Source organism: Ruegeria sp. H9, from assembly GCF_056532915.1.
In genome coordinates, this window is record NZ_JBQFNX010000003.1 from 55955 (window position 1) to 280966 (window position 225012).

The following is a 225012-nucleotide window of genomic DNA, read 5'->3' on the forward strand; positions in this document are numbered from 1 at the left end:
TCTGGACGGAAGGTGAGGTCGAAATGCACTTTGGCGGTGTTCTGCCACAGGCGGGTGGCCAGCATGTGCTCGGCCTCTTCGACGGTCACGCCATCGACGTGATCAATCGTTTCTTCCGTGTTGTACGCATCCCAGCGGTGGTTTTCACCGGATTGTACAAAATCATATTTTGAGAAATCGAGGCCCTGAGGAACGACCAAATCGCTGACATCCAGCGCCTTCTTCAACTCGGGCACCACCGTTTCGGGCGCGGGCGCGTTGAGGTTGGATTTGCGCACCATCACCCAACGCACATATTCGATAACCACCTCATCGCGCTGGTTCAGGCCGCGGGTGCGGACCCAGACGACGCCGGTTTTGCCGTTTGAGTTTTGCTTGAGGCCGATCACCTCGGATTCGGCGCGCAGCGTATCACCGGGATAGACCGGTTTCAGCCAGCGACCCTCGGCATAACCCAGATTGGCGACCGCGTTCAGCGAGATATCGGGAACCGTTTTGCCGAACACCACATGGAACGCCGCCAGATCATCAATCGGGCTTTGCGGCAGGCCGCAATTCCGGGCGAACTCATCCGAGGAATAGAGCGCATGTCGTGCCGGGTAGAGCGCGTGATACAACGCGCGCTCACCATCAGTCACCGTGCGCGGCACGGCGTGATGCAGGACCTGCCCGATAGAATAATCCTCGAAGAAATTACCCGGATTGGTTTTTGCCATTATTGCTGTCCCAGTTTCATGTCGGGGGAATAGTCGGCGTCGACCTCTTTGGTCACAGCCTGCGCACAGCGCATCACGTTGTTGGCCGCGTCAAAGGCATAGGACGGGTCGCCATAAAGCTCCCATCCCTTTGCCAACGCGTCCGAGACCTTGTGGCAGAAGGCTGATGTGTCTTCCTCGGTCAACAAACGATAAAGTTTCGCCATTGATTAGGCCCCTTATCCACCAAACGGAGACGGACCAACCAGCCCGTGAATATAGCCCACAACGCCCAGCAGAACGATGGAGCCCACAAAGAACATGGCATCTTTGCCGTATGTGCCGGGTTCGCCCGGCGCCCAGTCTGGTTCGGATTTGTTGATCACGATCACTTCGACAATTGCCCAGGCCAGCAAGCCACCAAACAGGATGATCGAGGCCAGATCACCGTTCACCAACAGGTGCGCAAAGGCCCAGAGTTTAAAGCCACCCAGCATGGGGTGACGGACCTTGTTCAACAGGCGACCTTTGGTTCCCGCAGGGCTGGCCAGATAGAACGCGATCAACACCAGCAGGTTGTTGACGTGAATCAGAAAGGTTGGCGGCGCCCAGACATATATGAAATCGGTCATGCGATAACCGAAGATCATCAACAATACCGAGGCCACCAAGGCGAGCGCCACGACGCCCTTGCCCGCGTCGCCCATGGCGGCACGTCGTTCCGGCATCGCGCGCTTAAAAAGATGTGCGGCCCACCAAAGTGCCACACCAAGGATCAGAAGAACAAAGCCCATACTGGCTTACCCCGCTTGCAAAGCTACTATCGCCTCTGCTTTTGCCAGAGTTTCGCGGGCAGTTACAACGTGTAGGTTTTCAACAATCTTGCCATCGACAACGGCGACCCCCTGCCCCTGCGACTCGGTTTCCTCGAAAGCGGCAATCTGACGGCGAGCCAGATCAATCTCATCCTCGGAAGGGGCAAAGGCGGAGTTTGCGATGTCGACCTGGGCCGGGTGGATCAGGGTTTTGCCATCAAAGCCCATGTCGCGGCCCTGGGCACACTCGGCGGCCAGACCGTCGGTGTCCTTGAAGGCATTGTAGACGCCATCGACGATGATCAGCCCCTCTGCCTTGGCCGCCAACAGGCACAGGCCAAGCGAGGTCATCATCGGCAAACGGTCGGGGCGGAAGCGCGTCTGCAGCTCTTTCGCAAGATCGTTGGTCCCCATGACAAAGCCTGCCATCAGCGGATGTGCGGCAATTTCGGCTGCGTTCAGCATCCCGCGCGGCGTCTCCATCATCGCCCAGATCGGCAGGTCTCCGGTGATTGAGGTCAGCGCATCCACATCCGCAGCAGAACTCACCTTTGGCAACAGAACGGCATCTGCATCCATCTCGCGCACGGCTTCGGCATCCGCGCGCCCCCATTCGGTATCAAGCCCGTTGATCCGCACGATCTTGACCCGTGCGCCATAGCCTCCGGCGGCCAAAGCCGCCTTGAGGGTCTCGCGCGCGTTCTCTTTCTCATCAGCCGCAACCGCGTCTTCAAGATCAAAGATGATCGCATCCACCGGCAAGGTGCGGGCCTTATCAAGCGCGCGTTCACGCGAGCCGGGGATGTATAGTACCGAGCGATAGGGGCGTTGGCGCGGGTCCACGGGACTCTCCCATTGAAATAATATTGCGCGGAATGGGGCATTTTTTGACGGAAAGTTCAAGAACAAAATCGCCGCAGCGCAGCATTTCCTGCGCTGCGCAACGTGCGTTGCCTTAACGCGATGTCCTTTTGCCTACGGCACGCTGCTTTGAGGAAGAGCTTGAAAGGGGTGACCAATGAAAACGATTATGCTGAAAATGACGATTGGCTTGGGCATCATGGTACTGGCAGCGCAACAAGTCAGCGCACAGAATTGTGCGCCACGCGAGGACGTGATCAAGCGATTGGCAAAGTCCTATGGCGAAACCCGACGAGGCATCGGTATTGCGCGTCAGGGAGCGGTGATGGAGGTTTTTGCCTCGGACCAAACCGGCAGCTGGACCATTGTTGTGACCTTGCCGGAAGGTGTGAGCTGCCTGATCGCCTCGGGCCAGTCTTATGAAACACTGGCCGAAACGCTGCCGCCCAACACCTAAACCAGCGCATCCCAAATAAGTTTGCTTCCCGTCAGGGTCAGCAAGACGTAGGCAATGTTGAAAAACAATCGTTCGGAGAGCATGAAATGCGCCCGGACGCCCAGCCAGGCCCCGAGGATCGCAAACGGGGTCAGCAAGAGGTCTGCCAAGGCTGTGTGCCAAGTGAAGAGGCCCAGATAGGCGAAGGGCACGAATTTGACGGCGTTGATCACCCAGAAGACCAGCACGGTTGAGGCTTGAAATTCGGTTTTCGTCAGGCGTTGTGACAGCAGGTACACGGCGGCGGGTGGGCCGCCCGCATGGCTGACAAAGCTGGTGAATCCGGCGATCAGCCCGGCAAACAGGCCCGCCGATGGAGGCAACCGGTTGGCAAAGCCCCGCACCCAGCCTCTGGTCTGGGCAACGTGCCAGATCACAAAACCGACCGATATTCCGCCAATCAACAGACGTAGCAGATCGTCATCCGTCGCACGATAAAGCCACGCGCCCAGCGCGATACCGGGTACTGCGCCCAACATCAGAAGGCGCGAATCCGGCCAGCTCCAGCGTTTCCAATACGGCTTTAACGTCGCCAGATCGATCACCATCAGGATCGGCAGCATTAGCGCTAGCGCCTGTCCTGGCGTCAGTATCAGAGCCAGAATCGACGAAGATGCAAACGCCACTCCCGAGCCGAACCCACCTTTCGAGATGCCCGCGAAGATCACCGCCGGGATCGCCACTGCAAAAAACATCAGGTTCATCTCGAACATCAGGCACCCCGGAAATATGCATGATTCACAGGCGATTTAGCGCAATCGGCGGGGTGGGTGCAAACGGTATGCGGTGGCATGCCGCGCCGCAGAAGGCTTGCGTGACGCCGCTTTTGCGACTAGCACAACCGCGATTTCAAAACCGACCGGAGATATTCCAAATGGCCAGACCCAAGATCGCGCTGATCGGCGCAGGTCAGATCGGCGGCACGCTCGCCCACCTCGCTGCAATGAAAGAACTTGGTGACGTCGTGCTGTTCGACATCGCCGAAGGCACCCCGGAAGGAAAGGCGCTGGACATCGCCGAATCCGGCCCCTCGGAAGGCTTCGACGCCAAACTGAAGGGCACCCAGTCCTATGAGGATATCGCCGGTGCCGACGTCTGCATCGTCACCGCTGGTGTGCCGCGCAAGCCGGGCATGAGCCGCGACGACCTGCTGGGCATCAACCTGAAGGTCATGAAATCGGTCGGTGAAGGCATCGCCGCAAACGCTCCGGATGCGTTCGTCATCTGCATCACCAACCCGCTGGACGCGATGGTTTGGGCGCTGCGTGAATTCTCGGGCCTGCCGCACAACAAAGTCTGCGGCATGGCGGGCGTTCTGGACTCGGGCCGTTTCGCACACTTCTTGTCGGAAGAGTTCAATGTGTCCATGCGCGACGTCACCGCCTTTGTTCTGGGCGGCCATGGCGACACGATGGTGCCTTCGGTGCGCTACTCGACCGTTGCCGGTATCCCGCTGCCCGATCTGGTTGAGATGGGCTGGACCACGCAGGAAAAACTGGACGCCATCGTTCAGCGCACCCGTGACGGCGGCGCAGAAATCGTTGGCCTGCTGAAGACCGGCTCGGCTTTCTATGCACCGGCGACTTCGGCGATCGAAATGGCCGAAGCCTATTTGAAAGATCAGAAGCGCGTTCTGCCTTGTGCAGCCTATTGCAACGGCGAACTGGGTGTCGACGGCATGTATGTCGGCGTGCCTACCGTAATCGGTGCAGGTGGTATCGAGCGCGTCGTCGACATCAAGCTGAACGAAGAAGAACAGGCCGGTTTCGACAATTCGGTCAATGCCGTTAAGGGCCTGATCGAAGCATGCAAGGGCATCGACAGCTCGCTGGCCTAAGTCACGAACCCTAAAACCAATGAACCGGCCCTCTTCACGGGCCGGTTGTCTTTTACACGGTGCCAAGCTGGCTAAAAGATGTTCGCGCAAACGTCGCAAAACTCATCTATGAATGTGTTTTGTGGGCATGATCCCGGATCATCGAATCAATTTCCACGCCCCGCAATTTTTGTGATCACACCCCAAAAACCTGTGATCACAAATACTGAAAATCTTCGACAATTTCCCGTGACCCGTCAAAAAACTCTTTAATTTTGGCGCTTAGACACCCCTATATCGGTGTAATCGTAGTCAGACGGGACAATTTCGATGAACATTCACGAATATCAAGCCAAAGCGCTTCTTCGCAGCTATGGCGCTCCGGTCTCCGATGGTCGCGCAGTTCTGCGCGCCGAGGAAGCCAAAACCGCAGCCGGTGAATTGGACGGGCCGCTTTGGGTCGTCAAGGCGCAAATCCACGCGGGTGGTCGCGGCAAGGGTTCCTTTAAAGAGGCCGACGCCGGTGAAAAAGGCGGTGTCCGTCTGACCAAATCGGTGGAAGAAGCCGCCGAAGAAGCCAAAAAGATGCTGGGCCGCACGCTGGTCACCCATCAGACCGGCCCCGCAGGCAAGCAGGTGAACCGCATCTACATCGAAGCCGGTTCGGGCATCGAACGTGAACTTTACCTGGCCCTGCTGGTGGACCGCCAGACCAGCCGTATCTCATTCGTATGCTCGACCGAAGGCGGCATGGACATCGAAGAGGTGGCCGCTGCGACGCCTGAGAAAATCCTGTCCTTCTCGGTTGATCCCGCCACTGGTTATCAGCCCTATCACGGCCGCCGCATCGCGTTCTCGTTGGGACTGGAAGGCGCGCAGGTCAAACAATGCGTCAAGCTGATGAACCAGCTCTACAATGCCTTCGTCGAGAAGGACATGGAGATGCTGGAGATCAACCCGCTGATCGTCTCGGACAAGGGCGACCTGAAAGTACTGGACGCAAAAGTCGGCTTTGATGGTAACGCGGTATACCGCCACCCGGATATTGCCGAGTTGCGCGACACGACCGAGGAAGACCCCAAGGAACTGGAAGCGTCCAAATACGACCTGAATTACATCGCGCTGGACGGTGAGATCGGCTGCATGGTCAACGGTGCCGGTCTGGCGATGGCGACGATGGACATCATCAAGCTTTACGGTGCCGAGCCTGCCAACTTCCTGGATGTTGGCGGTGGCGCGACCAAAGAGAAAGTGACCGAGGCGTTCAAGATCATCACCTCGGATCCGAACGTCAAAGGCATTCTGGTCAACATCTTCGGCGGCATCATGCGCTGTGATGTGATTGCCGAGGGCGTCGTTGCCGCGGTGAAAGAGGTGGGTCTTCAGGTCCCGCTGGTCGTGCGTCTGGAAGGCACGAATGTCGAGAAGGGCAAAGAGATCATCAACACCTCGGGCCTCGATGTGATAGCGGCGGACAACCTGAAAGACGGTGCCGAGAAGATCGTGAAGGCCGTCAAAGGCTGAGTGTCATCCCGTAGGGTGGGCGTCAGCCCGCCTTTCCCAAGATTTTGGCGGGCAGAAGCCTGCCGTATAAAGGAGAACGCCAGATGGCAGTCCTCATCGACGAAAATACCAAAGTGATCTGTCAGGGCTTTACGGGCTCGCAGGGCACATTCCACAGCGAACAGGCCATTGCCTATGGCACCAAGATGGTCGGCGGCGTGACCCCCGGCAAAGGCGGGATGACCCATCTTGACCTGCCTGTGTTCAACTCGGTCCACGAGGCAAAGCATGTGACCGAAGCCAATGCCAGCGTGATCTATGTACCGCCGCCCTTTGCGGCTGACTCGATCCTCGAAGCGATTGATGCCGAGATGGAAGTGATCGTCTGCATCACCGAAGGCATCCCGGTTCTGGACATGATGAAGGTGAAGCGCGCGCTGGAAGGCTCGAAATCCCGCCTGATCGGCCCGAACTGCCCCGGTGTCATTACGCCCGACGCCTGCAAGATCGGCATCATGCCCGGCCACATCCACAAGCGCGGCTCGGTCGGCGTTGTGTCCCGTTCGGGCACCCTGACCTATGAGGCCGTCAAGCAGACCACCGATGTGGGTCTGGGCCAGTCCACCTGTGTGGGCATCGGCGGCGACCCGATCAAGGGCACCGAACATATCGACGTGCTGGAATGGTTCTTGGCCGATGACGAGACCGAGAGCATCATCATGATCGGTGAGATCGGTGGCTCGGCCGAGGAAGAAGCCGCCCAGTTCTTGGCGGATGAGGCCAAGAAGGGTCGCAAAAAGCCGACCGCTGGTTTCATCGCAGGCCGCACAGCCCCTCCGGGCCGCCGCATGGGCCACGCGGGCGCAATTGTCGCCGGCGGCAAAGGCGGAGCCGAGGACAAGATCGAAGCCATGCGCTCGGCCGGTATCGTCGTGGCCGAAAGCCCGGCGCAGCTGGGTGAGGCTGTGCTGGAAGCCATCGGTTGACCAGAATTTGACTGCTTTGGGAGGAGCGGTAAACATGACTTTCGGCGAAGCCATTAAAACCTGTTTCTCCAAGTTTTTCACCTTTTCGGGCCGTGCCTCGCGGCCCGAATACTGGTTTTTTTTCCTGTTCATCATGATCTGGAGCATCATTGCCGGGATCATCGACTGGCAGTTCTTCACTCAGGTCGCAGTGACCGAAACCGAAACATCCAAATCCGTCACGGCTACCTCGACAGGCCCGGTCCAAAGCATCGTCAGCCTGATTGTCTTCTTCCCGCATCTGGCCGTCGCGTGGCGGCGGATGCATGATACCGGGCGCAGCGGGCTTTATGCTCTGCTGCCGATCCTGCTGATACTTGGTGCGCTTGCCGTCCTGATCTTTGGCATCGGCCTTGCCAGCCAGTTCCATGGCGGCACGTTGGATATCCTGTTCACCCGCGCAACTCTTCTTATTGTCATTCCGACACTTCTTGTCCTGTTTGTGTCGCCCCTCCTGGTTCTGTGGTGGCTGACCCGCCCCAGCGAACCAGGCACCAACCAATACGGTCCCAACCCATATGAGGTAGCCCAATGACCGAACACTCGCCCAACACCGCCTTTCATGCCTCAAGCTTCATGCAGGGGCATAATGCCGAATATCTGGAGCAGCTTTATGCCCAGTACACCAAGAACCCCGGTGCGGTCGACGCAGCCTGGGTCGAGTTCTTCAAGGCCATGGGCGATGACGCGCCGGATGTGCAGCGCGAGGCCGAGGGCCCTTCGTGGGCGCGCAGCGATTGGCCTCCGATGCCTGCCGATGATCTGACGGGTGCGTTGACTGGCGAGTGGGCCGAGATCGACGCCAAAGCAGCGGGCAACAAAATCAAGGATAAGGCGGCGGCCAAGGGTGTTGAGGTCAGTGATGACCAGATCAAGCGCGCGGTGCTGGACAGCCTGCGGGCGCTGATGCTGATCAGGGCCTATCGTATCCGGGGCCATCTGGCAGCTGATCTGGACCCGCTGGGCATGCGCGCCGCCAGTACGCATCCCGAGCTGGACCCGAAGACTTACGGGTTCACCGATGCTGACATGGATCGACCGATCTTTATTGACAACGTGCTGGGCCTGCAGATGGCCAGCATGCGCCAAATCGTCGAGATCGTGAAGAGGACCTATTGCGGCACCTTCGCGCTGCAATACATGCATATCTCGAACCCGGAAGAGGCCGCGTGGCTGAAGGAACGCATCGAGGGGTTCGGTAAGGAAATCGCCTTCACCAAGGAAGGCCGCAAGGCGATCCTGAACAAGATGGTCGAGGCCGAGGGTTTCGAGAAATTCCTGCATGTGAAATACATGGGCACCAAGCGGTTTGGTCTGGATGGTGGCGAGGCGCTGATCCCTGCGATGGAACAGATCATCAAGCGCGGCGGCGCCTTGGGCCTCAGCGATATCGTCATCGGTATGCCACACCGGGGTCGTCTGAACATTCTGGCCAATGTGATGGGCAAGCCCTATCGCGCGATCTTCAACGAGTTTCAGGGCGGCAGCTTCAAGCCCGAAGACGTGGATGGATCAGGCGACGTGAAATATCACCTCGGCGCGTCAAGCGACCGAGAGTTCGATGGCAATAGCGTTCACCTGTCGCTGACCGCAAACCCCTCGCACCTTGAGGCGGTGAACCCGGTGGTTCTGGGTAAGGTCCGCGCCAAGCAGGACCAGTTGAACGACGAAGACCGCACCAAGGTGATGGGCATCCTCCTGCACGGTGATGCGGCCTTTGCCGGTCAGGGCGTTGTCGCCGAAGGCTTTGGCCTGTCGGGCCTGAAGGGGCACAAGACCGGCGGCACCATGCATATCGTGGTAAACAACCAGATCGGCTTTACCACCGCGCCACATTTCAGCCGTTCCAGCCCTTATCCCACGGATATCGCGCTGATGGTTGAAGCTCCCATCTTCCACGTGAATGGCGACGACCCCGAGGCGGTGGTGCATGCCGCCAAGGTGGCGACCGAGTTCCGCCAGAAGTTCCACAAGGACGTGGTGCTGGATATTTTCTGCTATCGCCGGTTTGGTCATAACGAGGGCGACGAGCCCATGTTCACCAACCCGATCATGTACAAGAAGATCAAGACGCATAAGACCACGTTGTCGTTGTATACCGAGCGCCTTGTCAGGGACGGGCTTATCCCCGAAGGCGAGATTGAAGACATGAAGGCGGCCTTTCAGGCACATCTGAATGAGGAGTTTGATGCCGGGAAAGACTACAAGCCAAACAAAGCCGACTGGCTGGATGGGCGCTGGTCGCATCTGGACAAGCACAAAGACGAATACATGCGCGGTGAAACCGCAATTACACCAGAGACGCTGGCCGAGATCGGCACCGCTCTGACCAGCGCCCCCGAAGGTTTTGCGATGCACAAAACCGTGGGCCGGTTGCAGGACCACAAGAAACAGATGTTCGAAAACGGAACCGGCTTTGACTGGGCAACGGGCGAGGCTCTGGCGTTTGGCTCTCTGCTGACCGAAGGCTACCCTGTACGTTTGGCCGGACAGGACGCGACGCGTGGCACATTCAGCCAACGCCATTCCGGATTTGTCCATCAGGAAACCGAGGAACGGTATTACCCGCTGAACAATATCCGCAAAGGCCAATCACATTATGACGTGATTGACTCGATGCTGTCCGAATACGCGGTGCTTGGGTTCGAATATGGCTATTCACTGGCCGAGCCCAACGCGCTTGTTCTCTGGGAGGCACAGTTTGGCGATTTCGCGAACGGGGCACAGATCATGTTCGATCAGTTCATCAGTTCGGGTGAATCGAAGTGGCTGCGGATGTCTGGTCTGGTCACGCTGCTGCCGCATGGGTTCGAAGGGCAAGGCCCAGAACACTCATCTGCACGGCTTGAGCGGTTCCTGCAGATGTGCGGTCAGGACAACTGGATCGTGGCGAACTGCACAACGCCTGCGAACTATTTCCACATCCTGCGCCGTCAATTGCACCGGACCTTCCGCAAGCCGCTTATCCTGGTGACGCCGAAGTCGCTGCTGCGCCATAAGCTGGCGGTCAGCAAGGCCGAGGAATTCACCACAGGCTCGAGCTTCCATAGGGTGCTGTGGGATGATGCTCAACAGGGCAACTCGGACACTAAACTGGTGGCAGATGACAAGATCAAGCGGGTCGTCATGTGCTCGGGCAAGGTCTATTTTGATCTGCTTGAGGAACGCGATGCGCGCGGCATCGACGACATCTACTTAATGCGGATCGAGCAATACTATCCTTTCCCCGCGCATTCGCTGATCAACGAGCTTGAGCGCTTCAAGGGGGCCGAGATGGTCTGGTGTCAGGAAGAACCCAAGAACCAGGGGGCTTGGACCTTTATTGAGCCCAATATCGAATGGGTTCTGACCCGCATTGGCGCAAAACACACTCGTCCGGTCTATGCCGGTCGCGCAACTTCGGCCTCGCCCGCGACGGGTCTGGCCAGCCAACACAAAGCCCAACAAGAAGCGCTGGTGAACGAAGCGCTGAGCATTGAAGGAAAGTAAACGATGACGATTGAAGTTCGTGTTCCCACGCTGGGCGAGTCTGTCACCGAAGCCACCGTTGCGACTTGGTTCAAAAAACCCGGCGATGCAGTCGCCGTAGATGAGATGCTATGTGAACTTGAGACCGACAAGGTCACGGTCGAGGTGCCCTCACCCGCTGCTGGCGTGATGGGCGAGATCGTTGCAGCCGAAGGTGAGACCGTGGGCGTCGATGCCCTGCTTGCCACGATAGCGGCGGGCGAAGGGGCTGCGCCTGCTCCGGCAGCGGCGGCCCCGGCCCCGGCGGCAGCGGCACCCGCAGCATCAGGCGGCAGTGTAGATGTGATGGTGCCGACATTGGGTGAATCCGTCACCGAGGCTACAGTCTCGACATGGTTCAAACAGGTCGGCGACAGCGTTGCACAGGATGAAATGCTGTGCGAACTGGAAACCGACAAGGTCTCGGTCGAGGTCCCTGCCCCGGCGGCAGGCGTTCTGGCTGAAATCGTTGCGCCTGAAGGCAGCACGGTCGATGCTTCTGCCAAATTGGCGGTGATCTCGGGCGCAGCCGCAGGTGCGGCAGCGGCTCCGGTGGCGGCCGTCGCCGCTCCGGCTGCAGCCAGCACAGGTAAAGACGTGTCCAACGCTCCATCGGCTGAGAAAGCGATGGCCGAAGCTGGTCTGTCTGCGGATCAGGTCACTGGCACCGGACGCGATGGTCGTATCATGAAAGAAGACGTGGCAAAGGCAGTTGCAGCAGCTACGGCCCCAGCGCCTGCGGCAGCTGTGCCCGCCCCCGCTGCCCAAGCTCCGCGCGCGCCTGTGGCTGCCGAGGATGCGAGCCGCGAAGAGCGCGTGCGCATGACCCGTCTGCGCCAGACCATCGCCAAGCGCCTGAAAGACGCGCAGAACACCGCCGCGATCCTGACCACCTATAACGAGGTGGACATGACTGAGGTGATGGCCCTGCGCAACCAGTACAAGGACCAGTTCGAGAAGAAGCATGGCGTACGTCTGGGCTTTATGTCCTTTTTCACCAAGGCCTGCTGTCATGCGCTGAAAGAAGTGCCCGAAGTGAATGCCGAGATCGACGGCAATGACATCGTCTACAAGAACTTCGTGCATATGGGTGTGGCCGCAGGTACGCCGCAAGGGCTGGTGGTTCCAGTCATCCGGGATGCGGACTCGATGTCTTTCGCAGCGATCGAGAAAGCCATCGCCGAAAAGGGCAAGCGCGCCCGTGATGGTAAACTCTCGATGGCGGAAATGCAGGGCGGCACTTTCACGATCTCGAACGGAGGCGTCTACGGCTCGCTGATGTCTTCACCGATCCTGAACCCGCCGCAATCGGGCATTCTGGGCATGCACAAGATCCAGGATCGTCCCATGGTCATCAATGGTGAGATCAAAATCCGCCCGATGATGTATCTGGCGCTGTCCTATGATCACCGTATTGTGGACGGCAAGGGTGCTGTGACATTCCTTGTCCGCGTAAAAGAGGCGCTGGAAGACCCGCGCCGTCTGCTGATGGATCTTTAAGATGGCGACTCATGTACTGTGGCAAGCCGATGTGGCCGATTTCGATGCCTGGCTGAAAGTGTTCCGCGAGGATCAACCGATGCGCAAGGCCGCGGGTATCCGCGACCTGCATGTCTGGCGCGATCCAGATCAGCGGGATCATGCGATAGCGATGTTCGAGGTTATGAATCTGGATAAGGCCAAAGCCTTTTTTGGGTCCGAAGAACTGGCGATGCACCACGAACGCGGCGGCATTGCGCATATATCAATCAAGCTGCTGGAACCCGTTTGAAATATAGGTACCCGACCCACCACACCGGATCGGGACGCTGCCGGATCACCCGGTCGATTTAGGAGAATGTAATGGCAAATTATGACGTCATCGTAATCGGCGCCGGACCCGGCGGCTATGTCTGCGCCATCCGTTGCGCCCAACTGGGCCTTAAAACCGCAGTTGTCGAGGGGCGCGAGACGCTGGGTGGGACTTGCCTGAACGTGGGCTGCATCCCCTCGAAAGCATTGTTGCATGCCAGCCATCAGTTGCACGAAGCCGAACACAACTTTGCAAAGATGGGTTTGAAGGGGAAGTCACCTTCGGTCGATTGGAAGCAGATGCAGGCCTACAAGGACGAGGTCATCGATGGCAACACCAAGGGCATCGAGTTTCTGTTCAAGAAGAACAAGATCGATTGGCTGAAAGGCTGGGGCTCAATCCCTGCTGCGGGCAAGGTCAAGGTTGGTGATGAGGTCCATGAGACCAAGAACATCATTATCGCGTCGGGTTCTGAGCCGTCAGCGCTGCCCGGCGTCGAGGTTGACGAAAAGGTCGTAGTGACTTCGACTGGCGCGTTGTCTCTGGGCAAAGTTCCCAAGAAAATGATTGTGATAGGTGCCGGTGTGATCGGGCTTGAATTGGGCTCGGTCTACAGCCGTTTGGGCGCAGAGGTGACGGTGATCGAATTCCTCAAGGAAATCACGCCGGGTATGGACCCCGAGGTTCAGAAGACTTTCCAGCGCATCCTGAAGAAACAGGGTTTGAAGTTCGTCATGGGCGCTGCGGTGCAAAAGACCGAAGCCACCAAGACCAAAGCCAAGGTAACGTACAAGCTGCTCAAGGATGACAGCGAGCACGTCATCGATGCTGATACCGTGCTGGTGGCCACCGGGCGCAAGCCATATTCGGATGGGCTGGGGCTGGACGCTTTGGGCGTCGAGATGACCCCGCGCGGCCAGATCAAGGTCGGCAGTGATTGGCAGACCAACGTGCCGGGCATCTACGCCATCGGCGACGTGACCGAAGGCCCGATGCTGGCCCACAAGGCTGAAGACGAGGGCATGGCCGCAGCCGAGCAGGTTGCAGGCAAGCATGGTCATGTGAATTATGGTGTTATTCCTGGGGTCATCTACACTTGGCCCGAGGTGGCCAATGTGGGTGAGACCGAAGCGACACTCAAAGAACAGGGCCGCGCCTACAAGGTCGGCAAGTTCATGTTCATGGGCAATGGCCGGGCCAAGGCGAATTTCGCAGCCGACGGGTTCGTCAAGATTCTGGCAGACAAAGAAACCGATCGCATTCTGGGCGCGCATATCATCGGCCCCGCGGCCGGAGACCTGATCCACGAGGTTTGCGTCGCCATGGAATTCGGCGCATCAGCCGAAGATCTGGCCCTGACCTGTCACGCTCACCCGACCTATTCCGAAGCAGTGCGCGAGGCGGCGCTCGCCTGTGGTGACGGGCCAATTCATAGCTGACCCAACCTGAGCAGGTCCTCTACCTAGTCTCCTTGAGCGGCACCCCGTGTCGCTCAAAACCATTTGCGGCAGGTGATCAGACGCGGTTTACTGACTCCATTGCTTTTGGAAAGGAAGTCAGATGAGCGTCAGTTTACAGGTGATCTATCCCATAGGTACAGAAACACATTTCGATTTCGACTATTATGTCGACACACATCTTCCGCTTGTCGACGAGCACATGGGGTCACATATCGAACGTACGGTCGTAACCAAAGGCATTGCGGGAGGCCCTGAAGCGCCAGCAGGTCATTACGCGATCGCAACGATCATGTTTGAAGATCAGGACGCCATGAACGACGCTATGTCAAAGGCAGGCCCTGTCCTGGCCGATCTGCCAAACTTCACCAATGTCAAACCGCAGATGCTGATCGGTGAGGTGATCGGCTGAATCAGAGCCATCCTTGCCTACCACATGGTTCTAGCGGCGCGGGCACCCCATTCCTGATCATATTGCGCGCCGCCTTCCTCTCCTGACGTCATTTCCGACAATATCTCGCCAGCCGTCGGCAGGCCCTCGCTTTCATCGTGGCCACTCCAGGTTCTGGCCCGGATCAGGGCGCGCGCGCATTGTGTGTAAATCTCGGATATCTCGATTACGATTACGGTTGCGGGGCGTTTTCCGTGTTTTTCGAACCGGGCGCGCAGGGCTTCATCAGCAGTCAGTTGAGCGTTCCCATTTACCCGAACCACATTGTTCGAACCGGGCACCATGAACAACAATGAGACGCGTGGATCGAGTACGATATTTCGCAGGGAATCCAAGCGGTTGTTTCCCCGCCAATCCGGCAGTGCCAGGGTGCCTTGGTCCAGTTCCAACACAACTGGCCCTTCATCTCCACGCGGGCTGCCATCGACACCTTCGGAGCCGACGGTGCTGAGGATACACAGGCGTGAGGCCATAATCCATTTGCGGTAGAGCGGTGTTAGCCGCCGCGCCACTTTGCGTATGGAGGCTGCGCCGGGCGTGCCATACAGAGCCTCAAGGGCAGTGATATCCTTAACGAATTCCATCCGGATCAAACCCCACTTCTCGCATCAGTTCGTTGGACCGTGTCTCAATCACGTTTTCCAGCTGCTCAAGAAAGGCATTCCGCGCAACGCCGGGTTCGATCGGATTAAGGAAATCGACAATCGCGGTGCCTGGCTTGCGCATGACACCGGTTCTGGGCCAGAAGACGCCCGCATTGGTGGCAACTGGCACGCACGGGAACCCAAGCCCTTCATACAGAACCGCCGTTCCAACCTTGTAGGGTTTGTGCACCCCAGGCGCGACGCGCGTACCTTGCGGGTAGATCACCAACTGACCGGGTTCGCTGAACTCGCGCGCAACATCCTTGACCATTTTGGCAACCGCCGCCCCTCGTTTTCCGCGATTGACTGGGATACATCCCAGACGGCGCGCATACATGCCAATGACCGGCGTCCACAGAAGCTCTCGCTTCATGATGAATTTGCCGTGTGGGATGGCGTCGAAGATTATAATGATGTCCAGAAACGACTGGTGCTTGGCGCCGATCACAACCTCGCCATGTGGGACTTCCCCGCGCACTTCGCAGCGAATACCGACCATCCAGCGGGCCAACCACTTGGTTGTGCGCGCATAGGTTTTGCATGCTCGCAATGCGCCACGCTTGGCGAACAGCGCATAGGGGGCAAAGACAAGCCCCAGCACCAGCATCCAGGCATAGATGGTGATCATAAAGATCAGCGACCGGACCCATTGAATAGCCATGAACATCACGAAAGCTCCTTCAACTTGCGCTGCGCGGCTGACCATGTGGCCAGAAACGCAACGGCCGCGCCCAATACCGGGATCAGCACAGGCAGGATCCAACCGATACCCTGAAACCCAAGGCCAGTGAGAAAACCACCCGCATCCGAGGCTTCAGGGAGCAACAATACACCCGTCATACCCAGCAAAGTGCCAACTGCTGCTCCAAACAGCGCCCGGAACGTAAAGCGGCGCACGAACGCTCCGGCGATGAACCGGTCCCGCGCGCCGACCTGACGCAGAACCTCGATTATCTGCGCGTTGGCGGCAAGCGAGGCGTTGGCGGCAAGCGTGATCATAGCGGCAGTGGCGCCACCGATCAGCAGGATCGAAATCCAGCCCAGACGCCGCAGCGAATTGGCCGCATCAACCAATGGCTCGCGCCAGCGAGTGTGATCATCCAGCACTGCGCCCGGCACCTCCGCCCCTAGCCGCAGCCGCAGGCCAGCCGCATCAAGACCCGGCTCACCTTCGATAATCTCTATCAGCTGCGGGATTGGTAAAGTGTCCAGAGGCAAGTCCGGTCCGAACCAGGGTGACAGCAGTGTGGCCTGCTCTTCGCTCGTCAACGCGCGAGCCGAAGCCACACCCCGCGTTTGGTGGAGGACATTCAAAGCAGCCTCGGTTTGCGCCGCACGTTGATCTGCAGGGGCATTGATCCGCAAGGTCGCTGCCCCCGCCAACTCTGAAGCCCAACGATCCGCCACACGGCCCGAGGCTAACGAAAGAGCCAGCGCAAACACCGCCAGAAAGGCCATTGCGCCAGACACGAACAGGGTCAATTGCGCCGTAAAGCCCGTGGGTGGCACCACCCGGTCGGCGCGGCTGTCACGGCGCAGCAAATTGCGGATCGTGCCCTTGCTCATAGATCCGCCCCCGCAAGCTGCACCCGGCGCTGCGCGATACGCAGAACGCGAGCCTGAACCTGGCTTTTGGCGGCGCGGATCAGGCTTAGGTCATGGGTGGCGATCAGCACGGTTTTTCCCATCCTGTTCAATTCGACCAACAGGCGCAGAAGTCGTTGCGACATCTCCCAGTCCACATTACCGGTGGGCTCATCCGCAAGCACTACATCGGGCGATAGGATGACTGCGCGGGCCAATGCGGCACGCTGGCGTTCGCCCCCCGATAGTTCAGGCGGGTGCGCCTCAAGCCTGCTGCCAAGCCCGACCCAGCCCAGCAGTTCGGTCAGATCGTCCTGCTGCCCATTTTCAGAGCGCCCCGAGACCATCAGCGGCAACGCGACATTCTCGGCCAGCGTCATGTGATCCAAAAATCGGCAATCCTGATGCACCACGCCAATTCGGCGGCGCAGCAGCGCCATCTGATCACGGTCCATGCGGGCGATATCCTCGCTAAAGGCCATCAACCTGCCCGAGGTTGGCAACAACGCGCCATAACAGAGTTTCAGCAATGTGGTCTTGCCCGCACCCGAAGGCCCGGTCAGAAAGTGGAACGATCCGGGCTGTAATTGCAGCGAAACATCGCTTAGCAACTCACCACCGCCGTAGGTATAGCTGATATTCTCCAGCTCGATCACGCCTGCCCCCTTTATTCTGCTCACCTCTTGCCCGAGCGCAGCGGTGGATTCAATGCCTTGGGCGGGGCCAATTGGCGACACTTGGCCCGCGAAACCGAAAACACGCTTTGCTGTTGGGTCTTAACGGAATATCATCCCTGAAAAAACTATTATCAGGCCAGCCTTGAAGGCCAGGAGGCAGAATGCGTTTAACGTGTCCGAATTGCAGCGCCCAGTACGAAGTCCCGGACGAAGTGATCCCCGAGGACGGGCGCGAAGTTCAATGCTCGGCTTGCGAAGAGACCTGGTTTCAGGAAAAGTATCCAGTCGCCAGCAAAGCAGAGCCGGAAGCGAAATCTGCGACTGCAATCCAGGCAGCCTTTGCCGAGCCGGAAGATGTTAAGTCAGAGGATGCGCCAGAACCCGATACGGCCAAGGCCGAGCCAGAAAAGGTTAAGGCAGAAGACACACCAGAACCCGATGCGCCCGAGGAATTGAGTGTTGGAAACGTAGACCCGGCGGTATCCAGCATCCTCAAGGAAGAGGCTGCACGCGAGGCAGAGCTGCGCGAGCGTGAAGGCAGCAATCTGGAAAGCCAACCTGATCTGGCATTGGATCCGCCTGAAGAGCCCAAGGTCAAACCGAAACGGCCCTCGGCCACTGAAACCGCCGCTGACGCAGGTCAGAAAGATGAGCTGCCGGATGTTGAGGCGATCAACTCGGGTCTGCGCAGCGACTTGACATCGGACGAAGCTGAAGCCGTTGCTCCGGCCCGCAAATCCGGTGGGTTTCTGCGTGGCTTTGCCTTGATCATTATCATCGGCGTCATTCTGTTTCTGATATATGGCAATGCCACTCAGATCAGCGAGGCGGTTCCTCAGGCTGATCCGATGCTGAAATCATATGTCTCACTGGTCGATCAAGCGCGCCTTTGGCTTGAGACACAGACCGGGGGCGCAGGGCAGAACTAGAACCTTTCGAGCAATCGCTTGAGGTATTCCAACTCGATCTGAGGCCGATCCTGTTCACCGGTCCTACGGCGGATTTCATCCAGCAACTCACGCGCACGGCGATATACATCTTCGCCTTGCAGCAGGTTGTCGTCGGTCGAGATTGATCCCGCGGAACCTGGCGTACGACCCAATGGATCGCGGTTATTGGCCTGCATGTCGCCGGCCTCGGTCCCTTGACCCGGCTGGTTCTGCTGGTTCTGCGCCAGGGCTTCGCCCAGTGAGCGCATGCCTTCGCGCAAGGCTTCCATCGCCTCGGATTGACGGTCAATCGCCTCGGCCAGATCATCGCTGCGCAAGGCGTCTTCGGCGTCGTCCATGGCCCGGCCCGCACGGCCCAATGCTTCGCGCGCAGCGTCGCCTTCGGGTGTACCACCGCCGGGCAGACCTTGTTGTTGCCGACTCAACTCATCCCGCAGCGCCTGCTGCCGATCCGCCAGTGACCCCTGACCTTGCTGGCCTTCACCAGCCTCATCCTGACCCTGGCCCCGACCGCCTTGGCCTTCATGGCTCTGGCCGCGTCCCAGACCACCGTTGCGACCCTCATTGCCCTGACTTTCGCCCGCTTGCGCACCGGGGTTGAACTGTTCCTGCAGGTCGCGGAATGCCTGATCGCTGAGGCCCTGTTGTTCGCGCAGGGTTTCTGCCAGCCCTTCCATGGCCTGCTGTCCTTCGGACTGGCCACCTTGGCCCTGCCCTTGTGTGACGCGCATGTTTTCCATCATTTGCTGGAACTCTTCCAATGCCTGCTGCGCTTCGGCCATGCGGCCTTGTTCCATGAGCTCCTGAATGCGGTCCATCATTCGCTGCAGGTCATCCTGCGTCATCTGCAGGGTTTCGCCGTTCTGGCCCTGCTGTCCTTGCTGCGTCTCACCGTTTTCCTGCGCCAGACGCTGGAGTTGCCGCATGTAATCCTGTGTCGCTTCGCGCAGCTCCTGCATCAGTTCGGCAATCTCTTCGTCGCTGGCACCGTTCTGCATCGCTTCGGTCAGACGCTCCTGCGCACGGCGCATCCGTTCCAATGCGTCGGCCAGCGTGCCATCCTCGATCAGAACCGCCAGATCCCACAGCGCTTGCGCAATTTCTTCCTGCTGTTTGACGTTCAGTGCGCCGTATTTGTCGAAGGTCTCCAGCCGCCGCAGGATCACACGCAGACGCAGATACGCTGTATCTGAGCGGAACAGGTCCTCGGGTAGGTGCGAAACCGCACGCAGCAATTGCGATACACGCAGCGCGTTTTCGCGCGACCAGAGCAGATCGCGCCGCTGTTCGATCACCGCAGCAGCCAATGGGTCAAAGAACCTACGGGCCGGCAGTTCTGTCAGATAAGGTTCTGCCACCGTCTCTTGATCCGCCGCGTCGATGGCCATGAGGGTTATTTTCACCGGCAAATGTGCCCAAGGGTGCTGCGAGAAATCCTCGATCAAGTCTTCGGTGAAATCGGTCCGATCGCCCGTAATCGGCATTGGCAACTCGACCGTAATGATCTCGCGCGGTTCTGGCTCGGTCGCAAGACCGAATTGACGGTTGACCGCTGGCAGGTCCAATTCGATCCGGGCTGTGCCGGAGACGATTCCATAGTCATCCGCAGCAGCGAAGGGCAGCTTCATCTGTCCGCCAGCCTCTGATTGCGCCACTCCTGCCGTCGCGATCCTGGGGGCAGTGTCTGGAAGGATCTCAAGCGCCCAATCGCGCCCTGCCGGGCCATCAATCCGCATCTGACCCGAGCGTTCGGCAACAAATTCCTGTTCCGGGTCCGTCGCGGCTTCGGTGCCCAGAGGCGTCGAAGTTTCCGTCAGACTATGTGCGCCGACCTCGCCATAAAATCGAAGCGTGATGCGGCTGCCTTTGGGCACTGTCAATGTTGGATCGGTCTGATCGGCCAGATAGAGCGTTGGCAGTCCGGTGTAGCGCGGCGGTTCAACCCAACCCTCCCAAGTCGGGCCCTGCCCCGCCTGAGCGGTCCCCGGCGTCATGTCAGCGACCGAGCCTATCCGCCAGAACGAGCCGAACAGAGCCGCAACGACGAGTGCCAATAAGGCAGCATAGCGAAGCGCATAGGGATCGCGAGACGCCAGCCGCAAGTCGGGTTTCACCGGATCGGCCTTTGATGCACGATCTGCCATGCGCGTCTGGTGCGCATGCCACAGTGCCACCGAATCCGCATCCATCGCACCGATTGCCTGATCGTCCATCAGTGCTTGTATCGGGCGTCCGGGCAGGGTTTCATCCAGCCGAACCAACGCCTCGGCCCGGGTTGGCAGATGGAACCGTTTTATTCCGAAAACCGCTGTCGCAATCAAAGCAATCAATCCGACCGCTGCAGAAATCCAAACGGCTTCAATGCGCACAAGATCGTGCAGACCCAGCATCAGGGCGGCCAGCAGCGCCATGAGAATAGAAAAGAACGGCCAGAAGGCGCGCATCACCTGCTCAGCCAGCATACCCGCGTGCGTCAGCCACAGGGACAGTCTTGGAATTGGCAAGGTCTGGTTGTCGCGCAAGGCGGGCCTCCTGATCGGCCCGACGCGCCTATCGCGTCAAAGCCACTCTGGTATGGTATCGCGGTTTATGATTTCGTCAAAGCTTGGGCGTTCACGAATTACGGCAAATTGATCCCCGTTCACCAGAACCTCAGGGATCAGGGGCCGCGTATTGTATTCGCTAGACATGACTGCACCGTAGGCACCTGCACTGCGGAATGCGATAAGATCGCCCGATTTCAGAGGGGGCATGTTGCGTTGTTTTGCAAAGGTATCCCCGGATTCACAGACCGGACCAACGATGTCATAAGGGCGTTGTTCGACCCCGGCGGCAGGTTCTTCGACCGCCACAATATCATGATACGCCTCATACATCGCGGGGCGGATCAGGTCGTTCATCGCGCCATCGAGGATCAGGAAATCGCGGTCTTCGCCGGATTTGACATAGATGACCTTGGACACCATCAGACCCGCATTGCCAGCGATCAGCCGACCAGGCTCAATCTCGATCTCGCAGCCCAGATGGCCCAGTGTTTTCTTGACCATCGCACCATATTCAACCGGCAGCGGAGGCGCGTCGTTGGAACGGGCATAAGGAATACCCAAACCACCGCCCAGATCGAGGCGGCGGATGTTATGCCCCTCTGCGCGTAGGCGCTCTGTCAGTTCCGCAACCTTGTTATAAGCCAGCTCAAACGGTTCCAACTCGGTCAGTTGTGAGCCGATATGAACGTCGATCCCAATCACCTCCAGTCCCGGAAGGCTTGCGGCCAGTGCATAAACCTCGGACGCACGCGAGATTGGGATGCCGAACTTGTTCTCGGACTTGCCGGTGGCGATCTTGGCGTGGGTTTTTGCATCCACGTCCGGATTCACCCGAACAGTGATCGGCGCAACCTTGCCCAATTCCAGTGCAACCGCATTGATCACCTGCATTTCGGGCTCGGATTCGACGTTGAACTGACGAATTCCACCGGTCAGAGCGGTACGAATCTCATCCGCTGTCTTGCCGACGCCCGAAAAGACAATCTTGTCTCCGGGCACGCCCGCGGCTTTGGCGCGCAGATATTCCCCGCCCGAAACCACATCCATTCCCGCACCTGCCTGCGCCAGCGTCTTCAGGATCGCCTGATTGCTGGCCGCTTTCATCGCATAGCAGACCAGGTGATCAGTGCCCTCAAGCGCGTCATCGAACAGCTTGAAATGCCGCTGCAGCGTCGCCGTCGAATAGACATAGAACGGGGTTCCGACCGCGGCTGCGATTTCGGAGATTGGCACATCCTCGGCGAAAAGCGCGCCGTCGCGGTAGAGAAAATGATCCATGCCTGCGCGCTTAGACCAAAAGAGGTATGTGGATCAAATGATTCCGGTAGGGTTGTGGTCACCGTCGCGGTTCAGAACGTCTTTGACGCGCCAACCCTCGCATATCCTGAAACCGAGACCCCGGACCCGCTAGGTGCGGCCGTTGGTTCCGATCGGGGTGCGCCTGACGGGTCGCAAGCTGCAAGTACGGCGAGGCAGAGGATCAGGCCGGCAGGTCTCATGCATTTTCTCTTTGTCATTCAGGACGTGTCAGATGCAGATGGGTGTGCGATCAGTAAATTGCAATTTTGGAGTTCAGAGCCCCAGATAAACGCCCAGCCCACCGCGTCTGAGACCAACGCCAACACCGCCATAGGTGCCGCTGCTGCCTACGCCGACGCTTGCGCTCATGGTGGGCTGTATGGGTTCGCCATCTGCACCACACCCGGCCAAGGCCGCTGCGACCGCAATCAATAGCACCACCCGTCGTATCTGCATTACACCAGCGCCTTCCATCGCTTGATCTGGGCCCGCACCTGATCCGGTGCGGTGCCGCCATAGGATTGGCGAGAGTTTACCGAATTTTCGACGGTAAGAACAGAATAGACGTCGTCGGTGATGTCCGCGTGGACCGATTGCATGTCCTCCAGCGTCAGATCCGGTAGGTCGCAGCCCTTGCTTTCAGCCATGGCCACCAGCGATCCAGTGACATGGTGCGCGTCGCGGAAGGGCAGGCCCAGCACGCGGACCAACCAGTCGGCCAGGTCGGTCGCAGTTGAAAAGCCAGACCCTGCAGCGGCAGCCAGGCTTTCGCGATTGGCGGTCATGTCCTTGATCATGCCTTCCATCGCGGCAAGTGCCAGCATCCAGTTATCTGCCGCATCAAATACCTGTTCTTTGTCTTCCTGCATGTCCTTGGAATAGGTCAGCGGCAGCCCCTTCATCACCATCATCAGGCCAGTATTCGCACCAAATATGCGGCCAACCTTGGCGCGGATGAGCTCAGCTGCATCGGGGTTCTTCTTTTGCGGCATGATTGATGAACCAGTCGAGAAGCGATCAGACAGTGATACAAACCGGAATTGGGCCGAGGACCAGATTACCAGTTCCTCGGCAAAGCGCGACAAGTGCATGGCGCAAATCGAGGCGGTCGACAGGAACTCCAATGCGAAGTCGCGGTCGCTGACAGCGTCCAGTGAGTTGGCTGCGGGGCGGTCGAAGCCCAGCGCCTCGGCTGTCATCTGGCGGTCGATTGGGAAAGAGGTCCCGGCCAACGCGGCTGCGCCCAAGGGGGATTCGTTCATCCGGGCACGGGCGTCGCGCACGCGGGACAGATCGCGGCCAAACATCTCGACATAGGCCATCATGTGGTGACCCCAGGTTACCGGCTGCGCGGTTTGCAGGTGGGTGAAACCGGGCATGACCCAGTCTGCCCCGGCCTCGGCCTGCGCCAAAAGCGCGCGGATCAGGGCCAGAAGACCGGATTCTGCGGCATCTAGCTGGTCGCGAACCCAGAGTTTGAAATCGGTCGCCACCTGGTCGTTTCGCGACCGGCCCGTGTGCAGTCGGCCTGCGGGTTCTCCGATCACCTCTTTCAGTCGCGCCTCGACATTCATGTGAATGTCTTCCAGCGCAGTCGAGAACTGAAATTCTCCGTTCTGAATTTCTGACAAAACGGTGAGCAGGCCTTCCCGAATGGCGTGCGCATCACTATCAGTAATAACGCCTGTGGCAGCCAACATGGCGGCATGGGCGCGCGAGCCTGCGATGTCCTGGGCTGCCATCCGCTGATCGAACCCGATCGAGGCATTTATCGCCTCCATGATCGCGTCTGGACCAGCGGCAAAGCGGCCGCCCCACATCTGGTTCGAAGATTGATCGGTCATGAAAGAAAACCCGGAGTTGATATGCGCCTGTTACGTCTGATCCCCCTTTATATGGCCCTAGCGCTGGGTGCAAACGCCGCTTTGGCAACAGATGCGGCAACGCTTGGCCCATTGCGTGAGGGCAGCCTGAAGCGGCTGATACTGCATAGTGAGCCCAAGCCGGTCAAAGTGGTCGATTTTGAACTAGAAGATGATGGTGGCACCGGATCGCTGGCCGACTACAAAGGCAAGTATGTGCTGCTGAACTTCTGGGCCACATGGTGTGCGCCGTGCCGCAAAGAAATGCCTCAGATCGCTGAACTGCAACAGGAGTTTGGCGGTGACAAATTCGAGGTTCTGACCCTGGCGACCGGTCGCAACACACCTGCCGGGATCAAGAAGTTCTTTGACGAAAACGGCATCGACAACTTGCCGCGCCATCAGGATCCGAAACAGGCGGTTGCACGCGAAATGGGAGTGATTGGCCTGCCGATCACTGTGATCATCGACCCCGATGGCAATGAGATCGCACGCCTGATCGGTGATGCAGAATGGAACTCGGACAGTGCCAAGGCGATAATTTCAGCGCTTGTCGAAGGCAATAGCTGAGGTCCCGCGCGCTCTTGCAGAAAATCTGTGTTAGAATGAGACCGGCCCCAACGGGCCGGTTTTCGTTTGCGACCGGAAGAAAGGGAGACTCCGATGAAACCGGTAGTTCTGTTGATTGGGCGGTTGCCGAATGTAATCGGCAACGTGGCACAACAACTGGATCACCTGCCGATTCAGTGGCTGGGCGCGCATGATCAGGATGAGGTGCGGCGGCAGCTGGACGCGGAACCGCGCATCGCCTGTGCGATCATGGGCGCGGGTCTTGATGACAAGATACGCGGAGAAATGGTTGGCATCATCGCCGCGCGAAGGCCCGATATCTGCATCCATCTCAAAGATCGGGCCTCTGGCCCTGACGGGTTAATGCCGTTTGTCGCACGCATCGTCCAGCATGAGATTCTGGAAAGCCTGGAAAGCGGCTGACGCCACGCCACCTTTGACAGACAAATCGCCCGCTTGCAGGTTATCTGCAGGAGGATGGAATGCCGCTGGAAATACTATTGATCCTCGTCGTCGGCGGCATTGCCGGGGTCGCCTTGCTGCTGCATCTGACGGGCAAATCACGCTTGCAAGTGCTGACGCCCAAGACAGCACAGGAACAGTGGCTGCGTCACTTTCCAGATGATTCAATCATTGACGTAACCGTTGCCCATGATAGTCACGCCGCCCTTATCCGAACCGAAACCGGAGCCGGTCTGCTGTGGTCCTTTGGTGCCGATACCGTGGCCCGCCATTTACGGGATTTCGATTGGCTGGATCATCCCGAAGGCTTTGAAGTCCTGTTCCACGATTTCAGCACTCCTCGGGTCATCGTCCACCTTGATGAGACCGAACGCCAGCACTGGCAATATCTGATGGATCCCGCATGACCGATCACGTGAGCTTTCCCGACGCGGTGCAATGGGCCGTGCCCTTCTTCATCGCGGCCATTCTGGCCGAATTCCTTTGGATCGCGATCAAAGGCCGGGGCGGTAGGTACGAAACCCGCGATGCCTTGACCTCGCTGATCATGGGGGCAGGCAATATCGCCTCGGGCTTTTTGCTGGGCTTCATCGCATATGCGTTTTTCATGTGGCTGTGGCAGATAACACCGCTCAACCTAGGGACCTCGATCCCGGTCATCATCTTGTGCTTTGTACTGGACGATCTGCGGTATTACTGGGTGCACCGCTTTGGGCACCGCATTCGCTGGGTCTGGGCCAGTCATGTGAACCACCACAGCTCACAGCATTACAACCTGACAACGGCGCTGCGGCAGACCTGGACCTATACATTCACCTTTATGATGGTGGTACGTGCGCCGCTAATCTTACTAGGCTTTCACCCGGCGATGGTGCTGTTCGTCGGAGGTCTGAACCTGATCTACCAATTCTGGATCCATACCGAAGCGATCGGCAAAATGCCGCGCTGGTTCGAAGCCGTCATGAATACGCCCAGTCACCACCGCGCCCATCATGGGCGAAATGCGCGATATCTTGATTGCAACTATGCGGGTGTCTTTATCATCTGGGACAAGATGTTCGGCACATTTGTCCCCGAGCAAGAAGATGACAAGGTCGACTATGGGCTTGTCCACAATATCGGCACGTTCAATCCGCTGCGCGTGGCGTTTCATGAATGGGTTGGAATCTGGCGGGACGCCACCCAACCGGGCCTGACCTTGCGCCAACGTCTGGCTTATTGTTTTGCCCCTCCGGGCTATAGCCACGATGGCAGCCGCGACAATTCCCAACAGATCAAGGCCAAGCACCTTGTCCGCCATCCGCAAGATCACGGCACACCGGGATTCGAGCAGTTCGGCACCAAATCACCTGCTTCCACAGCCAAGCGGGCCTAGGTCTCAAAAAGACCTTTTCTTTGCTTGAAATTTGGCACAAGCGCTCCATATCCCCTGAGATGTTTTAAGAGTGCATTTCCGGAGGTCCGCATGTCAAAGCTGATGAGAATTTCTACGATCACAGGTTTGCTGGGCCTCGTCATCACAATGACCGCCGCACTCAACGGAGCAATGCCCGCGCTATTGGGGTTGGGATTTGTCATGGCCGCGCTGGGACTTTTAGGAGCGCTTATCGGTGCGGCTGCTTCGCTGCGTCATGCTTGGCAATCAACACACTGATCTTCCGCCCCACCACCTGCGATAAAATTTTGAGCGTTAACCCCGGTTTTACCTGTCTTCCCTGAAACTGGCCCCGGCCAAAATCATCGGGATCAGGGGAACGGTACGTCATGGGAAACAGGAAACGCGCAGACCTGCCCGAGGGATCGGACGACCCCTTAAGCGCCGCCGTCACTTCACGGGATCGATCGGTGGTACAGATGGCGACCGAAGCCGTGAAGCATAGACAATGCAGGCTGGCGTTCCAGCCTGTCGTTCAAGCACATCCTCCTCAGGGAATCGCGTTCTACGAAGGGTTCATCCGTGTATTGGATGAAACCGGCCGCGTCATCCCCGCGCGCGAGTTCATGCCACAGGTTGAGAACACGCCAATTGGCCGGGACCTTGATTGCGTCGCGCTTGAAATGGGGCTGCGCACTCTGATCCGCAACCCTGGCATCCGCCTGTCGATCAACATGTCCGCGCGGTCCATCGGTTATTCCAACTGGTCGCGTGTGCTGGATAGGTTTCTGAAAAAAGACGCAAGCTTGGGCGAAAGGTTGATTCTGGAAATCTCAGAATCTTCGGCGATGCAGGTGCCCGAACTGGTGGTAGATTTCATGGATCGCCAACAAGCCCGCGGTATCGCCTTTGCGCTGGATGATTTCGGGGCCAGTAACTTTGGCTTTCGCCACTTTCGTGAATTTCTGTTCGATGCCGCCAAGATCGATGGGCAGTTTATCAGGGGCATCAGCAGCAATCCCGACAATCAATCGCTGGTGCGCGCACTGATTGCAGTTGCGCGGGAATTCGAAATTCTTGTCACTGCCGAATCGGTCGAAAGTGGCGAAGATGCTCATTTCCTGATCGCAAACGGTGTCGATTGTCTGCAGGGCTTTCTATATGGAGCGCCTTCAGTCACTCCGCCCTGGAGCCCGGAAAAAGCTGCAAAAACGGGCAGTTGATAGCAGCTGGTCGCGCGGAACACCGCCAAGGCTCACTCTGAGACAAGCTGTCCGTTGCTGCAGATGCAGCATTGCGCTATTGCAGAAGATGCTTGAGCGGGGGATCACGAGGCGCTCTTGCACCCGGAGAAGACTTCTCCTTACACCGCGCCGTCAGATTTCCCACAGGACCATGACGGTAAAGGATTGACTTTATGACCAACGTAGTAATCGCATCCGCCGCACGTACGGGCGTCGGTAGCTTTAGCGGTTCGTTTGCGAACACCCCCGCACATGATCTGGGCGCTGCCGTCCTTGAAGCAGTTGTCGAACGTGCCGGGATCGACAAGGGCGAAGTAAGCGAAACCATCATGGGCCAGGTCCTGACTGCCGCCCAAGGTCAGAACCCAGCGCGCCAGGCGCATATAAATGCGGGCCTGCCGCAGGAAAGCGCGGCTTGGGGCATCAACCAGGTCTGCGGTTCGGGTCTGCGTGCTGTTGCTCTGGGTGCACAGCATATCCAGTTGGGCGATGCCGACATCGTTGCCGCTGGTGGACAAGAAAACATGACCCTGTCGCCCCATGCCGCCGCCCTGCGCGCCGGTCATAAGATGGGTGACATGAAATACATCGACACGATGATCCGCGATGGTCTGTGGGATGCCTTCAACGGCTATCACATGGGTCAAACGGCTGAGAACGTCGCCGAGAAATGGCAGATCAGCCGCGATATGCAGGATGAGTTCGCTGTCGCCTCGCAAAACAAAGCCGAAGCGGCCCAGAACGCTGGCAAGTTCGCCGATGAAATCGCGCCCTTCACCATCAAGACCCGCAAGGGCGACATCGTGATGGACAAGGACGAATACATCCGCCACGGCGCGACAATCGAAGCCATGGGCAAACTGCGCCCCGCCTTCGCCAAGGACGGTTCTGTCACGGCCGCAAACGCTTCGGGCCTGAATGACGGTGCCGCTGCCACCCTGCTGATGTCGGCAGAAAACGCAGAAAAGCGCGGGATTGAGCCCTTGGCCCGAATTGCATCCTACGCGACCGCCGGACTTGACCCGTCGATCATGGGCGTTGGCCCGATCTACGCTTCGCGCAAGGCGCTGGAGAAAGCTGGATGGTCGGTCGATGATCTGGATCTGGTCGAAGCCAACGAAGCCTTCGCAGCGCAAGCCTGCGCTGTAAACAAAGACATGGGTTGGGATCCGTCGATCGTAAACGTCAACGGTGGTGCAATTGCCATCGGACACCCAATCGGCGCGTCCGGCTGCCGGGTTCTGAACACCCTGCTGTTCGAAATGAAGCGCCGGGATGCCAAGAAAGGTCTCGCGACCCTCTGCATCGGCGGCGGCATGGGTGTCGCCCTGTGTGTGGAGCGTGACTAAGTGTGCTGAAAACTAAATACAAAAGGGCGTCCACTGGGCGCCCTTTTTTGTTACAATCGGATCATACCCCTTAGATGCGACAATATCGCCGGACAGAAAGACAAGATCGATCACGAAACGATATTGCGCATCCTCAACTCTCAGAGTAACAGAATTACCAAGACGACTAAATTTGGAGGAGTCCTAAATGGCACGTACAGCACTCGTAACCGGCGGTTCCCGCGGCATCGGCGCAGCAATTTCCAAGGCGCTGAAGGCCGAAGGATACAATGTTGCCGCCACTTATGCAGGCAATGACGAAGCCGCCGCAAAGTTCACCGACGAAACCGGTATCAAAACCTATAAATGGAATGTTGCGGATTACGACGAATCCAAAGCGGGTATCGAAAAAGTCGAGGCCGAGGTCGGCCCGATCGACATCGTGGTCGCCAACGCCGGTATCACCCGCGACGCACCGTTCCACAAGATGACACCTGAACAGTGGCATCAGGTCATCGACACCAATCTGACTGGTGTTTTCAACACCGTGCACCCGGTATGGCCGGGTATGCGCGAGCGTAAATTTGGTCGTATCATCGTGATCAGCTCGATCAACGGTCAGAAAGGCCAGTTTGCGCAGGTCAACTATGCCGCAACCAAAGCGGGCGATCTGGGCATCGTGAAATCTCTGGCGCAGGAAGGTGCGCGGGCCGGTATCACGGCCAACGCGATCTGCCCCGGCTACATCGCGACCGAAATGGTCATGGCCGTGCCGGAAAAAGTGCGCGAATCGATCATCGGTCAAATCCCGGCTGGTCGTCTGGGTGAACCGGAAGAAATCGCGCGTTGCGTGGCCTTCCTGGCGTCGGACGATTCGCAGTTCATCAACGGCTCGACCATTTCCGCAAACGGTGCACAGTTCTTCGTCTAAACCGACGATCTGAGAATGAAAACGGGCCGGTCCATCAAGGACCGGCCCTTCTTTTATCCCGTAAGATCACGCGCGCTGCGATCAGCGGGAACCGAATAGCCAGGACCAGAATCCTACAACCGCCTTGCCGCGCTCTTCATGCGCGCGGTGAATGGCGTTCTGAATGGCTGGGTTTGTTGTCATCTCGATCATGCTGAACCCTTCTCAATCAAGTTGGTTTTGACTTGCCATCAACATGGCCTTTGATTTTAAATTGCACAAACGAGAGTTTTCGATCCTTCAGTTCAGAAAAACTTTACCGACATGACCGACCGCCTGCCTCCGCTGACTGCTTTGCGCGCCTTCGATGCCGCCGCACGACATATGTCGTTTGCCAAGGCGGCGGAGGAACTGAACGTGACCCCGGCTGCCCTGTCCTTTCAAATCAAGTCGTTAGAAGAGCATCTGGGCCACCCCGTGTTTCGCCGGCTCAATCGCGCCGTCGAGCTGACCGAAGCTGGGCGCACATTGGCACCCGGAACAGCAGATGGCTTTACCGCCCTGCAAGCCGCGTGGCAAGCGACGCGGAGGCTGCAGGATGAAACAAGCCTCACGGTTACAGCAGGCCCTGCCCTGACAGCAAAATGGCTGGCTCCGCGCCTTTATGAATTCGCCCGTGCAAATCCGGGGATTGACCTGAAATTCTCGGCCACTCTGCGCAACATGGACCTTGAACGCGATGACGTGGACGTGGCGATCCGCTTTGGCTATGGGCCGGATGAGGGGCTCTATTCGGTTCCCGTCCGCAAGGAGTGGCTGACACCGGTTATGACCCCGGAGCTGGCCGAACAATTCCCCACGCCTGCGTCGTTGCGCGACGCCCCCCTGATCCACGACGATTCGATCAGTTTCCTCAAGCCGCGTTGCGACTGGCCCGCGTGGTTCCGTGCGGTTGGATTGGATTTCACTCCGACCCATGGGGCGCATTTTTCGAACGCCGATCACGCCATCGACGCTGCCGTGGCCGGGGTGGGCGTGGTTCTGGGGCGGCGCGCCATGATCCTGAAAGACCTGACCGAAGGGCGACTGGTCGCGCCGTTCAAAGTGGCACTGGAGACCGCCGGGCGATTTCGTTTCCTCTGCCTGCAAGGGGCAGAGAAGCGACCGCAGATCGCAGCGTTCCGCGACTGGTTCATTTCCGAGATTGAAAAGACCGCGCATATATCGGATGAGTTTGAAATCATCCCTGTTGAGAAGGTAGCTGGTGAATGAGCAGAATGGGCGCGACCGCGATTGGTTTTGTCGCCGTTTTGCTGTGGTCTCTGCTGGCGCTGTTCACTGTGGGTTCGGCCCCGACGCCGCCTTTGTTGTTGAACGCGATCTGTTTTACCATCGGCGGTACGCTGGGTCTGATTTGGACATTCGCCAGCGGCGGGCTGGGTCAACTGCGCCGGGTCGCGTGGACGACATACCTGCTTGGATCAATTGGCCTTTTTGGCTACCACGCGCTGTACTTTTCAGCCCTTCGCATGGCCCCTGCAGCCGAGGCTGGGCTTATCGCTTATCTCTGGCCTTTGCTGATCGTTCTTCTGTCAGGTCTGCTGCCCGGAGAACATCTGAAACCTGGTCACCTTATCGGAGCCTGCCTTGGCTTTGCTGGAGCCGCCGTCATCATCACGGGTGGTGGCAGCGCAGGGTTTCAGGTCCAGCATCTGCCCGGCTACGGGCTGGCCTTGCTGTGCGCGCTTACATGGTCCAGCTACTCGGTTCTATCGCGACGGCTGGGTGATGTGCCGACAAGTTCGGTCGCGGTGTTCTGCATTTTGACGGCGATCGCCTCATGGGCCTTGCATTTCACGGTGGAAGAAACGATCTGGCCGCAAGGCACATTTGGCTGGGCCTCGACCTTTGCACTTGGCCTGGGACCGGTTGGGCTGGCGTTCTATGTCTGGGATATCGGCGTCAAGCGCGGGGACATTCAAATACTGGGCACCGCCTCATACGCGGCACCTTTGCTATCGACGCTTGTGTTGGTTCTGGCCGGGATCGCCGCCCCGTCCTGGGGCCTGGCGATCGCGGCCTTGTTTGTCACCGGTGGCGCTGCCATCGCGGCCCGCGCCAGCCTGAAGGCCTAGAACCTTAGGTCGACAGGCGCTCGATCTCTTCTTTTAGCTTCAGCTTTTGCTTCTTCAGCTGTGCGATATGGAGATCGTCAATACCAGGTGAGCGTTGCGCTTCTTCCACTTCAAGACCGAGAATTTCGTGTTTTTTCTTCAACTCCGTCAGATGTGCGCTCACGCTCATGGCGGTCCTCCTTCTCTGGTTTGTAAGTGTCACGTAAGAAGTTGATCACATCATTTCCAGCCTGTCACGCTGCAGACGCACGAAATCTATAATAAATCCGACAAATTCGGCTGGTCATTGCCGATCAGGCAAAGTGCCCGGTCAAATCCGCCGCATCGCGCAACACCGCCGAAACCACAGGAGTATAGCTTTCACCGTCTTCTACGTGCTGTTCACCGAGGTGCAGAATCAGCGGAGCGTGCAGCCGAAATGCGGCGCGTCCGCCCTTTCTGGCGCGCAAAACCACTAGCTCAGCCCCGCGATCCACACGGGGGGCCAGAGGTAGCACCTGAATCGAGCCCAAGCGGCCCGCGCACCCCGCAAGCATATCGGGCAGCCGGTCTGCCCTCTGGATCATGTGAAGATAACCGCGCGGCGCCAGACGTCGGGCGGCGACATTGATCCAGTCCTCAAGCGGCGTGTCTTCACCCAGTGCGATCTGCCGACCCGCGTCGGTGGCAGGGCTATGCGCGCCTGCCCGGTAGTAGGGCGGATTGGCGATCACATGATCGAACTGTTCTTGTCGCAGATCATTCGGTAGTGCGTTCAAATCCGCCTCAACCACGGTGATCGCTGCGTTTTGTTCCGAATTGCGGCGGGCCAGATCTGCATAGCCAGCCTGCAGTTCAACCCCAGTTGCCTTCAGGTGCGGCACTCGCGCCATTAGGCACTGAATAGCAGCCCCTGCCCCGCAGCCCAATTCCAGCACCGACTGGCCAGCTTGTGCCGGGACCGATGCCGCCAGTAAGACCGGATCGACCCCTGCACGATATCCTGAGCGCGGCTGCCACAGACGCACACGCCCGCCCAGAAAATCATTGCAGGTCAGATCACTGTCGGAAAAGCTGCTCATCGCCCCAGCGGGATCTCGTTATCGCGCATGACCCGTTCGGCGCGGGTCAGATCATCTGCCCGCACCATCAGGCGACGGGGAAAGATTCCGATGCCGCCTTCTAGGATGCTCATATTTACGTCCATCTGAAAGCAGTCTATATCCTCGCCCTCAAGGAGAGCCGTTGCAAAGGCTAGGATTGTCGGATCGGTGCTGCGCAATAGTTCTTTCATGGGGATGGATGTAAGGGCAAGGTGACAGGGATGTCGAGCCTTGTATCAGGAGAGTGATGAACGTCAGCACGATCTCGAAACCGCATGAGCGTCTGGCAGAGATGCTTGCGGGCGAAATGGCAGCGGTAAATACGCTGATTCGGACGCGTATGGCGTCGGAACATGCCCCGCGCATTCCCGAAGTGACCGCGCACCTGGTCGAGGCGGGCGGCAAGCGTCTGCGCCCGATGCTGACCCTGGCGGCGGCGCAGCTGTTCGGCTATTCAGGCGACCATCACGTCAAGCTGGCTGCAACGGTCGAGTTCATTCATACCGCAACCCTGCTGCATGACGATGTCGTCGATGAAAGCGGGCAGCGGCGCGGGCGACCCACGGCAAACCTGCTATGGGACAATAAATCCAGTGTTCTGGTTGGCGATTACCTGTTTTCCCGCAGCTTCCAGTTGATGGTCGAAACCGGTTCGTTGCGGGTTCTGGATATCCTTGCAAATGCATCGGCCACAATTGCCGAAGGCGAGGTGCTGCAGATGACAGCAGCCACCGATCTGGGCACGGATGAAGGTGTCTACCTGCAGGTTGTGCGCGGCAAAACGGCGGCGCTGTTTTCTGCCGCAACCGAAGTGGGTGGTGTGATCGCAGGCGCGACCGAGGCGCAGGTCAAGGCGCTGTATGACTATGGCGACGCGCTTGGAATCGCGTTCCAGATCGCAGATGATCTTTTGGATTATCAGGGCGATAGTGCGGCCACAGGCAAAAACGTCGGCGACGACTTCCGTGAACGCAAATTGACCCTGCCAGTGATCAAAGCCGTGGCTCAGGCAACTGCCGAGGAACACGCGTTCTGGGAACGGACGATCGGTCGCGGGCGGCAGGAAGAGGGTGATCTGGATCACGCTTTGTCGCTGATGGCCAAATACAGCACGCTGGATGCAACCCGCGCGGATGCGTTTGGTTGGGCGGCCAAGGCCAAGGCTGCGCTGGCGCCTCTTCCGGATCACGAAATCCGCACCCTGTTAGGCGATCTGGCCGATTACGTCGTATCGCGCCTTAACTGAGCGTCGTTGCGCGGCACCACCAACCGGGTTGGGCCGCGCCGATCTCATAGGCGGCAAAATGGGCTGCTTTGAGCGTTGGAAAAAGTGCGAAACAGGTTGAGCCTGAACCCGACATACGAACCATCAACGCGTCTCGGGTGCCTTCCAACGCCGCTATGACCTCCGCAATGCCCGGCGCTACAGATATTGCAGGTGCCTCTAAATCATTCCGCTGAACCTGCAACCACGTGGCGCAGTCTTCCGGTGTTTTGAATGCAGGGATCTCAGCAGGCATCGGTGCGTTGTCTCTGCTGTGCAAAGCGGAAAACACCGGGCCGGTGGGAACTTCAATACCCGGATTGACCAAAAGCGCCGGGAGGGGCGGCAACGCCATCGGCTCAATCTGTTCACCAATCCCGCGCATACGCGCTGCAGCAGCATGTATGCATACCGGGACATCCGCGCCGAGCGACAGCGACACGCTATCGGGCCACTCTCCCCCCTTCTTCACGGTGCGCAAAACCGCCGCAGCATCCGAGGAGCCGCCCCCGACACCGCCACCGTGCGGCAGTTGTTTGTTCAGATGAATGCGACCGGTCCAGCCTGCAGCCTCGGCGGCCTGCCAGACCAGATTGCGATCATCGGTCGGTACGCCATCCGAAAACTCACCCGTGACCGACAGAGACAGCTCGGGGCCGGAACTGAGGCTCAACTGATCCCCAACATCGGCAAAGGCCACCAACGAATCAAGCAGATGATAGCCATCCGCGCGTTGGCCGGTCACATGCAGGGTCAGGTTGATCTTGGCGGGGGCAAATGCCTCAGCCTTCATTGGCGACCTTCAGGGGTTCGGCACCTTCCTCGGCCAGAACCGCATCCAATCCGACTTCAATCTTGCGGCGGATGCGTTCAGGATCGGCTTCACCGTCGGTATCTTCAGGATCAATGAAAGATAGTGCTCGTTTCCACTGGAACTCGGCTTCACGCCCGCGACCTACGGCCCAGTAAACATCGCCCAGATGGTCATTTACCACCGGATCGACCGGCATCAGTTCAACGGCGCGCTCCATGTGGTCGACTGCTTCGTCGTACCGGCCCAGGCGGAACAACACCCAGCCCAAGCTGTCAACGATATAGCCGCTGTCAGGGCGCGCTGCGACTGCGCGTTCGATCATATTCAACGCTTCGTCCAATTTCTCGCGCCGCTCGACCAGCGAATACCCGAGATAGTTCAGCACCTGTGGTTGGTCCGGGTTCAACTCAAGCGCGCGGCGGAAATCGGCCTCGGCCTCGTCCCAGTTCTTCAGACGTTCATGCGATATCCCGCGGGCATAATGCAGGAACCAGTTTCCGCCTGCACCCTCTTCCGTCAGGCCAATCGCCTTGTCGTAAGAGGTGACCGCTGCCGCGTAATCCTCTTGCTGGCGCCGCAGGTCGGCCAAAGCTACATGCACACCGGGCAAATCGGGGCTTTGAGCGGCAAGGTTTTGCAGGACTTCGGCGGCAGCTTCTTTTCTGTCAGAGCGACTGAGGACCTCGGCGCGCCCCAGCTCGGCGGCATGATAATCGCTGCTGTCCGGAGGCACCTGCCGATAGACATCAACCGCCAGATCATATTGTTCCAGCCCATCCAACAACTCAGCGCTTAGCAAAAGCGCATCAATATGGTCAGGCCGCAGAAAGGCCGCGACGCGGGCATATAGCAGAACATAATCCTGCGCGGCCTCCGCACTCAGCGCAGCGCCAACGGTGAAGAAAACCTCGGCCATGCCATCCTGTGCAGAACGGACATGGGTAAAGGGCAGCGTTTCGCCATCAGACAGCCGAGTGACGTAACCTTCGATGGTCGGATCACTGCCGGCGGCAAAGACGTTATCCAGAAATTCCAGCGCATCGTCGTTGCGATCCAGCTGCGACAGCACTTCGGCACGCGCCAGCGCAGCCCGGCGTGAAAAACGGGCGACCAGGCCATCATCTGCGGCAAGGATCGCCTCGGCCCCCTCAAAGTCTCCGACCGACGCCAACGCCATGGCCTTGTGATAAAGTGCAAATTCTTTCAGACCTTCCTGCGTGGTAACAACGTCAAATTGTTCCATCGCTTTGGTCATGGCGCCTTGCCCCATATGAGCCCAAGCAATCATCAGGCCATCAACCAGCGGTCCAACCCCTTGCGTTTCAGGATCGCGGGCCAGAAATTCATCCAGCTTGCCATCTGCCACCAGATTGGCGGCGATCACCATCCGAGCGGCCTGGCTGGGCAGTTCATTTTCCTCGATAACTTCGGCGACGGTCAGGGCCCGCTCAATCTCACCCAAAGCGAGCCGGGCGACGACCACGTTTTCCAGCAGTTTCGGATTTTGGGGATCAGCGCGAAGCGCCTGCGCATAGTAACGCTCGGCAGCGGGATAGTCGCTCTCATAAATCGCCTGACGCCCGGCCAGATACGACCCCGATCCGGTATCCGATACCGCAGGAAACGCGATTGAAGAACTGAGGATTACGGCCAGAGCCGCGCGTCGAACCAGGGAAACCACTGATAATCTGCCTTGCTGTCGTTGACTGACCGACAAGCTAGGGCTTTGCTGGGCGAGAGGCAATGGCAGAGCCTTCACGACCCTGCCAACGCCCGTGTTCTTGCCTACATATTGGGGTAGTTCGGCCCGTCGCCGCCCTGCGGTGTAGTCCAGGTGATGTTCTGGCTGGGATCCTTGATGTCACAGGTTTTGCAGTGAACACAGTTCTGGAAGTTGATCACGAATCGCGGCCCGTCTTCATCCTCGACCATCTCATAGACGCCTGCGGGGCAGTAACGCTGTGCCGGCTCGTCGAATTTGGGCAGGTTGACCTTAACCGGGATGTCCGGGTCGGCCAGTTTCAGATGGCAAGGCTGGCTTTCCTCGTGGTTGGTGGCCGCAAACGATACGTTCGTCAGGCGGTCAAAGGACAGTGTGCCATCGGGTTTCGGATAGTCGATGGGTTGATGCTTGCTGGCATCTTCGGTCGATTCCGCGTCGTTCTTGCCGTGGCCCAGCGTGCCCAGCAGCGAGAAGCCCAGCGTGTTGGTCCACATGTCCATACCGCCCAGTACCAGGCTGGCGGTCAGGCCGTATTTCGACCACAGCGGTTTGACGTTGCGCACCTTCTTCAGATCCGAGCCGATTGCACCATCGCGAACGTTGGCCTCATAAGCGGTCAGCTCATCACCCGAACGCTCGGCCTTGATGGCGTCATAGGCGGCCTCGGCCGCGGCCTTGCCTGACAGCATCGCGTTGTGGTTGCCCTTGATGCGCGGCACGTTGACCATGCCGGCCGAGCAACCCAACAGCGCAACACCCGGTGCGACCAGTTTCGGCATCGACTGGTAGCCACCCTCGGTGATCGCGCGGGCGCCGTAAGCCACACGCTTGCCGCCTTTCAGCAGCTCGGCCACCATCGGGTGGTGCTTGAAACGCTGGAATTCCATGTAGGGGTACAGGTGCGGGTTCTTGTAGTTAAGGTGGACCACAAAACCGACATAGACCTGATTATTTTCAAGGTGATAGATGAACGACCCGCCACCCGCGTTGCTGCCCAGCGGCCAGCCCATGGTGTGCGTGACGCTGCCTTCTTTGTGCTTGGCCGGGTCGATCTCCCAGATCTCTTTCATGCCAACGCCGTATTTCTGCGGCTCTTTACCGGCAGACAGGTCGTATTTGGCGATGACTTCCTTGGACAGTGAGCCGCGCACGCCTTCCGACAGAAAGACATATTTACCATGCAGTTCCATGCCCGGTTCGGTGTTGGGACCGTAGGATCCGTCTGGCTCCAGACCAAATACACCGGCAACAACGCCTTTGACTTCGCCGTTCTCACCGTAGACCAGCTCGGAACAGGCCATGCCGGGGAAGATTTCGACGCCCAGTTCTTCGGCCTGCTCTGCCATCCAGCGGCAGACATTGCCCATTGAGACGATGTAGTTGCCGTGGTTGTTCATCAGCGGCGGCATCGGGAAATTGGGGATGCGAATCTTGCCAGCCTCGCCCAGCATGTAGAAATTGTCTTCATGCACCGGCACGTTCAGCGGGGCACCCTTTTCCTTCCAATCGGGGATCAGAGCATCCAGACCACAAGGGTCCAGCACCGCACCCGACAGGATATGCGCACCCACTTCCGAACCCTTCTCCAGAACCACGACGTTCAGGTCGGCATCCAGCTGTTTCAGACGGATGGCCGCAGACAGGCCCGCAGGGCCAGCACCCACGATCACCACGTCATATTCCATCGCTTCGCGTTCAATCTCGGCCATCGCGGGCTCCTTAGCTAACTTTCCGAATTGGCGCTTTCTTCATGCGGTCGGCGCAATATTGTTTCACGGCTGATTACATGGTCATAAAGACTTTGGTCAATCGAAACACGGCGTAACAACGCCGCTATTCGACACTTCAGGCTTCGGGTGCGTCCCCCATAAGGTATCTGGGACCGCTACCATGGGATTTGGCCCTGTCATCGGGGTTGTAAAGCTTGCATTTCGGCAGGCTGAGGCAGCCGCAACCAATACATCCATCCAGATTGTCGCGCAGTCGCATCAGCGTATCGATTCGCTGATCCAGATGCGTGCGCAGCCGTTCGCTGATACTCTTCCAGTCCTGAGGCGTCGGTGTGCGGTTTCCTGGCAAGCCCGACAATACCTCGCGGATCTCGGGCAAAGTCAGACCGAATTGCTGCGCGATCATCACAAAGCTTAACCGTCGGATATCGGCGCGCTGATAACGCCGTTGCCCACCCGCGTTACGCCATGGAGATATCAAACCTTGCGCCTCGTAGTATCGGATCGCCGACACCGCCAACCCGGTGCGCCGGGCCAATGCTCCAATCGCCAGACCTTCCGAAACAACCATTACATCCTCCCAAAGAAATCTCTTGACCTAAAGTTAGGTTTAGAAATTACAGTGAGTCGGGACAAGCCTCAAATTGGAAGGAGAATCCCATGATGGCGACGCTGGAACATACTAATTTCACGGTCCGCGACCCAAAGGCATCTGCGGCGTGGATGCAGAAAGTCTTCGACTGGAAAACACGCTGGGAAGGCCCTGCCATTGCCGGTGGCTATACGGTGCATGTGGGCAGCCCGCATACCTATCTGGCACTCTACGCCCCCGGCGATCCCAAGCCATCAGGCGAAAACAGCTATGATTTCGTGGGCGGCTTGAACCATTTAGGTGTGCTGGTCGAGGATATCGACGCCACCGAGGAAAAGGTCCGCAAAGCGGGATTTGAACCGCACAACCACGCAGACTATGAGCCCGGTAAGCGGTTCTATTTCGAAGATGACAATGGCATCGAATTCGAAGTGGTTCAGTATGATTGAGATGCTGTGGCTTGGGCACGAAGCCAGCCGCTGGCGAAATGGGGAATTGTTGGGACAGCGCCACAGGCGCACCCGCCCCCCGGAACGGCGGCGCTAAGTTGCGAGTTTACTGACAACGCACACCTCCCCTCTTGCAATTCACGCCTCATTTGGGTCAGGTAATTGCCAACCCATCCTTCGCCCCGACGCTATTGTGCGGCGGGGCGTAACAATTTCTGCGTGGACGACAAAACAATGGAAAAGATCCCCATGACGCCTTCGGGCAATGCCGCGCTCGAGGCAGAGCTGAAGAATCTGAAATCCGTCGAGCGCCCGGCGATCATCGAGGCGATTGCCTCAGCCCGCGAACTGGGCGACCTGAAAGAAAACGCCGAATACCACTCGGCGCGCGAAAAGCAGGGCTTTATCGAAGGCCGCATCAAAGAGCTTGAAGGCATCCTGTCGCTGGCAGATGTCATTGATCCGGCCAAACTGTCAGGGGCCATCAAGTTCGGCGCGAAGGTCACGTTGGTGGATGAAGATTCCGACGAAGAAAAGACCTGGCAGATCGTGGGTGAGTATGAGGCCAATATCGAAGCGGGCCTTCTGAACATCAAATCCCCCATCGCCCGCGCCCTGATTGGCAAAGAAGAAGGCGACAGTGTCGAGGTCCGCACCCCCGGAGGCGTGCGCTCTTATGAAGTTCTGAGTATCGAATACGCCTGACCGGAGCGTTTGTCATGTCAGGGTCTGAACCTGAGCAAGAACCCGAGAAACCCACCTCGCTGGGTATCTACGACCGTCCGGCGCACCGTTCGGTCACCGAGATCGAGATTGCAGCAGTTGTTCTCAGCCTGATCTGGCTGGTGGTGTCGGTCGTGTTTCTGGTACTGCCCGGCGGGCAACAAGGAGGGTTCATCGTCACCTTCCTGGCGGTGTTCATGCCGGTTGCAATGATCTGGGTCGCAGCCCTCGCGATGCGCGCCAGCCGGGTGATGCGCGAAGAAAGCGCCCGCCTGCAGACAGCCATCGATGCGATCCGCAACAGCTATGTCGTTCAGCAACAACGCGCGGCCAGCACGTATGAGCCGACGGTCGGCAAGAAACTGGATGAAATCGCCGAAAGCGCAAAAAAGACCGAGAGCGCGCTGGCGACATTCTCGACCAATCGCGGTGAACCCGGGCGCACCCAAAGGCCCGCGCCGGACATGGCCAATCAGACTTCGTTGGAACTTGGCACCTCAGCGGAAGAAATGGCGCCCCCGTTGCCCACCGACATCTTTATCCGCGCCCTGAACTTCCCCGAGACGCAAAGCGATGCCGAGGGATTTAACGCGCTGCGGCTTGCATTGAAAGATCGCAAGACCTCGAAACTTGTGCAGGCCTCACAAGATGTTCTGACCCTTCTCAGCCAGGAAGGCATCTATATGGATGACCTGCGCCCCGATATGGCGCGACCCGAAGTCTGGCGGCAATTTGCCCAAGGCGCGCGCGGGCGGTCGGTGGCTGCCTTGGGTGGCATTCGGGACCGTTCGTCACTGGCGCTGACTGCGGCGCGGATGAAACAGGATCCGATCTTTCGCGATGCCGCACACCATTTCCTGCGCCGCTTTGACCATATGATCGTCGAGTTCGAACCTAATGCCAGCGATGCCGAGCTTACAGCCCTGAGCGAAACCCGCACAGCGCGTGCCTTCATGCTGGTGGGGCGTGTCGCAGGGACGTTCGATTAAAGCCCAAAATTCCCGTAGGGTATGAACCTCACCAGATCGCCGGGCTTGATATCGCGGGCACCGTCCTCGATTTCGACCAAGCCTTCGGCCCAGCTCAGCCCGCTGATCCGGCCAGATCCTTCCGAATGGAACACCTCGGCCCGTCCTTCACGGATTCGTGCCCGCAGATATTCGCGACGCCCCGGTTTCTTGCGCTTTTCGAAAGCGGCGGGCACGTCGAAGCCTTGCGGCTCTTGCCAGCCTGCACCGGCCAGCAGGTTTAGTGCCGGACAGGCAAAGATCAACGTGCAAACCAGTGCTGCCACCGGATTGCCCGGCAAGCCAAACACCGGCGTCTGACCCCACATGCCCAGCGCCAATGGTCGCCCGGGTTTTAATGCGATGCGCCATTCCTGCATCGCCCCGGCCTCTCGCAACAATGCCGAGACGTGATCTTCATCGCCGGCGGAGGCGCCGCCACTGGTCAGGATTACATCCACTTGCTGAGCCGCGCGATCCAAATGCTGTTTCAGCGCCGCGCGATCATCCTCGGCGCGCCCAAGATCAACCGCTTTGAATCCAATCCGCTCGGCCAGTGACAGCAGCATCGGACGATTGGCATCATAAATCTGCCCCAGTCCGGCGCTGTCACCCGGCTCGACCAACTCATCCCCGGTCGATAGCACTCCGACGCGCAAAACCTTGCGGACGGAAACCTCAGCCAGACCAACCGCCGACAAAAGCGCCAGATCCGTTGGTGTTAAACGCCGCCCAACTGGCAAGGTCAGCGCGCCTTCAACCACGTCTTCGCCTGCCTTTCGCGTGTTCGCGCCCTGTTTCAACGGACCTCGGAATGCAATGTGCCCATGATCAAAGGTCACATCCTCTTCCAATATGACCGTATTAACACCCTTTGGCAGTGCAGCTCCGGTAAGAATGCGTATCGCATGGCCCTCTGGGACCTCACCGTCAAAGGGTACACCCGCGGCCGCCCGGCCCTCTACCAAAGGCATGACACAGGGTCCGTCCGGCACCGGACCGGCAAATCCGTACCCATCGACAGCGGTGTTGGGCTGAGGCGGGTTTGATCGTTTGGCCGACACGTCCACCGCCAGAACTCGGCCCGCCGCCCGCATCACGGGCACGTTTTCAACCCCAGCTACCACCGACAATCTGTCTCGCAAAAGCGCCAGAGCCTCATCAACGGGTGTCCAGTTCACCCCTGCAGGCAAGGCGAAACAATCATTGCGCAAGGGCGGAGGTGAGATATCCGGCGTGCTCATAATCCGACCTCTTCCAAGATAAAATCTGCAATGGCCGCCGTATCATCCAGATCAAACACCGGGCAATCCAATTCCAAAGGCGTATCACTTGCAACCGCGCGAACCGTCTCATCATCCGTGGCGATCAGCGGATTTCCGGGTTCTGCGCGAAACGCTTCGATCTTGGGGTGACGCTCGCGTTTGAAGCCTTCGATCAACACCAGATCGACCGGAGACAAACGCGACAGCAGGGTGTCCAGCTTCGGCTCGGGCGCACCGCGCAACTCCTGCATCAGTGCGATCCGCTGGCCGGATGCCAACAGCACTTCGGACGCACCCGCCGCGCGATGCCGCTGGCTGTCGGTACCCGGATGGTCTACGTCGACGGAATGATGCGCATGTTTAACGGTGGAAACGGTAAACCCACGTCCGGTGATTTCAGCCACCAGCCGTTCCACTAGGCCGGTTTTGCCCGCGTTTTTCCAACCGGTGACGCCGTAGACCCTCATACCTGCTCCAACAAGGTTTCAGCGCGGGCCAGATCATCGGGAGTGTTGACGTTGAAGAACGGATCAAACGGCTGGGCCGAAAACAGCGCCTCTCGCCCATCATGCTGGTCGGTCCACAGGACAACCTTGCGCAGTCCACCGTTCAACGCCGCCCTCAGATCATCTCGCAATGCCACCGGCCAGAGCCCAAAGGTCGGATGCCGATTGATCCGCTTGCCGCCGCCGGATTTTAAAGCCTCGTCACTCGTGCGCGGGGTGGTTGCCAGAACAAGGGGGTATTTCTGCCCTTTGGATGCGTTCACCAGTTGCGCCACAAGATCATGCGGAAAGAACGGAGTATCCGCCGCAACCGTCACGATAGATTGAGCGCCCTGTTCAGCGGCCCAATCAAGCCCGGCCAAAACGCCGGCCAGCGGTCCTGCAAAGCCCTCGATCGAGTCCGAAACAACCGGCAAGTTCAAGCGAGCAAACCGTTCGGCATCGCCGTTGGCGTTCAAAGCCAGCCCGCCGACCTGAGGGCGCAGCCTGTCTATCACCCGATCCAGCAGGCTCTGCCCGCCGATCTGCAACAGCCCTTTATCACCGCCTCCCATCCGCGTAGCGAGGCCGCCTGCCAGAATAACCCCCAGCGGTTTTTGCGACTGTTCAGCCATCGGCACTTTTCCTGCGATGTTTTTTGTCCTCAATCGCCACGCTCGACGGATCAACATCGCGCACCAATCGGTCTTCGCCCGACAAACACACAAACCGCTGCCCGCGCATCCGGCCGATCAGGGTCAAACCAACCTCGCGCGCGATCTCGACGCCCCAGGCGGTGAATCCCGATCGCGAAGCGAGAACTGGGATGCCCATCATCGCCGTTTTGATCACCATTTCCGAGGTCAAACGACCGGTCGTATAGAGGATCTTGTCAGACGCGCTCGCACTCTCGGAGAGCATCCAGCCTGCGATCTTGTCGACTGCGTTATGGCGGCCCACGTCTTCCATATAAACCAACGGGTGGCTTTCATGACAAAGCACCGTACCATGGATGGCACCCGCCTCGAGGTACAGAGACGGGGTGCGGTTGATCTTCGACGCCAACTCATACAGCCATGAGGTGCGCACCGAGACCTGTGGCAGGCGCACGTCCTCTAGCCCCTCCATCATGTCTCCGAACACAGTGCCTACTGCGCAACCGCTGGTGCGGGTCTTCTTCTTCAGCTTGTCCTCGTATGAGGTCTCACGCGCTGTACGCACGACCACGGTTTCCAGATCGTCGTCATAGTCGACCCGAGTAATTTCATCATCTGCAAGCAGCATCCCCTGATTACGCAGAAACCCGAGCGCAAGGTATTCGGGATAGTCGCCGATGGTCATTGCCGTCACGATTTCCTGTGAGTTGAGGAAAATGGTCAGCGGGCGTTCCTCGACCACCGAGATCTGACTGATCTCACCATTCTGGTCCACACCCTCGACACCGCGCGTCAGGCGGGCAGCCCCCGGATCGGGCGCAATGAGGTAGTCTGACAGGTCGATCTCCGTGGCCAATTGCAACCCCTTCCCAAGACGGCTACTGCTGCTCGCGTCACCATAGGATTTAGCCATGGCCTCTGCCACATCCAAGTCATACTTCTGGAAAGGTTTTCGCGACGGGACGCCGTTTATCTTCGTCGCCATGCCCTTTGGCCTTCTGTTTGGTGTTTTTGCCACAGAAGCAGGGCTGGATATCATCCAGACGATGGCCTTTTCCGCCACGGTGTTTGCCGGCGCTGCTCAGTTCACCGCATTGCAATTGCTGCAGGACAATACACCAACGGTTATCGTTCTGATCTCGGCCCTGGCTGTGAACCTGCGGGTGGCCATGTATTCGGCTTCACTGACCCCTTATCTGGGGGCGGCTCCGCTGTGGCAACGGGCCCTTGGAGCCTATCTTATTGTTGATCAGTCTTACGCCTGTTCGATTGTCCGATTCGAGAAAGAACCGGATATGTCCGTGCCTCAGCGCATGGCGTATTTTGTCGGCTCGGTCACGCCGATCACGCCGCTTTGGATACTCGCCACTTATCTGGGTGCTGTTCTGGGGGCGCAGATTCCGGAAAGCTGGGCTCTGGATTTTGCGCTGCCGATCACGTTCTTGTCCATGATCGGACCGATGATGCGCACCATGGCGCATGTTGTAGCCGCGCTGGTGGCGATTGTTGTCGCCCTGCTGTGCGTGGCATTGCCGTTCAATCTTGGACTGTTGATCGCAGGGATAGCCGGGATGATGGCAGGTGCACGGGCTGAATTGATGTTAGAGCGGAAAAAGTCATGACGCAGATCGACCCGACAACCATGTGGATCATCATCGTAGGTCTGGCGATAGGCAGCTACCTTCTGCGCTTTACCTTTATCGGGCTGGTTGGCGACCGCCCGATGCCGCCCTGGCTTCTGCGGCACCTGAGGTACACAGCAGTGGCGATTCTGCCTGCCCTGATCGCACCTTTGGTAGTCTGGCCCACGGCCACCGAAGGACAACCGGATATGCCGCGCATGGCGGCTGCGGCAGTTGCGTTGACGGTGGGAATTGTAACGAAAAACGTCATAGCGGCCATCTTTTCAGGGGCCGCCACGCTTTACGGTCTGCTTTACCTAGTTGGTTGAGACCGCTTCAAGCTGATTGAGTCGCGCATTGTTTTCCGCCAGCCCCTGCTGCAGATCAGCCGAGTCATTCTCACGATAATCCGTGGTGACAACGCCTGGAATCTGACCAAACTGATCGGATAGCTTCACCGGGTAAAATGTTGTTTTGATTTGCTCGAACCCCGGGACCTGTTGCAGCAACTGCGAGGTCGAATTTGCACAAAAAGCCTGCGAAACCGGGCCCATCTGCTTGGCCAATTGCAGCGCGATCTCGGCCTGCTGTGGCGTCACTTCGATCGTCTGAATACGGGCATAATGCGTCTCGCGCGCATGACTGCTACGATAGGCGCGTTCGACATTTGGCGTGATGCCATAAAGGACATCATTCTTGATCGGCACCACATCCGCCCGGAACGATCCGGCAGGATCAAATATGACCCGCTCGCTGCCGCTGATCATCAGCGACGTGTGTGCCCCCGATCCGGTGCGCGTGCTGATCATCGTATAAAGCGTCAGTGTCGATGGCCCCGGATCACGATAGGACCGGGCCACGATTTCCGAGGGATCAGCCTGCGGGCGCTGCGATCCCGCGCAACCCGCAACTGTCACTGCCAGCAGGCAGGCAATCAGAATCCTGAACAAGAGATGCGCCTCGTGTACCGTTTAGGCCGCAAAGACCGCCAGGAACAGGCAAAGGAGTACAATTGCCACCACGCACCACGTGGTGAATTTGATGAAACCGTCAAAGGTTTTTGTTTGAACGGTGATGTCCATCTCGCCGTGCTTGTGATCAGCCATGTTTATTAGAATCCCAATTCGCGTATTTGAAATGTTGGATAATGCAAAACTCAGGGCCTGTCACGACGTCATTCGCGCGCAGTTGGTCCAAAAATCGTGCAGCCTGGATAACCAAACCCCCAGCGCCAGGGCAACCCGCTGCAGGGACCACCCCCAAAACGCACGGCCAGAAACATCGCCTCGGAGGTGATCGAATGAACCGAGCGGATTTGATCCGGCGTCATATCATAGCGTTCGGCATATTCATCAGCATGGCTTTCGCCGTGGGTTTTGACACAGGCGCGCAGCGCGTCATCGGCAGCGAGCCGGGCGTCAAAGCTGGCCTCGGCCTGCGATGCGCCGCCTGCGTTGTAATAGGCGCGATCGTGAGTAACGCAGCAGTACTCCCATGGCGGGTGTTCTTCATAAAGCAGACTGAACTTCGGAAAGGCCTCGGCAACCATACGCCAGCTGGAAGATAATCCGCCCGAACAGCCATCCGTTTCAAAGGGGGTCAGTTCAGCGCCTTCTATCGTGTCGGCCAACGCCCGGTGAGCGGGCATTTCCACGCTACGCATCAGGTCCTGCGCAGCTGCAGGCAGCGCGCAACAGACCAGAAGGGCGGCCAGTCTATGGTTCCGCATCACGCATCTCGGCAGTATCAATGGACAATCCGAATATCGTCGCCAACCAAAGCATCAGGCGTTCGCCCGGTCCCATCTCGGCACGAACACGCAGCACTTCGCGGGCCATGGCAGGACGATCGGTGATCAGCCCGTCGACCCCCATCGATGCCATCGCCGACATCTGCAACGGGTCATTCACCGTCCAGACATAGATGTCCTTGCCCGCCTCATGGACCGAGCGGATCAGACCCGGTGACACCGTTGCTGCGTTTACGGCCACAAAATCGCCCTCAAGCCCCGACAGATTGCCGATGGCGGTCGCGGCCAGAACGCCTGCCCGCCAATCGGGGCGCAGCGCTTTCATCTTCTGCACGGCCGGATATTTCAATGACATGGTGGCGATGTCATCCTGCATATCCAGCTCCTCGACAATCGTGGCAACTTGGTTTTCCAGGTCGACGTCATGGCCATAGTATTTCAGCTCGATGATGACCTTGGACTTGCCCTTCGCAGCTTCCAGAACATCCCGCAGCGTGGGCGTCCGTTCCGAAGCATATTCAGGGCCGAACCAGCTGCCGATATCGATCTCGGCTATATCCTCCATGGTCGCGTCCCAGACCTTGAGCGGCACACCCGCCAATTTCATGAAATCACTGTCATGCGCGATGATGACCACACCATCCGCAGTCTCCTGAACGTCGATCTCAACCCAATCGGCGCCATCTTCGATAGCCTTCAACACCGCCGCCATGGTATTTTCCGGCCTTATCGCCGCCGCGCCTCGATGGCCAATGACATCCGCATGATCGGGGGCCTGAATGCGGACCAGCAACTCCTGCCCGGACCAGAGCCCGATCAGCAGGGCGATTGCCGCGCCACCGACCACAGCGTAAAGCGGCGCGCGCAGGTTGCCTGGTTCGGGATGAGGGACCTCTCGGCCTTGTGTGTCGAAGAACCCATCCAGCAGAACCGCCAATGCTCCCAGAGCGACGGCTGCAAGCACAAGCCCAGCCAGCGACCAGAGGCCCGCTACGATCATACTGAAGATCAGCGCAAAGCGCAGGTTCGTGCTTTCCTGCAACGGTACCAGATCGAACAACAGTCCGGCCACAAAGGCAATCAGTGCGGCGATCACGAGACGCATCGCAAGCCAAAGGCCAAGCTCGATCTTGAGGCGACCGCGTTTGCCTTCCATTCGATCCGTGCTGGCGGAGAAGGCCTCGGCGGGTTTGCAGCCCTCAAATAATACAAGATGCAGCGACAGCGCCCAGGCCGAGAGCCTGCGGATCAGAACCCAAGCCAGACACAGCACCACAAATCCGATCAGCACTACCGCCACCCAGAATGAAGGCGGGTGGAAGGTGAGGTAATAGTTGATGTCGTATTCAGTCAGCATCCACCAGGCGATCAGGCCAGCCACGGCGACAAAAGGCAGCGCAAGTACCAGCACACGCAAAATGAACCGTGCGGCAAAGCCGAAAAGCGCAGGTAAACGCGTCAGGATCAACCGGATGGAAGCACTGCCCGCGCGCCAAGGGTCACGCTCACCCATCCGCAACGATCCGGCCATGACCGAGAAGACAAAGACCTCGGCCAGTAAGAACAGGCTGAGAACTACAACCGCCGCGATGAAGCCCGCTGGTGACAGCAGGAACATCGCAATGTCCTGATCCGTCAGCGCCGATTGATCAGACAATGAGACAGCAAGATTGACGGCGATGGCAACGCCCGGAGCGATCAGTGCAACCAGCAGCAACCGGACGGCGACATAAACAGGCACAAACACGCGCCGCCGCGCCCATGCGCCCCGGTAGGCAGTTGTAACGGCTGAGAAATTGGTCACGCGGTTGCCTCCTGAATGGTCTATCCATTCAAGGCTGCGTAAGTGTGAATTGCAAGAGTGGGCGTCAGCTTTCTTCCAAATCAGCCGCCAGCCGGAAACCAATGCGGTTGGCTGGTTTATCCTCGATCGATTTCGGCAAGGCACGCAGCATCACATTCAACTGGCTGACATGCTGGACGAGCTGCGTTTTGGCGCCGCCTCCGTCCGAGCCATAGAAGGTAATCACATCCGGATCGAAATAGCCCATGCCCTCGATCCGCATTACACCGGCATCACCACCGGTGAATCCCATGGCAACCTCGTGATCGCCATCCAGAGTCTTCTCGAAATTCTGAATATACATGATCAGCCGCTCATAGGCCCATTGAGCAGGGCTTTTGCTTTCGACCGGCTTTTGCAATGGCTTGGGCAAGTCCTTGTTCCCCGATGCCGCTTCAGGGTTGGCGTGTACCTCATAGCACCGCGGCAACGCCGCAGATTCCGCTGCCTCGGCTGAGGTTTCGATCTTGTCCATTGCTCTACCCTTTGCGCTGATATTCCCAAGCTCCGTCCGCGCGCCGCGTCCGGGTGACCGCTCCAATGTGGTAGAGATGGTTCATATGTGCAACCGCCTCGACCAGCGCGAGGCCGTATTCCCCGCCCCTGATCTGGCGCTTGAACAGCGGGGCAAAGCACTCGGCGGCGGTTTTGGGTTGATCGAGATCGTTCAGCAGACGCTCAAGCGCGCCGTGGTGGTTATCGATCAACTGCCGCATGCGGATCGGCAACCCGGTGAACGGCAGTTTGTGCCCGCCCAAAACCAAATGATCGGGCCGGGCCAGCGGTTGCAGGCGTTCGCACGCCTCCAACCAGTCGGCCACCGGATCGGCCATCGGCTCGGTGGCATAGACGCCCAAGTTGGAACTGATCGAACTGAGGATCTGATCACCGGTCAGCACCAGATTGTCCTCGCGGCTCCAGAAGGTGCAATGCTCGGGCGCATGGCCGTTGCCCATGTGAACATCCCAGTCGCGGCCACCCATGCGGATCACGTCGCCCTGTTTGACACGGGTAAATCCCAGCGGCATAGGGTACACGGCGTCGGCAAAGTTGAACGGACGCTCGGCCATCCGACCGGCCAGCACGTCCGGATCCATCCCCGCGCTGCGGTAATAATCCAACGTTTCCTTCGGCCAATTCTCTTGCACATCCAGCGTCAGCATACGTGCGAACAACCATGCGGTACGACTGGTGACCAGTTCTGCACCATGCTCGGACTGGAACCAGCCCGCATTGCCGACATGGTCAGGATGGTGATGAGTCACGACAACGCGACGGACGGGTTTGCCAGCCAATGGCCCTTCCATCAGGGCCTGCCAGATTCCCCGTGTTTTCTTTGAAGAAAGCCCTGTGTCGACTATGGTCCAGCCGTCGCCATCATCAAGTGCATAGACATTCACATGATCCAGCGCCATCGGCAAAGGCAGCCTAATCCACAGAACTCCTTCTGCAACTTCGACCCATTCGCCAGGAGCGGGTGGTTCCTCCCACGGATATCGCATCACTTGCGGAGCCTCGCCATCCATCAAACCGCCAGTTCCTCTGGGCTGAGGGCATAGAGGTCATCCGCCCCGTTCTGCGCCTGCGCAAGCAAGCCCGTATGTTCAGGCAGCAGCACATTAATATAATAACGTGCCAACTTGGCGCGCGGTCCATCGGGATCGGCTAGCGCCGCTGACAGATGGTAATGCCCGCCCAGAACCCGCGCGAACGCTTTTAGATACGAAGCCGCGCCAGCAAACCGGTTGTTCATATCCGATTGAGCAACGAGCCACTCCGTCGCTTCCCGCAGCGACTCGGAAGCTTCCCAAACAGGACCAGCAAGTTCAGGCAACGTGGCGCGCGCCTTCTCAGCTTGATCCTCGATCTCATCCAGAAGGTTCGAGGCCGCCTCACCCCCATCCATCATCTTGCGCGCTACGAGGTCCATGGCCTGAATACCATTGGTGCCCTCGTAGATCGCGGTCACACGGACATCGCGATAATATTGTGCAGCACCAGTTTCTTCGATGAAGCCCATGCCACCATGCACTTGAACGCCGGTCTCGGAAACGCGCATGCCGGTCTCGGTGCCAAAAGCCTTGCAGATCGGCGTCAGCAGCGCCGCACGTGCCGCCCAATCGGCCTCACCCGTGGCCTGCGCCATGTCGATTGCAGCCGCATTGGCAAGCATGATCGCCCGCGCGGCAAACACATCCGCACGCATCGACATCAGCATCCGCCGTACATCCGCGTGGTCGATGATGGTGCCCGAGGGCGTCTTGCCCTGCTTACGCTCCAACGCATAGGCCAGCGCATGCTGGTAGGCTCCTTCGGCGACACCCACACCTTCGCCACCAACGCCCAAACGCGCGTTGTTCATCATGGTGAACATCGCGGCCATGCCGCCATGTTCCTTGCCGACCAGCCAACCCTTGGCCCCGTCATACTGCATCACGCAGGTGGGCGAGCCGTGCAGACCCATCTTGTGTTCCAGCGAGACCACCTTGAGGTCATTGGCCACGCCGGGGTTGCCGTTCTCGTCGGGGATGTATTTCGGCACCAGAAACAGCGAAATCCCCTTGGTTCCCGGAACTCCGTCTGGCAGGCGGGCCAGAACAAGATGGCAGACATTCTCGGCAAAGTCGTTGTCGCCCCAAGAGATATAGATCTTCTGCCCGGTCACCGAATAGGTGCCGTCGCCATTGTCTTCGGCTTTCGAGGTCAGCGCGCCCACATCCGATCCGGCCTGCGGTTCGGTCAGGTTCATGGTGCCTGACCATTCACCCGCCATCATCTTGGGCAGATAGAGCGCCTTCAACGCATCGCTTGCGTGATGCTCCAGCGCCTCGATCTGACCTTGGGTCATCAGCGGGGCCAGTTGCAGCGACAGGCAAGCAGCACTCATCATCTCATTCACGGCAGTGGTCATGGTCATGGGCAGACCCATACCGCCATATTCGGGATCGCCGCTCATCCCGATCCAGCCGCCTTCGGCAATCGCCCTCCAGCCCTCGGCATAGCCCGGAGAGGTCCGCAGCACGCCGTTCTCCAGCCGCGCGGGTTCCAGATCACCAGGGCGTTGAAGCGGGGCCATGATCTCTTCGCACATCTTCCCGGCTTCGGTCAGAATGGCGCTAACCACATCCTCGCTGGCTTCCGAGAACTTTTCGGTCGCGGCGATCTGGTCAAAGCCGATCACGTTGCGGAACAGGAATTCATAGTCTGAGATCGGGGCGCGATAGGGCATGGTTTCCCTCTGGTTCTGGCAAGTTGTCAGCGTGGGGTTGGAATCCCGGCCCCACGCCGGTATTCATCTGGGCTGGCACGATTACCTACCGTTACCTGAACTGCAAGCAACCAAAACGCGGCGTCACGATCCATGACCCTTCTCGGTACTCAAAACTTACCAGCAAACGCCGACGGGCTCGCCAAGGCCGCTGACCTGTTGCGGCAGGGGCTGCTGGTCGCTTTCCCGACCGAGACCGTCTATGGACTGGGTGGCGATGCACGGAACGGCGAGGCTGTGGCCGCGATCTATGAGGCCAAGGGGCGACCCAGTTTTAACCCACTGATCGCCCATGTCGCCTCAACCGAGACCGCGAAACGCTTCGTCGAATGGACCGATCAGGCTGATTTGTTGGCTGATGCCTTCTGGCCCGGACCGTTAACTCTGGTTCTTCCTCTGCGCCCCGATCACGGGATTTCGTCGCTGGTCACAGCTGGCTTGGATACTCTGGCCGTTCGCGTGCCTGCGCATCCCACAGCGCACGCTTTACTGACCGCTTTTGACGGTCCTGTGGCAGCGCCATCGGCCAACCCCTCTGGTCAGATCAGCCCAACGACGGCGGCCCATGTCCGAGCGGGGCTGGAGGGACGCATAGCCGCAGTTCTGGACGATGGGCCGTGCGGTGTCGGGCTTGAGTCCACTATTGTGGGTCTGGCCGGCACCCCTGCCTTGTTGCGTCCAGGTGGTGTCGCATTGGAACAAATCGAAGAGGTTCTAAAGGCAGAACTGCATCACCACCAACCCGGCGATCTGCTTACTGCGCCGGGGCAGTTGCAATCCCATTACGCGCCGGACGCGCCGGTGCGGCTGAACGCCCGGTCACGGCAGGGGAACGAGGTGTTGCTGGGTTTTGGCCCCGTTGATTGTGATCTGAACCTCTCCAGCACCGGCAACCTGCCCGAGGCCGCCGCCAACCTGTTTGCCGCCCTTCACAAACTTAACGATACCGGTCGGCCAATCGCCGTATCACCAATTCCCCATCACGGATTAGGTGCGGCCATCAACGACCGTCTACGACGCGCAGCAGCCCCTCGCGATTAGGCGCGGCCTGCACTGGCTGATAGGGTCAGCGGATCAACACCAAGCGTAGCCAAAGCCGCCTCCCATTTCTCGTCATCAGGGACATCAAAGACCAGTTTCGACGACGCATCAGTCGTTAACCAACCATTCATCGCGATCTCATCTTCCAACTGACCCGGCCCCCAGCCGGAATAACCTAAAGTCAGCATCGAATTCAGCGGCCCCTTGCCCGAGGCAAGATCCTCGAGCACATCCAGCGTTGCGGTCATGCTGAAATCTTCGGAAATCTGCATAGAATGCAGATTCGCCTCATAATCTGCGCTATGCAGGACAAAGCCACGCGACATCTCGACCGGGCCGCCAAACTGCACCAGCCGTTCGCCAATTACGGGTATCCGACACGGAATGTTGAGCTGTTCCAGCAAGGTCTTGATCCGCAAGTCCGAAGGCTTATTCACGATCAATCCCATCGCGCCGTCATCACCATGGCTGCAGATATAGACGACCGAATGCTCGAATCGCGGGTCGCCCATTCCGGGCATCGCAATCAACAGTTTTCCCGTAAGGTCCATCAGCAGATATCTCTTGCGCCATAGGATATCCCTAGAATGACCCTGTGAACCGGGGAATGGCAAGGGATCAGCCGGGATTTCCGTGCATTTCACAGAAGTGACCGGAACGTGACTTGGCAATCCCGACCGGAATGCGCATGTTCTGCATATGAAAGCGCTTTGCAAATCTGCTGCAGCCGTGTTGGCCGTCAGCCTTTGTTTTGGTGCCCCCGCCACTGCGCAGGGGGTTGATAATCTGGTTCAGCTTGAGGTGTTGGACGGCGGCAAAACCGCCGAAGGTACCTATCAGGGGGCCTTGCGTCTAAAGCTCAAGGACGGGTGGAAGACCTATTGGCGCGCACCCGGCGATGCGGGCATTCCGCCGCAGTTTGATTGGAAAGGCTCTCGCAATATTGCAGACATAGCCTTCACATGGCCCGCGCCGCATGTGTTTGATCAGAACGGGCTGCGCTCGGTCGGGTATGAGGATCAACTTGTACTGCCCGTCGAAATCACGCCTAAGAACCCTGCCAAACCCGTGCGTTTGCGCGGCGAGATGGACTTGGGCGTGTGTAAGGATGTCTGCGTGCCGGGTCGGTTGGAATTCGATCACACAATGGATGCCGACGCTGCACGCAATCCGGCCATCGCCGCAGCCCTCGCCCAGCGCCCGTTTTCCGAACGCGAAGCAGGCGTGGCGGATGCGACGTGCCAATTGACTCCCACTGCAGACGGAATGCGGATCGAGGCGCGTATCACCATGCCTTCAGCGGGCGGGTCCGAATTCGCCGTCATTGAACCAGGAAACCCGGCACTCTGGGCATCGCAGCCCGATACACGCCGTCAGGGCAACACCCTGATCGCAAGCTCGGAGATTATCGGTGCCTCCGGCGGGCCATTCGCGCTGGATCGGTCCGAAGTGCGCATCACGGTTCTGGGGGCAAACCACGCTGTCGATATCCAAGGATGCAGCGCAGGCTGACCGGATGAGCCAGACCCCAAAGATCGGTGCCTTGGCTGTCGTGCTGCACGATGGCCAGGTACTTTTGGTGCAACGCAGCAAGCAACCCGATCAGGGGCTGTGGGGCTTTCCAGGCGGCCATGTGGAATGGGGTGAAACGGTTCTGGACGCCGCCACCCGCGAGCTGCGGGAAGAGACCGGTGTGATTGCTGAGCCTTTGGTCTATCTCGACAATCTCGACCTTTTGCTGCGCGATGATAGCGGGCAGACCCGGGCGCACTACCTGCTGGTCGGAGTTGCGTGTCGCTATGTAACCGGCACGCCTGTCGCTGCAGACGACGCGCAGGACGCTCAGTGGTTTCCGGTGGACCAGATCACCAGCGGCGACCTGCCAATGAGCGACCGCGTTCCCGATCTTTTGCAGCGTGCTTTAGAGATGGATCAAGCCTCGACCCGATCCGACAAGCGTGCATAAAGCACGCTGGACAGGACGACACCTACCAGCAGGATCACGGTCGCACCCGCTACGAAAACGCCAAAGCCCATTTGCAGCACACTTGGACCTTCGGCGGCTGGGTAGAGACCCGAGAGCAGCGCCAACGGCGCACCTGTCACTACGGGCCAGATCATCGAGGCACCCAGCCAGATCGCCAACGCTGCGCCCGTTGCGCGCACGGCATTGCGTACCACCCTGTCCGGCGCGCGCAAGGCCCGTCTCATCGATGTCATCGGGCGTGAGATGTCGTTTAGGATGGCCAGCAATGCAGGCACTAGCAGCAGGATCAGGGCCATGCCAAAGCCCAGCCCATAGACCAGTGTGATCACGGTCGGTTTCAAAAACTGCGCCTGCTGCGAGCTTTCGTACATCAAGGGCGTCAGCCCGAGTACCGTGGTCAGCGTGGTCAGCATCACAGGCCGCAATCGATCTGCCGTGCCTTCGACGATTGACGGCACCAACCCGCGCTCTTTCCGGTATCCGTCGATTGTGGTCACCAGAACAATCGAGTCGTTGATTATGATCCCGGTCATGCCCAACAGGCCGACGACGGTGAACATGCTTAACGGCACGCCCCACAGGTAATGCCCCCAGATCGCGCCCACGAGGCCAAAGGGAATGATCGCCATGACCACCAAGGGCCTTGTCCAACTGGCAAAGACCCAAGCCAATACCAGATAAATTCCGGTCAGACACAGGATCAGGCCTGTGCGGGCCTCGGACAGGAATTCATCCTCCTGCTCACTCAGGCCAGCCATGCGCCATTCGACCTGCCGTTCGGCGGCGATGTTTGGCAATATCTCTTCGCGCATGGCGCGGGCGATTTCGGCAGCCTGCGCCGGGTCGTCCTCGGAAATATCACCATTCACCGAGATGACCCGCAGACCATTTTCGCGCCGGACGGTCGAGAAACCCGATTTACGCTCGACCGAGACGATATCGGCGAGCGGGACATAAACGCCATCCGGAGTCCGCATCAATGTGCGTTCGAGGAAATCAGCAGTCAGTTCGCCCTCGGGCAGTTCGATCCGAATCTCGGTGCTACGCGGACCATCCGGGAAGGTCGCGGCCTCAATCCCGTTCAGCCGGTTTCGCAACACGCGGCCCAGTGTTTCGATGCGGAAACCCAGCGCCTGGCCCTGCGCGGTGAGGTCCAGAATGAACTCTTCCTTGTCATAGGCGAGGTTATCCTCGAGCGCTGAAACTTCAGGGTATTTCGCGAGTTCCGCCTGGAGGTCCTCGGATGCAGATTTCAACGTGTTCACATCCGCACCGTAGAACTGCACGTCAATCGCATCGCCACCGGGCCCTGAACGCCAACCACGGAAGCTAAGCAGCTCAACCTTCGGGTGGCGCGGCACGAAATCCTGCAGCTCGCCCACAAATTCAAAGCTGGAATAGGGGCGCAAGTCCGCATCGATCAGCTCGATCGAGATGCCGCCCAGCAAATCGTCATCCTTGCCGTCCGCCGCGCGCAGCCCCCATCCGGCCGAACCGCCAACCTCGGCTAGAACGTATTCGATCGGGTTGCGGCCATGGCGTTCTTCGTAAACCTGACCCAGTTCTTCCGTGGCTTTCTGGACCATGCGCATCATTTCCAGCGTCTCAGCGCGCGTCGCCCCTTCGACCATGATGAAATTGCCAGTGACCGAACCGCGTTCCGGTGCGTTGAAGAACCGCCAATTCACATCGCCCCGGATAAACAGAGCAATCTGGCTGGCCAGGATCACCACCATCAGTGCAACAACCACATAGCGTGCCCAGACCACCCACGCGACCAGCGGGCGGAACAGGTGGTCGCGCACCCAGCGGAAGCCCTTGTTTACAACCCGGTTGGGCCAGTCATACCAATGCTCCTTAGCCGAATGCGCGATGGCATGGGCCATATGGTTCGGCAGGATCAGGAAGCATTCGATCAACGAGGCAATCAAGACAGCGATAACGGTGAACGGAATATCTCGGATCAGCTCTCCGAAGCGGCCACCGATGGCGGTGAGGCCAAAGAAAGCGATAACCGTGGTAACTGTTGCAGCAAACACCGGCATCGCCATACGGCGAGCGGCGCGTTCTGCAGCTACGATTGGCGCTTCGCCCAAACGGCGGGCGCGAAAATCAGCGTGCTCTCCCACGACGATGGCATCATCAACCACGATGCCCAAGGTAATGATCAGACCGAACAGAGACACCATGTTCAGCGACAACCCGCCCAGATACATCAGCGCAATCGCCGCAGACATTGCCACCGGAATACCGGCGGCCACCCAGAACGCAATGCGGGCATTGAGGAACAGGAACAGCAGGCAGACCACCAGCCCAAGACCCACAAGGCCATTGTCGACCAGAATATCCAGTCGGTCGGTGATCGCTTGTGCGCGGGTGCGGATCAGCTCAACAGTGATACCTTCGGGCAGGCTGGCCTGCATCTCGGCCACGACATCCTCGACATCGCGCTGGATACCTATGGCATCGCCAAGATTGGACCGGTCGACGCGGATCGACATCGCCGGATTGTCGCCGACGAAATAGCTGCGGTTGCGCGTGACTCCCTCGACCCGGATTTCCGCCACATCGCCCACAATCAGCTTTGAACCATCGGCAAAGTTGCGCAGGGCGATACCTTCGATCTCTTCCGGGGTGCGTTTCTCAACGCCTGTCCGAATACGCGCATTGGCACCTGTGACATCGCCCGCAGGGTTCGCGGTGACTTCTGCCGCGATGGCCTCGGCAATATCCGAAAGCGAGATATCATTGGCGATCAACTGTGCGGTGGGGACTTCGACCACCACACGCGGCGCGGCCAGTCCCCGGATCGTTGTCCGCGTGACACCAACCGCAAACAGGCGGCTTATCAATTCATCGGTGAATTTGGCCAGTTGTTCAGCTTCGATGGGCCCTGTTATGACAACATCCGTGACACGATCCCGCCAAGCGCCACGTCGGATGGTTGGTTCCTCGGCGTCTTCGGGCAGGTTGGTGACGCTATCGACAGCCGTTCGAACCTCTTCAACCGCGCGGGACATATCCCAGTTCGGCTCAAACTCCAGCCGGACCTGTGCAGTTCCCTCGCGCGAGGTCGACTCGGTACTGGCAACGCCCTCAACCGCCAAAAGCGCCGGTTCGAGCAATTGGACGATGCCATTGTCGACATCCTCGGGGCCTGCGCCTTCCCATTGAACGTTCACATCGACGCGTTCGAGAATCACATCAGGAAAGAACTGTGCCCGCATGTTGGGGATCGCGGCGGCCCCCAGCACCAGCATGATCAGCAGCAACAGATTGGCCGCAGTCCGGTGCCGGGTGAAATAGCTGAGGATACCGCCCGCCGCGTTGGGAATGTCGCGGATCATCGCGCTTAGCCCCCGGCCCGATTGTCATCAAGACGGCGTATTAGGGTGGCGGGCACTTTGGCCTCGCTCAACTGGCCCAATACTTGGGCTTTGTCTTCCTGAGACATGGCATCACTGGCCTCGACCTGAGCCACAAGCTGAGCGCGCTTTTCGTCCGAAAGCTCGACCATGCCCGGATCAGCTTCGGCATTCGCCTCAATCCGTAGGGGCCGCACACGTACACCCGAACCCAGCAGAGGCGTCCGGCCAATCACAACCTCGCGGCCTTCCAGGCCTTCACCACGCAAAAGCACCTCATCGCCCTGACGACGGATCAATTGCACAGCCAACGGTTCCAGCCGGTCATCGGGGCCGAGAACAAGCACATTGCCCGTGGCGTCCAGAGCCGAGGATGGCAGACGGACCACATTATCGAGCGGCTGTTCTTCAATCGAAACGGTGACAAAATCCCCCGGCTTGAATCCCGGCGCGTCGTCGAGACGCGCATAGATCAGACGCCCGGTTTGCCCTTCACCCGCCGCGCCACTATCGCGACTGATCCGGCCGGTGGCAGTGAGATCGGTCCCCGTGACCTCAAGCGATACAGTCACCGGGGCTGAGATCAGATCACCCTGCGCGTCCAGCAACCGCACGAATTGCGCGGTGGAAACCCGAAACGCGACCTCAAGCGCATTGGGGTCGACGAGTTCGGCCAGCTTTTCGTTGGCCGCGACCAAGCGGCCTTCAACCAAAGTGACCTCGGTCAGCGTCCCATCAAACCCGGCATGGATCGTCATATCCTCCAGGTCACGCTCGGCCCCTTCCAACGCGATACGAGCCCGCGCAAACAAGGTTGTTGCCTGATCCACACGAGATTCGGCCTGCGCCAAAGCGATCCTGCGCGCGAGAACTGCCTGATGAGCCGATGTTGCGGCCAGTTCCGCTTCTTCGACGCTTGCAGCAGCCCCGACACCACGTGTCTGCAGATCCTGCTGGCGCTGCAGCGCCCGGTCACGCAGTTCGGCCTGTGCCTCGGCTGATTTCAACTCATCCTGCGCCAACAGCAGCGAGCGTTCGGCGTCCCGCTCTTCAAACTGGGCATCCAGAAGATCGGATTTGGCACGGTCCAGAGCAGATTGCATATCGGCTGGGTCCAGTTCGACCAGCAATTCTCCCGCCGTTACAGTACCGCCATCTTCAAAATCTTCGGCCAGTGATACAACGCGCCCACCCAAGGCCGCGCGCAGCTCTAACCGGCGGCGGCTTTGAATCTGGCCAAACGCTTCCAGATAAGGAGTGACGGTTTCCGGCTCGGCGGTTCGTACGGTAACGGCGAATATGCGTTCCCGCGCCTCAGGTGCCTGATTGTCCCGCGTCAGCACATCCTGAACCGCGCCCGAGATCATCTGTGCGGCAACGATCAACAGGCCCAGCGTCAGAAACGCCAGGAAGACCCCAACAAGGCTTTGCCGCAGAAATCGCATCGGTCACTCACCTTTGGTCGCACACGCTGCCTTCCGCAAAGGTAGCCGGGTCGCAAAAAATGCCAAGCCACAAAGCGGTTATGATCCATTAAACGCAGAACCAGTCTACTTCCGTCGCAGGTGTTCGTCCAATCTGGGCATTATTTCAACGAAATTACAGGGCCGGTGGCGATAATCGAACTGCTTCTCCAAAATCGCATCCCAAGCGTCTTTGCAGGCACCCGGGCTGCCCGGCAACGCAAACAGATAGGTTCCGCCTGCAACTCCGCCTGTGGCGCGGGACTGCACGGCAGAAGTACCTATCTTTTCCATAGACACGATGGTGAAAACGGTGCCAAACGCTTCGATCTCTTTTTCATAAACGTCCCGGTGCGCCTCGACTGTAACATCGCGACCCGTCAGACCTGTGCCGCCGGTCGAGATCACGACGTCGATTTCAGGATCCGCGATCCAACTGCGCAATTGCTCGGCAATCTGGGTGCGTTCGTCCTGAATGATCTTGCGGTCCGCCACTGAATGTCCAGCCGTTTCGATCCGGTCGACAAGCGTCTGGCCCGAGCGGTCGTCGTCCAGTGAGCGTGTATCCGACACGGTCAGAACCGCAATACGGACGGGGATGAACTCAATGCTTTCGTCAATGCGCGACATATGTCGTCAAGCCCTTTCCATAATGGCAAGCCGGATGGCAAGAGCCGCGAATATCCCGCCCGTGACCCATCCAATGATACGTGAAGCGCGTGGGTTTGAGATCAAAATGCGCCCTACTCCGCCCGCAAAGATACCGACCATCCCATTCACTAGAATGCTGCCCAAGGTGATAATTGCACCAAAGGTTAGGAATTGCAGCAGAACCGGGCCGTTTGCTGGGTCCACGAACTGAGGGATAAAGGCCAAAACAAACAGAATGACCTTGGGATTGGTCAGGTTCACCAGCAACCCCTCGCGAAACGCGAAATGAGCAGGCTTGATTGCTGCATCGTCCGACACTGCCCCTTTCCGGATTGCGCCCCATGCAAGAACCAACAGATAAGCAACGCCCATCCACCGGATAACGTCAAACAGCCAAGGCACGGCTGATACCAACGCCCCAAGTCCAAGCCCCGCCAGCAAAACTTGCACCATCAGACCCGTCGAAACACCGAGGCTGGCCATCATCGCTGGGCGTGACCCGGACCGTAACCCTTGCCCGAAACAGAACATCATGTCAGCGCCGGGTGTGAAATTCAGCACCAGTGCGGCTGGGACGAAGGCCATCAATGTCACTGTCTCGATCACGTTGTTACCTCGAACCAATGTGGTTTTGGGCCCAGATTGGCGATCTGAGACCGCCCGAGCATGCCGCGGTATCCCCAACTGTCGTGGATATGACCGCAAAAGACAAAATCGGGCTGGATGCGTTCAACCGCGTCCCGAACTGCGGTCGAGCCGACCGACACATCTTGCGATGTCACATCCCCATATCCTTTTGGCGGAGAGTGCGCGATCAGAACATCCGCAGCCTCGCACCGGTCCAGCAGTTCCGATGCTTCAGCTTCAGTAAGATCGCAGGACCAGTCTCCGAAAGGCGTCACCGGCACACCGTAACCCAGCCCGAACAGGCGCAGACCATCCAATGTCATGCCCGTCCCGTGCAGAACATGCGCGCCTTCGGGCGCAGCGGCTGTCAGTTCCTCGGCGCTCTCAGCGTTGCCCGGCACCAGGATCAGCGGCGCTGCAATGCCCGACAGCATCTGCATCGCTTCTTTCAGGCCCCGCCGCGCATTGCAAAAATCCCCCGCTCCGATGACAAGATCAGCCTCGGCGCTGGCGACCACCAGATCAGCGGCCCGGTTGCGCGCCATATGAAGATCGGAAAACGCCAGAACTCTCATCCCGCGCCTCTCAGCCGTGCTTGCAGGTCCAGCAGATCGGCCCAGGCCTGTCGCTTCATCTGCGGTTGACGCAGCAGGTAGGCCGGGTGGAACATCGGGATGACCGGCAGGTTCAGCGCCTGATCCCATTTCCCGCGCAGCCGCGTGATACCGCGTTTGCCCAGCAAGGCCTGACAGCTAATATTGCCCATCACCACCAGCACCTCGGGCTTGGCCAACGCCACATGCCGCTCCAGAAACGGCTTCATCATGCCAATCTCTTCCGGCTTGGGATCGCGATTCTGCGGGGGCCGCCACGGCAACACGTTGGTAATGTAGACATTCTCGCGCCGATCCAGATCAATCGCGGCCAGCATCCGGTCCAGCAATTGCCCAGCGCGCCCGACAAAGGGCTTACCTTCGCGATCCTCATCACGGCCGGGCGCTTCGCCGATGATCATTACCCGTGCACCGGGGGTGCCATCGGCAAACACCAACTGCCGCGCGCCGCGTTTGAGGTCGCAAAGATCAAACGCCTCCATCGCCGCACGCAAATCGACGAGCGATCCAGCGGTTTTCGCCGCCTGTTTTGCAACAGCTGCGGCATCGACCGGTTCTGGTTTTTTCGCAGGTTCAACCGCAGCTGGTTTCTTAGCCTTGGCCGCTTTGTCCAGCAACGCATAGCGATCCACCGGCGCGTCGCCGATCGCCTCGGTTGCGCCCAGCTCGATCTGCCATTCCAGCAGCGCCCGCGCGGTATGATGGTCCAAACCCGATTCCATAACCCTCAATCTAACCAGCTTTTGACCGAGGGAAAGCGAATAGACCTTGCCATGGCACAGGGTCGCACCGACCATGGCAGGGTCATGCTGTCATTTCTGCGATTCCTTCTGATTGCTCTATTGCTGGCAACCTTTGGCGGTTCGGCGAGTGCGCAGCTGTTTGATCGGAATACTCAATGCCGCGCCGGACAGTTGCAATGCGGGCGCGGTTGCTGCCCCGCAGGCCAACGCTGCAGCTTTGATGGTCGCTGTATCCCGCCGGGACACACCTATTGTGGAGGTGGGCGCACCTGCGGCCCGTTCGAGCGCTGCGTGGCAGGAGGAACCCGTTGCGCCCCTGCTGGGGCGAATAAGTGCACCTCGCGCCTGGATTGCCCCGGTGGTAGCTTCTGCAACGGACGCGGTGAATGCGAGCGCAGCAGACCGGATTTAGTCCCCGCTCCATCCACAACCTGCGCCGATGGCAGGAGTTGCGGAGCCGGTTCATCCTGCTTGCCGGGCGGCGGATGTTCGCGCCCCGGCTGGTTTCTGTGTGAAGAAACCGGTTCGCAATGCCGACCCGGCTTTAAATGCTCGGCTTATCAGGGCTGTGTTCCGATCAAGGCCATTGATTGTGGCTATGGCAAGTGGTGCAAACCAGGGGAACAATGCCTGCCCGAAGGCGGATGTGAGAAACTGCCCGAAGGGTCGGAACCTTAGGTTGCCTTGGCCTGCATGGCTTCCTATAAGCGGTCCGATTGTCAGACAGGAGCCCGCCCATGCGTTTCGCCCATCGTCACCTTCTTGGCATCGAGCATCTGTCGCAATCCGATATCACCGCTATCCTTGATCTGGCCGAAACCTATGTCGATCTGAACCGACAATCGACTAAGCATTCGGACGTCCTGTCAGGGCTGACGCAGATCAACATGTTCTTCGAAAACTCCACCCGCACGCAGGCCAGTTTTGAACTGGCGGGCAAGCGGTTGGGGGCCGATGTGATGAACATGGCAATGCAGGCCAGTTCGATCAAAAAGGGCGAGACGCTAATCGATACGGCGATGACGCTGAACGCGATGCATCCCGATCTGCTGGTGGTACGGCATCCTCATTCTGGCGCGGTCGACCTGCTGGCGCAGAAAGTGAACTGCGCCGTTCTGAACGCGGGAGACGGGCGGCACGAACACCCGACGCAAGCCCTGCTGGACGCGCTGACCATCCGCCGTGCCAAAGGCCGCCTACACCGGCTGAACATCGCGATTTGCGGAGACGTGGCGCATTCGCGCGTGGCGCGCTCGAACCTGATCCTGCTGGGCAAGATGGAAAACCGCATCCGTCTGATCGGCCCGCCGACGCTGGTGCCGTCGCAATTCGCGGAATTCGGGGCCGAGATCTATGATGATATAAATGAGGGTCTGAAAGACGTCGACGTTGTGATGATGCTGCGCCTTCAGAAGGAACGGATGGACGGCGGCTTTATCCCCTCGGAACGCGAGTATTATCACCGCTACGGTCTGAACGCTGAAAAGCTGGCGCTGGCCAAGCCAGACGCCATCGTGATGCACCCCGGTCCAATGAACCGCGGGGTCGAGATTGACGGGACGCTGGCGGACGACATCAACCGATCCGTTATTCAAGAGCAGGTCGAGATGGGCGTCGCCGTCCGCATGGCCGCCATGGACCTGCTAGCGCGCAACGTACGAGAAGCCGCATGAACGATCTGGCCATCGCCCCCCATGAGCGCGGCGTGATCCGCCTGTTCTCGCTGGACATGCGCCCGGAAGAGGCGAAATTCCTGCGCGAACCGGGGGCTGTTGATCAGGTGTTGGGTGTCGAGGGGCTGGATCCAGAACAGATCGACATTTTTCCGGTATCCGACCTCGAAGATCTCGGGCTTTATGGCTATCTCAGCGAAGGTTGTGGTGTCTCGGAAGACCAGTTGGATCGCGCGAAGTTGGACGCCATTGAAGGCTGGGTGATGGTCCTGCGCAGTGCGGCGCTGGGTGGTCGATCTGCAACCCTTTCCCTCGATCCCCGCCTGCATCTGATTGGCCTGTTCACCGAAGAGGCTACCAACTGGTCCGGCGGCACGATTGAGACCGAAAGCGCAAAACCGTTCTCGGCCCCGCAAAGCCCGCCAGTGGATAATAAACCAAGCCGCATCGGTTCAGCCGTCATTGCCTTGCTGATTCTGATCGCCGTCGGAGGTGCCTTGTGGCTGATCCTGTGACCTTCTCCTCAGACAAGGGCGCTTATGTCCGCACCAACGCATGGCTCGCCGCCTTTGCAATGGCGGCCGCAATGGTCGTGCTATGGTTGATCGGCAATCCTTACGTCTGGACCGGCGCACCCGCAGGGTTGGCCGCCATCACCATCCGCGCTTGGTATTTGGCTTCGGAAGAACTGGTCGCCAAGTGGGAAATGATGGGCACCACTCTCACCGGTCCTGGTCCGCGTAAGGTGGCGCTGAACCAAATTCAGGCGGTCAATACCATTGGCAGTTTTGTCCAGATCGTCACCAAAGGCGGCGACAAACACCTGATCAAATATCAGGCGGACCCCGCCGCCACCAAAGCTGCAATCGAAAGGGCCATGGCATGAGCAATCTGATTTTTACTAACGCTCGCCTGATCGACCCCGAAGCTGGCACAGATAGCATCGGCTGGCTGCAGATTGCCGATGGTCGGATCGCAGCGCTTGGTGAAGGCACGGCCCCAGACGCTGACACGCAGGTGGTCGATTGCGGTGGGCAGTGCCTCGCCCCCGGCATTGTCGACATTGGCGTCAAGGTCTGTGAGCCCGGTGAGCGGCACAAAGAAAGCTATAAATCCGCAGGTCTGGCTGCGGCTGCAGGGGGTGTGACAACCATCGTCACCCGTCCCGATACTCTGCCTGCCGTCGACACACCCGAGACGCTTGAGTTCGCCACCCGCCGCGCGCAAGCGGACGCTCCGGTCAACGTTTTGCCAATGGCCGCCCTGACCAAAGAACGCGAAGGGCGTGAGATGACCGAGATCGGGTTCCTGCAAGATGCTGGAGCTGTGGCCTTCACCGATTGCGATCATGTCATCACCAATACCAAGGTGTTCTCACGCGCGCTGACCTACGCCAAATCCTGTGGCGCGCTTGTGATTGCCCACCCGCAAGAGCCGGGCCTGAGCAGCGGTGCCGCGGCCACCAGCGGTAAATTCGCCGCACTGCGAGGCTTGCCTGCCGTATCGCCTATAGCCGAGCGTATGGGGTTGGACCGCGACATCGCCCTGCTTGAAATGACCGGGGCCGCCTATCACGCCGATCAGATCACCACCGCCCGCGCCCTGCCTGCACTGGAGCGCGCCAAGCGCAACGGGCTGGACATCACAGCAGGCACGTCAATCCACCATCTGACGTTGAACGAATTGGACGTGTCTGATTATCGCACCTTCTTCAAGATCAAGCCCCCGCTGCGATCCGAAGATGACCGGCAAGCCGTGATCGAAGCAGTGCGAACCGGTCTGATAGACACGATCAGTTCCATGCACACGCCGCAGGATGAGGAAAGCAAGCGTCTGCCGTTTGAAGAGGCGGCCTCGGGCGCGGTGGCGCTGGAAACACTGCTGCCTGCTGCGCTTCGGCTATATCATTCCGAACAGCTGGACTTGCCGACCCTGTTCCGCGCCATGGCCCTCAATCCGGCCAAACGGCTGGGGTTGGAGAGCGGTCGCCTGGCCCTAGGCGCGCCTGCCGATCTGGTGCAGTTCGACCCGGATGTTCCCTTTGTTCTGGACCGATTTACGCTGAAATCGAAATCGCAGAACACACCGTTTGACGGTCAGCGGATGCAGGGTAAGGTCACCGCAACCTTTGTCGCTGGACAAGAAGTGTACCGGAGAGCCTGATGCCCCTGATCGACAGCACAATGACTCAGCTCATCCTGTGGGCCGCGTTGGGATACCTGCTAGGCTCCATACCCTTTGGCATGATCGTCGCGCGCGTGATGGGTCTGGGAAATCTGAGGCAAATCGGGTCGGGCAATATCGGCGCAACCAACGTCCTGCGAACCGGCAATAAGGCAGCGGCAGCGCTGACATTGCTGTTTGATGCAGCCAAGGGTGCCGTTGCTGTTCTGCTGGCACGCGCTTTGGCTGGTGAAGATGCCGCGCAGATCGCCGCGTTGGCCGCGTTCCTCGGGCATTGCTTTCCGGTCTGGCTGGGCTTCAAAGGCGGCAAAGGCGTTGCGACTTTTCTGGGCCTTTGGCTGGCACTTGACTGGCGCGTGGGTGTCGCCTGCTGCTTGACATGGCTGGTCGCGGCGCTGATCTGGCGTATTTCATCCGTTGGTGCGCTGGCCGCCGCCGCCCTATCCACCACCTGGATCATGGTGCTGACAGATGGCAGTACCTTCGTTCTTGGAATTGCTCTGACCTTGCTGCTCTACTGGCGGCACAGCGCCAACCTAGCGCGGATCAAGGCGGGGACAGAACCGAAAATCGGGAAATCGTGACAGCGCCCAGCGCGTTTCTGAAAGCGTTCCATGATCTGCCGGTCGGCACGTTCACCGGTTCCGTTGGGCCGCATCGATATTTGGTATCGCATCAGATCATGGCCTGCGGGAAATCTCACAAACTGGTGGCTCATCAATTGGGCGGACCGGATTACATCAGCCTGAACCTTTATCTCACACAGAAAAGCGGCGCATTGCTTCGCCCCTGCGAAATGCCTGCGGAAAAGGTGGTCGATTTTGTCCTGGCGCTGGTGCCTGACGTGCAGGAATGAACAACCGGTCTTTGTGATTGCACAATCACAATTGATTGCTTTGAACGTGATCGGGCCATTCCCCAACTGGGATTTTGTGACGGCCAATTACAGGCGTCGCGACAATCAAATCCGGTTCGCCCGGGCAAAATTACAGTGCTCTTCAGCGAGCCTATTCACGAAAGGTGAAGTCATGAACACGTTCAAATCCATCATCAGCGGAGTCGCGCTGTCTGTTGCGATCGCAAGCTCAGCAATGGCGGCTGGCGTCGAAATCAACGCAAGCTCGACCGGATTGGCAATGCAGGGCTATGACCCGGTTGCCTATTTCACCGTTGGCGAAGCAACCAAGGGTGATTACAAAATCACCACGCTGCACAACGACGCCCTGTACCGTTTTGCATCGGAAGAGAACAAAGCCGCTTTTGAGGCGAACCCAGAGGCCTATCTGCCTGCTTACGGCGGCTATTGCGCATTTGGCACCGCAATGGGCTTCAAGTTCGATGGTGACCCGAACTACTGGAAAATCGTCGACAACAAGCTGTATCTGAACCTGTCACAAGACATTCAGGAGCGTTGGGAAGGCGACATTCCGGGCTTTGTTGAGAAAGCCAGCGCGAACTGGGAAGACATCGCCGACAAAGACCCGGCTGAACTACAGCAATAATTCGCTGACAAGACCTTTGTGCATCGGCGGCAGATCGTATCTGCCGCCGATCTTCGTTTGAAGGCATCATGTTTCACCCTATCTAGCATGTGAGAAAAGAGCCCAACCTGAGTGGGCCCACGCCGGGGCACCGGCCAGAATAAAGTTGTTCGGGACAGTCAAAACATCACTGATCCGGCCTAAGGGCCGGAACGTAGATTCAATCATAACGCTGCCATTAGATTTAATTGGCAGCAGGTTTCGAGCGAAAGGAATGAGACGATGACAGGAAGATTGGCACTGATCACCTCGGTCGCCGTATTGGCTGCGGGATCCGCCATGGCGCAATCCTCAGGCAACTGGACTGGATTCTACGGCGGTGCACAGTTTGGTTATGCGGACATCGACACAAACGTATCAGGCGTCGACGGCGATGGTGCGATCGGCGGTATCATCCTTGGATATGATTACGATCTGGGCGATTGGGTCGTCGGAGGTGGCTTCGACTATGACTGGAGCGACGTAGACCTTTCCGGCGCCGCCACGGTCGAGAATGTCTGGCGACTCAAAGCGCGCGCGGGCTACAAGGTGAACCCGCAGGGCCTGCTTTATGGCACCGCCGGTTATGCCGATGCGGATACCGATAATCTGGGCAGTGACGATGGCTGGTTCATCGGCGCAGGCTATGAGCAGATCGTAGCCCCCAATATCAGCGTTGGAGGCGAGATTCTGTATCATGAGTTCGACGACTTCAACTCATCGGGCGTCGATGTTGACGCAACTACAGTTCAACTGCGCGTCGCATATCGGTTTTGATGAGAAGGTAGGGCCCGGCTATTTGCGCCGGGCCCGTGCCGCTACGGCACCAAGACTGTGCTGCCGGTGGTTTGTCGTGATTCCAAAGCACGATGCGCATCAGCAACTTGATCCAACGGAAACTCCTGATCGACATGGATCTTGACCTCGCGCCCGTCTACTTTGCCAAACAAGCGTCGCGCCATCGCCTGACAGGTGGCGTGATCCGAGATATGCGTGAACAAGGTTGGCCGCGTCACCTTCAGAGATCCCCGCTGCGCAAGCGTTCCCAGATCGACAGGCGGCACTGGCCCCGAAGCGTTTCCGAATGAAATCATCATGCCCAAGGGTTTCAGGCAATCCAGCGATCCCTCAAACGTGTCCGCACCGATGGAGTCCATCACCACATCAACCCCTTTGCCTCCGGTGATCTCGGCCACACGCTCGACAAAATTCTCGGTCCGGTAGTTGATGCAATGTGACGCGCCATTGAATTGCGCCAGGCTGCATTTCTCATCCGTTCCCGCTGTCCCGATCAGTTTGATGCCTTCGGATTTCGCCCATTGGCAGGCGATCAGTCCCACACCTCCGGCTGCCGCGTGGAACAACACGGTATCTCCGCGCCGCAGCGGCGTTGTGCGGTGAAACAGGTATTCAACCGTCATGCCCTTTAGCATCATGGCCGCTGCGGTGCGGAACGAGATACTCTCGGGCAGCGGACAAACCTGTGCTGCAGGCATCACGCGCGCTTCGGAATATGCTCCCGATGGGCCTGCGGCATAGGCCGCGCGTTGGCCGGGGGCAAGATGCGTAACGCCTTCGCCTACCGCCTCAACGACTCCGGCCGCTTCCATTCCCAACGCATGAGGCAATTCCAGCGGATAAAGGCCGGTACGCTGGTACACATCGATGAAATTCAATCCGCAGGCATGATGGCGAATGCGCACCTCACCCGGGCCGGGATCGCCAAGCGGGCGATCCTCAATCCGAAGAACCTCGGGGCCGCCGGATTCGTGTATGACGACTGTGCGTGCTGTCTGCTGCATGAATGCCTCCCTTGCCTGTGGAAACAAAGCTAACACGCCTGTGCGGCAGAGCAATCCTTCCGGCTCTGCAAGGGTGATCGGGCAAAATTTCGCAATATGTGCTATAATGCAACGAGACGTTGTAATTGGGCAGACGTTGCCGGCTGATCCGGTCACGCGAATTGCCACGCCGGATGCATCCCGCGGCGCACCCACGCCAGAAAAGGGGATGAACATGGACAAGACAATCGGTAACCCAATCACCTGGGTCGCCCGAAATCTGCGGGCAACCAGCGATCATGTCACTGAATCCGTGACCGAGATCGGCAGCGCGGATGTTCAGGCTCTGCCGACGGTGCATACGCTGACCCTGCAGGATCTGCGCGAATGCCTGAAAGCTGGATATAACGATTTTCTCGAAACCCGGGCCGATGCGATCTTTGTCGTTCTGATCTATCCAATCGCAGGTCTGCTGATGTTCGGTATTGGGCTCAACAAAGACATGGTGCCCCTGCTGGCCCCGCTTGTCATGGGCTTTGCCCTGATCGGGCCGGTCGCCGCCGTCGGGCTTTATGAGATCAGTCGCAAGAGGGAACAGGGCGGAGACGTTCATTGGCTGGACGCGTTCGGCGTATTCCGTTCGCCTTCCTTCGGAGCCATACTGGCATTGGGCTTCTATCTGGTCATGCTATTGATGATCTGGCTAATGGTCGCGCAAGGCATCTACGCGCAAACCCTAGGGCCAGAACCTCCGGCTTCGGCCATGGCATTCGTGACAGAAGTGTTTACCACCGGAGCAGGCTGGAGCATGATCATCATCGGCACCGTCACCGGTTTCCTGTTTGCACTGGTCGCATTGGCGCTAAGCGTGGTCAGCTTTCCGCTGTTGCTGGATCGCAAAGTGGGCGTTCCCGTGGCCGTCGTAACCTCGGTCCGGGTCTTGCGTCAGAACCCGGGTGTGATCTTGACCTGGGGGGCCATTGTGGCCGCGATGTTGGTACTGGGCGCGATCCCGATGTTGCTGGGGCTGATCGTCGTCATGCCCGTTCTAGGCCACGCCACATGGCACCTGTATCGCCGGGCGGTCGCCTGACTACATGGCAGCAGCTTAACCAGAGACCTTCAGAACGATCTTGCCAATGTGGCCCGATGCTTCCATCCGCGCATGTGCAGCGGCGGCATCAGAAAGATCGAATTCTGAATCCATCACCGGTGCGACCTTCCCGGCCTCAAGCAATGGCCACACGGCTTCACGCAAGTCTTGCGCGATGCGCGACTTGGCCAAATCGCTTTGTGGGCGCAAGGTGCTGCCAGTCAGGGTGAGGCGTTTCACCATCATAAGCGCAAAGTTCAGTTCGACCACCGGACCTTGCAGGAAAGCGATCTGAACCAGCCGCCCGTCTTCCGCCAAAGCCTTGATGTTGCGCGGGATATAATCACCACCGACCATGTCCAGGATCAGGTTCGCCCCGCCCTCGGCGCGCATCGCAGCCACGAAATCTTCGTCGCGATAGTTGATGGCCTTTTCGGCACCTAGCTTGATACAAGCCTCACATTTCTCAGCCGACCCGGCGGTTGCAAAGACGCGGGCGCCAAACGCATTGGCCAGCTGAATGGCCGTCGTGCCGATCCCGCTGGAACCGCCATGGACCATAAACCGCTCCCCTGGTTTCAAGCCGCCACGGGTGAAGACATTGGACCAAACAGTAAAGAAGGTTTCGGGCAGGCAGGCAGCTTCTTTCAAACCCATACCCGCAGGCACAGGCAGGCAATGAGCGGCGGGCGTTGCGACATATTCAGCATAACCGCCGCCGGGCAACAGGGCGCAAACCCGATCGCCAACGACCAGACCTTCGACACCCGAGCCGATGGCGACGACCTCTCCTGAGGCTTCCAGCCCCGGCAAATCGCTTGCACCGCGAGGTGGATCATACGCCCCTGCCCGCTGCAGCGCATCAGGACGGTTTACCCCGGCGTACGCGACTTTCAGAACCACCTGACCCTCTGCTGGTTCCGGCATCGGGCGTTCCGTCAGTTGCAGAACGTCCGGGCCACCAGCTTCAGTGATCTCGACAGCGCGCATTGTCTGGGTCATGGGCATATCTCCTTTGCCCAATGCCTAGCAGGCGAAAACGCAGAGGCCCAGCGGCAAGTGGAAACGCTGCGACTATTTTCCCGATGACAGCGAACCGGGCAGGTTGTCGGGCAACTTCGTCGGAGCCTTCACCTGACCCGCAAGCCAGTTGGGGACGGCCAGAAACGGTTTCAGCAGCGGGTTGCCATTCACCTGCGCCTTGAACTTTTCAAACTGCATTACGTCCTCGATCCGCCGATCCAGGAATTCCCATGTCGCCTGATAATCCGGGCTGTCATCACCCAGCCAATACAACAGTGTCGAAGAATAGACGCCCGACAGAGTGGCACGTTTGGTGTACCAGTTCACGTCGTCCGAAGTATCGCCAAGCGCTATCCAGATCTGGTCACAGGTGCCCCAGACCGCCTTGGCCCCATCCGCGGCCTGGATCGGCAACGCAAACAAAGTCATACCTCGGCGCACTGCTTCTTTGTCTTCGACCGCCTGCAGGCGGAAACGGACGGCAGCGGCGATCTTTTCACGGAATTTCAACCCGCTCAGCTCTTCGGATTTCAACCGCTCCAACATCGCGGCATCCCCGCGCGCATGAAAGGCCAGTGCCAGATCGACGGCACCACGCGGACAGATCGCTCGGGCCAGCGCGGGCTCCAGATCGCAATCGCTGATGGCCGCACGAAAGCTGGTTTCCGACCAGCCGTCGAACGGCACATGGTTCAGAATCGCATCGAGAAGCTGCTCTTTGGTGTCTTCATAGGTTGCTGTCATGTCGGGTCTCCGAGGCTGCGGGTCCAGTACTAGACAAGTTAGGCGTGCTTTGCTATACGGCCACTTCCTGCAAATCCTTGCAACTCTATCTAGAAAGGTGGTGACAACCACATGCAGGTTAGTGTTCGCGACAATAACGTCGATCAGGCGCTTCGTGCCCTGAAGAAAAAGCTGCAGCGCGAAGGCGTGTTCCGTGAAATGAAGCTGAAGCAACATTTCGAGAAACCGTCCGAGAAAAAAGCGCGCGAGAAAGCTGAAGCGATCCGCCGTGCCCGTAAACTGGCACGTAAGAAAGCACAGCGCGAAGGTTTGCTCTAAGAGCTTCCTGCGACTCGTCCAGCTTTGGATGACACTATTTGACGACCCCCGAGGCCGTGCCCGGGGGTTTGTCGTTTTTAGGGCGGATGATCCCGCCAATTCCCGGCTTTACCCTCGCGGCAACCTGCCGATTTTGATGCAATCGCCGCAGTCGGCATTTTACAGCGCAGCGAATCGCCGTTCGGTTGCATTCTGCCGCCGAAAAACGCCCATCGCCGTACCCGCCCTATTCAGCGTTCTTTGATCGTCTGTAAGTGAGGCCGTCCACTCAGACATAACCAAAAACGGAGGCACTGATGTCGACAGCAAGTACGGTCGAGCGCGAAATGCTCGCGCTGATCAACCAAGAGCGCACATCCCGCGGTCTTGATCCCCTGGAACTTGAACGCAACCTGAACGAATCTTCCGAGGACCACAGCAGCTGGATGCTGGACACCGACCGGTTCAGCCACACCGGTCAGGGTGGTTCATCCGCGACCCAACGGATGCAAGCCGCAGGGTTCGACCTTTCCGGGAGCTGGCGCACCGGAGAAAACATCGCCTGGCAATCCGAGCGTGGCGCACCCGGTATCAGCGATGATGTCGCCCAGTTGCACCAGAACCTGATGAATAGCCCCGGTCACCGCGCCAACATTCTGAACCCCGATTTCAAATATATCGGCATCGGGATCGAAGAAGGCGACATGCAGGGGTACGACGCTGTCATGGTGACGCAGAACTTTGCGGCGACTCAGGGCGATGTCGATCTTGATAACGGCGGCACCACCCCGCCGGTGACGCCTCCGGTTGAAGAAGTTGTTGAGCCAGAGGAGGAAGAGGTTACCACCCCGACCGAACCAGAAGTGCCGGAAACCGATGTGACCGAGACTGAGGAACCAGTTGACGAAACACCGGTAGCGGAAGTTCCCGATGCCGAAGAACCGGCAGAGGAGACCCCGGAGGAAGACGTCACCGAAACCGAAGAACCATCGGACGAAACACCCGACACCGATGTGACGGAAACCGAGCAACCGGCAGACGAAACGCCAGAAACTGACGTTACCGAGACCGAGGACCCGGTTGAGGAGACTCCGGAAACAGACGTGACCGAAACTGAAGAGCCGGAACCCGATGTGCCGGATACTGAAGTCGTCGAGGTCGAGGAACCCGAAACTCCGGAGACCGACGTCACCGAGGTCGAAGAACCCGAGCCAGAAACACCTGAAGTTGTCGTTGACAATGGTGCACCGGGCGCGGACTGCTTTGACGTTCAGGCCTTCCTTGCCGGGATCGAAGCGTTTGTTAATGCGCTGCAAGCCCAATTTGACCAGTTCGAATGGTCTCCGGTGCAGCAGGCTGACACGACCCCGGAGATGGATGATTTCGATCTGGTGTTCGACACCGACTTCGCTGACGACATGATCGAAACCGTTGAAGCCACAGTCGAAGACATGAATGACGACATGTGCGGCGTGTTTGTTTTCGAAACGAACTGCGGATTTGATTGGGGTTAATCAAACCGTTCAGGTGCGGGGATCCTTTTCCCGCACCACTTTCCTGCCAAATCAATATATCTTAGGCACGTGTAGCTCATCCGGCAAAATGCGCCGTTCGTATTCGGGGTTATAGCGCCGATCCGGCAGATTGACCTTTTCCTGCGGCACATCCTCATAGGGGATCTTGGTCAGCAGGTGCTCGATACAATTGAGCCGTTCGCGTTTCTTGTCGTTGCCTTCAACGATATACCAAGGCGCCTCAGATATGTTGGTGCGAAAGAACATATCCTCTTTGGCCTTGGTGTATGCCTCCCACCGGATGCGGGATTCCAGATCCATCGGTGACAGTTTCCACTGCTTCATCGGATCGTGAATACGCATCAGGAATCGCAATTGCTGTTCTTCGTCTGTAATCGAGAACCAGTATTTCAGCAGGATAATCCCCGACCGCACCAGCATCCGTTCGAATTCGGGAACGTCCTGAAAGAACTGTTCGACCTGATCCTCGTTGGCAAATCCCATCACGCGTTCAACACCAGCGCGGTTGTACCAGGACCGATCGAAGAACACGATCTCACCGGCCGCAGGCAAATGGGGCACGTAGCGCTGAAAATACCACTGGCTTTGTTCGCGTCGGCTGGGTGCAGGCAAGGCGACCACACGCGCTACACGAGGGTTCAAACGCTGCGTGATCCGCTTGATCACGCCCCCTTTCCCGGCGCTGTCGCGCCCTTCAAATAGAATACAGACCTTGGCCCCTGTATGGACCACCCAATCCTGAACTTTGATAAGTTCAGCCTGCAGCCGCAAAAGGTTGCGAAAATAGACCTTGCGATCCAGCATGTCAGGATGCTGGTCCTTGTAAATCTTGCGCACTTCCATCGAAAGCATGGGTTCGCTGAATTCGATCTCGAAATCTTCGTCCAGCGTGTCTTCCAGTTCAGCTTCCAGCCAATCTTTCGGCGTGCTGTTGTTTTCGTAAGCCAAGGTCTGCTCCTTATCGTTCATCGGGTTCGGACCGTACACGGCCAGTGTAACCACGGAGTGTCAGCGCAAAGTGCCGAGGTCGTACATAAGGTCGGAAACATGGATTTTGGCCCGACCGCACGACAGATACAAGCGGCAGAATTGACGCAAGGCTAACCCCAATAGTTGGTTTCAGACAGGCAAGGCCGTGGTTTTGAACACCGTGCGCAAAGCAAATGAGCTTTGCATCTGCGCCACCCCAGGCAAGCGCGACAGGTATTGCCGATGAATGCGAGCAAAATCCTCGGTATTTTCTGCGACGACCTTTAGAATGTAGTCCGCCGTGCCCGCCATCAAATGGCATTCCAGCACATCCGGAATCCGTGCTACGGCTTTTTCAAACGCCTCCAGCACTTCTTCCGCCTGACCCTGCAACGTGATCTCGACAAACACAGTGGTTGGAACGTTCAACTTCCGTGCATCCAACAGGGCGACGTAGTCCTTGATATAACCCTCAGCCTCAAGTCGCTGCACGCGCCGGTGGCAGGCCGAAGGGGATAGATTCGCCTGTTCGGACAATTCCGAATTTGACATCCGCCCTTTGCGCTGCAGGGCTGCCAGAATCTTCCGATCTGTTGCGTCAATCGTCATTTGCGCACATCCATTGCGTCAAGTTGCCTATACCTCGAATATTTTCCCGCAGATTGTGTGTTTAGCAAGTGGGGTTTCACAAAAATTGCGCCAATTTATGCCCATAATTTAGGCAGTTTATGAATGGAGTCTCACATGAAAATCGGCTGCCCCAAGGAAATCAAACCTCAGGAATTCCGCGTCGGGATGACCCCGAACGCTGCTGGCGAAGCTGTGGCCCGCGGTCACGAAGTCATTATCGAAACCGGTGCCGGGATGGGCTCGGGCTTTGATAACGATGCTTATGTAGCGGCAGGTGCCCGCATCGTCGACACTGCAGAAGAAGTGTTCGCCACGGCTGATATGATCGTCAAGGTCAAGGAGCCTCAGGCGGTCGAGCGCAAAATGCTGCGCGAAGGTCAGTTGCTGTTCACCTATCTGCACCTGGCACCCGATCCAGACCAGACCCACGATCTGCTGGAATCCGGCTGCACCGCGATTGCCTATGAGACCGTGACTGACTCCAATGGCGGCCTGCCGCTGCTGGCGCCGATGTCCGAGGTTGCCGGTCGCTTGGCTCCACAAGTTGGATCCTGGACTCTGCAAAAGGCCAACGGAGGCCGCGGCGTTCTGATGGGTGGTGTTCCGGGTGTAGGCCCTGCCAAAGTGATCGTCATCGGCGGAGGCGTCGTAGGCACCCACGCAGCGAAGATTGCCGCAGGCATGGGTGCGGATGTGACCGTACTGGACCGTTCGCTGCCGCGTCTCCGCTATCTGGACGATGTGTTCGGCGGAACCTTCAAGAACCAGTATTCAACCGCTGGTGCGACAGCCGAGCTGATCCAGGATGCCGACCTGGTCATCGGTGCGGTTCTGATCCCGGGCGCAGCTGCTCCCAAACTGATCTCGCGCGAACAGCTGTCGACCATGAAGCCCGGCGCGGCTCTGGTAGACGTTGCGATCGATCAGGGCGGCTGTTTTGAAACCTCGAAAGCCACCACCCACGCCGATCCGGTTTACGAAGTTGACGGCATCATGCACTACTGCGTCGCCAACATGCCCGGTGCGGTTGCCCGGACTTCGACCATCGCACTGGGCAACGCAACCATGCCGTTCATGCTTTCGCTGGCAAGCAAGGGCTGGAAGCAGGCCTGTAAGGACGACGCACACCTGCTGGCAGGTTTGAACGTCCACGCCGGCAAGCTGACTTACGAAGCGGTGGGCACCGCCCTTAACATCAACTCTGTCGATCCAACAACTCTGTTGAACTAAGAGCGCTCCCGCCTCTGAAAGCGTCCTTTTCCAAAGGACGCTTTACAGACTTGGGCCCAGTGCCGCGCCAATAGCGCGGCGCTGTTTTTTCTGGACCAAGGTTCGCGCAAAAAAGCACCGCGCCTTAGCGCGGTGCCCGGCCCAACCAGAGGATGGCATTTCAATGCCCGATCGACGGGCGGGAGGCTTACGCCTCTTTGTGAATCTCCACAGAATGCGGATACGGGATGGATACGCCTTTGGCGTCAAACGCTTCTTTGATCGCTTTGGTAAGTTCGAACTTCACATCCCAATAGTCAGCCGCTGCGCACCACAGGCGCGCGGTCAGATCAACCGAACTATCCCCAAGGTTTGTCACGCGCACCCAGGGCTCAGGATCAGCCATGATACGATCGTCAGCTATGGCCACATCCAGGATGATGTTCATAGCCTCATCCGCGCTATCGCCGTAGTCGATGCCAAACACCAGATCGACCCGGCGGGTTTCATGGGCGGAATAGTTGGTGATCACCGAACCCCAAGCCTGACCGTTTGGCACGATGATCTGCACGTTGTCCGGCGTCACCAGCTCGGTCGTGAACAGGTTCAGGTCTTTCACAGTACCCGCTGTGCCACCAATATCGACATATTGGCCCAGCTTATAGGGCCGGAACACCACCAGCATCACGCCCGCGGCCAGATCGCTGAGTGTTCCCTGCAGCGCCAAACCGATGGCCAGGGATGCGGCACCCAGAATGGCCACAATGCTGGTCGCCTCGATTCCGAAAATGCCCAGAACGGCGACAAAGACAATCGCCAGCAGCACCCATTTCACGAGGCTCGCAACGAAATTCCCCAAAGTCGGGTCGATATGTGGCGTGGCGTTGATCCGCCGCCGCACCAGACCGCTAATGGCTCCGGCAACGATCCAACCCAATACCAGAACGATCAACGCTTTGATCGCGCTCATGATCAGCGGACCAAATGCGCCCACCTGTGTTACGACATCTTCCACACGCTTCTCCTTTGCGCCAACAGCAAACCCGCGCCTTTTGGCGCGGGATCGCTGAAAAGTCTGGGCTAATTTTGCGCGCAGGTCTAGGTGCGGGATTTCCGAGTTTTCCCCCCTGCTGTTCCCCAGCAAACATCGACTGACCGATCACGCACAGAATTGGACCTTACAAAAGCGCCACAAATTACCAGATTGACCGAGACAGGCGCGATAAAAGGAGCCCATCATGCTGGACACAATCCAATTCCCGATCATGAATAAATGGTCCCCACAGTTCCCCGAGCGGATTCAGCTTTATTCCTTCCCCACACCCAACGGGGTAAAGGCGTCGATCATGCTGGAAGAAACCGGCCTGCCTTATGAGGCACATCGTGTCACACTGGCCGATGCAGATGTCAAAAGCCCGGAGTTTCTTTCGCTGAACCCGAACAACAAGATCCCGGCGATCATTGATCCCAACGGGCCCGACGATGCTCCGTTGGCTTTGTTCGAAAGCGGTGCAATCCTTCTGTACCTCGCTGAAAAGAGCGGTAAGCTGCTGGGCCAGAACAAAGGCGACAAGCACCGGGTCACCCAATGGGTTATGTTCCAGATGGGCGGTATCGGACCAATGTTTGGCCAGCTTGGGTATTTCCACAAATTCGCAGGGGCTGAAATCGAAGACCCCCGCCCGCGCGAACGCTACGTGTCCGAAGCCAAACGCCTGCTGAACGTTCTCGACCGGCAACTGGACCGCCAAGATTGGATCGCAGGAGAATTCTCGATCGCGGATATCGCAATCGCGCCCTGGCTGCGCGGTTTAGATTATTACGGCGTCAAGGATGTCATAGGCTGGGAAAGCTATGGCAACGTTACGCGCTATCTGGACAGGTTCCTGGATCGACCCGCGGTGCAAAGAGGGCTGAACATCCCCTCACGGGATTGATACACAAGGCCTGTGCGGCGGAATCCAAATCCGCCGCCACGGGTCATCGGGTTACCCAGGCAGCGCGCCTGTTAGAACGTAGCGCAAGATCTCAACAACTTGCGCGGGTTCTTCAGCGACGGCGAGGGCTGCTGCATCTATTTCTTTCAGCGCGTGCTGATGATCAGCCCCGTGCAGAACAATGATCGACTTGCCCAGTGCTGCCGCATAGCCCGCGTCAAATGCCGCGTTCCACTGCTTGTATTTGTCCCCAAAGCGTACAACCACAACATCCGCGTCTGATATGCCCTTGCGGGTCCGGATCGCGTTGACCATAGCACCCTTGTGATCGTGCCAGTACTTGTGCGGCTCGGACCCCAAGATCGTGACACCGCAATCGTCCGAAGCACCGTGATCGGTGACCGGGCTACTGAACTCAACATCCAACCCATCGGCGCCCGCAATGATCTGCTCGCGCCAATCCGTGTGAATCTCTCCGGACAAATAGACCTTCAGCATTTTTCTCTCCTCCCGTGAAAAAGGGGCGCAATGGCCCCTTTATCATTTCAAAAATACTCTCGCCGGAGGCGAAAACCAACTCATCCCCGCAAGACGCCGCCAGTGGCTTTCACCACTTTTTCGACAATCTTGGTGCTGACCGCCTCGATATCCTTCTCCTTCAGGGTCGCGTCCGACGGCTGGAGCCTTACGGTAATGGCCAAAGACTTCTTGCCCTCGCCGACGCTACCGCCAATGAATTCGTCAAAGACGCGCACGTCCTCGATCAGAGCCTTATCAGCACCCGCAGCCGCATTGACCAACGTCAGAGCTTCGATATCCGCATCTAAAACAAAGGCGAAATCGCGCTCGACCGCCTGCAGGTCGCGCAATTCCAAGGCAGAACGGGTCGCACCGGATCTACGTGGCATCGGCACCTGATCCGGCCAAATGGTGAACGCCATCGCCGGGCCCTTGATGTCCATCGCCTGCAACACGCGCGGATGCAATTCGCCAAAGACGCCCAGTACCTTTTTCGGACCCAGACAGATTTTTCCATGTCGGCCCGGGTGCCACCAGGCATCGCCGTCGCGCAGAATCTGAACCTTCGCGGGCGCGCCAATTGCGGCCAATACCGCCTCGGCGTCAGCTTTCGCGTCAAACAAGTCAACCGAACGAGACGCGCCGTGCACATCCTTGGGACCGCTACGCCCAACCAACAGGCCGGTAACCTGTGTCTGTTGATCCCCCGGCTCACCATCGTGGAACACCGGCCCGACCTCGAACAAGGCCAGATCGGCATAACCCCGCGCCTGATTGCGCGCCGCCGCTTGCAGCAGACCAGGCAGCAGATCAGGGCGCATATGGCTCATCTCGGACGAGATCGGGTTTTCCAACATGGTTGCTGCGTCACCGCCGCCGAACAGCGCCGCCGAGGCCTGATCGATGAAGGTGTAAGACACACATTCATTATACCCCAGCGCTGCACAGGTCCGGCGCGCCATCGACTGGCGGCGCTGCGTGGGTGTCATGACCGGTTTGGGGATACCTGCTGTCGTACGCGGCAGCGGGATACCCTGCAACTTGGTCAAAGAAGCGATCCGCGCAACCTCTTCCACCAGATCGGCCTCCCCCATGATATCGGGTCGCCAGCTGGGCACATGCGCCATCTCGCCATCCAGACGAAAGCCCAAACGGGTCAGTGTCTGCCTCTGCTCGCTTTCCGGAATCTCCATCCCGACCAAGGACTGCACGCGCGCCGCGTCCAGTTTGTAGGCCCGCGCGTGGTTCGGCGCTTTGCCCGCCTCAACCACATTCGAGGCTTCACCGCCGCAGATATCCAAGATCATCTGCGTCGCATGCTCCAACCCTTCGCGCGTGTATTCCGGATCAACACCACGTTCGAATCGATACCGCGCGTCCGAGTTGATTTTCAGCGCCCGGCCTGTGAGGGCAATCTGCACATGGTCCCAGAACGCGCTTTCAAGGAAGACGTTCACAGTCTCCTCGGTACAACCGGTTTCCTCGCCGCCCATGATGCCCGCGATAGATTCCGGGCCTTCGTCGTCCGAAATTACCATCATGCCGGGCTGTAGTGTGTATTCTTTCTCATCCAGTGCAACCAGCTTCTCGCCACCTTTGGCACGGTGAACGCGTAGGTTACCCTGCACCTTGTCGGCATCGAATACGTGCAGCGGGCGGTTGTGATCGAAGGTCATATAGTTGGTGATATCCACCAAGGCCGAGATCGGACGCAGACCAATCGCCTTCAACTGGTCCTGCAGCCATTGCGGGCTGGGGCCGTTTTTGACGCCCCTGATAAGCCGACCGGTGAAATGCGGCGCGCCATCCAGCGTATCTTCATCAATCGACACTTTGATCGGGCTTTCAAAGTCCCCCGGCACGGGGACATAGTCACGCACCTTCAGCGTGCCCAACCCCCGCGCGGCCAAATCACGCGCAATACCCGCAACACCCAGCGCATCCGGGCGGTTCGGCGTGATCGCGATCTCGATCATCGGATCAACCTTTGACGGATCGTTCTCAGCCAACCAATCGACAAACTTGTCGCCGACCTCACCCGAGGGCAGCTCGATAATCCCGTCATGTTCATCCGACAGCTCAAGCTCGCGCTCGGATGCCATCATGCCATAGCTCTCGACGCCACGGATCTTGCCGACGCTGATGGTGATATCCAGGCCGGGAATATACATACCCGGTTTACAAACCACCACGGTGATGCCTTCGCGCGCATTGGGCGCGCCACAAATGATCTGCAGATCGCCCTCGTCGGTTTCAACCGTGCAAACGCGCAGCTTATCGGCGTCCGGGTGCTTCTCGGCATGTTTCACATGGCCCAGCGTAAAGCCCGCCAGACGGTCCGCCGGGTTGACGATCTCTTCGACCTCAAGCCCGAGATCGGTCAGTGCTTCGGCGATCTCATCAACCGACGCATCCGTATCGAGGTGGTCTTTCAGCCAGGACAGAGTGAATTTCATTGCAGCGGGCCTTTTTCGGCAAACATTCAGTCGGCACAGGCAATGGCAAAGATTGCGCCAAGGTGCAAGCGCTGCGGCTCACGGATAGGTGGGGGTGCGACCCAAAAGCTCGTCCAGCTGCCAGCCGATCCAGCCGTGGGGAATAAAGTGCCCGCCGGGATGGGTGTCCAGTGTCACCTGCCCTTGCGCGCAATCGGTCCACTCTACCCGGCTGAGCGTCAGGAACGGCTTCACGCTCCAATCCCCGCGCGGGGTCGCGCCGTTGCAGTTGAACTTGGCCTTCCACAGAGCCACTGGATAGGTCGCGTCACCGTCCGGCCCAAAGGGAAAATCCATCACCGTATCGTCCAGCCCGTGCACATGACGCACCTCGCGTGGGGCTTCCGGGCAGTCCTCGGACTGGCGGATTGATCCCGCAACGGCCAGCAGCGCGGCGATGTCATTTCCCGACTGGCAGACAAAGCGCCACGCCATCGCGCCGCCGTAGGAATAACCCGAGACATAGATGCGTTCAGGATCAATGGGATAGTGTTTGGCCACATCCTCCAACACCCGATCAGCGAACGGCACGTCTGCGGTATCGGCGGTCCAGAAGTTCCAGCTTTTGCGCAGCCCGTTCGGAGCCACCAACAACACATCGCGCAGCTTCGTCGCCCCGGCGATGCGTTCATGGTTCACCACCACATCGCCCTGCCGCGCCCAGCCGTGGAAATGCAACAGCACTGGCAGAGGCGTTTCGCCATCCCAACCATCAGGTTCCAGCACATGGTAAGAACGGTCGCCGATCTCACAGGCGGAATCGCCGTGGCAGTCAGATTTCCACGGCCCCATCGCAAAGGCGGGAGTCGCGGTCAGCAGAAGAAAAAACATTCGATAGATCATAAGCCGGAGCCTAGCGACGTCTGCCGCACTGTCACATAACATATTGGTGTAGGGTGGGGTTTCACCCCACCAACCGCCTCACGGTGGGGTGAAACCCCACCCTACAACGGATCAAATTACAAAGCCGCGCTATCGGCCTTTGCCCCGCGCAATACCTAAGCGCTTGTGCTAAATTGCGCTGAAAAGACGCTCGCACAAAGAGTAATAGCTATTTTGATTTCTCTTTAGCGTATTGATCAATGAACTTTTTTGCCATCGCTTGTCGGTCTTCCGCCTCTTTCCTTCGATCTGTCCTTTCTGAAAGAGTGTTCATCGCTGCCCAAAAACCCGGGACAGCAATAACCACTAATAGAGGCCAAATCCAAAGGACAGCAGACTCCAATAACTTCACCGTTAGAGCCTGTATGCATATCGTGGTTAAGAGGATACCTATCAACCAAAGAAAAGGAGCATTCGCCACACGGCGATGCCACCAGTCAATGTAGCGCGAAAGATATACGCCCAGCGGATACACTTACCGCGACAAACCACCATGCAGGTTCGGCATATCCAGCGCAGCAAAGCCGTAGTGCCGCAGCCAGCGCAGGTCGCTGTCAAAGAAAGCCCGCAAATCCGGAATCCCGTATTTCAGCATCGCCAGACGGTCGATCCCGATCCCGAACGCAAAGCCCTGATAGACCTCGGGGTCAATCCCACCGGCGCCGATCACCTTGGGGTGGACCATGCCTGAGCCCAGAATCTCCATCCAGTCGTCGCCCTCGCCGATCTTCAGCTGACCATTGTCCCAGGAACAGCGGATATCGACCTCGGCCGATGGCTCGGTGAATGGGAAGTGCGAGGCGCGGAAGCGCAGTTCGACATCGTCGACCTCGAAGAACGCTTTCACGAACTCTTCCAGAACCCATTTCAGGTTCGCCATCGAGATATCCTTGTCGATGGCCAGCCCCTCGACCTGATGGAACATCGGCGTGTGAGTCTGGTCATAGTCGGCGCGGTAGACACCGCCCGGGCAGATCACGCGGATCGGCGCGCCCTGCAGTTCCATCGAGCGGATCTGGACCGGCGAAGTATGGGTGCGCAGCACGTGCGGCGGGCGATTATCGCCCTCGGCGCGGTGCATGTAGAACGTGTCCATCTCGGCCCGTGCGGGGTGGTGGCCGGGGATATTCAGGGCGTCGAAGTTGTGCCAGTCGGTCTCGATCCGTGGCCCTTCGGCCACCGAAAAACCCAGTTCGGCAAAGATCGCGGTTAGTTCCTCAGTCGCCTGACTGACCGGGTGGATCGAGCCGTGACGGCGGGCACGGGTCGGCAGGGTGACGTCCAGCCATTCGGTGCGCAGACGCTCATCCAGCGCGGCATCGGCAAGCGCTGCTTTCTTGGCGGACAGGGCCGAGTTGATCTCATCCTTCAGGGCGTTCAGCGCGGGGCCTGCGACCTGACGCTCTTCGGGGGTCATCTTGCCCAGCTCGCGCATCTTCAGCGCGACCTCGCCTTTTTTGCCCACGGCGGCGACGCGGATCGCCTCAAGCGCGTTTTCATCGCCCGCTTCGGCGATTTGGCCCAGATATTTTGCCTTAAGATCGTCCATGACGCCCTCTGAATTTGGTCGCCAACCTGCTATCGGCCTCGCCCCGCGAATGCAAGCGGGACGGTGGGGATCAATAGCTGTATTCGGGATAAATCCGGGTCAGATCGCCATTCCAGTCGCCATTGTAGTGATCCAGCAACTCATCAGCGGGAACCTTGCCCGTATCGATGCTGTCCTTTAGCGCGTTCAGGAAATGCGTTTCGTCCTGCACCAGACCACCCGCACCGGGGCGCGCGCGCGACGCCAGACCGGCCTCGGCGATCGAGACCACTTCGCGCGCCAGATCATGCATGTTGATGTTGCCAACCTGCGCTTGCAGGCCATCCTTGGCGGCTTCGACCCGCAGCGCTTCGCGCGTCTCGGCATCCCAGCCTTTGACCAGATCCCACGCGGCATCCAGCGCAGTTTGGTCATAGGTCAGACCGACCCAGAAGGCCGGCAGTGCGCATAGGCGGCGCCATGGGCCGCCATCGGCGCCGCGCATCTCCATGAATTTCTTGATCCGCGCTTCGGGGAATGCCGTGGTCAGGTGATCGGCCCAATCGGACAGAGTCGGCGTCTCGCCGGGCAATGCAGGCAGTTTGCCCTGCAGGAAGTCGCGGAACGACATGCCCAGAGCGTCGATATACTGGCCGTCGCGATAGACGAAATACATCGGTACATCGAGCGCGTATTGTACGTAGCGCTCGAACCCGAAGCCATCTTCGAACACAAAGGGCAGCATGCCTGTGCGGGCGTCGTCAAGATGCCGCCAGATATAGCTGCGCCAGCTTTTCTGGCCGTTCACCTTGCCCTCGAAAAACGGAGAGTTCGCGAACAGCGCCGTCGCCACCGGCTGAAGAGCCAGCGCCACGCGCAGCTTCTGCACCATGTCCGCCTCGGACCCGAAGTCGATATTGACCTGAACCGTGCAGGTGCGCCGCATCATGGCACGGCCCATGGTGCCGACTTTCTCCATATAATCGTTCATCAGCCGGTAACGGCCCTTAGGCATCAACGGCATCTCTTCATGGGTCCAGATCGGGGCTGCGCCCAGACCGATAAAGCCTACACCGATCTCATCGGCGATATCCTTCACTTCACGCAGGTGAGTGTTCACCTCATCACACGTTTCATGAATTGTCTCGAGCGGAGCGCCGGACAGTTCCAACGCACCGCCTGGTTCCAGGCTGACGTTCGCGCCGTCCTTCTCAAGCCCGATTAAATGTCCAGCTTCACGCACTTCGGCCCAGCCATGGCGGTCTCGCAGACCTTCCAGCACGGCCACAATCGACCGTTTGCCTTCAAACGGCAGAGGTTTCAGAGTGTCTTTGCAATAGCCGAACTTCTCATGCTCGGTTCCGATGCGCCAATCTTCCTTGGGCTTGCAGCCCGATTCCAGATATTCGGCCAGTTGCTCATGGCGTTCGATCGGTCCGCCGCCGGACTGGGGGATGGACATGTGACCCGTGCTCCGATCCTGATGTGTCTGTCTTGGCGGTCAGTCCTGAGCGCAAACCGCGCCAGTGTCAATGCAGCCTAAGGTGCGCAGGCCGTGACGGCGTACGCTCCCAGATCACCACCGGATGTGCCGCACGACCGTTGAGTTCCGACAGCATTTGCTCGGTTTTAAGCCCCGGAAGTGCTGAGAACACATCAAACAGCGCTTCGGCCCCTTCGGCGTTCACCGGAATGTGAAGGGTCGGCTGCCCTGGCTGATCCAAAACCCAATGCGCAGGTTGCGAGGTCGGATCCAACGCCAACCGCTCGATTTCGCGGGCTGCAACGATGCCGCCGTCGAGCGGGCCCAGATAGGTGATCTGGCCTTCATCAATAGTCACCACACCCGGTCCTCCCGCACCATTGCGAAAGCGCGCGCGTTGCACTCCGATCACCGCCAGTGCCATCGAGACGACGATCAGCAGCCACCCCAACCACGCCAGCAATCCACCAGGGCCGCCGATCCAGCTGAGGCCGAGGATCAGAACAAACCCTGCAACCAGCACTTCGCGCCAGCGCCACAGGGCCAGTTTGGCTTCGGGTCGAAAGAAACTCATGCCACGTCCTCCGGGTTTTTGAACAGGATCAGCGAGTATTGACCTGCAGGCTGGAACCCAATGGATATATAGGCACGCGCTGCCGCATCGGAAGCCGCAAAGAGGACAGCTCTGGAAACTCCCGCGTCGCGCGCCTCAACCAGATGCAGGGCAACAGCCAAACGCGCATAGCCCCGCCCTCGTAAATCGGGTGGTGTGTAGACACCGCCGATCTGCACCACTTCAGGCAAGCGAGCGTTGAAGCCGGTCATGCTGACCGGTAGGCCATTCTGCAGCAAAACTCGATGAGAATCCCGCTCGATATAGGTCTTGATGTCCTTCCCAGCCTGCGTCTGTGCGCGCAAAGGATCAAAATCCATGGCTTCGATGAGGTAGCTTTCTCGCCAGTTTTCAAGGACCGATCGGTCTACATCAGTAAGCGGCATGAGATCTGCCCCACTGAAATCCGGTATTTGAAGTCGATCCAGCGCCAGGGAAAACCCCGGCTCATCGCTGTTCAGGGTCGCGGGTCGCCCTTCCCAACCTGCCAACCGCATTATCCGACGAGCTTGCGTTGCCTCAGCCGCGATGCCGAACAGGGCCCGGCCTCGAATAAGGTCAATCGCTGCGGCAAGTTCGGTATCCGAACAGTCGGGACATTGCAGCAGGATCATGCCTTCATTTGTTATGGCAAAGACCGCACGCAACGGGCTGCCAAGCGTCCATGCATTCAACGACCGGGGATGCGTACCGCACAGGCCAAAATCCCGTAGATTGGCCAAAGGGAACATCGATGTTTGGATATGTTGGGACAAAAACGAGTCGATCCTGGACAGGTCCGTTTCATGCGCCAATTGCCACGTCACGTCCAATCTCCCAAAGATTGCTGCCACATTGTCATCGCTGCAACGGCTGCTGTATCGGCGCGCAGGATGCGTGGGCCGAGGCTGACCACATGGGTAAATGGTAGCTCCGCCAACCGTTTGCGTTCGGGCTCGGAAAACCCGCCCTCGGGGCCGATCAGGATCGCCCACGGCTTGCCTTTCTCATTATCTGCCATGCGCAGGGCCGAGCCGGCTTCAGCCTCGTCACAGAACATCAATTGGCGATCATCGGGCCACGCGCCCAGGATACGATCCAATCGCTGGAGGTCAGCGACCTCAGGCACAAAAGTGCCGCCACATTGTTCGGCCGCCTCAATTGCGTGGGCCTGCAAGCGATCCTGCCGAATGCGCTCGGAGTTGGTGAATTCGGTCTGCACCGGTATGATCCGCGCGGCCCCCATTTCAGCTGCTTTTTCAACGATGAAATCGGTCCGCGCCTTCTTGATCGGTGCAAAGAGAAGCCACAGATCGGGCGGTAATTGCAGAGGTTTCGATTGCTCCACGCACGACAGGATTCCGCCTCGTTTGCCCGCTTCTGCTACCTCTGCCTGCCACTCGCCATCGCTGCCATTGAACAGGGCGACCCGGCCCCCAACCGACAGGCGCATGACGCCGAACAGGTAGTGCGCCTGCTCACGCGTCAAAGGAACCGATTGCCCCGGACCCAAAGGGTGCTCTACATACAGTCTGATCTTCGCATTCATGAGACCCTACATATGCAAGGCAATGCCCCAACACCAGACGGTCAGGTCGCCGATGCCGTTACCGGCAACTGGGTCGACACTCACGCGCCTGCCTTCACCCGCCCTTACCTGCGGCTCAGCCGCGCGGACCGACCTATCGGCACATGGTTGCTGCTGATCCCCTGCTGGTGGGGTCTGGCGCTGGCCATCCTGAGCGACGGCACTCCACGGTGGGGGGATCTTTGGATCGCCGTTGGGTGTGCGATCGGCGCGTTTTTGATGCGCGGCGCGGGCTGTACGTGGAATGACATCACCGATCGAGAGTTTGACGGGAAGGTCGAACGCACAAGGTCGCGCCCGATTCCCTCGGGTCAGGTGAGTGTCCGTCAGGCGGTATTCTGGATGGTGCTGCAATGTCTGTTGGCCCTGGCCATCCTTCTGACCTTCAACCGGGCCGCGATTGCGATGGGAGTTTTGTCTTTGCTGCCTGTTACCATCTATCCCTATGCAAAACGATTTACCTGGTGGCCGCAGATTTTTCTGGGGCTGGCCTTCAACTGGGGCGCATTGCTGGCCTGGGCTGCACATACCGGCACCGTGGGCTGGCCTGCGATCATGCTTTATCTGTCAGGAATCGCCTGGACTTTGTTCTACGACACGATCTACGCCCATCAGGATGCCGAGGATGACGAGCTGATCGGCATCAAGTCCACCGCACGGCTGTTTGGCACCGATACCGCCCGTTGGCTCAAGTATTTTCTGATTGGAACCGTCAGTCTAATGGCCTTTGCAATTATCGACGCGGCTTTGCCCGGGACATCGGTTCTTGCTTTGGCGGTCGCCCTTGGCGGGCCCTGGGCGATGGGGTGGCATCTGGCCTGGCAATTGCGGGGGCTGGACACGGAGGACAACGCCAAATTGCTGCAGCTTTTCCGGGCCAATCGTGACACCGGCTTGATTCCGCTGATCTTCCTCTGCGTCGCCCTTTTCCTCTGATTGCACCTCTGTGCTGCGCTCTGTATGAGTCCCGGAACCAACCGCCCGAGGAGTCTCGATTTCGCCCATGCGTCTGCCTTACGCCCTAGCTGTTGCGTTGATTTTCGCGGTGTCCGCCGTTCTATCGCTGGTGGTCGCTGGATTTGCGGTCAGCAAGATCGAAGACGCCTCGGAACTGGCCGTGCGAAAGGCCTTGAACTTGCAGGGGCATGATTGGGCCGAAGTCGAATCCGACGGCCTGCGTGTCGTTCTGACCGGCACGGCCCCGACTGAGGCGACCCGATTCAACGCCCTGATCGCTGCGGGCACCGAGGTCGACACCTCGCGCGTCATTGACGAGATGGAGGTTGCTCCCACCGCCGATCTGACACCGCCCCGCTTTTCTACCGAGATCTTGCGCAATGACAGTGGAATTTCGATTATCGGGCTAGTACCTGCGGCTCTGGATCGCGATGATCTGGTAGACAGGCTGCAACGCCTTGATCGGGACGCGTCAGTTTCGGACCTGATGGAAAGTGCCGACTATCCCAAGCCAGACGGTTGGGATCAGGCAATCGACTATGCGATCGAAGCGCTCTCGGATTTGCCACGGGCCAAGATATCTGCCAGCCCAGGGTTGGTGCGTATCACGGCCATTGCCGATAGCCAGCAAGAGAAAGACCAGCTGGAACAAGACCTGAGCCGCGCCGCGCCACCAGGTCTGCGAATCGGCCTTTCGATTTCGGCACCTCGCCCGGTAATCACACCATTCACGCTGCGCTATCTGATAGATGAGGATGGCGGGCAGTTTGATGCGTGCTCGGCCCAGGATGAAGTTGCGCGCGACATCATCGTCGCTGCAGCACAAGAGGCCGGATTAACCGGCCCCTATTCCTGCACCATTGGGCTAGGCGTACCGTCTCCGCGTTGGGCGAATGCAGCGCAGCTCAGCATTCGTGCGCTATCCGAACTTGGTCAGGGTTCAGTTACTCTGTCGGATGCAGATATCACTCTAGTTGCCACACAAGGGACTAACCCTTTGGAGTTCGACCGCATCGTGGGAGAGCTCGAAAATACGCTGCCCGAGGTCTTCGCCTTGCATGCAATTCTTCCCGAACCCGAACCGGATGACCCGACTGGGCCTATTGAATTCGTCGCAACACGTAGCCCTGAGGGTTTGGTTCAACTGCGTGGCCGTCTGAGTGACGAAACGCTGCGTGAAATGACCGACAGCTTTGCACGTGCCGCCTTTGGATCATTGCAGGTGCACACAGCCACCCGGATTGCACCGGACCTGCCCGCGGATTGGCCCATACGCGTCTTGGCCGGGCTGGAGGCACTGTCGCAACTGCACAATGGCGCCCTGACCGTTACGCCGGACAATGTAGCGCTGTCGGGCATCAGCCATGATCCCGACGCCAAGGCCCGGATCGCCGGCATGCTGTCGGACAAGCTGGGCGAGGCGCAGGATTACACCCTGTCAATCACCTATCAGGAGCCGCCCGCACCCGCCGACGCGCCGCCCGACCCTGAGGTCTGCGAAGAGCAGCTGGCCGAGGTTCAGGCCACCAGCAAGATTGCTTTCGAACCGGGATCAGCCACCGTCGCAGCAGACTCGCGCGATGCCCTGAACCAGATCGCGGACATCCTGCGTGAATGTGGCCCCATCCGGTTGGAGATTCAGGGCCATACCGACAGTCAGGGCCGTGAAGAGATGAACCAGCAGCTCAGCCAGTCGCGCGCGCAGTCGATCCTGAACGAATTGCGCGGACGGCGCGTGCCGACTTCAAGCTTTTCTGCGGTCGGGTATGGCGAGACGCAGCCCATCGCCGATAACGAAACCGAAGAAGGCCGCGAAGAGAACCGCCGAATCGAGTTTCGCCTGATCCGTCCTGAACCCGTGGCCAACACCCTGACCGGGCTTGAGGCGATGGAAGCCGAGGCCGAATCTGAGGCCGAAATCGAGACACCTGAAACCGACGCACCGGATGCAGGCTCAGAGGACCAGTAAGTTGAACAGAACAGAATTCATCATCGCCACAGCCATCATCCTGTTCGCAGCTTTCTGCATGGGTTGGTTCGCCAACTGGCTGGCCCATCGGCTGTCCCGTGTTCGCCAAAGCGACGTGGCCGATCTTGACCGCATGAGTCAGGAACTGCACGAGGCCGAAGAAACACGCGATCAGGCAATCACATATCTTCAGCAGCGCGAGGCAGAGCTGACCAACCAGCTGACGCAAACCGAAGCCGAGTTGAATGCCGCAATGGAAGGGCTGCGCGCGGCGCGGCAGGAAGCCGAAGAGATGCGCGGGCGGATCAACAACGCAGACTAGGCACCCTACCAGCGGGTCAGCGCGTCTTCATCCTCGTCCTTGGCAGCCACCCATTCTGCTCCGGAAGTGGTGATTTCCTTCTTCCAGAATGGCGCGCGAGACTTGAGGTAATCCATCAGATATTCCGCCGCCTCAAACGCATCTTTGCGGTGCGGTGCGGCGGTGGCGACCATCATGATACGGTCACCCGGCGCAAGCCTTCCGTGGCGGTGGATCACCAGAACGTTGCCCAGTGACCAACGGGCTTGCGCCTCTTCAGCTATCTTGGTTAGGGCGCGTTCGGTCATGCCGGGATAGTGCTCGATCTCCATCACATCCAGATCGCCCGAAGCCAGATCGCGCACAACGCCTGTGAAGGTCACGATGGCCCCGTTGGTATCGTCCCCGGCGGCAAAAGCGTTGGCTTCGGCCCCCAGATCGAACGGGGCCTCCTGCACGACGATCCGCATTCTAGCCACCCGTCATGGGCGGAAAGAACGCAACCTCGCGCACACCGGTCAGCGGGGCGTCAAAATCCGAAAGCTCTTGGTCCAGCGCCACGCGCAAGGCCGACAGATCGGCAAAGGCAGCAGCATAGCGATCCTCACGCGCGCTCAGTTCCGCGACCAAATCGCTGACTGTTGCGGCCTCAGTTTCAATCTTCTCTTTCGGCAGGCCGATGCGTTCGCGCACCCAAGCGAAATACAACACGTTCATCGGTTAGCTCTCCTTCAGGTGGGGCATGGCTTTACGTAGGTAGTCATAGCCCGTGATCAATGTCAGCGTCGCGGCAATCCAGAGCAGCCATAGCCCGATACGACCTGACCAGAACATGGCCTCAAGATGCCAGCGGATGTTGTTCAGGTCCTCGACCTGCCCTGCCAGAACCTGATCAATGGTTGTCGCATCCATGCCAAACGTGGCCATCACAAAATGGTGCTCGAATATCCCCTGCGAGAACAGGATCGCGATCGCTACCATCTGTGCCGTCGTTTTCCACTTGGCCAGCTTGGTGACCTTCAGGGTTCCGGCCACATCGCCCAGATACTCTCGCAAGCCTGAGACAAAGACTTCGCGAAACAGGATCACTGTAGCGGGCAGGACCAGCCATGGTGTCCAGTGTTCAGTCGAATAGCCCACCAATATCATCAGCGCGATTACCACCATTGCCTTGTCGGCAATGGGATCCAGCATGGCGCCAATCTTCGTTTCCTGTTTCCAGGCGCGCGCCAGATACCCGTCGAACCAATCGGTGATCGCCGCTGACAGGAACAGGATCAAAGCAAACCAATCCGCATAGGGACGGGTGAAATACAGAAACATCACGGCGAGACCGGGGGCCGCCACAAGGCGCAGTACAGTCAGAATATTCGGCAGGTTCCATTTCATGGCTTGGACCCTACATCGCCGGTTCAAGACAGAAAAGACAGGGTCTTAAAAAACTGACCCAACACAAGCGTTTGCTGTCTTAAAAGTCAAAGCGTCGCAGCGGTGGTCACATTACAGGTTTCATCTTGGCACTTGATTGCTTTGGCGTCAGATTGTCGGCTGGCCAACCAAACAACACCCCAGAGCTGACATGACACCGCATATTCAAACCGATCCCCGGTCAAATCTGATCGGCAGCGCCTGGATGGTCGCCGCAATGGCACTGTTCGCGCTGGAGGATGCGCTGCTCAAGGCGGCTTCGGCGTCGATCCCGATCTGGCAAGTGCTGGTTCTGTTCGGTGCTGGTGGTGCAGTGATCTATGCCGCGGTTGCCGTTGTACGTGGCACGCGTCTGTTCCAACCCGACGTACTGTCGCGCCCAATGAAGGTGCGTGTGGTCTTCGAGATTCTTGGACGTTTGTTCTATGTGCTGGCGATCGCTTTGACGCCACTGTCCTCGGCTACGGTGATCCTTCAGGCCACACCACTGGTTGTCGTCGCAGGGGCCGCGTTGCTCTTTGGTGAATCCGTCGGCTGGCGGCGATGGAGCGCCATTTTGATCGGTCTTGTTGGCGTTGTGATCATCATCCAACCGACCGGAGACAGCTTCTCGGCCCTGTCAATCCTTGCCGTGCTGGGGATGCTCGGCTTTGCGGGGCGCGATCTGGCCAGCCGCGCCGCGCCCGCAACACTGGGCACTGAGGTTCTGGGGTTCTATGGCTTCCTCTGCATCATTGTCGCGGGTTTGGCTTATCGATTCTGGGAAGGAACATCGCTGCAAACTCTGACGCCTAATGTCAGCCTGCACATGGGCGGGGCGATTGTGATGGGAGTCATGGCCTATGCCGCGCTGATGAAGGCGATGCGCACCGGCGAGGTCTCATCTGTGACGCCGTTTCGCTATTCGCGGCTGTTGTTCGGTATCGGCTTGGGCGTGGTGATGTTTGGCGAGCGATTGGATCAGACCATGTGGATTGGCTGCGGCCTCATCGTGGCGTCGGGCCTCTATATCCTTTGGCGGGGGCGAAAAGCCTAGCCCTTGTCATGGAAGAAGTCATAGACCTTCTGCGCCAACCCGGCTGAAATCCCCTCGACGGCTTTAAGATCCGCCAAATTGGCTCGGCTCACCGCTTTGGCGCTGCCGAAATGAGTCAGCAGGGCGCGTTTGCGCGCGGCCCCGACGCCGGGGATTTCGTCCAGTGGCGTTGCACCAACCGCCTTGGCGCGTTTCGCGCGATGGGTGCCGATGGCAAAGCGATGCGCCTCATCCCGCAAGCGCTGGATAAAGTACAATACGGGATCGTTGCGTTTCAGCGCAAAAGGGCGCTGCCCGATGCGGTGGAATTCTTCCTTGCCGTGATCGCGATCGACACCCTTAGCGACACCGACCATCGGGATATCCTCGACCCCGTGCTGGGCCATGATCTCATTCACGACGCTCACCTGCCCTGCACCACCGTCGATCAGCAGCAGATCGGGCCAATGCCCTTTGTCCCGATCCGGATCTTCCTTTTGCAGGCGCGTAAAACGGCGGGTCAGGACCTCTTTCATCATGCCGAAGTCATCGCCGGGGGTTAGATCATCGCCGCGGATGTTGAACTTGCGATAGGCGTTTTTCATGAACCCCTCTGGGCCCGCGACGATCATGCCACCCACGGCGTTGGTGCCTTGAATGTGAGAGTTGTCGTAAACTTCGATCCGGTTGGGCGGCCCGTCCAGATCAAATGCCTCGGCCACGCCGCGCAGCAATTTGGCCTGCGTGGCACTTTCCGACATCCGCCGGGCCAGCGATTCACGTGCGTTGCGCAAGGCACCGGCGATCAGTTCCTGCTTTTCACCGCGTTGGGGCACCAGGATTTCCACCTTGCGTCCAGCTTTTTCGGACAATGCCTCCTGCATCAGATCGGCATTCTCGATTGCATCAGACAGGATCAACTGCCGGGGTGGTTCCTTGTTGTCATAGAACTGGCCCAGAAACGCTTCCATCGCCTCAGCCGGTGACACATCCGGGCCGACGCGCGGATAGAAATCGCGGTTACCCCAGTTCTGGTTGGCGCGGATGAAGAACACCTGAACGCAGGCTTGCCCGCTGTCCATGTAGAGGCCAATGACGTCAGCCTCGGCCACGCCACGCGGGTTGATGCCCTGAGACGTCTGCACCTGCGTCAGCGCCCGGATACGGTCGCGCAGACCGGCGGCCCGTTCGAACTCCATCGCCTCGGAGGCAGCCATCATCTGCGCGGCGAGATCTTCCTGCACTTTGGTAGATCGGCCTGACAGGAACCTTTCGGCATCCTTAACGCTTTCACGATAGTCGGCTTCCGAGATCAGTTCGACGCACGGTCCAGAACATCGCTTGATCTGATAGAGCAAACACGGCCGGGTCCGGCTATCGAACATGGAATCCGAACAGTTCCGCAGCAGGAACGCCTTTTGCAGCTGGTTCAGCGTCCTGTTCACCGCGCCTGCACTGGCGAAGGGGCCGAAATAAGCCCCCTTTTCTTTCTTCGCCCCTCGGTGCTTTTTGATCTGCGGAAAGGCATGATCCTTGGCGACCAGAATATTCGGGAAGCTTTTGTCATCCCGCAACAATACGTTGTATTTGGGCTTGAGCTGCTTGATCAGGTTCTGTTCCAGCAACAGCGCCTCGGTCTCGGTCCGAGTGGTCAGAAACATCATCGAGGCAGTTGCGGCGATCATTTTCTCGATCCGACCCGAATGTCCCGGGCGGGTGTAGTTCGATACCCTCGCCTTCAGGTTTCGCGCTTTACCTACGTAAAGAACTCGGCTGTCCCCATCCAACATCCGATACACACCCGGCGAGCTGTCCAGCGTTTTCGCATAACGCTGAATGCAGGCATAGCCGGTGGCTTGGGTCGACGATTCGGGATCGGTGCTGGCGGTCATGAGTCTGAGATATGATTCTCTGACCATGGCTGCAATCTTGTGCGCTTCAGATCAAGAGAAAACAAATCCACGGCTTCTGTGGATAACTGTGCAGATAACTTTTGGGGCATCACGATTTTCCCTTGAATCCTTGCCTTTTCGTTGATCTGCACAAAAAATAGGCAGGAAATTATGACGTTGTTTTTAAAGGATAATTTTCTTGATCTGCGACAAGTGTATGAAAATTAAGACATTTTTGTAACGCTCGAGTAACAGAGATGAGAGCGGTGCAAAACTTGCAGCAGATTTACTTATTCTACACCAAGAACATCGGGTGTTTGCCAACCCAAATGTTGCCCACCATCGACGCAAAGAAGCTGCCCCGTAACGGCATGTGCATCCAGAAAGTATCCCAGCGCAGCAGTAATATCCGACGGGTTCGCGCCGCGCTCCAGAATCGTGTTCTGCCGCTGAGCGCTAAAATGAGCATCACTTTGGCGATGACCCTGCAGCGTTGGACCGGGGCCGATCGCGTTCACACGGATTGCGGGTGTCAGAGCCTGCGCTGCAGTCCGGGTCAAGGCCCACAACCCCATCTTGGCAATCGTGTATGACATGAACTCAGGCGTCAGTTTACGCACCCGCATATCCACCATGTTCACGATCAGCCCAATCGCCAGAGGCTCTCCCTGATCATCAAGCTCCGACTGCAACCCCTGCTCGGCCATGGCTTGGGTCAGTACGAATGGTGCGCGCAGATTGCTGTCGAGATGCCGATCCCAGCTTTGGCGGGTAGCTGTGTGTATATTGTCATACTCAAATATCGATGCATTGTTGACCAGACAGGTGATCGGACCACCCAGCGCCTCAGCTGCACGCGGCAGCAATGAGCTGACTTGCCCCTCATCAAGCAGATCGGCCTGCAGCGCAACTGACCTTCGGCCCAGCGCCTGAACCTCATCAACCGTTTCACGCGCGGCCTGATCCGAACTGGAATAGTGCACAGCGACATCCATTCCGCGCTGCGCCAAATACAGCGCCATGGCACGACCAAGGCGTTTACCGGCACCGGTCACCAATGCTCGGGTCATGGGCTCATTCTCCTCGTCAGGTCAGGCTAACAGGCTTGCAACATAGATCACATAGAGCGCTGTCAAGATCAGGCCCCAGACGCGTGTGATATCTTTCTTGAAGAATACAAAAGGAACCAACAAGAGCGACGCGCCGAGCATCACCCACAGATCGAAACGCAGGAATTCAGGATCGACGGGAATACGCCCAAACAAGGTCGTAATGCCGACAATGGCCAGCAGATTGAACATGTTCGATCCGATGACGTTACCCAGTGCCACATCCGCTTGTCGCCTCAGGGCAGCCATGACGGTTGTCGACAGTTCCGGCAGGGACGTACCCACCGCGATCAGCGTAAGGCCGATCACTGTTTCGCTCACACCATAGTTCCGGGCAATGACGGTCGCATTTTCGACCAGCAGATGCGCACCCATTGGCAGTCCGATCAAGCCGAGGATCAGGTAGATCGCCACCTTCCAATAAGGCATGTCAGGATCTGCTTCCTCAAGACCCTCAAGCTCGTCCTCATCGGCACAAGCTTCACCACAGGCTTTACGGTGCGCATGTGCTTCGCGAAACGCGTTGCCGAGGATCAGAGCCAACGCAGCCAGCAAAATTGCCCCGCTGAGCAGATTAAAGACCCCGCAAAAAGCCAACCCGATAAATAACACCGACGCCAGAAGCATGAAGATGTAGTTCTTGCGGCTGTCGCACTCACTTGTGTGCAAGGTCGCCAGAAGCGCGGGCAATCCCAGAACCAGCAAGATATTCGCTGTATTCGAGCCCACCACGTTACCCAACGCAATGCCCGGCGCGTTTTCCTTGATGGCGCTGATTGCAATCAGCAGCTCAGGGGCCGAAGTTCCAAAGGCAACTATTGTCAGGCTGACGATCAGGGCGGGAACCCCCAACCGCAGGCTGAGGTTCACGGCCCCTCGCACCAGCGCGTCGCCTGCCAACAACAGGATCAGCAGCCCGAGGCCGGAGAACAGCCATGCCGTCATCCACGGCCTCCTTCTTCGCAAGGACACGGGCCTTTGCCGATCCTAAACCGCCCACAACGCGGACATTTCGCAGAACTCAATCGTTTCTGTCCAGGAAAGCGTAGCTTGCCGAACATCGCCAGAACGCCCATGGCGATCAGGAACAAGGTGACTGCTTTGATGATCACTCTACAACCCGAAACGCGCGTAGGCAGCGCGCTCCTCAAACCCGGCTATGGCATCCTGCGCCAGCGTCGCGCCGAAGCGCGACCAGATCGGTTTGCGCAGGCCATAGCGGCGGAACCTGACTTTGTCGCCAAACTTCTCCTGCATCTTGGGCTTCAGATGGGCAATACCATCGATCAGGCCCAGCTGTTGCGCGCGACGGGCCAGCCAGACCTCGCCGTTGAACAGATCAGCGCTGCTGTCCAGCTTGCCGTCCCGGCGAGATTTCACATGGGTTATGAAATTCTCGTGGATATCGCCCAGCAGCACTTTGAGCCGTGCAATGTCTTCTTTCTTTTCCGGAGCAAACGGGTCGAGCATTGATTTCGACTGACCCGCAGTATGTACGCGCCGTTCAAAGCCCTGACGTGCCAGAAAAACATGCGCGCCAAATCCCGACGATATCACGCCGATCGACCCCAGAACCGAACTGTCATCGGCCCAAATCTCATCCGCTGAAACCGCCAACCAATATCCACCCGAAGCCGCCACGTCTTCGACGAAGGCGTAGACAGGGATCTTAAGCTCTTCCGCCAGCCGTTGGATACGCGCACCGATTAATGAGCTTTGAACGGGGGAGCCGCCCGGCGAATTGATCTCCAGCGCGACCGCAGCGGGCTTGCCCTTGCGAAAGGCTTTCTCCAACACCGGTGCCAGAGCGGTCGCGTTCATCGACCCTCGCCCGGCCATTCCAATGGCACCGGACAGGCGAACAACGGCCACAAGTGGCGGCTTTTTCATGAAGGGCAGGCTGAGTTTCATGGAAGCCGATGTAGAGCGCGCCGGAGCCGTAAACAAGAGACCCGAAGCGCCATAAACGCGACGTGAACCAATTTCACACACCTGATGGGCAAAAATGCAACGCCCTAGCTGCGGATGCGCCAACCGGTTTTGAAGATCCAGCCAATGATCGCGAGGCATATTCCGGTGAAGGCCAGTATGGCCAGAAGGCTCCAAAATATCGGGACATCTGCGATACCATAGAATGACCAGCGGAACCCGGAAATCAGATAAACCACGGGGTTGAACAGAGTGATCGTCTGCCAAAGCGGAGGTAGCATCGAGATCGAGTAAAACGTCCCACCCAGAAAAATCAGGGGCGTCACAACAAGCTGGGGGACAAGCGACATCTGTTCAAAATTACCCGCCCAGATACCCACGATGAAACCCAGCAAGGAAAAGCTGAGGCAGGACAGGATCAGGAAAGCCGCCATAGCAAACGGGTGTTCAATGCGAATGTCCACAAAGAACGTCGCAGTGGCCAGAATGACAAGACCTACAAACAGTGCCTTAGTTGCGGCCGCGCCCACATAGCCAATCACAATCTCGATGAAATTGATGGGGGCTGAAAGTAACTCATAAATCGTACCCAAGAATTTGGGGAAGTAGATGCCAAAGGACGCGTTCGAGATTGATAGCATCACTACGGACAACATGATCAGACCCGGCACAATGAAGGCCCCGTAGGATACGCCTTCGATCTCTTGAATGCGACTGCCGATGGCAGTGCCAAACACCACGAAATAAAGCGAGGTCGACAGGACCGGAGACAAAAAACTCTGCGCCAGTGTGCGAAAGAATCGGGCCATTTCAAACCGGTAGATGGCAGTAATAGCGGACCAGTTCATGCGGGTTCTCCGGACACGAGGTTGACGAAAATCTCTTCAAGGCTCGATTGCCGCGTCTGCACATCACGCAGCACTAAACCGGCCTGTGCAACATCATTGAGAAGAGTGGTGATGCCCGTGCGCTCGGCATTGGTGTCGTAAGTATAGATCAGCGCATCGCCTGCACCGTTGAGCGTCAGTTGATGATCGGACAGAACGTCGGGAACGGATAAAATGGGCTCGGTCAACATGACCTCAATCTGCTTTTTGCCCATCTGCGCCATCAATGTGTCTTTGTCCTGCACGAGCAAAAGCTCACCCTTGTCGATGACACCCACACGGTCGGCGATTGCCTCGGCTTCCTCGATGTAGTGAGTGGTCAGGATGATGGTGACACCAGCCTGCTTCAATTCGGCCACGATCTCCCACATGTCCTTACGTAGCTCGACATCTACGCCGGCGGTGGGTTCATCCAGAAACAGCACCCTTGGCTCATGCGCCAAGGCTTTCGCGATCAGCACACGTCGCTTCATGCCTCCGGATAGTTCCTTGATTGCGTTACGGCGTTTGTCCCATAGGGACAGCTTGCGCAGGATTTCCTCGATCCTGGCGTTGTCTCCGCTATGACCGAACAGCCCGCGCGAAAAGCGGACAGTGTTCCAGACCTTCTCGAACGGTTCCAGCGCGATTTCCTGCGGCACCAGCCCAATCATCTTGCGGGCTGCGCGATACTCGGTCTGGATGTCATGGCCACCTACGGTGACCGAGCCCGAAGTCGGCGTGGTAATACCGCACACAGTCGAGATCAGCGTTGTTTTACCCGCCCCATTGGGGCCCAACAGCGCTAGAATCTCACCTTCTTCAATGTCCAGAGACACACCTTTCAGCGCCTCAAACCCATCGGCATAAGACTTCCGCAAATCCCGGATCGACAATATGGTCGTCATGCGTACCCTCGTTCTGACCCCGCAACCTATCGTGACGGACCATCGTCGAACAGTCCAATTCCGCACAGTGCCATGCGCGTGTGCGCAGGGTTCAGTCTCGTCCCGTCAGGCGACCTAGCCAGCCTGACTTGGTCTCTTCTTCGGCAGCGTCTTCTTGCGGTGGCGGACCTTCGAAATATTCTTGAAGATTGGCGAAAAACTGATCGGCCATCTTCTTGGCAAACCCATCAATCAGGCGGCTGCCCAGCTGAGCCAGTTTGCCACCCACCTTAGCCTCGACCTCGTAGGTCAGAAGGGTGCCACCAGCCTCGCTGGGCGCGAAGGTTACATCAGCGCTTCCCTTGGCAAAGCCTGCAGCGCCCCCCTTGCCCTCACCAGCGATGGTCAGGCGTTCGGGCTCAATCATGTCGGACATGGTCACTGTGCCTTTGAAAGTCGCCTTCACAGGGCCAACCTTTTGCACCACGGTCGCATTATACCCCTCGGTTGGATCACCGGTAATCTCCTGCGCGCCGCTGATGCAGGCTTTTAATACTTCAGGGTCCAGCAACGCAGCGTAAACGGCGGCAGGCGGCGCCTGAATTTCACGGGTATCGCTTAACTGCATCTCTCAACCTCTTTTTAATCCTTCGGCAGACGACAAAGACCTAGCCCTGAAACATCGATGCAGGCAACCAGTTTGCACAAACCAAAGCACGGGATCGGGATTCTTCGCTTGCATTCGCTCCGCCCAACAGAAACCCTGCGCCGCAGGAGGAAGACATGCTGCACGGCATACGCATCATCGAAGTCGAAGGGCTGGGCCCAGCCCCCTTCGCGGCCATGCTGCTGGCGGATATGGGCGCCGATGTCATCACCATCCATCGCAAAGGGTCCGCCGTCACTCCGGGTATGCCTGAACGTTCGCTGCTGGATCGCGGCAAACGATCAATAGCGCTGGACCTCAAAAACCCGCAGGACCTTAGCGTTGCAAAACGGCTGATCGCAACGGCTGATGCGCTGATCGAGGGTTTTCGCCCCGGCGTGATGGAAAAGCTGGGGCTGGGGCCGGAAGACTGTCATTACCTGAACCCAAAGCTGGTCTATGGCCGAATGACAGGCTGGGGGCAGCACAGCCCACTTTCTGAGACAGCGGGCCATGATCTCAACTATATCGCCCTTTCAGGGGCTTTATCCTACGCGTCGCTGCCCGGCCAACCGCCTTTGACGCCCGCAACACTTGTCGGGGATATCGGCGGTGGTGCGATGTATCTGGTTGCAGGTCTGCTCGCCGGGCTTCTGAATGCCCGGAGCACAGGCAAAGGCACGGTGGTGGACGCCGCCATCTACGATGGCTCGGCACACATGATGAATTTGCTGATGAGCCTGCGCCAAACCGGCAACCTGTCCGACACCCGAGGTCAAAGCCTGCTTGACGGACCGCATTGGAGCCGAACCTACGCCTGCGCAGATGGCGGCTTCATCTCAGTTCAGTGTCTAGAGCCAAAATTCTATGCTCACTTCCTGGACATCCTCGGGCTCAGCGATGATGCGGAGTTCGCTCAGCAATACGACCAGACCGCTTGGCCCAATCTGACGGAACGGTTGAGCGAAATCTTTGCCAGAAAACCGCGCGACGAATGGGCGGCGCTATTCCAGGGGACAGACGCCTGCGTTGCGCCGGTCCTAAGTCCACAAGAAGCACGAGATCACCCCATGAATTCGGCTCGCCAAACATGGGTCGACCACGACGAAACACGTCAAGCCGCAGCCGCTCCTAGATTCTCAACCTACAACTGGCAACCGCGGCCCAGCCCCAAACGCGGAGAGCATACAAATGAGATTTTGAACGAACTTCCTCCCGCTTCATCTGGCTAAAAATACCTCGGGGGTGAATTGGCCGCAGGCCAAGAGGGGGCTGGCCCCCTCGCCAGGCTTACCGCCCGCGCACCGTATCGATCATCAATTGAACGTTCTCAGGGTCTGCATCTGGCGTAATACCATGACCCAAATTGAAGATATGCGGTCCTTTTGAGAAGGCTTCGACAATCCGCCGCGTCTCATCGACAAGCGCTTGCCCGCCTGTCACCATATGCGATGAAGCCAAATTGCCCTGCACACACCCATCGACTTGCACATTCGCAGCAGCCCATTCGGGCGACACAGAATTGTCCAGCGCGACACAATCCACACCGGTGGCCTTGGCGAAACCGATGTAACCCTGATCCGCTTCGCGTGGGAAACCTATCACGGGAATGCCCGGATGGCGGGCTTTTATGGCGGCAGTAATCTCGCGACAGGGTTCTACGGCGTATTTCTGAAACGCTTCGCCCTTCAATGATCCCGCCCAACTATCAAATATTTTGACAACCTCGGCCCCTGCCTCGATTTGGGCAGACAGGTATTCAATTGTCGCGGCCGTGATCCGATCCAACAGCGCCTCGAACAGCGCAGTGTTTTCTTCGCGCAGCGCATGGGCTGGCCCCTGATCCGGGGTGCCCCGTCCGGCGATCATGTAGGTCGCCACTGTCCAGGGCGCGCCAGCAAAGCCAATCAAAGTAGTCTCAGAAGGAAGCTCGCGAGAAAGGATGCGCACGGTTTCATACACCGGAGAGAGCGTCTCATGAATTGCATCAACCGGCTTCAGCGCATCAAACTCCGACTGCCGTGTAATTGTCGAAAGGCGAGGACCTTCGCCGGTGACAAACCACAAATCCGCACCCAGCGCCTGCGGCACAAGCAGGATATCAGCAAACAGGATCGCGGCATCAAAGCCGTAGCGGCGAATAGGCTGAAGGGTGACTTCGGCGGCAAGCTCGGGGTTATAGCAAAGAGACAGGAAATCTCCGGCCTGTGCGCGCGTTGCACGATATTCAGGCAAATACCTCCCAGCCTGTCGCATCATCCAGATCGGCGGCACATCCTGCACTTCCCCCGCCAGCGCCCGTAGCAATTTCTTTGTCTCGGCCATTCGTGCCCCCAGTGTTCCGGTTTGGTGCAACGCGTCGGCCCTCAGTGGCAATTTGTCAAGCTCTGCCCCCATTGTCAGGGCAATGTGACGCGACTAAAGCTGTGCGCATGAGTCTTACATTGCCTACCCCCGCATCGCCTCTGAAAATCGGCACCCGTGGATCACCGCTGGCGCTGGCGCAGGCCTATGAAACCCGTCAGAGACTTGGCGCCGCTTTCGACCTGCCTGAGGACGCGTTTGAGATCGTGGTAATCAAGACCACCGGCGACAACCGCGCGATGATCGATGCGGACCGACCGCTGAAAGAGATTGGCAACAAGGGTCTGTTCACCAAGGAAATCGAAGAGGCGATGCTGAAGGGCGAGATTGATGTCGCCGTGCATTCGACCAAGGACATGCCGGTCGAACAGCCTGATGGGCTGGTGCTGGATACTTTTCTGCCGCGTGAAGACGTGCGCGATGCCTTTATCTCTCCGACGCTGAGTTCGATTCACGACTTGCCAGAGGGCGCAGTTGTCGGGACTTCATCGTTGCGCCGCCGGGCGCAGTTGCTGAATCGGCGGCCCGATCTGAAAGTGGTCGAGTTTCGCGGCAATGTGCAGACTCGCCTGAAGAAGCTGGCAGATGGCGTGGCCGATTGTACCTTCCTGGCCATGGCCGGATTGCGCCGCTTGGATATGAAAGACGTCCCCGCGACTGCTATATCGCCTGATGACATGCTACCTGCCATTGCGCAGGGCACCATCGGCATTGAACGGCGCAGCGACGATAGCCGCACCGCCGAGATGCTGGCGGCGATTCATCATGTTGAAACAAGCCAACGCCTTGCGGCTGAACGCAGCCTGCTGGCCGGGCTGGATGGCTCATGCGAAACACCGATCGCCGGTCTGGCACAAGTCCAAGATGGCCAACTGCATCTGCGTGGAGAAGTTCTGCGCCCGGACGGTTCCGAGGCGATCAGCGAAGAGGCCACCGGGGCGCTCGAAGACGGCGCAAAACTGGGTCAGACAATGGCCGCCTCTCTGTTGAAAAAGGCCGGACCAGGGTTTTTCGACTGGCGCTAAGAAAAAATTTAAACAATTTCAGGGTAATGTGAACTTCTTCACTGTCTACCCTGCCGAATTCGTTAAATATAGGGACAGAAGGTCGATCTCGAATATATCGAAAGTTTTAGCCCGTGTTGTTTTAGATGGTATTCGAGGGGGCGAGATTGATACTTCCGGCGGGGCGCAGTTGATTTTCAACAGCGCCCCGTTCTCTTTTCCAAAGCATATGGCGAAGTACTTACTCTGCACCTTCGCGCAGACCATGATGATGACTAAACACCGGCCGCGCATGAAGCACCTCTGATCGGAAATCCGCCATGCGCCCCGGTAGCGCGCGATAGAATGATGCCAAACCTGGCTCAACCGCCATCGCATACTTGGCACATTCCTTGCACAACCCAGCGACTACGGTCTGTGATTCCCGTGCGCGTATCGCCTCTAGTAGACCTATGTGTGCGGTCTGCAGCTTTTGAAACGATGCACTGCCTGCTACTTCTCGATCTCCGACCAGTACATAAACAGGCTCTGGCTCGCTTTTGCCTTTCAAATCCACGAAGCCCGCCTCTAGCAGCGCAAGATCAGTATTGGTGACACGGCGAATAGAGTCTGAGACTAGAATATCATAATCCACATGTCGGCAGTTTTGTTCGATCCGCGCTGCCACATTCACCACATCTCCGATTACTGTGTAATTGAACCGGCGCCGCGAGCCGATATTGCCTACGCAGGCGGCTCCGGTTGCGCAGCCTGTCGCCAGAGCGATGGGAGGACGCCCGCGCATGATGGGCAAAGTGTTGAACCTATCTAACGCGCCGCGCATCTTCAGCGCGGCCAAAGCAGCGCGGCACGGGTGATCATCCACGGGCAGCGGTGCATTCCAAAAAGCCATAACCGCATCGCCGATGAACTTGTCGATCGTTCCACGCTCGACCAGAATCTGATCCCCGATCTCTGAGAACAGCGCATTCAGCAAGGCCACCAGATCGGTGGCTGATACAGACTCGGACAATGGCGTGAAGCCCCGAATGTCCGAAAACATCACCGTGATCTCCTGAGATTCACCTCCCAATTGCAGTTGATGCCCGTTGGCCTCCATCTCATCGAGGATTTCCGGTGCAACATAATGCGAGAAAGTCTGGCGGATCACCCGCTTCTCCCGCTCGGTCGAAACAAAGAGGTACCCGGCCAGAAGCCCGAAATTGGCCATACCTCCGGCCAAAGGGAAGGTCGCATCAAACAGAACCGACTGGTTCTGGAACGCCAACCAACTGATGGCAATCACGGCCGATGCGGCCACACCACCTGCAGCAAAAGAAGCGACCGCCCCATAGTTGGACATGACCACTGTGACAACGACGCCCAGGATCACGAACGCCAGCAGCTCAAGTGCAGAGGTAACATCCGATCTGCTCAGCACATCGCCAAGGATGATCTGTTCGATAATCTGGGCGTGGATCGAAACACCGGGAACAGATTCACCCAGTGCCGTTTCGCGTATATCGAACAAGCCCGCCGCAGAGGTGCCGACCAGAATGATCCGTCCTTCTATCTCTGACTGAAGCGTTGGATCACTACCGCTGCGCATGACATCATCGGCCGACAGATAGAGGCCAGGATTGTCCCGCCTGTAACGCACCCAGATCTCGCCATTCTCGGTGGTCGGCAGCACAAAATCACCCAGACCAACCTCAAGCATGATGCCGATCTCGTCCTGCGATCCTTCGGCAAAATAAACGGATTCGCCCATGGCCACCCGCAGGGCTTCAACCCCAAGCGCAGGTAATACACCGTTGGGCCCGGACCAAAGCACAGGGACCCGTCGCACCACACCCAAACTTCCTTGGGGCGAAACATTAACACCCCCGATCCCGGCCGCTTCTTCCCCCAATGGCGGCGCCAGAGAGGTCCAGTGGGCAACGCTGACAAGGCCAGCTGCGGGGTTCTCTCCGATTTCGACTAACCCCGCCTTCGGTACAATGGCCGAACCGCTATCGGTTTGCCGGGCTGCCACACCCAGAACCACTGGCCATTTCGCAACTTCGTCCCCAAATCTGACGTCATTGTCCAGATCGATCGCGGCCTGATCCACCTGCAATAGTCCGGACAAGGTCGGGTCTTGCAACAGTCGCATCGGAGAGTATCGGTCGGGCTCGGCAAACAGCATATCAAAGGCAATCGCAGCGGCACCGTATTCGCCCAATCGTTCGACCATCTGACCCAACAGGGTACGAGGCCAAGGCCATTGGCCCCATTCTGCCAGAGACCTTTCATCAATATCCACCACGCGGACCGGCAGATCCGGGTTGTAGGCCCGTGGTGAAATCCGCTGCAGGATATCGAAGTAAATCAATCTGGACATTTGAACGGGATACGGATCCGCGACCCTAATGAAGCAGCCCATCAGGATCAGCGCCAAGCCCACAAGCCTGAATACTAATCGATGCCCAATTTTGTCTCTTATCTTACCCACCACGTTCACCTTCCAGGCGCAGGGGAACATGAAAATATATGTAACCTGATGCTACCAACCAGCTATCGCTGAAGCGTTACCTGCCGTCGCCGTTGCCCTGACACCCGATCCACCGCTATCTCCACTGGATGCGTTTACGGATGTTCTCGTTTCACCCGAGGCGCTTACACCTGCGCGCGCTGATGTCCCGGAACGCCCTTCGGCGCTGGCTGAGGCCCGGTCTGGCGCTTCGGATCGCCCGCTTTCGCGGGCCGCCGACACCTCAGAACGACCTTGTTCCGTTTGCCGCCGTGCTTCGCGCCGCTCTGGCCTTTCAGATTCAATCTTTAGGGCCTGAGCCTGTCTGCCCGAACACCCTTCGGCACTCACCCGAAACGGTGGCAGCAGTTGCGTTTGCGAGCGTATGAAGGGGAAACCACCTTTTAGCGCTTTGTCATACTGCTCCTGATCTATCGGGCGCCCCACCTGACCGCCCGAACCGGTCGCAAAGAGACTGCACTGTCGGCTTGCCGACCGGCACGACCCGCGTCGGCCGCACATCTGAACGGTGCCCTCGATAACCAGCATCGCGCTTTGGCTGCCGGATGTAATCCACATGTCAAATGTCGTTCCCCGCACGGCCATGGTGGCATCGGGCGTTTTGATCGAATAAGCGCGCTTTCTGCTTTTGCCCGAGATGAAACGGAAACTGCCGCCCAGCGCCTGCACGGTGAAGTTTTTTGCCTTCCGATTGCCTCGCAGCATCGAGACATCCAGGACCATTCGCGCGTTCGGACCAACCGCGATCTTGGTTTCATCTACGAACACCAATTGAACCACGCCTGATCTGTCGGTCGAAATAGTATCGCCTGAAACAACATCCATCCCTTCACGCAAGCGTATCTTTTTACCGGCCCGGATAATATCCGCGCCCGGTTTAGCACTGAGCACTTTTCCGATTGATGCGATGGCCGACGCAGGCAGCGTCGCTAGAACCAAGAAAACACAAAACAATTTCAACCAGGCCAAACCCAAGTCCCCTTCCCCCAAAAGGTACCTACCAGGGTGCCAAACACCCCACGCCCGATATCTGTCGCCTCAGAAAGCTAAATCTGAATAGTTATTAGAGCCTTAAAACTAGACAAATATGCGCCAGAACAGGTGGAGTTGGCAAGGTTTTGCATGTTTTTCAGCATTTCGGGGGTTTCGCACCCCTGCTTCCGGTAGCCCCAGCGCTCCTTCTTGTGGGTTTGATCATCGGTATTCAGAAAAATTTTCCAGACATAGAAAATCGCCTTGTATCTGGATGACAGGCAAGGATATACCGGCCAGCGGAGACGTGGCCGAGTGGTCGAAGGCGCTCCCCTGCTAAGGGAGTAGGCGGGAAACCGTCTCGAGGGTTCGAATCCCTTCGTCTCCGCCACCCATACCGGGCATCACCTGCGATGCCTGCCATGGTCTGAACGATCTCATAAAATCATCCCACTGAATTCACGGCATTTCACGGGCGTTGCACACTACCATTTCTCAAGGCGGATTGGATCGCTCGCATCAACCATTGCACCCTGATGCCGGAGCTTGGTGCGTTGTCTGCAGTACAATTCAGCCCAGGATGTTGGAGGCGGTGAGATATCTATCTTCGTCGCCCTAGAAAGCTCAATTTGGCAAACTGGCGCAATCGACACCCGTTACGGATTCAAAAAAAGGCCGTCCCAACTGGGACGGCCTTTCATTCACTGTCTCTCGAAAGAGGTTCAGGCAGCCAGCGCGGCCTGTGCTTTGGCGACGATCGCGCCGAACGCTTCCGGTTCGTGCACAGCCAAGTCGGCCAGAACTTTGCGGTCCACTTCGATACCGGCCAGGTTCAGGCCGTTAATGAAGCGGGAATATGTCAGTGCCTCGTCATGCGAACGGACAGCGGCGTTGATACGCTGGATCCACAGCGCGCGGAAGTTGCGCTTGCGGTTCTTGCGGTCGCGGGTTGCGTACTGGTTGGCCTTGTCTACGGCCTGACGGGCAACCTTGAAGGTGCTCTTGCGGCGGCCATAGTAACCTTTGGCAGCCTTGATGACCTTCTTGTGACGGGCGTGAGTTACGGTTCCACCTTTAACGCGGGACATCTCTTAATCTCCTCTTAGCGGTCGTAGGGCATGTAGCCCTTGACGATCTTGGCGTCGGGGGCGGACAGGGTGGTGTTGCCACGGGCGTCGCGGATGAATTTCTTGGTCCGCTTGATCATGCCGTGCCGTTTGCCGGCCTGGCCAGCAAGGACCTTACCGGTCGCAGTCACCTTAAAGCGCTTTTTGGCGCTCGACTTTGTCTTCATCTTAGGCATTTCCGTCTCCTTTCGGGGTTCGGTTTCAAACGCGACTCGGCATGCCATCTCGGCCGGTCACGCGATCAGAAGCGCCGTTTACGCAAGTTCGGTCATACTGGCAAGGGGGTTTGGTCCAGAATCTGCGCTTTTTGCAGGCTGGCTAGGCACCGGGGCGACGCGCGCCGCCCCGGTAGTTTGGATTAATGTTCGAATTTGCGGATTTCGCCACTCTTCAGCCGTTCGGCGTAGGACGCCAGTTCCTGACGTACCACTTTCATCAGGAAGTAGAGCGCGAAGACGTTCACAACCGCCATGGCAAAGATCGCCGCATCCGAGAAGTCGATAACGGGGCCAAGGTTAGCCGCTGCACCGATGACTACGAAGATGCAGAAGATGACCTTGAACACCAGTTCCTTGGTGTGACCCTCACCGAACAGGTAGGTCCAGGCCTTGAGGCCGTAGTAGGACCAGCTGATCATGGTCGAGAAGGCGAACAGAACTACTGCGATTGCCAAAACGTAAGGGAACCAACTGAACGCGCTGCCAAAGGCGGCTGAAGTCAGGCTGACGCCCGAGTTTCCGTCAACCGTTGCGATGGCATTACCGGCTTCGTTCAGCATATAGTTTCCGGTCTCCGGATCGACGATCAGCTGCTGCGTGATGATGATCACCAACGCGGTCATGGTACAGATCACAACCGTATCAATGAACGGCTCCAACAGAGACACAAAGCCCTCGGTGATCGGTTCTTTGGTGCGAACCGCCGAGTGGGCAATCGCCGCAGAACCAACGCCCGCTTCGTTCGAGAACGCCGCACGCCGGAAGCCCTGGATCAATGCGCCGACCATACCGCCAGCAACACCAAGACCGGTGAAGGCTCCTGCGAAGATCTGGCCAAAGGCCCAACCGATCTGATCCGCGTTCATCAGGATGATCACCAGCGCCGCGGCCACATACATCACGCCCATGAAAGGAACGACTTTCTCAGTCACGCGCGCGATGGATTTCAGGCCACCCACGATCACTGCAAAGACGATGCCTGCAAAGACCAGGCCAGTGATCCAGCCCGGGTAATCTCCGACGATGCCTGCGATCTGCTGATGCGCCTGATTGGCCTGGAACATATTGCCCCCACCAAGCGCGCCAAGGATGCAGAAGATCGAGAACAGAACGGCCAGAATTTTACCGCCCGGCAGGCCCAGTTCGTTGAACCCTTTCGACATATAATACATTGGACCACCAGAAACGGTGCCGTCATCATATTCGTTGCGGTACTTCACACCCAGCGTACATTCGGTGAATTTCGACGCCATGCCCAACAGGCCCGCGACAATCATCCAGAAAGTTGCACCTGGCCCGCCGATACCGACGGCGACCGCAACACCGGCAATATTACCGAGGCCAACTGTACCGGACAGCGCCGTTGCCAGCGCCTGAAAGTGGCTAACTTCACCCGCATCATTGGGATCAGAATAGTCACCTTTCACAAGGCTGATCGCATGACCGAAGAAACGCAATTGTACAAAGGCAAAATAAAGCGTGAAGACGGTCGCGGCGATCACCAGCCAACCCACGATCCAAGGGAACCCGGTGCCCGGAAACGGGGCAAAAATAAAGCTGACGAAAGGCCCGGTGAAATCAGCAAAGGCCTGGTTGATTTTATCGTCCAACCCGACCGCCTCCTGTGCGGCAGTGGGGCTCGCAACCAGAGCGGCAAGTGCTGCCAGACTCAGTTTGTTCTGAATATTCATCATAATCTCTCCCCTCAGTTCACGACCGTAACCGGAACATCGGCGTGCATGACAAGGTTCTGGGTCGAACTGCCAAACAGGCGTTTTTTAAACCCATCTGCCGAGGCCCGACCCACAACGATCTGGGAGCCACCGTTTTCAACCGTGATTGCATTCAGCGTTTCCGCCACATCTCCGTGACGGACGATGCCGCGCGCCTCGAATCCTGCAGCCTTCAACGCTTCGACCGCTGGCTCGATGATCCGTGACGTGGCTAACGCAACCTCTTCTTCGCGCCGTTTGTGGCGCAGGGCGTTCTCTTCTGGTGTCTGGAATGTGAAAGGAGACCATTCGATGACATAAACCGCTAGAAGCTCGCATGAACCGATACGCCCGGCCAAGTCTTTGGCAAAGGCGATCGCGCGTTCTCCGGTTTCTGTCCCGTCCAGTCCTATGACAATTTTCGTTGTCATGCCGTTCCTCCGTTATTGTTGCTTTGGCCGGGGCCCTCGCCCCCGGCAGGGCAGCCGGAACCTGGAACTTGCTTGAGTAGACCGCCCTAAGGGCAAGTATCCCGAAAAAACACGCAAAAACAGAGAGATTATTGCTGGATACAACCCCCAAACTTCTAAGGCACTGTAAATAAATATTATTATACGCCCAAATATTAGGCATACGCTTGGTATCAAACTGAAATTAGTAGTGGTGATCCGGGCTTAGCCCGGATCAGTGTTGTAGATCAGCCGTTCATCACAAGGGGCGATACGTAAGATGTTGGTGGTGCCAGGAACATTGAAAGGGACGCCGGCGGTGACCACGATCTGATCAGTCTCAGCGGCGAAACCACCCGATCGGGCGGCGCGAGCGGCGCTGACGACCGCACCTTTGAACCGCTCTTGTTCAGGGGTTAAGACGCAATGGCAGCCCCAGCTCAGGCAAAGCCTGCGGGCGGTGCCGGTGGCGGGGGTCATTGCGATGATAGGCACACCGGGACGCTCACGGGCGGTGAGCAAGGCGGTGGTCCCGCTTTGAGTGAAGCAGCAGATGGCTTTGATGTCAGTCTTTTCGGCAATCTCGCGTGCCGCAGCCACGATCCCGTCCGCGATGGTCGTACCCTTGGCGGTACGCGACGCGGCAATAATTTGAGTGTAGGTTGGGTCAGCTTCAACTTCGATGGCAACCTTGTTCATCGTCTGAACCGCCTCGATGGGATAAGAACCAGCAGCCGATTCAGCACTCAGCATGATTGCATCAGTACCCTCGTAGATCGCGGTGGCCACGTCCGAAACCTCTGCTCTGGTGGGCATTGGGCTTTCGATCATGCTTTCCAGCATCTGGGTTGCGACAATCACAGGCTTCGCGGCTGTACGGCATTTACGCACCAGACGTTTTTGGATCGGGGGGACTGCCGAAACAGGCAGTTCGACGCCCAGATCACCCCGCGCAACCATGATCCCGTCTGAGGCGTCAAGGATATCGTCAAAAGCTTCGACCGCAGCAGGTTTTTCGATCTTGGACAAGATCGATGCTCGGCCATCCGCCAGTGCGCGCGCCTCGAACACATCCTTGGCACGCTGAACGAAGCTCAGCGCCAACCAGTCCACACCCAGTTGGCAGACAAATTCCAGATCGTCGCGATCCTTGGCCGACAGCGCTGCCAATGGCAGCACCACGTCAGGCACGTTCACACCCTTGCGGTTCGAGATCGTGCCGCCGACTTCAACGGTACAATGTGCAAAATCCTGTCCGCAATCCTGTACGATCAGACGAATCTTTCCGTCATTGACCAGCAGGCGCGCACCTGGCTCCAATGCGGCAAAAATTTCGGGATGTGGCAGGCAGACCCGGGTGATATCCCCGGCTGCCGGATCAAGATCCAGACGGAATGCGGCGCCCTCCTCCAGTTCTTCCGCATCATTTGCAAACACGCCAACGCGCAGCTTTGGCCCCTGCAGATCGGCCAGGATCGCGATCGGGCTTTCCAGATCCTTTTCGATCTGCCGGATTATACGGTGCCTCTCGCGAATCTCATCGTGGCTGCCATGGCTCATGTTCAGCCGGAATACATCGGCCCCGGCCTCATGCAGCGCACGGATGGTATCATAGTCATTGGACGCCGGTCCCAGCGTCGCCACGATTTTCACATTTCTCAGGCGTCGCATTGATCAGGCTCTCCTCAAACGCGTAAATGTTACCGCAAACATTGCTCAGGCTGCTTATTGCGCAATTCCCTTTCCAACGCAACTGTCCTACACCTGCGGCAAACAAGATGACAGGCTCATGACATACTCTCCGTTTTTTGTTCACGGCGCGGATCGCCCGTCGCGTTGGCTGATTACTTGCGACCACGCCACCAACATGGTGCCGCCCGATATCAACGGCGGAGACCTGGGCCTGCCGCGCGAAGATATGGAACGCCATATCGCTTATGACGTGGGCGCCTACGAGGTCTCAAAACATCTGGGTGAGGTCCTGAACGCCCCCGTAATCGCAGCCAACTTCTCGCGCCTCGTAATTGACCCCAACCGGGGCGAGGACGATCCGACGCTGTTGATGAAGCTCTATGACGGCTCGATCATCCCCGGTAACCGACACGCAGATGCGACCGAGCGTGAGCGTCGTCTGACCATGTGCTACCGGCCCTATCACGATGCGCTGGCAGAGCTTGCAGCCCTGCCGCATGCGGTCATCATCTCGATGCATTCCTTTACGCGCCAGCTCCGTGGCCGCGATCCTCGGCCGTGGCACATCGGCGTCTTGCACACACCGGATGAGCGGTTCTCGCGCCCGCTGATCAACCGGTTGAACGCCGAGGATGATCTGTGCGTTGGGGTAAATGAACCCTATACAGGTGTGCTACCCGGCGATGCGATCGACAAGCATTGCAGCAGTTTCGGCCGTCCTAATGCACTGATCGAGCTGCGTAATGATCTGATTGCGGATCATGACGGGCAACGCAGCTGGGCCGAACGATTGGCCGTTATTCTGCAGGATGCACTGAACGATAGCGGACTATGACGTAAGGTCACTTCATGCCGCTTCCGATCCTCGAAATATTGTGAGCCAATATACTGACACCCATATATTAAGGGAAAGGAGACGACCATGACTCAGGAATTCCTGACAACTGTCTTCGGCTGGATGACCGCCCTTAACATTGCGGTTTTGTTGTTCAGCACGCTGATGATCATCATCATGCAGGACTGGATCGCAGGCGTACATGGCAGAATGTTCCAAATGGAACGGGCCGACGTAAAGAGGGCCTATTTCAGATATCTTGCGAACTACAAAATCCTGACAATCATTTTTTGCCTTGTGCCGTGGCTGGCCCTCAAACTGGCATAAAGCATCCAAACCTGACGTTCCAAGGGGCCTTAAGGCCCCTCCTGTTCGTTGTAACATGGCCCACGGATTGCTAGGTCAGGTTCAGAACGCAAGACAATCATTCGGAGCCCGACAATGGACAAGCAAACTGAAATCGAACTTCAGGCCGCAGCGTTTCGCCGTTTGCAGCAGCATCTGATGCAGGATCGCACCGACGTACAGAACATCGATATGATGAATCTGACCGGGTTCTGCCGCAATTGCCTGTCGCGCTGGTATCAGGAAGCAGCCAATGCCAAGGGCATCGACATGGACAAAAACGAAGCGCGCGAGATTTTCTATGGCATGACCATGGATGAGTGGAAGGCCAACTACCAGACCGAAGCGAACGCCGAGAAACAAGCCGCCTTCAAGGTCGCGTTTGAAGAGAACGTCACGAAAAAAGGCTGACGCCCCGAAAACGAAAAATGCCCGCCATACTGGCGGGCATTTGGTTTAGATTGCAGCCTTTCGGCTTTCGTCCAGATAGATCTCGCGAAGGCGTTTGGCAATCGGGCCCGGCGTGCCATCACCCAGTGCCACGCCATCAATCTCAACAACCGGCATGACAAAGGCGCTGGCCGAAGTGGTGAAGGCCTCATCCGCCTCTTTCGCCTCGTCGATGGTGAACAGGCGCTCCTCAATCTCCATCTGCGCCTCGGCTGCCATGCGCAGAACCGCCTTGCGGGTGATGCCGTGCAGAATGTCGTTGGACAGCGGGCGGGTGACGATCTTGCCGTTCTTGACGAAATAGGCGTTGTTGCTGGTGCCTTCGGTGACATAGCCGTCTTCAACCAACCAGGCATCGTCACAGCCAGCCGCTTTCGCCATCATCTTGCCCATGGACGGATACAGCAACTGTACGGTTTTGATATCGCGTCGGCCCCATCGGATGTCGTCGATCGAAATAACCTTGGCCCCTTTCTTCGACGCGGGGCTGTCGGCCAGACCTGGCTTATTCTGCGTGAACAGAACAAGCGTAGGCTTGGTATCCGCTGACGGAAACACAAAATCCCGGTCGCCGTCACTGCCGCGCGAAACCTGCAGATAGATCAGACCTTCTTCGATGTCGTTCAGCTCGACCAGTTTGCGATGGATTTCCAGAAGTTCTTCTTTGCTGCAGGGTTCAGCCATCTGTAACTCGTCCAGCGAGCGTTTCAGCCGCACCGCGTGGCCTTCGAAATCGACCAGCTTACCATCCAGCACACTGGTTACTTCATAGACGGCGTCTGCAAACAGGAAACCTCGATCAAAGATCGAGACGCTTGCCTCGGTTTCAGGCAGGTATTCGCCATTCACATAAACGGTGCGGGTCATGTTCTTCTCCTCAGCCCCAAAGTGCCGCTTTGGGCGGATGCACTCCGGCGTCATCAAAAATCAGGGGTGTGTCGCGGTCTTCTGCCAACAAAAGCGGTCCGTCAAGGTCCGTCACCATCGCACCCTGCGCGACCAGCGTTGCAGGTGCCATGGCCAGCGAACTTCCAACCATGCATCCGACCATGATGCCATAGCCCTCGGCCAGCGCGGCCTTGCGCAACTCCAGCGCCTCGGTCAGACCGCCGGTCTTGTCGAGTTTGATATTCACCACATCATATTTGCCCTTTAACTTAGGCAAGCTGGCCCGATCGTGACAGGATTCGTCGGCACATACCGGCACCGGACGATCCATGCCGATCAGTGCATCATCCTCACCGGCTGGCAGAGGTTGTTCAACCAGAGCAACGCCCAGTCGCACAAGATGCGGCGCAAGATCGGCGTACACTTCAGCAGACCAACCTTCATTGGCGTCGATAATGATTTTGGAGTCCGGCGCACCAGCCCGCACAGCCTCAAGCCGGGGCATGTCGTCCGGTGTACCAAGTTTGATCTTCAACAAGGGTCGTAACGCATTTTCTGCCGCCTGTGCCTGCATTGCCTCGGGAGTGTCCAGGGAAAGAGTATAGGCCGTAACTTTAGGCCCCGGTGCGGCAAGTTCCGCCAGCTCCCACGCCCGTTTGCCGGAGCGTTTCGCCTCAAGGTCCCAAAGCGCGCAATCCACTGCATTCCGAGCCGCGCCGGCAGGCAGCAGATCCATCAGGGAATAGCGAGAGAATACGTCGGGCAGGCCGGCAATCTCGGCCTCGACTGAATCCAGCGTTTCGTCATAGCGCGCATAGGGCACGCACTCGCCCCAACCATGATGCACACCATCCGAGATCCGAACCGTCAGGACCTTTGCCTCAGTACGTGAGCCGCGCGAGATAGTGAATACCTGCGCCAGCCGAAATACATCGCGGGAAACGTCAATCTGCACGCGTTCAACCTTTCATCGAAAGTGGTGTCTGTTGCCGACAGCAAGGGGCGATCGGCAACTTGCTTAGATCACAGTGCGGCCAGCGCATCCACCAGTTTACCGGCACCAAACCGGTAAGGATCGGTTGCTGGGATACCCATCTCGGTCTCAACCTTGGCGATGTATGCGTGTGCGTCGTCTTCGCTCAGATGCTGGGTGTTGATCGACACGCCCGCAACCTGGCATTCCGGGTTAGCAACACGCGCCAGCGGCAGCGCTGTGTCGCGCAACTGCTCCAGCGTCGGCAGCGAATACTCAGGCAATCCTCGCATATGGGTCCGGGTCGGCTCGTGGCACAGGATCAGCGCGTCGGGCTGACCGCCATGAATCAGCGCCATGGTCACGCCAGAATAGGACACATGGAACAACGAGCCCTGCCCTTCGATGTGATCCCAGTGATCCGGATCGTTGTCCGGTGTCAAATACTCAACGGATCCCGCCATGAAATCGGCGATAACCGCATCCAGCGGAACGCCCTGACCCGTGACCAGAATTCCGGTCTGACCGGTGGCCCGGAAGGTGGATTTCATGCCGCGTTTGCGCATTTCAGCGTCCATGGACATCGCAGTGTACATCTTGCCGGCAGAGCAGTCGGTTCCAACGGCCAGGCACCGCTTACCAGTACGCTTGCGGCCGTTTGCGATAGGATATCCTACGGTCGGTACACGGACGTCGTGCAATGTGCAGCCGTGAGTCTGCGCCGCAGCAACCAGATCGCCTTCGTCGCGCAGCAGGTTGTGTAGGCCCGACGCCAGATCATAACCCATTTCCAACGCTGCGATCAGAACCTCTTTCCAGGCCTCACTGATGACCCCACCCCGGTTGGCAACACCAATGACAAGAGTCTTGGCACCAGCAGCTTTACCTTCGGCAAGTGTCATTTCGGTAAGACCCAAATCAGTCTTGCAACCATCCAGCCTTATTTGACCCACGGCATTCTCAGGACGCCAGTCCCGGATACCAATGGCCACTTTGGCCGCCAACAAGTCGGGCGCATCGCCCAAAAACAACAGGTACGGTGTCTCGATCATTGCGGTGCACTCCTTTGATTCTGGCTTAAGCTAGAGAACCGTTTTGACGAGGGTTTCTCAAATTCTTCTTGCCTGCCCGCCCACAGCGGGAAGTTTTTGCGTATTTTGGCTTTCTTGCACAAGATTGTTCGAAGTTTTTAAACTGATCAAACTTTAAGCTCCCCATTTTGCCAGTATCTTCAATCATGCTGCATACGCATTGCCGCATATGCACAATCACGCTTGCGCAGCATTGCGCAATTTAATATCCCATGACCAACCCTAAACGCAATTTCCTTACTCGCATGAGGTCCAAATGAGCTTCCGCATCCAACCTGCCGCTCCGGCCCGGCCCAATCGCTGCCAACTGTTTGGCCCGGGCTCGAACACCAAGCTATTTCCCAAGATGGCAGCATCAGCTGCAGACGTCATTAATCTGGATCTAGAAGATTCGGTGGCTCCTTCCGACAAGGATACCGCTCGCGCTAACGTAATCGAGGCGCTGAACACAGTTGATTGGGGCAATAAATACATGTCGGTTCGGATCAATGGGCTGGATACACCCTATTGGTACCGTGACGTGGTTGATGTGCTGGAACAGGCAGGCGACCGTCTGGATCAGATCATGATCCCCAAGGTAGGCTGCGCGGCCGATGTCTATGCCGTGGACGCGCTGGTCACCGCGATCGAGCGCGCCAAGGGCCGAACCAAGCCAATTTCATTCGAAGTGATCATCGAATCCGCCGCCGGACTGGCGCATGTCGAAGAAATCGCAGCCTCATCCCCGCGCCTGCAGGCCATGAGCCTTGGCGCCGCAGATTTTGCAGCCTCAATGGGCATGCAGACAACCGGCATCGGGGGTACGCAGGAAAACTACTATATGCTGCGCGAGGGTGAGAAGCACTGGTCCGATCCGTGGCACTGGGCGCAGGCCGCAATTGTCGCCGCCTGCAGGACTCATGGCGTGCTGCCTGTCGACGGCCCGTTTGGCGATTTCTCAGACGATGAGGGCTATATCGCGCAGGCCAAACGGTCTGCCACGCTGGGGATGGTCGGCAAATGGGCCATCCACCCCAAGCAAATCGCATTGGCCAATCAGGTCTTCACACCGTCGGATGAAGCAGTGTCCGAAGCGCGCGAGATTCTGGCCGCCATGGAACAGGCAAAAGCCAATGGCGAAGGCGCGACGGTCTACAAAGGGCGTTTGGTCGATATTGCTTCGATCAAACAGGCCGAGGTTATTGTGGCACAGGCGGAATTGATCGCGGCGGGTAGCTAAGAATAAAGGGCGCTCAACTGAGCGCCCTAATCGAACTGATCAGCGTCCAAATACATTGTTTGGTGTCCATGTGAAACGCTCACCCTTCTTTCCTGATTTCATCATCAGGCAGGATGTGCCGTATTTCTGAAAATACTTGATTTTGATTGGATACCAACCCGCCTGCGGCACCTCAACCTCGGTGCGTTGGTTGGCTTCGCAGCCCTGACGGCCGTTGACATAGCCGATCTGCTGACCGCCGACCCAGGCGTCAATCCCATCGTTCGACCAGGTCTCAAGCTCGTAAACTCCGGGTGAATCAAACCGGATATATCCGCTGATTTCCGCGGCAACATTGAACGCCTGATTGTAGGTCAGGACAGGATCACCTTCGTTCGTGTCTCTGTAGTCCAAACCTCTGAGGGGCTGACCCGGCTTTGCCTTTTTCAGCAGATGATTGACCTTCGAGAGGTTCTGGATTTTGCGGGGCGGGTTACCTTCCCAACTGTATTTTACGTTCAAACCGGCTTTTGGGCTGGGCTGAGGGCTAGCTGGCTGTAACTTCAAAGGTGCTGCTGTCGCAGCGCCGGCAAACATTGCCAAGGCAGCCACCAGCGCTCCGGTGCGGAAAAATGTCATGGTCTACTCCCTGAATTTGCGCCTGCTTCGGGGTTAATCCCTGCCGACGATCCTGTTGAGATGACACTAGGCGCTGAACTTTGACCTCGCAAGATGGTTAAAAATCACTTTTTAATGGTCACGCACGCATATCCTTGGGCGATCCCATCACAACATATGAGGTGATCGAGGTCACATGCGGCAGTGTACCCAGCACCTCGGTGTGGAAGGTTTTGTAGGAGGGCAAATCGGCACATTCGACCCGTAGGAGGTATTCGATCGTGCCGGTGATATTGTGACATTCCACCACTTCGGGTGCTTGTTGCAGGGCTTTTTCAAACCCTTCCTGCGCCACCTTGGTGTGCTCGCCCAAACCAACGCCGATATAGGCAACGAAACCCACCCCCAGCGCCGCCGGGTTCAGCACTGCTCGGTAGCCGGAAATGACCCCTGCCCGCTCAAGCTCCTGCACACGGCGCAGGCAGGCAGAGGGCGACAGGCCCACCCGCTCGGCAAGATCGAGGTTGCTGATGCGACCGTCCCGCGAAAGCTCTTGCAATATATGTTGGTTGATCTGATCAATCTTCGCCATTTATTGCAACATTAACCTTAGAACGCACGAATACGCAATTTCATTTGCCGGGTTCAGCGAGAAAATGCAGCCATGACCTACGATATCCTGATGGCCCTGATCGCGTTTGCTTTTGTCTCGTCAATCACTCCAGGCCCTAACAACCTTATGCTGATGGCATCGGGTGCGAATTTCGGCTTTCGCCGGACAATCCCGCATATGCTGGGCATTGGTTTGGGCTTTACCTTTATGGTGCTTCTGGTGGGGGCGGGTCTGGTTCAGATCTTTGACCGGTATCCGATCAGTCATACCGTGTTAAAAGTACTGTCGGTTCTGTATCTGCTGTATCTGGCCTGGAAAATCGCCCACGCAGCGCCCGCCAAAGGTGCCGATGCTGCAGGCACCCCGATGACGTTCCTGCAGGCTGCAGCGTTCCAATGGGTGAACCCAAAAGCCTGGGCGATGGCGTTGACCGCGACAGCCGCCTATGCGCCCGACCAAACGATCAACGCGATTCTGCTGGTCGCGCTGGTGTTCGGAGCCATCAACCTGCCCTCGGTCAGCACCTGGACGGTTCTTGGACAGCAAATGGCGCGAATCCTGACGAACCCGCACCGATTGCTGGCATTCAACTGGACGATGGCGGCCCTGCTTGTGGCCTCGCTCTATCCGGTGCTGTGGCCGAATTAGGTTACCTGAGCGGCAGGCAAATTTCGGTCAACAGATCCTCGGGGGCCGTTTCTCGTGGATCGTTGAGATAGATCTCATAACACGGATGGTCCGCAGGTTCTTCGCCAGACTCGGGCAACCAATTGCCAAATAATGCCTGATACGCGCCGTGAAGGCCGGAATAAGGTCCCTTGAAGGTCAGCACCGCTGTTTTGCCACCCGGAATTTCAAGGTCTTCCATCCCCTCGGGCGTATCATCACCGCAGAATTCAGCACCTGCAAAACTGCGCAATTCATCCTCGGGCACATCGTCCGGACTGTCGAGATACAGCCCGATCATCGGACCGACTTGCGGCCACAGTTTGCGGGATTCGCACAGGGCACCAAAGGCCTCAAAGCTGCGGCCAATCTCGGCATACGCCCCTTTATGTGGCAGCGCTATGACTCGGCGGGACGGTTCGGTTCGGGTTGTTACGGGATGCATCGGATATCCTCCGGTTTTGAACATTGGATGGGCCGGCAGTATTTGCCCCGCACGTCGAAACGCGGTGGGGCTGCTGCCGTAGGCCTCGGAAAAGGCCCGCGCAAAGGATTTTTGGTTCGGATAGCCAATGTCGGTCGCGATCCGCGTAACCGGTCTGTCTGTTTGCACCAGCCAGCAGGCGGCACGGTGCAGGCGTATCCGACGGGTGGCCTGCGCGCAGGTCTCGCCAGTAATGGCGCGAAACACGCGATGCCAGTGAAACCGCGACATGGCCGCAACCTCGGAAAGGGCGTCCAGAGACAAGTCTCTGGCGGGGTTGTCATGAATGTAGGTCAACACACGCAGCACGCGATCTTCATAGCTGGCAGCCATCAGTATCCTTCCTTCACTTTGCCCAACGGTGATCGCATATTCCACAACCACAAATCTTGCTGAGTTGCATCCCGGACAAGCATTAGTCATATAGCAGGGAACTTCCGCGTTGAGAGGCGTCATGACCCAGTATCTGGATTTCGAAAAACCGCTGGCCGAGATCGAAGGCAAAGCTGAAGAGCTGCGCGCGCTGGCCCGTGCCAATGAAGAAATGGATGTGACCGAAGAGGCCGCCGCGCTGGATGCCAAGGCCGCCAAGCTTCTGGATGAGCTGTATGCCGATCTGACACCATGGCGGAAATGTCAGGTTGCACGGCATCCTGAACGTCCACACTGCAACGACTACGTGGACGCACTGTTCACCGAATTCACTCCTCTGGCTGGTGACCGGAACTTTGCCGACGATCTGGCGGTAATTGGCGGTCTGGCGCGGTTCAACGATCAACCCGTCATGGTGATTGGCCACGAAAAAGGCAGCGACACCAAATCGCGGATTGAACGCAATTTCGGCATGGCCCGGCCCGAAGGGTATCGTAAAGCTGTGCGCCTGATGGAGATGGCGGGCCGCTTTGGCTTGCCGGTGATCACTCTGATCGACACTGCGGGTGCCTATCCCGGCAAGGGGGCGGAAGAACGTGGCCAATCCGAGGCGATCGCGCGCTCAACCGAGATGTGCCTAAAGATTGGCGTTCCTTTGGTGTCCGTAATCATCGGCGAAGGTGGTTCTGGTGGCGCGGTCGCCTTTGCGACTGCGAACCGCGTAGCGATGTTGGAGCATTCGGTCTACTCGGTGATTTCGCCCGAAGGCTGCGCGTCGATTCTTTGGAAAGATGCCGAAAAAATGCGCGAGGCCGCCGAAGCGTTGCGCCTTACCGCTCAGGATCTGCACAAGCTGGGCGTTTGTGACCACATCATCACCGAGCCCAAGGGCGGTGCACATCGCAACCGCCCGGCGGCGGTCGAAGCCGTGCGGTCTGCAATTGCCTCGATGCTGGAAGAGCTTGATGGGAAAGACGCGGCAGCCCTGATCAAGGACCGCCGTCAGAAGTTCCTGGATATCGGTTCGAAAGGGCTGGCGGCTTAACCCGTCAGCCACCCAACCGCTGCAACAGAGCCACCGAAGGCTGGCCAGTCACGGACAACCCGTTGGCGCGCTGGTAGGCGCTAATTGCCGCCTCAGTATTCTTGCCGATAACACCATCTGCGCCTTGTGTGTCATAGCCCGCGGATGTCAGGCGGCGCTGCAGTTCTTTACGATCCTCCAGCGTCAAACCGGTCGCATCCGGCCCGAATGACGCTTGGAACGGCGCGCCGCCAGCAATGCGATCAGAAAGATGACCTACGCCGATCGCGTAGCTGTCCGAATTGTTGTAGCGCTTGATCACCTGAAAATTGCGGAACACAGCAATACGTGGGCCAGGCGTCTGCGGTTGCAACACTGCCACCGGCGTGCCCGAAACCGTGCCCACTTCACCGCCCCAAGGCTGCCCTCGCACCCAACCGGCACGTGCCAGATAAGCAGCCGTTGACGCAAGTGAATCTGCTGGGTCATCGGACCAGATATCGCGCCGCCCGTCGCCAGTGAAATCGACCGCATAAGCAAGGTAAGATGTCGGAATGAACTGTGTGTGGCCCATCGCTCCGGCCCAGCTGCCGGTCATGTTAGCCGGGGTCGTATCGCCCTCTTGAATGATCTTCAGCGCCGCCACCAGTTGCTTCTCAAAAAACGCTCCGCGCCGCCCGTCATAGGCCAGAGTCGACGTTGCCGAGATCACCGGCACATCGCCCCGCCGTGCACCATAACGGCTTTCCAGGCCCCAAACAGCCACGACGACCTCCTTGTCGACACCGTATTGGGCCTCGATCTGCGACAGAGTTCCTGCATGCCGCACAAGCATTTGCTTGCCAGTGTTGATCCGTTCATCCGAGGCAGCAATCGCCAGATAATCCTCAAGCGAGCGTTTGAATTCGACCTGATTGCGATCGCGTTCGATCACGTCGGGTAGATATCCTGCGCCTTGAAACGCTTGGCTAAGGGTCGTCTGAGAAATGCCCTGTGACGCTGCCCGGTTTTTGAAACTGGCCACCCAGGCATCCCATCCTGCGTTCGGAACCGCACGCATCCGCGAAGCCGGAGCACTGTTGGGTGCGGTGCCTGTGGAACAGGCCGCCAACAGGGTTGAACCAAGCCCTAAGGAAAACACTCTTCGATTAATCATGGTTAAATCTGCTCTTGTTGTGATTTGCGTTCAGAATAGCGCAGCCCGGTCGCTCAAGCCAGCAAAGCGACATCCTAAATCAACTGAGTTGAGAGATGGGCAACAAGCCGCTCAGGTCACAAGCAGCCGCAAGCCCTGGGTCACATCCGAACGCACTGCTAGTCGCAACCCAGGCTCATCCCCGGCCTTAAGTGCTGCGATGATCAGGCGATGGTAGTGCGGTGGCTCGGTCCTCCGCAACCGACCGTATAGGGCACGCATCGTGGGACCCAGCTGCAGCCAGACAGTTTCGGCCATGGCAAGCATCGCGGGGGCCTGAGCGCGTAGATACAGCGTGCGGTGAAATTCCAGATTTGCACGGATATATCCCACCGCATCGCGTTTCGTGACCATCTCGGCCACTGCCATGTTGATGCTTTGCAACCGGTCAATCAGAGCCATATGCGCGCGCGGCAGGGCCCGGCTGGCCAGTTCAACCTCAAGCAGCGCGCGCAGCGCCGCCAGCTCTTCGATCCGATCGCGGGTGAGTTCCGGCGTTGATACCCGACCGGAGGTGGACAGGAACAACGCACCTTCTGCTGCCAGACGCCGCACCGCCTCGCGCGCCGGAGTCATCGACACACCGAATTCCTTGCCAATCCCGCGCAGCGTCAACGCCTGCCCCGGGGCAATCTCTCCATGCATGATGCGGGATCTGAGGGCGCGATAAACGCGATCATGGGTTGCCGTATGAGACTCGGCGGGGCGTGAGGTTAACATGAGTTTATGTGATCACAAATCGCGCTGAGGTCAAGCGACGGAGTCGAAGCGATATCTGTGCAGTTCAGCCCCGTTGTCTCGCAGCCAGCGGCGTGGTTCTTTGTAAGGGCCAAAAATATGCTCGACCTGCGCCCAGAACGCAGGTGAGTGGTTCATTTCGGCAAGATGCGCCACTTCATGCGCGGCCACATAATGGAGAACCTCTGTCGGGGCGAGGATCAACCGCCACGAGAACATCAACCCGCCCGCAGAACTGCACGACCCCCAGCGCGAACGCGTATCGCGCAAAGTGAGGCTACTGTACGAACGCCCCAGCATCGCCGCGTAATTATCGCACGCACCGGTCAGACGATCGCGGGCAAGCTCTTTTAGAAACCGCGCTAGTCGCCGTGCTTCGGCACCGGGCGGAACCCCGATCGCATCGCCACTCAGCACGACCCTCCGCCCCGATGCAGGAACGATTCGCCGCGCCGTACCCTCGATCGGAATGAACTGCCCTACGCCAACTGCTTCAATGCTGGGTCGATCCTGCAGGTGCCCGCGGATCCAGCCCTCTTTCTGCTGTGCGAAATCCAGCGCTTCGGCTTCAGCCACCCCTGTCGGGTAGGTCAGCGTAACCCGTCCATCCAATTGGGAAATTCGCAAACTGATCCGCCGTGCGCGCGCCGATCTGCGCAGTGTCAGCGGCACAGGAGGTGTTCCGGGCAATGCGTGTCGCCCCATGGGTGGGCCTCCTTTGCGCAAAGGCTTTGACAGTGCCTGCCGCATGTGGCAGGTGACCTGAATCATTGATGAGATTCACCTGATATCAAGGGGATTTGATATGCCCAAGGAAGAATGGGGCGTAAAGCGTGTCTGCCCGACAACCGGCAAACGGTTTTACGACCTGAACAAGGACCCGATCGTCAGCCCCTATACGGGCGAGGTCGTGGAGCTGGACACCGGAAAAAGCCGGATGATCGCCGCGGATGCTGAAGATGCCGCATCGGTCAAGGCGCGCGAAGCGTCGTCGGACGAAGACATCGTTCTGGATGATGACGACAACGTCGATGTCGAACTGGACGATGATCTGCTGGACGACGATGACGATGGCGATAACGTTTCACTCGACGATATCAAGGACATGTCGTCAGAAGACGAAAACTGATGGATCCCGAGGCGGCCCCGCCGCCTCGACCCGGTCCGCGAAGTCGGTCTGAATTTTTTGCCGATTCCGATTTTAGGACTTGCACTCATCGACGGCGTCTCATAAACGTCCGTCCACCGTTACGACGGTACCTATATGGGGCCTTAGCTCAGTTGGGAGAGCGCTTGCATGGCATGCAAGAGGTCAGGGGTTCGACTCCCCTAGGCTCCACCATTTTTCTCCTCAATTCGAATTCAATCTCAGTCACACGGCTTTAAAAATAGGGCCTTTGACGTGCCAGTCTTTCTCACCCCCCAAGGAAACTTGACCCATTTTCCTCACCAAGTACTACGCGCTTTGCGAAAGCGTGACCAATGTGACCATTGTGAGCAATTGAAAAATGGCTCGCACGAGGAAACCGGTTCGAGAAAATTATTAAATGGTGCACTACATTACTCGCATAGGTCACATTTGTCGAACACCTCGATAGCGGCGGCAGTGCAGCTGTTGTTTAGGCTTGAGATGGCCCGCACTGCGTTGTCAACGCCAACCCCTGCAATCTCACTAAGAACTCTTTGCATTGTGATTTTTGTGACCAGTGGGTTTGAGAGTTTGCTTCAGATTAAAGAGAGGATGTCTGACTTCATTCACCAGTGCGCAACACCTTTAGGGGAACCTGACTAGCTTGGCGCAGACATTCAACGTCATCAGATATGTTGATGAACCTGCCATTTGGCTCCTTAATAGTTTCAGTTGGTCGACACGGTGTCGGTGCCTGGAGTGGGAGGGAAGGATGGAGGACAATTGATGTCCATTTTTCAACTTCCTGCCATCACACCGAAACGCCCGCCGTGGAACAAAGGTCGCCTTATAGGCTAAAAACGTCCGCTTCTCGCGAGGCACGTCTGGGCCATCCGCGTTCGGCTTGAACTCTCAGACAATCTCAGGGACTTGACACTCTTCAATCTTGCGATCGATAGCAAGCTGCGAGGCTGCGATCTCGTTCGCTTGAACGTAGCCGATCTTGTTACTGGTGATCGTGTCCGCGAACGCGTGACAGTTGTCCAGAGCAAAACAAAGCGGCCGGTCCAATTCGAGGTTTCAGAAAACACCCGCCAGTCCATCTTGACCTGGGCATGTCGCCCGGAGATGCTTGGACGCACTTTCCTTTTCCCAAGCCGCTACCACGAAAGGCCGCATATTTCGACACGTCAGTACGCGCGTCTGGTCCGTGATTGGGTGTCGGCGATTGGATTGGAGCCAAGCGGTTACGGCACGCATTCGCTGAGACGCACAAAAGCGGCACTGATCTACCGGAAAACAGGCAATCTACGCGCGGTGCAGCTTTTGCTTGGCCACACCAAGGTTGACAGCACAGTTCGATATCTTGGCGTTGAATTGGAAGACGCGCTGAGTATCGCAGAAAATATCGACGTTTGAAGATTGAGCGGGCGGCAAGAGTCGTCCGCATTTCGTGATTGGCAATTGTCGCATAAGTGATGACTTTCCACCGGACTTTCGAGCCGAGACGAGCGTCACCATCGTCGTCGATTGAGTTGAATCTCCCGCAAGGATCATCGGGCTCAGGTCGGTAACTGTGGCGTCATCGCTCACTCCCATGTGAGTGCTTAGGGAAGTAAGCAGTCACTCATGTAAAGTGAGGCGAACGACCCCATCGAGCCCGAAGCGGACGTATTTTTGCGCCTCTAAAAAGTTATTTTGGAACAAAGGGACAAACTATCTAAGTTACAAAACAGAGTTGATCGAAATTGAAGCCTGAAATCGATTATAAGCTTCCTCGATACACAGGGTTCGCGCAGTCACAAACGAAGCCGCCCACAAAGTGGACGGCCTTGAAGTATCGACACCGATCAGTTGGTCAGAGAAGCATTGCACTCACGCGCCGCTTCAATTGCCTTCTTGGTGCCAGCAAGGCTTAATTCGAAGGCAAAATTAGACTCTGGCATTACAATCATGGTTTCGCGCTCCATCACGTCTGTGACGAAGTCGGGATTGTTGGCAATGAGATAACCGCCTTTGTACCCGTCCGCCAAATTAGGTGGCGCCGCTGTTGTATCGCCATGGTATAATTTGTTGTCCATGAGCAGCTAGACTTTATCATCCTCAAATTCGATGTCTGCCTTTGTAAAAACACCCATGTAGCCAAAATCTTTGTCTGGGGTCAGACCCATTTGAACAACGTTGGTATTCTCATCCACCCGTTCGATCAGGCAAGTATTTCGGCTCTAATCCACAAACATATTCCAGCCGGATTCCTCGCCATAGTTTACGAACTCTGCGTTGTCTTTTGGCAGAATATTTTTTTGTCCTTGGCATGTCCTACGGTTGCTCCGCATGCAAGAACGGCAGCGGCAACAAGGGTCTTAGTTGTCGTTTTCATAGAAACAATCCCATTATAATATTGCAGAATGAAGATATGAGGGAAAACCGAAAACGCGAATCTTCAAACTAAATTGAATGGCTGCGTCCTTTCGAATGGTTTGAAGAGCAGGTGGTAATGAGGCCAACACGTGCGCCATCGACCAAATCAGAAGTAGAAGGTCCAGTCGGTCGCTCTGCAAAATGGAAACTCATTATATCCCCATCCCCAAAAAAACCCGCATCGTTCGGAGGGAAACCAGGTGAACAACGCGGGCGGTAGTCTTGGGGTTTTGGTGTTACGCTACTGATTGAAAGATGGATCAAAGTTCCCCGCGTCACCTCTATCTGGGATGATGGGCAACGCGGGGATTTAGTCTGGCCATGGGACTGGCCAGACTAAGTCGAATGTGCGGTTGGCCGCTGTTCGTCAACCAAGTTGGCATGAGCGCAAATTCTGTTCGCTACAGTCAAAGTTCGTCACCCGCCATCTGCACAGCGCCGCCACGTTTTCTGAAGCGGGCGTGTAAGCTGGAATAAACAAGAATTTCTCATGCACGCGAGAGTAAACTTTTTGGCGCGCGTAAAATTACTTGATTTGTTGTATTTTAGATTCAAGTATTCGAATGCGTGGCGAATTTGTATTACCTCTGTTGCTCGCGCATTCGCCAGACTTGTCTGGTCGCCTCCTGGAGACGCAAGTGAGTGGTGTCGCCAGGAGGCCGTTATTCTCGGTTTAATGGGTCTAATGGAAAAGGCTTCCAATTCTACGTGCACGGCAAGTCTATGACCCTTTTGCGGAAATTTCTGTTTCATTCGCAGATATGTGGTTCCGCGAATTTGAGAGATTCTCTATATCGACGGCGACCCAAAAATCCGTGGGGTTCGTCACAAGGAAATATTCAAACATAAACATAAGTCTGGATTTGTTGCGTCTGTGTGTGCTCTCTTCGACCGTTAAAGAAGTAAGGGACAGACAGATGAGACGAGCACTGAGAACGTTGAAGATTTGGTCATTCATTTGGTTCACGGCATTAGCGAGTGCTTTTCCTGCCGGCGCGCAAGAGACTGAGGCCGACCAAGAGGCTGTGGAAGTCGAGAATGACGATCTAAAAAAAGCAGTCGTTGATGAGATGATTGCGGCTGATGATCTCGAGATCCTACTTGTTCCCCTAACCGCGGAAGAGCTTTCCCAAGTCGCTGGTACTTGGCAGAGTTATGTGCGCTCTCGGCTCGAAGAAGTCGCGCAAGTAAACTTGCAACTTCGGTCGGCGAGCGGAGCTCGGGAAGACAACTTGCGGTCTCAGTTGTCCTCTTTGAACGACTCTGGATCAGAAACTCTCAACAACTATCGTCTGGTGCTCGAAGCATGGGCCCTGAAAGGCGCGAAGGCGGAAGATCTAGAACCGCATTCTGACTATATTCTCGCGTTGAAAACGGGAGCCCTAAAAACTACCGACCTTCAAACGCTTTTTCAGAACGCTTGGGCCTGGTTGTTCTCGTGGGATGGGGGCGTAGGCCTGCTGATGGCCGGTCTGGGTGTTTTGTTAGCAGTTTGGGCCATGATGTTCATTGCTCGGATGGTGCGCCGGGTCACTGAACGGGGTCTGAACAAAATTCCAACTATCTCCAGAATGCTGAAACGCTTCATTGCCACCGCCGTATACTGGGCCGTTTTCGTCCTTGGTATACTCGTCGTTTTAGCTTTGTTCGGAGTTAACGTCACACCGCTTTTTGCCGTGCTCGGTGGTTTGTCGTTCATCCTAGGTTTCGCATTGCAGGAAACGCTGGGAAACCTCGCAAGCGGTCTGATGATCATGGTCCTCAAGCCATTCGACACTGGCGACTATATCCAAGTGGGCGGTTCATCTGGGTTTGTGGATGAGATGTCGGTGGTTTCAACCAAGATCAGAACATTCGACAACCAGATTATTATAGTTCCCAACAGCAAGATTTGGGGGGATGTCATTACCAATGTAAGTGCATCCGAAGAACGTCGGGTCGATCTGGTCTTTGGTATCGCCTATTCGGACAACGCTGCCCAAGCAATTGAAGTGCTCAAAGACTTGGTTGCGCATCACCAGCTTTGTCTGAAGGCACCAGAACCTGAAATTTTCGTGGGTGAGTTGGGAGACAACTCCGTCAACATCTTCTGCCGTCCATGGTCCAAGTCTGATGACTATTGGACCGTTTATTGGGACCTGACCGGTCAAGCAAAAGAGCGGTTTGACAAAGAAGGCATATCTATACCGTTCCCGCAACGCGATGTGCATATTATTCCCGCAGAAGGAGCAAAATCATGAGGGCCCTTACGCTATGGTTACTGCCTCTTCTATTTTCCTGCACTGTTGCGCTTGCTCAGTCTGAAGAAATCCTCGCACCAGCTGAAGAGAGAGAAGATCCCGAGTTTATTGCGCCGGTGATAGTGGATGGCGAAGAATTGTTCGTGGTTCGCGGTTCAAGTGCGCTGCCCGCAACCGAACGAGCGAGAAAAATTGAGGAGCGGATCGCTCAAGTCGCCAATGCATCCACGAAAGCTTCAGTACAGCTTGAGATTTCGGACGCCGAATTTGGGAAAATGATACGCGTTGACGGGCAGATGGTTACGATCACCACCCAAGCTGATGCTGAGCACGAACAAATGGTTATTGAAGTTCTAGCTGGGCTTCAGTCCGAAGCGATTGAGACTGCAATCCTTCAATACCGAGATGCTCGGTCCAATGAGGGCCGAGTAGATAGTGCGATGGCTGCCTTTGCTTGGACAGCAGTCTTTGCCCTCACTTCTTATGCGTTTTTTGCGAAACGGCAAATGTTATTAGACTACTTTAGAAACATCTTGGAAAAGAGAGCTGAAGGTGTTGAAGAAGCCACGAAATCGCTCTTGAGAAGCAGGGCAATCGCGTCGATTATCGTCTATTCAATACACATATTGATGTGGGTCCTGTTTCTGTTCTTTTTCTACTACTACCTTTCATTGGTGCTGCTCTCCTTTGCCGAGACCCAGGGCATTGCCCAGATCCTCTTGAAGTATGTCAGCGAGCCGCTCGTAACCGTCGTTTTGGCAATTGTTGAATATATCCCCAACTTGATCATGCTCGCAATCATTGCAGCTGTGACACGGTTGGGAATTCGAGGCCTCGATCTTTTTTTCGACAACGTCGAGAGCGGCGCGTTCCAACTGAAAGATTTTGAAGATCATTGGATTGCACCAACAAAAATGCTGTGCAGGGCTTTGCTGATTGTTATCGCGCTGGTGTTTGCCTACCCCTATATTCCCGGATCTGACTCTCGAGCCTTCCAAGGCCTGACTATCCTTGCCGGTATCATGGTTTCGTTAGGGTCGAACACAGTCGTCTCGAATATGATGGCCGGTCTGTTTGTCATCTATAGACGCAGTACCAATGTCGGTGATCGAATTCAGGTTGGCGACAAGATTGGGGATGTAACCGAGATCAAACTGATGGAAACACTCATTAAGTCGATAAAGAACGAGATGATTAGCATTCCAAATGCACAGCTGCTCAACTCCGAAGTCGTAAACTATTCGCGCAAAGTGGATGGTCGAGGGCTGTTGGTTCACACGACAGTAGGGATCGGATACGAGGAGCCACCAAAGAAAATCAAAGCGATGCTGATAGAGGCAGCTCATCGTACTCAAGGGTTAAGAAAGAACCCTGAACCTTTTGTGCTTTGGACGCAGCTGGCTGACTACGCAATCAATTATGAGATCAACGCATACACTTCGCGCGGATCGAGCTTGCCTAAGATTTTGTCCGATTTGCGCGAAAACATTGTCGATGTGTTTAATGAAAACGGAACACAGATAATGACACCGTCGTACATAGCGGACCCGCCGGAACCCAAAGTTTCGACAGAAGAATGGGACGGCAAGCTTGCCCATCACGCTGAATAAACTGCATTCAGCTATAGGTTATCAGTGTCAGTGCTTAAGCTTCGTATTGTATAAATATGTCATTGAGTAGCCATGTCTCCGCAGTCCACAGAGCAGACCATTAGGGGCTTGAAACGCTCGTTCAGGAATGGCAACCCAAAAGGAATCAGCGTCACGTGGGAAATGCCATATGAAAAACCTTTTTCTAACGTGCTGCTTTGGAGCTATTTCTCTAGGATTTGCAGCGTTACCTTCAGCCGCGCAGCCCCGGCTAGGTTGGGCGTATCAGGTTGATGGGCTTGCTGCGTTTCAAGGGGACGCGGATTTGAGTGACGGTGGCGAATTCTCTGCAAGCCGAGCATTTCTACGTGCTACCGCATTCTACAATCTGGAAGGAGGAAACTCCATCGGGCTTTCAACCAGCTTCGGCAAACTGGATTATAGCTTTAGTCAATCGAACAATCAGCCATGGGAGAACATCCGTGACTTGCGCGTTGCTGTTCCCATGCGATTTCGTGCGAGCGATACAGCAACAGTTTTTGTGTCACCACAGATCAGGTGGGATTATCAAAGTGGAGCTTCCGCATCTGATGGTAAGACCTACGGTGTTTTCGCGGGTATTGCTTGGCAACTTAACGAGCGCCTGACGATAGGACCGGCCTTTGGCGCGTTCTCTCAATTTGACGATGGTGGTACCGATTTTTTTCCGGCCCTACTGATTGATTGGGACCTAAATGATCGCTGGAACTTGAACACTGGCTCAGGGATTGGAGCGACACAAGGCCCTGGGTTGACGCTGAGCTACACGTTGACTGAGACCATAGACCTTTCCTTAACCGCACGATCGGAGAGAGTTCGATTCAGATTGGATGGGGAAGGTCTCGCGCCGGACGGGGTGGGCGAAGACAAGAGTGTCCCCGTCGTACTTTCGATTGGATACAATCCAAATCCCGGAGTTTCATTGAGCGTATTCGCAGGCGCAGAATTTGACGGCCGCCTGACGCTAGATGATGCGAATGGAGCGGAAATTAGTCGTCAGACCTATGAAACAGCGCCATTGGTTGGGCTGGCGTTTAGGGTCAGGTTCTGATCACAGCATTAAGCCTGTTTGCCAATTGTGCGCGGAGTTATTATTGCGTCTGAGTTCGAACGTCCGCTTTGTCCGCAAAGAGGTCTGTTAGCTGGAACGCAGCGAAGGTCTGCACCGAGCCCACTTTGACCGATGCTGCTCGATGCCCCAATGACAGCAATGCGCAGTAAGCGGACTTTGCAAAGTCTTTGGTACGGGTAGCAACAGAAGCCTATTTTCGCAGTATTCCGGGCCTACCCACAATGCCTCGACGAGAGACGAGGCGTTCCTCACCGCCTGCAAGGATGTAAGGACATGACGACACGCACATCGAGCCAGCTAGAACGGCTGTAGAAAGCTCAGTACCTCTCACCTGCTTACCAATGGACAGTGCCTCGGAAACCACTCCTCCCGGGCTGTGGAGAGCCACAAGGTCGGCGGTCATTAATTCTACTGCCCTGAATGCATCCGCCCAATGGCATTTTCAAAGCGGTAGAAAGAGCATAACCAAACGAGTGAACCCACGCATCAGCATGAATACTAATGACGCTGTGATTGAGTTGGCGTTGCAAGGTCATGGGATCGGACGGCTTTTGTCGTATCAGGTGGCACCCTACATTGCAGATGGGCGGCTCAAGACTGTCATGAAGTCATATGAGCCACCCGAGGTTCCCATCCATCTTGTGCATCAAGAGGGTCGAACCGTGTCTGCGAAGGTACGCGCTTTTGTTGATTTTGCGGTCGAACGTCTCAAATCGGATTCCCTTATTGGCCAGAACCAAACTCAGGCCTAAGCGCAAGACCAACAATTAGGCAATATCGCGCTATTCAGCCGCCGCCGCGGATGAGGCGGTCCATGCATTTGGGACAAACGCATCATCCAAAGCCGTTTCCGCCACATGGTTCGTATAGTTCGACAGGATTTTCAACGCTGTGCCAAGGATGACTTCCAGCATGGTCTGGCGGGTATAGCCAGCCGTCAGAAACGCCTCGACCTGTGCGTCGCTGGGCCAGCCTCGGCTTTCGTTGATCACGATGACGAATTTGCGCAGTGCTTCCAATTTGGGGTCGGCGATAGGGCTGCCATCGCGTAACGCTGCGATCACGTCTTCGGGGACACCGGCCATCTGTGAAAGAGTGGTATGGGCGGCCATGCAGTACTTGCACCCGTTCAACCGGTTGTTAGTCATAAGGATGATCTGGCGCTCAGTCTCTGACAGGCTGGTCTTTCCAAAGATGTTGGAAAGTGTCGTATAGCCTTCCAAAATTGCGGGCGCTTCGGCCATGGCCGCATAAAGGTTGGGCACAAAACCATATCCTTTCAGCGATGCTTCCAGAATTGGTTTCGCGGCATCAGGGGCTGAGGCGATTGTATAGGTCTCAAAATCAGTCATGTCTTGTTTCCTTTGGGAAGAGTTTTCGACGCTCGCGAATTGTCATTGCGGACAGGGCGTCTTGGAGAAATGCCGGCCTTTTGGGGAGGGGAGAGGCAGCGGTGGCTCCGACCGGCAAAAGCCACCAAATTCCTCGATCAAAGGCTGCTGACAGGCGTGTGGTGGATGTCTGCCCACTTGGCATGGGCGCCTTGGATCACGGTCTCTTTGTCCTCAAGGTATTTCTTGAAGATGTCCTCATTCACAAAGAGATAGAGCTTGTTGTCCACGATATCGGCATACCGAACATCGCCATCAAGCTTCTTGCCTACATAGACACCAAAGGCGCAGAACCCGCCGAATTGAGGCAGATGTGCCGTCGGATCCGCCTCGAATGTGGCTTGCGCTGCCTGCGACGCAAAATAGTAGTCCACTCCATCATGGGCCGATGTAAAAGTGGCGTTGCCCATTTCGGGTTTTTCGGCTTCAAACATCGATACAGGATCGACGCCATGCATGCCGAGGGGCTGCCCGGTCAAGGTAAGACTGTTCGAAACGTTGTATTCATCGTCAGCCAATGCCGCCGCCGCCAGGGCGAGAGTCAACGCTGTTGTAAGTGCGGGAAATGTAAAGATGCGTGTCATGATATGTCCTTTCAGGATGTCGGGATCAAATTTGAAGATCGATTTGGGTCAGGCCGATTGGCCAATGCGCTCAACCGCGTCGTCGGTCCACCAGACGCCGTTGGCGACCATTCGGAAGTTGATTATGGCGGCGAGATACCCGTCACCTTCAGGCACCTTGGCCCCGGCTGTGGCATCGCGAACGACAGCGACTTCGTAGCCCAGCTCCAGCAGCTCGTAGAGATGCGCCTGCGTACACAGGTTCGCCGACATCCCCGCGAGGATCACCTTGTCGATCTTGCGTTTACGCAATTGCAGGTTCAGGTCATTCTGAGCCGGGCTATAAACCTTGTGTGGCGAGCAAATGATGGTTTCGCCATCCTCGATGTACTTCTTGTATTGCGGCATCCAGTCGGCACCTGAGCCCTCGAAGTTGTCCAAATTGAGCGGTCCCAGGCGGTCAAACATGCCGATGCTGTGCATCGTGGCTTCCAGAGTGCCCTCGAACTCCCACTTGTGGTCATGCGGGTAGTAATAGTGGGGCGAGATGAAGACCGGCATCCCCGCAGCCTTGGCGGCAATGAAAAGCCGTTCGATATTATCGACCGTGCCCTGTTCGGTCACGCTTTCGCCAACGACACCCCACGTCACACCGTCTTCTGACAAAAAATCAATCTGGGGGTCGGTCACCACAAGCGCAGTACGCCCCGGCTCGATGGTCATGTCGATTTGGGGAAGGCCTGGATTTTCCGGGTCAGCATAGTAGGCGCGTGCTTCGTCGGTCGCGGCAAGGGCCTGCCCGCCAGCCACTATTGTTGTACCTGCCGCGGCCGCACCGGCGGCTTGTTGCAAGAGTCGCCGGCGCGCCATATCAACGCGTTCGGGCGTGACGTCGCAAGCGCAGCTTGCTCCATGTTTGTGGTCATGATTGCTCATTGCAAATTTCCTTTGTCTGAGAGGGGCAAATGGGTTTGCTTTACTCGGGAGCGCCCCAGGTGGATCTGACAAAGAAGAAGTTAGGCGCCACATCGATTGAGGTATCGGCCCGCCCTGCCAAGGTTTTGGCCGAACCTGCCATGTGGTCTTGAGGTGTGTGCCTAGTCGGAGGTCGCTTGCTGCCTGAATCGTGCCGGAGCCTGGCCAACCCAGCGCTTGAAGGCGCGGCTGAACGTGCTCTGTTCCGAAAACCCGGTCATAAAGGCGATCTCGGCTATGGAAGCCTTACCGTCACGGAGCAGGTCACGAGCGAGTGCAACTTGTGCCTGACCAAGAACGTCGCGATAGGTCAGCCCTTCTTCGGCCAACCTGCGGTAAAGAGTGCGCTCGCTCATTCCCATCTCTTGGGCGACATGCGCCGCCTGCGGTGCGCCGTTACTTAGGGCTGGCGTAAGCCGGTGGACAATTGCTTGGCTCAGTGAGGTGTCGTCATCGCGAGAGTTGAACTCCTCATCCAGGTGCTTCGTCATGAAATCTGACAAGCCCGGATCGCCAAGACGATTTTCGCTTTCCAGCATAGCAGGGCGCATAGCAATGGCGTTGTGGTCAGTACCAAATTGCACGGGACAAGCAAAATGCTGGGCGTAACGTTCATGCTCTTGTCGGCACGCATGTTTGAACGCGACATATTCGAGCGACAATCCAGCACCCACAAACCGATACATATTCCGTGCAAAGGCGGCAAGCGCGCATTCGTTGCGCAATTCCAAGGCGGCGCGATGTGGCGTTTGCCCTTCAAATATCCAAAGGACCGGATCGCCGGTTTCGTCAAGTCTGTAAACTGCGGTGTCCGTGACGAGACGAAAATAACGTTCAATCCGTTGCAAAGATTCCCGCAAGGTGGGAGCTGTCTTTACAGCCAGGCCAAGGACGCCGAGATCATCGGTCGCAATCGCGTTCGCATAGGCCTCAACCAACGCAACCTCATCCGCTTGTTGCGCACGAATCCAATCTATCAAATCGAAATACGCATCATCCGCCAATTGGCCGTCTTGAGCTTCTGGTAAACGCAGCACGACAGCGCCATTCGAAATCAGGGCGCCATCGTCGTTCAGCGTCATCCCGGCGGCGTTGGCCATCGCGCGGGCGAATGCGTAAGTTACACTTGCCATACAGTGAGATTAGCACTGGAATGCTCTTTCACACCAGATCGTCCCACCCAGTGATAGGTATAATAAATAAAGACAGCCTCGATCTTCGGGCGCTTGAGGATAAATGCGCCAAACTGATAAAACTCGTCATCAGGTTTTCTGAACGGTATCGTCCGAAAGCGTGAAGAAGCATGCAGTCATAGAGGTCATGGTAGATGGGCGAAATTTTTATATCTGTGCTGCTGCCGCTCGCAGTTGTTGTCATCATGTTCTGCCTTGGCCTCGGACTCACAGCGGCTGACTTTCAACGCATCGGACGACGTCCACGTGCCTTTTGCGTCGGGGCTCTCAACCAGATCATTTTGCTGCCTTGCATCGCTTTGATGGTGATCTTTATCTTTGGGATTTCCACCGAGACAGCCGTTGGCATTATGATTTTAGCGGCCTGTCCGGGCGGGGCGATCAGTAACATCGTAACCAAGCTTTCGAATTGGGATGTTGCTTTGTCCGTTACTCTTACAGCAGTCTTCAGTCTGACTTGTGTCGTTACCGTACCGCTTATCCTGGGGTTTTCGATGCAGATGTTCATGGGGGCAACTGCGCCCGCTATCGACATCTCTTCGACGGCTTTAGCAATGTTTTTTTTTACAGCTTCTCCAATCCTAGTCGGGGTGACCGCGCGGTCATTGGCGCCGCGTATTGTAGCCGCTGTCGAACCAGTCTTTAGCAAGGTCTCTATGCTACTTTTTGCGCTGGTCATTGGAGGCGCGATCATTTCAAACTGGGTGGTGGTCGCGGATAACTTCCTTAGGCTTGGACCCGCACTTTTGGTTGTAGGTGCGTCACTCACGTTTATTGGCATCATGAGTTCAGGGATGCTCGGATGCACAGACATCGAGGCGAAGACGATTTCAATTGAGACCGGCGTTCAAAACGGAGCTTTGGGGATCGCAATTGCCACCTTGCTGTTGCCTAACACCAATGGGTTAAGCGAATATGCAATCCCATCCGCTATTTATAGCGTGGTCTGGATCGTAACAATGTTGCCTGTGTTCGCTTTCCTTGCGCGAAGAAGCCCAATTTTATGATCCTGACGCCTATTTGCCAGCTCTGATTATGGGCTGGGCCAAGTCCCTTAGTTTCCATGCCGGAGCGCCATCTGGTCAAAGAGCGATCAAGGAGCTCCCAAGCCCTCTGTGGAACGGCCGCTTTGGCGATTTTCCCTGTTGGAGGGGAAAACTGTTGCTGCCAGTGCGGTGGATCCTGCGTCAGCGAAGGTGTAGACTCCAAGGTCAGTTTTGTCCCGCACAGCGGTTGTTGATGCGCTGCGTAGCGAAAGACCGCTCCGAGCCCATACCTCCCAAGTTTCTGCGTTGTGGCGAATGACCGCTTCAGAGAAAACGCCGAACGCGGGAGGCGTATTCCTCGAAGTCCGCGCCGTAGCGCGCGCGCAGCCATGGCTCTTCCGCGAATGGTGCAGCCAACAGCACGAGGACCGCGGCACTTCCGACCGGAAAGACCAGCGGTGCCGCCGTCAGCAGCATCCATCCGATGACCATGAAGATATCTGCGACATACTGGGGATTGCGGGAGTAGCGATAAAGACCGTCGGTTCGCAGATGCCCAACGGCACCGCCGGTTTGGGCGATGCCAAAGCGTACAACTTCAAACCAGACGGCTGCGTTTCCGGTGAGGATTAAAGGCACCCCGATCCAGAACCGCATCCAGTCTGGAAATGGCAGGGTCGCCCATCCAAGAATGCCAAGCAGAACAAGCACGCCGAACAAAGTGAATGTTGGAACCCAGACAAGGAAAGGCGTTCTGATCGTGTATTCTTCCGGGGGCCAGAGCCGCCGCGATGGACGCGCAAACGACCAAACGAGCGCGGCCAAGGTTCCTGCGGCAATCCCCAAGCCAAGAAGAGCAAGAAAGGCCTCCATCAGACTTCGGCATGATTGTGTGAATTGAACTCACGGCGTTCAGCGAGCGCCTGGCGCACGATCTGGAACGCTGAGGACAGAAACAAGCTGGCCATGATCGCAGCGACGATCAGGTCGGGCCAGCCGGTGGCCGTGCCCCATACGCCCAAAGCTGCTAACATCACGGCGACGTTGCCGATGGCGTCGTTTCGCGAGCAGAGCCAGACAGAGCGCACATTGGCATCCCCGTCCTTGTAGCTGACCAGCAGCAGGACGCTTGCAAGGTTTGTCGCCAGAGCCAGAGCGCCGACAACGCCCATGATTTCCGCTTCCGGTACGCCGACATAGAAAACCCGGTAGACTGTCGAGCCGAAGACCCACAGGCCCATCAGAAGAAGACTGATGCCCTTGGCGAGCGCTGCATTCGTCCGCGCGCGGATCGAAGCACCGATGACAGCAAGTGAGATGCCATAGGTCAGAGCATCGCCCAAGAAGTCGAGGGCGTCAGCCTTCAGAGCTTGCGACTGTGCGACCTGGCCTGCTGTCATCTCGACGGCAAACATCGTCGCGTTCAGCGCGATGACGATCCACAGCCGCCGTTTGTAGTCGTCCGATACGCCATCGAACTTAGCGTCATGTCCACAACACCCTGACATCACACGGCCTCCTTTAGAATGATTGGTGCCTGTTTAGGAAGAAGGTTCTCTGCGCCGCCGGGGATGATTGGCACATAGCCTTGCCTGATCCGCGCCACGCGCCGGTTCATCCAGTGCCGTATGACAAGACGATAGAGCAACCCGCGAAAACCGGACAGCTGGTGGTGGTCCTTGTAGAAATCATCCGGACTGTCAAAGACATCGAAGTCGTGGTTGATCCCGGTCTTCTGGATGTATGTGCTTTGGCCAGACCACTCGACGGGCGGGGCCTGAAGGCAATCTGTCCCCGCGCCATAGGCACAGAGCGACGTGCGATCCGGAAAGGTCTCCTGAAGCGCTCCCAGAACGCCTTGATCGAGGATAAACCCTTCGAGATTGATCCACTTGCCGTCGATCAGAACTTCCACCCAGGAATGGATGATGCTTCGGGGGGCCAGCGGGAAAACCAACTCTGGCACAACGCCACGCTGCAAGCCCTTGTCGATGGTGAAACCATGAAACCGGCAAGGGATATTCAACGCCCTGAGCAGTGCCATCAGAAGCGTGCCCTTGGTGTTGCACTGCCCATAGCCGTCCGCCAGCACTCGGGAGGCAGGCAGCGCATCGTCGCTGTTGTATCCGAACAGGATTTCGTTCCGCACGAAATCATAGGCCGTGCCGATGCGTGCGGTGGGGTCAAGAGAAGACCACCCGCGCTCGGCGATCAATGCCTGGATCGCATCGGATCGAAAATCGAGTATGGGGGTTTCGGCGAGGTATTTCTGGGACATGGTTCACTCTGGTTTCAGCGTCCCAACTGATATACGATCTCTAGTGACTAGAGGTTCAAGAGGTATTTTCATGTTTTCCATTGGCGAGCTATCGCGGCGCACGAACGTCAAGGTTCCAACAATCCGCTACTACGAAGAGTCTGGGCTTCTCGACGCACCGGAACGGACTGAAGGCAATCAGCGTCGGTATGATGCGGCGGGGCTGGAGCGCCTGAGCTTCATCAAGCACGCCCGCGACCTCGGCTTCTCGATTGAAGCTATTGCTGCCTTGATCGAGCTACAGGGCCACCCGGACCGGTCGTGTGCAGAGGCCAATGATATTGCGACGGCTCAGCTCTCGGACGTGCGCGCAAAGATCAAACGCCTCCGCGCGCTTGAGAAAGAACTGGTGCGGATTTCCAACGGCTGCGATGGCGGCGGAGTGACCGAAGACTGCTATGTCCTGGCTTCTTTGTCGGATCATGGCCTTTGCGAGCGCGATCACTGAAAAGGTAAAGCAGACTATCACATCGTATAGCCAAACGTCGGCAAAGTCCCGCACAGCAGACACTGATCGCCTCACCCCGAATGACCGCTCTGCGGACAAAGCTTCCGATAAGTCAGTTTGTTGGGATGTGTGATAACGGCCCTAGCTGCCATTTGGCCCGGCCATCTGATGCGACTGTGCGGACCGTCAGAAGAGACATTCGCCGCGAGCGCTATATCCAATTCAACCCGAACTCGTGGATAGCGGGATTTTTGCCTGTCGTCGTATTGAGAACAGACACGCATTTGGCGACATCTCTAAATAAAGTGATGACCTCAGCTGAATACATACCTCAATCTCCGGATCGCACACTTGTTGGCGTTGCGCTGATGCTGGGGTTTTGCCTAACCGCTCCTTTGCTGGATGTGTCTGCGAAACTCGCGTCAACCAGTGTGCCGGTTGGGCAGATTACGGCTGCTCGGTTTGTGGTACAATGCGCGTTGATGGCGCCTTTCATCTGGATAATGGGACTGTCGTTGCGCGTGGCGAAAGGTCAGGTGATGGTGCTGGTTTTCCGCTCATTGCTGTTGGTGTTCGCAACATTTTGCTTCATTGCCGCGATCCGGGTGATGCCCCTTGCCGATGCATTAGCAATCGTGTTCGTGGCCCCGTTCATCGTCTTGTTGGTCGGCAAGTTCTATTTTGGTGAAGATGTCGGCCCGCGTCGCGTCTGCGCGGCGCTTGTGGGGTTTGTCGGGGTGTTGTTCGTCATCCAGCCCAGTTTCGCAGCTTTCGGCGCGGTCGCTATTATTCCGGTAGGAACGGCAGTTGCCTTCGCTTTCTACATTCTTGTGACCCGGGGATTGTCGCGTCGGGTGCACCCCGTGACCCTGCAATTCCACACCGGTCTGATCGCCAGCCTGTTTTGCATTCCAGCTCTAATTGTTGCGCAAGGTTCCGGCTCTGATTTGTTTGATCCCGTTTGGCCAACAGACACCGCTCTGTTGTGGCTTTTGGGCGCTGGCTTCTTCGCGACGGTGAGCCACATGATGATGACCTATGCGCTGTCTTTTGCGCCTTCCGTCACGCTGGCACCGCTGCAGTATTTTGAGCTGCCGGTCGCGACCTTGTTCGGCTATCTTGTCTTCAATGACTTCCCGAATACGCTTAGCCTGATTGGCATTGCGATCATCATCAGTGCAGGGCTGTACATGATACATCGCGAAAGGGTGGCGGCCAGACAGTTGGTCACCGAACGCGCCGTACCTCCAATCTAAGGCTACATGCCCGGCCTAAAGCCGACCTACACATCCTGGTCAAGTTGCTGCGGCGAGGCCCTTCGAACCGGACATTCATCAACAACGCAGCATCAGACCAATAATCAACGTGCGACTCGCGGACCTTCTAGATTTTTGAATTTCAGAGAGCGCTGTCGCAGCACGTGTTCACATGCGGCAGACATAAAGCGATGTTGATGCTTGCATTGCCAATCTGGTTATTCAGCACTTCGACTTTTCCAGAATCAAAAGTGCACTTTCTTTGCAACCAAGATCAGTCACGTAATTCGGGCCAACTCGCCATTTGAGTGTATTTTTCGCCTTACTTTTAGTCAAAACAATCAGCGCAAATCTGTGTCACGCCTCTCAAGGTCCAGAACGGCATTGAATTCATTCTCCGGGTCCATCCAGGCAACCAGGATCGCTTCGTCGTCGATGGCGTAAGTTTCAATTTCTGCTGGGGTCACACGGATAAAGCGCTCATTCCCTAAGAATGCGCCGCCATGGGTCTCTCCGAACACGACACGGATCATCCGAGACCCTGGGGCAAACATACGCAGATACGGATCCGCAGGCTTGCCCATGTTCAAAACCTCTGCCTTGCTGCGAACCCATCTTTCGCCAGCAATGCGCTGCTCAGGACTTCGCAAAGCGGAGACTGCGCCTTCTGCAACCGAAGCGATGGCTGCTGACAGCATGATCGCACCAATCGCCATCTGGGCCGCACCTGCGTTTGTCCCGCTGTACTTCGTCCAGGCAGCAAGGCGCATCAAGCGCCGCCTCGGGTGATAGAGCACGTCGACCGCGTCGCCGACCTCGACCGCGTTCCAAAGGTCTACCGGAGCGACTTCTTTTAGGGAAAATGCGCGCGGGTCATCCAAAAGTTGGAAGCGCAGAAAGTAACGTTTCGAAGGTTTCGTACGATGCCGTTCGTTGTGACCAACGTGGCCCTTCTTGACCCACTTGTCGGTCACGCGCGCCTGCCCAGGTCGGCCGGCTCGCTTTAGATACGTCGAATTGAGATAGTGCCGATAGCCCCGCGCGGTGATGATCAATCCTACTACGCCAAGCGCAACCATCCCAAGAAATGGAAGCCAATTGAAGAGAATGTCGGCTACTGGATCTCCAGGTTGTTGTATTTCTTGGATCATGCGACTGTCTCCTGAGGTGGCGTGGCCGCTAGAAGGTTGCCGGGTGGGCGTGGTGTGGAATCCAGCTAGAAAATGCCACGTCTGAATTTGTCCGGGGTGTTGACCTCATATCTATAGGTCAGGGCGGGCCGAGATCGCCAAAAAACGGAGAATGAAGCTATAACTGGATGTTCTTTCACCAGGTCATGGGCATCGGAATTCTCTCTCTGCCCCGCCCACACGTTTCTGGCACAGATATGGGTCATGGTCCTTCGCAGACCAGCGGAAAGACCCCGACCTCTGGGATCTTAAGCGTGCCAACGGTGATTTGGTCATCGCCTTCATCAGCCGTAATCAGCCGCACGGATGCAACAATGCGATCAAACTCAGGATCGGCGAAATCCAGCAATGTGTGTGTGTTCTCCGAGGCCCCCTGCGCCAAAACAATGGGCAGCGCACCTTCTGTCTCTGTCATGCTCCAGTCCTGTCCATCCGCGTGGATCGTCGCGCTGATAATCGCAAGGCCGGGTACAGATCCAAAGCCAAATGCTACCGCAACGCCTGACTCATCAGGCGCTTCGCAGGAAACAAGAAACGTTGCAAAAGAAGGGTTTGCAATGACGCTTGCCACAAGCGCGAGTGCGATTGTTCGTATTACGATTGGTTCCTCCGTTTACGGCCCATTTCACAGCCTAAGACGTTTCGGCCTCAAAATGAACTGCCAACGCACTGCCGTACTTTTGGTGCCTTTCGGGACATTGGCGATTGGTGGCAATTCAAGTGAATGCCGAAACACTGAAATGTCAGCTCCCTGCTCGCATTGTGAGTCCAATTTCCGATAAGTGCTCAAATGAATGGTTTTGAGGCCGCGTTTCAGCACGAATATTCGTGCACTTCCAGAAGGATTTATGTGGCGGCGCACGCATCTTGAATACTAAATTCACAGCGAGAACTACGAGCAGACCCGCGGCAGCACAGCTTAGGCGACCAGTCCGCCTTCACAGCAGCGGTTGGTGGCGGCCCAGAGCCGCCATCCAGCGATACGATGAATTGCTGCGTTGGCGTTCCGCCTTGCAGGCATTCGCATTCGATCGATGCCTCACGTGCTCGCGTTCACAGACATCCGAGTTGCGTGAGCCTACCTATGCCGGATTAACGCCGGCTCTGGGCCCGAAGAAGATCACAACACACTGCTTGAACGACCGCTCTGCGGACGAAGCTGCCATTTGAAAATCCGGTGGCTTCGCAATCTACTGATATCCGTCTGGGTCGTTAGGGGTGTGTAATAATGTGCCTTCAAAGGCGTCGAGATCATCAGTCATTTGAAGCCAAGGCAACTTGCTTTGCTTGTTAACGTGAAATGTCGGTTCGAAATTTTCCGGGTTTTCGAGCGACGCAGCGTAGAGGTGCATACCACCTGGATAGTGATCGGCTTCAAACCCAATTGGTGACCCGCAAGTTCCACAAAAGTGCCTGAAAACGCCTTTGGAGCTTTCATAAGTGCGGGGTTTAGCACTGGTCCATTCAAAGTATTCTATCGGCACACCGAACCAAGCAACCACCGGCGCGGCGCAATTCCGACGGCAGTCATCGCAGTGGCAATAGCATGACCATGTTTGGTCACCGTGGTAGACCCAACTTGTTTTTTTACACAGACAATACCCTCGAGTCGCCATTCTTTTTTTCTCCTAACCTCCCGAAGCATAAGAATCTGGTGTTTTTTAGATGGATACTTTTGGACGTTTCATCAGCAGAAAACGTCGGAGCTCCAGTTCAATTCGGGCTCGAAACAGACGTCCGACAGCGTTGGTTGGATGGCTGGTGCTATGTTCCATCGGGAACCCCTCAAGCGGTGTCTGAAATCTCGCGAGGCCGAGTTGGGGATAGTTTAGCGCGCGCGAGGCCCCACTCAGACAGCGTTTAAAGCCGTGCAGACTAAGCTGGCTCAACGTCACTCACTGCCAACTCACAACTAAACCCGTTGGCTATCCGCTGCTTCCAATAGCGCCGCCGTAACTGCCTCGATCATTTTGGTGTGAGGCGACGTCGTCATACTAGCCAGGCCAACAATGCGCTTAGGTCCGTTCTGTTCAAGGGGGATCCTTTTGAGCCGCAAGTGGTCATATGCAGTTAAGCGGCTGTCTGGTATGATTGATACGCCAAGTTCAGCGGCCACCATACTTGAGATTGCTTCAAGGCTCTCTAGTTCCATGGCGTCTTTGACTTCAATGCCCTTTCTTTGCAGCCAAGTCTCGATTTGCCTTCCTACAACCGCATCACGCGTGAAACGAATAAACGGTGACGCACCAAGCAGTTCTTTCGGAGGTAAATCTGGGGTGTCTTCCGAGACAAGCAGGACCAATTCTTCGGATACGATTTCAGAGAATTCCAACGTGTTTGGCAGAACGTCTGGTCGGGAAATGATAGCCGCTTGAACCTGCCCGCGGTCTAACTGCAGCAAAAGCTGATTGGTCAAACCTGGAACAATTCTCACACGGATATCTGGATGCTCGGATTTTAGCCTCGCTAACGCAATCGGCACTAGTCCAGTTAGGGTCGTTGGAACGGCGCCCAAAGTTATTTCACCAGAGAGTTCATTGTTCGACTTCACCCTTTCCGCCAAACCGTCATATGCAGCCACCACCGCAGCAGCCTCTCCGACGAACGTTAGCCCGGTATGAGTAAGTTTGGGCGATTTGGCTGATCGGTCAAATAACTCGAGCCCCAACGTGATCTCCAGATTCCGCATCTGGTGACTGACCGCCGACGGAGTTAGATGCTCCGCTTCAGACGCGGCACGGAAGCTACCATGTCGATGAACTGCTATTAGTGTTCGCAGTGACCGAATGCTCATTCCGATAACCTCACTACAGCCTAAACCGTTTTCAATATGTGAAATTTTTTCACCTGCTAGTCAAAGTTATTTCGTTTTTATTCAAATTTTTTGATGTATACCTTGCGCATAGCATGCCCACAAAACCAAACCCGGAGGTACTTATGGTTGCTCCCAAATCTAACTCCTATACTTCCATCGTTGCCAAACCCTTCGCTCCAATCCTTGGAGCCGAGATCTATGGAGTCGATTTGAGCCAGCCTGTGCCTGACGATCAGTTTGCGGAGATCTGCGACGCTTTTCACACCTACCAGGTGCTGTTCTTCAAAGAGCAAAAGGAAATACCACCTGCGCAGCACATTGAATTTGGGAAACGCTTTGGGCCGCTTCACGCACACCCCGCAGCTCCAACGATGGACGGGTATCCGGAGATTTTCGAAATCCATGCAACAAAGAATTCCAAGGTGGCAAACGGTGAGTTCTGGCACTCTGACGTCTCTTGCGATGAGACACCGCCCCTTGGAACTATGCTGCAAATCCATATCGCTCCACCCTGCGGCGGGGACACCATGTTCAGTGATATGTATGCGGCCTACGATGATCTTTCCGAACCGATAAAAGATATGATCAGCGGGTTATCCGCACTTCATAGTTCCGAGCACATCTACAAAGGCCGCTATAGCGACCGCGGGCAAAAAGACAGCGAAATTGACTGTCCCGAAGCAGTTCATCCGATCGTTAGGACTCATCCGGAAACGGGCCGGAAATCGCTGTTTGTGAATCGAACATTTACTACAAAGATTTTGGGCTTGTCGAAAAAGGAAAGCGACGCGATCCTCAACTTGCTTTTTGAACATGCGGAACAGATCAACTATCAAATCCGGTTCAGGTGGTCGCTTAACGACATGGCCTTTTGGGACAACCGGTGCTGTATGCATCGTGCGATCTGGGACTATTGGCCGGCAGAGCGAAAAGGGCGACGTGTGACCGTGAAAGGCGATAGACCTGTTTAAACTCGACCAAACCGAATTGCTCGATCAAAAAAACCAGATCTTTAGGAGCGCTAAGTGCGAGCTGCAGTCGTAAGAGAGTTTTGTGAAGACCTTTCGATTGAGACGGTCCCAGATCCAACCTGCCCAGACAATGGAGTGGTCCTGGAGGTCGCTGCCTGTGGCGTATGCCGCTCAGATTATCATGGATGGTCTGGCGCACATCCCAAAGTTCAAAATGGCTCCATCTTAGGGCACGAATATTGTGGAACTGTAGTAGAAGCAGGGCCTCAAGCGAAGCATAGTGTTGGTGACCGCCTTATAGCACCATTCATCTTGGGGTGCGGCAGCTGCAACGCTTGTCAAACAGGCGTATCAAACACTTGTGCCAACCAAATCGTTCCTGGATTTGGAACGCCAGGTGCTTACGCAGAATATGTTGCCGTGCCTTTTGACCACAACTTGGTTCACTTGCCAGAAACGCTGTCTCCCGCCTTGGCGGCAGGGCTCGGGTGTCGTGTAACCACGGCTTGGCATGCTTTGACTGACCGTGCAGATGTCGCAGCTGGTGATTGGGTGGCTGTCCACGGAACAGGCGGGATTGGCTTGTCCGTTCTTCTATTGGCAAAAATGCTTGGATGCCGAGTTGTCGTAGTGGATGTGGTTGAAGAGAAACTTGAGCATGCAAAGCTCCATGGCGCAGACGCCACAGTAAATGCAAGCAAACAAGACGCCGCGGTAGCGATCCGAGATATCACGGATGGAGGAGCACAGGTTTCCGTAGAAGCACTGGGCATCGAAACAACGACGAACGCATCCTTAGAGTGTCTCGCCACCCTTGGTCGACACGTGCAAATTGGTATGCCGTCGAGAGACGGCCAGATGCAGGTGAACATGCGGGCAATCTATTCCAAACAACTCTCGTTTTTCGGCACTCGTGGTATGCCTTCATGGAAATACCCGCGCCTTCTAGGAATGATCGAACGTGGCGAAGTGGATATCCAGCCAATGGTCGCCAGGGAGGTCCGATTGGAAGAGGCTAGCGATGAACTTCGAGCAATGAATGGACCAACTTCCCCAGGAACCGCTGTAATAACAAGGTTTCAGCCGTGATCAGCCCAAAAGCCTGATAGGCTTTTAAAAGAGTTATTCTCTCGATCGTTTTGCGCCACAATGCAAATTCAGTTATTCGCGCAAACTGGCTGTTCTGGGTAACGCAATGAACGCCTGCTTTGGGCTCGGAGCGGACATTCGACCGAATAAAAATGAATACCCGCTACGCGGACAAAGTTGACGTTCAACAAAACTAGGTGAAGGTCTGTTTACTGTGCAAAGCAGTATAGGATTCACATAGAGAGTATCAGAGATAAAACTCTGCCCGTTCCACTACCCAAACCATTGCGACCAGACTTGCGCATTCGGCAACGACAGCGCGAGAGCCGACCCAAATACGACCTGGTTGTTTGCGCAGGAACAACACCAATGACCAGACCAATAAAACGATCATAACTTGTCCAGCCTCTACTCCAACATTGAAAGCCAGCAAGCTGTGCCAAACGTTCGGTGCATCGACTCGCCGAATCTGGTGCAACATAAAGGAGAACCCAAACCCGTGCAGCAATCCAATGCCAGACGTGATGGCAAAAGCCTTCAGGTCGCCGTGTCCTTTCTCTGGCGGCCAAACCGCCATTGCAGCTGCGTAGACTATTGAAAGTGCAATTGCCAGTTCGACAGTTGGGATGAACCACGCTCCGCTCGGCGCGAAGCCAAAAACCCCAAAATCAGTGTTGCCGTGTGGCCCAAAGTAAAGCCTGTGACGCGGGCAAGAAGGCTGTGCAAGTTCAAGGCACCGATGATCATGCAAAGTACAAAGAGAACATGATCGGGGCCTTTCAAAATGTGCCGAATTCCCTCAACAAAGAAGGTCGAAGCGGCGGCGGTCGCTGATCCGGAAACTTTGACCGGGAAATGCATCAAGCCCCGGGCACGAAATGCACGAACATTTGCCCCTAATAATCGAGGATCAGGTTCGCCGTTTCTCCTTGTCCAGGAAGCCCCGGATCAGAAGTGTAGGATAAACTGTATGCTCCTACCTCTCCCGTCACAAAGCGCAGGTGCACGACAACCATCACCTCGCCAACATAAATCTCTTCGGTTGTTGGAAAAACATCTCTTGGTGCAAGTGCCGCGCGTGCCTCATCGAGCGTAGCAAATCCGGGCTCTTGCCCCAATGGGTGCAGTCTTATCGAGACGATTTCTGCTGTTTGTCGGTGCGCGTCGACAGATAGCACAAAGCCGTTTTCAGCAATACGAGCCAAACCGGATGGGTCTTTGTGAAATGCGACCTGATCCAAGTAGTGCATGAGCACGCCATCTTCGATCAAATTGTATGTGTACGGAGCCGGTGCGGGCAAACCGTCCGGACCCTCTGGACCGACGAGTTCCGCAACCAAATAAGGCATCGGAAGGCGCAAATAGACATCAAGTCCATCTTCTGAGTGAGCCGCATGATGAATGCGAACATTCTGATTGAGATTGAAATGCGCCTCTGCTCTGCCTGCGCACAAAAAGAACGTGGCCAACAGGAACGCGGCAAAAAACAACCTCGCGTCAGCCACTGAATTACCCTCCTGTTTTGGCGCTGATAATCGTCAGATCATCAAGCATCCAAAGGTCGCCATGCCGCGAAACATCCAGCAAGCCGCGATAAGAAACCGTTTGCCTATGTAGATGCCCCCAATGACCGCCGCTTACACGGGCAGTCCAATTGGCGAGAACCTGGTGCTGATTTCTGTCCTCGCCTGGCGCGAAGCTCTCGACATTCAGGTCCGAAATCGCTTCTACACGAGCTATGGCGCCAGAGGGCAAAGTAACCGACAAGCCCCTCCTCCGATCCAACCCGCCGCGGCATCCGCATCCCGTATTGGCACTTGGGGGACAAGACGAACAGAGATCGGCTCGTTCCCACGCGCGGCGCGCATATTCGTTTCGTGCTGAATTTGTGCCAACATTCCCGAGGCTGCGCTGCCGACGAAATTTTCGTCCTCATTCGATAACCTGTGACTATTGCGCTTACGACCAAGTGCTTTTTGGAAGAAATGCGTTAATCTCGATGTCATTAATTTTTCTCGGGCATAATGCTTTGTTGCCTCCACCCAATCCGTGCCTTCGTGGTTGATCATTTTCGCCAACCTGTTCGGGCAACTTAACGCCAAGGTGGGTGTTCGTCGAGCGATGTGGGAGTCTGAGCAGCGACCTGATAGAAAATCCAAATTTGTCAGGTTTGAAGATCAACAACACCAAATTGCAGGATCAAATCACCTGTTCTGGTTCAAGCATAACTAACTGAACGGATAATACGACTATTAGATAAGCAGACACCACCACAGAAAAGTTGAACGGCAGATTTGTCCTGCATCTTGCCCATTCATACGACGCACAGCAAAGGGAGCTCCATCCTGGAGCGATCGTTCATGGATCTTGCGACGAAGGTGCCAGGAAAGCCCAACTTTGACGTTCACAAAATAGGAAGAAAAGCGGCTTCGTTCTCCTTATTATCCTCAGGAAATGGATCTATAAAGTAAATCTGTTCGAGCCGAAACGAGCCGTCCACGCTTTCCTTGTTATGTGCTATGTACTCATCAGACCAATCCCCGTGCACGCTTTTGATTAAAAACGGTTGCTTCAGACGAGAGCCTTCTATTCCCGCAGTTCCGCACGTCAGCCTGCTTGGGTCGAAGGATGCATCCGTTCCGAAAGATATCTAATGTAGCTCGATGTCGGGAGTGGCGTATTTGCCAACGAAATCAGAGTAAGCCTTCGATAACTCTGATATCATTTCTGGACGTTTGAGACACTCGGTTGCGGTGCTTATCGCCATGCAATGATCATTCCAGGCTTTGTAGTCCTGACAAAAGCTGCGTATAAATGCTTCCCTGCTCCTGTGATCAGGCCCAGCGAATTCCGGTCGCTTGAACGTTCTCTAAGCCTTTTCCAAAGGGTCAATACTACTCCACGTACAGCTATGTGCGATTCACGCCCTTTTACACTGGACGACCCGTCGAAAACGTTCAACGAATGAATGTTGGCTTCGTCCGCCCCTTGGTGATTGAGGTTGGTCGCGGCGAAAGGTCGGATTGAAAGCCGACTAACCAAATGGGCTTCAATGTCCGGTCTCGTGAAATTTGCTGCACCAACGAGAGGACGCTGCCGCAGATGCGAGGAAATGCTGCGTGAGCAAAAGCGGCGTCAACAAAAGGCGACTTTGTCCCGCAATCCAGACATTCCGCCAGATTCCCACAACCGCAGTGCAGAGAATGTTCGGTTTGAGCCCATTTTGCCGATTCCTGCAGTGTGCACGAATGACCGCATAACAGATGCAGTCAAGGGCCCAGCATTCGCTTGTCAGCTAAACGCAGTGCTTGATGGCTTAATACGGTGTCCCCGAAAGCCAAATGCTTAGCGAAAATAATCAAACTAGCGGCTGATTAAACATAGCTTCGAATCCCACGTGCAATAGATTTAACCTAACATCGGAGACGCTATCATGACTGATTCAGGTGCAATTTTCTTTGGCTATCATGCTGACCCATCGCGCTCCAGCTCATTGCAGGCTGCTGCCTACACCGAGCGCGAGTGGTTTGACGCAGACCTTCGCTCCATCCTCTCCAAAACTTGGCAATGGGTGTGTCATGTCGAGAAAACACAAGAGCCGGGATCATATGTAACAGTGGATATTGCCGGTCAACCTATTGCGGTTGTGCGCGACAAAGAGGGTAAGCTTCGCGCCTTTTACAACGTATGCAAACACCGTGCCCATGAACTGCTATCAGGCGAAGGCAATACAACACGGATTATGTGCCCCTATCATGCCTGGGTCTATAAACTTGACGGGCAGTTGGCGCGTGCGCCACATACTGAAAACCTAGAAGACTTCAACAAGGATGAGATTTGTCTCGATGCTGTACAGGTTGAAGAATTCTGCGGTTTTGTTTTTGTCAATTTGGATCCGACGGCTGCCTCTTTGTCAGAGCAATCCGGAAACCTAGAAACCGAGGTGCGCCATTGGGCACCGGATGTGGATCAACTCACTTTTGGCCACCGTCTGACCTACGACATCAAGTCGAATTGGAAGAACGTCGTGGACAATTTCCTTGAGTGCTATCATTGCCCTACGGCCCATAAGGATTTTTGTGACCTCGTGGATATGGATACCTACAAGGTTACGACCTACGGCATTTACTCCAGCCATATGGCTGACGCAGGCAACAGTCCAAATACCGCCTATGACGTCTCGAACGCCACGGTAAAAACCCACGCGGTTTGGTGGCTCTATCCTACCACTTGCCTGATGCGATATCCGGGACGGTCCAGCATGATCGTGTTGAACATTATCCCTGTTGGGCCAGATCGGACGCTTGAAACTTACGACTTCTTCCTTGAGACGCCGGAACCTGACGCGATGGAGCTGGATGCAATTCGCTATCTGGACGAGGTACTTCAGGTCGAAGATATCAGCCTCGTCGAAAGCGTGCAGCGCGGGATGAAAACGCCTGCGTTCACACAAGGTCGGATCGTCAATGACCCGGATGGGTCTGGCAAGTCCGAGCACGCCGTTCATCACTTCCATGGCTTAGTCTTGGACGCTTACGCAAAAGGTGCCACGTGACGCGGCCAAACATCCTTGTGGTCATGGCGGACCAATTGGCTCCGCATTTCACAGGGGCGTACGGGCATAAGGTCGCCAAGACGCCACATCTTGACGCGTTGGCCGCGCGCGGCATGCGCTTCGATGCAGCTTACTGCAATTCCCCTCTCTGTGCGCCTTCACGGTTTTCCTTTATGTCGGGTCAGCACATCAGTCGCATCGCAGCTTACGACAATGCATCCGAGTTCAAGGCTTCGGTGCCGACGTTTGCGCATTATCTGAAATCGCTGGGCTATCGTACATGTTTGGCAGGCAAGATGCATTTTGTCGGGCCGGATCAGATGCATGGATTTGAGGATCGTGTGACAACCGACATCTATCCTGCTGATTTTGCGTGGACCCCGGATTGGGAGGCCCCGGACGAGCGGATCGACAAGTGGTATCACAATATGCAAACGGTCAAGGAAAGCGGCGTTGCCCACGCTACCTTCCAGATCGACTATGACGACGAAGTTGGCTTTGCCGCCAATCGCTGGCTCTTCGATGTTGCCCGAGACAAAGCACGTGGGAACGATGCGCCCTTTGCGATGGTGGTGAGCTTCATTCACCCGCATGATCCTTACGTTGCGCGGCCCGAATGGTGGAACCTGTATACAGATGATGAAATTGACTTGCCCGCGTTTGTGCCCGCGTTGGAGGATCAAGACCCCTTTTCACGACGTTTATTGGATGGGATCGAAGCGTCTTATGTGCCACTGACCGAGGAAGAAATCCTGCGCGCGCGCCATGCCTACTTGGCAAACGTCAGTTACTTCGACAGCAAAATCGGAGAGCTGGTTCAAACCCTCGAAGAAACGGGCGAGTTGGACAGCACCATTGTGATTGTCACAGCCGACCATGGCGACATGCTGGGTGAACGTGGGCTGTGGTACAAAATGAACTTCTTCGAGCACTCAGCACGAATTCCATTGGTCATGGCCGGACCAGGCATCGCTGTTGGGGCCGCTCAAAATGCAGTGTCACTGGTTGATCTATTGCCGACATTTATCGACATCGGTGGCGGTGATGAGACGATGATCGGAGAGCCGATCGACGGTCGTAGCCTTATGCCTCTGGCTCGGGGTGAAGATGATCCAGTTGATGAGGCGATCGGAGAATACTGTGCCGAGATGACGGGCTATCCTGTGATCATGATCCGGCGCGGGCCCTTGAAATATATTCATTGTGATAGCGACCCACCGCAGCTCTATGACCTGAGTGCTGACCCGATGGAAACGAAGAATTTAGCTTCGGACCCAAGCTACTCCGACGCGAAAACTCGTTTTGCAGCTGAAGTCGTCGAGCGTTGGGACGGCAGTGCTTTGCGAAAGAAGATAATCGCCACACAAAAATCGCGCCGTGCATTACATGCCGCGATGGAGGCCGGTGCCAGCGAGCCTTGGGACTACAACCCGCCGTCCGATGCAAGTCAGCAGTATGTACGCAACAATATGGATTGGACAGTGGCTGCACGCCGCTACCGCTATCCGCCATTGAAGGATTGAAACCAATGATGCTGAACGGAAAAGTTGCTCTCGTGACTGGTGCCCGCGGTGGAATCGGGCGCGCGATTGTCGCTCGGTTTCTAAGAGAAGGCGCAACGGTATTTGCCGCTGACCTCACACCGGAAGGGTCGTTAGATCAGCACGACGATGATGGCAGTCATTTTGTTAAGCTGGATGTGACTCAAGAAGCAGACTCGGTTGCGGCGATGGATCATGTGCGCGCCGCACACGGAAAGTTGGACATCCTAGTGAACGCGGCGGGGATCGAGATCGAAAAAACGGTTGAAGAGACCACGTTGGAGGAATGGAATCAAAGCTTTGCGGTTAATTCCACGGGCACGTTCCTGACCTCGAAATACGCCATCCCATTGATGCGCGAAGCGGCGAAGACAGGGAATAGCGCAAGCCTTATCAATTTTGGCTCCTACGACGGGTTCATCGCAGACCCTGGGCTTGCGGCCTATTGCGCGACCAAGGGTGCAGTTCACGCTTTGACCCGCGCAATGGCTTGCGATCATGGCCCAGAAGGTATCCGGGTGAATGCCATCTGCCCTGGCTATATCGACACTCCAATGCTGCAGAGCTTCTTCAACGGCGATGGATCCGGCGGAGGAGGTGGCAACATTGAAACGCTGCAAAAGGCCGTGCGCGATGTTCATCCAATGCGGACCTACGGGACGCCCGAGGATATTGCAAATTTGGTCAACTGGCTTGCCTCGGACGAGGCGCGCTATGCCTCTGGCCAGTTGTGGGTTCTGGACGGGGGGCTGTCTGCACAAGTGCAGCAGATGAAACTCTGATGCCCAAGCCAGTCATTATCACTTGCGCGCCGACCGGAGGCATCCATACGCCGTCAATGTCTCCGCATCTGCCGATTACACCGGCCGAGATTGCGACGGCCAGTATTGAGGCGGCCCAGGCAGGGGCATCAATCATTCACCTGCACGCACGGCACCCGGAGACAGGAAAACCCGATCCCCGACCTGAGCTGTTCAAGCAGTTTCTACCCGTAATCAAGCAGTCCACCGATGTTGTGATGAATGTCTCGACCGGCGGCGGCTTGGGGATGTCGATGGATGAGCGGCTGCTGGCGGCGACATCTACCAGCCCAGAGATGGCATCGCTCAACATGGGATCCATGAACTTTGGTATCTTTCCGATGCTGCAGAAATACACCGAGTTTCAGCACGACTGGGAACGGCCATTTTTGGAGATGACGGAAGACTTTATCTTTCCCAACACTTTCAAAACAATTCGTTACGCCATCGAAAAACTTGGTGGAGATCACGGCACCAAGTTCGAATTCGAATGCTATGATCTTGGACATCTCTACAACGTCAAATGGTTCGTGGATCAGGGCCTGATCAAACCGCCATTTTTCATTCAGATGGTATTTGGCATCTTGGGTGGCGTTGGCGCAGATGCCGACCATCTGACACACATGCACAACACAGCCGATAAGCTGTTCGGAGCAGAGAATTACGAATGGTCGGTCCTTGCCGCTGGTCGTCACCAAATGCCATTTGCGACCCAAAGCGCGATGCGGGGCGGTAACCTGCGTGTCGGTCTCGAAGACAGCCTGTTCATCGGCAAGGGTGAGTTGGCAAAATCTAACGCGGAACAGGTCACGCGCATCCGATCAATCGTTGAAAACCTTGGCCTTACGGTCGCGACGCCAGCAGAAGCGCGCATGCGGCTCGCACTAAAAGGCGGCGATCAGGTTGGCTTCTGAGGAGACGCATATGCAGACGAACATGTTGATCAACGGCGAAATGGTTGAAGGCACGGGCGACGCCTTGAACATCCTGAACCCTGCAACAGGAGAGGTTATTGGTACCGCAAAAGAAGCCAGCGATGCACAGATCGAGGCGGCGGTGCGCGGCTCAGCAGAGGCATTTGAAACCTTTTCGGTTACGACCCCTGCAGAACGCGCTGCAATCTTGCTTCAGATAGCTGATGTTATCGAGGCGAACAGCCAGGAGTTGGCAGAACTTGAGAGCCTAGATGTGGGAAAACCCTGGCCATCGGCTCATGATGATGAAATGCCGCTGACGATTGATGTCTTTCGCTTTTTCGCCGGGGCTGCGCGCACCATGATGGGGTCTGCCTCTGGAGAGTATGTCGCGGGTCATACGTCGATGATCCGGCGCGACCCCATTGGCCCTGTCGCCGCCATCGCCCCTTGGAACTACCCGCTGATGATGGCGTCCTGGAAAATTGCTGCACCAATTGCGGCAGGATGTTCGGTGGTGTTGAAACCGTCCGAGATCACGCCGCTATCTACTCTGCGACTTGCAGAACTGTTACAAGATGTTCTGCCAAAAGGCGTGCTAAATGTGATCCATGGTCGCGGGCCCGGCGTGGGGAATGCCCTGATGAACAGCCCACAGATGGAAGGGATCAGTGTTACGGGTTCTCCGGCGACAGGCATGGCTGCAATGCGGGCTGCTTCCCAGAAAATTAAACACGTTCATCTGGAATTGGGCGGCAAGGCGCCAGTCATTGTCTTTGATGATGCTGATCTCGATGCTGTGGCCGAGACGATCCGATATGGCAGCTACTTCAATGCCGGTCAGGACTGCGCACAGCCTTGCCGCGTGATGGTTGCAGACAGAGTTTACGACAAACTTGTGGCCGCGATTGCCGATCAGGTTGGCCAGATCCAGATCGGTGCACCGAAAGCTCAAGGAACGGAAATGGGCCCGCTTGTCTCTGCGACACAGCGGGATCGTGTAGCGGGTTTTGTGGATCGCGCGCGCAGCAGCTCTGAAATCGTTTCCGGTGGGGTGTCTGGCGAAGTAGACGGCTTTTTCTACCAGCCGACAGTCATCGCCAATGTCGACAACACTGCAGAGATTGCCTGCAATGAGGTTTTTGGACCCGTTGTAACTGTCTCTCGGTTTTCTGCGGCAGAAGATGCGTTGAGGATCGCCAACACCGGAGCTTACGGTTTGGCCTCTTCGGTCTGGACACGAGATGTTGGGAGAGCAATGCAAATGACGTCCAAGTTGCGCTATGGATTCACCTGGGTAAACACGCATGGGGTTGCGACCCCCGAGATGCCATGGGCCGCGATGAAGGGCTCGGGCACGGGCAGCGATATGTCTGTCTATGCGCTGGATGCTTACACCGCAGTCCGTCACGTTATGGTGGCACATTGATGCGGTTAGCGGGGAAACGCGCCTTTGTTACAGGCGGCAAACAGGGCATTGGTCGCGGCATCATTGAGGCCTTCGCAGCCGAAGGTGCGGCTGTCGCCACCTGCGGGCGCGGCCCTCAACCAGATGCTCTTCCGGATCAAGTAACCTGGTACACGCTGGATGTATCCAATCCCGAAGCGGTTGCACGTACTGCCCGAACAATCGGCCTGGTAGATATCCTGGTAAACAACGCCGGCGTTCAGGTCGAAAAAACAGTGACCGAAAGCACAGACGCGGATTGGGATTTGGTGATGGGAGTAAACGCACGAGGCGTTTTTAACTGTTGCCGCGCCTTTATTCCGAAAATGTCTCAGGGTGGTTCGATCATCAACATTGGTTCGATCTCGGGCAATGCCGCTGACCCATCGATGGCGCTCTACAATGCTTCAAAAGCGTTTGTGCATGGGCTTACACGCTCTATCGCGGTGGACCATGGACCTGCGGTGCGCTGCAATGCAATCTGCCCGGGATGGATTGAGACGGGCATGCTGGACGCAGCATTCGAACTCGCCCATGACCCGGAAAAGGCTAGAACAGACGCGCTGGCACGCCATGCGGTCAAACGCTTTGGTAAGCCCGCAGACATTGCTGCGATGGCTGTTTGGCTAGCTTCTGACGAGTCGTCTTTTGCGACTGGCCAACTGTTCACTGTGGACGGTGGTATGACTGCGGCCTCCCCCCTGAATCCGGGACTGTTCTGATGTCGGAAATCGAAAGAACAGCCATTCTCGGAGCCGGTGTCATCGGGGCAAGCTGGGCAGCGCTGTTTCTCGCGTCGGGTCGCAGTGTGACCGTATTTGATCCCGATCCGAACGCTGAGGCATCCGTCCGTAAATACATTGAAATGGCGTGGCCTGCGTTAGAAGAATTGGGCCAAGTTGGCCACGCTAACCGAGATGCGATCACCTTTGCACCGACCGCAGCTGAGGCCGTGCGAAACGCGCAGTTCATTCAGGAGAATGTGCCCGAGCGGTTGCCGATCAAACATTCCATCTATGCGGAAGTTGAGCCAGAGTTAAGCGCTGATGCAATAGTTTCAAGCTCAACATCCGGCCTAACACTCGATGCTCTCCAACAGGGATGGCGCGATCCGAGTAAGCTCATCTTAGGTCATCCGTTCAACCCGCCACATCTCATTCCGCTGGTCGAGTTGACGGCGAACGACGCCACCGGTTCAGATGTTCTGAACCGAACGGAGACGTTCTACGAAGACCTGGGCAAAGTCACGATCCGGATCAAGAAGGGCATGCCCGGACACGTCGCAAACCGCTTACAAGCTGCAGTATGGCGCGAGGCCGTCCATATGGCGATTGAAGGCGTTGCCAGTGTCGAAGACATCGATAAAGCGATGTGGGCCGGCCCCGGATTGCGGTGGGCCGCGATGGGTCCGACGACGCTTTTCCACCTAGGTGCAGGCGACGGCGGTCTGCGGGCCTTCTGTAACCATTTCAAGGATACATTCAATGGCTGGTGGGACGACCTGGGCAACCCTCGTCTTGATGAGGATGTCATCAATAAACTGGTCGATGGCATTAACGATCAAACTCAAGGGCAAAGTACCGAAGAGTTATCAGCGCAACGCGACAAGATGCTTACGGCGATGCAAAAAGCTACCCAACACCTTCGGACTTAATATCAGGCTTGAACATTGGCCACGCGCGGAACTCGAATGGAGTACGGCCTTCAATACGGTCTGCAGTTGGTGTGAGGCCAAAACGGCTTCGATATGCCCGGCTGAAATGAACTTGCCCGTTAAATCCTGATGCTTCTGCAATCTCGCTGAATTTCAGCTCTGTTTGGGTTACTAGTCCACGCGCGCGATCAAGGCGTATGTCACGGTAGTACTCGATCGGCGACTTCTGGACATATTGCCGAAACAATCTGCTAAGTTGTCGTTGCGAAATCTTCAACCTCGCTGATATTTCAGGGATCGACAAAGTGGCTTCCAAATGTGCCTCCATCAAGTCGATCGCGTCCCTTACCACCCCAGAGGTGACATACCCCAGTGGCTCCACGTCTTTGGGGTTCTGTGATTGGCCCTCACCGCGTACATTGTGATGAAAAAGATATCGCGCAGATGCATTGGCGATACTCTCACCATCGACAGAGTGCACAAACCGCAAACCCAGATCAGTCGCTGCGGAACCCCCGCAACAAGTGAACATCTTTCCATCCATAACAATCATGTTCTCTGACACTGTGGTATCATGGGCCATTTCAGCAAAGGCATCGATGTGCTCATAGTGAACCGTCGCTGTCTTGCCTTTAAGCAGTCCAGCAGCCGCAAGAACAATCGCACCAGTATCCAAGCCGCCAACGATTGCTCCGCACGCCTCCCACTTCTGAAGGGCCACCTTAAACTGAGATGTTCCGTGACGTTCAGGTGACCAACTTGTACTCACCAGAACCAACCAGGGCTTGCGCCCCGTCACGGCCGCCAATGGGGCAGTGTCAACGACAAGGCCGCTGCTAGACTCAACTGGTCCACCGAGGTCCGAGACATAGGTCCAAGAAAATCGAGCCGAACCTGTCAGGTAATTGGCTATTCTGAAAGGATCCACGAAAGACGTAGTCGCCGAAACATTGAAATGCGGACTCACCAGGACAACGATATCTAACTTGCGATCAATTGGATGGATCATGGCCGATTCTGTAAAATGGCGTCCAAAATTGTCAATAATGAACTTATCACTGGTTCAAAAAAGTCCAATTACTAAGGCAAACACAGCATAAACAAGGGGAAAATACCGGGGGAGATCAGCGCTCATTAAGTTTCTGAAATCCAAAAACCGACATTCGTTCTACCGCGGCGAAAGTCCGTTTTGGCCGCTAGAAACTTAGTGTTGTTGCGAGACAACGAGATCACAATTCGGGATTCCGCGTCCAAGCGCAGTCATATCAATCTTTCACAGGCCAAAGCTTCTGATTTGCAAGGCATTCTGCAAGGCTCACATCATTAGCGCCAACCCATCAAATCTTAACTGGTCTCCCATCCGCCTGGATCATCTCATCACCGCCTGAGAGGCCTTCAACAATTACGCTACTTGTGGCTGTTTCGATTGCTGTTCCATCGACTAAGCACACGTAATTCATCTTGTTCGGATTGTTTGTGCTTATGCTGGCTAATGCAAGCGGAACGCCTTCTAGCAAGGCCTGGTCGTCGAAAAGAACCAGCTACTTGCCCCGCCATAATAGTCACCCGCTGTCGTCGATACCTCTAAAGGGTAGAGGACATAGTTATCAGTACCGTCTATAGTGGTGAACGTGGCCTTATAAAAAACTCGTTCTCCGCCAATCGTTTGCTGGGTTGTATCGCTTGAGATCTGCTGAGGTAAGTCACCGGATAACTTTGCACGATTTGCCCGATAGTTTGCACACGCACCATTTTGGTGCCAGATCAAATCCTTCCGAAAGTCTCTTTGAGTTCTGCGACTTGTTCTGCATCCAGTAGGCGGGTTGGCAGGCCGCGCAGTGTCACGAGCAGCTTGGCTGTTTCTTCTAACTCTTCTGCTGCAGAGACCGTTGAAAACAGATCCTCTCCCGATACGACGGGACCGTGATTGGCCAACAGAACCGCACTATATTTGCCATCCAGATCGCGGATCAAATCACCGGACGTCGGGTCGCCCGGCTTGACGTATGGAACCAGTTTGACTGTGCCGACACGCATAACCACATATGGCGTAAGCGGTGGAATACAGTCGTCAGGATCGGTGTCTTCCAGACAAGACAGTGCAGTGGCCCAGGTCGAATGCAGATGCACCACTGCACCAGCTTGTGGCCTCGTCTCATAGAAGGCTTGGTGCAGAAAGACCTCCTTGGTCGGCTTGTCGCCGGAGACGTGGTTGCCATCCAAATCAATCTTAGCGATGCGCTCGGGGTCGATATCGCCCAAGGTGGAATTGGTTGGTGTCATGAGGATGCCGTCGTGCAGACGTGCAGAGACGTTGCCAGCAGTGCCGACGGAAAATCCGCGCGCAAACAGCGATGCACACAGGTCCGACATCTGCTTTCGCAGCGCCTGTTCTTTAGAACTCATTTGCCGGCCTCCATCATTTTGAGCGCCCTAGCGAAAAAGTCCGGAGCGCCGAAGTTTCCAGACTTTAGAGCCAGCGCAATGGGTTCAGTTTTTCCAACGCTCAAGACTGGTACGCCCGGGTCGATCTCTGGCCCTAGTGACATGGCCGGTGATCCCAGTGCCTCAGAGACAGCCTTGGCGACAGCTCCCGACGTCTCCCCTCCGGCAACCACCAATCGCTTGTAGCTCTTCTGAGCAAGCTCGCGCGCGGTATCTGCAAAGAGATTGTCCAGCTTTTCCGCCACGGCTTCTTGGCCAAATTGACCTTGTACCGCGCGCACATCATCCGGGCTTCCCGATGAATAGGCGAGCGGTGCCTGACCCGGATGCGTTTCAAAGAAATCCAGAAGCGTTTGCATAGTCACATCCCCGGACATAACACCCGGAACGTCAATGGCGAAGGTCGGATGGGATTTCGCATGAACATCGATCTGACCACGGGTCGCACCTGAGCAAGACCCTGCAAGGATAGCGGCGGGCCCAGCGATACCTGTGAATACACTGCCACCTCTTTTGGACGAAGCTTTTCTGACGAAGTTCTTGGGTAGCCCCAGCGCTATCCCAGATCCCCCAGTAATGAGCTGGGCATCCTTCAGAGCCTCGCCCCAGGCCAGCAAATCCTCGTCCGAAATCGCATCACCGATCACAAAGCGTTCGTCGACGTTCCGCAAAGCAGTAGCAATCGCCTCTGGTCCTTGCGTCACGGCGTCAATTGAAACCAACCCAACCGCTTCTTGGATCTGATACTGCAACCAACGCTTGATGTCGGCATCCGTCATCGGAGTAAGAGGGTGATTTTCCATCCCGGACTCGTTCAACAGCTTGCCGAGCACAAATAGATGGCCGTGATAGATGGTGCGCCCCGTTGTCGGAAAGGCTGGACAGAAAACCACCTTTTGCGCGCCCAGTTCGTTGGCCAACGCTTCCGCAACCGGGCCGATATTTCCCTGCCTAGTGGAGTCAAAGGTCGAGCAATACTTGAAGATGAACTGGCGGCATCCTTGATCTTTAAGCCATCGCAGGGCTCGCAGGCTGTCCGCAACAGATTCTTCGACAGGTGCAGTGCGGATCTTGAGTGAGACGACACCCGCTTCGATCTCTTTGTCGGCCGGGGTATCCGGAATACCTGGAAACTGCGCGGTTCTTAATCCACCTTCCGGCTCGACGCCCTTTGCCAAGGTGTTCGCAATGTCGCTCGCACCAGTGAAATCGTCCGCTATGACGCCGATTAGCATATCTTAATGTCCTTCGTCGGCCCTGGATCCAGCCTATGGATGTGCGGTGCTGCTCCGACGGGAAAAATCTTGCGCACAAGTGGATCATGGCCGGGCACGATAAGTCGAGGATGTGAGGCCAACCTCTCTAGGGTCTTGAAACCATCCATCATGTCCTGCAAATCGACAACGATGGGAAAAGCTTTTCGCGCCATGAAATTCTCGTAGTAATGCGAGGCATCCGAGGCCAGAACCATCCACCCGGCTGCTGTTCTTACACGAACACATTGCAACCCCCGCGAATGCCCGCCGATACTGTGTACGGTCACCCCATCTGCTATCTCGGCCTCTCCGTCGTAGAACACGACCTTGCCTGTATAGAGGCGCTTTACGACCTCGCAGATATGGCCCGCCGAGAAAGGCGCGCGTAAGTGGTCGTGGCACATGCAGGGACCTGTGGCGAAGGCCATTTCCGCCGATTGCATGTGCAACTTCGCATTTGGGAACATATGCAGCCCCCCAGCGTGGTCATAATGAAGATGGGTCACGATAACCTCGGTCACCGCTTCAGGCATGATGTCTAATGGGCGCAAAGCCTCGCGTGGGTCCATCGCAATGGGACGACCACGGGCGGCTGCCTCGTCGCTGTCGTATCCGGTATCGACCAGTATAACTTTGTTGCCACGCTTGAGCACCCAAACGAAATAGTCCATCGCGTGAGGTGCATCGTGATTGTCATCCAATATGAAGCTGTCGCGTCGAGTGCGGGCATTGCGATCCGCGTATTTCACGGCGTGAATTTCCCAATCGTTCATCGGATGACCTCGGAATACTGTTGAACAGTCTTGGTGGCGATCATATCAGCCACAGCCGTATCGAAGGACTGGAAATGCGCGCTTTCCATGTGGGCGGAGAACGCCACGCTGTCATCATAAACCTCATAGAGAAAAACTGTCTCGGGATCGTCGCCGAGGCAAACATCAAACTGCTGGCATCCGGGTTCTTCACGCAAAGAGGTTGAAGCGTTTTCGACCATTAGCGGCAAAAAGGTTTCTCTCGTACCGGGCTTGAGAGTGAAGGTGACGGTAACCACAAACATCAGACGGAAAGTCCTTTCAAACGTGAGAAAGCGCGCTTTGCCATGGGCAGTTGGCTGAGGATCAAACCAACGTTGAGCACAAGTAGAATGGCCGCACCGGGTCGCGAAAAGAAGACCGAAAGATCCCCGTCCGACAAGAACAGCGATCGGCGGAAAGTTTCGTCAAACAGGCTTCCCAGTATAACCCCAATGACCAATGGAGCGATTGGGTACTTCATCAGGTTCATAAAATAGGCAACGGCGCCGACACCAAGCATCAGGTAGAGATCATTGATGCCACCACCGACGCTGAAGGACCCGATTGTTGTCAGAACCATCACAACCGGCAAGAAGATGGTCTGCGGTATGGCGAGTATTTTGATAAAGACCCCAGCAGTGAATAGGCCCATCAAGAACATAGTCAGGGATGCCAGCACTAGGATTGCGACTACGCGCAGAATGATCTCGGGGTCTATCGTGGGGCCCGGGATCACGTTGTTGATCTTGAAAGCCCCCATCAAAGCCGCGGCGGGTGGTGAACCGGGAATGCCCAAAACCAAAAGCGGGATTAGCGCGCCCCCAATGCAGGCGTTGTTTGCTGTTTCAGAGCATAGCAGACCTTCCAATGAACCTTTTCCGAACTTGTCGCCCTCGGCAGATACGGTCTTGCCGACACCGTAGCTGACCCAACCGGCGACATCTTCGCCGACGCCAGGAAGCGCTCCCACCCCGGTCCCAATTACCCCTGAACGGCCTATGGTCGGCAGGTAGCGTCGAATAGAGCGAAGGTTTGGAAGAATACGGCCCTTCAGTGCCAGAACATTCCCGGCTTCAACATGCCTTAGACCGTCGATGATTTGAGGTATCGCAAAAGCCCCCATCAAAACGGGCACAACCTGAAACCCGCTCAACAGGTAAGACCAGCCGAAAGTATAGCGCGGTTCAGACAACAGAGGGTCTAGTCCCACCATGGACATCGCAAGCCCGATCAGGCCGGCGATCCATCCCTTGATCACCAGATCCTCGCTCATAAGTGTGCCAGATAGAAAGATGCCGAACAAAGCCAAGAGTGCTTTTTCCGGACTCGCGATGTTCTTCGAAACCAAAAGCAGTGCCCAGACAAAAATCAAAAGCGTGATAGTCCCGATAACCGTACCGATAAAGCTGGCCGTTGTGGTCAGACCAAGTGCTTCGCCCCCTCGACCTGCTTTGGCCAAAGGGTAGCCATCCATGGCCGTCGCCGCGCTGGCTGCTGTGCCAGGTATGTTCAGCAGAATAGACGGGTAAGAGCCGCCGTAAATCGCGCCGACATAGGCCCCGAGCAAAGCGATAAGCGAATAGTCCAATGGGATCTTGTTGCCGAAAAATCCCGTCAGGATCGTCACTGCCAGCGTTGCGGTCAGGCCGGGCAATGCGCCGAACGTGATGCCTAGGAACACGGAAGCAATCAAATACGGATAGGTCAGCGGGTCCACTGCCAGACCAACGAATGCGGTCCCAAACCCAGCCAGTTGCGAAAGGATAAAGTCCATCCGGTCAGTCTTTCCATAACGGACGAAGCGTCACGTAGTAGTGGTATTCGATTTGCTTGAAGATCAGCCCCCCGCGCGCGGGCACGTTCTGTCGGAAAATAAAGGCCATCGCGCAAACGAGGATCAGCGGGGCCAGTATTGCGACGACTGGCACAAACCGCAAAACGCGTTCGGAAGCCGATTTGATCAACACCACAAATGATAGCGAGACCCATAGGGCCAGTGTAAACCAATCATCACCGTGTGCATTCCATTCCGCCTGCGCGGGAAACACGGCGAACGCAAAAACCCCGGCAGAAACAACTGCGATACAGGCTACCAAAGCACGCCGCGCGTGACCGCCGTAGTAGCCGTAAGTCAAAGCTGTAATCAGTAACCCCGAGCACAATATGAAGTCCACTCTGGGAACCAGCCCGACGACGTATGCAAGAAGGATCAGGCCTATTGTTGTTGCTCGATAGGCTTCCGACTTATCCCATCCAATCCCCAAAGCCGTGAGTGCGTTCTGGGCTCCACCTGAGCGGATCGAATTAGCCAGCAAGACGAAGGACAACACAAGCAATCCACAGAAGATGAACAACGGTACAATTGCAGCCGAGTTGTACCAGTCCGACCCACTTACACCTGCGCGGTTTTCACCCCAAAGTGGGATGTCCAACGTCTTCCAAAGGAAAAAGACGGACACTGTTATTAGAACAATCGCAGCCCAGAAATCGCGGGTCCGCATGACCAGTGTTTCGTCGATTTTGTCCATGCCTGCCTCCTAGAGGAAAGGGCGCGATCAGACGCGCCCTTCCAAAGTTGATCGGATTAGGGCTTCTCGATACCCAGCGAGGCTGGATCGACCGTGGCAGCGCCCAAATCTTGCAAGGTATAGGCAAAAGTAGCCTCAAGGTTCGCAAACAATTCTTGAGCTTCTTCGCCGTGTTGACCACCGACATCATAATTGTTTGCCTCAGCCCATTCAGCGACGGTATCGGATGCAATCGCCTGCTCGAACGCATCGCCGAGGGCCGCCTTCACATCATCTCCAGCCGAGCTGTGAACGGCAAATCCGATGGCTTGTTTTAGCGGCAGATACTTGTCGAGACCGTCATAGATGCTAAAGGCAGATGGCACTGTAGCTCCGGCAATCTGCGCATCTTCCGGTGTCAACATCGCAAGTGGCTTCAACTGTCCGCCTTCGATCAAAGGAGCTTGTTCAGCCAGCGAAGTCACAACCAACGCAACCTCACCTGCTATCGCCGCTTCCTGCCCGGGCGCTGAGCCTTTGTATGGAACAAACTTGAACTCTGCACCGGACCCTTTCTCGATGGCGAGAAGATTCAAGTGGTGGATCGAACCCGCGCCGGACGCGGCAGCGGGAATAGTGCCAGGAGCGGCTTTGGCAGCGTCGACCAGTTCTTCCAGAGTATTGTAAGGGCTGTCCGCTGGAACCGAGATCAGATCGGGTGATCCGCCAACAATAAACGGATACCAAAAGTCAAATTTCTTATCCCAACCACCCTGCACAGCAGCGGTGACGTTCGATTCAGACAGACCAACCAGTGTATAGCCATCGTCTGGTTGGTTCATGACGTAGACCATGCCGTTGGAGCCTGCGACCCCACCGGTTTGGTTGATCACATTGATCGAGACTGGAAGGTGTTTTTCCATTTCGGCCATGATCATTCGGTTGATCGTGTCCGTGCCGCCACCGGCCCCCCAGACCACAGCTGTGGTGATATCACGGTAAGGGTAATCCTGCGCGGTAGCAGCCCCTGAAATCCCGGTTGCAATCACGGCTGCGGCCACCAACTGCCCTAGCTTCAGTTTCATTTCCAAGTCCTCCCAAACATCTTTGCGTTTATTATTGCATTTATTTGCGTATACATTAAAGAATGCATTGTCAACGGACTGTAGCGAAAGCTGCTATCGCGCTATGAATGCGAAACTGGAAGGAAGCGGGCCAAGATGAAAAAGACTTACGATGTCGCGGTGTTCCATGGGGACGGGATCGGCCTGGAAATTATGGCCCCTACGCTTGAAATCCTGCGGCAGCTCTCCGGCAACAATCCCAGCTACGACCTAGCGTTTACAGACGCTCCAGCAGGCGCAGGCCACTACGCCAAAACTGGAGAATCGTTTCCGACTGGTTCACTTGAAACTGCACGCAAGGCAGATGCGATTCTGCTATCTGCAATGGGTTTGCCGGATGTTCGCTACCCTGATGGAACCGAGATTTCACCACAGATCGACCTGCGGAAGCAGCTCGGCCTTTTTGCCGGCGTGCGTCCGGTAAAGGTTAGCAGCGGACAAATGACCCCCTTAGCGCTGCCTCCCGGAAAAGAGATCGACTTTGTCTTGATACGCGAAAGCACAGAAGGACTGTTCTTCACCCAAGGCGCTGGAGAAGTTACCGAACACGAAGCACGTGAAACTCTGCTGATCACTCGTGAGGTGTCCGAAAAACTGTTCCGGTTTGCGTTTGAACTCGCCCAGAACCGCAAAAGAACCGGGCGCGGTCGGGGTCGAGTTACATGTGTCGACAAAGCCAATGTATTCCGCGCCTTTGCGTTCTTCAGATCGATGTTTGATGCAGAAGCTGCAAACCATCCCGAATTGCAGGCAGACCATGCTTATGTTGATGCCACTGCGCTTTGGATGGTGCAGAAGCCTTGGGAATTCGATGTTTTGGTGACTGAAAACATGTTCGGCGACATCCTTTCTGACCTTGGCGCCGGCCTTATGGGCGGTCTTGGATTGGCTCCTTCAGCAGATATCGGGTTGAACCACGCCGTGTTCCAACCCTGTCACGGCTCTGCTCCGGACATTGCGGGACAAGACATTGCCAATCCTTTCGCGATGATCCTGTCTGCAGCAATGATGCTTGAATGGTTAGGGTTGACCCATAATCATCCAGAACTGTCCAAAGATGGCGAACGTTTACGGGAAGCCGTGGAAAAGGTGACTGAGAGCGGTCAAAACCTGACGCGTGACCTAGGTGGCACAGCCGGAACGCAGGACGCAGCCTCATCGGTATTGGAAGCATTGCTGGCATGAATACTCAACAAGCCATCACGGTCGCGTGCGTAGGTGCGGGGTATTTCAGCAAGTTCCACTACGAAAGCTGGTCTCGAATGCCCGGAGCGGTTCCGATTGCATCCTGCAACCGTGACATCAAAAAGGCGAAAGAAACAGGACTGGCCGCTTACGATGATCTGTCAAAAATGCTGGAGGCGGAAAAACCAGATCTCGTTGACATCATCCTCCCGCCTGTGGCGCAGGCCGATGCCATCCGAACGGCGCTGCACTCTGGAATAAAGTGGTTGATCTGCCAAAAACCTTTCTGCATGTCGTTGCATGAAGCTGAGAAAATTGTTTCAGAGGCCGAAGCGGTAGGAGCAACTATTGTTGTACACGAGAACTTTCGCTTTCAACCTTGGTATCGCGCGATCAAAGAGGCGATGACCGAGGGTCGAATTGGTACACCTCTACAAGCTACTTTCCGGCTTCGGCCTGGCGACGGACAAGGACCACGCGCCTATCTTGACCGGCAGCCGTATTTTCAGGACATGCCGCGTTTCCTGGTTCATGAAACAGCAGTTCACTGGGTAGACACATTCCGATTCTTGTTCGATGCGCCCAGCGCAGTTTATGCGGACTTGCGCCAAGTGAACCCCATTATCGCGGGTGAGGATGCCGGCTATATCCTGTTTGATCATCCCAACGGTTTGAAAGCTCTGTTCGATGGGAACAGGTGTCTTGACCACAGCGCCAAAAACCTGCGTCAAACTATGGGTGAAGCCCTCATTGAAGGAACAACAGGATCATTGGTTCTTAACGGCGATGGTTCAGTTGAACTCCGCGCTTTTGGAAAGCAGGCGCAGCAGCAAATTCTACCTCCAAGCGATCATAATGGATTTGGCGGCGATTGCGTCCACGCCTTGCAAAGTCACGTCGTTTCATGCCTTGTAAAGGGCACGCCGCTGGAAAACACGGCTCGAGACTATTTGGACGTGATCCGCATCGAAGAGAGCATCTATCTCTCGGCTGCGGAGGGACGAAAGATCAACCTGGAGACGCCGTGAAGGGTCAAGACGCAAAAACTCTTTCCAATACGCAACGCGCCGTTAGGGATTTGCGGCAGATGATCCTGTCTGGCGAACTTGCAGCCGGAACTGACCACCTGGAGTCGGAACTCGCCGAAACCCTTGGTATGTCCCGCACCCCGATACGGGAAGCTGCGCTGATGTTGGAAAGCAAAGGGTTGTTGGAGATGCGGCCCCGCAAAGGCGTGCGGATACTGCCGGTTTCATCAGACGATATGCGTGAAATCTACGACATCCTGACGGAGCTCGAGAGCCTCGCTGCACAACGCGCTGCCGAAGCGGGTTATTCAGAAGATGAACTTTCGGTACTTGCTGGATCAATTGCGAAGATGGACCGAGCCATCGAAGCCGAAGATCTTGAAGCCTGGGCCGAGGCCGATGAGTTATTTCATCAAGAGCTCGTTCGGTTGGGCGGCAACAAACGGGTCGAAGCGATTGTCGCCATGATGAGCGACCAGGTGCGCCGCGCGCGCGCAACGACCTTGTTCATCAGACCCCTGCCCGTCAAATCCAATGAAGATCATCGGGTTGTTTTCCAAGCGATTAGTGAAGGTCGTCCGGATGTCGCCCGTGAACGTCATCGAGAACACAGGCTGCAAGCCAAGGCTATGCTTTGCGAGATACTCGAAAAGCATCGGCTCAACAGCCTCTGATCTTCTCGTATCCGGTCGTTAGTCAACTAAAGTAACTGCTTATTTCCGGTACTAAAGGCGCTCCGAATACTTGTCGATAACGGCAACCCGCAGTTGCCTCCGGCTGCTCTGATATTCTTTTTTCTAGTCGCTCAAACAATCACTGCATCGATTGGGGTTGAAATAGTACGATTTCGTATTAATTTAGTTCGATATCGTACTATTGGAGAGTCAAGATGCCAAACCGAAGACGTTTTCTCAAGATTCTAGGCGGAGGCACAATACTGGCGGCAACGGGCGCGGCTGGGTTTCTCACGACACGTACGCCCCATGAAGCTTTAGCTCCGTGGACGCCAAAACCGTATGATGACCCACGCAAGGCTGCTTTGTCCTACGCAATTCTCGCCCCCAATCCGCACAATTTGCAACCTTGGCTGATCGAGTTGGTTGGGCAAGACAAAGTGCGCATCCACCGTGATCCTGAACGTGAGCTTCCTGAAACCGATCCTTACCACCGCCAGCTCTATATTGGCCTCGGCGCATTTGTTGAGACGATGGTTCTGGCAGCAGGTGCACAGGGGTTTGATACAGAGGTCGAGTTACTGCCAGGTGGGAATGACGGACCTATCGCAGAAGCGATGTTTGTATCTGGCGGGGCATCCGATCCACTCTCAGATCAAATCCTCAAACGGCATTCCAACAAAGAACCGTACACAGAACAGCGCCTCTCTGCCGATCAAGTGTCTACGCTTGGCAACTATGCAACTTTGATTACCGATGAAGATTTGGTGGTCCGTATTCGAGACCTCACGAAACGCGCTTTTGAAATCGAAATGCGAACACCGCAGACCTTGAAAGAATCCGTGGACCTCATGCGGATCGGGAAAGCAGAAATCAACGCCAACCCGGACGGGATTGAGTTACGCGATCCGTTTCTGGAAACGCTGCGACTTACCGGCCTATTGGACAATGAGACCCTGATGAACGTTGATCACCCAGGCACTCAGGCGCACATGCAAGACTATTTCGCTATGCTAGACGCGACACCGCAGTACGCAGTTCTCACGACAGCTAAAAATACGCGAAGCGATCAAATCGATGCAGGACGTCAGTTGATGCGTTTCTACCTGAAGACAACCGAAATGGGCCTAGGCGTTCATCCGGTCAGCCAGGCACTTCAAGAGTATCCTGAGATGGCCGATGAGTACGCTCTGGCGCATGAGCTTCTTGCGTCACCGGGCCACACGGTGCAAATGTTGCTGCGTTTGGGGTATGGACCTGAACCAATTCCCACACCACGCTGGCCGCTGGAGACACGAATTCTGAATGAAGCCTGAAGATGAGACCAACGAAGTTTACCGGTTCTTCACCGAGGTCGGGATCATCAATCAGTTGATCTCGACCAAGCTGGAAGCGTTCTTGCCTGGTAGAATGACGGCGACTCAATTCGGAATTTTGGGCCATCTGGTACGGCGTCCCGAGGGTGAAACTCCACAGCAACTTTCGAACGCGTTTCAAGTGCCTAAAACTTCGATGACGCACATACTCTCCAGTCTTGAAAATCATGACCTGGTTACTCTTGAAGCCAACCCCAATGACAAACGTTCGAAAATTGCTCGGCCTACACCGCAAGGCGCTGAGTTTTTGAAAGCTTGTATGGAGCGGATGTCGGAATCCCTGGCTCCAGTTTTGTCCGAACTCGGGCCTGAACCGTTCCAGGAATCATTGCCTAATCTGACGCTCATACGCGAAACTTTGGACAGCGAGCGCGACTAGCCGAAACCTGCGCCAGCCGAAGCAAGCAACCAAATTTTCAGAACATCATGCAATCCGCGCCCGGCGGGAGCGGCGGCGATCCTTCAGGCAAAGTGGGTGTGTAGTCAAATGTCACAATCTTCGCGCCACCGTCGAATGCCACGAACAGTTGGTTGGATCCCGGCCTAATGGCGATGCCTTCTGGATCGGTTCCGAATTCCAACAAACTTTGCTGGGCGAGCAGTTGGCCATCTGCCGTGAACTCATACAGGCTGTTTGACCCTTCCCAGTCATCAACAATCAACATGTGGCCGGTACGCGGATCAATCGCGATGCCCTGCGCCTCACTCAAGGGAGGAGAGAACTTCATGGTATCCAACCTCGCCGTCAAAGCACCCTCTGAGGTGAACCACGACAACCGTTCGGGGTCATCCTCTACGGTCACGATCTGTCCCTTGGCGTTGATCGCAATTCCTTCCGTATCCGCGAAACCACCTTCCAATTCGAAGGGTGCTCCCAGGCGTGATCCGTCCTTGGTGACACGTTGAAGACTGCCGAGACCATCGCCCAGCAACAAGTGATCCCCTTCAACAGCAATTGCTTTGATCCGAAAGAGATCGCTGGATATACGGCGCAATTCATCACCTTGCAATGTAACGAGAATTGCCTCGGGCCCCTCGTTCGCAATCCACAACCCACAAAAGGTCGGATCGTAGTCAAGACTTGCGGGCTGATTAAGTTCATAACGCCCTGTTTCGCGAAGCTGCAATGCCGTGGCCGGGGTCGACACAGCAAAAATCAATAAGGCGGTGGTCCTCACAAACACTCTGCATGCTCCGAAAATCTGCGTCAAAACTGTGGGGCGGAATCGTAACACGTCAATGCTAAGAGCACCTAAACTTCCAAAATCAGAGAGCATCATTTTACCTGATCAGAGACTTATAACACGGAAACTGGTTACGAGCGGTGTGGTTCGACGCATCTGGCTTCTGCCATAGTCCGTGGGATCTAGGGGTGTGTCGAAATCGCAAACCAACAACATGGCGCTTGCGAGAGTTACGAAATCAACACTAGCGAACGAAACAACCTCAGGCTTCATAGAACAAACTTGCAATCGCGTGCTCGGGCGTAGTCACCTAGGGCATAGGGTTGGAGAAAGCCAATGGCGCTGTGGAAGTTCGTGATTAGTGTTTATTGCGCGCTGTTTCTTGTCGCTTGCGCTCCGAAAACCCGCACGTATGAAAAGACGGTATCAGCTGCGCTACCGGCAAATTCCAGCACGGCTCTGGGTCAGGCGGCCAATCGCCTTGGGGATCCTAAAGACGGTCGGTCAGGCATCAAGCTGATCAGTGATGGAGAAGAAGCGCTCGTATCACGGCTGTTGTTGGCCACTGCGGCCGAGCGAACGATAGACGCGCAATACTATCTTCTGCACGACGACCCAACTGGTCACCTGTTCGCTGCCAGCCTATTGCAAGCGGCGGATCGAGGTGTTCGTGTCAGGCTGTTGTTGGATGATATGGATACGTCCGGCTACGACGCGATGACCGCTGCGTTGGACAATCACAAAAACATTGAAATAAGGCTATTCAACCCGTTCTGGCGAGATCAGAGCCTTTTGATCGCGGGTCTGACTGATTTCAAACGCATCAATCGCAGAATGCACAACAAGTCCATGACAGCAGACAACGTGTTCACGATTGTAGGTGGGAGAAACATCGGTGCCGAGTATTTTTTGGCGCGGGAAGAAATGAACTATGCTGATCTTGATGTGCTGGCCGCAGGCCCAGTTGTACGCGAAGTGTCACGTAGCTTTGACGCTTACTGGAACAGCGAATTCGCTGTTCCGGCTCGCGTGGTTGTCGGAGAACCCGAAGAATTTGACCTGAGCGATGCACGCAGCAGGTTGAATGAGCTCGTCGAGGAAGCGAAGCAAACGCAGTACGGCGCAGCGCTCAGAAAGTCGGCAAAAGAGAACTTCGCGGATGGCGCCCTGTTACTGGATTGGCTGCCAGCGAAACTTTATGCTGATCCGCCTTCAAAGGCCGCGGGCCTCGAGAACTCAGGTCCCGTTCTTGCATCTCAATTGCTTCCGTACTTTGAGAATGCCAGCAGTGAAGTGAACATCGTGTCCGCCTACTTCGTGCCGCGCAACAACGGTGTGAAATGGCTGACCGAACTCGAGAACCGCGGGGTCGACGTAAAGGTTGTAACCAATTCACTTGCATCTAACGACGTCGCACCCGTTTACGCACACTACGCCAAGAAACGCCGAGCACTACTACGCGGTGGAGTAGAACTCTACGAGCTGCGACCCGACGCTTATCAAGTCCAACGCCGCGGTATTAACTGGGCTCAATCCAGGTCAGGCCTGCACTCCAAGGCATTTGCAATTGATGACCAGTACTTATTCGTGGGTTCATTCAACTGGGATCCGCGATCTGTCAACATCAACACCGAGATGGGAATTCTGATTGACTCTCCAGCATTGACTGCGCAGACGATGGGAGCCTTGGACGACGCACTACCCGCATACACATATAACGTGACGCTCGAGCAAGCTGGCCAGCTTAGATGGACGACAAGAGCCAATGATGGCACCATTCTTGAATACCAATTCGAGCCGACAGGATCGGCCTGGGATCACATAGTTGCCGGGCTATTAAGTATTTTACCAATTGGGTCCCAGCTTTAGGTTTCTGCAAACTACTTGATCGCTTGGCCGTCACCGGCGCCTGCGAAGATGGCAGCAAAAAAGAAATAGGACATCAGTCGCAGATATTTCCCAATATCTAATTCTTAATTCAGACTAGATATTCATTTTATCAACTGCTGGCGGGAAAATGCCTGCTACCAAAGTCAATGGCCATGTTCATCATTCCAGGGAAGCTGAACGACAACGGGCAAGTCCCGTTTTCCGGTTACTCTAACAGTTACGTTCAGCTTGCCGTGCCTTAGTGGATTTTTGCGCTTTGTGTTTCATTTCTAGCGATCATCTAATTTCGTAAGATGCCGAAGGTAGATTGTTTTGAATAACTATAGCTGACTATTGTGCATCTTCAGTGAGAAAGAACAACTCAATGGGCTGCGCAAGGCCACGTATTTCGTGATCCCCACAGCTAACGAACATGTTCGGAGCAGCACTTGCAACGGCTGACGTCGCCAACACTCTCCGACCAGTTGATTTTGTTAAACCTTCAATTCGGCTTGCAACGTTCACCGCCCCGCCCAGAACTGTGAAATCAAGCCTGCCGGGGCTGCCGATATTACCATAGCTGACCTGCCCGACGTTAATTCCAATACCAACATCCAAAGGCGGTTTTTGAAACCCGTCTCGTCTGGTGTTGAGAGCGTTCAAACCACTCAGCACACTCTGCGCTGCAAGAGCCGCCATTCTGCAGCGGTCGGCATGGTCTTTTTGCGCTTCAATAGTAAAGATCGACAGGATGCCATCGCCCATGAACTTGAGGACGTCTCCACCGTTGTCCTCTACGGCTTTAACCACCAGATCAAAATAGTCGCTAAGCGTGTCGAAGATATCTTCTTCCGGAGAGGTCTCGGAAAGTGCTGTAAAGCCTCGCAGATCAGAGAACATCACCACGGCATCCAAAGTTGTTCGCTCTCCGCGCTTTATATTGCCGCTCCAGACGGCCTCGGAAGGTCCATCTCCTAAATAAGTTCGAAGCAGACCTTTAGACGATTTTCGCATCGTGACAGGTTCCAAGGCAGAAGAAAGGGCCGGTAAGGCCGCTTCAATCAGCCTAAGATGTTCGGGCGAGAATCCATCCTTTGCCTGAGTAACGAACGTACATCCATGCAGCGATCCATCGCCGTAATAGAGCAAAGTAGCGTAGTAGTCTGTGCCGCCCTGCTCTGCAAATTCAAGATAGGATGAATGCTCTGTTTCCAAGTCAAGTCGCCGAAGACTTTTGTGAAGTGGCTTTCTGTTCGCAAGAATATACTCGAATGAACTCCCGACATAACCATCTGTCAACATCGTCTCATGCGTGACGTCGTAGCTGTCGGTGCCTTCAGGCGTCCAAACTACCCCCCAGGCAATAAGCAATGGGTTGGCAAAGCGCTGGCCAATGTTTGCCCGCCATAGCGGCACTCCGGCTTCGATCAAGGAGGAACAAAACTGTGACACCACCTTTACAGGATCACCGGAGCGACGACCTTCTGTAATCATCCATTCGGTCAGTCGAGTGACTTCTTCCATGGACCCAATTTAGTCGCTTGGAAACGATGAGCAAAGACAATTGGATTGGCAATGTCGGTTGCTGTTGTTGAGCAGCCTGATCAGACCTGTCCAAATTGATGCTCGGGCATCAAAGGAATGTATTCCATCGGGAAGATGGTTTGTAAATTTAGATCCCGCGCGGTTCCAAACAGACCTATTTGAAGATTGCAGCCCTCTCTTGGGAAACCTTCAATAGAAACCAATCTCGCTGACATCTACGCGGGCCTCGTGATCTCTCCCGTAGGCTACAACTCCAACTGAGGTGATTTCGTCAGCAACGGGAATAGCGCGCAACATGGCACCTGAAGCCTTGAAGCCTGAGAGAGGTAACCAGACTTCGGTCCAGTTGTCAGAAGTTGCGAACGCGGCCTGATAGTATTGCCATGGAAGCACCGTGCCACGTGTCCTGAGGTGGACGAAGTATTGCTCGCCATTCCCCCGTACCAACAGCCTGACGCCCGATACACCCTCATCTGGTCGATCAGACAACTTGCGTCGGAACTGGATAAAGCCGCCGTTGTTTTTTGTGCTGACGGTTCCGGTCAACCGGGCGAACGCAACATCACGTTCCGAACGAAACTGCACCTGTCCTGAAGAAACTCCTCCCATGACGGTGTCGGCATCGTAGTCCCAACTCGTCTCCGGAGACTTGGAGAAGTCTTCTGCAAGATTTTCATCAGCCTGTGCCATTGTAGATCCGATGATAACAAGACCTGAAGCAAGCCCAGCAAAGTTGGCACGCATATTGTTCCTGCTCAGTTCAGTATCGCAATGGAAAGGTTCAACGCAGCGGCAAATGCAACCCACGCAAAGTACGCAAGGAAGCCCAGTACGGAGATCCGATCTGAGTTCCTAACCTGAGCAATGAACATGACGATGACAGCCAGCAACGCGGCAATTACCACAAACGCAAACCACGGTAGTTGCAGTATGAAAAAGATTGGGGACCACGAAAAGTTTAAACCCATCTGTGCCCACCACAGCTTCATGGCAGTCGAGCTTCGGTCTGTTTCGAACTGGCGCCAACCCGCCATGGCGATCAAGACATAAAGCACCGTCCAGACCGGGCCAAATATCCAATTTGGTGGATTGAAAGCAGGTTTAGAAAGCTGCGCATACCAATCGCCAGGCGCGGTCAATATCCCGATCAGGATGCCGCCTCCCAACACGAGCGCAAGAAATGCTATGCGGACCATCCAATTCGACATTGTGGGATAGCTTTCAGCAGCCCTTGGTCGTCACGTTGACAAGCGCTTCGGAAGAGAAGGTCGCAGTACTGGTCTCATCCGCGTCGGTATATGACACCGTGGCGCCTTCGATCTCCGACTTCGTTACGGTGATTTCGCGTTGCCCGATCGTGTCGTCCACATCGATGGTAAAGGCTAATTTGTCCCCGGCTGCGAGGGAAACGATCTCAAGTTCAATTGTATTCTGCCCGTCCACGACCGAAGGAAATTGACGCAGTGCATCCGCACCCTCAACGAATTCGAGCGGTTGGAATACCTCTACACCCGCGCCTTTTTCGGTAACGTCGAAAATCAGACGTCCAGCAGATTGCGACAAGTCAATTTTAACGGTCGAGGTTTCTACTTCGCACGTTCCCACATTTGTCAGAACAAAACGGTCTTTGGGTGCGCCTTCTATGAAGCGAATTTGAACTCCGGCTTGAAGCGAAGTGGCTGCAAATAGTCCAAGGGTCGCCGCAAGAATACTCTTCGGGAGCATATTTATCTCCTTCCTTATTGGTTCTTGATAGATACGCTTCGGCGGATCTCTTGGATCAGACTTATGCCCTTTGACTATGGTGGTTTAGCTGACAGGCCCTTTCGAAGTTCCATGCACCGCTGTCAGAACGACGAAGTCAAAACATACCATTGTCATTCTCGCTGTTTGCTGGAACTTCCTGAAGAACGTCCCAGTGTTCGACAACCTTGCCATCAGCATCCAGGCGAAAAATATCGATCCCTGCGTACTCGAGACCATCGGGCCAGATTTGATGGCAATGCAGAACAACGTGATCGTCTTCAGCAAACGCACGTTTGATGTCCACACGCTTTCCCGGGTATTCGGCAGCCATGAGCTCAAAATACTCGATAAACGCTTGCTTGCCGTCGCCAACATGCGGGTTGTGCTGCGTATAGGTTTCACCAACAAACGTCGCTATTGCCTCGGCAGGTCGACAGTCATTGAACATCATTTCGTAGAAAGCGATGACATTTTTCTTGTTTGCTTCGAGGTCCGACATGCTGATCTCCAAATCGACGTTTGTACCACCCAAAAATGTTGGCCCACGCAATTCCGGGGAGCAACCCGGCAAGAATCTCAATCACTAATCGACAAGAAGTTGCGAGCTTGATTTTGTGCTCCGACTATTTCGAGAGTTGGCCAATTACTCGGCGTCATCGAAGTCAATATGAATATGATTCCCATCAGGATCGGCCACATGGATTTGGACCATTCGAGCCCCAGGGACTTCAGTTTTGCGATACTGGATCTGACTCGAGATCAGTTTTTCTTCGAATGCGCTCAACCCCGTGGCTGAGAGCGCAAAATGCTCGAGCTTGAGCTTCACTTCGGAGCCAACGTTAGGTGTTCCTTCGTGACCCACAAGATGAACCACGGCGTCATCACCCGTATACAACCATGCTCCGGGAAACGGAAAATCGGGGCGGGCCCCGGGTTTCAAACCCAGGACATTTTCATACCAAGTAACCATCTCAGGCAACCTAGTCGTCACAATATTCACATGATCCAGCCGTTCAATTCTCATTAAAAACCCTCAAGCACAAGCTTACCTTTGGCTTTTCCGCTTTCGAGGATAGCATGCGCTTTCATTAAGTTTGTAGCATTGATCCTACCAAGTGTATCGGTCGCTGTGGATCTGATCTTTCCATTGTCTATCAAACCGCCGACCTGATTCAGGATTTCGCTTTGACGATTCATATCTCCAGTCCCAAAAAGCGACCGAGTGTACATGAACTCCCAATGCAATGAGATCGATTTGGGTTTGAACGGCGCGATGTCGAAGGTCTCAGGATCATCGATCAACCCAAAGCGACCTTGGGGCGTCATCACCTCTCCAGCTTGAGACGCATAAAGCTGGGAGTGGTTTGTTGAATAGACGAAATCCACACTTTCGATACCGAGAGCCTCGAGTTGCGGCGCTAAGGCTTCCGAATGGTTGATGACGTGGTGTGCGCCCAGCTCTCGAACCCAGTCTTGTGTCTCGGGTCGGGACGCTGTCGCGATCACTGTCAATTCAGTGAGAGCCCGGGCCAATTGAATGGTGATTGATCCGACACCGCCTGCGCCACCAATAACCAGCAACGTATTGGTCCCGCCGGAAACGGCATTTTGGACTCGCAAGCGGTCGAACAGCATCTCAAAGGCAGTAAGCGTCGTTAGCGGCATCGCCGCAGCTGCTTTCGCCGGTATGGATTTTGGCGCTGATCCGACAATACGTTCATCCACCAGATGAAACTCGGCATTGGTTCCCGGTCGGTTTATTGCCCCGGCATACCAAACTGCATCTCCCGGACGGAAAGTCTCAACCGTTTCGCCAACTGCTTCGACGATCCCTACTGCGTCCCATCCCAGAATATCAGGTGCTGGACCCGCGGGAGCACGTTTTTGCCGAATTTTCGTATCGACTGGGTTCACTGACACGGCCTGCACTTTCACCAACAAGTCATGCCCCTTCGGCGTCGGTTTATCGGCCTCAAAGTCGATTAAGGCGTCCGCCCGATCAATCGACCCTGTCTCACGGTATCCCACGGCTTTCATAACGTGCTCCTTTGTTCGGTTCTGTATCAACCGATGACTGTCATTTCATTTAACGTGAATTCTGCAACGGCACCCTCTGTTGCTTCCAAGTAAGCCGCAAGGTGCTGAGCACCCATGTGGGTTTGCCAAAGCTCCCGGCTTTCCCAGTTTTCGTAGAATACGAAATGAGCCGGGTTGTCGTTGTCCTGATGAAGGTCGTAGTTGATGCAACCCTCTTCGGCACGGGTTATGTCGATGAGCTTGATCAGCTCACCCTTTACGAAGTCGATCTTGTCGGGGTTGGCTTTGATGTTGGCGACGATTGTCAGCTTGGCCATTGGAATAGGTCCCTTGTGTTCTTGAGCGATGCGCAAGATTTACGCCGCAGTCATTTCGGGATAAACGGGGTATAATCGAACATATAATCCGGAAATTCCGTTTAATGCTTTTAGACAATCTTCGCTTGTTTCTGACCATAGCCGAGAAAGGCAGTCTTGCGGCCGCGGCGCGCGAGACAGGGATGTCGAGCACGACAGTGTCCGAACGGCTCGCGGCTCTGGAGGCACATTACGGTGTGGTTTTGTTCAACCGCACCACCCGTTCCATTAGCCTGACCGAAGAAGGCCGGACACTCGCTGATGGAGCAAGAAACGTTCTCAGTGAGGTTGCGGACCTGGACACACTTGTTCGGCACGGCGCCGAAACTCTGTCTGGTCCAATTCGCATAAGCGCGCCCATTGACTTGGGACGGAGCATTGTCTCCAAGGTTATTGCCGAATTCACCGAAAAGAACCCTGCCGTCTCAATCGAACTGTCCCTCTCGGACGGTTATGTCGACCTCGTAGGCCAGGGTTTTGACCTCGCCGTTCGCTTCGGCAACATCACAGACAGCTCGCTCAGGTTGAGAAATCTGGGAAGCTACCAACGTTTCGTTTGTGCGTCCCCAAGTTACCTGGCCTCATTTGGAACGCCTGAAAAACCAGAAGATCTATTAAACCACAACTGCTTGATCATGAGGTTTGGCGACATGATCGACAACGTTTGGGAGTTTGGATCAGGACCAAATGCCCAGCGCGTTTCGGTAAAGGGAAATCGAATAGTCAATGATGGTTCACTCATCCGCGATTGGGCGATTGTAGGCCATGGGGTCGTATTGAAGTCCGAGCTGGATGTGGGCGACGATGTTCGATCTGGCAGACTTGTTTCTGTCTTGCGCGACTTCCTCCCACCGCCGAAACCTTTGCAAATGATGTTTCCACCGAGCCGGGCCCAACCACGTCGCATAACAGCCTTAGCTGAGCATTTGCGTCGCAAATTTGGTGTGAGTTGAGGCCGCAGGGGAAGACACTAATCTGATAGCCGCTATGTCTGCTCAATGAATTTCAAAGTCGCATGTGCTAGCTCTGTGCCGGCATCTTCTTGAATGAAATGCCCGGCTTTTGGCACAACTGTATGATTTTGACCAACTGCCCCAGGGATCGACTTTTGGAACAGTTTGTCTACTCCCGCCATGACCCTGTCATCTTCTCCAAAAACAGTCAGAAACGGAGTGTTGAGGGTCTTGAAGGTTTTCCATGCGGCTCGGTTGGCTTCAGAAGCTGGATTATCAGGTGTGTCGGGCACCAACACTGGAAACTCGCGAGCGCCTGCCAGATAGCGCGCATCCGGGAATGGTGCGTTGTAGGCTGCGACCTCTTCTTCTGAAATTTTAGATGTCGTGCCGCCGAATACGATGCGTCCCGAATTAAATGCGGGTACGGATTGTGAGTATTCCCGCCATGAAAGAAATGCATCACCCAAGGGTGCGTCACCGGTGGGCAAGGCCGTGTTTGCTACTACTACGCGCGAGAACCGCTCGGGCGTACTCGCAACCAACCGCAAGCCTATTAGACCACCCCAGTCCTGGCAAACCAACGTGATGCCCGTCAGGTCAACCTTCCGCAACCACTCGGACATCCAGTCTACATGGCGTTGGTAGGTGTAGTCGGATCGCTCTGTTGGTTTATCCGACCTTCCAAACCCAATCAAATCAGGAGCCAGAACTCGATGGCCAGCGTCCTTGAATAACGGAATCATGCGCCGGTAAAGGAAGCACCAGGTTGGCTCTCCATGCATCAACAATACTGGTGATGCATGAGCCGGTCCCTCGTCCAAATAATGCAGTCGGAGAAGACTTCCCTCGGTGTCATCCACATCAAGATAGTTCGGGCCAAAGTTGAAATCTGGCAGCCCGTCAAACCGATGGTCCGGTGTACGAAGGAACTTCATCGTGAACTCTCCAAAAATGCCGACGGTCTTGGTCCAATAACAGTGATCGATAAAACAAGAACGGTCCAGTTCCAGCGTATACCGACTTCAGGTTTGGTTGAGTTGGACACATTACTTCGGTCCCTCGCGGAGGAGGCCCTTTTTGCAGACGTTTTGAACCCGCGCCAAAAAATTTGGTCTCAAAAACCTTATATTGTGAGTTCTTCTGTACGGATCGCCGAGAGGCGGCTCAGAAGAAAATCGCAAGCCCGGTCATTGAGACAACCAAGAAAAGGAGAGACATAATTCCACCGGAGCGAACGAAATCCACCACCCGGTAGCCTGCTGGGCCCATGATCAACGCGTTCACCTGGTGTGTTGGGATCAAAAATGAGTTGGACGTTGATATTGCCACCGTGAGAGCAAACACAGCCGGATTGCCACCCGCGGATACGGCAATAGAAACTGCTAGTGGCACCAGCAGGACAGTTGCGCCTACATTGGACATGACCAGCGTGAACGCCGTTGCCAAAACGGCAATCCCTGCTTGCAAAGACCAGATCGGCCACCCCTTCAGAAGGGCCAACACATGCGCTGCAATCCAATCCGCAGTGCCGGTGTTCTGAACCGCCTGACCTAGCGGGATCAGTGAAGCGAGTAGAAAAACAGTACTCCAACTTATCGACTCGTAGGCTTCGTCAATCGAGAGCACCCGGCTCAACACCATCCCAATAGCGCCGATCAACAGGCATAATGACAAGCGCAGATCGGAAAACAGAATTAAGCTCAACGCTATTAGGAAGAAAGCAAGCGCCCAGCCGACCTTGTGTGGCCGTAACTCTTCTTGGGGAAAGTCTGAAGTTACGACAACAAAATCCCTGTCCGACTTCAGTCGTGTCAGACGGTCCCACTGCACGTGAACCACACACGTATCACCGGCCTGCAAAGGGACTTGCCCGATATGCGTGGCTGAATGATCCTCGGTTTCAACGTGGCTCAGTGTTTCTTCTCCGCGCTGAATGGCCAAAAGAGACAAACCATGTGTCTGACGGAGGCGCAAATCAATCGGAGTCTGGCCGATCACTGAAGAACCGGGTGGAATAACAACCTCTGCCACCCCAGACTGCGTCGCGGCGAAATCATCCGCAAAGACATCTAGTTGGGGTAGGATCTCCAAGCCGTAAGGCTCAGCGAACTGTTGCTCAACCACCCGACGCAGGCCAAGTACTGCAAGCCGCGCCGGGGCTTCGATCTTGGTATCAGCCATCGGCGCGATGACCTTGTGGCCGCGATAAGATGTGCCAAGAATGTACATGTTATGGGCGACCATTAGATCTGCGAGCGTTTGCCCGATGATGATCGAACCTTCAGGAACACGTATCTCGAACATATCGGCCCTAAGCCCATAGGTGTTTTCGACATAGGTCTGCATGGACCGGGCTGAGCTTGCGTCTTCCCCACGCTCCCGCTGCGCTGGGAGGACCCAACGACCAAATAGTACAAAGTAAAGCACCCCTGTCAGCACGAGCATCACACCGATAGGCGTGACGGAAAACAACCCAAATGTCTCCATTTGTTGGTCAGCCGGAAGGGATGAGTTTGCTGAAACAATCAGGTCATTCAACAGGATCAGGGGCGATGACCCGACCAATGTAATCGTACCACCGAGTATCGCGCAAAACCCCATAGGCATCAGCAATCTACTCATCGGGATTTCTGTTCGTGCTGAGATGCGGCTGACAACAGGAAGGAAAAGCGCAGCAGCTCCGACGTTCTGCATGAAAGAGCTGATGACACCAACCGTTGTTGATATAATTGGGATAATCCGGGCCTCAGTCGTGCCACCATTCTTGAGGATCAAGGCCGCAACCTTTGACATAAGTCCGGTCTTATCAAGCCCAGCCCCAATTACCATAACTGCGATGATGGACATCACAGCGTTCGAAGAAAAACCTTCAAAGAGCTTGGATACATCTGCAAGATTACCTAGCCCAGGGAGATAGCTCAGTGCACCAAGCAGCACCATTACGAGAATTGCTGCGACATCAATCCGTATGATTTCGGTAACAAAAAGTAAGACCGTAAAAGACAATAGACTCAGCACGGCTATCATTTCGTACGTTAGTGTTGGTAATTCCATATCTTACTCCCAAACTAACGTTACCTGACTACCAGCAAATACGAAGGACCAACTCTGCGCGGCAGATAAGGCCAATAGACATTGGGCTTGCTTACGCGGCTCGCTTTTTCGGGCGCGGTATCTGCTGAAACCTGGATTCTGCCAACCCAAAGAGAGGTAGATGACAAATTCATAAGCCTAACTAAGCATCACAATGCGAAATGAACTTTCACACTTTCTAAAATACACACAAATGGATTTTCCGTATCGTTATCATTCATATCCAGTCAATTATACTTGCCAAGTAGGGAACGCTCTGCGCGATGCCCTCACGACGGCTCAGCTCTGCATTGCTGTCCTCGCCTTTTAGGCCGTCCAGCACGATCCTGATCTTCTCTACTGCGGAATACTGTTGCGGGTCGCACCGCGAAAGGCTGCATTAAGCTGGAAGCGGCAGACTTCAAGCTTCACGTGAGCCACGATCATGGCATGAATCCAACTAAAATTTGCACTGTGCGGAATTATCTTTGGATGCCAAATTCAATGGGTGGCTGTTGCACCCTAGGCTTTGGTCCAAATACGCAATTCTTTAGACGAAATGCAAAGCTATTCGCACCCCTACAAACCGCTGTAGGTGCGCTCATAACGCTGCAATGCCGACATTGATTTCATTAAAAAATCTTGGAAGTTCGCCCATAACTCTGCGCGGTATTTGCGCATAAGTCTGCACGATTTGCCCATAAGTTTGCGTACCACAGAGAACTCGTTGAACAAACAGGCTCTCAGGTTTATCTGCGATGCCCAAATGCAACTTACTCCCAATAACTAGCAGACGAGCGCCAAGTGTTTGCTTGGCCATCCCAAGCACTGGCGCTGACGCATGACGTGGGATTTATTCCGTCGCAATTGGGTCCATGGACGTTTGCGAGGACAACGCGTTGACGCCCAAAATCAGCAACAGTCCAGCCTTGATTGAGCAAGGAATGAGCCTCCTCTTCTACCAGGAAGTGCGACATGCACCCCCCGTTTCGCAAAAAAGAGAGGCGGCGCTTGAACACGCAAGACCGGACTCATTCAGAACCCAATCGCGTTGTAGGTCTCCGTCGAGATCGACCTTCTCAACCGCACCCCAATCTAAGTCAAATTGAGCGTCGTTGAATTCCGCACAGGCTCGTGCCGCCAGATCATCCTTCGCCTGCAAACCGGGCGGAAGGCGCGATACATCAGCCGCGACATCTGGTGAGGTCCAAACAAGGCCCGAAGCAAGCACAATCCCGGCGACCAAACACTTCATCTGACGCGCTATTTGGAAAGCTGGTTGGCACAAGGTATCAATTGCACTGATCATATCGGTAGTCCCCATATTCCAGCCAGTTTGCCGAGCCTTCGTTAAAAATCAGAAACTCGGACCTGTCCTCCCCAAGCAGGGCCACGACAAATCCGGCTGGCGGCTCAGAATTTCCGAAGTAACTGTAAGCAGTCATGGCTCTGATCGACTCGCCGTTGACTGTTACTCGCGCGTCCCACTCTTCCCCCGAGTTGTCCAAAATTACGGGTTCGATCACGCGCTCTATCGCTCCGCCACCACAATATACGATGCCTTCGGGGGGTTCGTAGGAGGACCGCTGGCTAGGATCTGAATCGCAGGCGGAACGAAGGGACCGAATTGCCGCGCTGGAACCTTTCAAGTCAAAGATTCCGTAGCTGACATCTTGATCAATCATCGACAGGTTAACAGATGCATTGGCCGCAAGCTGGCCCAGTACAAAACCATAGTCCTCTTGACTATTGAAACTGACTTCGACGGGATAGTTATCAACGATCTGTACGGCAGCGTTTTCTGCGCCAACCTGAAATGCTCCAACTTCGGTGGCTCCGTTCTTCAAGAAACGAATGGAAAGCCCCTGCTTGTCCGTAATGTCCTGGCTGTCCTCATATCCAGCCGGAGCAAAGCGAATACGGTTACACTGAAGTTCCAGCGTCATGTTTCCGGTTTGAATAAATGCATTGGGAATAGGCCCAGAGTTGAACGACCACTCCGCTGATGCAGTGGTCGCCATAACCATCATTAGCGTCCCAGTGGAAATCGTTTTGAAACTCATTTTCTCTCTCCATGGTGTTACGGTTCGCACTGTCATTCAGCCTGAGATTCCGGCCAATTGCCCCGGCAACCAGGTCAGGAAACAGGTTCGCCGTATTCGTTTGCGCCTTCTTCCGAAGGGCGCGTCAACCACCAGATCATCAGAATGGACAGAACCAATTGAAGAATTGAGACAACAACAATACCGGTCACGCCCAGGACTGCCGCGGGTCCTCGTAGTGCGTCAGGGTTCTCGGTCCCTTGCTCCAATACCGAAAAGAACGCCACGCCACCCAGCATAACAAAAAGCGTTGTAATGCTGAGCGCCATCGGCAGCAGCAAATACCAGCCAGGTCGTCCTGTATCATGCAGCCTTCGCCAACCGGCGGCCAGCATAGGTATGAGAACAGCCAGTTGAAAAACAGAGGACAGAACCCGAGATCCTTGCCCTGTCTCGGGGTTAGTCCCGAATAGGATCGTATCCAGCACAGCCAAAGCAGCACTCACGAGAACCACAAACAAGAAGAACCACCAGTATTCTGAACGTATAGCCCGGCCGGAGAACTGGAAGTATTTTGAAAAACACGTTTTAACGGCCTCAATAAATCCCATTTTTCAATCCTTTCTTAGTTTCTGTGCGGCCTCAGAACGCCTCGCGGACCCAAAAGCACGCCTTCGCCCTTCTGGGTTTTCCCGCCTTCTATTTTTGTTTGAACGCCAAAAACCTATCTTTCAAAAAGGTAGCGAAATTTACGCGCGGAAAAAATGTTGATTTATGAAAAATAAGATTCAAACATGCGAATTCGACTAAGCTTTATTTGACCCACGTTTTTATCGGCCCCGGCAATCAACTCGATATCGTTCCCCGACCAATCCGTTGGCGACAAATCTTTGGGATAGGTAAGCACCGGATCGAGCTGTGCTCAATTGGCTGAGTAGAAGCGGACGCTTCAAAAAGGAGCATCCAATTTCACTAGATTCGATGGACCCTGATGGAGAAGAAAATGACCAAAAAGACAGTGATGATTGCAGGCACAACTTTGTTTGCATTGCTTGCGGCATGTGACGAAACGAGTACGTCTAGCGCGTCCGCCGAACCCACGCCCGCTCAGCAGGCATGTTTGCGAGATGTGGCCAAAACCACGAACAATTCGCAAGTCGTTGTGCTCTCATCCGCGTTTAGCGAGGCTGGAACACAAGTCACTGTCGGTGTTGGCGAGGATCGTGCTCCTTGGAATTGCATTGCCTACAGTGATGGCGCGACCGCTGGTATCGAGTTCCTGGGCGACGAAGGCGCATTGTAGTCTGTTTGCTGTGTATCTCGAAAGCACCAGTCGTGATCAAATTTGAATAACGGCAAGCTCAGACATTCAAACCTCGTAATAGGATTAGGCTCTAACATTCTCAATCATGCAAAGGTTGTAGAAAATGCCCGTAACCAACTCAGTTGTAATTGCGATCATTTGCACTTTTGTGGCCATTGTTTCGGTTCCAAAATACAGCATTGCACAAACCTGGGACATAGCATCACAGCACTCAGTCAACGGCGTAACGGTGTATGATACGGATGAGCTGTTAACTTTTGCCGGTCAATTGGCCTTCAATCGGTCAGGGCGCATCACAGCGGTGGAGGTCGCATCAACGATCACTCAGATCTACCGAGAAGACGGTTATTTTTTGGCTGAAGCCTGGCCCGGTCCCGATGGGCAGAGCATAATTGTTGATGAAGGGCGCATTCAAACCATCGAAATTGAAGGTGTAGATACGCGTACGTTTCAAACACTAGAGAAGATTTTTCAGCCCCTCACCACCTCCTATCCCATAACGCTGAAACGATTTGAGCGGGCAGTGATGCTGGCCGAGGACATACCTGACTTGGAATTGTCGACCGAACTTGATTACCCGGATCAGACTGGTGCTCGGCTGAGAGTATTGGGAGAGCCACTGCGAAAACAAGCCGGTAGTGCGACACTCGACAACCCTCCGCGTGAGCTTGGAGAAGCGCTTAGTTTTTATGTCGTACAAGAGTTTTATTCGACGCTGACCGTCGGAGATTTGCTGCGATTTGAGGGATCAGGCAATTACAATTGGGACAAAGACGATGAACACTCATTGTGGGGCGCTCTTACCTATCGCACGCCGCTGAACAGTAATGGTCTATACGGTGAGATTTTTTATGGGAACGTCAACGCAAAACGCGACATTTCAGGGGACTTTGCCAGAACAGATATTGACGGCGAGAACTTCACCGTTGCGATGGGTTATCCTGTGATCCGCGATGTTGCTCGTTATGGATACCTGCTTTTGGATTATCGCCTTTCAGAATCGGATTCTGTTAGCGGTGGCGTTCCATTGTCCAGTGACGCAAGTGTTGTTGGCCTTACCTATCTGTACGGGCAAAACTATCCAAAGGGACAAGCTCTGGAAGCGGGGCTAACCTTATCTTTTGGTGACAATGACAACGACACGACAGACGCGAGTTTTGACGACGGGGACTCTTCTTTCTGGCATCTACGAGGCGGCGTCGGATACGAAAGCCCACTTACGGGCTTGTCGCCCAACACAGCTTGGCGCACCGAGATTTGGGGGCAGTACACAACAGACCGGTTGCCCTCTGTTGAAGAGTACTTCCTTGGTGATCGTTACGCTTTGCGCGGATATCGATTTGACGAAGTAGACGGTGATTCCGGGATTTCTGCGATATTCGAAATATCTCACTCCTACTTCCCCAGCTCTCGGAGCATTCATCGGCTAACGCCATTTGCCTTTTTCGACGTGGGTTACATCTCGAACAATGACCCTGCGAGTTTTGAAGTTGATAATGCTACACTGGCATCCACAGGTCTGGGTTTGGACATCGAGTTCAAGCGAAACCTATTTCTGTCCGGATACGTCGGTGTCCCTTTGAGAGACGGCCCTTTAACCGAATCTGGCGATCCTGGCGCGTATCTTGCTCTGACAACAAGTTGGTGAGGATGTTATGAAACGGAACCGCATTGTTTTACTTACTGCAGCTTGTTTGATTGCAGAACTGGCTGCTACTCAGGTCGTTGCCCGCGGAAATCACTACGGGTGGTGCCGAGGCGTAGGGAACCCGCACCAGTCGAGCCAAGGATGCGGGCAGGCTGGTGGGCAAGGGGCAGGTAATCAAGTTACTGGCCCAACTCAGCCGGTGGCAAATCAGTTGCCGCCTAAGGGAACGCAGCAAACACCCACGTCCGTTACTGTTCCAGTCCTTGCTCCGGGCGCGGTTCCGAACGCAATTCCCCTTCAGGTTCCTATTGCGACACCAATAGCGGTTCCTGGTCAGGTTCCTACACCGATAGTAGCGCCGACGCTAACTCCGCCTTTGGCACCAAACGCGACACCAAACCGGGTTCCGACAGCCGTTCCCAATCAGGTTCCACCATTGGCTACCGGTCCTACCGCGGTGCCGTCGCAAGTTCCGACTGCAACTCCTAATCAAGTTCCGATAGCTATCCCTGGCCAGGTTCCGCCTCAACCTACCGGCCCAACAGCGGTACCGCCACTTGTGCCAACCGCAACGCCAAACCAAATACCAGTCGCAGTTCCTGGTCAGGTCCCACCTCAGCCCACTGGACAAACTGCTGTGCCACCGCTCGTCCCGACTGCGACACCAAACCAGATTCCGGTCGCAGTGCCCGGCCGTGTTCCGCAACCCAGCGGTACTACGGCGACACCCCCGCTTGTCCCAACCGCAACCCCCAATCAGGTTCCCACGGCGGTTCCTGGCCAGGTTCCACAGTTGACACCGAAACCGACGGCAACTCACGTGGCCGTCCCAGGACATCCGAAACCTCAAGGCGTCGTGACAATCATGCGCCCCAAGCCGAGGCCGACAACCGGTAGTGTCCAGCAACCCAGCACAACACAAGTGACCCACCATTTAACCCACCAAAGTAATGCGAAGAAACACGATCACGTCGCAGCAACACCTGGACGACATGACCCGCACGACCTACCGAGATTCCGCAACGCGGCGGCCAAGGAAGACTGGGAATGCGTTGCCAGCGGATTTGGACAGCGCCGGTATGATGCTGGGCGAGGCGTGTTGCTGAACAACGGAGCGTTGCGGCACCTGGGAAACGTGGACGCAATGGCCCGGGATGTGCCTGCAAGGCATCCAAAACACTCTGGATGCATTATTTCAGTTAAACGAAAGCAGCAGTAGCACCAGTCTGGTAAAGGCACATCTTGAAACCTTAGAGGAATTCTTCCGAGTGGGAAGCTGGTTTCCAACGAAGGTTAAGTTGAAGAATAGACATCGACCGAAGGTGTCATCTCTCAGAAGGTTAATGATGCATACAATATGCCTTTCTGAGTGCTGTTTGGACATCCGCCTCGGATCATCGGATGCCCCAAAAAGCCGACTAGGAATTTCGCAAAAAAGCGAAACCTCTGCAAGAAGGAGCCCTCCATGAGCGCTAGATTGGTCCTTCTGCGCGCTACCGTCGGCCTCGTGCCAATTGCGGTATCATACGGTCTGATGCCCGGCAGTTCGATCCCAGTTTTGGCGGGATATCCGGTGGAAAGGACGAACTAAACCCACGTGTTTCGAGCGATTATGGGTCTTTAACTGGCAAACGCGTTGTTTTGGTTGGCGGCCGCTTCGAAACCAGAATTACAACGCCCTGCGCTTTGGGTTCTGTTTTTTGTTTATGTCGGGACTGGCCATTGGACGCATGCTAAGCATTCTTATCGATGGAGTTCCAAACGAGTTACTTCTATTTTATCTTGCGGCCGAGATAGCTTTTGCAGCTCTGGCGGCGGTTTCCCTGAGAAAAGTACAATGAAACAGGAAGTGTTAAAGTGCTGAGGTTTTTCTTTGTTCTCTCGATGATTACAACTGCGTCGGTTTCGACATCCGGTCTCGCACAATCGTCACCTGTCCAGACTGCGGTGGACAAAAACTTTTTAGAGCTTGAGACTGCCGTTGTCGAAGCGGGAGCTACTCCAATCGCATCAATAGATCACGCGCGCTTGGCCAAAGCTGAGGGCGTAGAAATGCCAGCATCACGTGTACTCATTTTCTCTGATCCAGAGATAAACACGCCCATTCTAGAAGAGAACGTACGAGCAGGTCTGGACCTTCCTTTTCGCGTTCTCTCATTCGATCAGGATGATCGCCCGCAGATCGCCTATACAGACTCTCAGTTTCTCAAAGTGCGGCATGGTCTGAATGACACCCAAGCGTTAAATACATTTGAGAGCAAGCTGCTCGAAGTTCTGAACGGCTTGGATGCAGCACCAGGGCCGACTAACGGATTGTTTGCCGACTATGGGGTCATCGAACTGCGTTCTCCGCTCAGCGTACCAAAGGCAGTGGAGCGTCTCAGTAAAGCAGTGATGAAGCAGGACGACAAGGTCTGGTTTGGGGAAGTTGATTTTGCGGCCGAAGCGTCCCACCTGGGGGTGGAAATGCCGGATGCAGTTCTCTTATTGTTCGGCGGACCAGCACCCGGTGGCGTGGCTATGGCGGGCTTTCCGGCAATTGGTTTGGATGCCTTTTGCCAAAAACTATTGGTTTACGCGAATGAAGAAGGCGGCTCCGTAGTCATTTTCAATGACATCGCTGCCTTGGCAGAGTTGCACTACGGTTTCTCAGCCGAGCCTCATCACGGTTTGAACAAACGACTTACCTCAACATTTCGCACTGCAATTGAGTAGCCGCTGGTTGGAAATCACAATTTTTCTGAATTGCTATATTCCGTATTTGGCTGCCCATTCTGAGCTGGGTACAGACCATCGCAACACTTAACCCCTAGCCTCTCTTCACCTCTCCTATACCGACCTAATGGCTGAGCCGCCTCGAGCTCTTCCACGTTGCCAAGTGAAATATGCAACCGAAAATCTGCACTAGATATTTCGTGTATGATGCCTTCCGGTGACTTGAGTTGCACCGCAGGTCGTCCAACAATTCGACCAATGACTTCGTGCTGAACTCCATCTATGGCATCCGGCGCCCGTCATACTTTTCGATCAGCTCCGTCATAAGCTTAGGACCTCAAGGTAGGCAGTACTGCCACCCGCGGCCCAAAGGTTCGTCTTCCGTTTGAATTCTTGGCTCTGGATGTCACACCTCAGAGCGCCGCTCAGAATGGCTACAATGATGTCACACTCGCGCAGGCCGGTCGATTTCACCGCGCCGTCAACAGTGAATGGACCCTCTCCAAGTTTGGCGACTGCGTTCAAAACGGACGGGGTCGGAACACAATCGGCGTGAGGGCGCAGCAGCTTCACGTTATACGAAAGAGCTGACGTGATGACTTCGTCGGTCACCATTAGCAGTCGGTGCCCAAAATGAGCTAACCGCGCGGGTAGGTCGAGGCAGTCAGGATTTTTCGCGATAAACCAGTTGGATTTCGTCTCGACGAAAACCTGATCTCCGCAGTTGAGCGTGAACAGTAATTCTGGGGTATAAGAGCGTGGCGACTTGCCGAAACCTACGTATTCTCGCGTCAAGTCTTCCTTCGTTCCACAAATCTTACCCGTATCCAAATCGAACGTGACCGGTTGGGGCGTGATTTCCTTCACCCTTGGGTCGATCATGCCCAAGTACGCCGCAGCCGATTCCAACCGGCTCTCGGTCTGAACCATGCCACCGAGCTTCGGGCCAGACAGGTAATTTGCCTTTTTCGCTTTTGCCGCGCCTGTGAATTCGGCGGGCGGGGGTTCTTGCATCTGGGTCGATTTTCATTCCTCGGCAAATGCATCTACGACGCCGCGAGATCAAGAAATTAAGGTCATATTTTTCAGGGCGTTAGCAACCTCTCGCGGAAATTTTCGACCGTTTTTCTTCCGTCAGTCCTCACACGCGTTTGATTTCAAAGGAGATGGACTCTTGAGAATTTTTAGATTCAAAAACAGCACATTGTGTGATTTTTGACGCACTCTTGCACTTTTCGAACTCTGTTCGTGTCGAAACCTGAAAAATCGCTTTGTGCTGGTTACTCGCAACGCCCCCCGGTGCGGAGGAGTTGGGGCGACGCGGCGCATGACACAGTTTGGAAGTCAGGATTCGAATGATCGAGATCGATCCTAAACCGCGTTTGCCTTGAGTGCATCGTTGCTGAGGTGTGGTTCATCATAGGAGGCACTCTCTACGTTTGAGAGTTGGCATTGAATCCGAATGATCGGAACATGAAATCTTTCGCACTCAGAGCAAGACTAACCAACAGGGCGAGCGGAATCTCGCATCGATCTTGCTGGAGGTGATCCGTTTGACAGGCCCGACAATCCATTGATTATATGCGCATGACCAAAGCTCAACGACCGCCAAAGCCAAAACCCATTCCCTATACCCCTGAGCCGAACCGCTATGAGCGGATGATGTATCGGCGATGTGGGCGCTCCGGTGTGAAGCTTCCTGTTGTCAGCCTGGGCCTGTGGCATAATTTCGGTGCGGACTCGACGCACGAAAACAAGCGAGCATTGTGTCGGACCGCGTTTGATCATGGGATCACTCACTTTGATCTGGCGAACAACTACGGTCCGCCACCCGGTTCAGCCGAGGAGGCATTTGGCGAGATCCTCAAAACGGATTTCGCGGGTTACAGGGATGAGCTGATCATTTCCTCCAAAGCAGGCTACGACATGTGGCCGGGACCCTACGGAGAATGGGGGTCACGCAAGTACATGATTGCGTCCTGTGACCAATCACTTGCGCGCATGGGGCTTGACTACGTCGACATCTTTTATTCCCACCGCTTTGACCCCGACACCCCGCTCGAAGAGACGATGGGCGCGTTGGATCATATCGTACGGTCGGGTCGCGCGCTCTACGCAGGTATCTCGAGCTACAACTCACAACGCACGCGCGAGGCAGTGAAAATTCTCAAAGATCTTGGGACGCCTTGCCTAATACACCAGCCTTCTTACAACTTGCTCAACCGTTGGGTGGAGAGGGACGGGTTGCTGGATACCCTGGATGATCTTGGGGTAGGATCGATTGCTTTCACGCCGCTGGCGCAGGGCATTCTGACGTCAAAATACCTGCGCGATATCCCTGATGGCAGCCGTGCTACACAAGGAAAGTCGCTGCTCGATGGCATGATCAACGAGCGATCTTTGGCAAGTGTCCGCGCTCTGAACGATATGGCTGAGGCACGTGGCCAGGCTCTGGCGCAAATGGCTCTGGCCTGGGTGCTCAGGGGTGGGCGCGTAACGACCGCACTTATTGGTGCGTCCCGACCCGATCAGATCGTGGATTGCGCAGGCGTTATCGATAATCTCGACTTCAGTGCTGACGAGCTCAAAAAGATCGATGAAATCAGCTCGGAAGAAGATATCAATTTGTGGGCGCGGTCGTCAGAAACAGAATGATAATCCAAAGAAGTCCGCAATGCCGCGGCTGTAGGTGCGCTCATAACGCTGCATTGTTGACATTGATTTCGTTTAAGAAAATCTTGGAACTTTGCCCAAAACTCTGCGCGGTATTTGCGCATAACTCTGCACGATTTGCCCAAATGTCTGCACTGAAGCCTGTTTTCGTTTGGCCATTGGGCGAGAGGTGTCAACAAAATCAACCTTAGGGCATCCATTCTCTAGCAATAAGTGCATTGGCCGCAGCAAGGCGCAAGGCTAGCTCGGCAGCAAAACACCAGCCAGATACTACTTGAGGAACAAAAATGTTAATAGTTGGTCAGCTCAATCAACGCCGAATTCTTACGTTTGTTCGATTTCGGATAATTGCTTGAAGCGATCCGGCTTGAGACGGCGGAGTATCTGTCTCCTTAACGTCGCGTGCCATTTGTGAAAAATCCGACCAAACATCCGTCTTTCTTATCGCATTCATCACATGACTTGGCCAAACTGGCATAAACACCTTGTCAGGAAAAACTCTTAGGTAGTTTGAGAAATCACGCATGATTGAGCGCAGTTCACCGCTCAAAATTTCAGGCTGCATATGACGAGAAAGGTGCTTCCTCTCTAGGCTTTCTTCTCCAAATGCGTTCAAAAAGTCCTCCGCAGACGGCAGGCTCGAAATCGCCGCCGCCAACATGTGAGCCATATGATTCAACGACAATGGATCTGTTGGTAGCTGTTCATAATCGCCAACAAAAGTTCCACTCCCCGGTAAATCAAATTCTAAATCGCCTTCCGTAGAAACCGTCGCTTTTAGAGCCCTCAAAGGAAAGACTCCGTCCGAAAGCAGCGACAGGCGAAGCAAAGGATCACCAGCAACCCCAGAGTCGAATTCTTTATCGGTTTTTTTTAGTAGAGAGTAAGAGGATTTTCGAAGATCCCTTTCAAGCCCGCCTTTTCGCTCACTTATGCGTGGACTACCTCTACGGAACCGCCCCCCCCGATCTGGGGACGTTCGCATCATGTACGCACCAATACCACCCCGATCCAAGGCAGCCTTGCGTTGAACGTTCCAAACATATCGGGCGTATGCTTGTCTGAGCCACAACGTGTCCAGTTCAGTAAATCGCAAGGTTTCAGCTATTTCGAACAGTTTCGCTGCATGAACGGCTAGCCGCTCGTCTTTATGTTTCCATTCTCCACAAAAAGCAGTAGCACTGGCTGCCTCGGGAGACGGGTTCCAATTGGCGGCCATCCGCGCGTCAGCACCTAAACACCATGTGTTCTCTTGTTCTGCTAAACGTTCATCTTCAGCCTCAATTTGCTCTTCCATTTCCATGACGGTAAGAACTGACTCTGGGCTTTGCTCACGGAATGTTTCGACAGCCTCGACGAGTCTTAGTTGATTGGCTTCGAGCTCATCCAAATACACCGAGATGTACTCAAATGTTGACTTTGTTTTTACACTCTCGGCCGATGAGCCGGCCTTTCGACGTTCCTTGGCAACTGCTGCACCTTCGAACAAAGGATCTCTTGCTGCTCTGGCCAAGGCTCCGGCAAAATCCTCCAAAGCATTGGCCGCTGCATTGCGCCTCAGTCTAACTTTCTCACCCTCTTCGCTTAAAAGTGCTGCGCCTACTGGACGGGATTGAAAATACTCGCCAAGAGATAAGGACAACTCACTGGCTTCTTCCTGAAGTTTTTCACCTGAAAGCCTCAAATCCCTGAGAACAAGGAAGAGACCATCAGCCATCCCATTGGCAACCTCTCTAGCACGAGCTTCCTCTTCAAGTCGTTGGGACTTTTCTTCGAGTGCGTGTGTCAGACGGGCTTGTTGAATTGCCCAGACTGCAAGCACAATTGCGACCAGCGAGCCAGCTACCGAAACCGAAACGTTTGCGATGGCGGACAATGTGTCAGAGATATGAGAGTATTTCTGGTCAACACCAATATCCAACAACAGCATCAAAAAGAGTAGTCCAACGGCCAATAGAGCAAACACCACAATGCCGAAGGTGAACGTTCTCAATGGCCAGTCGATGATTAGCCTCATTACCCCTTTTGGTCCTTCAATTTTGCTTCCGGGTTTCTTCGGCGCGGTTGCTTGACTCATTTTGCAGTATTTTTCCGACTTGAGGGTTTTCAATTTGAGCAGTTGTCTAAATCGCATACGGGCATACCCGTGAAACGAAATCGGCAGACCAATCCTGGGTTGCAGAAACACACCCTGTACCTTGTGTCATTAAACGCAACCACACAACACTAAAATCCTGTAAATTTATGATTTAAAATGATTTTATAAGACTATCGATCAACACGCCTAAAACTTGACACTTCACCCTAAGCTTGCTACCGAAAAGGTATGACTAACGCACACAATCATACCGCGTCTCTTCGAATATCTGCCTGAAGCAGATATCAACCCACGTTTTGTGGGAGGGCGCAGGTGCGGTGGTCGGGTTTATACCCCTTCAACGTCGGCAGCAGATTACTGTGACTCACCAGGGTTCGAGTCCCTGCCCTCCTACCATTTGTTTTGGAGGAGTATGTCATGGCAAAACGCCTTGAACTTGCTTTCGGTACACCACTCAAACAACACGGCGTCAGTGACATCGGTTTTTTCGTCCGCGATGAGGATCGCCGAATTACATTCTGGCTCGACCCAAAAGACTTCGCCGACGCGGGAATGCTGACTGACAACGAAAACTTGGCAAATCATTGAGGACAAAGCCGCTGCTTGGCCAAGTGGGCCTGCATGCGTGAAGAAGGAGTCGTAAATGATGCTCAAATTGATCGTCTATGTAAATGAAACCGAAGTTGCTCGCGCGCACCTCGGCAACATCAGCGACCTTGCCGACGTGTCCGACTACGAGGTCCGGATGAACGAGCGCGAAAACGCCCAGCTCGGTATCCAAGAGAAAGCCATTCGTGGCGAGATCTTGCAGCATCGTCGCAAGCAAACTGTTTGGTCACTGGTGGAGAAAACCGCGCAGCTCTGGCTGGAGACGACATGTGCGCGAGAGCCAAGCGTCGAGATCGAGGAGTTAACGCGAGCATTCCTGATCCTGAAAAAGGCCGAGTGTTTTGCCGGCCGAGCACCACTGTCTGATCCGATCAGCGCAGATGAGATCAGAGCGCGCAAAGTAAATGAAGAGGATGATGACGACATGTTGTCGATCTTTCAGTCGAGCATTAGCGAGTTGGATGAGCGCATCGCTAAAAAAGAGAATGACGATGGCCAGGACGATTGAACCAGTTTTCTCGAAAACTGAGGATCCTAGATTCCTACGCCTGTCGTTTGCGGTTCACGACAGTGAAAGCAGTGTCGTGTTCTCAATCCGACCCGAGGATTTCGCGGGTATCGATGACCTGACGGACGAAGAGATCATGCGTGTTGTTAATGAGAAAGCTGACGCCCTGGCGCAGCTGAAGGGTGAGTAATGAAACAGGTTGTCGATTGGAATGACATCCACACGAGCGTGCTGAAGGCCCTTGGTGAGCATCGTGTCGGCTGGGTTGACCAGCTCGCCTTGGCGCTCGACGGTGTCAAACAAGTCGTCAAGTTGCGACCCGATATCTATGGCAAAAAGCTCCCCGACATTATTCAGGTTAAACAAAAGTTGGGGGGTCTTCGGGTATACACACGAGAATGCAATCGGAATCTCTTCGACGAGCTGGAGGCGCATGTCGAGGAGATCGAGAAGACCTGTGAGCGGTGCGGAAACTCAGCTGAGGTTCAAAACATCCGAGGCTATCTCTCCACTCTTTGTTGCTGGTGCTACAACGACTACCTCGAACGCCGATTTGAAGGCGCGGAAGCAAAATGGCCGCGAGATCTCGAGCTTGATATCGCAGATCGCTTCCCAGATTTGGTGAATGCCAATACGGCAAGTCTAAAGCCAGCTATTGGCCCAGGATGGTTGGTCTCATTGTCGCAATTCCTCGTGGCAGCTGAACAAGTGGTCCAGGAAGCATTCGAGACTCCGGTTGTGGTGCAAATCTCAGACGTGAATACGACCCGCCTTGGCGTCATCCATATCGAATTTAGCAAATACGATCACTGCTTGGATCAACTGCTCAGGCGGGTCGAGCTGAATAGCCGACGGACCTGCGCGAAATGCGGCCACCAAGGAGACGTGGTGCGAAAAAAGGATAAGGCAAGCGTGCTGTGCGCATATTGCGACAACAAAAATGAATGGGATCCGTTCGATGAATGACGATGAGTTTTCAAATTAAGAGATCTTTGGGCGCCCATTGCACGATATCCCTTTGGATAACTTGATTGCAGAGATCCAATCGCGCTTGAAAGAGGATCCAGATGCATGGCCGGCACTTCTGGCGCTTGTGCAACAACACATCGTGGAGATTGTGCCAGATAATTGCGCCGCAGAGTGGACGGATGATTGGATCAAAATGAGCAAGTGCCCAGAATGAGTGAAAACGATAAAATCACTGAAGGATCTGGCAGCGTGTACAAGGATATTGGTCTGCCGGAACCGGTTGTGAGTATGCTGTTCTGCGACCTGAGGATCGTCGCAGTATGTGGTCAATTCTAAATGCCTGACTTGCTAAGCGAGCGAAGTGTCCAGGTGACTTGGTTGCTTCTGTGGTTTACTTCACGGATCACGCCTCAAAAGAAGAGAGCAGATACCCAGCTATTTTGGTCTTGGTCAGAAGAAGAGTTGGACGAGAACCATGAACTGTTGCGAACTAGCTTCCTGAGAAACTCTGCAAATCAACGAGAATGTCTGGGTTGCTACCTTTACCTTCCAGCTCTTCACAGACTTGAGTGAGAATTACGAAATATTTTTCCAAGCGCGGATCACTTTTCATTAGCTGGCTAAGATGCGCTGCGAGCAATTCAGTTGCGGCAAGAAGGTTATCGGCCACAGGATCACGTCCTGCTACCAAAGCCCATGGATCTTTCAGACGCCATCTTAACAGGCCAACCAACAGGAATGGACCATAAGAATAAGCCGTTGAAAAGTCTTTACCGACGGCCTCACGAACCTTGGTCTCAGCAATCGACGCAATGAAGTCCACTTCTTTGCGAGCAAGAAGCATGGGTGCGTTGTCATTTCTCGACAGCAAAAATGCAGCGCAGGCCATTTGGTCTTTTTTCCAGCGTTCCTTGGGAAGTGATAGCAAAAAATCAAAAGCCTGCCGCTGATGTAAAGGGTCAGTAGCCGTTCGCCCAATTCCTTGAAGCATCAGTGATCTGCTTCCGGGAGCAAGAATAAATGGGTGTTGCCTAACTGGAGAATCCAAAGCTTCTAGCAGGTTTAGAACAACCCAATCTGGGCATCTTTTGAACAGCCAGGTCAGAAAGCGCAGAGATTGGTTTTCGTCGGTTCCGTCGCCATTTAGACGCGCACGAACATCTTGTTCCGCACGCTCTATAGCTTTGTCGAGAAGAGTTAAAGCTGTGTCGGGTATGCCCTTTGGAAGGTCACCGTCACTTGAAACAGAATACTTTCCGAAAGGTCGCGTCGACACTTTGCTAGCTAGCGTTTCCCAGTCAGGTATTCGCTTATCCAAATTGTCTTCAAGGAGCTCAATCAAGCCGTAACTACGCTCAGTCTCAAACCAATTGTCAGAGCCGCACGGTAGGACCAGCCGGTTGGGCACCGACGGTTTCTCCGGCTCCAAACTTTCGATAACCTCCTCCCATGTTTGATCAAGCTGCTCAGCATGCCCCCAGTCAACAACCAAGGGGCTTGCAAACGCCTCGGAGACCAATGTGAGTCTTGCGCGGCCAGCAGCGGGCGTTTGCTGCAAATGAAGCTCAACAGGTGTGTTTGTCTGTGGTGGAATCGCGAGCGGAACAAAGACTCTACGAGGTGTTGAATCCGTTTGTTTCTTCAAATGCACTTTGATCTCGTCGGTGCCAGCAACTAAGCCAAGGCGAGCTGGCCTGTCGCTTTGATATGACTGCCCCGCCGGCAACAGAGCATCCGGAGGAATGAGGTCATAATTCGCCGCTCCATCCGCGTTTTGAACAATGGTGGAAATCTGAGGCAGGAAGTCGTAATAAACCGGGTCGTTTTCCGACAACCGTCGGGCAGCTTCCAATGCTCCCAAAGCCACCGCTTCGGGTTTCAAAGCTTGGACTTCGCGCCCTAAAGCGTCTTGTATTTTGCCAATAAGAAGATTGCGTATTTGTCCTGTTGTTGGAGTTTCGAACAACAAGTGATCGCATCCAGCCAGCGATTGGACCAGTTTTGAAGGAACGTCTCCCGTAGCTGGTAAAAAGTTCGTTGGAGGTTCAATTATTTCCCATCTTCCGTTCCAAAGCCTCAAGGGCTCAAAGTCGCAAGTTCCCTCAATAGCAAGCTGACATGGCAAGTTGGACGCAGCGACATGATCCGAGCGGCGAGGGTTCTCACATTTCTCCGTTAAGGACGCGGAAGCTTGATCCAGCAGTGAGTCCAATCCTAAATCACACTCGATTAGCTCACCAACGCATTTACGCTCTGGCGCAAATTTTTCCTCTCGTCTTAACTTCAAAACTTGCACTGACAGGCCCTTTGCATGGTGCCCAATCACTCCAATGGTTTGCCCTTCTGTCCATCTTTGAGACGTCTCATCGCTTAAGCCAGCAATTACGGCGAGGACAGATCGCCAAACCAACAGTCTTCGCCCCGGTCTCAACTTCCGACGCCATGGACAACCCGAGCGACTATGGACTTCGAACATCCAACGAAGTCCTTAAAAACATTTCAGATTTAACCGGAAGAAGACCTCACAGCCTCAAGAACCCACTCTATGTAAGCAGATGGTTAAAAGAGAAACATCCTGAGGTTTACGAAGCCAAACCGGCCTGGCTGGGTATGACGCTGGTTATGTATTTGATGAAAATAGAAGAGTTGGATGCCGCAGAAGCAAAAAAGATAACACCGAAAGTTTTTGAAGGTCAGATGAAGCAGATCGAGCTCAAGGCTATCTTCGACGACCTTAGAGAAAGAAAAAGCGATCCTTCCATAACGACCGGAAGTATAGAGCTTTCCGCGCCTCAAAGAGCACAACGATTTTACGACTTTGTTGACGACTACCTTAAGCGCTTTGGGGCTGAATTCTTTGAATCGGACAGCGTATCTATCCAACCCGGAAGAATTATCGATCCTATAAGCCCGGACCTTGTTGTGAACCTGAGTTCTGGAGAGCGTGTTGCGGTAGAAGTAAAATCTTACCGAAACCGGGTAGACCGGCATCAGTTCATAACAACACTTGGGTATTTGGCACTAATTCAAAAACTTGTGCCAGAAATTCTCATGATTGTGCCCGAAGGAAGCGCATATGACTTGCATAGGATGAACGACCTGCGCGACAAGCTCTCCTTAAAGGGTATTCGCTTCGCAACTCTGCCCGAGAAAAGGGCGGAAAGCGAAGGCGACCTTAAGCTTTTCGAATGAGTTGAGCAGCAGATCTCAGCCAAAAACTATTAGAGGACAAACCTACTGTGGATCACACAGCACACAACAAAATCGTGAGCTTTATTTGGTCAATTGCGGATGATTGCCTGCGGGATGTTTTCGTGCGCGGAAAATATCGCGACGTGATCCTCCCGATGTTTGTATTGCGTAGACTGGATTGCTTGTTGGAGCCGACAAAACAAGAAGTCCGCGATGAGCTAAAATTCCAGACCGAGGACGCTGGTCTGACGGAGCTGGACTCGGTAGGCCTTCGGGAAGCCTCTGGCTACGTGTTCTACAACACGTCGGAATGGACATTGAAATCGCTGTTGGGAAATCCGTCCCAACTCGAAGCCAACATAGATGCATATCTCAATGGCTTCAGCGACAACGTGAAAGAAATTATCGTCAATTTTGATCTGCGAACGCAGGTCCGCAAGATGATCGCCTCTGATGTACTCTTCGACGTGATCGAGAAATATGTCTCGGAAGACATCAACCTTACACCCCACGACAAACGTGGCCCTGATGGTCGAGTTCAGCCTGCCCTGACCAACCTGGGCATGGGTTATGTGTTTGAGGAACTGATCCGCAAGTTCAACGAAGAGAACAACGAAGAGGCCGGTGAGCACTTCACCCCACGTGAGGTGATCAAGCTGATGACCCATCTGTTATTCGATCCGGTCAAAGACGAACTGCCACCGGTATTGACCGTCTATGACCCTGCCTGCGGCTCTGGTGGTATGCTGACCGAGGCACAGAACTTCATCACCGATCCCGATGGCGGGATCAAATCCACCGCCGATGTCTACATCTACGGCAAGGAGGTGAACCCAGAGACCTTCGCCATCTGTAAGTCGGATATGATGATCAAGGGCAACAACCCAGAGAACATCAAACTAGGCTCCACCCTCGCCACCAATGACTTCTCAACCATGAAGTTCGACTTCATGCTATCGAACCCGCCATACGGAAAATCGTGGAAGACCGACCAGAAATACATCAAGGATGGTAAGGATGTTCTGGACCCCCGCTTCCAGGTCGATCTTGCCAACTATGACGGTGACATCGAAACCTGTGATGCCACTCCACGCTCATCAGATGGCCAGCTTCTGTTCCTGATGGAGATGGCCGACAAGATGCGAAAGCTGGCCAAAAACCCGCAGGGTTCGCGGATCGCATCGGTCCACAACGGATCATCTCTGTTCACTGGTGATGCTGGTGGCGGTGAAAGCAACATCCGCCGCCACCTGATTGAAAAGGATATGGTTGAGGCGATCATCCAGCTTCCCAACAACCTCTTCTACAACACCGGCATCACCACCTACATCTGGGTCGTGACCAACAACAAACCCGCACATCGCAAGGGTAAAGTCCAACTGATCAATGCGTCTGAGATGTATACCATACGACGCAAGAACCTGGGCGAGAAGAACTGTGATCTGAGTGACGATCACATCGAAACGATCACCGATCTTTACGTGTCGCTGGCCGATGAGGGGGTGTCCAAGGTCTTCGATAATGCCGACTTCGGTTACTACAAGGTCACCGTCGAACGCCCCCTGCGAAAGAAAGCTCAGTTCTCACCAGAACGTATCGCCACCCTCCGCTTTGCCAGCGGTATGCAGGAGGTCATGGGCTGGGTCTATGACAAGTACGGTGACGGTGTTTACACTAACCTCAAAGACCACAATCAGGCCATCCAGGACCATCTGGAGCGGGAAGAGATCACCCTGTCGCCGAAGAACCGCAAAGCGTTGCTTGACCCCAAGACTTGGATTGCTCAGCGTGGCCTAATGGAAGAGGCCGACCGGCTGATGGCCTCAATCGGGCAGGAACTCTTTGATGATTTCAACATCTTCAAGGCCAAGGTCGATGCTTATCTCAAAGCCCGCAAGGTGAAGCTTGCCGCCGCACAAAAAAACCAAATATTGAATGCGGTATCTTGGCGGGATGAAGATGCTGCCAAGGTCATCAAGAAGGTGCATAAATTCACCGGCTCCAAGCTGGATGACTTGCGGACAAAACTCGATGCCACCTCAGAAGAGTTGCCCGATCACGGATACTGGCCGACTGGTAACGCCGGTGAATACATTGAGTTCGAGGCCGACAGCGATCTGCGTGACAGTGAGAATGTGCCGCTGAAAGATGACATCCACGCCTACTTCCAGCGGGAGGTTCGTCCGCATGTGGACGACGCATGGCTGGATGTCTCGTCGGTCAAGATCGGCTATGAAATCAGCTTCAACCGCTATTTCTATCAGCACAAGCCGCTGCGTGATCTGAACGAGGTCGCCCAGGATATTCTGGAGCTTGAAAAGGAAACCGAAGGTCTGCTGAAGCGGCTGGTCAGCCTCACTGGTGAGGAGGCTTGATCAATGCAGAATATTGAAGGCGATGATAAAACACTCGAAGTCCTGCTGTCAGGTGCTGCATTCGGCATCGACTATTACCAACGCGAATACCGTTGGGAACGCAAACAGCTTCAGGAACTGGTGGACGACCTACACGGACAGTTTCTCCAAACCTGGAATCCAAACAAACCTGACACGCCCTTGGAAGAGCAATCCCGATACTTCCTTGGTTCCATAGTCATCAGTAAAGCAGGCGATGTGCGTAACATCGTTGATGGTCAACAACGCATTACCACGCTTACGCTGTTGCTGATCTATCTGAACCACCTACAAAACGACATGGCCAAGAAGGTCAAAAAGATCGAGTCTTTGGTATTTGACGAGGACCCCGGCGGCTACAAGTTCAAGCTCGACATACCGGAACGCAATGACTGTATGTCGGCTTTACTGAACGGCGAAGGGTACAACCCCGAAGGCAAGTCAGACTCCGTCCGAAATCTAGTCGACCGTTACGAAGACCTTGGTGAATTTTTCCCCAAGGACATGAATGACGATGCCCTCCACATGTTCATTTGGTGGATCATCCGCAACGTGAAGCTGATCGAGATTACCGCTCATGATGACGGTGATGCTTACACGATCTTCGAGACGATGAACGACCGTGGCCTGTCACTTTCACCAACAGACATGCTGAAGGGCTATCTGCTGGCCAACATCGAAGACCCGGCTAAGCGACTGGAAGCAGACACACTCATCAAGAAGTACCTGGGTAAGTTCGCAGAGTACGGCAAAGAAACCGAAGCCGACTTCTTCAAGGCTTGGCTCCGGTCGCAATATGCCAGAGATATCAGAGCCAGAAAGAAGGATGCCAAGCCCGAAGACTTTGACAAAATTGGCACTGAGTACCACCGCTGGGTCCGTCACAACGAACAGGCCCTCGGCCTTCAATCCAGTGGCGATTTCTACCAGTTTGTTGTCCGCGACATGCGTATCTTCGGTGATCTCTACCTGAAGCTGCTCGACGCATCGGCGACCCGCACCAAAGGCTTGGAGAGCGTCAAATACAACGCGGATGCAGGATTCACCCTCCAACACCACGTGATCCTATCTGCGATCTCGGTCGAGGATGATCCCGCCATCATCAACACCAAGATGGCCGTTGCTGCCGACTTCATCGACAGTTGGCTGAACCTCCGCTTCTGGAATTACAAATCCACCAGCTACTCACAGATGCAGTACGCGGCGTTCACAGTCATCCGTGATATTCGCGGCAAGTCCCTGGCTGAAATCCGTACCGTTCTTCACGAACGCTTGCTGGAAGAGATGGAAGAGATCGACTTCTCCGCCCCGGTGGGTTTGAACCAGTTCACCTCCAAAGCCATCCATCGCCAGTTGGCCCGCTTCACCGACTGGTTGGAACGGCAATCCGGGGAACCTGGTCACTACGAGGACTACATCGTCCGCTCGGGCCAGAACGCCTTTGAGGTCGAGCATATCTGGGCCGATCACTATGACCGGTTCATGGACGAGTTCGACCAGCAGAACGACTTTGATCAGCATCGCAATCGCATAGGCGGGCTGCTGCTGTTGCCTAAGAAGATCAACGCCAGCCTCAACGATATGACCTTTGATGAGAAGCTGCCGCATTACCTGAAACAGAACGCTTTAGCCCAGTCGCTGCATGAGGAATTCTATAGCAACAACCCCGGCTTTCGGCAGACGATTACCAAACACGACCTGCCGTTCCAGTCCCATGACAGCTTTGCCAAAGCCGACCTTGAGGAACGCTCACGGCTATATTGCCAACTGGCGGCACTGATCTGGTCACCAGATCGCCTTCTGGATGGGGAGGTTGCATGATGTTGGATCAAGACCACGTTTATGAAGACTATGAGGAGAGCGGCCAATCATGGGTTGGCAAGTACCCATCAGACTGGAAGCTGGTTCGCAACAAAGCGATCTTCACAGAGAAGACCGCTGCCGTGGGAAAACGTGCTTCTGAGTACAAGTTGCTGTCACTTACCCTTGGCGGCGTGATCCCTCGGGACATGGAAAACCCAAAGGGCAAGTTCCCTGCCGAGTTTGACACTTACAAAATTGTTGAACCGGATGATCTGATCTTCTGTTTGTTCGATGTTGCCGAGACACCCAGAGCCGTTGGGCGGGCCGATGAAGCAGGTATGATAACCGGAGCCTATACCGTGTTACGACCACGGCCCGGAATTTCTCCGCGCTTTTTAAATTATTTCTATCTGTCTCTGGACTACGACAAGCGACTTAGCCCGCTCTACACAGGGCTGCGGAATGTGATCAAAATCGACACGTTTATGTCGATCAAGACACCGCTACCCGACCTTGATACCCAGAACCGTATCGTGCGTTTTCTTGACGAAAAAACCGCTGAGATTGATGCGGCAATTGCCAAGAAGCGGCGGTTGATTGATCTGCTGAACGAACAAAAGGCTATCCTGATCAACCGTGCCGTAACCAGGGGCCTCAACCCCGACGCCCCCATGAAAGACAGCGGCGTAGACTGGATCGGCGAGATACCGGCTCATTGGGAAGTGAAGCGGGTTAAGCACGTCACGAGCCGAATTGTGGACGGAACGCACTTTACCCCAACATATGTTGACGAGGGTGTCCCATTCCTGCGGGTTACTGATCTCACAAAGTCAGGAAACGCAGAAATCGACTGGGAAGAAGCACGGCGTATTCCAGAAAAAGAACACAAAGAACTCGCCAAACGAGCGTTGCCACGTCGCGGCGATGTTCTTCTGAGTAAGAACGGCACTATCGGGCTAACCAAAGTAGTCGAATGGGATCATGAGGTAAGCATCTTCGTGAGTTTATGTTTGATCAGGCCCACAAGCCTGCTCAACCCGCATTACTTTGCGTTCTTCTTCAACAGCCCCGTCGTCGATGAGCAGCTAACTTTCGGTAGTAAGAGAACATCGGTCACCAACCTGCATTTGGATAAAATCAAGGAACTCTTGATCCTGTTGCCACCAGAAAAGGAGCAGGAAGAAATCGTTCTTTCTATGAACTCAGAGTTAGCTCCGTTTTTTCAAGCAATCGAATTGGTTGAGAGCGAGATTTCCACTCTCAACGAATTCAAACAAACCCTTATCGCCAACGCGGTTACGGGCAAAATCAAGATTTAAGCAGGGGTATTGGGCATGGTCAGTGAGACGAGTGAAAAAGCCTTAGAGGACTTAATCGAAGCGGCGTTTCTGTCGGCTGGTTATTCCCAGGGCAGCAACAAGGATTTCGATGCAGACCTGGCCCTGGAAACTAAACAGTTCTGGGCTTTCCTTGAGGCTACGCAATCTGAAGAACTCGACAAGCTGCGGCCCTATGCCGATTGGCAAAACCGTGTGCTCAACCGTCTCAACAACAAGATCAAGAAGGATGGTATCCTCACCGTTCTGAAAAAGGGGCTGAGCGTTGAAAGTGCCCATCTCAAACTTCTTTATCGCTTGCCCTACAACACCCTGAACCCCGAGGTTGAGCGACTGTTTGACGCCAACATCTTCTCGGTCACTCGGCAGGTGCATTTCTCCAACGCCACGCCGATGGACTCGGTCGATATGGTGCTGTTCATCAACGGCCTGCCCATCGTGACGATGGAGCTAAAGCAGCCGTGGAAGGGCCAGAACGTCCACCACGCCCGCAAGCAGTATCAAGACCGGAACCACCGTGAGCCGCTGTTCGAATTTGGCCGCTGTCTGGTCCATTTTGCCGTGGATACTCATGAGGTGTCGATGGCCACCAAACTGGCTGGCAAAAGCACATTCTTCCTGCCGTTCAACAAGGGTGATGGCCACGGTAAGGGCAACCCGATCAACCCAGTGGGCCACAAGACTGCATATCTGTGGGAAGAGGTGCTAGAAAAGCGGTCCCTTACCAACATCATCGAGCATTTTGCCAAGATGGTGGAGGAAGAGAACAAGGAGACTGGCAAGAAGACCAAGACTCTGTTCTTCCCACGCTACCACCAGTTAGACGTAGTGCGGCAGGTGCTGAGCGATGTGAAATCCAATGGCGTTGGTCAGCGTTATCTGATCCAGCACTCTGCGGGCTCAGGTAAGTCGAACTCCATCACCTGGCTCGGGTATCAGTTGATCGAGACCTATAATGCCGAGGGCACCGCCAACATCTTTGACAGCGTGATTGTCGTCACGGATCGGCGGGTGCTGGACAAGCAGTTGAAGGATAACATCCGGGCGTTCTCAGAGGTTAAGAACGTTGTTGCCCATGCCTACGACTCGGCTGAGTTGAAAAAAGCGCTAGAGAACGGCAAGAAGCTGATTATCACCACGATCCAGAAATTCCCTTGGATTTTGGATGGCATCGCCGATCTCTCCGACCGTAAGTTCGCGGTGATCATCGACGAGGCCCATTCCTCCCAATCCGGGAGTGCCGCCGACAAAATGAACGAAGCCATCAGCGGCGGTAGCGACGAGGAAGAGCCGGAAGATCTGCAAGACAAAATCCTGGCGGCAATGTCCCGCCGGAAGATGGGCAACAATGCCTCGTTCTTTGCCTTCACTGCCACGCCGAAGAACACCACGCTGGAACGTTTCGGTCGGCAGAACGCCGAAGGCAAGTTCGTACCGTTCCATCTCTATTCGATGAAGCAGGCGATTGAGGAACAGTTCATCCTCGATGTGCTGAAGAACTATACCACCTACAAGAGCTACTACGAGCTTCAGAAATCCATCGAGGATAACCCGGAGTTCAACACCAAGAAGGCCCAGGGGAAGCTGCGGGCCTATGTCGAGGCACACCCAGACACGATCAAGACCAAAGCTGCGATCATGCTCGACCACTTCCGTGATAATGTGGTTCGCCCCAAGAAGCTCAAGGGCAAGGCACGGGCCATGGTCGTCACCCGCAACATCGAATCTGCCATTCGGTACTTCCTGGCCATCAGAGAGGCCCTGAACGCGGCAGGGAGCCCGTACAAGGCCTTGGTAGCCTTTACCGGCAAGAAACTTGTCGATGGCGTGGAGCACACTGAGGACAGCCTGAATGGCTTCCCAGGAAACGATATAGCCAAGAAGTTCAAAGACGACGAATACCGTATCCTTGTCGTGGCCAACAAATTCCTCACCGGCTTCGATGAGCCGATGCTCACCACCATGTATGTGGACAAGAAATTGCAGGGCGTATTGGCGGTACAGGCCCTGTCACGGCTCAACCGGTCCAACAAAAAGCTCGGAAAAGAAGAGACCTTCATCCTCGATTTCCACAACACGGTTGAGGACATCAAGGATGCGTTCGATCCGTTCTACACCTCAACGGCCTTGAGCCAGCCGACCGACGTGAACGTCCTGCATGATCTGAAGGATCACCTTGATGACACGGGCATCTATGAGTGGGACGAAGTGGTTCAGTTCAATGAATTGTTCTTTGATGGTGTCGAGACGGATCAGTTATCGCCGATCCTTGATACTGCGGCTGGCCGGTTTGATGAACTTGAAGATGACGAGAAGATCGACATCAAGATCAAGGCCAAACAGTTCGTGAAAATCTACGCCCAGGTGGCCTGCATCATCCCGTTTGAAAATGCGGACTGGGAGATGTTGCACTGGTTCCTGAAGTTCCTCATCCCTGAAATGAAGGTCAAAGACAAAGATCAGGATGAAATTGATGGTCTCATGGAGAGTGTCGATCTAACTACCTACGGTCTGGAACGGGTGAAGATTGGTCATACTATCGGCCTGGATGACTCTGGCAGTGAGATTGATCCGCCAAATCCAAACCCCCGAGGTGGTCACGATGACACAGAAAAAGACCCTTTAGACATGATCGTAGCCGCCTTCAACGAACGCTATTTCAATGGTTGGGATGCGACACCGGAGGAGCAAAGAATCAAGCTGATCAATATCCTCAACCACGCAATGAGCGACCCTGCATTTCAGAACAAGGTTGTATCCAACCCTGACGAACAAAATCGACGCATCGCCAGTGAAGCACTATTTGAAAAAGCAATGCGCAACGAACGTCGGCGAGAAATCGACCTTTACAAGAAGTACGCCTCAGATGACGATTTCAAATCAGGTCTTCACGAAGCTCTCATGCGCATGATGGAACAAGTTCTAAAGTCAGGAGACCACAGACCCGTAGGATAAACCTAGTGGTTTGTTGAGCTCACCAATGCGCAAAACCCAGCGGAAGCACACACCTGCAACTCTATCCTTGCCTTAAGTCTAGAACTCGAGGCTCACCCAATAGCAGAAATGGCGTCGGCATTCTGCACTTCTGAGTTGAAATCGCGCAAACTAATGCGCAAATCATGCAGACTTATGGGGTTCGTGCAGGTTTGTGCGCGTCCCTACAACCGCTCAAAAATCCAAATTCTCCACACTAAGAGCATTCTTTTGAATGAATTCACGACGCGGCTCTACCACATCGCCCATGAGCTTGGTGAACAGATCATCGGCCTCGACCATATCATCCACGCGTACTTGCAACAGGGTCCGTGCGTCCGGGTCCAGCGTTGTTTCCCAGAGTTGATCGGGGTTCATCTCTCCCAAACCTTTGTAGCGTTGCAGCGACAAGCCCTTTTCGCCTTCTTCCAGAATCGCGCGCAGCAGGTCGAGCGGGCCGTGTATGACTTGACCCCGATCGCGACGCACCAACGTTGCGGGGGTGTTGTAGACCTCTTGCAGGCTTTGGGTGAAACTGCCGGTTTTGCGGGCCTCACCCGAACGCAACATGGGGCCGTCCAGTGTGCGTACTTCTTCCACACCGCGCAGGATGCGCGCGAGGCGGATGCCGTGATCCTGTGTGATGCGGCCTTGCCAGCCGCGTTCGTATTCCAGTGCGATCAAGTCAAGGCGCGCCGCGACCTTGTCGGCCACGCCCTGCAAATCGGCATCAACAGCGCCGGGCACGAAAGCACCGGCTACAGCAGCCTGCTCCAGAATATGGCGTGGATAATGCGTTGGGAAGGCGTCCAGCACACGCTTCAGCTGGCGCGCTTCATCCACTACGCGGGTCAGGTCCTGGCCGATGATTTCCTCGCCCGAGCCTAATTTAAGTACTGCGCCTTCGACGCCCTGATTGATCAAATAATCATCCAGCGCAGCCTGGTCCTTCAGGTAAACCTCTGATTTACCTCTAGAAACCTTGTATAGCGGTGGTTGAGCGATGTAGAGATACCCGCCCTCGATCAACTCTGGCATTTGCCGGTAGAAGAAGGTCAACAAGAGGGTGCGGATATGCGCGCCGTCAACATCTGCGTCCGTCATAATGACGATTTTGTGGTAACGCAGTTTTTCGATGTTGAATTCGTCGCGGCCAATGCCGGTGCCCAACGCCATCACGAGGTTACCGATCTCTTGGCTCGACAACATCCGGTCAAACCGCGCCCGTTCCACGTTCAAGATTTTGCCACGCAAAGGCAGAACAGCCTGAGTCAGCCGATCCCGACCGGTCTGGGCAGAACCACCAGCCGAGTCCCCCTCGACCAGGAAAACTTCAGTCTTGGACGGATCTTTTTCAGAGCAATCCTTCAGCTTACCAGCCAGATAGTTCACATCCATCGCAGTCTTGCGGCGGGTCAATTCGCGAGCTTTACGGGCGGCCTCGCGCGCTAAAGCCGCCTCGATGATCTTACCGACAATCCCCTTAGCCTCATTCGGGTTCTCTTCGAACCATTCAGCCAGCTTCTCGTTCATCAGACCTTCGACCGCCGGGCGAACCTCAGAGCTGACCAGCTTGTCCTTGGTCTGGGACGAGAATTTCGGATCGGGCACTTTCACAGACAACACGCAGGTCAGGCCTTCGCGTGCATCGTCACCGGTAAAGCTGACCTTTTCCTTCTTCGCGATCCCGCTGGACTGAGCATAGTTGTTGATCGTCCGGGTCAGTGCACCACGGAAGCCAGCCACATGGGTGCCGCCATCGCGCTGCGGGATGTTGTTGGTGAAGGGCAGCACGGTCTCATGATAACTGTCATTCCACCACATCGCGATTTCCACGCCGATATCGTCACGCTCGCCCTTGATATAAATCGGTTCGGGCATCGCCGGGGTCTTGGACCGGTCGAGATATTTGACAAACTCTTTGACGCCGCCCTCGTAGAACAGCTCGGTTTCCAGCCGCTCAGCAGGGCGCTCGTCGATCAGGATGATCCGCACGCCTGAGTTCAGGAAAGCCAGCTCGCGCAAGCGCTTTTCCAGCGTCTCAAACGAGTATTCGAGGTTCGAAAACGTGTTGGTCGAGGCCAGAAATCGTACCTCGGTTCCCGTGCGATCGCCACACTCGCCAACGACTTTCAGATGTTCCGCCGTCTCTCCACCTTCAAAACGCGCCACATGTTCCTTGCCGGCCCGCCAAATGCGCAGTTCCAGCCAATCGGATAGCGCATTCACCACCGAGACGCCCACCCCATGCAGACCGCCTGACACCTTGTACGAGTTGCTGTCGAACTTACCGCCAGCGTGCAGTTGGGTCATGATGACTTCAGCCGCTGAAACACCTTCCTCGGGGTGGATATCCACCGGGATTCCACGTCCGTTGTCGCTGACCGAAACGCTGGAATCCGCGTGAATTTTTACAGTCACATGGTCGGCATGACCGGCCAGTGCCTCGTCAATTCCGTTATCGACAACCTCGTACACCATATGGTGCAGACCCGAACCATCGTCCGTATCCCCGATATACATACCGGGACGTTTGCGAACTGCCTCTAAGCCTTTGAGAACTTTGATGGAATCAGCGCCGTATTCTTGGGGTGCCTGTGCGTCTTCGGACATGCCGTTAGTACCTATATTATTTTGGTAACTTATACGTTTTCTGGTGGGGATTGTCACGTGCTCCCCCCATATTTTGTGGTTCTGATCTGCTTAATTTGCGGATCAAAGCCGATCAAGGTCTGCTGCAATATCCTCGGCAATTTCTGCCGCGTTCACATCGTCCCGTTCGGCTGACAATCGCAACCCCAGAAGGTCGGATTGATAGCGCGCCGCCAAGCGATCCGGGTCATGACTTGGCGCGATTTCTCCGGCCTTCTGCGCGCTGCGAAAGAGGTCCGCAAAACAAGCTTTCATGTCAGCCATATGGGTTTGCGCCTGATCAGCCAAATCATGGTCTTTGGCTTGCAATTCCGCATAAGTCTTCGCCAACATGCAGGCTTTTGTTGGCAGTTCCGACGCCTCGATCACACGACGAGGTTGCACCTTAAGAGCACCAAGCGGGCCCAATTCCTGCGCCAAAGCCTTCATATTGGCAACCCCTTCCTGAGTATACCGCTCTAACGCCAGGGCGTAGAGCGCATCTTTCGACCCGAATGCCGCGTAGAAGCTGCCCGGTTTCAGCTTCAGCTCTCGCTCGAGATCCTTAAGCGACGTCCCCGCCCAGCCGTGACGCCAGAAAATATCTCGCGCCTGCGCGATAAGCGCGTCTCGGTCATATGAGGGTTTGCGGGGCATCGTTTCACCAATTCTTGAACGTTCGCTCAAATATATACTTGAGTGATCGCTCAAGAAACCCTAAATACGACTCATCGCGCCAGAAACAGGAGTTTTGACATGGCCAATTTCCCGTCTCACGACCTAGAAACCGCCCCGGAAGGGTCCAAGCCGCTGCTTGAGAAATCTCAGGCTGCATTCGGCCGCCTGCCCGGTCTTCATAAAGTAATGGCCGAAAGCCCCCAGCATCTGGAAAGCTATCAGGTTCTGCACGGCCTGTTTCTGCAGACCGATTTCAACAACGACGAAAAAACCGTTGTCTGGCAAACCATCAATGTCGAAAACGAATGCCATTACTGTGTGCCTGCGCATACCGGCATCGCAAAGATGATGAAAGTCTCTGACGAGATCACCGAGGCGCTGCGCAACGAAACTCCGCTGCCCACGGCCAAGCTGGAAGCGCTACGCACCTTTACCCTGCAAGTGATGGAAACCCGTGGAAACCCGACTGAGGAACAGCTGCAGGCCTTCTTTGACGCTGGCTATTCCCACCGTGCGGTCCTGGATGTCGTACTGGGTCTGGCACAAAAAACCATGTCGAACTACGTCAACCACATGGCCAAAACCCCGGTCGACGAAGTGATGCGCGGCTTCCTTTGGGAACGCAAAGTCGGCGAGCCTGCCTAAACGCTGACGACCGAGCCCTCGTCGCCTTCGGTAACGACCAGCGTTTGGGCTCGATCCCCCAATTCTGCAAATAGCTCAGGCCCGGTGCCCGTCATCCAGGCCTGTGCACCCAGCGCACAAATCTCATCATACAACGCAGCGCGCCGACCCGCATCCAGATGCGCGGCCACCTCATCCAGCAATACAATAGGAGGTGCTCCAACCATCTCCGCCAACGCTCGCGCGTTTGATAGGATCAGCGATACCAGCAGTGCTTTCTGCTCACCGGTCGAGCAATCTTTGGCAGGAACGCCCTTGGCGGAATATACACCATACAGGTCTGATCGATGCGGGCCGACCAAAGTCCGCCCGGCGGCCAGATCGCGAAACCGGCTTTCATCCAAAGCTTCTCGCAAGTCTTCCGCCGTCTCAGGCATTGCACCTTCGGTTTGAACCAATTCGAGATCCGCTGACGGAAAGGCCGTCTCAGCTTTGTCCTGTGCTGCGCGCAGATACTCCAACGCACTCAACCGCGCGGCGTGGATGCGATGCCCCATCTCAGCCATCTGCCCTTCCAGCGCCGCGTACCAATGGGCATCGCGAACTTGTTCTTTCAGCAACCGGTTCCGCTCGCGCATCGCTTTTTCATAGGTCAGAGATGCCTCGGCATGTGCAGGATCAAAACTCAGCGCGATTCTGTCGAGGAACCGCCGTCGCCCTTCGGCCCCTTCGATCCAGAGACGGTCCATCGATGGGATTAACCAAACTACCCGCGCCAGCTTTCCCAATTCAATCTGGCTTGAGGTTTTCTCATCAATCCGCACTTGCCGCGCCGCACCACCTTCGGACCAGGTTTCAATCTCGAAATTCTGTCCTTGCGCATTCAATAGCCCAATCAGCTTCCACCCCAGCGCCTCGGGGCGCCGTGTCATCTCAGCGGCGCTTGCCCGCCGCATCCCGCGCCCGGGTGAAAACAGAGAAACCGCTTCCAGGATGTTGGTCTTACCGGCCCCGTTTGGCCCATGGATCGCCACTGGCCGCCCGTCCAACGACAGGCGCGCCAGCTTATGAGACCGAAAATGCGAGACCGTAAGCTCGGTCAGGGCCAATCCCATGACCCCTCTCTTTCGTTAGAGATCACCCAGTCGAGGCAATCAGACGCGCATCGGCATTACGACGTATACTGCGCTTTGGTCGTTGCCTTCGCGCATCAGTGTCGGATCACCCGCCGAGTTGAACATAAACACCGCATTTTCACGATCCACCTGAGACGCGATTTCGAGCAGGTATTTGGCGTTGAACCCGATCTCCAGGCGCTCATCCCCATAAGCAACTGCCAGCTCTTCCTCAGCCGCACCACTGTCGGGTGCATTCACTGACAGAACCAGCTTATCCGCATCCAACTGCAATTTGACGGCCCGCGACCGTTCGGACGAAACTGTCGCCACACGATCCACGGCCTGCGCGAATTCAGCCGCGTCCACTTCTAACTTGCGCGTGTTGCCTTGCGGGATGACGCGTGTGTAATCCGGGAACGTTCCGTCGATCACTTTCGAGGTGAGCGTGATGTCAGGTGTTGCAAACCGCACCTTGGTTTCGCTGACCGAGACGGCGATGTCCATCTCGTCATCATCCAGCAGCTTGCGCAGTTCGCCCACGGTTTTGCGGGGCACGATCACGCCCGGCATATCCGCTGCACCATCCGGCAGATCCGCATCGATCCGTGCCAAGCGGTGACCATCAGTCGCCACGCAACGCAATACCTTGCCGCCCTCGGAACCATCCGCAACGTGCATGTAAACGCCGTTCAAATAATATCTCGTCTCTTCCGTGGAAATGGCAAACTTCGATTTATCGAACAGCCGGCGCAACAATGCCGCCGACGCCGTAAAGTTCGATTGGTATTCTGAAGACGCCATAACCGGGAAATCTTCTTTCGGCAGCGTCGCCAGAGAAAAATTCGAGCGCCCCGCTTCCACGGTCAACCGCCCAGCTGCACTATCTGCGGTCAGGGTCACCAGCGCCCCATCGGGCAGCTTGCGTACGATCTCATGTAGCGTTGTGGCCGCAACAGTCGTAGCGCCCGCTTTCTCGACTTGCGCGGGGGCCTTGTCGACCACTTCGATGTCCAGATCGGTGGCACGAAACAGCGCCTGATCGCCTTCGGCCTCGATCAGCACGTTGGCAAGTATGGGAATCGTGTTGCGACGTTCGACAACTGACTGGGCCTGCGAAACGGCCTTGAGAAGGGTGCCGCGTTCGATGCTGATCTTCATACCCTCTGTTCCTTTGACTTGCGTGCCGAAATAGGCGGGACTGGCACGTTAGCGTCTCAGCCCTGAGGCACAAGGATTTTTTACGGATTTCTGGGTCGGATTGCCTCGGTGGTCAAGAGCAGCGCGCGTGAAACACTCCAGATCATTCTCAACCGTGGACAATAGCGCACAAGAAAACACCCCGAACGCAATAGCCCGGGGTGTTTTTCAAGGATTCAGTGCGGTTTAGGCTTCCAAGGCCCGGCGCAGCATCTCAACATCTTCGGCAATCTGGCCATCGGTCAACTTCAGCTCTTCGATGCGCTTCACGCCATGCATGACCGTGGTGTGGTCGCGCCCGCCAAATCGACGGCCAATCTCAGGCAGCGACCGACTGGTCAGTTGCTTGCACAGATACATCGCCACCTGACGCGGACGCGCATAGGACCGCAGGCGTTTAGGGCCGATGATATCGCTGAGGCGGATGTTGTAATAATCCGAGACCTTGCGCTGGATCTCTTCGACGGTGATCTTGCGCTCGGAGGCGCGCAGTACATCGGCCAGACAATCCTGCGTCAGCTCCATATCGATCTCGCGCCCGACCAGCGAGGCAAAGGCAAAAAGGCGGGTCAGCGCCCCTTCCAGCACGCGCACATTGGTCGAGATGCGGTGTGCAAGGAACTCCAATACACCATCAGCAATGGTCAGATCGGGATAAGTGCTGCTGTACTGCTGCACTTTGTTCTGCAGGATTCCCAGACGCAATTCGTAGTCTGTGGGATGAAGATCGACGACAAGGCCACATTGCAGGCGTGACTTTACGCGGTCTTCAAGGTCCTTGATCTCGCCCGGCGCGCGGTCGGCCGAGATGATGATCTGCTTGTTCTGATCCACCAGCGCGTTGAACGTGTGGAAAAATTCTTCCTGCGTCGAATCCTTGCCAGCGATGAACTGCACGTCATCGACCATCAGCACATCGACCGAACGGAACAAGTGCTTGAAATCCATCATGCGGCGTTCACGCAAAGCCTGCACAAAGCGATACATGAACTGTTCTGCTGACAGATAAAGCACATTCAACTCGGGGTGCTTGGTTTTCAACTCCCACGCAATCGCGTGCATCAGGTGGGTTTTACCCAGTCCAACACCGCCGTAGAGCACGAGCGGATTGAAAGTTACCGGGCCGCCCTCGGATACGCGGCGAGCTGCGGCATGTGCAAGTTCGTTGGGTTTGCCAACAACAAAGCTATCAAAGGTAAACCGTGCATCCAGTGGCGCAGCCTGTAGTGCTTCAAGTGCATCATTGGCTGTATCTGTAACAGCGGGCCGGGTTTCTGGCGCGGGAGATGGCTTGGACTCTTCCACCAATGTGGGACGGGCTGACGAATTGGCCGCTGTGCGAAACGCCAAGCGCTGAACCTTTTCGCCCGATGTGTTCAGCTCATAGAGAATAAGGTCCGCAAAATTCTGACTGACATAGTTGCCCATGAAGTTGGTCGGCACCGAGAACACCGCTACACCATCCTGCAACTCCTGAAACTCCAAGGGTTCAATCCAGGTGGTAAAATTGTTCTTCCCAACCGCCTTCATCAATTTGCTACGCAGTTGTCCCCATTTCTCTTGTGTCATTCGGCGCCTCACGCATCCCATTCATTATTGGCCTTAAGGCCTTTTTTAATGTGTCCCGAATTACGGGCCTTTATGGCGCTCACACACAAGGGAACGTTACGCCAAACCTGATGGTCTGGCGGGTACGCTCGAATATCATCGCAGTCCAATACAGCACGGCCCCAAAATGGGGGCACACCCGGAATCCGGGATGCGCATGATATTCCAATTTATCGACAGGGCCAGGATCTTCGGCTAACCCGAGACCCAGAGCAGATCGTCCAACTGACCGAAGCCAGCTTTCGAACATTCGTTCCTAAATCTTTCCGATGCCCGTCGGTCAGATCCTTGGAACAGCCTGTCCCCCCAAGCGAGTGAATCGCTGATTAAGTCGTAGCAAGAGCCCAAGGGTCCGGGCAACGAAACTCTGATATTGACTCGGGGTTCTGGGCGAAAGAATCTCTCGGCTTCGTGAAGACGCGGCTTTCCGGCAACAATGAAAAAGGCGTCGCAATCAGCGACGCCTTTTTCGCAAATCAACGCTTGACGTGTTTTCCCAAAGAATCAGCCCAGCGCTTTGACGCGCGCCGACAGGCGCGACATTTTGCGGGCAGCGGTGTTCTTGTGGAAGACGCCTTTGGTGACGCCACGCATCAACTCGGGCTGAGCGGCGCGCAGGGCTGCGGTAGCTGCGTCCTTGTCGCCGGATGCGATCGCTTCTTCAACTTTGCGCAGGTGGGTACGGATGCGCGAACGACGCGCTTTGTTGACGGCGAAGCGCTTTTCGTTCTGACGGGCGCGTTTCTTTGCCTGGGGCGAATTTGCCATGTGTCTCTGACCTTTTATTCGGTACGGTTATCTTGGGTTGCGCGCCACGGACATATCCGCACCGGATCAGAAATCACGAGTGTGAGTCGGGCCAAGCGGGCCGCACGCGCATGTATGACGGCGGTCTCTAACCAAGTTTGGCAGGTTTGCCAAGCTGATTCTTCCAGTATGTGATGAGGGAAAAAGGCGGGGTCTGCCCGCCTAATATCACTAAGCGACGATTACGATCACTTGTCGCGGAACTGAGCCGCACGTTTTTCCAGAAACGCGGCCATGCCTTCTTTCTGGTCCTCTGTCGCGAACATCGAATGGAACACCCGACGCTCAAACAGCATGCCTTCGCTCAGCGGCAGCTCATAGCTGCGGTTCACAGCCTCTTTGGCCGCGATGGCCGTGATCTGCGATTTCTCTGCAATCTTCTGCGCCGCACCGGTTGCCTCTTCGATCAGCTTTTTGGCGGGCACGACACGACTGACCAATCCGGCGCGCTCGGCCTCTTCAGCGTCCATGAAGCGGCCTGTCAGGTTCATGTCCATCGATTTGGACTTACCAACGAAGCGGGTCAGACGCTGACTGCCACCAAGCCCCGCGATGACGCCCAGATTGATCTCGGGCTGGCCGAACTTGGCGGTGTCGGCAGCGATGATGAAATCGCACAGCATCGCCAGTTCACAGCCGCCGCCCAGCGCGTAACCGGCAACGGCGGCGATAATAGGTTTACGGATCGCGGAAACCCTATCGTTGGCGTCTGCAAACAGATTGACGTCGAATACATCGACAAAACTCATCTCGGACATTTCCTTGATGTCCGCACCGGCGGCAAAGGCCTTGTCCGAGCCGGTGATGACGATGCAGCGCACTTTGTCATTGCTATCCGCATCTTCCAGCGCCTCGCACAGCTCACCCAGCAACTGGGTGTTCAGCGCGTTCATCGCATCGGGGCGGTTGAGCTTGATAAGGGCGACGTGGTCTTCGATTTCGACGATGATCGTCTCAAAAGCCATGAGGTGTAAGCTTCCGGTTGTTCCGTTCAGGTACGATTCCTTATCACGCGATTTCGCTGGATCAAGTTATCTTTGGCATTGCGCGCAATAGAAGGATGAGCGACCGGACTGGGTGATTCTCTTGATTTCAGCGCCACAACCCTCAGTTCGACAAGGCTCTCCTTCGCGGCCGTAGACGTCGAAACTGTGTTGAAAATATCCAAGTTCTCCATCGGCTTGGCGGAAATCGCGCAGCGATGACCCACCCGCTTCAATCGCGTCCTGCAACACTTTTCTGATGATCGGCACAAGGGCCGCAACGCGTGGCGCAGAAATCTGTCCCGCTTTGCGACGTGGCGACACCTTGCCGCGATAAAGCGCTTCGCAGACGTAAATATTACCCAAACCGGCAACGATTCCCTGATCCAACAACGCCGATTTGACCGGGCTGTTCTTGCCTTTGAAGGCGTCTATCAGGTGCTGTTCGTGAAAATCATTACCCAACGGTTCAGGTCCCAGAACCGATAGCAGCTTGTGCTGCTCCGCCGTTGCCGTCGGCAGCAGGTCCATTGCCCCGAACCGGCGCGGATCGTTGAAGGTGATGCGTGCGCCATTAGCCATATGTAACACCACGTGATCATGTTTCTGCGCCATCGGATGCTCATGCGCATACTGTCCGAGCGGATCGCCAGAGACCGTCATCCGCCCCGACATGCCCAGATGGATCAACAACGTCTCGCCACTGCTGAGATCCGCCAGAATGTACTTCGACCGTCGCCGCAGCCGATCCACCCGTTGCTCCGTCAGCCGCTCGGCCATGCGAGCCGGGAAAGGCCAACGCAAATCGGGGCGATTCACATCCGCCCTTTCGATCACTGCGCCCTCCATTGCAGGGCTCAGGCCGCGTCTTACTGTCTCGACCTCGGGCAATTCGGGCATTACAGGGCTCCTATTCCAAAGGGCCGCATTGTGCCCGCCTCTTATCGCCCTATAACAGAGGCGAAATTCGACAAACGGCAAGGCAAATGTCCGACACAAACGACAAGACCACCCATTTCGGGTTCGAAACCGTGCGCGAGGCTGAAAAAGCCGGCCGCGTACAGGGCGTGTTCAATTCGGTCGCCTCGAAATACGACGTGATGAACGACGTGATGTCGATGGGCATCCACCGGGTCTGGAAAGACGCGATGATGGACTGGCTTGCCCCGCGCGCCGGTCAGCGGCTTCTGGATGTGGCGGGCGGCACCGGCGATATCTCGTTCCGCTTTCTGAAGCGCGCAGGCCACGGCCATGCTACCGTGCTGGACCTGACCGAGCCGATGCTGGTCGAAGGCCGCCAGCGCGCCGAGGCCGACCAGATGTCCGACAGCCTGAATTGGGTGGTGGGCGATGCGATGGCGCTGCCCTTCGAGGATAACACCTTCGATGTCTACACCATCTCCTTCGGCATCCGGAATGTCACCCGCCCGCAAGAGGCGCTGAACGAGGCCAATCGCGTTCTGAAGCCCGGTGGTCGTCTGATGGTGCTTGAGTTCAGCCAGTTACCCAATGACGGGCTGCAGAAGCTTTACGACCTCTACAGTTTCAATGTCATCCCGCGTATGGGCAAGCTGATCGCCAACGACTACGACAGCTATCAGTACCTTGTGGAATCGATCCGCAAGTTCCCAGACCAGGAGACATTCCTGAACATGGTCCGCACCGCCGGATTCGAAAACGCCAAATACCGCAACCTGAGCATGGGCATTGCCGCACTGCATTCTGGCTGGAAGATCTAGATGCGCGGCCCCCACAACATCATTCGCCTGGTCCGGACGGGCGCCACGCTGGAACGCACCGGTGCCATGAATGTGGTGCTGGACGCGTTTGAAGCGCCGCGCGCCGTACGTATTCTGGCGCATACGCTGGGCAAACCGTTCCAATGGCTGGGCTACAAGGGCGACCCCGAGATGCCGCCCGCCACCCGTGCCCTGACCGCATTGGGTCCGGCTTACATCAAATTCGGGCAGGTGCTTTCGACCCGCCCCGACGTGGTGGGAAATGAACTGGCCGAGCAACTGCGTGTTCTGCAAGACAAGCTGCCGCCCTTTTCCAAAGCTGAAGCAATGGCAGAGGTCGAGAAAGAGTTAGGCCAACCGACGTCAGAGATATTCAGTGAGTTCAGTGAACCCATCGCCGCTGCCTCGATTGCTCAGGTTCACAAGGCCAAGCTGACCAGCACAGGCGAAGACGTTGCTGTCAAAGTCCTGAGACCGGGTATCGAGCGCGCCTTCCGCAAGGATGTAGACGCGTTCTATTTCGCCGCGCGTATGGTACAACTTTGCGCCCCCGGAGCGCGCCGACTACGCCCGATGGAAGTGATCGAGCATTTCGACGGCGTAGTACGCGGCGAGTTGGACCTGCGTCTGGAAAGTGCCGCCTCCTCGGAATACGCTGCCAATACCAAGGATGATGCCGGATTCTGGTTGCCTCCGGTGGTCTGGTCGCTATCCGCCCGCCGCGTCATGACGCTCAGCTGGGCTGATGGCATTCCCTTGGGAGATAACAACGCGCTGGACGCTGCCGGACATAATCGCCGCGATCTGGCTGAGCGCGTGCTCCGCCTGTTCCTATTGCACGCGCTACGCGACGGCTATTTTCACGCCGACATGCACCAAGGCAACCTCAAGGTCGCTGCAAACGGGGACATCATCGCCTATGACTACGGCATCATGGGTCATATCGATGAATATACTCGCCGGGTATATGCCGAGATTCTCTTTGGTTTCATCCGCCGCGACTATAAACGCGTGGCTGAAGTCCATTTCGAAGCAGGCTATGTGCCTGCCAATCAGGACGTCGACGAATTCGCCCGCGCCTTGCGCGCGGTAGGTGAGCCGATCTTCGGCATGGACGCCACCCATATCTCGATGGGTCGGCTGCTGAGCTACCTGTTCGAAGTCACTGAACGCTTTGGCATGGAAACCCGCACCGAGCTGATCCTGCTGCAACGCACCATGGTGGTGGTCGAAGGCGTCGCCCGCTCGCTTGATGATCACATGAACATCTGGGAGGTCGCCCGACCGGTGGTCGAGGATTACATCAAACAATCCATCGGCCCCCGCGCCGCCCTGCGCGATTTTGGTAAAACCGCCCTGGTGCTTGCCCGTTTCGGCCCCCGCTTGCCCGGTCTGGTGGAAAATGTCCTGATTGCCCAGACCCAAAAAGACGACCCAAAGACCCCGGGTTTCATCGCAAACCTTCTGCCAGCAGCGATCGGCGCGGCCGCAGGCATAGCCGCGACGCTTGTCATCTTCGCACTCAGCTAAACCAACCCGACCGCTTCATCTGGCCAAAAATACCTTCGGGGGGAATCGCGCCCCGGCGCGATGGGGGGCAGACAGCCCCCCTTGCCCCGGTCCGACTCAGAGCCGCTCGATGGCGAGGGCAATCCCCTGACCTCCGCCGATGCACATGGTGATCAGACCTTTCGATCCGCCAATACGCTCCAACTCATACAATGCCTTAAGCGTGATAATCGCCCCTGTGGCGCCCACCGGATGGCCCAGTGCAATAGCCCCACCGTTCGGATTCACCTTTGCAGCGTCCAGACCCAATTCCTGATTGACGGCCAGAGCTTGCGCCGCAAACGCCTCGTTGCTTTCGATCACGTCGAAATCATCCGCAGACAAACCCGTTTTTGCGAACAGGTTCTGCACAGCTGGAACCGGGCCGATGCCCATCACCTCGGGTCGCACGCCGGCATGGGCATAGCCAATCACGCGCGCTTTGGGTTTCAAACCCGCCTTTTCTGCAGCATCCGCTGTCGCCAACACCATCGCCGCCGCGCCGTCATTGATGCCCGAGGCGTTGCCCGCCGTCACCCGCCCATCTTTCTGGAATACCGGGCGCAATCCGGCCAGCGCCTCGGCAGTGGTGGCCTTGGGATGTTCATCGACCTTGAAGTCGACCATGTCGCGCTTGACCTTGACCTGCACCGGCGCGATCTGGCTGTCGAAATACCCGGCCTCAATCGCCGCAGCCGCACGGGTCTGGCTGGTCAGCGCAAACGCGTCCATCTGTTCGCGGCTGATCTGGTGTTCATCCGCCACATTCTCGGCAGTCACCCCCATATGCCCGGTGCCGAATGGGCAGTTCAACGCGCCCAGCATCATGTCGAGCGATTTGACATCGCCCATCTTCGCCCCCCAACGGGCCTGCGGTATGACATAAGGGCTGCGCGACATGCTTTCGGCACCGCCCGCCACGGCAAACTCGGCATCGCCTAGCATCAGCGCCTGCACCGCCGACACTACTGCCTGCGCCCCCGAACCGCACAGCCGGTTCACGTTCATCGCCGGAGTCCCGTTCGGAATACCCGCCTGCATTGCGGCGACTCGCGAC

At 56.0% G+C, this 225012-nt stretch carries 227 protein-coding genes, 3 tRNA genes and 2 pseudogenes (2 of these 232 only partly in view); 103 read left to right on the plus strand and 129 right to left on the minus strand.

The annotated features are described in order from the left end of the window. The 4 genes in view from ACR0CZ_RS14400 to ACR0CZ_RS14415 are tightly spaced (at most 12 nt apart) and all read right to left on the minus strand, a layout consistent with a single transcriptional unit that may run on beyond the window. Positions 1 to 716, minus strand: partial view of a MaoC family dehydratase gene (locus tag ACR0CZ_RS14400; RefSeq protein WP_170395796.1) — the 5' portion only. The gene continues 313 nt to the left of window position 1, outside the view; only the first 716 of its 1029 coding nucleotides appear in the window; it begins with the start codon at positions 714 to 716; the stop codon falls past the left edge of the window. Further along, positions 716 to 922, minus strand: coding sequence for a DUF1737 domain-containing protein (locus ACR0CZ_RS14405; protein WP_010442832.1), 207 nt, complete (start codon positions 920 to 922; stop codon positions 716 to 718). Before ACR0CZ_RS14405 ends, ACR0CZ_RS14400 begins: the two co-directional genes overlap by 1 nt. 12 nt (positions 923 to 934) lie before the next feature. Then, entirely contained in the window at positions 935 to 1489 is a 555-nt protein-coding gene (locus ACR0CZ_RS14410; RefSeq protein ID WP_170395794.1) for an NnrU family protein, read from the minus strand. 6 nt (positions 1490 to 1495) lie between these two features. Further along, on the minus strand, positions 1496 to 2353 hold the full coding sequence (locus ACR0CZ_RS14415; RefSeq protein ID WP_170395792.1) for an HpcH/HpaI aldolase/citrate lyase family protein: 858 nt from the start codon (positions 2351 to 2353) through the stop codon (positions 1496 to 1498). Positions 2354 to 2528: 175 nt separating this feature from the next. Here ACR0CZ_RS14415 and ACR0CZ_RS14420 point away from each other — a divergent pair, with 175 nt between their 5' ends. Then, positions 2529 to 2828, plus strand: a complete 300-nt coding sequence (locus tag ACR0CZ_RS14420) for a hypothetical protein (protein ID WP_170395790.1) — start codon at positions 2529 to 2531, stop codon at positions 2826 to 2828. Here ACR0CZ_RS14420 and ACR0CZ_RS14425 read toward each other — a convergent pair. Further along, positions 2825 to 3580, minus strand: coding sequence for a sulfite exporter TauE/SafE family protein (locus ACR0CZ_RS14425; protein WP_170395788.1), 756 nt, complete (start codon positions 3578 to 3580; stop codon positions 2825 to 2827). The two genes, ACR0CZ_RS14420 and ACR0CZ_RS14425, sit on opposite strands and share 4 nt — an antisense overlap. A gap of 161 nt (positions 3581 to 3741) precedes the next feature. Between ACR0CZ_RS14425 and mdh the strand changes: the two genes are divergently transcribed. From mdh to ACR0CZ_RS14470, 9 genes are all read left to right on the plus strand, one after another. Then, positions 3742 to 4704, plus strand: a complete 963-nt coding sequence (gene mdh / locus ACR0CZ_RS14430) for a malate dehydrogenase (protein ID WP_170353522.1) — start codon at positions 3742 to 3744, stop codon at positions 4702 to 4704. A 309-nt stretch (positions 4705 to 5013) separates the two neighbouring features. Next, entirely contained in the window at positions 5014 to 6207 is a 1194-nt protein-coding gene (gene sucC / locus ACR0CZ_RS14435; RefSeq protein WP_170395786.1) for an ADP-forming succinate--CoA ligase subunit beta, read from the plus strand. Between the two features lie 83 nt (positions 6208 to 6290). Further along, positions 6291 to 7172, plus strand: a complete 882-nt coding sequence (gene sucD / locus ACR0CZ_RS14440) for a succinate--CoA ligase subunit alpha (protein ID WP_058278790.1) — start codon at positions 6291 to 6293, stop codon at positions 7170 to 7172. A gap of 34 nt (positions 7173 to 7206) precedes the next feature. Beyond that, positions 7207 to 7746: a DUF805 domain-containing protein gene (locus ACR0CZ_RS14445; RefSeq protein WP_170395785.1), complete on the plus strand. Its 540-nt coding sequence runs from the start codon at positions 7207 to 7209 to the stop codon at positions 7744 to 7746. Further along, positions 7743 to 10700 (plus strand): 2-oxoglutarate dehydrogenase E1 component, encoded by a 2958-nt coding sequence (locus tag ACR0CZ_RS14450; RefSeq protein WP_170395783.1) that lies wholly within the window; start codon positions 7743 to 7745, stop codon positions 10698 to 10700. The genes ACR0CZ_RS14445 and ACR0CZ_RS14450 overlap by 4 nt, the downstream gene beginning before the upstream one ends. 3 nt (positions 10701 to 10703) lie before the next feature. Next, positions 10704 to 12218, plus strand: coding sequence for a 2-oxoglutarate dehydrogenase complex dihydrolipoyllysine-residue succinyltransferase (gene odhB, locus ACR0CZ_RS14455; protein WP_170465910.1), 1515 nt, complete (start codon positions 10704 to 10706; stop codon positions 12216 to 12218). A gap of 1 nt (position 12219) precedes the next feature. Further along, positions 12220 to 12489, plus strand: coding sequence for a hypothetical protein (locus ACR0CZ_RS14460; protein WP_170395780.1), 270 nt, complete (start codon positions 12220 to 12222; stop codon positions 12487 to 12489). Positions 12490 to 12560: 71 nt separating this feature from the next. Continuing rightward, entirely contained in the window at positions 12561 to 13949 is a 1389-nt protein-coding gene (gene lpdA, locus ACR0CZ_RS14465) for a dihydrolipoyl dehydrogenase (RefSeq protein ID WP_170465907.1), read from the plus strand. A gap of 121 nt (positions 13950 to 14070) precedes the next feature. Then, entirely contained in the window at positions 14071 to 14379 is a 309-nt protein-coding gene (locus ACR0CZ_RS14470) for an EthD family reductase (RefSeq protein WP_170395776.1), read from the plus strand. A gap of 17 nt (positions 14380 to 14396) precedes the next feature. On the opposite strand, the gene ACR0CZ_RS14475 is transcribed toward ACR0CZ_RS14470, so the two are convergent. Genes ACR0CZ_RS14475 through ACR0CZ_RS14490 form a run of 4 tightly spaced genes read right to left on the minus strand, consistent with a single transcriptional unit; the run spans position 14397 to position 17302 of the window. Beyond that, a complete protein-coding gene (locus ACR0CZ_RS14475; protein WP_170395774.1) occupies positions 14397 to 15002 on the minus strand; it encodes a pyridoxamine 5'-phosphate oxidase family protein in 606 nt (201 codons plus the stop codon). Then, the gene (locus ACR0CZ_RS14480) at positions 14989 to 15729 is read right to left on the minus strand and encodes a lysophospholipid acyltransferase family protein (RefSeq protein ID WP_170395772.1); all 741 of its coding nucleotides are present in this window, start codon (positions 15727 to 15729) and stop codon (positions 14989 to 14991) included. Before ACR0CZ_RS14480 ends, ACR0CZ_RS14475 begins: the two co-directional genes overlap by 14 nt. Next, positions 15729 to 16628, minus strand: coding sequence for an FtsX-like permease family protein (locus ACR0CZ_RS14485; RefSeq protein WP_170395770.1), 900 nt, complete (start codon positions 16626 to 16628; stop codon positions 15729 to 15731). The genes ACR0CZ_RS14480 and ACR0CZ_RS14485 overlap by 1 nt, the downstream gene beginning before the upstream one ends. Further along, positions 16625 to 17302: an ATP-binding cassette domain-containing protein gene (locus ACR0CZ_RS14490; RefSeq protein ID WP_170396090.1), complete on the minus strand. Its 678-nt coding sequence runs from the start codon at positions 17300 to 17302 to the stop codon at positions 16625 to 16627. The genes ACR0CZ_RS14485 and ACR0CZ_RS14490 overlap by 4 nt, the downstream gene beginning before the upstream one ends. A gap of 182 nt (positions 17303 to 17484) precedes the next feature. On the opposite strand from ACR0CZ_RS14490, the gene ACR0CZ_RS14495 reads away from it, so the two are divergent. Continuing rightward, positions 17485 to 18252, plus strand: a complete 768-nt coding sequence (locus ACR0CZ_RS14495) for a zinc-ribbon domain-containing protein (RefSeq protein ID WP_170395768.1) — start codon at positions 17485 to 17487, stop codon at positions 18250 to 18252. Here the strand turns inward: ACR0CZ_RS14495 and ACR0CZ_RS14500 are convergent. The 4 genes from ACR0CZ_RS14500 to argH form a co-directional block, all read right to left on the minus strand. Next, the gene (locus ACR0CZ_RS14500; RefSeq protein WP_480503098.1) at positions 18249 to 20735 is read right to left on the minus strand and encodes a TIGR02302 family protein; all 2487 of its coding nucleotides are present in this window, start codon (positions 20733 to 20735) and stop codon (positions 18249 to 18251) included. The two genes, ACR0CZ_RS14495 and ACR0CZ_RS14500, sit on opposite strands and share 4 nt — an antisense overlap. Positions 20736 to 20831: 96 nt before the next feature. Then, positions 20832 to 22097: a diaminopimelate decarboxylase gene (gene lysA / locus ACR0CZ_RS14505; protein ID WP_170395764.1), complete on the minus strand. Its 1266-nt coding sequence runs from the start codon at positions 22095 to 22097 to the stop codon at positions 20832 to 20834. A 294-nt stretch (positions 22098 to 22391) separates the two neighbouring features. After that, positions 22392 to 22574, minus strand: coding sequence for an argininosuccinate lyase (locus ACR0CZ_RS14510; RefSeq protein WP_170395762.1), 183 nt, complete (start codon positions 22572 to 22574; stop codon positions 22392 to 22394). Beyond that, positions 22574 to 23962, minus strand: coding sequence for an argininosuccinate lyase (argH, locus tag ACR0CZ_RS14515; protein ID WP_170395760.1), 1389 nt, complete (start codon positions 23960 to 23962; stop codon positions 22574 to 22576). The genes ACR0CZ_RS14510 and argH overlap by 1 nt, the downstream gene beginning before the upstream one ends. Before the next feature lie 21 nt (positions 23963 to 23983). Between argH and ACR0CZ_RS14520 the strand changes: the two genes are divergently transcribed. From ACR0CZ_RS14520 to yddG, 10 genes are all read left to right on the plus strand, one after another. Then, complete coding sequence (locus ACR0CZ_RS14520; RefSeq protein WP_170395758.1) at positions 23984 to 24550, plus strand: TlpA disulfide reductase family protein; 567 nt, start codon at positions 23984 to 23986, stop codon at positions 24548 to 24550. A gap of 93 nt (positions 24551 to 24643) precedes the next feature. Further along, a complete protein-coding gene (locus ACR0CZ_RS14525; protein WP_170395756.1) occupies positions 24644 to 24973 on the plus strand; it encodes a hypothetical protein in 330 nt (109 codons plus the stop codon). A 59-nt stretch (positions 24974 to 25032) separates the two neighbouring features. Beyond that, positions 25033 to 25419, plus strand: a complete 387-nt coding sequence (locus tag ACR0CZ_RS14530; RefSeq protein WP_170395754.1) for a hypothetical protein — start codon at positions 25033 to 25035, stop codon at positions 25417 to 25419. Beyond that, positions 25416 to 26387: a sterol desaturase family protein gene (locus ACR0CZ_RS14535; protein WP_170395752.1), complete on the plus strand. Its 972-nt coding sequence runs from the start codon at positions 25416 to 25418 to the stop codon at positions 26385 to 26387. The genes ACR0CZ_RS14530 and ACR0CZ_RS14535 overlap by 4 nt, the downstream gene beginning before the upstream one ends. Positions 26388 to 26477: 90 nt before the next feature. Then, positions 26478 to 26666, plus strand: a complete 189-nt coding sequence (locus ACR0CZ_RS14540) for a hypothetical protein (RefSeq protein ID WP_170395750.1) — start codon at positions 26478 to 26480, stop codon at positions 26664 to 26666. A 110-nt stretch (positions 26667 to 26776) separates the two neighbouring features. Beyond that, on the plus strand, positions 26777 to 27610 hold the full coding sequence (locus ACR0CZ_RS14545) for an EAL domain-containing protein (RefSeq protein ID WP_170395748.1): 834 nt from the start codon (positions 26777 to 26779) through the stop codon (positions 27608 to 27610). A 194-nt stretch (positions 27611 to 27804) separates the two neighbouring features. After that, positions 27805 to 28980 carry an acetyl-CoA C-acetyltransferase gene (locus ACR0CZ_RS14550; protein WP_480537161.1) on the plus strand — a complete coding sequence of 392 codons (1176 nt, stop codon included), beginning with the start codon at positions 27805 to 27807 and terminating at the stop codon, positions 28978 to 28980. A gap of 187 nt (positions 28981 to 29167) precedes the next feature. Further along, complete coding sequence (phbB, locus tag ACR0CZ_RS14555) at positions 29168 to 29890, plus strand: acetoacetyl-CoA reductase (protein WP_170395744.1); 723 nt, start codon at positions 29168 to 29170, stop codon at positions 29888 to 29890. 303 nt (positions 29891 to 30193) lie between these two features. Further along, positions 30194 to 31141: a transcriptional regulator GcvA gene (locus ACR0CZ_RS14560; protein ID WP_170395742.1), complete on the plus strand. Its 948-nt coding sequence runs from the start codon at positions 30194 to 30196 to the stop codon at positions 31139 to 31141. Then, a complete protein-coding gene (gene yddG, locus ACR0CZ_RS14565) occupies positions 31138 to 32004 on the plus strand; it encodes an aromatic amino acid exporter YddG (RefSeq protein ID WP_170395740.1) in 867 nt (288 codons plus the stop codon). Before ACR0CZ_RS14560 ends, yddG begins: the two co-directional genes overlap by 4 nt. Positions 32005 to 32008: 4 nt before the next feature. On the opposite strand, the gene ACR0CZ_RS14570 is transcribed toward yddG, so the two are convergent. The 3 genes from ACR0CZ_RS14570 to ACR0CZ_RS14580 all read right to left on the minus strand — a co-directional run bounded on the left by ACR0CZ_RS14570 (position 32009) and on the right by ACR0CZ_RS14580 (position 33277). Further along, positions 32009 to 32173, minus strand: a complete 165-nt coding sequence (locus ACR0CZ_RS14570; RefSeq protein ID WP_170395738.1) for a YdcH family protein — start codon at positions 32171 to 32173, stop codon at positions 32009 to 32011. 124 nt (positions 32174 to 32297) lie between these two features. Beyond that, on the minus strand, positions 32298 to 33065 hold the full coding sequence (locus ACR0CZ_RS14575; protein ID WP_170395736.1) for a methyltransferase: 768 nt from the start codon (positions 33063 to 33065) through the stop codon (positions 32298 to 32300). Then, on the minus strand, positions 33062 to 33277 hold the full coding sequence (locus ACR0CZ_RS14580; protein WP_008755664.1) for a putative signal transducing protein: 216 nt from the start codon (positions 33275 to 33277) through the stop codon (positions 33062 to 33064). The genes ACR0CZ_RS14575 and ACR0CZ_RS14580 overlap by 4 nt, the downstream gene beginning before the upstream one ends. 56 nt (positions 33278 to 33333) lie before the next feature. Between ACR0CZ_RS14580 and ACR0CZ_RS14585 the strand changes: the two genes are divergently transcribed. Then, positions 33334 to 34332: a polyprenyl synthetase family protein gene (locus ACR0CZ_RS14585; protein WP_170395734.1), complete on the plus strand. Its 999-nt coding sequence runs from the start codon at positions 33334 to 33336 to the stop codon at positions 34330 to 34332. Here the strand turns inward: ACR0CZ_RS14585 and ACR0CZ_RS14590 are convergent. From ACR0CZ_RS14590 to soxR, 4 genes are all read right to left on the minus strand, one after another. Beyond that, positions 34325 to 35143 (minus strand): 4-(cytidine 5'-diphospho)-2-C-methyl-D-erythritol kinase, encoded by an 819-nt coding sequence (locus tag ACR0CZ_RS14590; protein WP_170395733.1) that lies wholly within the window; start codon positions 35141 to 35143, stop codon positions 34325 to 34327. The two genes, ACR0CZ_RS14585 and ACR0CZ_RS14590, sit on opposite strands and share 8 nt — an antisense overlap. Next, positions 35133 to 36845: a tetratricopeptide repeat protein gene (locus tag ACR0CZ_RS14595; protein WP_170395730.1), complete on the minus strand. Its 1713-nt coding sequence runs from the start codon at positions 36843 to 36845 to the stop codon at positions 35133 to 35135. Before ACR0CZ_RS14595 ends, ACR0CZ_RS14590 begins: the two co-directional genes overlap by 11 nt. 104 nt (positions 36846 to 36949) lie before the next feature. Continuing rightward, on the minus strand, positions 36950 to 38596 hold the full coding sequence (locus ACR0CZ_RS14600; RefSeq protein ID WP_170395728.1) for an electron transfer flavoprotein-ubiquinone oxidoreductase: 1647 nt from the start codon (positions 38594 to 38596) through the stop codon (positions 36950 to 36952). Positions 38597 to 38732: 136 nt separating this feature from the next. Next, entirely contained in the window at positions 38733 to 39188 is a 456-nt protein-coding gene (gene soxR, locus ACR0CZ_RS14605) for a redox-sensitive transcriptional activator SoxR (protein WP_170395726.1), read from the minus strand. Positions 39189 to 39277: 89 nt separating this feature from the next. Between soxR and ACR0CZ_RS14610 the strand changes: the two genes are divergently transcribed. The 3 genes from ACR0CZ_RS14610 to ACR0CZ_RS14620 all read left to right on the plus strand — a co-directional run bounded on the left by ACR0CZ_RS14610 (position 39278) and on the right by ACR0CZ_RS14620 (position 41370). Next, the gene (locus ACR0CZ_RS14610; protein WP_170395725.1) at positions 39278 to 39658 is read left to right on the plus strand and encodes a VOC family protein; all 381 of its coding nucleotides are present in this window, start codon (positions 39278 to 39280) and stop codon (positions 39656 to 39658) included. A 234-nt stretch (positions 39659 to 39892) separates the two neighbouring features. Next, positions 39893 to 40363: a transcription elongation factor GreA gene (greA, locus tag ACR0CZ_RS14615; protein ID WP_480537162.1), complete on the plus strand. Its 471-nt coding sequence runs from the start codon at positions 39893 to 39895 to the stop codon at positions 40361 to 40363. Positions 40364 to 40377: 14 nt separating this feature from the next. Then, complete coding sequence (locus ACR0CZ_RS14620) at positions 40378 to 41370, plus strand: hypothetical protein (protein ID WP_170395720.1); 993 nt, start codon at positions 40378 to 40380, stop codon at positions 41368 to 41370. Here ACR0CZ_RS14620 and ACR0CZ_RS14625 read toward each other — a convergent pair. From ACR0CZ_RS14625 to ACR0CZ_RS14640, 4 genes are read right to left on the minus strand one after another with little or no spacing between them, the layout of a single operon-like run. Then, positions 41367 to 42632, minus strand: coding sequence for a molybdenum cofactor synthesis domain-containing protein (locus tag ACR0CZ_RS14625; protein WP_170395718.1), 1266 nt, complete (start codon positions 42630 to 42632; stop codon positions 41367 to 41369). The genes ACR0CZ_RS14620 and ACR0CZ_RS14625 overlap by 4 nt on opposite strands. Continuing rightward, entirely contained in the window at positions 42629 to 43120 is a 492-nt protein-coding gene (gene mobB, locus ACR0CZ_RS14630) for a molybdopterin-guanine dinucleotide biosynthesis protein B (RefSeq protein ID WP_170395716.1), read from the minus strand. Before mobB ends, ACR0CZ_RS14625 begins: the two co-directional genes overlap by 4 nt. Continuing rightward, positions 43117 to 43773: a molybdenum cofactor guanylyltransferase MobA gene (gene mobA / locus ACR0CZ_RS14635; RefSeq protein ID WP_170395715.1), complete on the minus strand. Its 657-nt coding sequence runs from the start codon at positions 43771 to 43773 to the stop codon at positions 43117 to 43119. The genes mobB and mobA overlap by 4 nt, the downstream gene beginning before the upstream one ends. Continuing rightward, positions 43766 to 44656 (minus strand): formate dehydrogenase accessory sulfurtransferase FdhD, encoded by an 891-nt coding sequence (locus ACR0CZ_RS14640; RefSeq protein WP_170396088.1) that lies wholly within the window; start codon positions 44654 to 44656, stop codon positions 43766 to 43768. The genes mobA and ACR0CZ_RS14640 overlap by 8 nt, the downstream gene beginning before the upstream one ends. Before the next feature lie 49 nt (positions 44657 to 44705). Here ACR0CZ_RS14640 and ACR0CZ_RS14645 point away from each other — a divergent pair, with 49 nt between their 5' ends. Both ACR0CZ_RS14645 and ACR0CZ_RS14650 read left to right on the plus strand, forming a co-directional pair. After that, positions 44706 to 45416, plus strand: a complete 711-nt coding sequence (locus tag ACR0CZ_RS14645; RefSeq protein WP_170395713.1) for an AzlC family ABC transporter permease — start codon at positions 44706 to 44708, stop codon at positions 45414 to 45416. Beyond that, positions 45413 to 45745, plus strand: coding sequence for an AzlD domain-containing protein (locus ACR0CZ_RS14650; protein ID WP_170395711.1), 333 nt, complete (start codon positions 45413 to 45415; stop codon positions 45743 to 45745). Before ACR0CZ_RS14645 ends, ACR0CZ_RS14650 begins: the two co-directional genes overlap by 4 nt. Here ACR0CZ_RS14650 and ACR0CZ_RS14655 read toward each other — a convergent pair. From ACR0CZ_RS14655 to ACR0CZ_RS14685, 7 genes are all read right to left on the minus strand, one after another. Further along, positions 45734 to 46366, minus strand: coding sequence for a hypothetical protein (locus ACR0CZ_RS14655; protein ID WP_170395709.1), 633 nt, complete (start codon positions 46364 to 46366; stop codon positions 45734 to 45736). The genes ACR0CZ_RS14650 and ACR0CZ_RS14655 overlap by 12 nt on opposite strands. Before the next feature lie 21 nt (positions 46367 to 46387). Next, on the minus strand, positions 46388 to 46522 hold the full coding sequence (locus ACR0CZ_RS14660; RefSeq protein WP_170395707.1) for an aa3-type cytochrome c oxidase subunit IV: 135 nt from the start codon (positions 46520 to 46522) through the stop codon (positions 46388 to 46390). Positions 46523 to 46590: 68 nt separating this feature from the next. Beyond that, positions 46591 to 47145 (minus strand): hypothetical protein, encoded by a 555-nt coding sequence (locus ACR0CZ_RS14665; RefSeq protein ID WP_170395705.1) that lies wholly within the window; start codon positions 47143 to 47145, stop codon positions 46591 to 46593. Then, the gene (locus ACR0CZ_RS14670; RefSeq protein WP_170395703.1) at positions 47132 to 48970 is read right to left on the minus strand and encodes a glycerophosphodiester phosphodiesterase; all 1839 of its coding nucleotides are present in this window, start codon (positions 48968 to 48970) and stop codon (positions 47132 to 47134) included. Before ACR0CZ_RS14670 ends, ACR0CZ_RS14665 begins: the two co-directional genes overlap by 14 nt. A 64-nt stretch (positions 48971 to 49034) precedes the next feature. Then, positions 49035 to 49484, minus strand: coding sequence for a DUF6173 family protein (locus ACR0CZ_RS14675; protein ID WP_170395701.1), 450 nt, complete (start codon positions 49482 to 49484; stop codon positions 49035 to 49037). Positions 49485 to 49488: 4 nt separating this feature from the next. Further along, positions 49489 to 50535 carry an MBL fold metallo-hydrolase gene (locus tag ACR0CZ_RS14680; protein WP_170395699.1) on the minus strand — a complete coding sequence of 349 codons (1047 nt, stop codon included), beginning with the start codon at positions 50533 to 50535 and terminating at the stop codon, positions 49489 to 49491. After that, positions 50535 to 52238 carry an acyl-CoA dehydrogenase family protein gene (locus ACR0CZ_RS14685; protein ID WP_170395697.1) on the minus strand — a complete coding sequence of 568 codons (1704 nt, stop codon included), beginning with the start codon at positions 52236 to 52238 and terminating at the stop codon, positions 50535 to 50537. The genes ACR0CZ_RS14680 and ACR0CZ_RS14685 overlap by 1 nt, the downstream gene beginning before the upstream one ends. Positions 52239 to 52370: 132 nt before the next feature. On the opposite strand from ACR0CZ_RS14685, the gene ACR0CZ_RS14690 reads away from it, so the two are divergent. Next, positions 52371 to 53318: an L-threonylcarbamoyladenylate synthase gene (locus ACR0CZ_RS14690; protein WP_480537164.1), complete on the plus strand. Its 948-nt coding sequence runs from the start codon at positions 52371 to 52373 to the stop codon at positions 53316 to 53318. On the opposite strand, the gene ACR0CZ_RS14695 is transcribed toward ACR0CZ_RS14690, so the two are convergent. Further along, entirely contained in the window at positions 53315 to 53869 is a 555-nt protein-coding gene (locus tag ACR0CZ_RS14695; protein ID WP_170395693.1) for a YqgE/AlgH family protein, read from the minus strand. The genes ACR0CZ_RS14690 and ACR0CZ_RS14695 overlap by 4 nt on opposite strands. Before the next feature lie 148 nt (positions 53870 to 54017). Between ACR0CZ_RS14695 and ACR0CZ_RS14700 the strand changes: the two genes are divergently transcribed. Both ACR0CZ_RS14700 and ACR0CZ_RS14705 read left to right on the plus strand, forming a co-directional pair. Continuing rightward, complete coding sequence (locus tag ACR0CZ_RS14700) at positions 54018 to 54830, plus strand: protein-disulfide reductase DsbD domain-containing protein (RefSeq protein WP_170395691.1); 813 nt, start codon at positions 54018 to 54020, stop codon at positions 54828 to 54830. A gap of 4 nt (positions 54831 to 54834) precedes the next feature. Next, entirely contained in the window at positions 54835 to 55284 is a 450-nt protein-coding gene (locus ACR0CZ_RS14705) for an NUDIX hydrolase (protein ID WP_170395689.1), read from the plus strand. On the opposite strand, the gene ACR0CZ_RS14710 is transcribed toward ACR0CZ_RS14705, so the two are convergent. The 6 genes from ACR0CZ_RS14710 to ACR0CZ_RS14735 form a co-directional block, all read right to left on the minus strand. Further along, complete coding sequence (locus ACR0CZ_RS14710) at positions 55251 to 58652, minus strand: efflux RND transporter permease subunit (protein WP_170395687.1); 3402 nt, start codon at positions 58650 to 58652, stop codon at positions 55251 to 55253. The genes ACR0CZ_RS14705 and ACR0CZ_RS14710 overlap by 34 nt on opposite strands. 5 nt (positions 58653 to 58657) lie before the next feature. Next, entirely contained in the window at positions 58658 to 60115 is a 1458-nt protein-coding gene (locus ACR0CZ_RS14715; RefSeq protein ID WP_170395685.1) for an RND family efflux transporter, read from the minus strand. A gap of 105 nt (positions 60116 to 60220) precedes the next feature. Further along, positions 60221 to 60763 (minus strand): molybdenum cofactor biosynthesis protein B, encoded by a 543-nt coding sequence (gene moaB / locus ACR0CZ_RS14720; protein ID WP_170395683.1) that lies wholly within the window; start codon positions 60761 to 60763, stop codon positions 60221 to 60223. A gap of 6 nt (positions 60764 to 60769) precedes the next feature. Next, positions 60770 to 61390 carry a LysE family translocator gene (locus tag ACR0CZ_RS14725; protein ID WP_170395681.1) on the minus strand — a complete coding sequence of 207 codons (621 nt, stop codon included), beginning with the start codon at positions 61388 to 61390 and terminating at the stop codon, positions 60770 to 60772. Beyond that, positions 61387 to 61986: a metallophosphoesterase family protein gene (locus ACR0CZ_RS14730; RefSeq protein WP_170395679.1), complete on the minus strand. Its 600-nt coding sequence runs from the start codon at positions 61984 to 61986 to the stop codon at positions 61387 to 61389. The genes ACR0CZ_RS14725 and ACR0CZ_RS14730 overlap by 4 nt, the downstream gene beginning before the upstream one ends. Further along, positions 61983 to 62747 carry a uracil-DNA glycosylase gene (locus ACR0CZ_RS14735; RefSeq protein WP_170395677.1) on the minus strand — a complete coding sequence of 255 codons (765 nt, stop codon included), beginning with the start codon at positions 62745 to 62747 and terminating at the stop codon, positions 61983 to 61985. The genes ACR0CZ_RS14730 and ACR0CZ_RS14735 overlap by 4 nt, the downstream gene beginning before the upstream one ends. Positions 62748 to 62907: 160 nt before the next feature. Here ACR0CZ_RS14735 and ACR0CZ_RS14740 point away from each other — a divergent pair, with 160 nt between their 5' ends. The 9 genes from ACR0CZ_RS14740 to ACR0CZ_RS14780 all read left to right on the plus strand — a co-directional run bounded on the left by ACR0CZ_RS14740 (position 62908) and on the right by ACR0CZ_RS14780 (position 68922). Beyond that, positions 62908 to 63180 carry a hypothetical protein gene (locus ACR0CZ_RS14740; RefSeq protein ID WP_170395675.1) on the plus strand — a complete coding sequence of 91 codons (273 nt, stop codon included), beginning with the start codon at positions 62908 to 62910 and terminating at the stop codon, positions 63178 to 63180. Between the two features lie 325 nt (positions 63181 to 63505). Then, positions 63506 to 64441 (plus strand): aspartate carbamoyltransferase catalytic subunit, encoded by a 936-nt coding sequence (locus ACR0CZ_RS14745; RefSeq protein WP_170395673.1) that lies wholly within the window; start codon positions 63506 to 63508, stop codon positions 64439 to 64441. Then, on the plus strand, positions 64438 to 64956 hold the full coding sequence (locus ACR0CZ_RS14750; protein ID WP_170395671.1) for a hypothetical protein: 519 nt from the start codon (positions 64438 to 64440) through the stop codon (positions 64954 to 64956). The genes ACR0CZ_RS14745 and ACR0CZ_RS14750 overlap by 4 nt, the downstream gene beginning before the upstream one ends. Then, complete coding sequence (locus ACR0CZ_RS14755; protein ID WP_170395669.1) at positions 64941 to 65327, plus strand: hypothetical protein; 387 nt, start codon at positions 64941 to 64943, stop codon at positions 65325 to 65327. Before ACR0CZ_RS14750 ends, ACR0CZ_RS14755 begins: the two co-directional genes overlap by 16 nt. Further along, the gene (pyrC, locus tag ACR0CZ_RS14760) at positions 65324 to 66604 is read left to right on the plus strand and encodes a dihydroorotase (protein WP_170395667.1); all 1281 of its coding nucleotides are present in this window, start codon (positions 65324 to 65326) and stop codon (positions 66602 to 66604) included. The genes ACR0CZ_RS14755 and pyrC overlap by 4 nt, the downstream gene beginning before the upstream one ends. Next, positions 66604 to 67209, plus strand: a complete 606-nt coding sequence (plsY, locus tag ACR0CZ_RS14765; RefSeq protein WP_170395665.1) for a glycerol-3-phosphate 1-O-acyltransferase PlsY — start codon at positions 66604 to 66606, stop codon at positions 67207 to 67209. Before pyrC ends, plsY begins: the two co-directional genes overlap by 1 nt. Beyond that, positions 67206 to 67481, plus strand: coding sequence for a hypothetical protein (locus ACR0CZ_RS14770; RefSeq protein ID WP_170395663.1), 276 nt, complete (start codon positions 67206 to 67208; stop codon positions 67479 to 67481). The genes plsY and ACR0CZ_RS14770 overlap by 4 nt, the downstream gene beginning before the upstream one ends. A 172-nt stretch (positions 67482 to 67653) precedes the next feature. Then, positions 67654 to 68127 (plus strand): YHS domain-containing (seleno)protein, encoded by a 474-nt coding sequence (locus ACR0CZ_RS14775; protein ID WP_170395661.1) that lies wholly within the window; start codon positions 67654 to 67656, stop codon positions 68125 to 68127. Between the two features lie 261 nt (positions 68128 to 68388). Next, complete coding sequence (locus ACR0CZ_RS14780; RefSeq protein WP_170395659.1) at positions 68389 to 68922, plus strand: porin family protein; 534 nt, start codon at positions 68389 to 68391, stop codon at positions 68920 to 68922. Between the two features lie 41 nt (positions 68923 to 68963). On the opposite strand, the gene ACR0CZ_RS14785 is transcribed toward ACR0CZ_RS14780, so the two are convergent. After that, positions 68964 to 69947, minus strand: a complete 984-nt coding sequence (locus tag ACR0CZ_RS14785; protein ID WP_170395657.1) for a quinone oxidoreductase family protein — start codon at positions 69945 to 69947, stop codon at positions 68964 to 68966. Between the two features lie 214 nt (positions 69948 to 70161). Between ACR0CZ_RS14785 and ACR0CZ_RS14790 the strand changes: the two genes are divergently transcribed. Continuing rightward, positions 70162 to 71019, plus strand: a complete 858-nt coding sequence (locus ACR0CZ_RS14790) for a DUF2189 domain-containing protein (protein WP_170395655.1) — start codon at positions 70162 to 70164, stop codon at positions 71017 to 71019. Positions 71020 to 71034: 15 nt separating this feature from the next. On the opposite strand, the gene ACR0CZ_RS14795 is transcribed toward ACR0CZ_RS14790, so the two are convergent. Together ACR0CZ_RS14795 and ACR0CZ_RS14800 are read right to left on the minus strand one after the other, a co-directional pair. After that, positions 71035 to 72021 (minus strand): NAD(P)H-quinone oxidoreductase, encoded by a 987-nt coding sequence (locus tag ACR0CZ_RS14795; protein WP_170395654.1) that lies wholly within the window; start codon positions 72019 to 72021, stop codon positions 71035 to 71037. Between the two features lie 72 nt (positions 72022 to 72093). Next, positions 72094 to 72786: a COQ9 family protein gene (locus ACR0CZ_RS14800; protein WP_170395652.1), complete on the minus strand. Its 693-nt coding sequence runs from the start codon at positions 72784 to 72786 to the stop codon at positions 72094 to 72096. Positions 72787 to 72897: 111 nt separating this feature from the next. On the opposite strand from ACR0CZ_RS14800, the gene rpsU reads away from it, so the two are divergent. Continuing rightward, positions 72898 to 73104: a 30S ribosomal protein S21 gene (gene rpsU / locus ACR0CZ_RS14805; RefSeq protein ID WP_005614280.1), complete on the plus strand. Its 207-nt coding sequence runs from the start codon at positions 72898 to 72900 to the stop codon at positions 73102 to 73104. Positions 73105 to 73400: 296 nt separating this feature from the next. Then, the gene (locus ACR0CZ_RS14810; protein WP_170465884.1) at positions 73401 to 74597 is read left to right on the plus strand and encodes a CAP domain-containing protein; all 1197 of its coding nucleotides are present in this window, start codon (positions 73401 to 73403) and stop codon (positions 74595 to 74597) included. A gap of 51 nt (positions 74598 to 74648) precedes the next feature. On the opposite strand, the gene ppk2 is transcribed toward ACR0CZ_RS14810, so the two are convergent. Both ppk2 and ACR0CZ_RS14820 read right to left on the minus strand, forming a co-directional pair. Continuing rightward, the gene (gene ppk2, locus ACR0CZ_RS14815; RefSeq protein WP_170395648.1) at positions 74649 to 75587 is read right to left on the minus strand and encodes a polyphosphate kinase 2; all 939 of its coding nucleotides are present in this window, start codon (positions 75585 to 75587) and stop codon (positions 74649 to 74651) included. Between the two features lie 150 nt (positions 75588 to 75737). Beyond that, positions 75738 to 76196 (minus strand): Lrp/AsnC family transcriptional regulator, encoded by a 459-nt coding sequence (locus ACR0CZ_RS14820; RefSeq protein WP_170395646.1) that lies wholly within the window; start codon positions 76194 to 76196, stop codon positions 75738 to 75740. Between the two features lie 135 nt (positions 76197 to 76331). Between ACR0CZ_RS14820 and ald the strand changes: the two genes are divergently transcribed. Then, complete coding sequence (ald, locus tag ACR0CZ_RS14825) at positions 76332 to 77447, plus strand: alanine dehydrogenase (protein ID WP_170395644.1); 1116 nt, start codon at positions 76332 to 76334, stop codon at positions 77445 to 77447. Between the two features lie 187 nt (positions 77448 to 77634). On the opposite strand, the gene ACR0CZ_RS14830 is transcribed toward ald, so the two are convergent. Continuing rightward, on the minus strand, positions 77635 to 78441 hold the full coding sequence (locus tag ACR0CZ_RS14830) for a mechanosensitive ion channel family protein (RefSeq protein ID WP_480537167.1): 807 nt from the start codon (positions 78439 to 78441) through the stop codon (positions 77635 to 77637). A gap of 223 nt (positions 78442 to 78664) precedes the next feature. Between ACR0CZ_RS14830 and ACR0CZ_RS14835 the strand changes: the two genes are divergently transcribed. Continuing rightward, positions 78665 to 79363, plus strand: a complete 699-nt coding sequence (locus ACR0CZ_RS14835; RefSeq protein WP_170395640.1) for a glutathione S-transferase N-terminal domain-containing protein — start codon at positions 78665 to 78667, stop codon at positions 79361 to 79363. Between the two features lie 51 nt (positions 79364 to 79414). Here ACR0CZ_RS14835 and ACR0CZ_RS14840 read toward each other — a convergent pair whose 3' ends face one another. The 8 genes from ACR0CZ_RS14840 to ACR0CZ_RS14875 form a co-directional block, all read right to left on the minus strand. After that, positions 79415 to 79861, minus strand: a complete 447-nt coding sequence (locus ACR0CZ_RS14840; protein WP_170395638.1) for a YtoQ family protein — start codon at positions 79859 to 79861, stop codon at positions 79415 to 79417. Positions 79862 to 79941: 80 nt separating this feature from the next. Beyond that, complete coding sequence (pheT, locus tag ACR0CZ_RS14845; protein ID WP_480537169.1) at positions 79942 to 82338, minus strand: phenylalanine--tRNA ligase subunit beta; 2397 nt, start codon at positions 82336 to 82338, stop codon at positions 79942 to 79944. Between the two features lie 78 nt (positions 82339 to 82416). Then, positions 82417 to 83220 carry a CE1 family esterase gene (locus ACR0CZ_RS14850; protein ID WP_480537170.1) on the minus strand — a complete coding sequence of 268 codons (804 nt, stop codon included), beginning with the start codon at positions 83218 to 83220 and terminating at the stop codon, positions 82417 to 82419. Between the two features lie 514 nt (positions 83221 to 83734). Next, the gene (pheS, locus tag ACR0CZ_RS14855; protein WP_480537171.1) at positions 83735 to 84808 is read right to left on the minus strand and encodes a phenylalanine--tRNA ligase subunit alpha; all 1074 of its coding nucleotides are present in this window, start codon (positions 84806 to 84808) and stop codon (positions 83735 to 83737) included. A gap of 70 nt (positions 84809 to 84878) precedes the next feature. Beyond that, positions 84879 to 86249 carry a glutamate--cysteine ligase gene (locus ACR0CZ_RS14860; RefSeq protein WP_170395630.1) on the minus strand — a complete coding sequence of 457 codons (1371 nt, stop codon included), beginning with the start codon at positions 86247 to 86249 and terminating at the stop codon, positions 84879 to 84881. Between the two features lie 67 nt (positions 86250 to 86316). Beyond that, positions 86317 to 86844, minus strand: a complete 528-nt coding sequence (locus tag ACR0CZ_RS14865; RefSeq protein ID WP_170395629.1) for a hypothetical protein — start codon at positions 86842 to 86844, stop codon at positions 86317 to 86319. Then, the gene (locus ACR0CZ_RS14870; RefSeq protein WP_170395627.1) at positions 86841 to 87689 is read right to left on the minus strand and encodes a GNAT family N-acetyltransferase; all 849 of its coding nucleotides are present in this window, start codon (positions 87687 to 87689) and stop codon (positions 86841 to 86843) included. Before ACR0CZ_RS14870 ends, ACR0CZ_RS14865 begins: the two co-directional genes overlap by 4 nt. Next, on the minus strand, positions 87686 to 88411 hold the full coding sequence (locus ACR0CZ_RS14875) for a 16S rRNA (uracil(1498)-N(3))-methyltransferase (RefSeq protein WP_170395625.1): 726 nt from the start codon (positions 88409 to 88411) through the stop codon (positions 87686 to 87688). Before ACR0CZ_RS14875 ends, ACR0CZ_RS14870 begins: the two co-directional genes overlap by 4 nt. Before the next feature lie 12 nt (positions 88412 to 88423). Here ACR0CZ_RS14875 and ubiA point away from each other — a divergent pair, with 12 nt between their 5' ends. From ubiA to ACR0CZ_RS14890, 3 genes are all read left to right on the plus strand, one after another. Next, positions 88424 to 89386 (plus strand): 4-hydroxybenzoate octaprenyltransferase, encoded by a 963-nt coding sequence (ubiA, locus tag ACR0CZ_RS14880; RefSeq protein ID WP_170395623.1) that lies wholly within the window; start codon positions 88424 to 88426, stop codon positions 89384 to 89386. A 67-nt stretch (positions 89387 to 89453) separates the two neighbouring features. Then, complete coding sequence (locus ACR0CZ_RS14885) at positions 89454 to 91376, plus strand: OmpA family protein (protein WP_170395621.1); 1923 nt, start codon at positions 89454 to 89456, stop codon at positions 91374 to 91376. 1 nt (position 91377) lies between these two features. Next, positions 91378 to 91698, plus strand: coding sequence for a hypothetical protein (locus ACR0CZ_RS14890; RefSeq protein ID WP_170395619.1), 321 nt, complete (start codon positions 91378 to 91380; stop codon positions 91696 to 91698). Positions 91699 to 91703: 5 nt separating this feature from the next. On the opposite strand, the gene ACR0CZ_RS14895 is transcribed toward ACR0CZ_RS14890, so the two are convergent. Genes ACR0CZ_RS14895 through pgsA form a run of 3 tightly spaced genes read right to left on the minus strand, consistent with a single transcriptional unit; the run spans position 91704 to position 93066 of the window. After that, the gene (locus ACR0CZ_RS14895; RefSeq protein WP_170395617.1) at positions 91704 to 92147 is read right to left on the minus strand and encodes a molybdopterin synthase catalytic subunit; all 444 of its coding nucleotides are present in this window, start codon (positions 92145 to 92147) and stop codon (positions 91704 to 91706) included. A gap of 1 nt (position 92148) precedes the next feature. Continuing rightward, the gene (moaD, locus tag ACR0CZ_RS14900) at positions 92149 to 92394 is read right to left on the minus strand and encodes a molybdopterin converting factor subunit 1 (RefSeq protein ID WP_170395615.1); all 246 of its coding nucleotides are present in this window, start codon (positions 92392 to 92394) and stop codon (positions 92149 to 92151) included. Between the two features lie 3 nt (positions 92395 to 92397). Beyond that, positions 92398 to 93066 (minus strand): CDP-diacylglycerol--glycerol-3-phosphate 3-phosphatidyltransferase, encoded by a 669-nt coding sequence (pgsA, locus tag ACR0CZ_RS14905; RefSeq protein WP_170395613.1) that lies wholly within the window; start codon positions 93064 to 93066, stop codon positions 92398 to 92400. Between the two features lie 190 nt (positions 93067 to 93256). Between pgsA and ACR0CZ_RS14910 the strand changes: the two genes are divergently transcribed. Continuing rightward, a complete protein-coding gene (locus ACR0CZ_RS14910; RefSeq protein WP_170395611.1) occupies positions 93257 to 94141 on the plus strand; it encodes a DMT family transporter in 885 nt (294 codons plus the stop codon). Here the strand turns inward: ACR0CZ_RS14910 and uvrC are convergent. The 7 genes from uvrC to ACR0CZ_RS14945 all read right to left on the minus strand — a co-directional run bounded on the left by uvrC (position 94138) and on the right by ACR0CZ_RS14945 (position 101431). Then, a complete protein-coding gene (gene uvrC, locus ACR0CZ_RS14915) occupies positions 94138 to 96012 on the minus strand; it encodes an excinuclease ABC subunit UvrC (protein ID WP_170395609.1) in 1875 nt (624 codons plus the stop codon). The two genes, ACR0CZ_RS14910 and uvrC, sit on opposite strands and share 4 nt — an antisense overlap. A gap of 290 nt (positions 96013 to 96302) precedes the next feature. Further along, positions 96303 to 97082, minus strand: coding sequence for an SDR family oxidoreductase (locus ACR0CZ_RS14920; RefSeq protein ID WP_170395607.1), 780 nt, complete (start codon positions 97080 to 97082; stop codon positions 96303 to 96305). 21 nt (positions 97083 to 97103) lie between these two features. Then, positions 97104 to 98066, minus strand: coding sequence for a calcium/sodium antiporter (locus tag ACR0CZ_RS14925; protein ID WP_170395605.1), 963 nt, complete (start codon positions 98064 to 98066; stop codon positions 97104 to 97106). Positions 98067 to 98234: 168 nt separating this feature from the next. Further along, on the minus strand, positions 98235 to 99032 hold the full coding sequence (locus tag ACR0CZ_RS14930; protein WP_170395603.1) for a S49 family peptidase: 798 nt from the start codon (positions 99030 to 99032) through the stop codon (positions 98235 to 98237). Between the two features lie 104 nt (positions 99033 to 99136). Beyond that, positions 99137 to 99898: an ABC transporter permease gene (locus ACR0CZ_RS14935; protein ID WP_170395601.1), complete on the minus strand. Its 762-nt coding sequence runs from the start codon at positions 99896 to 99898 to the stop codon at positions 99137 to 99139. Then, positions 99895 to 100824, minus strand: coding sequence for an ABC transporter ATP-binding protein (locus tag ACR0CZ_RS14940; protein WP_170395599.1), 930 nt, complete (start codon positions 100822 to 100824; stop codon positions 99895 to 99897). Before ACR0CZ_RS14940 ends, ACR0CZ_RS14935 begins: the two co-directional genes overlap by 4 nt. 91 nt (positions 100825 to 100915) lie before the next feature. After that, entirely contained in the window at positions 100916 to 101431 is a 516-nt protein-coding gene (locus ACR0CZ_RS14945) for an SRPBCC family protein (RefSeq protein ID WP_170395597.1), read from the minus strand. A 155-nt stretch (positions 101432 to 101586) separates the two neighbouring features. Between ACR0CZ_RS14945 and ACR0CZ_RS14950 the strand changes: the two genes are divergently transcribed. Beyond that, positions 101587 to 102681: a CaiB/BaiF CoA transferase family protein gene (locus tag ACR0CZ_RS14950; protein ID WP_170395596.1), complete on the plus strand. Its 1095-nt coding sequence runs from the start codon at positions 101587 to 101589 to the stop codon at positions 102679 to 102681. A gap of 58 nt (positions 102682 to 102739) precedes the next feature. On the opposite strand, the gene hemE is transcribed toward ACR0CZ_RS14950, so the two are convergent. After that, entirely contained in the window at positions 102740 to 103774 is a 1035-nt protein-coding gene (hemE, locus tag ACR0CZ_RS14955) for a uroporphyrinogen decarboxylase (protein WP_170395594.1), read from the minus strand. A 107-nt stretch (positions 103775 to 103881) separates the two neighbouring features. Between hemE and hemC the strand changes: the two genes are divergently transcribed. Then, positions 103882 to 104838: a hydroxymethylbilane synthase gene (gene hemC, locus ACR0CZ_RS14960; RefSeq protein ID WP_170395592.1), complete on the plus strand. Its 957-nt coding sequence runs from the start codon at positions 103882 to 103884 to the stop codon at positions 104836 to 104838. Positions 104839 to 105058: 220 nt separating this feature from the next. Here hemC and ACR0CZ_RS14965 read toward each other — a convergent pair whose 3' ends face one another. Together ACR0CZ_RS14965 and ACR0CZ_RS14970 are read right to left on the minus strand one after the other, a co-directional pair. Next, entirely contained in the window at positions 105059 to 107320 is a 2262-nt protein-coding gene (locus ACR0CZ_RS14965; protein WP_170395590.1) for an adenylate/guanylate cyclase domain-containing protein, read from the minus strand. A 21-nt stretch (positions 107321 to 107341) separates the two neighbouring features. After that, entirely contained in the window at positions 107342 to 108268 is a 927-nt protein-coding gene (locus ACR0CZ_RS14970; protein WP_480554137.1) for a FecR family protein, read from the minus strand. A gap of 334 nt (positions 108269 to 108602) precedes the next feature. On the opposite strand from ACR0CZ_RS14970, the gene ACR0CZ_RS14975 reads away from it, so the two are divergent. Beyond that, a tRNA-Ser gene (locus ACR0CZ_RS14975) sits at positions 108603 to 108692 on the plus strand. A 331-nt stretch (positions 108693 to 109023) separates the two neighbouring features. Here ACR0CZ_RS14975 and rplT read toward each other — a convergent pair. The 5 genes from rplT to pyk form a co-directional block, all read right to left on the minus strand. Next, entirely contained in the window at positions 109024 to 109389 is a 366-nt protein-coding gene (gene rplT, locus ACR0CZ_RS14980; protein WP_008756009.1) for a 50S ribosomal protein L20, read from the minus strand. Positions 109390 to 109403: 14 nt separating this feature from the next. Next, on the minus strand, positions 109404 to 109604 hold the full coding sequence (gene rpmI, locus ACR0CZ_RS14985; protein ID WP_010443552.1) for a 50S ribosomal protein L35: 201 nt from the start codon (positions 109602 to 109604) through the stop codon (positions 109404 to 109406). 182 nt (positions 109605 to 109786) lie between these two features. Beyond that, positions 109787 to 111337, minus strand: a complete 1551-nt coding sequence (locus tag ACR0CZ_RS14990; RefSeq protein WP_170465878.1) for an alanine/glycine:cation symporter family protein — start codon at positions 111335 to 111337, stop codon at positions 109787 to 109789. 14 nt (positions 111338 to 111351) lie between these two features. Then, on the minus strand, positions 111352 to 111789 hold the full coding sequence (locus ACR0CZ_RS14995; RefSeq protein WP_170395586.1) for a universal stress protein: 438 nt from the start codon (positions 111787 to 111789) through the stop codon (positions 111352 to 111354). 243 nt (positions 111790 to 112032) lie between these two features. Next, on the minus strand, positions 112033 to 113478 hold the full coding sequence (gene pyk / locus ACR0CZ_RS15000; protein WP_170395584.1) for a pyruvate kinase: 1446 nt from the start codon (positions 113476 to 113478) through the stop codon (positions 112033 to 112035). A gap of 118 nt (positions 113479 to 113596) precedes the next feature. On the opposite strand from pyk, the gene ACR0CZ_RS15005 reads away from it, so the two are divergent. The 3 genes from ACR0CZ_RS15005 (at position 113597) to ACR0CZ_RS15015 (ending at position 115090) form a co-directional block, all read left to right on the plus strand. After that, the gene (locus ACR0CZ_RS15005; RefSeq protein WP_170395582.1) at positions 113597 to 114334 is read left to right on the plus strand and encodes an N-formylglutamate amidohydrolase; all 738 of its coding nucleotides are present in this window, start codon (positions 113597 to 113599) and stop codon (positions 114332 to 114334) included. A gap of 87 nt (positions 114335 to 114421) precedes the next feature. After that, positions 114422 to 114661 (plus strand): DUF6868 family protein, encoded by a 240-nt coding sequence (locus tag ACR0CZ_RS15010; RefSeq protein ID WP_170395580.1) that lies wholly within the window; start codon positions 114422 to 114424, stop codon positions 114659 to 114661. 114 nt (positions 114662 to 114775) lie between these two features. Further along, positions 114776 to 115090 (plus strand): DUF1244 domain-containing protein, encoded by a 315-nt coding sequence (locus ACR0CZ_RS15015; protein ID WP_170395578.1) that lies wholly within the window; start codon positions 114776 to 114778, stop codon positions 115088 to 115090. A 45-nt stretch (positions 115091 to 115135) separates the two neighbouring features. Here ACR0CZ_RS15015 and ACR0CZ_RS15020 read toward each other — a convergent pair whose 3' ends face one another. The 3 genes from ACR0CZ_RS15020 to dgcN form a co-directional block, all read right to left on the minus strand. Further along, positions 115136 to 115996, minus strand: coding sequence for a D-amino-acid transaminase (locus ACR0CZ_RS15020; protein WP_170395576.1), 861 nt, complete (start codon positions 115994 to 115996; stop codon positions 115136 to 115138). 10 nt (positions 115997 to 116006) lie between these two features. Continuing rightward, the gene (gene dgcA / locus ACR0CZ_RS15025; protein WP_170395574.1) at positions 116007 to 116972 is read right to left on the minus strand and encodes an N-acetyl-D-Glu racemase DgcA; all 966 of its coding nucleotides are present in this window, start codon (positions 116970 to 116972) and stop codon (positions 116007 to 116009) included. Between the two features lie 68 nt (positions 116973 to 117040). Continuing rightward, on the minus strand, positions 117041 to 118042 hold the full coding sequence (gene dgcN / locus ACR0CZ_RS15030) for an N-acetyltransferase DgcN (protein ID WP_170395572.1): 1002 nt from the start codon (positions 118040 to 118042) through the stop codon (positions 117041 to 117043). A gap of 295 nt (positions 118043 to 118337) precedes the next feature. Here dgcN and ACR0CZ_RS15035 point away from each other — a divergent pair, with 295 nt between their 5' ends. Then, the gene (locus ACR0CZ_RS15035) at positions 118338 to 119300 is read left to right on the plus strand and encodes an L-malyl-CoA/beta-methylmalyl-CoA lyase (protein ID WP_170395570.1); all 963 of its coding nucleotides are present in this window, start codon (positions 118338 to 118340) and stop codon (positions 119298 to 119300) included. 39 nt (positions 119301 to 119339) lie between these two features. On the opposite strand, the gene ACR0CZ_RS15040 is transcribed toward ACR0CZ_RS15035, so the two are convergent. Then, positions 119340 to 119918 carry a PA14 domain-containing protein gene (locus ACR0CZ_RS15040; protein WP_170395568.1) on the minus strand — a complete coding sequence of 193 codons (579 nt, stop codon included), beginning with the start codon at positions 119916 to 119918 and terminating at the stop codon, positions 119340 to 119342. Between the two features lie 118 nt (positions 119919 to 120036). Further along, positions 120037 to 120489, minus strand: a complete 453-nt coding sequence (locus tag ACR0CZ_RS15045) for an Lrp/AsnC family transcriptional regulator (RefSeq protein WP_170395566.1) — start codon at positions 120487 to 120489, stop codon at positions 120037 to 120039. A 72-nt stretch (positions 120490 to 120561) separates the two neighbouring features. Between ACR0CZ_RS15045 and ACR0CZ_RS15050 the strand changes: the two genes are divergently transcribed. Beyond that, positions 120562 to 121158 carry a LysE family translocator gene (locus ACR0CZ_RS15050; RefSeq protein ID WP_170395564.1) on the plus strand — a complete coding sequence of 199 codons (597 nt, stop codon included), beginning with the start codon at positions 120562 to 120564 and terminating at the stop codon, positions 121156 to 121158. Position 121159: 1 nt separating this feature from the next. Here the strand turns inward: ACR0CZ_RS15050 and ACR0CZ_RS15055 are convergent, their stop codons facing one another. Further along, complete coding sequence (locus ACR0CZ_RS15055; RefSeq protein WP_480537172.1) at positions 121160 to 121993, minus strand: AraC family transcriptional regulator; 834 nt, start codon at positions 121991 to 121993, stop codon at positions 121160 to 121162. A 121-nt stretch (positions 121994 to 122114) separates the two neighbouring features. On the opposite strand from ACR0CZ_RS15055, the gene ACR0CZ_RS15060 reads away from it, so the two are divergent. Beyond that, positions 122115 to 123077 carry an acetyl-CoA carboxylase carboxyltransferase subunit alpha gene (locus ACR0CZ_RS15060; RefSeq protein ID WP_170395560.1) on the plus strand — a complete coding sequence of 321 codons (963 nt, stop codon included), beginning with the start codon at positions 122115 to 122117 and terminating at the stop codon, positions 123075 to 123077. A gap of 4 nt (positions 123078 to 123081) precedes the next feature. Here the strand turns inward: ACR0CZ_RS15060 and ACR0CZ_RS15065 are convergent, their stop codons facing one another. From ACR0CZ_RS15065 to ACR0CZ_RS15075, 3 genes are all read right to left on the minus strand, one after another. After that, positions 123082 to 124212, minus strand: a complete 1131-nt coding sequence (locus ACR0CZ_RS15065) for a lytic murein transglycosylase (RefSeq protein ID WP_170395558.1) — start codon at positions 124210 to 124212, stop codon at positions 123082 to 123084. A gap of 111 nt (positions 124213 to 124323) precedes the next feature. Then, a complete protein-coding gene (locus tag ACR0CZ_RS15070; RefSeq protein WP_170395556.1) occupies positions 124324 to 124971 on the minus strand; it encodes a GntR family transcriptional regulator in 648 nt (215 codons plus the stop codon). A gap of 30 nt (positions 124972 to 125001) precedes the next feature. After that, on the minus strand, positions 125002 to 125694 hold the full coding sequence (locus ACR0CZ_RS15075) for a M48 family metallopeptidase (protein ID WP_480502831.1): 693 nt from the start codon (positions 125692 to 125694) through the stop codon (positions 125002 to 125004). Between the two features lie 100 nt (positions 125695 to 125794). On the opposite strand from ACR0CZ_RS15075, the gene ACR0CZ_RS15080 reads away from it, so the two are divergent. The 3 genes and pseudogenes from ACR0CZ_RS15080 (at position 125795) to ACR0CZ_RS15090 (ending at position 127537) form a co-directional block, all read left to right on the plus strand. Then, complete coding sequence (locus ACR0CZ_RS15080; RefSeq protein ID WP_170402007.1) at positions 125795 to 126118, plus strand: TIGR02300 family protein; 324 nt, start codon at positions 125795 to 125797, stop codon at positions 126116 to 126118. A gap of 137 nt (positions 126119 to 126255) precedes the next feature. Then, positions 126256 to 126331 (plus strand) — tRNA-Ala (locus ACR0CZ_RS15085). A 573-nt stretch (positions 126332 to 126904) separates the two neighbouring features. Continuing rightward, a pseudogene (locus ACR0CZ_RS15090) lies at positions 126905 to 127537 on the plus strand (tyrosine-type recombinase/integrase). A gap of 431 nt (positions 127538 to 127968) precedes the next feature. On the opposite strand, the gene ACR0CZ_RS15095 reads toward ACR0CZ_RS15090, so the two are convergent. Beyond that, a complete protein-coding gene (locus ACR0CZ_RS15095) occupies positions 127969 to 128199 on the minus strand; it encodes a hypothetical protein (protein ID WP_170395550.1) in 231 nt (76 codons plus the stop codon). Between the two features lie 1257 nt (positions 128200 to 129456). On the opposite strand from ACR0CZ_RS15095, the gene ACR0CZ_RS15100 reads away from it, so the two are divergent. The 4 genes from ACR0CZ_RS15100 to ACR0CZ_RS15115 all read left to right on the plus strand — a co-directional run bounded on the left by ACR0CZ_RS15100 (position 129457) and on the right by ACR0CZ_RS15115 (position 134231). Next, on the plus strand, positions 129457 to 130779 hold the full coding sequence (locus tag ACR0CZ_RS15100; protein ID WP_170395548.1) for a mechanosensitive ion channel family protein: 1323 nt from the start codon (positions 129457 to 129459) through the stop codon (positions 130777 to 130779). Further along, positions 130776 to 132389, plus strand: a complete 1614-nt coding sequence (locus ACR0CZ_RS15105) for a mechanosensitive ion channel domain-containing protein (RefSeq protein WP_170395546.1) — start codon at positions 130776 to 130778, stop codon at positions 132387 to 132389. The genes ACR0CZ_RS15100 and ACR0CZ_RS15105 overlap by 4 nt, the downstream gene beginning before the upstream one ends. A 169-nt stretch (positions 132390 to 132558) precedes the next feature. Continuing rightward, positions 132559 to 133458, plus strand: coding sequence for a hypothetical protein (locus ACR0CZ_RS15110; protein ID WP_480502829.1), 900 nt, complete (start codon positions 132559 to 132561; stop codon positions 133456 to 133458). 362 nt (positions 133459 to 133820) lie between these two features. Beyond that, complete coding sequence (locus ACR0CZ_RS15115) at positions 133821 to 134231, plus strand: LysR substrate-binding domain-containing protein (protein ID WP_480537173.1); 411 nt, start codon at positions 133821 to 133823, stop codon at positions 134229 to 134231. 30 nt (positions 134232 to 134261) lie between these two features. Here the strand turns inward: ACR0CZ_RS15115 and ACR0CZ_RS15120 are convergent, their stop codons facing one another. From ACR0CZ_RS15120 to ACR0CZ_RS15135, 4 genes are all read right to left on the minus strand, one after another. Next, complete coding sequence (locus tag ACR0CZ_RS15120) at positions 134262 to 134831, minus strand: carboxymuconolactone decarboxylase family protein (RefSeq protein WP_170473744.1); 570 nt, start codon at positions 134829 to 134831, stop codon at positions 134262 to 134264. A gap of 137 nt (positions 134832 to 134968) precedes the next feature. Further along, positions 134969 to 135454, minus strand: coding sequence for a YHS domain-containing (seleno)protein (locus ACR0CZ_RS15125; protein ID WP_170379992.1), 486 nt, complete (start codon positions 135452 to 135454; stop codon positions 134969 to 134971). A 48-nt stretch (positions 135455 to 135502) separates the two neighbouring features. Beyond that, complete coding sequence (locus ACR0CZ_RS15130) at positions 135503 to 136369, minus strand: cysteine hydrolase family protein (RefSeq protein WP_058282012.1); 867 nt, start codon at positions 136367 to 136369, stop codon at positions 135503 to 135505. Between the two features lie 161 nt (positions 136370 to 136530). Continuing rightward, positions 136531 to 137508, minus strand: a complete 978-nt coding sequence (locus tag ACR0CZ_RS15135) for an AraC family transcriptional regulator (RefSeq protein WP_237217123.1) — start codon at positions 137506 to 137508, stop codon at positions 136531 to 136533. 227 nt (positions 137509 to 137735) lie between these two features. Between ACR0CZ_RS15135 and ACR0CZ_RS15140 the strand changes: the two genes are divergently transcribed. Continuing rightward, on the plus strand, positions 137736 to 138608 hold the full coding sequence (locus ACR0CZ_RS15140; RefSeq protein ID WP_480537174.1) for a bile acid:sodium symporter family protein: 873 nt from the start codon (positions 137736 to 137738) through the stop codon (positions 138606 to 138608). 303 nt (positions 138609 to 138911) lie between these two features. Here ACR0CZ_RS15140 and ACR0CZ_RS15145 read toward each other — a convergent pair whose 3' ends face one another. Genes ACR0CZ_RS15145 through ACR0CZ_RS15155 form a run of 3 tightly spaced genes read right to left on the minus strand, consistent with a single transcriptional unit; the run spans position 138912 to position 140865 of the window. Continuing rightward, positions 138912 to 139460: a methyltransferase family protein gene (locus ACR0CZ_RS15145; protein ID WP_170574509.1), complete on the minus strand. Its 549-nt coding sequence runs from the start codon at positions 139458 to 139460 to the stop codon at positions 138912 to 138914. Then, positions 139460 to 140095: a cation efflux transmembrane domain-containing protein gene (locus ACR0CZ_RS15150; protein ID WP_209599655.1), complete on the minus strand. Its 636-nt coding sequence runs from the start codon at positions 140093 to 140095 to the stop codon at positions 139460 to 139462. The genes ACR0CZ_RS15145 and ACR0CZ_RS15150 overlap by 1 nt, the downstream gene beginning before the upstream one ends. Beyond that, positions 140095 to 140865, minus strand: a complete 771-nt coding sequence (locus ACR0CZ_RS15155) for a transglutaminase-like domain-containing protein (RefSeq protein ID WP_209599654.1) — start codon at positions 140863 to 140865, stop codon at positions 140095 to 140097. The genes ACR0CZ_RS15150 and ACR0CZ_RS15155 overlap by 1 nt, the downstream gene beginning before the upstream one ends. 70 nt (positions 140866 to 140935) lie before the next feature. On the opposite strand from ACR0CZ_RS15155, the gene ACR0CZ_RS15160 reads away from it, so the two are divergent. Further along, positions 140936 to 141352 (plus strand): MerR family transcriptional regulator, encoded by a 417-nt coding sequence (locus ACR0CZ_RS15160; RefSeq protein ID WP_170574518.1) that lies wholly within the window; start codon positions 140936 to 140938, stop codon positions 141350 to 141352. Between the two features lie 308 nt (positions 141353 to 141660). Beyond that, positions 141661 to 142608 carry a DMT family transporter gene (locus tag ACR0CZ_RS15165; protein ID WP_480537175.1) on the plus strand — a complete coding sequence of 316 codons (948 nt, stop codon included), beginning with the start codon at positions 141661 to 141663 and terminating at the stop codon, positions 142606 to 142608. A 341-nt stretch (positions 142609 to 142949) separates the two neighbouring features. On the opposite strand, the gene ACR0CZ_RS15170 is transcribed toward ACR0CZ_RS15165, so the two are convergent. The 4 genes from ACR0CZ_RS15170 to ACR0CZ_RS15185 form a co-directional block, all read right to left on the minus strand. Continuing rightward, positions 142950 to 143759, minus strand: coding sequence for a hypothetical protein (locus tag ACR0CZ_RS15170; RefSeq protein ID WP_170465867.1), 810 nt, complete (start codon positions 143757 to 143759; stop codon positions 142950 to 142952). Positions 143760 to 144000: 241 nt separating this feature from the next. Beyond that, on the minus strand, positions 144001 to 144213 hold the full coding sequence (locus ACR0CZ_RS15175) for a hypothetical protein (RefSeq protein WP_170395513.1): 213 nt from the start codon (positions 144211 to 144213) through the stop codon (positions 144001 to 144003). Between the two features lie 775 nt (positions 144214 to 144988). Next, a complete protein-coding gene (locus ACR0CZ_RS15180; protein ID WP_480502820.1) occupies positions 144989 to 145414 on the minus strand; it encodes a GFA family protein in 426 nt (141 codons plus the stop codon). A gap of 296 nt (positions 145415 to 145710) precedes the next feature. After that, positions 145711 to 146592: a LysR family transcriptional regulator gene (locus ACR0CZ_RS15185; protein ID WP_170395511.1), complete on the minus strand. Its 882-nt coding sequence runs from the start codon at positions 146590 to 146592 to the stop codon at positions 145711 to 145713. 143 nt (positions 146593 to 146735) lie between these two features. Between ACR0CZ_RS15185 and ACR0CZ_RS15190 the strand changes: the two genes are divergently transcribed. The 3 genes and pseudogenes from ACR0CZ_RS15190 (at position 146736) to ACR0CZ_RS15200 (ending at position 148673) form a co-directional block, all read left to right on the plus strand. Beyond that, positions 146736 to 147584 (plus strand): TauD/TfdA family dioxygenase, encoded by an 849-nt coding sequence (locus tag ACR0CZ_RS15190; RefSeq protein WP_170465864.1) that lies wholly within the window; start codon positions 146736 to 146738, stop codon positions 147582 to 147584. 135 nt (positions 147585 to 147719) lie between these two features. Beyond that, positions 147720 to 148028 (plus strand): annotated as a pseudogene (locus ACR0CZ_RS15195) (alcohol dehydrogenase catalytic domain-containing protein); the annotation flags it as partial. A 3-nt stretch (positions 148029 to 148031) separates the two neighbouring features. Beyond that, positions 148032 to 148673 carry a zinc-binding dehydrogenase gene (locus tag ACR0CZ_RS15200; RefSeq protein ID WP_480544973.1) on the plus strand — a complete coding sequence of 214 codons (642 nt, stop codon included), beginning with the start codon at positions 148032 to 148034 and terminating at the stop codon, positions 148671 to 148673. 247 nt (positions 148674 to 148920) lie between these two features. Here ACR0CZ_RS15200 and ACR0CZ_RS15205 read toward each other — a convergent pair whose 3' ends face one another. The 4 genes from ACR0CZ_RS15205 to ACR0CZ_RS15220 are packed head-to-tail and all read right to left on the minus strand — an operon-like array spanning position 148921 to position 150440. Continuing rightward, on the minus strand, positions 148921 to 149301 hold the full coding sequence (locus ACR0CZ_RS15205; RefSeq protein ID WP_480537199.1) for a HupE/UreJ family protein: 381 nt from the start codon (positions 149299 to 149301) through the stop codon (positions 148921 to 148923). Beyond that, positions 149265 to 149534, minus strand: a complete 270-nt coding sequence (locus tag ACR0CZ_RS15210; protein ID WP_170465861.1) for a HupE/UreJ family protein — start codon at positions 149532 to 149534, stop codon at positions 149265 to 149267. The genes ACR0CZ_RS15205 and ACR0CZ_RS15210 overlap by 37 nt, the downstream gene beginning before the upstream one ends. Before the next feature lie 35 nt (positions 149535 to 149569). After that, the gene (locus tag ACR0CZ_RS15215) at positions 149570 to 150178 is read right to left on the minus strand and encodes a hypothetical protein (RefSeq protein ID WP_480502817.1); all 609 of its coding nucleotides are present in this window, start codon (positions 150176 to 150178) and stop codon (positions 149570 to 149572) included. A gap of 4 nt (positions 150179 to 150182) precedes the next feature. After that, complete coding sequence (locus tag ACR0CZ_RS15220; RefSeq protein ID WP_170395504.1) at positions 150183 to 150440, minus strand: hypothetical protein; 258 nt, start codon at positions 150438 to 150440, stop codon at positions 150183 to 150185. Positions 150441 to 152106: 1666 nt separating this feature from the next. Between ACR0CZ_RS15220 and ACR0CZ_RS15225 the strand changes: the two genes are divergently transcribed. From ACR0CZ_RS15225 to ACR0CZ_RS15255, 7 genes are read left to right on the plus strand one after another with little or no spacing between them, the layout of a single operon-like run. Further along, entirely contained in the window at positions 152107 to 153228 is a 1122-nt protein-coding gene (locus ACR0CZ_RS15225) for a ring-hydroxylating oxygenase subunit alpha (RefSeq protein ID WP_170395502.1), read from the plus strand. Then, a complete protein-coding gene (gene betC, locus ACR0CZ_RS15230; protein WP_170395500.1) occupies positions 153225 to 154751 on the plus strand; it encodes a choline-sulfatase in 1527 nt (508 codons plus the stop codon). Before ACR0CZ_RS15225 ends, betC begins: the two co-directional genes overlap by 4 nt. Positions 154752 to 154783: 32 nt before the next feature. Next, the gene (locus ACR0CZ_RS15235; RefSeq protein WP_480444236.1) at positions 154784 to 155551 is read left to right on the plus strand and encodes an SDR family NAD(P)-dependent oxidoreductase; all 768 of its coding nucleotides are present in this window, start codon (positions 154784 to 154786) and stop codon (positions 155549 to 155551) included. Then, positions 155551 to 156483, plus strand: a complete 933-nt coding sequence (gene kce / locus ACR0CZ_RS15240; protein ID WP_170395496.1) for a 3,5-dioxohexanoate:acetyl-CoA acetone transferase — start codon at positions 155551 to 155553, stop codon at positions 156481 to 156483. The genes ACR0CZ_RS15235 and kce overlap by 1 nt, the downstream gene beginning before the upstream one ends. 10 nt (positions 156484 to 156493) lie before the next feature. Continuing rightward, positions 156494 to 157912 (plus strand): aminobutyraldehyde dehydrogenase, encoded by a 1419-nt coding sequence (locus ACR0CZ_RS15245; RefSeq protein ID WP_480537176.1) that lies wholly within the window; start codon positions 156494 to 156496, stop codon positions 157910 to 157912. After that, complete coding sequence (locus ACR0CZ_RS15250; RefSeq protein ID WP_170395492.1) at positions 157912 to 158652, plus strand: SDR family oxidoreductase; 741 nt, start codon at positions 157912 to 157914, stop codon at positions 158650 to 158652. The genes ACR0CZ_RS15245 and ACR0CZ_RS15250 overlap by 1 nt, the downstream gene beginning before the upstream one ends. Continuing rightward, entirely contained in the window at positions 158652 to 159584 is a 933-nt protein-coding gene (locus tag ACR0CZ_RS15255) for a 3-hydroxyacyl-CoA dehydrogenase NAD-binding domain-containing protein (RefSeq protein WP_170395490.1), read from the plus strand. The genes ACR0CZ_RS15250 and ACR0CZ_RS15255 overlap by 1 nt, the downstream gene beginning before the upstream one ends. Here the strand turns inward: ACR0CZ_RS15255 and ACR0CZ_RS15260 are convergent. The 8 genes from ACR0CZ_RS15260 to ACR0CZ_RS15295 form a co-directional block, all read right to left on the minus strand. Continuing rightward, a complete protein-coding gene (locus tag ACR0CZ_RS15260; protein ID WP_170395488.1) occupies positions 159562 to 160593 on the minus strand; it encodes a GlxA family transcriptional regulator in 1032 nt (343 codons plus the stop codon). The genes ACR0CZ_RS15255 and ACR0CZ_RS15260 overlap by 23 nt on opposite strands. Positions 160594 to 161348: 755 nt before the next feature. Continuing rightward, the gene (gene otnC / locus ACR0CZ_RS15265) at positions 161349 to 161990 is read right to left on the minus strand and encodes a 3-oxo-tetronate 4-phosphate decarboxylase (RefSeq protein WP_170395486.1); all 642 of its coding nucleotides are present in this window, start codon (positions 161988 to 161990) and stop codon (positions 161349 to 161351) included. Beyond that, positions 161987 to 163264: a 3-oxo-tetronate kinase gene (gene otnK, locus ACR0CZ_RS15270; protein ID WP_170395484.1), complete on the minus strand. Its 1278-nt coding sequence runs from the start codon at positions 163262 to 163264 to the stop codon at positions 161987 to 161989. The genes otnC and otnK overlap by 4 nt, the downstream gene beginning before the upstream one ends. Further along, positions 163258 to 164058 carry an N-acyl homoserine lactonase family protein gene (locus ACR0CZ_RS15275; RefSeq protein ID WP_170395482.1) on the minus strand — a complete coding sequence of 267 codons (801 nt, stop codon included), beginning with the start codon at positions 164056 to 164058 and terminating at the stop codon, positions 163258 to 163260. The genes otnK and ACR0CZ_RS15275 overlap by 7 nt, the downstream gene beginning before the upstream one ends. Then, the gene (locus ACR0CZ_RS15280) at positions 164055 to 164342 is read right to left on the minus strand and encodes a putative quinol monooxygenase (protein WP_170395480.1); all 288 of its coding nucleotides are present in this window, start codon (positions 164340 to 164342) and stop codon (positions 164055 to 164057) included. Before ACR0CZ_RS15280 ends, ACR0CZ_RS15275 begins: the two co-directional genes overlap by 4 nt. Further along, positions 164342 to 165853 (minus strand): tripartite tricarboxylate transporter permease, encoded by a 1512-nt coding sequence (locus ACR0CZ_RS15285; protein ID WP_480537177.1) that lies wholly within the window; start codon positions 165851 to 165853, stop codon positions 164342 to 164344. Before ACR0CZ_RS15285 ends, ACR0CZ_RS15280 begins: the two co-directional genes overlap by 1 nt. 4 nt (positions 165854 to 165857) lie before the next feature. Then, positions 165858 to 166607, minus strand: coding sequence for a hypothetical protein (locus tag ACR0CZ_RS15290; RefSeq protein WP_480537178.1), 750 nt, complete (start codon positions 166605 to 166607; stop codon positions 165858 to 165860). A gap of 56 nt (positions 166608 to 166663) precedes the next feature. Beyond that, a complete protein-coding gene (locus tag ACR0CZ_RS15295) occupies positions 166664 to 167671 on the minus strand; it encodes a tripartite tricarboxylate transporter substrate binding protein (RefSeq protein ID WP_170395476.1) in 1008 nt (335 codons plus the stop codon). Between the two features lie 135 nt (positions 167672 to 167806). Between ACR0CZ_RS15295 and ACR0CZ_RS15300 the strand changes: the two genes are divergently transcribed. From ACR0CZ_RS15300 to ACR0CZ_RS15320, 5 genes are all read left to right on the plus strand, one after another. After that, complete coding sequence (locus tag ACR0CZ_RS15300; RefSeq protein WP_170395474.1) at positions 167807 to 168895, plus strand: isocitrate/isopropylmalate family dehydrogenase; 1089 nt, start codon at positions 167807 to 167809, stop codon at positions 168893 to 168895. Beyond that, entirely contained in the window at positions 168892 to 169923 is a 1032-nt protein-coding gene (locus ACR0CZ_RS15305; protein WP_170395472.1) for a Gfo/Idh/MocA family protein, read from the plus strand. Before ACR0CZ_RS15300 ends, ACR0CZ_RS15305 begins: the two co-directional genes overlap by 4 nt. Further along, on the plus strand, positions 169920 to 170597 hold the full coding sequence (locus tag ACR0CZ_RS15310; protein ID WP_170395106.1) for a GntR family transcriptional regulator: 678 nt from the start codon (positions 169920 to 169922) through the stop codon (positions 170595 to 170597). Before ACR0CZ_RS15305 ends, ACR0CZ_RS15310 begins: the two co-directional genes overlap by 4 nt. A gap of 215 nt (positions 170598 to 170812) precedes the next feature. Then, positions 170813 to 171913, plus strand: coding sequence for an Acg family FMN-binding oxidoreductase (locus ACR0CZ_RS15315; RefSeq protein WP_170395470.1), 1101 nt, complete (start codon positions 170813 to 170815; stop codon positions 171911 to 171913). Further along, the gene (locus ACR0CZ_RS15320; RefSeq protein WP_170395468.1) at positions 171903 to 172352 is read left to right on the plus strand and encodes a MarR family transcriptional regulator; all 450 of its coding nucleotides are present in this window, start codon (positions 171903 to 171905) and stop codon (positions 172350 to 172352) included. Before ACR0CZ_RS15315 ends, ACR0CZ_RS15320 begins: the two co-directional genes overlap by 11 nt. Positions 172353 to 172389: 37 nt before the next feature. Here the strand turns inward: ACR0CZ_RS15320 and ACR0CZ_RS15325 are convergent, their stop codons facing one another. Next, positions 172390 to 173184 carry a hypothetical protein gene (locus tag ACR0CZ_RS15325; protein WP_480537179.1) on the minus strand — a complete coding sequence of 265 codons (795 nt, stop codon included), beginning with the start codon at positions 173182 to 173184 and terminating at the stop codon, positions 172390 to 172392. Positions 173185 to 173493: 309 nt separating this feature from the next. On the opposite strand from ACR0CZ_RS15325, the gene ACR0CZ_RS15330 reads away from it, so the two are divergent. Further along, on the plus strand, positions 173494 to 175026 hold the full coding sequence (locus ACR0CZ_RS15330; RefSeq protein ID WP_170395466.1) for a phospholipase D family protein: 1533 nt from the start codon (positions 173494 to 173496) through the stop codon (positions 175024 to 175026). Positions 175027 to 175377: 351 nt separating this feature from the next. Here ACR0CZ_RS15330 and ACR0CZ_RS15335 read toward each other — a convergent pair whose 3' ends face one another. The 8 genes from ACR0CZ_RS15335 to ACR0CZ_RS15370 form a co-directional block, all read right to left on the minus strand. Then, positions 175378 to 176550, minus strand: a complete 1173-nt coding sequence (locus ACR0CZ_RS15335) for an adenylate/guanylate cyclase domain-containing protein (protein WP_170395464.1) — start codon at positions 176548 to 176550, stop codon at positions 175378 to 175380. A 210-nt stretch (positions 176551 to 176760) separates the two neighbouring features. Further along, positions 176761 to 177261, minus strand: coding sequence for a CIA30 family protein (locus tag ACR0CZ_RS15340; RefSeq protein ID WP_480502806.1), 501 nt, complete (start codon positions 177259 to 177261; stop codon positions 176761 to 176763). Positions 177262 to 177326: 65 nt separating this feature from the next. Then, positions 177327 to 177767 carry a TspO/MBR family protein gene (locus ACR0CZ_RS15345; protein ID WP_480454220.1) on the minus strand — a complete coding sequence of 147 codons (441 nt, stop codon included), beginning with the start codon at positions 177765 to 177767 and terminating at the stop codon, positions 177327 to 177329. 25 nt (positions 177768 to 177792) lie between these two features. Beyond that, positions 177793 to 178296, minus strand: coding sequence for an aggregation factor core (locus ACR0CZ_RS15350; protein WP_170395458.1), 504 nt, complete (start codon positions 178294 to 178296; stop codon positions 177793 to 177795). A 136-nt stretch (positions 178297 to 178432) separates the two neighbouring features. After that, positions 178433 to 178816, minus strand: a complete 384-nt coding sequence (locus tag ACR0CZ_RS15355; RefSeq protein ID WP_170395456.1) for a nuclear transport factor 2 family protein — start codon at positions 178814 to 178816, stop codon at positions 178433 to 178435. A 144-nt stretch (positions 178817 to 178960) separates the two neighbouring features. Continuing rightward, the gene (locus ACR0CZ_RS15360; RefSeq protein WP_170395454.1) at positions 178961 to 179341 is read right to left on the minus strand and encodes a VOC family protein; all 381 of its coding nucleotides are present in this window, start codon (positions 179339 to 179341) and stop codon (positions 178961 to 178963) included. After that, positions 179341 to 180354 (minus strand): zinc-binding alcohol dehydrogenase family protein, encoded by a 1014-nt coding sequence (locus ACR0CZ_RS15365; RefSeq protein WP_170395452.1) that lies wholly within the window; start codon positions 180352 to 180354, stop codon positions 179341 to 179343. Before ACR0CZ_RS15365 ends, ACR0CZ_RS15360 begins: the two co-directional genes overlap by 1 nt. Positions 180355 to 180380: 26 nt before the next feature. Then, positions 180381 to 180671: a putative quinol monooxygenase gene (locus tag ACR0CZ_RS15370; protein ID WP_170395449.1), complete on the minus strand. Its 291-nt coding sequence runs from the start codon at positions 180669 to 180671 to the stop codon at positions 180381 to 180383. A 104-nt stretch (positions 180672 to 180775) separates the two neighbouring features. Here ACR0CZ_RS15370 and ACR0CZ_RS15375 point away from each other — a divergent pair, with 104 nt between their 5' ends. Further along, a complete protein-coding gene (locus tag ACR0CZ_RS15375; protein WP_170395447.1) occupies positions 180776 to 181663 on the plus strand; it encodes a LysR family transcriptional regulator in 888 nt (295 codons plus the stop codon). A gap of 32 nt (positions 181664 to 181695) precedes the next feature. Here the strand turns inward: ACR0CZ_RS15375 and ACR0CZ_RS15380 are convergent, their stop codons facing one another. The 5 genes from ACR0CZ_RS15380 to ACR0CZ_RS15400 form a co-directional block, all read right to left on the minus strand. Continuing rightward, on the minus strand, positions 181696 to 182601 hold the full coding sequence (locus ACR0CZ_RS15380; protein WP_170395445.1) for a haloalkane dehalogenase: 906 nt from the start codon (positions 182599 to 182601) through the stop codon (positions 181696 to 181698). A 229-nt stretch (positions 182602 to 182830) separates the two neighbouring features. Beyond that, positions 182831 to 184720 (minus strand): SLC13 family permease, encoded by a 1890-nt coding sequence (locus tag ACR0CZ_RS15385; protein WP_170395443.1) that lies wholly within the window; start codon positions 184718 to 184720, stop codon positions 182831 to 182833. 619 nt (positions 184721 to 185339) lie between these two features. Continuing rightward, a complete protein-coding gene (locus ACR0CZ_RS15390) occupies positions 185340 to 185558 on the minus strand; it encodes a hypothetical protein (protein WP_170395441.1) in 219 nt (72 codons plus the stop codon). A gap of 472 nt (positions 185559 to 186030) precedes the next feature. Continuing rightward, positions 186031 to 186801: a hypothetical protein gene (locus ACR0CZ_RS15395; protein WP_170395439.1), complete on the minus strand. Its 771-nt coding sequence runs from the start codon at positions 186799 to 186801 to the stop codon at positions 186031 to 186033. 74 nt (positions 186802 to 186875) lie between these two features. Further along, positions 186876 to 187391 carry a DUF805 domain-containing protein gene (locus ACR0CZ_RS15400; protein WP_170395437.1) on the minus strand — a complete coding sequence of 172 codons (516 nt, stop codon included), beginning with the start codon at positions 187389 to 187391 and terminating at the stop codon, positions 186876 to 186878. Positions 187392 to 187783: 392 nt separating this feature from the next. Between ACR0CZ_RS15400 and ACR0CZ_RS15405 the strand changes: the two genes are divergently transcribed. The 5 genes from ACR0CZ_RS15405 (at position 187784) to ACR0CZ_RS15425 (ending at position 192467) form a co-directional block, all read left to right on the plus strand. After that, entirely contained in the window at positions 187784 to 188083 is a 300-nt protein-coding gene (locus tag ACR0CZ_RS15405; protein WP_170395435.1) for a hypothetical protein, read from the plus strand. 124 nt (positions 188084 to 188207) lie between these two features. Next, positions 188208 to 189752 (plus strand): ShlB/FhaC/HecB family hemolysin secretion/activation protein, encoded by a 1545-nt coding sequence (locus tag ACR0CZ_RS15410; protein ID WP_170395433.1) that lies wholly within the window; start codon positions 188208 to 188210, stop codon positions 189750 to 189752. 1465 nt (positions 189753 to 191217) lie between these two features. Beyond that, positions 191218 to 191343, plus strand: a complete 126-nt coding sequence (locus ACR0CZ_RS15415) for a hypothetical protein (RefSeq protein ID WP_480502801.1) — start codon at positions 191218 to 191220, stop codon at positions 191341 to 191343. Positions 191344 to 191458: 115 nt separating this feature from the next. Beyond that, positions 191459 to 191593 (plus strand): DUF4345 family protein, encoded by a 135-nt coding sequence (locus ACR0CZ_RS15420; RefSeq protein WP_480502800.1) that lies wholly within the window; start codon positions 191459 to 191461, stop codon positions 191591 to 191593. A 16-nt stretch (positions 191594 to 191609) separates the two neighbouring features. After that, complete coding sequence (locus ACR0CZ_RS15425) at positions 191610 to 192467, plus strand: DUF302 domain-containing protein (protein WP_480537180.1); 858 nt, start codon at positions 191610 to 191612, stop codon at positions 192465 to 192467. Between the two features lie 321 nt (positions 192468 to 192788). Here ACR0CZ_RS15425 and ACR0CZ_RS15430 read toward each other — a convergent pair whose 3' ends face one another. Continuing rightward, positions 192789 to 193481 (minus strand): hypothetical protein, encoded by a 693-nt coding sequence (locus ACR0CZ_RS15430; RefSeq protein ID WP_170395429.1) that lies wholly within the window; start codon positions 193479 to 193481, stop codon positions 192789 to 192791. 609 nt (positions 193482 to 194090) lie between these two features. Between ACR0CZ_RS15430 and mgrA the strand changes: the two genes are divergently transcribed. Next, positions 194091 to 195122: an L-glyceraldehyde 3-phosphate reductase gene (mgrA, locus tag ACR0CZ_RS15435; RefSeq protein WP_480503091.1), complete on the plus strand. Its 1032-nt coding sequence runs from the start codon at positions 194091 to 194093 to the stop codon at positions 195120 to 195122. Positions 195123 to 195450: 328 nt separating this feature from the next. On the opposite strand, the gene ACR0CZ_RS15440 is transcribed toward mgrA, so the two are convergent. Further along, positions 195451 to 197217: a phage tail tape measure family protein gene (locus tag ACR0CZ_RS15440; RefSeq protein ID WP_170395425.1), complete on the minus strand. Its 1767-nt coding sequence runs from the start codon at positions 197215 to 197217 to the stop codon at positions 195451 to 195453. A gap of 321 nt (positions 197218 to 197538) precedes the next feature. Here ACR0CZ_RS15440 and ACR0CZ_RS15445 point away from each other — a divergent pair. The 5 genes from ACR0CZ_RS15445 (at position 197539) to ACR0CZ_RS15465 (ending at position 199321) form a co-directional block, all read left to right on the plus strand. Next, positions 197539 to 197634, plus strand: a tRNA-His gene (locus tag ACR0CZ_RS15445). Between the two features lie 21 nt (positions 197635 to 197655). Next, positions 197656 to 197826: a hypothetical protein gene (locus tag ACR0CZ_RS15450; protein WP_170395423.1), complete on the plus strand. Its 171-nt coding sequence runs from the start codon at positions 197656 to 197658 to the stop codon at positions 197824 to 197826. Between the two features lie 55 nt (positions 197827 to 197881). Continuing rightward, complete coding sequence (locus tag ACR0CZ_RS15455) at positions 197882 to 198355, plus strand: hypothetical protein (RefSeq protein ID WP_170395421.1); 474 nt, start codon at positions 197882 to 197884, stop codon at positions 198353 to 198355. Then, positions 198339 to 198545, plus strand: coding sequence for a hypothetical protein (locus ACR0CZ_RS15460; protein ID WP_170395419.1), 207 nt, complete (start codon positions 198339 to 198341; stop codon positions 198543 to 198545). The genes ACR0CZ_RS15455 and ACR0CZ_RS15460 overlap by 17 nt, the downstream gene beginning before the upstream one ends. Continuing rightward, on the plus strand, positions 198545 to 199321 hold the full coding sequence (locus ACR0CZ_RS15465) for a hypothetical protein (RefSeq protein WP_170395417.1): 777 nt from the start codon (positions 198545 to 198547) through the stop codon (positions 199319 to 199321). Before ACR0CZ_RS15460 ends, ACR0CZ_RS15465 begins: the two co-directional genes overlap by 1 nt. Positions 199322 to 199814: 493 nt before the next feature. Here ACR0CZ_RS15465 and ACR0CZ_RS15470 read toward each other — a convergent pair whose 3' ends face one another. Beyond that, positions 199815 to 201293 carry a hypothetical protein gene (locus tag ACR0CZ_RS15470; protein WP_480544604.1) on the minus strand — a complete coding sequence of 493 codons (1479 nt, stop codon included), beginning with the start codon at positions 201291 to 201293 and terminating at the stop codon, positions 199815 to 199817. A gap of 149 nt (positions 201294 to 201442) precedes the next feature. On the opposite strand from ACR0CZ_RS15470, the gene ACR0CZ_RS15475 reads away from it, so the two are divergent. From ACR0CZ_RS15475 to ACR0CZ_RS15495, 5 genes are all read left to right on the plus strand, one after another. Further along, positions 201443 to 202516: a hypothetical protein gene (locus ACR0CZ_RS15475; protein ID WP_480562750.1), complete on the plus strand. Its 1074-nt coding sequence runs from the start codon at positions 201443 to 201445 to the stop codon at positions 202514 to 202516. Between the two features lie 74 nt (positions 202517 to 202590). Continuing rightward, the gene (locus ACR0CZ_RS15480) at positions 202591 to 204891 is read left to right on the plus strand and encodes a type I restriction-modification system subunit M (protein WP_480537184.1); all 2301 of its coding nucleotides are present in this window, start codon (positions 202591 to 202593) and stop codon (positions 204889 to 204891) included. A 3-nt stretch (positions 204892 to 204894) separates the two neighbouring features. Continuing rightward, complete coding sequence (locus ACR0CZ_RS15485; protein WP_170395391.1) at positions 204895 to 206730, plus strand: DUF262 domain-containing protein; 1836 nt, start codon at positions 204895 to 204897, stop codon at positions 206728 to 206730. Continuing rightward, entirely contained in the window at positions 206730 to 208031 is a 1302-nt protein-coding gene (locus tag ACR0CZ_RS15490; protein WP_170395389.1) for a restriction endonuclease subunit S, read from the plus strand. Before ACR0CZ_RS15485 ends, ACR0CZ_RS15490 begins: the two co-directional genes overlap by 1 nt. Positions 208032 to 208046: 15 nt before the next feature. Beyond that, positions 208047 to 211004 (plus strand): type I restriction endonuclease, encoded by a 2958-nt coding sequence (locus ACR0CZ_RS15495; RefSeq protein ID WP_170395387.1) that lies wholly within the window; start codon positions 208047 to 208049, stop codon positions 211002 to 211004. Positions 211005 to 211217: 213 nt separating this feature from the next. On the opposite strand, the gene gyrB is transcribed toward ACR0CZ_RS15495, so the two are convergent. Further along, positions 211218 to 213635 (minus strand): DNA topoisomerase (ATP-hydrolyzing) subunit B, encoded by a 2418-nt coding sequence (gene gyrB, locus ACR0CZ_RS15500; RefSeq protein WP_170395385.1) that lies wholly within the window; start codon positions 213633 to 213635, stop codon positions 211218 to 211220. A 102-nt stretch (positions 213636 to 213737) separates the two neighbouring features. Next, the gene (locus ACR0CZ_RS15505; RefSeq protein WP_170395383.1) at positions 213738 to 214310 is read right to left on the minus strand and encodes a TetR/AcrR family transcriptional regulator; all 573 of its coding nucleotides are present in this window, start codon (positions 214308 to 214310) and stop codon (positions 213738 to 213740) included. Positions 214311 to 214409: 99 nt separating this feature from the next. On the opposite strand from ACR0CZ_RS15505, the gene ACR0CZ_RS15510 reads away from it, so the two are divergent. Further along, a complete protein-coding gene (locus ACR0CZ_RS15510) occupies positions 214410 to 214976 on the plus strand; it encodes a carboxymuconolactone decarboxylase family protein (RefSeq protein ID WP_170395381.1) in 567 nt (188 codons plus the stop codon). Here ACR0CZ_RS15510 and recF read toward each other — a convergent pair. From recF to mutM, 6 genes are all read right to left on the minus strand, one after another. Further along, the gene (gene recF, locus ACR0CZ_RS15515; RefSeq protein WP_170395379.1) at positions 214973 to 216070 is read right to left on the minus strand and encodes a DNA replication/repair protein RecF; all 1098 of its coding nucleotides are present in this window, start codon (positions 216068 to 216070) and stop codon (positions 214973 to 214975) included. The genes ACR0CZ_RS15510 and recF overlap by 4 nt on opposite strands. Positions 216071 to 216109: 39 nt before the next feature. After that, a complete protein-coding gene (gene dnaN / locus ACR0CZ_RS15520) occupies positions 216110 to 217231 on the minus strand; it encodes a DNA polymerase III subunit beta (protein WP_010442547.1) in 1122 nt (373 codons plus the stop codon). A gap of 225 nt (positions 217232 to 217456) precedes the next feature. Continuing rightward, the gene (gene dnaA / locus ACR0CZ_RS15525) at positions 217457 to 218839 is read right to left on the minus strand and encodes a chromosomal replication initiator protein DnaA (RefSeq protein WP_170395377.1); all 1383 of its coding nucleotides are present in this window, start codon (positions 218837 to 218839) and stop codon (positions 217457 to 217459) included. Between the two features lie 543 nt (positions 218840 to 219382). Further along, entirely contained in the window at positions 219383 to 219646 is a 264-nt protein-coding gene (rpsT, locus tag ACR0CZ_RS15530) for a 30S ribosomal protein S20 (protein ID WP_010442545.1), read from the minus strand. A 227-nt stretch (positions 219647 to 219873) separates the two neighbouring features. Continuing rightward, a complete protein-coding gene (locus ACR0CZ_RS15535; RefSeq protein WP_170395375.1) occupies positions 219874 to 220650 on the minus strand; it encodes an enoyl-CoA hydratase in 777 nt (258 codons plus the stop codon). Between the two features lie 66 nt (positions 220651 to 220716). Further along, on the minus strand, positions 220717 to 221568 hold the full coding sequence (mutM, locus tag ACR0CZ_RS15540) for a bifunctional DNA-formamidopyrimidine glycosylase/DNA-(apurinic or apyrimidinic site) lyase (RefSeq protein WP_170395373.1): 852 nt from the start codon (positions 221566 to 221568) through the stop codon (positions 220717 to 220719). An 86-nt stretch (positions 221569 to 221654) separates the two neighbouring features. Here mutM and ubiE point away from each other — a divergent pair, with 86 nt between their 5' ends. Both ubiE and ubiB read left to right on the plus strand, forming a co-directional pair. Then, positions 221655 to 222407, plus strand: a complete 753-nt coding sequence (ubiE, locus tag ACR0CZ_RS15545) for a bifunctional demethylmenaquinone methyltransferase/2-methoxy-6-polyprenyl-1,4-benzoquinol methylase UbiE (RefSeq protein ID WP_170395371.1) — start codon at positions 221655 to 221657, stop codon at positions 222405 to 222407. Next, positions 222408 to 223937 carry a 2-polyprenylphenol 6-hydroxylase gene (gene ubiB, locus ACR0CZ_RS15550; RefSeq protein ID WP_480537185.1) on the plus strand — a complete coding sequence of 510 codons (1530 nt, stop codon included), beginning with the start codon at positions 222408 to 222410 and terminating at the stop codon, positions 223935 to 223937. Between the two features lie 96 nt (positions 223938 to 224033). On the opposite strand, the gene ACR0CZ_RS15555 is transcribed toward ubiB, so the two are convergent. Continuing rightward, positions 224034 to 225012, minus strand: the 3' portion of a protein-coding gene (locus ACR0CZ_RS15555; RefSeq protein WP_170465822.1) for an acetyl-CoA C-acyltransferase family protein. The gene runs 197 nt beyond the window's last position; 979 of the gene's 1176 nt are visible here — the last part of the coding sequence; its start codon lies off the right edge, out of view; its stop codon occupies positions 224034 to 224036.

Excerpts from the sequence above, each read along its gene's own strand:
- ACR0CZ_RS14575 (WP_170395736.1), bottom strand. The coding sequence starts at position 33,065 with ATGAGCAGCTTTTCCGACAGTGATCTGACCTGCAATGATTTTCTGGGC.
- ACR0CZ_RS15040 (WP_170395568.1), bottom strand. The coding sequence starts at position 119,918 with ATGACATTTTTCCGCACCGGAGCGCTGGTGGCTGCCTTGGCAATGTTT.
- ACR0CZ_RS14715 (WP_170395685.1), bottom strand. The coding sequence starts at position 60,115 with ATGCGATTTCTGCGGCAAAGCCTTGTTGGGGTCTTCCTGGCGTTTCTG.
- ACR0CZ_RS15080 (WP_170402007.1), top strand. The coding sequence starts at position 125,795 with ATGCCCAAGGAAGAATGGGGCGTAAAGCGTGTCTGCCCGACAACCGGC.
- ACR0CZ_RS14835 (WP_170395640.1), top strand. The coding sequence starts at position 78,665 with ATGCTGGACACAATCCAATTCCCGATCATGAATAAATGGTCCCCACAG.
- ACR0CZ_RS15140 (WP_480537174.1), top strand. The coding sequence starts at position 137,736 with ATGGGCGAAATTTTTATATCTGTGCTGCTGCCGCTCGCAGTTGTTGTC.
- ACR0CZ_RS14745 (WP_170395673.1), top strand. The coding sequence starts at position 63,506 with ATGCGTTTCGCCCATCGTCACCTTCTTGGCATCGAGCATCTGTCGCAA.
- ACR0CZ_RS15180 (WP_480502820.1), bottom strand. The coding sequence starts at position 145,414 with ATGGCGACTCGAGGGTATTGTCTGTGTAAAAAAACAAGTTGGGTCTAC.
- pheT (WP_480537169.1), bottom strand. The coding sequence starts at position 82,338 with ATGAAATTCACTCTGTCCTGGCTGAAAGACCACCTCGATACGGATGCG.
- ACR0CZ_RS14925 (WP_170395605.1), bottom strand. The coding sequence starts at position 98,066 with ATGACGGCATGGCTGTTCTCCGGCCTCGGGCTGCTGATCCTGTTGTTG.
- ACR0CZ_RS15010 (WP_170395580.1), top strand. The coding sequence starts at position 114,422 with ATGACTCAGGAATTCCTGACAACTGTCTTCGGCTGGATGACCGCCCTT.
- ACR0CZ_RS15315 (WP_170395470.1), top strand. The coding sequence starts at position 170,813 with ATGCCAAACCGAAGACGTTTTCTCAAGATTCTAGGCGGAGGCACAATA.
- rplT (WP_008756009.1), bottom strand. The coding sequence starts at position 109,389 with ATGTCCCGCGTTAAAGGTGGAACCGTAACTCACGCCCGTCACAAGAAG.
- moaD (WP_170395615.1), bottom strand. The coding sequence starts at position 92,394 with ATGAACGTGTTGTATTTCGCTTGGGTGCGCGAACGCATCGGCCTGCCG.
- ACR0CZ_RS15095 (WP_170395550.1), bottom strand. The coding sequence starts at position 128,199 with ATGGACAACAAATTATACCATGGCGATACAACAGCGGCGCCACCTAAT.
- ACR0CZ_RS15165 (WP_480537175.1), top strand. The coding sequence starts at position 141,661 with ATGACCTCAGCTGAATACATACCTCAATCTCCGGATCGCACACTTGTT.
- ACR0CZ_RS14775 (WP_170395661.1), top strand. The coding sequence starts at position 67,654 with ATGAACACGTTCAAATCCATCATCAGCGGAGTCGCGCTGTCTGTTGCG.
- ACR0CZ_RS15510 (WP_170395381.1), top strand. The coding sequence starts at position 214,410 with ATGGCCAATTTCCCGTCTCACGACCTAGAAACCGCCCCGGAAGGGTCC.
- soxR (WP_170395726.1), bottom strand. The coding sequence starts at position 39,188 with ATGGTTGTTTCGGAAGGTCTGGCGATTGGAGCATTGGCCCGGCGCACC.
- ACR0CZ_RS15255 (WP_170395490.1), top strand. The coding sequence starts at position 158,652 with ATGTCGGAAATCGAAAGAACAGCCATTCTCGGAGCCGGTGTCATCGGG.
- ACR0CZ_RS14750 (WP_170395671.1), top strand. The coding sequence starts at position 64,438 with ATGAACGATCTGGCCATCGCCCCCCATGAGCGCGGCGTGATCCGCCTG.
- ACR0CZ_RS14530 (WP_170395754.1), top strand. The coding sequence starts at position 25,033 with ATGCCGCTGGAAATACTATTGATCCTCGTCGTCGGCGGCATTGCCGGG.
- ACR0CZ_RS15250 (WP_170395492.1), top strand. The coding sequence starts at position 157,912 with ATGCGGTTAGCGGGGAAACGCGCCTTTGTTACAGGCGGCAAACAGGGC.
- ACR0CZ_RS14860 (WP_170395630.1), bottom strand. The coding sequence starts at position 86,249 with ATGTCCATCCCCCAGTCCGGCGGCGGACCGATCGAACGCCATGAGCAA.
- ACR0CZ_RS15280 (WP_170395480.1), bottom strand. The coding sequence starts at position 164,342 with ATGTTTGTGGTTACCGTCACCTTCACTCTCAAGCCCGGTACGAGAGAA.
- ACR0CZ_RS14535 (WP_170395752.1), top strand. The coding sequence starts at position 25,416 with ATGACCGATCACGTGAGCTTTCCCGACGCGGTGCAATGGGCCGTGCCC.
- ACR0CZ_RS15340 (WP_480502806.1), bottom strand. The coding sequence starts at position 177,261 with ATGGCACAGGCTGATGAAAATCTTGCAGAAGACTTCTCCAAGTCTCCG.
- ACR0CZ_RS14875 (WP_170395625.1), bottom strand. The coding sequence starts at position 88,411 with ATGAATGCGAAGATCAGACTGTATGTAGAGCACCCTTTGGGTCCGGGG.
- lysA (WP_170395764.1), bottom strand. The coding sequence starts at position 22,097 with ATGGATCATTTTCTCTACCGCGACGGCGCGCTTTTCGCCGAGGATGTG.
- ACR0CZ_RS15005 (WP_170395582.1), top strand. The coding sequence starts at position 113,597 with ATGACATACTCTCCGTTTTTTGTTCACGGCGCGGATCGCCCGTCGCGT.
- ACR0CZ_RS15385 (WP_170395443.1), bottom strand. The coding sequence starts at position 184,720 with ATGGAATTACCAACACTAACGTACGAAATGATAGCCGTGCTGAGTCTA.
- ACR0CZ_RS14945 (WP_170395597.1), bottom strand. The coding sequence starts at position 101,431 with ATGCAGTTAAGCGATACCCGTGAAATTCAGGCGCCGCCTGCCGCCGTT.
- ACR0CZ_RS15150 (WP_209599655.1), bottom strand. The coding sequence starts at position 140,095 with ATGTCAGGGTGTTGTGGACATGACGCTAAGTTCGATGGCGTATCGGAC.
- ACR0CZ_RS15320 (WP_170395468.1), top strand. The coding sequence starts at position 171,903 with ATGAAGCCTGAAGATGAGACCAACGAAGTTTACCGGTTCTTCACCGAG.
- ACR0CZ_RS15380 (WP_170395445.1), bottom strand. The coding sequence starts at position 182,601 with ATGAAGTTCCTTCGTACACCGGACCATCGGTTTGACGGGCTGCCAGAT.
- ACR0CZ_RS14785 (WP_170395657.1), bottom strand. The coding sequence starts at position 69,947 with ATGCAGCAGACAGCACGCACAGTCGTCATACACGAATCCGGCGGCCCC.
- ACR0CZ_RS14585 (WP_170395734.1), top strand. The coding sequence starts at position 33,334 with ATGAACGTCAGCACGATCTCGAAACCGCATGAGCGTCTGGCAGAGATG.
- dnaN (WP_010442547.1), bottom strand. The coding sequence starts at position 217,231 with ATGAAGATCAGCATCGAACGCGGCACCCTTCTCAAGGCCGTTTCGCAG.
- ACR0CZ_RS14685 (WP_170395697.1), bottom strand. The coding sequence starts at position 52,238 with ATGCCCTATCGCGCCCCGATCTCAGACTATGAATTCCTGTTCCGCAAC.
- ACR0CZ_RS15260 (WP_170395488.1), bottom strand. The coding sequence starts at position 160,593 with ATGATCCATCCAATTGATCGCAAGTTAGATATCGTTGTCCTGGTGAGT.
- ACR0CZ_RS14475 (WP_170395774.1), bottom strand. The coding sequence starts at position 15,002 with ATGGAATTCGTTAAGGATATCACTGCCCTTGAGGCTCTGTATGGCACG.
- ACR0CZ_RS15415 (WP_480502801.1), top strand. The coding sequence starts at position 191,218 with ATGAGCGCTAGATTGGTCCTTCTGCGCGCTACCGTCGGCCTCGTGCCA.
- ACR0CZ_RS14730 (WP_170395679.1), bottom strand. The coding sequence starts at position 61,986 with ATGAGAGTTCTGGCGTTTTCCGATCTTCATATGGCGCGCAACCGGGCC.
- mobA (WP_170395715.1), bottom strand. The coding sequence starts at position 43,773 with ATGGCTGAACAGTCGCAAAAACCGCTGGGGGTTATTCTGGCAGGCGGC.
- ACR0CZ_RS14600 (WP_170395728.1), bottom strand. The coding sequence starts at position 38,596 with ATGGCCGAGATTGAACGCGAAGCGATGGAATATGACGTGGTGATCGTG.
- otnK (WP_170395484.1), bottom strand. The coding sequence starts at position 163,264 with ATGCTAATCGGCGTCATAGCGGACGATTTCACTGGTGCGAGCGACATT.
- ACR0CZ_RS15370 (WP_170395449.1), bottom strand. The coding sequence starts at position 180,671 with ATGGCCAAGCTGACAATCGTCGCCAACATCAAAGCCAACCCCGACAAG.
- ACR0CZ_RS15485 (WP_170395391.1), top strand. The coding sequence starts at position 204,895 with ATGCAGAATATTGAAGGCGATGATAAAACACTCGAAGTCCTGCTGTCA.
- ACR0CZ_RS15290 (WP_480537178.1), bottom strand. The coding sequence starts at position 166,607 with ATGGACAAAATCGACGAAACACTGGTCATGCGGACCCGCGATTTCTGG.
- sucC (WP_170395786.1), top strand. The coding sequence starts at position 5,014 with ATGAACATTCACGAATATCAAGCCAAAGCGCTTCTTCGCAGCTATGGC.
- pgsA (WP_170395613.1), bottom strand. The coding sequence starts at position 93,066 with ATGAAATGGAACCTGCCGAATATTCTGACTGTACTGCGCCTTGTGGCG.
- recF (WP_170395379.1), bottom strand. The coding sequence starts at position 216,070 with ATGGGATTGGCCCTGACCGAGCTTACGGTCTCGCATTTTCGGTCTCAT.
- pyk (WP_170395584.1), bottom strand. The coding sequence starts at position 113,478 with ATGCGACGCCTGAGAAATGTGAAAATCGTGGCGACGCTGGGACCGGCG.
- ACR0CZ_RS14590 (WP_170395733.1), bottom strand. The coding sequence starts at position 35,143 with ATGAAGGCTGAGGCATTTGCCCCCGCCAAGATCAACCTGACCCTGCAT.
- ACR0CZ_RS14410 (WP_170395794.1), bottom strand. The coding sequence starts at position 1,489 with ATGGGCTTTGTTCTTCTGATCCTTGGTGTGGCACTTTGGTGGGCCGCA.
- ACR0CZ_RS15375 (WP_170395447.1), top strand. The coding sequence starts at position 180,776 with ATGCTTTTAGACAATCTTCGCTTGTTTCTGACCATAGCCGAGAAAGGC.
- ACR0CZ_RS14840 (WP_170395638.1), bottom strand. The coding sequence starts at position 79,861 with ATGCTGAAGGTCTATTTGTCCGGAGAGATTCACACGGATTGGCGCGAG.
- dnaA (WP_170395377.1), bottom strand. The coding sequence starts at position 218,839 with ATGACACAAGAGAAATGGGGACAACTGCGTAGCAAATTGATGAAGGCG.
- ACR0CZ_RS15115 (WP_480537173.1), top strand. The coding sequence starts at position 133,821 with ATGGACAGTGCCTCGGAAACCACTCCTCCCGGGCTGTGGAGAGCCACA.
- ACR0CZ_RS15070 (WP_170395556.1), bottom strand. The coding sequence starts at position 124,971 with ATGTTAACCTCACGCCCCGCCGAGTCTCATACGGCAACCCATGATCGC.
- ACR0CZ_RS14895 (WP_170395617.1), bottom strand. The coding sequence starts at position 92,147 with ATGCGGATCGTCGTGCAGGAGGCCCCGTTCGATCTGGGGGCCGAAGCC.
- ACR0CZ_RS15170 (WP_170465867.1), bottom strand. The coding sequence starts at position 143,759 with ATGATCCAAGAAATACAACAACCTGGAGATCCAGTAGCCGACATTCTC.
- ACR0CZ_RS15045 (WP_170395566.1), bottom strand. The coding sequence starts at position 120,489 with ATGGCGAAGATTGATCAGATCAACCAACATATATTGCAAGAGCTTTCG.
- kce (WP_170395496.1), top strand. The coding sequence starts at position 155,551 with ATGCCCAAGCCAGTCATTATCACTTGCGCGCCGACCGGAGGCATCCAT.
- ACR0CZ_RS15285 (WP_480537177.1), bottom strand. The coding sequence starts at position 165,853 with ATGGACTTTATCCTTTCGCAACTGGCTGGGTTTGGGACCGCATTCGTT.
- ACR0CZ_RS14645 (WP_170395713.1), top strand. The coding sequence starts at position 44,706 with ATGGCCTCTGCCACATCCAAGTCATACTTCTGGAAAGGTTTTCGCGAC.
- ACR0CZ_RS14445 (WP_170395785.1), top strand. The coding sequence starts at position 7,207 with ATGACTTTCGGCGAAGCCATTAAAACCTGTTTCTCCAAGTTTTTCACC.
- ACR0CZ_RS14990 (WP_170465878.1), bottom strand. The coding sequence starts at position 111,337 with ATGAATATTCAGAACAAACTGAGTCTGGCAGCACTTGCCGCTCTGGTT.
- ACR0CZ_RS14520 (WP_170395758.1), top strand. The coding sequence starts at position 23,984 with ATGCGCCTGTTACGTCTGATCCCCCTTTATATGGCCCTAGCGCTGGGT.
- mdh (WP_170353522.1), top strand. The coding sequence starts at position 3,742 with ATGGCCAGACCCAAGATCGCGCTGATCGGCGCAGGTCAGATCGGCGGC.
- ACR0CZ_RS15345 (WP_480454220.1), bottom strand. The coding sequence starts at position 177,767 with ATGGTCCGCATAGCATTTCTTGCGCTCGTGTTGGGAGGCGGCATCCTG.
- ACR0CZ_RS15305 (WP_170395472.1), top strand. The coding sequence starts at position 168,892 with ATGAATACTCAACAAGCCATCACGGTCGCGTGCGTAGGTGCGGGGTAT.
- greA (WP_480537162.1), top strand. The coding sequence starts at position 39,893 with ATGGAAAAGATCCCCATGACGCCTTCGGGCAATGCCGCGCTCGAGGCA.
- ACR0CZ_RS14545 (WP_170395748.1), top strand. The coding sequence starts at position 26,777 with ATGGGAAACAGGAAACGCGCAGACCTGCCCGAGGGATCGGACGACCCC.
- rpsT (WP_010442545.1), bottom strand. The coding sequence starts at position 219,646 with ATGGCAAATTCGCCCCAGGCAAAGAAACGCGCCCGTCAGAACGAAAAG.
- ACR0CZ_RS15275 (WP_170395482.1), bottom strand. The coding sequence starts at position 164,058 with ATGAACGATTGGGAAATTCACGCCGTGAAATACGCGGATCGCAATGCC.
- ACR0CZ_RS14780 (WP_170395659.1), top strand. The coding sequence starts at position 68,389 with ATGACAGGAAGATTGGCACTGATCACCTCGGTCGCCGTATTGGCTGCG.
- ACR0CZ_RS15430 (WP_170395429.1), bottom strand. The coding sequence starts at position 193,481 with ATGCAAGAACCCCCGCCCGCCGAATTCACAGGCGCGGCAAAAGCGAAA.
- ACR0CZ_RS14650 (WP_170395711.1), top strand. The coding sequence starts at position 45,413 with ATGACGCAGATCGACCCGACAACCATGTGGATCATCATCGTAGGTCTG.
- ACR0CZ_RS14405 (WP_010442832.1), bottom strand. The coding sequence starts at position 922 with ATGGCGAAACTTTATCGTTTGTTGACCGAGGAAGACACATCAGCCTTC.
- ACR0CZ_RS15440 (WP_170395425.1), bottom strand. The coding sequence starts at position 197,217 with ATGAGTCAAGCAACCGCGCCGAAGAAACCCGGAAGCAAAATTGAAGGA.
- ACR0CZ_RS15335 (WP_170395464.1), bottom strand. The coding sequence starts at position 176,550 with ATGGAAGAAGTCACTCGACTGACCGAATGGATGATTACAGAAGGTCGT.
- ACR0CZ_RS15535 (WP_170395375.1), bottom strand. The coding sequence starts at position 220,650 with ATGGCTTTTGAGACGATCATCGTCGAAATCGAAGACCACGTCGCCCTT.
- ACR0CZ_RS14460 (WP_170395780.1), top strand. The coding sequence starts at position 12,220 with ATGGCGACTCATGTACTGTGGCAAGCCGATGTGGCCGATTTCGATGCC.
- ACR0CZ_RS14700 (WP_170395691.1), top strand. The coding sequence starts at position 54,018 with ATGAAAGCGCTTTGCAAATCTGCTGCAGCCGTGTTGGCCGTCAGCCTT.
- ACR0CZ_RS15015 (WP_170395578.1), top strand. The coding sequence starts at position 114,776 with ATGGACAAGCAAACTGAAATCGAACTTCAGGCCGCAGCGTTTCGCCGT.
- ACR0CZ_RS14550 (WP_480537161.1), top strand. The coding sequence starts at position 27,805 with ATGACCAACGTAGTAATCGCATCCGCCGCACGTACGGGCGTCGGTAGC.
- ACR0CZ_RS14610 (WP_170395725.1), top strand. The coding sequence starts at position 39,278 with ATGATGGCGACGCTGGAACATACTAATTTCACGGTCCGCGACCCAAAG.
- ACR0CZ_RS15225 (WP_170395502.1), top strand. The coding sequence starts at position 152,107 with ATGACTGATTCAGGTGCAATTTTCTTTGGCTATCATGCTGACCCATCG.
- plsY (WP_170395665.1), top strand. The coding sequence starts at position 66,604 with ATGCCCCTGATCGACAGCACAATGACTCAGCTCATCCTGTGGGCCGCG.
- ACR0CZ_RS15110 (WP_480502829.1), top strand. The coding sequence starts at position 132,559 with ATGAAAAACCTTTTTCTAACGTGCTGCTTTGGAGCTATTTCTCTAGGA.
- ACR0CZ_RS14965 (WP_170395590.1), bottom strand. The coding sequence starts at position 107,320 with ATGTTCCCCTGCGCCTGGAAGGTGAACGTGGTGGGTAAGATAAGAGAC.
- ACR0CZ_RS14470 (WP_170395776.1), top strand. The coding sequence starts at position 14,071 with ATGAGCGTCAGTTTACAGGTGATCTATCCCATAGGTACAGAAACACAT.
- phbB (WP_170395744.1), top strand. The coding sequence starts at position 29,168 with ATGGCACGTACAGCACTCGTAACCGGCGGTTCCCGCGGCATCGGCGCA.
- sucD (WP_058278790.1), top strand. The coding sequence starts at position 6,291 with ATGGCAGTCCTCATCGACGAAAATACCAAAGTGATCTGTCAGGGCTTT.
- ACR0CZ_RS15035 (WP_170395570.1), top strand. The coding sequence starts at position 118,338 with ATGAGCTTCCGCATCCAACCTGCCGCTCCGGCCCGGCCCAATCGCTGC.
- ald (WP_170395644.1), top strand. The coding sequence starts at position 76,332 with ATGAAAATCGGCTGCCCCAAGGAAATCAAACCTCAGGAATTCCGCGTC.
- ACR0CZ_RS15105 (WP_170395546.1), top strand. The coding sequence starts at position 130,776 with ATGAGGGCCCTTACGCTATGGTTACTGCCTCTTCTATTTTCCTGCACT.
- ACR0CZ_RS14735 (WP_170395677.1), bottom strand. The coding sequence starts at position 62,747 with ATGGAATCGGGTTTGGACCATCATACCGCGCGGGCGCTGCTGGAATGG.
- lpdA (WP_170465907.1), top strand. The coding sequence starts at position 12,561 with ATGGCAAATTATGACGTCATCGTAATCGGCGCCGGACCCGGCGGCTAT.
- ACR0CZ_RS15355 (WP_170395456.1), bottom strand. The coding sequence starts at position 178,816 with ATGTCGGACCTCGAAGCAAACAAGAAAAATGTCATCGCTTTCTACGAA.
- ACR0CZ_RS15390 (WP_170395441.1), bottom strand. The coding sequence starts at position 185,558 with ATGGCCAAGCAAACACTTGGCGCTCGTCTGCTAGTTATTGGGAGTAAG.
- ACR0CZ_RS14705 (WP_170395689.1), top strand. The coding sequence starts at position 54,835 with ATGAGCCAGACCCCAAAGATCGGTGCCTTGGCTGTCGTGCTGCACGAT.
- ACR0CZ_RS14500 (WP_480503098.1), bottom strand. The coding sequence starts at position 20,735 with ATGCTGGCTGAGCAGGTGATGCGCGCCTTCTGGCCGTTCTTTTCTATT.
- ACR0CZ_RS14800 (WP_170395652.1), bottom strand. The coding sequence starts at position 72,786 with ATGACAGCAACCTATGAAGACACCAAAGAGCAGCTTCTCGATGCGATT.
- ACR0CZ_RS15020 (WP_170395576.1), bottom strand. The coding sequence starts at position 115,996 with ATGACCCGCACCGTTTATGTGAATGGCGAATACCTGCCTGAAACCGAG.
- ACR0CZ_RS15490 (WP_170395389.1), top strand. The coding sequence starts at position 206,730 with ATGTTGGATCAAGACCACGTTTATGAAGACTATGAGGAGAGCGGCCAA.
- ACR0CZ_RS14540 (WP_170395750.1), top strand. The coding sequence starts at position 26,478 with ATGTCAAAGCTGATGAGAATTTCTACGATCACAGGTTTGCTGGGCCTC.
- ACR0CZ_RS15475 (WP_480562750.1), top strand. The coding sequence starts at position 201,443 with ATGGCAAGTTGGACGCAGCGACATGATCCGAGCGGCGAGGGTTCTCAC.
- ACR0CZ_RS15420 (WP_480502800.1), top strand. The coding sequence starts at position 191,459 with ATGTCGGGACTGGCCATTGGACGCATGCTAAGCATTCTTATCGATGGA.
- ACR0CZ_RS15350 (WP_170395458.1), bottom strand. The coding sequence starts at position 178,296 with ATGCTCCCGAAGAGTATTCTTGCGGCGACCCTTGGACTATTTGCAGCC.
- ACR0CZ_RS15465 (WP_170395417.1), top strand. The coding sequence starts at position 198,545 with ATGAAACAGGTTGTCGATTGGAATGACATCCACACGAGCGTGCTGAAG.
- ACR0CZ_RS14420 (WP_170395790.1), top strand. The coding sequence starts at position 2,529 with ATGAAAACGATTATGCTGAAAATGACGATTGGCTTGGGCATCATGGTA.
- ACR0CZ_RS15365 (WP_170395452.1), bottom strand. The coding sequence starts at position 180,354 with ATGAAAGCCGTGGGATACCGTGAGACAGGGTCGATTGATCGGGCGGAC.
- ACR0CZ_RS15410 (WP_170395433.1), top strand. The coding sequence starts at position 188,208 with ATGCCCGTAACCAACTCAGTTGTAATTGCGATCATTTGCACTTTTGTG.
- ACR0CZ_RS14560 (WP_170395742.1), top strand. The coding sequence starts at position 30,194 with ATGACCGACCGCCTGCCTCCGCTGACTGCTTTGCGCGCCTTCGATGCC.
- ACR0CZ_RS15100 (WP_170395548.1), top strand. The coding sequence starts at position 129,457 with ATGAGACGAGCACTGAGAACGTTGAAGATTTGGTCATTCATTTGGTTC.
- ACR0CZ_RS15050 (WP_170395564.1), top strand. The coding sequence starts at position 120,562 with ATGACCTACGATATCCTGATGGCCCTGATCGCGTTTGCTTTTGTCTCG.
- ACR0CZ_RS14425 (WP_170395788.1), bottom strand. The coding sequence starts at position 3,580 with ATGTTCGAGATGAACCTGATGTTTTTTGCAGTGGCGATCCCGGCGGTG.
- uvrC (WP_170395609.1), bottom strand. The coding sequence starts at position 96,012 with ATGACCGCCAGCACCGATCCCGAATCGTCGACCCAAGCCACCGGCTAT.
- ACR0CZ_RS15185 (WP_170395511.1), bottom strand. The coding sequence starts at position 146,592 with ATGAGCATTCGGTCACTGCGAACACTAATAGCAGTTCATCGACATGGT.
- ACR0CZ_RS14450 (WP_170395783.1), top strand. The coding sequence starts at position 7,743 with ATGACCGAACACTCGCCCAACACCGCCTTTCATGCCTCAAGCTTCATG.
- ACR0CZ_RS15330 (WP_170395466.1), top strand. The coding sequence starts at position 173,494 with ATGGCGCTGTGGAAGTTCGTGATTAGTGTTTATTGCGCGCTGTTTCTT.
- ACR0CZ_RS15495 (WP_170395387.1), top strand. The coding sequence starts at position 208,047 with ATGGTCAGTGAGACGAGTGAAAAAGCCTTAGAGGACTTAATCGAAGCG.
- mutM (WP_170395373.1), bottom strand. The coding sequence starts at position 221,568 with ATGCCCGAATTGCCCGAGGTCGAGACAGTAAGACGCGGCCTGAGCCCT.
- ACR0CZ_RS14570 (WP_170395738.1), bottom strand. The coding sequence starts at position 32,173 with ATGAGCGTGAGCGCACATCTGACGGAGTTGAAGAAAAAACACGAAATT.
- ACR0CZ_RS14940 (WP_170395599.1), bottom strand. The coding sequence starts at position 100,824 with ATGACGACCATATTGTCGATCCGGGATTTGCGGAAGTCTTATGCCGAT.
- ACR0CZ_RS15065 (WP_170395558.1), bottom strand. The coding sequence starts at position 124,212 with ATGATTAATCGAAGAGTGTTTTCCTTAGGGCTTGGTTCAACCCTGTTG.
- ACR0CZ_RS15055 (WP_480537172.1), bottom strand. The coding sequence starts at position 121,993 with ATGGCTGCCAGCTATGAAGATCGCGTGCTGCGTGTGTTGACCTACATT.
- ACR0CZ_RS14850 (WP_480537170.1), bottom strand. The coding sequence starts at position 83,220 with ATGATCTATCGAATGTTTTTTCTTCTGCTGACCGCGACTCCCGCCTTT.
- ACR0CZ_RS15455 (WP_170395421.1), top strand. The coding sequence starts at position 197,882 with ATGATGCTCAAATTGATCGTCTATGTAAATGAAACCGAAGTTGCTCGC.
- otnC (WP_170395486.1), bottom strand. The coding sequence starts at position 161,990 with ATGAGTTCTAAAGAACAGGCGCTGCGAAAGCAGATGTCGGACCTGTGT.
- ACR0CZ_RS15130 (WP_058282012.1), bottom strand. The coding sequence starts at position 136,369 with ATGAGCAATCATGACCACAAACATGGAGCAAGCTGCGCTTGCGACGTC.
- hemC (WP_170395592.1), top strand. The coding sequence starts at position 103,882 with ATGAGTCTTACATTGCCTACCCCCGCATCGCCTCTGAAAATCGGCACC.
- pheS (WP_480537171.1), bottom strand. The coding sequence starts at position 84,808 with ATGGACGATCTTAAGGCAAAATATCTGGGCCAAATCGCCGAAGCGGGC.
- ACR0CZ_RS14625 (WP_170395718.1), bottom strand. The coding sequence starts at position 42,632 with ATGAGCACGCCGGATATCTCACCTCCGCCCTTGCGCAATGATTGTTTC.
- ACR0CZ_RS14580 (WP_008755664.1), bottom strand. The coding sequence starts at position 33,277 with ATGAAAGAACTATTGCGCAGCACCGATCCGACAATCCTAGCCTTTGCA.
- argH (WP_170395760.1), bottom strand. The coding sequence starts at position 23,962 with ATGACCGATCAATCTTCGAACCAGATGTGGGGCGGCCGCTTTGCCGCT.
- ppk2 (WP_170395648.1), bottom strand. The coding sequence starts at position 75,587 with ATGAACGATAAGGAGCAGACCTTGGCTTACGAAAACAACAGCACGCCG.
- ACR0CZ_RS14795 (WP_170395654.1), bottom strand. The coding sequence starts at position 72,021 with ATGACCCAGACAATGCGCGCTGTCGAGATCACTGAAGCTGGTGGCCCG.
- ACR0CZ_RS14865 (WP_170395629.1), bottom strand. The coding sequence starts at position 86,844 with ATGAGTTTCTTTCGACCCGAAGCCAAACTGGCCCTGTGGCGCTGGCGC.
- moaB (WP_170395683.1), bottom strand. The coding sequence starts at position 60,763 with ATGTCGCGCATTGACGAAAGCATTGAGTTCATCCCCGTCCGTATTGCG.
- ACR0CZ_RS14525 (WP_170395756.1), top strand. The coding sequence starts at position 24,644 with ATGAAACCGGTAGTTCTGTTGATTGGGCGGTTGCCGAATGTAATCGGC.
- ACR0CZ_RS15360 (WP_170395454.1), bottom strand. The coding sequence starts at position 179,341 with ATGAGAATTGAACGGCTGGATCATGTGAATATTGTGACGACTAGGTTG.
- dgcN (WP_170395572.1), bottom strand. The coding sequence starts at position 118,042 with ATGATCGAGACACCGTACCTGTTGTTTTTGGGCGATGCGCCCGACTTG.
- ACR0CZ_RS15245 (WP_480537176.1), top strand. The coding sequence starts at position 156,494 with ATGCAGACGAACATGTTGATCAACGGCGAAATGGTTGAAGGCACGGGC.
- ACR0CZ_RS14950 (WP_170395596.1), top strand. The coding sequence starts at position 101,587 with ATGCTGCACGGCATACGCATCATCGAAGTCGAAGGGCTGGGCCCAGCC.
- ACR0CZ_RS15060 (WP_170395560.1), top strand. The coding sequence starts at position 122,115 with ATGACCCAGTATCTGGATTTCGAAAAACCGCTGGCCGAGATCGAAGGC.
- ubiB (WP_480537185.1), top strand. The coding sequence starts at position 222,408 with ATGCGCGGCCCCCACAACATCATTCGCCTGGTCCGGACGGGCGCCACG.
- ACR0CZ_RS15075 (WP_480502831.1), bottom strand. The coding sequence starts at position 125,694 with ATGGGGCGACACGCATTGCCCGGAACACCTCCTGTGCCGCTGACACTG.
- ACR0CZ_RS15450 (WP_170395423.1), top strand. The coding sequence starts at position 197,656 with ATGGCAAAACGCCTTGAACTTGCTTTCGGTACACCACTCAAACAACAC.
- ubiA (WP_170395623.1), top strand. The coding sequence starts at position 88,424 with ATGCAAGGCAATGCCCCAACACCAGACGGTCAGGTCGCCGATGCCGTT.
- ACR0CZ_RS14480 (WP_170395772.1), bottom strand. The coding sequence starts at position 15,729 with ATGTTCATGGCTATTCAATGGGTCCGGTCGCTGATCTTTATGATCACC.
- ACR0CZ_RS14930 (WP_170395603.1), bottom strand. The coding sequence starts at position 99,032 with ATGAAACTCAGCCTGCCCTTCATGAAAAAGCCGCCACTTGTGGCCGTT.
- ACR0CZ_RS14675 (WP_170395701.1), bottom strand. The coding sequence starts at position 49,484 with ATGGACAAGATCGAAACCTCAGCCGAGGCAGCGGAATCTGCGGCGTTG.
- ACR0CZ_RS15460 (WP_170395419.1), top strand. The coding sequence starts at position 198,339 with ATGGCCAGGACGATTGAACCAGTTTTCTCGAAAACTGAGGATCCTAGA.
- ACR0CZ_RS14690 (WP_480537164.1), top strand. The coding sequence starts at position 52,371 with ATGACCCTTCTCGGTACTCAAAACTTACCAGCAAACGCCGACGGGCTC.
- ACR0CZ_RS15295 (WP_170395476.1), bottom strand. The coding sequence starts at position 167,671 with ATGAAACTGAAGCTAGGGCAGTTGGTGGCCGCAGCCGTGATTGCAACC.
- ACR0CZ_RS14910 (WP_170395611.1), top strand. The coding sequence starts at position 93,257 with ATGACACCGCATATTCAAACCGATCCCCGGTCAAATCTGATCGGCAGC.
- ACR0CZ_RS15505 (WP_170395383.1), bottom strand. The coding sequence starts at position 214,310 with ATGCCCCGCAAACCCTCATATGACCGAGACGCGCTTATCGCGCAGGCG.
- gyrB (WP_170395385.1), bottom strand. The coding sequence starts at position 213,635 with ATGTCCGAAGACGCACAGGCACCCCAAGAATACGGCGCTGATTCCATC.
- ACR0CZ_RS15160 (WP_170574518.1), top strand. The coding sequence starts at position 140,936 with ATGTTTTCCATTGGCGAGCTATCGCGGCGCACGAACGTCAAGGTTCCA.
- ACR0CZ_RS14820 (WP_170395646.1), bottom strand. The coding sequence starts at position 76,196 with ATGACGATTGACGCAACAGATCGGAAGATTCTGGCAGCCCTGCAGCGC.
- ACR0CZ_RS15300 (WP_170395474.1), top strand. The coding sequence starts at position 167,807 with ATGAAAAAGACTTACGATGTCGCGGTGTTCCATGGGGACGGGATCGGC.
- ACR0CZ_RS15155 (WP_209599654.1), bottom strand. The coding sequence starts at position 140,865 with ATGTCCCAGAAATACCTCGCCGAAACCCCCATACTCGATTTTCGATCC.
- rpsU (WP_005614280.1), top strand. The coding sequence starts at position 72,898 with ATGCAGGTTAGTGTTCGCGACAATAACGTCGATCAGGCGCTTCGTGCC.
- ACR0CZ_RS14495 (WP_170395768.1), top strand. The coding sequence starts at position 17,485 with ATGCGTTTAACGTGTCCGAATTGCAGCGCCCAGTACGAAGTCCCGGAC.
- ACR0CZ_RS15135 (WP_237217123.1), bottom strand. The coding sequence starts at position 137,508 with ATGGCCAACGCCGCCGGGATGACGCTGAACGACGATGGCGCCCTGATT.
- ACR0CZ_RS15125 (WP_170379992.1), bottom strand. The coding sequence starts at position 135,454 with ATGACACGCATCTTTACATTTCCCGCACTTACAACAGCGTTGACTCTC.
- ACR0CZ_RS15405 (WP_170395435.1), top strand. The coding sequence starts at position 187,784 with ATGACCAAAAAGACAGTGATGATTGCAGGCACAACTTTGTTTGCATTG.
- odhB (WP_170465910.1), top strand. The coding sequence starts at position 10,704 with ATGACGATTGAAGTTCGTGTTCCCACGCTGGGCGAGTCTGTCACCGAA.
- hemE (WP_170395594.1), bottom strand. The coding sequence starts at position 103,774 with ATGGCCGAGACAAAGAAATTGCTACGGGCGCTGGCGGGGGAAGTGCAG.
- ACR0CZ_RS15190 (WP_170465864.1), top strand. The coding sequence starts at position 146,736 with ATGGTTGCTCCCAAATCTAACTCCTATACTTCCATCGTTGCCAAACCC.
- ACR0CZ_RS15400 (WP_170395437.1), bottom strand. The coding sequence starts at position 187,391 with ATGGGATTTATTGAGGCCGTTAAAACGTGTTTTTCAAAATACTTCCAG.
- ACR0CZ_RS15395 (WP_170395439.1), bottom strand. The coding sequence starts at position 186,801 with ATGAGTTTCAAAACGATTTCCACTGGGACGCTAATGATGGTTATGGCG.
- ACR0CZ_RS14810 (WP_170465884.1), top strand. The coding sequence starts at position 73,401 with ATGTCGACAGCAAGTACGGTCGAGCGCGAAATGCTCGCGCTGATCAAC.
- ACR0CZ_RS14485 (WP_170395770.1), bottom strand. The coding sequence starts at position 16,628 with ATGAGCAAGGGCACGATCCGCAATTTGCTGCGCCGTGACAGCCGCGCC.
- ACR0CZ_RS15175 (WP_170395513.1), bottom strand. The coding sequence starts at position 144,213 with ATGACAGAGACAGAAGGTGCGCTGCCCATTGTTTTGGCGCAGGGGGCC.
- pyrC (WP_170395667.1), top strand. The coding sequence starts at position 65,324 with ATGAGCAATCTGATTTTTACTAACGCTCGCCTGATCGACCCCGAAGCT.
- ACR0CZ_RS15145 (WP_170574509.1), bottom strand. The coding sequence starts at position 139,460 with ATGGAGGCCTTTCTTGCTCTTCTTGGCTTGGGGATTGCCGCAGGAACC.
- ACR0CZ_RS14790 (WP_170395655.1), top strand. The coding sequence starts at position 70,162 with ATGGACAAGACAATCGGTAACCCAATCACCTGGGTCGCCCGAAATCTG.
- ACR0CZ_RS14660 (WP_170395707.1), bottom strand. The coding sequence starts at position 46,522 with ATGGCTGATCACAAGCACGGCGAGATGGACATCACCGTTCAAACAAAA.
- ACR0CZ_RS14510 (WP_170395762.1), bottom strand. The coding sequence starts at position 22,574 with ATGCAGATACGACGGGTGGTGCTATTGATTGCGGTCGCAGCGGCCTTG.
- ACR0CZ_RS15120 (WP_170473744.1), bottom strand. The coding sequence starts at position 134,831 with ATGACTGATTTTGAGACCTATACAATCGCCTCAGCCCCTGATGCCGCG.
- yddG (WP_170395740.1), top strand. The coding sequence starts at position 31,138 with ATGAGCAGAATGGGCGCGACCGCGATTGGTTTTGTCGCCGTTTTGCTG.
- ACR0CZ_RS14665 (WP_170395705.1), bottom strand. The coding sequence starts at position 47,145 with ATGCGGAACCATAGACTGGCCGCCCTTCTGGTCTGTTGCGCGCTGCCT.
- ACR0CZ_RS14710 (WP_170395687.1), bottom strand. The coding sequence starts at position 58,652 with ATGATCCGCGACATTCCCAACGCGGCGGGCGGTATCCTCAGCTATTTC.
- ACR0CZ_RS15210 (WP_170465861.1), bottom strand. The coding sequence starts at position 149,534 with ATGCATTTCCCGGTCAAAGTTTCCGGATCAGCGACCGCCGCCGCTTCG.
- ACR0CZ_RS14620 (WP_170395720.1), top strand. The coding sequence starts at position 40,378 with ATGTCAGGGTCTGAACCTGAGCAAGAACCCGAGAAACCCACCTCGCTG.
- rpmI (WP_010443552.1), bottom strand. The coding sequence starts at position 109,604 with ATGCCTAAGATGAAGACAAAGTCGAGCGCCAAAAAGCGCTTTAAGGTG.
- mobB (WP_170395716.1), bottom strand. The coding sequence starts at position 43,120 with ATGAGGGTCTACGGCGTCACCGGTTGGAAAAACGCGGGCAAAACCGGC.
- ACR0CZ_RS14995 (WP_170395586.1), bottom strand. The coding sequence starts at position 111,789 with ATGACAACGAAAATTGTCATAGGACTGGACGGGACAGAAACCGGAGAA.
- ACR0CZ_RS14695 (WP_170395693.1), bottom strand. The coding sequence starts at position 53,869 with ATGGACCTTACGGGAAAACTGTTGATTGCGATGCCCGGAATGGGCGAC.
- ACR0CZ_RS14935 (WP_170395601.1), bottom strand. The coding sequence starts at position 99,898 with ATGAACTGGTCCGCTATTACTGCCATCTACCGGTTTGAAATGGCCCGA.
- ACR0CZ_RS14680 (WP_170395699.1), bottom strand. The coding sequence starts at position 50,535 with ATGGATGGCGAGGCTCCGCAAGTGATGCGATATCCGTGGGAGGAACCA.
- ACR0CZ_RS14885 (WP_170395621.1), top strand. The coding sequence starts at position 89,454 with ATGCGTCTGCCTTACGCCCTAGCTGTTGCGTTGATTTTCGCGGTGTCC.
- ACR0CZ_RS14920 (WP_170395607.1), bottom strand. The coding sequence starts at position 97,082 with ATGACCCGAGCATTGGTGACCGGTGCCGGTAAACGCCTTGGTCGTGCC.
- ubiE (WP_170395371.1), top strand. The coding sequence starts at position 221,655 with ATGTCCGACACAAACGACAAGACCACCCATTTCGGGTTCGAAACCGTG.